Origin of the sequence: Ruminococcus sp. NK3A76 (assembly GCF_000686125.1) — a bacterium.
Taxonomy (GTDB): domain Bacteria; phylum Bacillota; class Clostridia; order Oscillospirales; family Ruminococcaceae; genus NK3A76.
On the sequence record NZ_JMMA01000002.1, the window covers coordinates 2479874 to 2710559 of the forward strand.

The following is a 230686-nucleotide window of genomic DNA, read 5'->3' on the forward strand; positions in this document are numbered from 1 at the left end:
ACAACTACATCAAGACCGGCTGTGCGCTGATATGCAGCAGATTCTGTCACAGCCCTGTTTTCAGGATAGGCGGCGATGAGTTCACTGTTATCCTCGAAGGCTCGGACTACAACGACAGGCAGCAGCTGCTCTCGGAATTTGACCGTGTGATAGAACAAAATCAGAGCATTGGCGCTGTTGTGGTATCAACAGGTCTTGAAATATACGACAGGCAGCGTGACGGCAGCTTCTCGGACGTTTTCGAGCGTGCCGACAAGAAGATGTACGAGCGCAAGTGCTATTTAAAAAGCATGAAATAAACAAAACGGGCAGGGTGAAGACACCTTGCCCGCTTTTTATTATGCATAACTAAGGCGGCAGGCCGAAGGTCGAGGGGCACACCTCACCTGTTACCTGTTACTTGTTGCCTGTCACCTCACTCAGCCTCCGGCCTGTATATGTCATTTTTCCCGAACGAAATCATTATGTCCGTGTACTCACCCGGCGCAGATGCGGCTGTGACCTTGTGGCCGAGCTTGCGGCAGAGACTGCCGGTGATGTACAGCCCCATGCCGGTGCTCTTTGAATGTAAGCGGCCGTTCTCGCCCGTGAAGCTCTTTTCAAAAATGTAGGGCAGGTCGCTTTGCGGTATGCCTATGCCGTTGTCTCTGAAATGCAGCGTGATGCACTGCTCGTCTTCCTCGGTGAATATGCTTATCTCCGGCGGCCTGTCGGGAGAGAAGTATTTCAGGCTGTTGGCTGTCAGCTGCGTGAAGATGTATTCGAGCCACTTCGCATCGGTCATGACCCTTTTGTCAAGCCCCTGAGTGTTTACTGTGACGTTCCTCTGCTGCAGCGCCTCACGGCTTTTGAGCGCCGATTCCTTGAACGCCCTGCCGAGGGGTGTTTCCTTGATGATGTAGTCCTTGTTTGCGTTCTCGCTGCGTGAGTAGTAGAGCACGTTCTCTATGTATGAATCTATCCTCGCAAGCTGCGCTGAATACCTCTCGCCCTGCTCGCCGTCATTGTGCGCCATGAGCGAGAGCGATGCTATCGGCAGCTTGACCTCGTGTACCCAGAGCTCGATGTACTCTCTGAAATCATCTGCCCTGCGGCTGTGCATTGACACGTTCTCGCACATACTCTTGCCGGCCTCGTAGAGCATCTCGCTAAACAGCCTGCCCTCCAGAAACGCCGGCTCCTCTGTCATCTCGGGCAGCAGGTATTTCTTATCAAGCCCCTTTAGCGAATCAAACGCCCTTTTGAAAAAGCCATGCTCTCTTAAATATCCGTATACAAGCGCAGCTGCGACAGTTGACCAGTAGCAGACGCTTATCACGGCTATCTGCCCGCCGCCTGCGTGATAGCCCCCGAAAAAACATAGCATTATCAGATACCCTGCTAAGAATATCATCAGCTGTGCCAGCCTGTCCTTTAAAAATGATGAAAAGCTCATAGCAGCATATACCCCTGTTTCTTTCTTGTTTCAAGTGCTTTCTCGATGCCTGCTTCCGAGAGCTTCTGTCGCAGGCGGCTGATGTTAACGGTCAGGGCGTTGTCGTTTATGTATTCCTCGCTGTCCCATAGGGCTGTCATAAGCTCGTCTCTTGTGACTATCTGCCCCTGCGATGCGAGCAGCCGTGAGAATATTATCATCTCGTTCTTGGTGAGCATTATCTCGCTGCTTCCCTCACCTATGCTGCCCCTTGCGGTGTTGACTGCAAGCCCGTGATAGCTCGCCCTTGCCATACCGCCCGACTGCGTGCGCTTTAACACTGCCGATATCCTGAGAAGCAGTATCATCGGGTTGTAGGGCTTGGTGATGTAGTCATCAGCGCCCATGCTCATAGACAGCATCTCGTCTGTTTCGCCTGCCCTGCTCGTCACCATGATCACAGCCATGTCAGAGCTTTTTCTTATCTCCTTGAGCACCGTCTGGCCATTTGCTGACGGCAGGTTTATATCAAGCAGCACAAGGTCAGCCCCTGCCTTTATCGCCTGGGCTGCTATGTCCTCAAACCCCTCCGGCTGGCAGACCTCATAGCCTGAGTTTTCAAGCAGCTCGCAAAGCTCATCTCTTATCGCAATATCGTCCTCAACAACAAATATCCTGCTCATAATGCTCTCCCCTTATAGAAGTTCATGATTCTTTATGATTATATCATATATCCGTTTATAAATCAACCACCGTCAGCATTGACTAACTGTGTGGAATATGGTATAATGAATGCAAAGCATTCATTATAATTTATCTTTATTTAAGAGAATCAGTTTACCGGAGGGTATCATATATGAGCAGACAGGACAAGGCGGTAGATTATAAGCACAGCGGCTTCAACTGCGCACAGGCGGTGCTTATGGCTTTTTCGGATATTCTTGATGAAGACGAGCTCACACTCAAAAAGCTCGGTGCAGGCTTTGGCTGCGGCATGGGTGCTTTTGATGCTACCTGCGGCTCGCTGTGTGCTGCACAGATGATACTCGGGCTCAAATGCTACTCCGGCAGACCTATGCTTGCTGATGCAAAGCTGCTCCACGCCGACTTCAAGCGTATGTGCGGCTCGGCCGACTGCGGCGAGCTAAAGGGCTTAAAAGGCGGCCCGATGCTCTGCGCCTGTGACGACTGCATCAAAAACGCCGTCAGGCTGACAGAGGAAAGAATGATATAGGCAACACCGCACAACCATTGTACGTCAGACACGCAGTCAAATTTTTCGTCAGATTGGCTAAATTTACCGCAGGAATACTAACGTATTTCAAGGTGAATTTGGGTAATATGACGGAAAATTTGCAAGTGGATGGCGTGCAAAGGTATCCGCCGGTGGTTGTGCGGTGTTGCCTATAGCTAAAGCCGATACCTTGTTAAGGGTATCGGCTTATTTTTATGCCTGAGCGCTTTTATCAAGCTCGTTGATGCAGCTGTACAGGAGTATCAACTGATTGTAGCAGCGGGTGTATTTTACGCCGTTTATATAAAGCTCATCGCCGTCCTTGAGCGGAGTGTACACTGTGTAGACGATCTCGCCCTTTTCGTTTTTCAGCTCAAGTGTCATCTCGTGGCCTGTGCTGTTGTTAGGTATCTCGTCAGGCTCGACTGCACAGCCGAACTTGTTTTCAGACACATAGCAGGCGACCTCGAATACCATATCGCAAAGGCTTCTGTCGTAGAATGTCTTCTTCTCCGTTTTCCTGCTCGAAGAATAGGTGAGCTCTGCATCAACGCTCTGATATTCACGGTTTACTGCCTCTGTGCCGTCGGGCTTTATCATATCGTAAAGCGCAAGCCTTATATCCTCAAATGCCTGCTTATCGACATTTGTGTATTTTGTCTGGCCTATTATCAGCGTGTTCTCCTGCTTATTTGGAATTATAACGCTGAGCTTTTGCGATGATGACGTATCAACAAAGCCCGTAGATCCGCTCACGCACTGGAAAAGCTCGGCATATGCAAAGGCTGTCTTCTTGGCATCTGCTGCCTGCTCGTCTGTAAGCAGCATTTTGTCAGCCGTGCTGCTGACAGCGTCAAATTTTTTAAATGCTGCAAACAGCCCGTCAAACGCATCTCGATTATTGAAATAATAGCCGGCCTCACGGTACTTGCCGTCATACACGCCTTTGAAAATATCAGGGCTGCAGCAGCCCGTTGTAAGCTTTGCTCTTACTTCGTCCATCGAATCACAGTCTTCAAAGTCCCAGCCGAGCTCTTTTAGCACCAGCACAGCAGCCTTGTCCTTTTTGCTGTCATCATTGAAACGACACCAGTCTCCGAGTATCGCCTTTTGCAGAGTGTATACACCCAGCGCCTTTAACGACTTGAAATTAACATCTTGCTGCATATCATAGTTTGCCGTGCCGAGCCTGTCGGCTATCCTTGTCAGCTTCATATCCACCCATGCGCCCACATCGATCTCTGTGAGCAGACGGTCTTTCGGGGTCTCGGTCATCTCCTTAGCGTAGTATTCGCATGCGTCGGGCGCTATCTCTGACTCAGGCTGCAAAACACCGGAATAGTCCTTTTCTTCGCTCAGCAAATACTTTGCCGCCTGATATGCTATTTCAAGCTGCTTCTCATCAAGGTCACCTGCGATGTACATGGCTGCGACCTTCTGATAAAAGTCGCCGTAGTGCTCGCCGACCTTTATAAGCCTCTGATAATCATTCGACTTTTTGTAGTCGCTCTCATCTTTAAGGCTGTCAAGCAGCCTTTTCAGCTCCTCTCTCTCAGGGTCGTCTTCCTCATCATCGATATACAGCGACATCGAATGGATAATGTCGTACTCTTTGTTGACCGACTCAAAGAACTCATAGCTTACGTCGTCCTCGTATTCACCGTCATACCATGCCAGTTCACCTTTATCTGTACACTGAGCATACGCCCGGGCATTCTCTGCTATGAAAACATACCTCTCCTCGACCTCGCCGTTTTGATACATATCATAGAGTATGGGTGTCATCTTTCTGCCGAAATACGATGTAAGCACCTTGAAGCTTTCAAGCTCTGTAAGCTTTGTATAGTCGCTGCCTGCTTCGGTATACTCGTCATAGCATTTCACCAGAAGCTGATACAGAAGATCCTTCGACAGCGCCGGGTAATCCTCGGCTATATGTATCTGTGGTGTCGTATCCGTTTCGCTCTCTCCCTGCTTTTGTGCGGCGTTGCTGCTGTCTTTCTCTACCGCTGTGTGCTGCATAGCGCCAAAAAGCGCTGCTGCGCCCACCAGAAGTGCAACTGCCGCCGCTGTCGCTGCAATGGCGAGCTTTCTGCTCTTTACCCTTGCTGCAAACGGCTGCTCCCATTTTATAGTTTCGGGCTCTATACCCTTTTCAAGGAACACCTCCTCAGCGCTGCCTATGTATTTCTCTCCTGCTCTGAGCTCTGCTGCACGCTTAAAAAGCTCCTCCTGCACACTGCTGCCCGGTGTGAGCTTTTCATCTATGCTTTTTAATATGTCATTCTGTCTCATAGAAATACTCTCCCTTCAGCTTGTCCTTTAGTTTTTTCCTTGCCCTTGCCAGCCTGACCTGCACAGCACCGCTGCTTATACCCATGCAGAGCGCTATCTCGTTTATCGAGAGCCCCGTGAAGTAGTACAGATACACAGGCTCTCTCTGCCCGTCGGCAAGCGACATCACCGCCTGCAGCACATCATTCTCCTCATCGGTGAGCATATTCTCAGCCGGCAGTTCTTCCTCGTTCTCAGGCAGCCTGTCTACCTTGGTAGCCCAGGAGCTTAGGTTCTGCTTTTTGCAGAGGTTGAGCGCTGTTCTGATAAGCCACGCCTTTCTTGCCTCCTCGCACTCAAAGCTAAGCGTCTTCTGATAGTACAGCAAAAACGTCTCCTGAAACACATCGTCGGCATAGTGCCGGCTCTTAAGCCTTGAATATGCTACCGAGTAGACAACGCTTTTATATTTCTCTACCACCTGCCGCAGGTCGTCTTCGGTGTCGTGTATCTGCATGGTGTGTATCCCTCCTTTCTGTATACATATCCCTTGGGGGGCGTAAAATAATACGCTGAGATCTAAGATTTGTAGAAACAGCCAAAAACGCTGTGATTTTTTGTGCATAGCTCACAAACGGTCAACTGTCCACAATTTTGCCCACACTTTCTCTGAAAATATGTTATAATATACTCAGACAACAAAGAAAGAGAGGATGATCTTATGTGGAGCTTAATTAAAACAACCGAAGACGCAGAGGAGCTCATGGCCTGCTTCGGCGGCTTTGAGAACAGCTGCATATGCAGCCTTAAATACCGCTCGGGCGCATACGTCGGCGAGGTGAGCGAGCATTTCATAAACGACGACATGACACTTTCGCTGCTCGTTCAGCGCAGGAGCATGGGGTATGTTCAGACCTTCGAGCTGCTTTTTCGTGACATACGAAGGCTCAGGCTCGAACCGATGAGCAAAGGCATGGAATGTTATCTGACCTCTGCGAGCATCAGGGCAGAGAACGGGCTTATCACCTTTTCCTCATGGGAGGATCTTGATACAGTGAATGCCGACTCGGACATACTTCTGATCACCGCCGCATCTTTGATGTGGCGTGATGTGAGCGAAACGGTGAGCATCACGGCGTAGCGCATAGCGCTATGCGCTATGCGCAGGTAACAGGTAACAGGTTACAGGTAACAGGTAAGGAGCGGCTTCGCCGTTTATTGCAAGTTTCGCTTTGCGAGACTTGGCTGTGAAGCGTAAGCAGACGAGCCCCATATCGGGCAATATGGAACCGAGGAAAGGCAAGTCCGAAGGGGGGCGACCCTTCGGTTTGCCGTCAGGCGTACCATACCTGTTACCTGTTACTTGTTACCTGTTACCTGAGAAAAAGGCTCCGCCTTAAGCGGAGCCTTTTGTATCACTGTTCGTTCTTTAAGGAATTGAGCAGACCGTTTGAGTTGATGATGTTTATCAAAAACTCGGGGAAAGCTGTTCCCTGATATGTCTCACCCTTTGTCTTGTCGGTGATGATGCCTGTCTCAAAGTCTATCTCGACTTCGTCGCCTGCTTCGATGCTCTGCGCAGCCTCGGGGCACTCGATTATCGGAAGACCGATGTTTATAGCGTTGCGGTAGAATATCCTCGCAAATGTCTTTGCTATAACGCACGAGATGCCGCTTGCCTTGATGGCGATGGGTGCGTGCTCTCTTGACGAGCCGCAGCCGAAGTTCGACTCAGCGACCATTATGTCGCCCTCTTTTACCTTCTTTACAAACTCTGTATCAATGTCCTCCATGCAGTGCTCTGCGAGAGCCTTGTGGTCAGGGTTGTTCAAGTATCTTGCAGGTATGATAACGTCTGTATCAACATTATCGCCGTATTTATGTACCTTTCCGCATACCTTCATAGCTTAGATCCTCCATACTGTCATTATATATTATTCAGCGTAGTCTATGCATTTTCTGTCGCTGACTACCGATCTTATGAATTTTGCGACCTCCAAGTGGTCGGGGTTCGTCTGATAAGCCTTAAGTGCTGCCTCATCTGTAAAGCTCGAATCGAGCATCATGTCAGCATTTGAGCTTTCAAGATTGTCGATGTGTACCTTTATGCTTTCAAGCCCGTCTATCCTGCCCTTCAGGCCTTCAAGACCACGCTTTGCCTTGATAAGAGCACTTGTCTTTTCCTGCTCGGAGAGGTCTTCCCTGAGCGACCATATAATAATATGTCTTACCATTTTTATACCTCATCAACTAAGTCCTGCGGCTGTGAGATCCTGCCTGTAACAGCAGATGCTGCTGCAACATAAGGAGAAGCAAGGTATACCTCGCTCTCGGGGTGACCCATACGGCCGACGAAGTTTCTGTTTGTTGTGGCAACTGCTCTCTCGCCCTTTGCAAGTATGCCCATATGACCGCCTAAGCAGGGGCCGCAGGTAGGTGTCGAAACAGCGCAGCCTGCATTGATGAATATCTCAAGCAGACCCTCCTTCATAGCCTGGAGGTATACAGCCTGTGTTGCCGGGATAACTATGCATCTTACATTCTGTGCGATGTGCCTGTCTTTGAGTATCTCGGCTGCGGCTCTTATGTCCTCTATCCTGCCGTTTGTGCAGGAGCCGATAACTACCTGGTCTATCTTTACCTCGGGCATATCGTCAAATGTCCTTGCATTCTCGGGAAGGTGAGGGAATGCAACTGTTGGCTTTATCTCGCCAAGGTCGATGTCATATACTGCATCGTACTCAGCGTCAGCATCAGCCTCGAACACCGTGAATTCCCTGTCAACTCTGCCTGCGCAGTAAGCACGGGTAACATCGTCAACTGCGAAGATGCCGTTCTTTGCACCTGCTTCTATCGCCATGTTAGCTATGCAGAGCCTGTCCTCCATTGTGAGGTTCTTAAGGCCATCGCCTGAAAACTCCATAGACTTGTAGAGCGCACCGTCAACGCCTATCATACCGATGATATGAAGGATAACGTCCTTTGCAGAGCTGTACTTGGGCAGCTCGCCTGTGATGTTGAACTTGATAGCGGAAGGCACCTTGAACCACGCCTTGCCTGTAGCCATGCCTGCGCACATATCTGTCGAGCCGACACCTGTTGAGAATGCGCCGAGTGCGCCGTATGTACAGGTGTGCGAGTCAGCACCTATCACGCAGTCACCGGGGGCAACGAGGCCTTTTTCGGGCAGAAGTGCGTGCTCGATACCCATATCGCCCACGTCATAGAAATGCCTGATGCAGTAGCCGCTGCAGAAATCCCTGCACTGCTTTGCATTCTCAGCCGACTTTATATCCTTGTTAGGTGTAAAGTGGTCCATGACCATTGTTACCTTCTGCGTATCGAAAACACTGTCAAAGCCTGCCTTGTTGAATTCATTGATAGCGACGGGTGATGTAACGTCATTGCCAAGCACGAGGTCGAGCTCTGCCATTATGAGCTGGCCTGCCTTAACCTCGTCGAGCCCTGCGTGTGCCGCAAGTACCTTTTGTGTCATTGTCATACCCAATGTAAAACACTCCTATCTTTCTGATTATTAAGGCAACACCGCACGACCACCGGCTCTGGCCTTTGTGTGCCATCTGCTTGCCGAATTTCCGTCATAATACCCAATTTCACCTTGTTTTACGCCAGTAAAACTGCGGCAAAAATGGGCATTCTGACAAAAATTCGGAGTGTTCAGCAAAGCTGAACAACCGCATACTGACATACAATGGTCGTGCGGTGTTGCCTTAAGACCCTTATATTATATCACGTTTATTAAAAAAGGTAAACAAAAAAATATGCATTATTTGTTAATAATCATTAAATGGTATATGTACGGCAGTATTTGGCTTGTATTTGCAGGCTGATAATGCAGAAGATAATCACAAACAGATGAAAGGAGAATTTTTATATGTCAATAAAGAATTCGCCCCTTGTCAAGGGCATATCAACAGGCATAACCTTCGGCACAGCGGCCTTTGTGCTGACCTCAAAGATGAACAAGGGCAAGAAAAAGCTCAAAAGCGCCGCCGGCAGAGCGCTTGAAAGCCTTGCCGAAATGGTTGACGAGATAACCGACAAGCTAAGATAACAAAAAGCTCCCTCTCCGGGAGCTTTTTGCAGTTTACAGTTATCAGTTAACAGTTGAGGTATCGCCGCAGGCGCTCCTTAATTATTCACTCTTCACTATTCATTATTCACTATTCACTGAGCGCAGCGTTACCGCCCGTACGGGCATCTGCGCCGCAGGCGCTCCTTACCTGTTACCTGTTACTTGTTACCTGTTACCTCAAAAAAGCTCCCTCTCCGGGAGCTTTTTTGAGTTACTTTTTCTTTTTCTTCGGCTTGTCGAATGAGGGGTTGAAGGCGTAAAAATTGCGCTCATCGAGCATATCGGTGACTAAGCGCAGGCTCTCGCCGAAGCGCTGGTAATGGACTATCTCCCTCTCACGCAGGAATTTTATCGGCTCTCGCACGTCCGGGTCATCGACAAGACGCAGGATATTGTCGTAGGTCAGCCTTGCTTTCTGCTCGGCGGCGAGGTCTTCGTTGAGGTCTGCTATCGGGTCGCCTGTTGACTGGAAATAATCCGCCGAGAAAGGCACGCCCGATGCCGACACTGGGTAGATGCCTGTCGTGTGGTCTACAAAGTATGCGTCAAACCCCTGCTCGGTTATCTGCTTTGGCGTAAGATTCCGGGTAAGCTGGTAGATGATAGCCGAGACCATTTCCAGGTGCGAGAGCTCCTCCGTGCCGATGTCTGTAAGCATTGCCTGCACCTCTCTTGTCGGGGCGGCGTAGCGCTGGCTAAGATACCGGAGTGCCGCACCGGCCTCACCGTCAGGGCCGCCTATCTGACTTATGATGACCTTTGCAAGCGCAGGGTTCGGGTCTTTGATATTGACGGGGTATTGCAGTCTTTTTTCGTAAGCAAACATCAGCCCTCACTCCTTTCATACTCGCTCACCCACGGGAAAGGCTCGCACACCCACTGCCACTTTTTGTCCTTTTCATCAAGGGCGCTGTCTATGCACAGAGGGCCGTATTTGCTTTCATACTCAGCCTTTGCCTTGTCAAGCGCTTCCTTGTGCTTTTTGAAATACGCTATCCCCTTTTCGCAGGTCGGGTGCGAGTCGAGGTAGAGGTTTGCTTCCACCACCGCAAAGGAGAGCTGCTGCACCTTCAGCATCATCGCCTTTCTGTCACTAGCCTGCTCACTCATTGCAGACCGCCTCCTCTCCTATAAACGGTTTGTCAAGGCAGGGGAATACCGTGCCTCTGGCAAGTGCCACATCGCTTTCGTATACCCTGCCCCACTTCTGAAAGGGCACATAAGCCATGCCGTATGCAAGCCTTGCAGGCAGAACGTCCGAGCCTGAGTTTGTGATAACGCAGTCGTCATTCTCCCCCAACAGCTGCCCGAGCGGACAGCTCTCATACATATCCATAAACTATCAACTCCTTTAAGTTTGTGATATATGCTATGCCAAAGCGGAGGTATGTGTCAAAGAGCCGTTTTGCCGGCCTGTTTTTGGTATAAAGCCACCTTTTTGCAGCAAAAAGGGCAGCGAACAGTTTCCGGATACGCTGTCCGCCGCCCTTGCTATGTGTTTTAGGCAACTATGCACAGGTCTTTTTTATCTTCTGTATTTTAGCTGTGCGATGTTCTTATCATCAGCTTGCTTGTAAGGTATGTTATCAGGAAATATCCGCCGAATATCAGCAGCACTATACCGCCTGTCATAAGCGTCGATGGCAGGATATTTGTTGCGCCGAGCACATTGAGGAAATAGAACGCAAACTTCATTCCGAACACCGTATGCACAAGTGCGAGCACGAGAGGGAACGCAAAGAACAGTGTCGTCTGCGCAAAGAGCGAGCCTGTGATGTCCTTTTCGTCTGCACCTATCTTTCTTAGCATCTCGTATCTTCCGGCGCTGTCTGCGCAGTCTGAGAGCGAGCGCAGAGCAAGTATCGCACCGCTTGTTATCAGAAAGACCACACCGATATAAAGCCCAAGGAACGTAGTAAGTGCTTTAGTGCCTATGTTAGCCTGCGCAAGCTCCATTTTCGATATGTTTAAAAACTGCTTGCTTGCTATTCCCATTCCGTTGTCATGTTCTTCAATGGCTGCCCAGAGCTTGTTATAGATCTCGTCACTTAACAGATCATTGTCATATTCAAGCTTTCTATCCTTGTCAGATGTATTATATTTTGCCGTCAGATAATACTCTCTTGCTTTTTCAGGGTCTGCCGCTCCGTCAGGGATCACGGTCACACCATAGTTGACAGGCACATTTGAAAGCTGTATCGTTCTTTCAACACACTCTTTATATTTCGGTCTGAGCTTTTTGCCGAAAACAGTTATCTCATGACCGTTTTCAAGCGGGATATTGCGCTGTGCAATATCGGTATTAACATTAGCGAGCTCTATATATTCATCATCTGCAAGGGATTCCTCCGGCAGACCGAACACCCTCATAAGAGCGTTGAAATCGCTAAGTGTCATGGTATTTTCAATTACTCCGCCCATTTCAACACCCATCATCATATCAGAAGCCTCCGGCAATTGGGAGCTGTATTCCCCGAAGTATTCTCTCGTATCATATTTCTCATCAGCATATACCGTGACCACGCAGTATTTTTCAAAGTATTCATCAGTATCGATGCCGGCATCGCCGAGAAGTTTCTCAACATCTATTTTATTGTAGTATACACTGTCATTTTTCTCATCATAGAATGCACAGCTCAGACCAAGCTGATAATCAGCCGGGCAGTATTTTACAAGGTTCTCGTTTAATGTGTTGCGTATTGTGAACGCTCCGCAAAGCGAGCATATTGTCACAAAGAGCATAAGGCAGATAAGTGTGAGCGAGAACACCATAGTGTTTACCTTTGAGCTGAGCTGCCTGAAAGTGAAGGCATTGAGCCCCCTGAAATACAGCTTCTTTGACGACATGAATACTCTGAGCAGCATACCTGACACCGAGCGGAATATAAAGTATGTCGATACGCAGCCGACAATGATACATATAAGCAGGTCGTTCTGTGTTATCCCGGAAGTCTTCCAGCCGACTAAGTAGTAGGCAGCAGCAAGAGCCGCAGCTGAGATCATAAACATTATCAGGCAGACTGCAGGGTTTCTCATGCGCAGCCTTTCGCCTCTCTTGCCCGAGTTCATAAGGTCTATCAGCTTGCGCCTGCCTATCATAACGGTGTTGAACAGCATGACCACGATATACATTATGCCGAAGTAGATAAGAGTCTTTACGATAGCCGAGGTCGATACGATAAAGTGATAGCTCGTCATATCGGCTTCAAAAAGGCTTGCGACGAATGCGCTCGTTATCTGCGAAAGGCCTATGCCGATAAGCAGTCCCACGCCGAGCGAGCCTAAGCCTATCATCACAGTCTCGGCCAGCAGCAGGAGCGATATGCCGCTCTTGCTCATGCCTAATGTGAGGTAGAGCGCAAACTCACGGTTTCGCCTTTTCATAAGAAAGCGGCTCGCATACACTATCAAAAGCCCCAGCACCACCGCCACGAACACCGATGTGCCCGAGAGTATCCTGTTCAAAAGGGTTATCATCTCCCTTGTGTCCTGCGACACACTGAGGTATAGGGTCTGTGTCTCTATCGCATTGAAAAGATAGAACACCGACACGCCGATTATCAGCGTAAAGAAATACACCGCATAGTCACGCAGGCTTTTTCTTATGTTGCTTAGTGACAGCTTAAAGAGCATCGCTTAAGTCACCTCCGAGGAGAGTTACTACATCAATTATCCTGTCAAAGAACTGCTTTCTTGTATTCTCGCCCCTTGACAGCTCGTTGAACACCTTGCCGTCCTTTATGAATATCACACGGCTCGCATAGCTTGCCGTGAAGCTGTCGTGCGTTACCATAAGTATAGTCGCATTCTGCTCACGGTTAAGGAAGTTGAAGCGTTCGAGCAGCAGCTTCGAGCTCTTTGAGTCAAGAGCGCCTGTCGGCTCGTCTGCGAGCACAAGCCTCGGTGATGTGACTATCGCCCTTGCCGATGCCACCCTCTGCTTCTGGCCGCCCGACATCTGATAGGGGTATTTGTTCAGCACATCGGTTATCTCCAGCTGTGCTGCGACCTCGTTTATGCGCTGTGCTATCCTGTCGGCAGGCTCTTTCTTTATCGTGAGTGCGAGGGCTATGTTCTCATACGCCGTCAGCGTGTCGAGCAGGTTGAAATCCTGAAATATGAACCCCAGCTTGTCACGCCTGAACTTGTTTAGCTCCTTGCCCCTGAGGGCTGTTATGTCTGTGCTTTCAAGCGTTATCTTTCCGGCAGTCACACGGTCGATAGTCGATATGACATTTAAAAGCGTCGTCTTGCCGCTGCCCGATGCGCCCATTATCGCCGTGAACTCCCCTTCATTGACCGTCAGCGAGATGTCGTCTATCGCCTTAGTCAGGCTCGACTTGCTGCCGTAGTATTTTTCTATGTGCTCTATTTTAAGCAGTTCCATATCCTTCGTTCCTTCCTGTTGTTTGATCACAAACACATTATACCACAGCAGATATTTCTTGTCGAGCGTTTATTGTTACGAAACCTTACAGTTTTGTAATGTTAAGGCAACACCACACGACCACCGGCTAATGCCTTTGTATGCCATCTACTTGCAAATTTTTATGTCATATCACCCAAATACTCCTTGTCTTGCGTCAGCAAAACTGCGTCGCATTTGGGCAATCTGACGAAAAACCTGACGGCGTATCTGACATACAATGGTCGTGCGGTATTGCGTTAAAAAAAGGCACCGGCTGCGGCGATGATCCTTAAGATCATCGGCCGCAGGTCGATACCTCGTTTATTTAGGCAACACCGCACGAAGATTGTGCGCAAATTGCGCAGTCAGCTTTTTCGTCAGATTGCACAGATTTTCCGAAGGAATACTACCGTATTTCAAGGGAAAAATGTGTAATATGACGGAAAAGATGCAAGTAAGTTGCGTACAAAGCCTTCAGGCGGTCTTTGTGCGGTGTTGCCTTAATTGACGTTACGGTTCCACAACAAGCGTTGCCGAGCCGTAGGCCTTTAGCGGCCTGCCTGTCTCGTCACGCTCTAAGGTGTACCTTACATAGAAAGGCACCCTGCCGACTGTCAGAGGGATGATCCCTTCAAGACTGTCCGCCTCGCCGGATTCGAGCTTTCTCATCCACTCACGGTACATATCCGCATAGTCGGGAGGGAATAAGCCGTTCTTGATAAGCGGCTCGGGGTAGTTATGCACCACCGGCGGAACGTTTAGGTCACGCATACACCTAAAGCACGGGCGCATCTCCCTCGTGGCTATGTCTACCTCCCATGCGTATATGTTTGCGTGCTCGCTTGCAAACCTGAAACGCCGCTCGCTGTTGTAGAGATTGTCAAAGCGCCGCTTTTCGGCGGTGATGTTCTGCACCATAGCGTAGAAAAGGAACTGCTGCTCTGTCCTGCCGATAAGGCGAATGCTTGAACGTATGCATATGTCGTCCTCACCGCAGGTCTTTGAGCAGACGGTGCGCCATGTCTCCACCGTCACCTCGTCGTTTGTCTCTATCGCTTCTCTGAGCTTTTTCTCGTACTTTGCCCTGTTGTCATCGTCCATGCACTGCCAGGGGTCAGCGCCGAGAATGTCCTGTTCGAGCAGGTTCATGCCTATCTCACGGACGTATTTCTTGTTGACTCTGAGTATCTCGGCCTTGCCGTCCTGATAGGAGAATATCGCCGCACCGCCCACGAAGTTGTTGAATATCAGCGTCTCCATAGACGACGGGTCCCAGAACTTCCCGGCGTCCATAGTCTTTATCAGGTCAAGCGCAGGCGCTACCGGCTCGTGCTCTATCTGCCCGAGCTTTTTTATGAATTCATCAACCGTCACAGGCTTTGAGTAGAGATACCCCTGCACATACTTGCAGCCGATGCTCTTCATGTAGTCTGCCTGCTCCATAGTTTCGACACCCTCGGCGATAACAGGCGTGCCGAGCCATTTTGCCATCTGCACGATAGCACTGATTATCGTGCCGCCCCTGCCGCCTATGCTGCCGCTCAAAAAGCGCATATCGAGCTTGATTATATCGACCTCAAGGTCTTTTAAAACGTTGAGCGAGGAATATCCGCTGCCGAAATCGTCCATCTCGACCACATAGTTAAAGCCGTGCAGCTTTCTGAGCACCCCGGAAACAAGCTCCATGCCGCCTATGGCAGATGTCTCCGTCACCTCGACGTGTATCAGGCTCACAGGTATGTCATACTGAGCTCGCAGCTTTTCTATCTCATCGACGTAGTTCTTTCGGTAGATGTCGTAGCGTGACATATTGACAGATATCGGCACGGCATTTTCCTTCCCGTCAAGACATCTTCTTTGCAGCCTGCATACCGACTCGAACATCGCAAGGTCTGCCCTGTAGATAAGGTCATTTTTTTCAAGCACGGGTATGAAGTCGGAAGGATACTGCATTCCGTAGACCGGGTGCTCCCACCTCATAAGCGCCTCGGCGCCTATCATGCGCCCTGTCGAATGGTTTATCTTCGGCTGGAATGCCGCATAGATATGCCCGAAGTTTATCGCATCGTCAAAGCAGGCGACGATCTCCTGCTCAGTCATCTGTCGTTTCATATTATACCTCCCTCTCATATGATCCTATAGGAAATGCCTTCTTAGTCTTCCGGCTCGATATAGCCGTATGAGTCAGCCGAGACTCTGATATCCTTTACACTATTTCGTGAAAAGGTGTTTGCGAAAATGCCTGCTTCCACCCTGCTGCCGCCGTGGATATTTATGCCGTACTGTGTGACGGACACAGCGTTTGAGCTTATCGTGCTTACACGGCTGCCGTTTAAGAATATGCCGTATTTCCCGGTGTCTGACACTGTGTTGTCGGTTATACTCTCAGCATCTGAACTGTTATTGAGCACGATGCCGCTGCCCTCGCAGGAGGATATCCTGTTGCCCGAGACAGCACCGTTCACTGAGGAGTTCTGATTAAGATAAACGCCGCTGCCGCCGAAGCCTGACAGCTCGTTGTCCTTTATCTCTGCCGCCTTGCAGCCGGTATTCAGCACTATGCCGTGCTCGGTGCAGTTTTTTACAGTGTTTGATATTATCTTGCCGCCCGATGCGTTGTCGTAGAGATATATGCCATTCTTTTTGCAGGAGGATATCGTGTTGCCCTTTATCCTGCTTGATGCCGACCCTGTCATCAGGAATATGCCGTTGCGCTTAAAGCCGCTTATCTTGTTCTTTTCAAGCACCACGCTCCTGCACCCGGAGGAAAGGAATATGCCGTCATACTTGTCCTTGCAGCTGTCCTTTGAGCTTACCGATCTCTGAGTTATCGTGTTGCCGGTCACAGTGGTGTTTCTTGCATCGTCTACGAATATGCCGTAGCCTGCGGTGGTTATCTTGTTGTTTTTGACCGTCACACCGCTGATGTAGTAGTTTTTCCTGGGTATGGTCTTGTTGTCGCCGCCCTTGCAGGCTTTGTCAACATTCAGCCCGTGAACTCTTATGCCCTGTATCCTGTCGCAGTCCTTTGAATAGACTATCGTCATCGTGTTGTCGGATATCGTGCTGTTAACATCATAGACAACACTCTTTTTGTATGCCTTCTTGCCGTCAAACACGGTGGTGTACATAGAGTCTATCTTGCTGCCCGAGCCTGAGAACTTTGCATTTTCAAACAGTATGCCGCCGCCTGCGTTTGTTATCTTGTTTCTGGCTATCGTGCAGTTTATGTAGTTTAGTGCGACTATCGCTTCCTCCTGCACGTTTGTGAAGGTATTGTCGGTTATCTTAATGTTGCTGTGATAAGCCCCCACGAGCTGTGAGTGAGTGCCAAGGCCACGGGAAACGTTTGTGAACCTGCAGCCTGTTATCTCGATATTCTTGCTCGGCGTGCCGTCAAGGTAGCAGCACTTGTATGCCCTGCTGCTGCAAGGGATATCTATCTGTATGCACTCATAATGCCCCTTGCCTAAATAGTTTATCGGCTTGAAGTCCTTAAACGTGCATTTTCTTATGTAAAGCCCGTTTATCGCCGCAGTTTCCACCTGATGGCAGGCGTAGTTGCCGCCCTTTATGGTCATGCCCTCCAATGTCACATTCTTTGCGTGGGCAAGACGGAAAGGCGTTGCCTTGTTCTTGTTGCTGCCTACCCATGTGCCGCCCTTTATCTTGACATTCACGCATGAGGTATAGCCCTTTGCCTTGCTGCTTGAATTGAATTCATCAACGCCCTTGTACCTGCCGTTAGTTCCCAGAATGAGCAGGTTGTGGAAGGTCTTGTCGCTTTTGAGCGTGCAGCCTGTCACATCGAGCGTGGTGTTTGAAAACATATGCAGCGTCTGGTCGAGTATGTATGTGCCTTTCGGCACCTTGACCGTCACGGTCGTCTTTTTCTTGGCGGCCTTTTTCGATGCGTCGAGCAGGGCATCGTTTAGCGCCTTGCCTATCTTCGCCCCGTCCTTGACCTTTAGCTTTATTGTAACAGGCGATGCTGCCTGCGCCGTTATCTGAGTGTCCGAAAGAAGGCTCACATCGCCAAACTGCGGCGCACAGCACGCTATCATCAGCGAAGCCGTGAGTATGCAGCCTGTTCTTTTAATCATATCCCATTTCATTATTTATGCACCCCCGTAATACACAATACACAAATATGTTACATTTATTATAACACATTTTATTCAAAAAAGCAACAGTCAAAAAACGTTTAAGCTAAAAGTCTTTATTTTCTATGCTGATAACAGCCATTTCACAGCCATTTTATTTGACACGGCAGAAGTTTTATGGTAAAATGATAAATGTCGGATTATGTCTTGATACATTTTCAAATTTATATTTAAAAAGGACTGTGATGATATTTATGTCAAACACGCCAAAGCTGATAGTCATGCTTACATATAACGATAAAACAGCCGCCGACGCACCTGAGATATTCGCTCAGTGTGAGGAGTCTTCCGCTCAGTACTGGGGCTTCAAGGAGGAAGACCTTCCTCTGCCGAAGATGAAGCAGCTCTACGCTGACATGAAGCGCTGCGGCAAGACCACCGTTCTCGAAGTAGTTGCCTACACTGAGGATAAATGCATAGAGGGCGCAATGATGGCTGTAGAATGCGGCTGCGATATACTCATGGGTACAATGTATTCCGATAAGATACTCGCTCTTTGCAATGAGCACGGCATAAAGTATATGCCCTTTGTCGGCGATGTTTACGACCGCCCCTCTGTTCTCGGCGGCACGATAGACGGCATGATAGCCGATGCCAAGGACTACATAAGCCGTGGCGCATACGGCATCGACCTGCTCGCATACCGCTATACAGGCGACTGCGGCGAGCTTATAAGACGCTTTACCAGTGAAGTGCCTGCCCCTGTGTGCATCGCAGGCAGCATAAACAGCACCGAGCGCCTTGACGAGATAAAGGCAGCTTCCCCCTGGGGCTTTACCATAGGCAGCGCATTCTTTAACGGCGATTTCGGCGAAGGCTTCCCCTCGCAGATAGAGACTGTGCTCGACCATATCAAGGAGCCTGCTTATGTTTAGAGATTATTACCCCTGCGAATATGCCAAGAGCGTTTATGATATCGACTATAAGCGCCTCTACGACATGGGTGTGCGTGGTCTGATACTCGATATCGACAACACGATAGTCCACCACAACGACGATGCAACGCCCGAAGCAGAGCAGCTGTTTTGTGATATACACGCAGCAGGGCTAAAGACAGTCCTCCTCTCAAATAATGACGAGGAGCGTGTGCAGCGCTTTATTAAAAACATCGACACCCCCTATGTCTGCGATGCAGACAAGCCGCAGCCGCATGGCTATGAGCGTGCGCTTGAAATACTCGGCACAGAAAAACAGCAGACAGTCGTGATAGGAGATCAGATGTTTGTAGATATTATCGGTGCAAACCGCTGCGGCATACCTTCTGTACTTGTACACTTTATCCCTGTAAAGGGCGAGCTCTGGCTCGGATTTAAAAGATACATAGAAATGGCAGTGCTTGTGATGTTCAGGCTCGATAAAAAGCACCGCAGACCCATAGGAACTGATAACGGGAGGGCAGACAGTATGCCTAAGAAACAAAGAAAGCTCTTTTGCGAGATAAGCCCCACTACCTACGCTATCTCCGAGAAAAAGAGCATAATGCTAAGACATATAAGAAACTACAAAAGCAGCGAGGTCTACGCAAGGGGCAGATGCAAAAAGTCATTCCCCTGCCTTGTGTCATCATGCAGCTCGCACCTTATCAAAAAGGGCAAGGGCATCGACCCTGTGACACAGCACAACAAGGCGCAGAATATCCGCCTTGCCTGCGAGCGTATAAACGGCCTTGTTATCCGCCCCGGCGAGACATTCTCCTTCTGGCAGCGGGTGGGCAACACCACCGCAAGAAAGGGCTATAAGGAGGGGCGTGTCATAATACTCGACAAGCTCACAAAGGGTCTTGGCGGCGGCCTTTGCAACCTTGCAAACACTATCCACAGAGTAGTGCTCCAGAGCCCGCTGACCGACACCGAGTTCCATATGCACTCGGACGCTCTGGCTCCCGACGAGGGCGACACATATTACCGTGTCTCCCGTATATATAAAGACACCTTTGACAAGAAAACAGGCGAGCTTAAAGCGCACACGCTTATAGTCAATAACCACTCAGAGGTGCTTTTTGACCCCGAGCTCATACCGGCAGAGCTTTTAAGAGACGATGGATAAGTATAAACGGCTTGCTTTCAATACGGTTATATTTACTATCGGCAGCTTCGGCTCAAAAATAATCTCGCTGCTGCTCAATAACCTGTATACCGAGCATATAAGCCCTTCGCAGCTGTATACAAAATCGCTGCTCGAAATGCTTGCGCTGTTTCTGATACCCGTGTTCACACTCTCTCTGCGAGAGGCCGTGATACGCTACGGGCTCGACAACAACTACGACAAGACCGAGGTATTCACGACCTCCTCAGTGCTCACCCTGCTCGGGCTGCTGCCGATGATCGTGATAGTTCCGCTCATTCATTTCATACCGCTTTTCTCATCGCTTGAAGGCTTTGCCGTGCTGCTGATAGTCTATATCTTCACATCGTCTGTCAGGGCGCAGTGCTCGCAGTTCGTAAGGGCAAGAGAGCTTGTGCGGCTCTTTTCATTCGACGGCATACTCACGACACTCCTGCTGCTTGTTTTCAACATCATATTCATAAGCCATATGGGAATGGGTGTGCGCGGCTTCATGCTCTCGACTATCCTTTCAGACCTCAGCTCGTCAGTCTTTCTTTTCTTTGCAGCAGGGCTGAGGCGATACCTTAAGGCCGGCGCTTTCAGCTTAGAGCTCGGCAAGGTGATGCTCCGCTTTTGCATACCGCTTATCCCGACCACCGTTATGTGGACGTTCACAGGCTTTTCAGACCAGCTGTTCATAGGCGGCATAAAGGGCGACGACGATGCAGGCATCTACTCTGCCGCCACAAAGATACCCAACCTTGTGTCTATGCTCTCGACGATATTCTTCCAGTCGTGGAATATGTCTGCGATAACCGAGAACGATTCGAGCGACAGAAACATCTTCTACGAAAAGGTCTACGGCGCATACGAGGCTGTGCTTTTCATAGGAAGTGCAGGGCTGATACTCCTTGTAAAGCCCCTGTCTGCGGTGCTCATAAACTACAGCGTATACCCCGAATACAAAACGGCGTATCTTTACACTCCCTTGCTCATCACAGCGGCAGTATTCACCTGTCTTGACCTGTTTTTAGCAAGCATATACACCGCCACCGACCACACAAAGAACGCCTTTATCACGATACTGGTCGTCTGCCTGTCAAACATCGTGCTCAATTCAGTCATGATACCGCTTTTCGGCATACAGGGCGCAGCGCTGGCGACATTCATCAGCTATTTCCTCTGCTATATCATCAGGATAATAGATGCAAGGCGTTTCGTACCCTTTAAATGCAGGATAGCCGTCAACATCATCGGCACAGCGCTCATACTTGTCATGAGCCTGCTCGTAGTATTAAAGCCCAAGGGCTACATACTCACAGAGCTTCTGCTCACAGGCGTTGTGACGATAGTTTTCATACGCCCCCTGATGCCGCTTATCCAGCGTGTATCATCAAGGCTCAGGCGCACCCCGCCAACAGACACCAAATAACCAGGCACCGGCTCAAACCAGCTGACGCCTGGACTTTTTTTCAGGTAACAGGAGAAACGCTGCGCTCAGTGAATAGTGAATAGTGAAGAATGAATAGTGAATAGCCCCGGTGCGGCTTACGCCGCTTATGCCCATTCGGGCAATGTGTGGAAAGGTATATCCGAAGGGGGTGGCGTAGGCGCAGCCGGAGCAGGGGTGGCGCATGAGCCGTCTGCGACGGCTCGAAAGCCCCCCTACCGTAGCGTCAGCAAAGCGAAAGACTACCCCTTTGGCTTAATTGTGGGGGCAGCTTTCCTTCAAGGGTGCTCTCTCGCTCCCATAGGGGACCCCCACTAAAACAAACGGCTGCATATGACACCTGACCGGTATCATATGCAGCCTGCTGTAATTGCTGTCATAATGTCATCTTCCCTGCTGTCGGAGGGGCTTTGTGTATCTGCGGCTCGCTGACCGCTGAAGGCTCGGAAACGGCAGCGTTCCCTCTCCTTGCACTTAATTCCCTGATTGATCTGAGCATTCTTTCAATGCTCGCTTCGGGGGCTCTCGGTACGTTTGCTGACAGTGCCGATAATGCTGCATCTATGGTCTTTTCGTTCATCTTTCTCTCTTCCTTCTGCATACTGCGTTAGTGTTGTTTTTGGAGGCCTTCATAAGCAATACCCCCGAAAACCTTAAACGGGTGCAGCATTTTCACGAAAACTTTCATAAAGCCTTTATTTTACAGTATTGTCATAATTCGGTAAAAATACGCCTTTTGACAAAACATTTATCTATTTCATAATTATATTTTACCACATAGAAATTGCAGAATCAAATCAATAATGTAACATATATATTAAATGACCTCTGCTAAAAGAATAAAGAACAAAAAGGTATCGACATTAGCGCAGGCGCAATAAAGAAGTTTTTATTCCGACACTTCTGCTGTATCACGGCAGAAGTGTCTTTGCGTTACTTAGTGCAGCGCCTGCTAAAAGAAAAAAGAAGAAAGAATAAATAAGAAATAATAATCAAGGTATCGTGTCTTATCGGCAAAAGCCGATAAGACACGATATATTTTGAAATATGTCCGCAAAGCGGACACCTTGTTTATTCTTTATTCTTTCTTCTTTATTATTTATTCTTTTAGCGGTGGCACAAACAAAGCTGTAATTGTCAAATACTTCTTTATCGCCACCGCGCTTTTAGCCGATACCTTTTCTTTTCACTGTTCACTTTTCTCTATTGCCGTTTGCTGCCGCCTGCTTGCATTCGTAGTATAGCTCCTCAAGCACCTCGTTGGCGGCGGTGCGGTCTATCATGGCTTTCACAAGCGTGTCGAGCTTTCCGCCCTCGGTATAATCAGCCGGGGCGAAGTATCTTATGCGGTTTTCGGAAAGCATTTTGAAAACCTTCGTCATGTCCTTTGTCTCGCTGTTGTAAACGCCTATCGAGTGTCCGCCGTAGGAGTTTACCAGCTTCATGCAGGGAATGTCGGTGTCGCTGTCGCCTATGTAGACCATATTGCGAAACGGCACACGCATATCCTCAGGCGCAAAGTAATCATTCACGCCGGGGTCGTTTATGTCGAGCACGCCCTTGCTTATCCTGAACAAAAACTGCGTCTTGTTGGTGTAGTTTATCACCTGCGCAGGCCACACCGGCACGTCCTTGTCGTCAAACATGAAGGAGCTTGCGTATATCTTCTCAAAAGCCCCTGCCTGTGCGACAGATGTGCCCTCTATCATCTCTTTGAGCCCCGAGGATATGATGTAGTGCTCAACCTCTACCCCGTGCTCATCGCCATACGCCTTTATCCGCCCGAACCACTCCTCCACCCCGGGAAAGAGCTTGACCTTCGAGCCGTATTCACGCAGGCTGTTTTTGGTAAGCAGTATCCTGCCCCTTGCTTCCTCGACCATTTTGTACATATAGGCGAGGTTTGAGTCCATCTCGTTTGCCTCGGCAAGCTCGTTGCACTCTCTCCAGAATGACGGTATGTCACCGTCGTAGACTGCCTGTATGTAGCCCTGCGCCTGCATATCATCAGGCGAGAGCGTCTTGTCAAAGTCATAGCATACAGCAAGCACAGGCATTTTGCCCTTTGTCTTTCTCTTATCAGACATAGCTTATCCTCCGACCTTTATCTGACTAAGCACCTCGCCTATCTTTTCGTTTATCACAAGGTCAGCGCTGTTGTCCATAGGTGTGGCGTCACGGTTTATTATCACAAGATGCTTGCCCCTGAAATACCTAACAAGCCCAGCCGCCGGGTAGACCACCAGCGAAGTTCCTGCGATAATGAGCATATCACAGGAGCTTATAGCAGCGATGGAGTTTTCAAGTATCTCGTTGTCAAGCCCCTCCTCGTAAAGCACCACGTCAGGCTTTACAAGTCCGCCGCACTCGCATATAGGCAGGGGAACGCTGTTTTTGATAAAGTCAGCATCATAGAATTTGTGACACTTGCGGCAGTAATTTCTCAGCACCGAGCCGTGCAGCTCGTAGACCGTCCTGCTGCCTGCCTTCTGATGCAGCCCGTCGATGTTCTGTGTGACAACAGCTGCGAGCTTGCCTGCTTCCTCGAGCTCTGCGAGCTTTTTGTGGGCGATGTTGGGCTCTACCCCGTCAATGAGCAGCTTGTCTCTGTAAAAGCGGTAGAACTCCTCAGGCTGCGAGTCAAAGAAGCTGCGGCTGATGATCTGCTCGGGCGGGTATTTGTATTTCTGATTGTAAAGCCCGTCACGGGAGCGGAAATCAGGTATGCCGCTCTCAGTCGAGACACCTGCGCCGCCGAAGAACACTATCCGGCTGCTCTCGTCGATCATCTTCTGCAATGCTTCGATCTTTTCATTTCTTTCCATGTAAAACGCCCCTTTCTGGCAGTAATATAGTCATCAGATAAGATATTTCAGGTAACAGGTGAGATATTTCAGGTAACAGGTAACAGGTGAGGTGTATTGTCCTTTAAGCCAAAGGCTTAAAGGACGCAAGTTTCGCTTCGCATAACTTGGCTTGTGCCGCACGATATGGCCATTCGGCCTTTACAAAGCCAAAGGCTATGCCTCCTTCGGGGATATGCCATACGCCTTGCCATAGTAAGACCTGATGTGCATATACGGCCTTGTCACACTTCAATTGTGCATTGAAATTAGTGCTTGAATTTTTTTGTAAAGTATGTTATAATAATATCTGTATAGTATTCTCTGTAAAAGCCGCAGCCCACTGTCTGAATAAGACTATGTGCAGGCATCTTTGGTGTATAACATACTATCAGATAGTCCGACACCGCCGCACAAAGCCCTCCGGTTCGGCACACCGTATATGCGGCGGTACACGGCCCATCCGGCCCTAAGACTAAAATCAAAGCTCACTACCGTTAAGTAATGAGCTTTGATTCCCTATAGAATTATGAAAGGATCATGTAAATGATCTCGTGTATTTCTTACTGTAGCTATATAATAACACCCCAACGTGAACCGAATATGAACTGGAGAGACATATTTCGGACTTTTTGAGATTGTTGGCGTAAAAATAAATTTGTTCCTTAAACGTTTTTTTGTATACATTTCACTATTTGGTAATTGTTTATACAAAAGGCAATGCGGAATCAAATGCAGAATTAAGAATGCACGGTGCTTCGCAAATGCATAATTAAGAATGCATAATGCATAATTGAGGTGTGCGCCGTTGGCGCACGAAATGCCCATTCGGGCAGCCGCCTGACGGCGGCATTTGGGGGCTTTGCGGTCGCCCCAGCGTCGGCATAGCCGCCGCTCACCCTTTCGCAATGTCGTCTTCCACATTATATAAAAAGGCAAGCCGCCTGACACTGATGCACAATGCATAATCAAGCTGAGCCTGCAATAAACCACCAGAGCAATCAAATAACAAGCAAACTTTTCGACACCGCCGCACAAAGTCCCATGGTTCGGCACACCGTATATGCGGCGGTACACGGCCCGTCCGGCCCTAGGACCCCGTCCGGCCCTAGGACAAATCAAAGCTCACTACCGTTAAGTAATGAGCTTTGATTCCCTATAGAATTATGAAAGGATCATGTAAATGATCTCGTGTATTTCTTACTGTAGCTATATAATAACACCCCAACGTGAACCGAATATGAACTGGAGAGACATATTTCGGACTTTTTGAGATTGTTGGCGTAAAAATAAATTTGTTCCTTAAACGTTTTTTTGTATACATTTCACTATTTGGTAATTGTTTATACAAAAGGCAATGCGGAATCAAATGCAGAATTAAGAATGCACGGTGCTTCGCAAATGCATAATTAAGAATGCATAATGCATAATTGAGGTGTGCGCCGTTGGCGCACGAAATGCCCATTCGGGCAGCCGCCTGACGGCGGCATTTGGGGGCTTTGCGGTCGCCCCAGCGTCGGCATAGCCGCCGCTCACCCTTTCGCAATGTCGTCTTCCACATTATATAAAAAGGCAAGCCGCCTGACACTGATGCACAATGCATAATCAAGCTGAGCCTGCAATAAACCACCAGAGCAATCAAATAACAAGCAAACTTTTCGACACCGCCGCACAAAGTCCCATGGTTCGGCACACCGTATATGCGGCGGTACACGGCCCGTCCGGCCCTAGGACCCCGTCCGGCCCTAGGACAAATCAAAGCTCACTACCGTTAAGTAATGAGCTTTGATTCCCTATAGAATTATGAAAGGATCATGAAAATGATCTGTGTTGATAAATCGTAAAACCTAAAGCTGTGTAAGCATTTGACCTATAAGCTCTCAGCGGTGGGGTGACCGCTATAAAGGGAAGAACGAACCTTTAGGTTTGAGCTTTAGGTTTTACCGTTTATCAACGCTTTCCCTTGCTGTGATTATATAATAACACCCCAACGTGAACCGAATATGAACTGGAGAGACATATTTCGTACTTTTGGCAAGAATAAACGTAAAAAAATCAGCGAGATGTACGGACTTCTTTTGTACATATTGCACAACACTTCGCAAATGCATAATAATGCATAATTGAGGTGTGCGCCGTTGGCGCACGAGATGCCCTTTCGGGCGGTATGTGATTGGGGGCGGTTTTCCTTCAAGGGTGCTCTCTCGCTCTCAGGGGGTACACGAGGGGCTTTGCGGTCGCCCCAGCGTCGGCATAGCCGCCGCTCACCCTTTCGCAGATGCGTTATCCGCATTATAAAAAAAGCAAGCCGCCTGACACTGATGCACAATGCATGATCAAGCTAAGCCTGCAATAAACCACCAAAGCAATCAAATAATAAGCAAACATTTCGACACCGCCGCACAAAGCCCCATGGTTCGGCACACCGTATATGCGGCGGTACACGGCCCGTCCGGCCCTAGGACCCCGTCCGGCCCTAGGACAAATCAAAGCTCACTACCGTTAAGTAATGAGCTTTGATTCCCTATAGAATTATGAAAGGATCATGTTAATGATCTCGTGTATTTCTTACTGTAGCTATATAATAACACCCCAACGTGAACCGAATGTGAACTATGGGGCATATCACAAAGCTTTTTAATAAATAAACGTAAAATCTTCCCCAAAAAATCAGACGCAATTTGTGCATAACGCACAACCATTATAAAAATACCTCAGAAAAGGAGAAATCAATATGTTTCAGATACTCGTAGTAGAAGATGACGCCAGCCTGCGCCGTCTTATGTCAGCAGCACTCAAACAGCACGGCTATACCCCCTATACAGCCAACGACGGTGTGGAAGCTCTCGACCTGCTCGATAAGACAAATATCGACATGATAATATCAGACATAATGATGCCTAACATGGACGGCTATGAGCTTACAAGACAGCTGCGCCGTGCAGGGTTCAATATGCCTATCCTTATGGTGACAGCCAAGGAAGCCTTTGAGGACAAGCAGGAGGGCTTTATGGCCGGCACTGACGACTATATGGTAAAGCCGATAGACATAAACGAGATGATACTGCGTGTGGGTGCACTGCTTCGGCGTGCAAAGCTCGCATCTGACAAAAAGCTCACTATAGGCTCGTGCGTGCTCGATTACGATGCCGTGTCTATCTCTGTCGGCGGAGGCCCTTCGCAGACGATTCCGCAGAAGGAGTTCATGCTGCTTTTCAAGCTGCTCTCCTACCCTGACAAGATATTCACACGCCGTGAGCTGCTCGATGAGATATGGGGCATGGATCACGATGTTGATGAGAGAACTGTCGATGTTCACGTCAAGCGTGTCAGAGAGCGCTACCGTGACTGCGATGATTTTGAGATAGTCACAGTACGAGGACTTGGGTACAAGGCAAAGAAGCTCAAATAAGTTTCAGGTAACAGGCTATATTCAGGTAACAGGTTACAGGTGTGGTGCGCCTGCGGCGGATATTTTAAAGACCCCTCCGCCCCTTCGGGGCACCTCCCCTGTTAGGGGAGGCTATCTTTGCCTGTCTTAAATATCCCAAATAAACCGGTGGGCTTTTCAAAACAAGCAAAACAAGCAAATGGTTGTTTTGCTTTCCCAAAACAAGCAAAACAAGCTGTATATGTATATGTATATGTATATGTAAATGTAAATGCTAATGCATATGTAAATGTCAATGCAAATGACTATGTGAATGAAGACGAAGATGAAGACGTGAATGTCTCTTTTCGTCTTCTTTGTCTTCTTCGTCTTTTTTGTCGTCGTCAGGTCAGTAAGTCAGTTGTCTTTCTTTTGTCGGTCAGAGATATATTGACAGGAATGCTCAGATATAGTATAATAACATATGGAATAAATACCCAACATCCCACTTTCAAGGAGGAAAAATATGAAAAAGGCTATCATAACCACATTTGCAGCTCTTATAATGGCTGCTTCTCAGGCTTTGCCTGCGGCGGACACATTCACCGCTTTCACTTCGGACACTGCTGTGACAGCTCATGCTGCTGACTACACGCCTGCAAAGATAAACAGCCTGAGCGCCAAGGCCTCATACACCAAGGTCACACTCAGCTGGGCTGAGATATCAGGTGCAAACGGCTACAGGGTCTACATCTATGATGCAAAGACCAAAAAATACAAAAAGCTGACTACAATATCAGGCAGCAGCACCGCATCATACAAGGTGACAGGCCTGACCCCGGCAACAGGCTACAGATTCAAGGTAAGAGCCTACCGCAAGGTGAACGGCAAGACCTACTGGGGCAAGACCGCCGCTATAAGCGTCACCACCAAGAGCTATACGCCTGCACAGGTCAAGGGCGTGAGCGCAACTCCCTTTACAGATACGGCAGGGGCGCTCAGCTGGACAAAGGTCGCAAACGCCAACGGCTATCGGGTATATGTCTACAACACAGCCACTAAGAAATACAAAAAGGTCGCTACCGTTTCGGGCGGCGACAACACAAACTATGATATAACAGGTCTGAAAGCATTAACGAGCTACAGATACAAGGTAAGGGCATACCGCAAAGCAGGCGGAAAGACCTACTGGGGCAAGCCCAGCAAGGCGGTGACGCTTACCACCTATCATGAAGACAATTGGGGTGAAGTATACGGCCCCGATGATTGGGGCGTTTTACCTCCGGGAAATCCTGTGTATTAATAACTCACAAGCACCTACCCTCACAAGTAGGTGCTTATGTTTGCTATTTTCATATATATAGTATACCTGTATGTTTGTTGCATAGTAACTCAGCAAATATCCGTATGCTTTGCCGATTGCTTTTTTGGCTAAAATATGTTATCATATAGTTGAAGAAGAAGACAGCCTCCCCCGAAATGGGGAGGTGTCTCCCCGAAGGGGGATTTAGCCGGTGGATAGCTTACGACTTAGCTTCGAGAGTAGTCTCTCGTTATCCTACGGTACGGGTTGGGGGTGTGCAAGCCCTATGGTATAGCTTCAAGGATAGTCTCTCGTTAATCCTACGCTACGGTAGGGGGGCTTTCCGGTCGCCCCCCTGCTCCGGCTTCGCCTTCGCCACCCCCTTCGGGTGAATAGCCGAGGGTTTTGTTGAAATCGTCAGGCCAGCAGGCCGTATGGCCATATGCGCCGTCAGGCGCACCGCAACTGTTACCTGTTACCTGTAACCTGTTACCTGGCTTTAGAGAGTGGTGTATTTATGAGTAAAAAATCAGAAAAAAAGCGGCTTGCCGTGTCGCTGCAGTTCAAGCTGGCGGCAATGGTGTTCGGAATAATGGTGGTGTCGGCGTGTGTTTCGATAACGGTCATGATACTTATCTTTGCGCCTATAATGAGAAACAACGCACAGACGCAGATAGAGGCTGTCGGCTCGTCTATCAGGATACTCTCCGGCGAGGAGGCTGACATTTCCGACGAGGACGACCCGAAGAAGGAAAAGGACAAGGAAACAAAAGAATCCGCCTCGAAGAAGAAGAATGACTATACCGCTGACGAGATAGTCATGCTTACCACCAACAACGCATTCAGCGTCACCAAGATAGAGGAAGACTCAAAGGACTACAACAGATACAAGCTCGATATCGACGAGGCCGACGGCGAGATAATAAGTGTCAGCTCAAACGGCCTTTTCCCGAGCATCACCGCCTATATGAAGGTAAAGGACAGCTACTACCGGTTTGATTCCTTTACAAGCTCGGGTACTTACTGGGTGGCGAGCATAATTATCCTTGTATCCTTCCTTGCGGCTATCATAATGGGTACTATACTTACCGGTATCCTATCAAGGCTGATGCTGAAGCCGCTCGATGACCTGTCTGTCGCTACGGCGGAGATAACGAGAGGTAACTTCAGGGTGCAGGTGCCTGTGCCTAACAGCAAGGAGTACGCTCCCCTTATCAAGAGCTTTAATAAAATGGCGAAGGAGCTCGCAGGCATAGAAACGCTGCGCGGCGACTTTATCAGCAACGTTTCCCACGAGTTCAAGACACCGCTCGCATCTATCCAGGGCTTTGCAAAGCTCTTGCAGGACAAGAGCCTGGGCGAGGAGGAGCGTGCAGAGTACACCGAGATAATAATCGAGGAGACTACACGCCTTACCAAGCTCGCAGCTAATATCCTCAACCTCACAAGAGTTGAGAACCAGCAGACGATAGGCAAGAAAAAGCGCTTCTCGCTCGATGAGCAGATAAGAAAGATAGTGCTGATGCTCGAACACAGCTGGAGCAAGAAAGACATTGATATGCGCATAGAGCTTGACGACATATACTACGTCGGCAACGAGGAGCTCATGGCGCAGATATGGCAGAACATCATAAACAACGCCATAAAATTCACCCCCGAGGAGGGCGTTATCAGCGTTACCCTTGTAAGAGGCGAGAAGAATATCCTCTGCAAGATATTCAACAGCGGCCCTCAGATACCGCCGCAGGTCAAGGCGCATATTTTTGATAAATTCTACCAGGGCGACAAATCAAGAGCCACCGAGGGCAACGGATTAGGCCTTGCGCTTGTAAAGCGTGTGGTAGATCTCTGCAACGGCAGGGTGTTTGCCGAAAATGTTAAGGAAGGCGGCGTATGCTTCACAGTCGAGCTGCCGTATGTTATAGAGGACATGATGTAATGACAGACAGCGTAAGACACATATACATAGTACGCCACGGCGAGACGGACATGAACAAGGCAGAGCGCTTGCAAGGCCACATAGACTGCGAGCTCAATGACAAGGGCATAGCAGATGCCAGGGCATCATATGAGCTTTTCAAGGCGGCAGGCATCAGCTTTGATAAGGTGTATTCCTCTCCCCTTAAGCGTGCTGTGCAGACAGCAGAGATAATCTCCGGCGGCAGGCAGGTCTGCCCCGAGCCGCTGATAATAGAAATGGACTTTGGCAGCTACGAGGGGGTACACTACAGCGGCATAGACGAGCCGATGTGGGCATTCTTCCACGACCCGGAGCACGCCCCTGCCCCTGACGGAGTAGAGCCGACAGCTCACATGACAGAGCGCACAGGGCGCTTTATTGACCGGCTGCTTACAGAAGAAGACAAGAACGTGCTTATAGTCACCCACGGCATAGCCCTTCGCAGTCTGCTGTGGAACCTCTCCCCCGAGGAAGACAGAAGCAAGGTCTGGGGGGCAAAGATAACCAACTGCATAGTATATCATCTGACCGTCATAAACGGCGAGGTCGCATCGGTCGGCTACGACGACGGGCTTTCCGTCAAGGTCAAGGGCGACACGAGCGGAGCGTTCTGATGCAAGTGACAGGTGCATTTGCAATGCATAATGCATAATTGTGGTGTGCGGCTGCGCCGCTTATGCCCATTCGGGCAGAAACGCTGCGCTCAGTGAATAGTGAATAGTGAAAAATGAATAGTTGAGGTGCGGCAAAGCCGCATTTCCGAAGGGTCGAGGTAGCGCTTAGGCCGACAAGGTCGGCTCGAAAGCCCCTCGTGTACCCTATGGTAGCGAGAGAGCAGCCTTGAAGGAAAGCTGCCGTTGCGAAGGGGCGTGGGGGCGACCGCAAAGCCCCCACAATGTACCCTATGGGAGCGAGAGAGCCGCCTTTAAGGTAAACCTCTCCTACAGAATAGCTTCGAGGGTGGTCTCTCGCTATCCTCACGCTACAGTAGGGGGGCTTTCGCCACCCCTGCTCCGGCTTCGCCTTCGCCACCCCCTTCGGGGTGCAAACGCCGAGGGCTTTGCTGAAACCGTCCGACTGACAGGCCGATATGGCGCTCGTCTGCTTGCGCAGACAGCCAAGTTTCGCAAAGCGAAACTTGCAATAATCACCGCAGGCGCACCTTCATTATGCATTATGCATTATGCATTGTTAAAGCATTATGCATTACAAAAAGTGTGATATTTTACCTAAACATTAAGGCAACACCGCACGAAGATTGTGCGCAAATTGCGCAGTCAGCTTTTTCGTCAGATTGCACAGATTTTCCGAAGGAATACTACCGTATTTCAAGGAAAAAATGTGTAATATGACAGAAAAGATGCAAGTAAGTTGCGTACAAAGCCTTCAGGCGGTCTTTGTGCGGTGTTGCCTTAATACTCTCCCACCCCTGATTGACAATATCGGGAAAATGTGGTATAATGTATTGTTGTATGATCGGGCACCTCTGAAAACCCGAGTGAAAGGGGCAAGACAATGAAAGTAGTTATCATCGGTAACGGTAAGGTGGGCGGAAACCTCGCATCTACACTTGCAGAGGAAGGCCACAGTATCACCGTAGTCGATATAAAGGGCGAAGCCCTTAAAAGAATACAGAACAGCCAGGACGTTATGACTATCGAGGGCAATGGCGCTACTATAGACGTTCAGCGTGAGGCCGGTGTCGGCAAGTCAGGCCTGCTGATAGCAACGACCCCCTATGACGAGCTCAATATGCTCTGCTGCCTGCTCGCTAAGCGTCTGGGCTGCAAAAAGACTATATCACGAGTAAGAAACCCTGCCTATTACAGCCAGGTAGACGTAGTAAAGGACGAGCTGGGGCTGTCAATGGTCATAAACCCCGAGCTCACCACAGCTGAGGAGTTCGCACGAGTGCTCATATTCCCGACGGCTGCAAAGGTCGAGGTGTTTGAAAAGGGCAGGATAGAGCTTGTCGAGCACAAGCTCGCTGAGAATTCAACACTTGACGGGCTCTCGCTCGCTGAGATATACAAGAGGACTAACATCAGATTTCTTATCTGCGCTGTACAGAGAGATTCAAAGATATACGTGCCGACAGGTGATTTTATACTCCGTGCAGGCGACAGGATAAACATCGCCGCATCGCACAAGGATCTTGAGCGCTTTTTCAGAATGTGCGGCGCACTGAAGGACAAGATAAAGACAGTTATGATAGTCGGCGGCGGAAAGATATGCTACTACCTCTCACGCCAGCTTTTATCGCTGGGCATGAGGGTAAAGATAATCGAGCAGGACTACGCACGCTGCACACAGCTTGCCGAGCTGCTGCCAAAGGCCACAGTTATCCACGGCGACGGCACCGACCAGGATCTCTTGCAGGAGGAGGGCATCGACGATGCTGATTCCTTTGTTGCGATAACAGGCATCGACGAAGAAAACATCATCATGTCGCTCTACGCCAAGATAAACACGGGTGCCAAGGTAGTCACCAAGGTAAACCGTGACAGCTACGTTGACCTTGCCTCGCAGATAGGCCTTGACACGATAATCTCGCCAAAATACATCACCACGAGCAATATCTTGAGCTATGTACGCTCGCAGAGTGCAGCGCTTGACTCAAACATAGAATCCCTCTACCACCTCGTATCAAACAAGGTCGAGGCGATAGAATTCAAGGTGCGTGAGAACATTCCCGGCGTTGTGGGCATCAAGCTCGCATCTATGGCGCTTAAGAAGAACATTCTCATATGCGGCATCGTAAGAAAGCGTGACATCATTATCCCGAGCGGTATGGACACCATCGAGATAGGCGACAGTGTCGTAGTTGTCTGCAAGGAGCACCGCATCTCCGAGCTTAAGGACATTCTTGACAGAGGCTGACAACCAATGCATAATGCATAATGCATAATGCATAATTGTGGTGTCCTGCTTGCGCAGGACGTTATGCCCATTCGGGCGTGTTTGTCGGACGGTTTCAGCTAAATCGTAGGACGTGCTTCCGAAGGGTCGAGGTGGCGCATGAGCCGTCGAAGCCGGCTCGAAAGCCCCCCTACCGTAGCGTAGGGATAGTGAGAGAGCTTCCTTGAAGCTAAACCGCCGCTCATCAACTATTCACTATTCATTCTTCACTATTCACTATTCACTGAGCGCAGCGTTTCCGGCGGAGGGGTCTTAAAATACATCGCCGCAGGCGATACCTTAACTGTTAACTGATAACTGTTAACTATTAACTAACATAAACGGAGGAAGATCGTGAACAAGCAGCTTGTTTTCCATTATCTTTCAAAAATATTGCTTCTGGGCTCTTTGCTTTTCCTGCTGCCTATGGCAGTAAGCCTTTACTATGATGAAAAGGATACGGCAAAGATTTTCCTGATAGTCGGTATATGTACAGCTATCGCAGGCGTGCCGCTTACCGTTATCAAGCCTAAGAATAAGCATATGTATGACAGGGAAGCTCTTGTCATAGTGGCGCTTATGTGGGTGGTCTACCCGATTATAGGCGCTTTGCCCTTTTATATGAGCGGTGAGATACCGCACTTTGTAGATGCCGTGTTCGAGAGCGTTTCGGGCTTTACGACTACCGGCTCTACCATACTCACAAACGTCGAGGCACTTTCCCGTGGTATGCTTTTCTACAGAAGCCTTACCCACTGGGTCGGCGGTATGGGCGTTTTGGTGCTCGCTATAGCGATACTCCCATCGTCAAACGAGGCTCTGACCCTTATGCGTGCGGAATGTGCAGGCCCTCAGGTCGGCAAGATAGTTCCCAAGGGCAAGCTCTCTGCGGCTTACCTCTACATAATCTATGCTGTGCTTACGGCTATTACCATAGTTCTTCTCGTTATATGCGATATGCCGCTTTTTGACAGCGTGTGCCACGCAATGGGTACAGCCGGCACCGGCGGCTTCGGTATCAAGAACGACGGTATCGCCTACTACGACTCGGCATCTATTGATGCGGTAATAACCATAATGATGGCGCTTTTCGGTGTCAACTTCTCGCTTTACTACTTCATTCTTGCAAGAAGGCTCGGCGATGTGTGGAGAAACACCGAGATAAAGGTCTATGTCGGCATAATGGCCGTGGCTACAGGCCTTATAATGATAGACATAGCCCCCATATACCACAGCTTCAACAAGTGCTTAAGATACGCAGGCTTCCAGGTGTCATCTATTATGACATCAACAGGCTACGCAACGGCTGACTTTACGCAGTGGCCGGGATTTTCGCAGATGCTGCTCGTGATACTCATGTTCATAGGTGCCTGCGGCGGCTCGACAGGCGGCGGCTTCAAGGTCGCAAGAATAATCATTCTTTTTAAAAACGCCATAAGAACTATCCGCAAGATGCTCCGCCCGAACTCGGTAAACGTGGTAAAGAGCGACTCGAAGACTATGGACGTACAGATAGTCCACAGCGTACAGAACTACCTCTCTATCTACCTCGGGCTCATAATAGTGTCGCTTATCTTCGTAGCGACCGACAACGCAGATTTCTCGACGACATTCACATCAGTCGTGACCTGTATCAACAACATAGGTCCTGGTCTTAACCGTGTAGGCCCTATCGAGAATTTCTCGTTCTACTCTGACGTATCGAAGGTAACTCTCACCCTCGATATGCTCCTCGGCAGACTTGAATGTATGCCGATGATAATCCTTTTCTCCCCCACCGTATGGAGAAAGAACTTCTGATACCCCCCCAAGCCGCCTATATGGCGGCTTTGTCAGTTAACAGGAGAAACGCTGCGCTCAGTGAATAGTGAATAGTGAAGAATGAATAGTGAATAGTTGAGGTGTCGGCTTGCGCCGACGTATGGCCATTCGGCCTGTCAGTCGGACGATTTCAGCTAAATCGTAGGATATGCACCCGAAGGGGGTGGCGAAGGCGTAGCCGTAGCAGGGGTGGCGCATGAGCTGTCTGCGACAGCTCGAAAGCCCCCCTACCTGTAGCGTAAGATAAACAAAGGCCTTGCCGTGAGCTGAAATGCCCGAGTTGCTTACCTTCAAGGAAGCTCTCTTGTCATCATAGGCTACACCGAGGGGCTTTCGAGCCGACCTTGTCTGCTCATGCGCCACCTCGACCCTTCGGTCGCACGCCTTCGGCGGCTCTGGCCGAATGGGCATACGTCGGCGCCAGCCGACACCACAATTATGCATTATGCATTATGCATTGAAAAAGCATTATGCATTGAAAAAGCATTGTGCATCGAAAATTTGACCCAAAAGGAGTAACCATGAATATTTCCTACCTCCACGAGCCCGATGACCTGCGCTGTGGGCAGGCGGTGCTCGCTATGCTCACAGGGATAGATGTTGAAAAAGTGTCCGCTGAGCTTGATAACTTCAGAGAAACTGACCTTAAACAAATGAGATCCTACCTGCGCTCGCATGGCTTATGGATAAGCGATGCAAGAGTGCCCGTGCAGGATAAATCACAGCTCCCCCCTATCGCCGTGCTCAGCCTTGAAACTCCCCGCTGCTGGCACTGGTCGCTCTACTGCGAGGGAGTGTTCTATGACCCCGAACACGGCGTTATGGACGACTTCCCCGTTGCAGACCGAAAGTACTACTGGGAAGTCAAGGTTGACAGACAGGGCGGTTTGTGATAAAATAGCAGATAAAGAAACGCTATAAAAATGCATAATGCTTTTTCAATGCACAATGCATAATGCATAATGCATAATTGAGGTGTGCGGCTCACGCCGCTTATTGCAAGTTTCGCTTTGCGAAACTTGGCTGTCTGCGCAAGCAGACGAGCGCCATATCGGCCTGTTGGTCGGACGGTTTCAGCAAAGCCCTCGGCGTTTGCACCCCGAAGGGGGTGGCGAAGGCGAAGCCGGAGCAGGGGTGGCGCATGAGCCCACCCTACTGTAGCGTGAGATAAGAGAGAGACTACCCTTGAAGCTCTACTGCCTCCACCACACGCCCGAATGGGCATAAGCGCCGTCAGGCGCACCTTAACTGTTCACTGTTCACTATTAACTATTAACTAAAAACACCGGGGTGATATTATGAAAAAAACACTTGCACTGGCACTCGCACTTGTAATGACTCTCTCGCTGGCAGCGTGCGGCGATGATGAGGAAAGCAGCAGCAAAAAGAAAAAGGCTAAGAATTCAAGCTCGTCATCGGCGGTCGAGAGCTCGTCGCAGGAGGAGACTACGACAACCACCACGACCTCCGCTCCCGAGACTACCACGACGACAGAAACGACCACAACGGAGACTACCACCACAGTCACCGAGCCTGAAAAGGAATACAGTGTATCGGCTATCGTAGGCGACTGGTATATAGAAGGCGACCCGACGGCGGCTCACATCTCTGTCCACGAGGACGGAACGTTTGAGAGCTTCCTTGCTTCCGGCAGCCTTGAATACGAGGGCACCGTCAAAGCAGGGCATTATGACCTTGACGACGAAAACGGCGGCGAGGGGGATTATTTCTGCTTTGCCACAGATGACAAAGGTGAAAGCAGCTTTGCATTCTATGTTCCCTACACCGATGCGCAGGCAGTAGAGTTTACGACATCGGGCGCTGTAAAGCTCCATTTCCTGCCTGCGCAGGAGCCGTTCGAGATGCCCGAGGGTATGCCCTACAACTACTCGGCAACGCTCAACAAGTCAAACGGCATCGACCTGCACATCGAACCCAACGGCAAGTTCGAGGGGCTGTATCTTGACTATGACTTAAACGACAAAAACGAGCGTGTCGAAGTTTTCTCGCACTTTGCAGGCTTCTTCGGTCCTGTTAAGGACGAGGGCGACGGCATCTATTCTATGAAGATAACCAACATCACCACAATAAAGGGCACACCTGCCGACACGAGCTATTTTGCAAAGTACGTCAGCGCTGACGCCATAGACGTAAGCGAGCGTTTCGGCTCGTTGGGCCTTTTAACAGGCGACACGCTGTATCTCTATCCGCAGGGCACTAAGTTTGATGCTATGCCGGCAGACATTGTCAAGCGCATCAAGGACGCAGAAGAAAAAGACGACATGATAAGCGACTACTATCTCTGCACCGAAGAAGCAGGGCTGGCATTCCGGTCGGCGTAACGCCGATGTGTAACGCTTTTCGTTACACAAATGCATAATGCTTTTTCAATGCATAATGCATAATGCACAATGCATAATTGAGGTATCGGCTTGCGCCGATGGATTTTGAAACCCCTCCGCCACTTCGGGGCACCTCCCCTGTTAGGGGAGGCAGTCTTCTTCGTCGTCCTCCACATCGTGTGTGGGCATATCCCCGAAGGGGGTGAGCGGCAGCTTGCTGCCGCAGGGGGGCGACCGGAAAGCCTTTACCCACTATCCGCCCCGAAAGCTTTGCAAGGCTCGACCCCTTGATAGTCTCGGCTTTGCTCCCGAAAACAGGGCAAAAACAAAGACTTGAAAAACTTGTAAAAATCAAAAATTCACACGTCAGCAACCCTTGATAGTGTAAGCTTATCGCGAAAATTGACACTAATTGTTGACACGCTCATATAATCGGACGGTGTGTAATATAACTCTGTGGTTCTCCTTTCTTCTAACATATATCGCCCCCCTTGCGAGTGGCTTTGCCACCGCAGGGGGCAAGCACAAGCTCTATTAAGTAACACAGCTCGTTATAGCATACAAATCCCTTGTAATACTCCGCAGAGTTATATTACAGACCGCCCGAAAAACATAGACTGTAACTCAAAGAGCGTAAGTTCATCTTGAATAGATACAGAATGTAACTGCGAAAGGAGGTATATCAGCTTACGACATCTTATGCCGCGAAAGCTTATTGACAATGAGTATGAATGTGTTAGGCTGAGGAGCCAAGGGCGCAACCCTTTTGGGGGTGCTCCCTGCGCGACCTTAAAAACACATTCATAGAGGCTCGTTGTCAATATGACCGTGGAATAATATGGCGTAAGATGATATACCGAGTGACAAAGGCACACAAAGCTAAAAGCATTTGAGGGGGGATTTTGGGGGAAACTTCCCCCAAAGTATTCGGATTATATTGCTGTGCGATATTCACAAATTAGGCACCTAAACATTGTACAAATTGCCAGACCCCCACCAAACGTAAAAACTAACCGACACAACCAACACAACCAACACAAATGGGCTTAAAGTCCCGAAATTACGGCAAAATTACGTGTGTCGGTTGCGATGCTACGGTGAACAGCAACCGACACAACCAACACAGAAAGGACTGATAACCTATGGCTGATAGCCCACAATTTACCATTAAGAAGTTATGTTATGCCGTATGGTTAAAGTTTTATGCCAATCAGATAGAATTCACACCTGTGCATATTCCACAGTTTAAATCTATCGCTATTGTGCAGAACATAGAAACTGCAATTTGATGAAAAAAAGAGGTTTCACCCGTGATAGTCTCGGCTTAAAGCCCGTTTTTCCGACTTGACAAACCTAAAAAGCAAATATATAATAAATTTGAACACAGAGCTATATTACACACCGTCAAAATTGAAAGGAATGGTGTAGTATGGCAAATATACAAAAGCTTAAAAGTGGAAACTGGAGAGCGAGAGTTTTTCTCGGACGCGATGTAAACGGAAAACAGATATTCAAATCATTCACCGCAGACGAACGCTGGAAAGCTGAAAAATTAGCAAGAGAATTTGAAAAAGGGGGAAAAGGAAAAATCTCGGCAAAGTCGCTGACTGTCGGCAAGGCTATTGATGATTACATCGAGCTGAAAAGGAACGTGCTTGCACCGTCAACAATATACGGCTATGAAAGAACACGCAGAACGCGCCTACAGTCGGTTATGAACATAAAAGCGGAAAAGCTTGACACGCTCACCCTGCAAAGAGCAATAAACGAAGATGCAAAGCGGCTCGGGTACAGGTCATTAAAAGATGCAAAGTGTTTAGTGCTTGCAGCGTTAAAGATACACGGCATAAAGCCCGATATTAACGTTACGCTGCCGCCGAAGAGAAACAAGACTAAAGAGCTGCCAGACGCTCGCACAGTCTTGAACATAATCAGAAACACGTCAATAGAACTGCCCTGCCTGCTCGCTATGTGGCTTTCACTTCGTATGAGTGAAGTCAGGGGGTTAAAGTTCAGTGACGTCAGAAACGGCGTTTTATTCGTTAACAGAGCAAATGTCAGGTTCGGCGGTTCAGACCACATTCGGGAAGTGAACAAAACAAGCTGTTCAACAAGAGCGATTTCGTTACCCGAATACATCACAAGGCTTATTGAGAAAGTGCCGCACGAAACCGAGAATGATTTCATCATCAAGGACACGCACAGTGCTATTTACAACAAGTTCAGAACACTTATGCTTGAAAACGGAATTGAGATGACATTTCACGATTTAAGGCACTTGAATGCCTCGATAATGCTTATGCTCGGCATACCAGACAAGTACGCTATGGAACGCGGCGGCTGGTCAACGCCTGATGTCTTAAAGACGATATATCAGCACACATTCTCTGACGAACGCAAGCTCGTTGACAAGCGTATCGATGATTATTTCAACAGCCTTATTGTTGACACGAATGTTGTCACAAGCGACATAGAAACCGCTTAAACAGGGGAGTTCATAGCGTGGTGGGATAGACCGGAAAGCCCCCCTGCCGTAGCGTGAGAAGAATGAGAGACTACCCTCGAAGCTATTCTGTAGGAGAGGTTAACCTTCAAGGCAGCTCTCTCGCTCCCATAGGGTACACGAGGGGCTTTGCGGTCGCCCCCTCGCCCTTTCGGAATGTCGCCTTTGCCGGCTCTTAACTAACGCCTTAATCATACCAATATAAACAGCAAACCCCCGGGATAAATATCTCGGGGGCTGTGTTATTCATATCCGTCCTGCGAAGCAGGACACATCAATTGTGCATTATGCATTCTGCATTATGCATTTGTAAAAACCGCAAAGCGGTTTTTACAGCTCGAATGCACCCAGCGGGTCGAGCGGGTCTGCCGGCTCGGTGCATTGGTCCCTTCAAGAGTTCATGTCGAGTATGTGCTTGTAGAACTCTGTGTAATCCTTTCTGAGTGCCTCGCTGAATGCGATAGCCTCTCTCGGGTGCTGGTTGAACTGGCCTGTTACCATGTAAGGTATGCCGTAGCCCCAGAGCACGCCGTCCTCACGCAGCTTGTTCATGTGCTGCTCGATGAACTTGATGACAGGGTAGAGCTTGTACTTCGGGTTCTTAAGGAAGCCTAAGAGAAGCTCCATAGCGCAGTTGCCTGCACCTCTGCCCATGCCGTCATATGTAGCATCGATGTAGTTTACGCCCTCGGAGAGAGCTTCTATAGTGTTTGCAAATGCGAGCTGCTGGTTGTTGTGTGCGTGAATGCCCACCTGCTTGCCGTATTTGTCAGCCATGTCGAGATACTTGGTGCTTATTCTCTTTACCTGCTCGGGGATAAGTGAGCCGAAGCTGTCAACGATGTAAACGCCGTTGACAGGAGACTTGCCGAGCATATCAAGAGCTATGTCGATGTCGCTCTCCTGAGCGTTTGAGATAGCCATGATGTTGCAGGTGGTCTCGTAGCCCTTTCTTGCAGCGTCCTCTATCATGTCGATAGCAGCCGGCATGGTGGAAACGTATGTAGCCACTCTTACCATGTCGATAGCGCTGTTTGCACGGTCGATGATGTCGTTTTTGTAGTCGCATCTGCCAACGTCAGCCATTATCGAGAGCTTAAGGTCTGTGTCGTTGTCGCCTACTATGTCTCTTATGTCGTCCTCATTGCAGAACTTCCACTTGCCGAAGTCATCAACGTTGAATATCGCCTTGTCAGCCTTGTAGCCAAGCTCCATGTAGTCAACGCCGGCCTGAACGTTTGTCTTGTAGAGGTCTCTTACAAACTCGTCTGTAAAGCGGAAGCTGTTAACAAGACCGCCGTCTCTTACTGTTGCGTCGAGCACCTTTATCTGCTCTCTGAAGCCCATTAACTGGGCAGGGGTAAGTTTATCGTTTCTCATTGTAGTTTTCTTTCCTTTCATTGCCTTTATCATTTCTGCCTGGCAGGCTCATCGCCGAGCCTGTTGAACATTACTGTCATATCAAATATCTTCTTTGCAAGCTCATCTGTGAAGACGCCCTGCTTTGCTCTCCACTGCCAGTTGCCGCCGAGAGTCGAGGGGATATTCATTCTCGCATCGCTGCCGAGCTCCAGGAAATCCTGCATCTGTGCGATAGCCGTGTCGCTTACACTTGACCATGCAAGCCTTATCATCGCCCAGGGTATGTCTTTATTGCGGCTCACACCGAGGTAATCACGGAAGAACCTGGCTTCCTTTCTGCCAAGCGAGCCCACCCAGCCGACAAGCGTTTCGTTGTCGTGGGTGCCTGTGTAGCAGATACTGCTGCTGCTTTTGAAGTTGTGCGGCAGATAGCCGCTCTTATACTCAGGGTCGTAGGCAAATTCAAGCACCTTCATGCCCGGATAGCCGCAGGCCTTAAGCATCTTGTTTACCTTTGGTGTCAAAAACCCTAAGTCCTCAGCGATTATGTCGAGCTTGCCAAGCTGTCTCTTTACTTCCTTGAAAAGCTCAGCATCAGGTCCCTTGCGCCACTCGCCTATCACTGCGTCCTCGCTGCCATAGGGAATGCAGTAGTAGCTCTCAAAGCCCCTGAAATGGTCTATCCTGACCACGTCATAAGTCTCAGCGGCCGAGCGTATGCGCTGTATCCACCAGCGGTAGTTTTCTTCCTTCATCACGTCCCAGCGGTAGAGGGGGTTGCCCCAAAGCTGACCCTTTGCCGAGAAAACATCAGGCGGACAGCCTGCAACGTCTATCGGCGTCTTGTTCTCATCGAGCAGGAAATATTTCGGGTCTGCCCAGACATCTGCGCTGTCGTAGGCAACGTATATCGGTATATCGCCTATTATCTTTATCCCGAGCGAGTTGACATACTCCTTGAGCTTTATCCACTGCTTGAAATACTCATATTGCACGAACTTATAAAAGCCTATATCGGCCTTATATTTTTCCTTAGCCGCCTTGACAGCAGCCTTTTCATAGTTTCTTATGGGCTTTTCCCAGTGCTCCCACGCCTTGCCGCCGTGTGCGTCCTTAAGCGCCATAAAGAGCGCATAATTATCGAGCCACTTGTTGTTTGACTCAAAGCGTTTGAAGTCAAAATCCGGCTCAAAGCGGTTATATGCCTTTCTGAGCACCTTGAACACTGTCTTATACAGCAGCCCGAAATCGACGCTCTCATCGTCCTTGCCGAAATCGACCTTTTTATACTCAGAGGATCTTAGCAGCCCTTCCTTTTCAAGCTGCTCAAAGTCTATGAAATAAGGGTTGCCTGCGTATATCGAAAAGCTCTGATACGGTGAATCGCCGTAGCTTGTCGGAGATATAGGAAGTATCTGCCAATATCGCTGGCCGGCCTTTCTCAGAAAATCCGCAAACTCATACGCTTCCTTACCCAGCTTACCTATACCGTAGCTGTTCGGCAAAGAAGAAATATGCATCAGAATACCGCTCGCTCTCACATTACCACCCTTTCATGAACGTATTTTTCGCTTTAAAGCGTTACAGTACCTTACTATTATACTACACTTTTCTGAGATTTGCAAGAGGTTTTTGAAAAAAAGTTAAAATAAGGCTGCATTTGAGGAGTTAACAGTTAACAGTTATCAGTTAACAGTTGTGGTGTCGGCTTACGCCGACGTATGGCCATTCGGCCGTGTTGGTCGGACGGTTTCAATTAAGTTGCAGGTTTTGCACCCGAAGGGGGTGAGCGGCAGCTTTGCTGCCGCAGGGGGGCGACCGGAAAGCCCCCCTATCCGTAGCGTAGGAATAGCGAGAGACTGCCCTTTTAGCTGTTAAGTCGGACAAATCACCTTCAAGGTGGCTCTCTCGTTTTCAGGGGGTACACGAGGGGCTTTCCGGTCGCCCCTCGACCCTTCGGATCTGCGCCTTTGGCGCACCTCAACTATTTCATTCTTCACTATTCACTATTCACTAAGCGCAGCGTTACCGCCCGAATGGGCATCTTGTCCTGCGTAAGCAGGACACCTCAGCTGTTACCTGTTACCTGTTAACTGTTAACTGAAAAAGCCCCCAAGGTTCAGACCTCAGGGGCATATGCTCTCCTATTTTTTTGACTTGTAGACAAACTTCTGTGCAAGGTCGGTGTCGTCGTAGCCGAGCTTGTAGGCTATCCATGTAACTATAGGTATGTATAAGGGTATCGCACCTATGCCTATAAGCTGGCCTGTCGTGAGTTCTCTTGCATCGGCAGTCGATGCGAAGATGTTAACAGCCGGGGCGAACATCGAGTTGATTATCTTGAACGCCGGGTAGAAATTGCCTATCACGCCGTTTGCCGAAAGCAACAGAAATACAAAGCAGATGTATGTCGGCAGAGCGGCTGCAAGGCCTATGAGTATGCCGAAATTCCTGCACTCGGAAAGCGTGCCGGCCTTGACGCCCTTTGTTGCCGAATAGCCGAGCTTTAAGGCGTAGTCAGTCATCAAACAAGCCACGAGCGCAAAGCACACTATCGCAAAAAGTATGTGCGCCCCCTTGCCCATAGCCGTGACTACCATGGCGTAGAAGATAAATGTCACTATGCAGAAAAGCTCAGCCTCCGCCCACTTTGCAAGGGCGATGAGCAGGGCTTTTATCTTGTCTTTGTTTTCTTTCATTTATTTGTTCCTCTCACTTTTTGTGATTCTTTTTTTTCTGCTTTTTGACGCACTTGCTCATAGCATCGTCAGCCTCATCGTCCCAGACCATCCGCTCAGGGCCGAGAGTGCCGTACATCGTGTTCTCAAAGGAATATGTCATCTTGCAGTCCTTTATGAGCCGCTCGTTATCTGTATCGTCCTTGAAGGTGCCGAGCCTGCCGTAGACTGACTCTGTTATCTCGTAGTTATACTGCTCCCTGCCCTCACGGCTGGTGTAGATTATCTCTGCGAAAAATCTCCCGGTGTCAGGGTCATAATAGGCTGTCCAGTTGTTGCCGTGTTTTGTATTTTCCATAACAGCACTCCTTTTCACGTTCGTATACTAAATTATAACACACATCAGCCGCCATTTCAACTTTTTTGAAAAATTTTCATCTGCTAAACACACATTTTCAGCGCACAATAATCACAAACGAACTGAAAGGAAGAAACAAATGAAAAAGCACACCGCCCCTGACGGCACAAAGATATACACCCCCAGAAAGAAGCCCTCACCCTCCGGGCAGACCAACATCATCACCGACCCTGCCATCACCCACGGCGAATACACGGCCGTAAATGATGAAAACATCGCCCTTGGCAAGCAGTGGGTAGACGAGAATGAGCTTTGATAAAAAGCTCATTCCTTTGTGGTGGAGGGGTTCGGCCGAATGGCCATATTGCGCCGCAGGCGCTCCTCACCTGTTACCTGTTACCTGTTACCTGAAAAAGCGCCAGTTATTGTTAACACCATTCGTCTTGACTTTTGGCATGACAGGTGGTACAATTATAAATGTATACTATACAGAGGGACGTGAATCATTTTGAAAAAGATATTGCGCAGGCTGGGCGAGCATAAACAGCTGACTGCCCTGATACTCCTGCTGCTGATATGCGCAGTCCTTAATATCCTCGCATGGACGGTGTCGGGCTTTTCCGACTGGTATGCCGAGCATATCTTCCCTGTGTGGGTCAATACTTACGGCAGGCTTACCTCGCTCATACCGATATCTGTAGGCGAGGTGCTGATAATCTTCGGCGTGATATTTTTGCTGTTCACAGTGCTTATACTCCTGCCGATACTTATGATAGGCTGCGTCAACCACCGCAAGACTATCCGGCGCATCTATCTCTTTACATATGGGTGGATACTTGCTTTTATCGTCTCCACCGAGACACTAAACTGCTTTATCCTCTACCACTGCTCGTCCTTCGGAGATATTTACGATATCCCTTCTGACGAACATTCCGACGAGCAGCTGATAGCTCTTGCCGATGTGCTTATCGAGCGCACAAACGAGCTCTCCTATGAGGTAGAGCGTGACGACGGGGGGCATTTCGTGCTGACGGCCGACCTTGACAAGGAATCCAAAGAATCCCTCCGCTCGCTTGAAGACGAGTACCCACGCTTAGGCGGCTACTATGTCACCCCCAAGAAGATAAAGAACTCATTCTTTATGAGCCAGCAGTACCTTATGGGCATATACTTCCCCTTTACTATGGAAGCCAACTACAATCAGGAGATGTACGAGGTCAACCTCCCCGAGACTGTCACTCACGAGCTTGTTCACACCAAGGGCTTTATGCAGGAGGACGAGGCGAATTTCGTGGCGTTTTTGGCGTGCGCAAGGTCTGACAGCAAGGATTTCAACTACTCGGGCTATCTTAGCACCCTGAAATACGTTCTCGGCAAGGTCGGCGAATACTGCGGCGATGCGAAGGAAGACGAGCTCTACGAAAAGGTCAATGAAAACGTATGGCTCGACATCAAGGGCAACCGCAAATACTGGGACGATGTGCAGGAAAGCGACGAGGGGCTTTTTGACAGCAAGGAGGTCGCAGAGATATCCGACAAGGCTATGGAGACATCACTTAAGCTGAACGGCGTTGAGGACGGCAAGAAGTCCTACGGCAGAATGGTCGATCTGCTGCTCAATTACTACTACTCAGGCGGTAAGGAAAGATAATGAAAAGACTTGTAACTATGCTTGCCGTGATATCTGCCCTGCTGTGCTCCTGCGGCAGCGGTGAGGGCAGCTCGGACAGCGAATATTTCTCAAAAAAGCGTGCTATAGAGGGCTCATCGACCGGCAGTCAGAGCAGCAAGAGCAGCGACGAAGAACAGCCGGTGTGGGCAGGCTTTGATGAAGTCTTCCCTACCCTTGATGAGGACAGCCGCAGTGCCAAAAACTACACCCACAACCGTGAAGTGTGGGACAAAAGCGGCATTCAGGGCAGCCTGATAGAAAAAGGGCAGGACACTCCGCCGGTAAACGAGCTGTATCTTGGCAACTACAGGTTCGGCTACAACGGCTGCGAGGTGATAGCCTGCTACAATATGCTGACACTGCTTGGCGAACAGGTAGACATGGCAAAGCTGATAACCGAGTTTGAAAACAACATACTTGTGGCAAAGGACGGTTCACTGGGCAGCGAGCCGAGGAAGATAAATATGCTGCTCGACTACAAGGGCATAAGCTACGACAAGCCCTTGACACTTGACGAGTGCGACGCAGCACTTGAAAGCGGCAAGAGCCTTATCTTCTCATTCTACATAGGCACGCCGTATTTCAGCGGCATACACACCGTGTGCATAACCACCGACAGCGAGGGCGACAAGTATGTGCTCAACCGCTACAATGAGATAGACTCACGCTCGATGATAGACAGCGTAAGCGACCTGACAGACAACGAAAAATGCCTGATAGTCGCATACGCTGTAGACATAGGAAGGACATTATGACAGAATACATAACACACTCGCCCGAGGAGACGATAGCCCTCGGTGAGAGGATAGGCAGCAGGCTCAGAGGCGGCGACATCATAGCATATGCAGGCGGCCTCGGCTGCGGCAAGACGACGATAACAAGGGGCATCTCAAAGGGTCTCGGCCTTGGCGACGAGGTGAGCTCGCCCACCTTTGCACTTGTGAACGAATACAGGGGCAAAGCACTCTCGCTTATACATTTTGATATGTACCGCATTCTCTCCCCGGAGGATCTGGAGACTACAGGCTTTTTTGATTACATGGCAGACGATGCAGTGCTCGCAATAGAGTGGAGCGAGAACATCTCGGACGAGCTGCCCGAAAACGCCATAACCATATCATTTGAACGCATAGACGATAACACAAGAAAAATAACAGTAAACGGAGATGAACGCTTTGACGATACTCTCAATTGATACCTCGGGCAAGACAGCGAGCGTTGCTTTGTCTGAAAACGGGCTGCTGCTCGGCGAAACGAGCATAGTTACACGCCTTACCCACTCGCAGGTGATACTGCCTATGGTGCAGCGCCTGCTCAGTGACTGCGAAAAGGACATAGCCGACGTAGACTGCGTAGCCGCAGCAAACGGCCCCGGCTCATACACAGGCCTGCGCATAGGCATAGGCGCTGTAAAGGGTATGTGCTTAGGCAACAGCCGCCTTAAGTGCGCCGGCGTATCAACACTTTCAGCGCTTGCATACAATGTTTCATTTTTTGAGGGCTTTATCTACACCGTGATGAAGGCAAGAAACACTATCTGCTATTTTGCAGCCTTTGAAGCAAAGGGCGGCGTGATAACAAGAACGCATGATGACTGCCTTATGGAGTCAGCCGGGATAGCAGAGCTTATAAAGTCTCAGGGCGGCAGGGCTATGCTCATAGGCGACTATGCTGAGGATATAAAGGCGCTCTTCACAGATGATGATAACGTGCTCACAGCGCCAGCTGCGCACAGTATAGCAAGGGCTTCCTCGATATGCGAGGCGGTAGAAAACGACGAAACACTCATCACCGACCCGGCATCACTTGGGGTAAGCTATCTCCAGCCGACAAAGGCGCAGAAAGACAGGGCACATGAGAACAATGCATAATTAAGAATGCATAATGCATAATTGAGGTATCGGCTCCGCCGATGATCGGAATTATTACCGCAGGCGCACCTTAATTGTGCATTGTGCATTAAACAGACAGTAAAGGAAAACAATATGAAATCATCAAGACAACTTCCCATATTCACCGTATCCAAAAGGTGCGAAGCAAAGCTCAGAGCAGGGCACCCGTGGGTATACGACAATGAGATAGAGCAAGCCCCCGAAGGCAATGTTGAAAACGGCTCGGTGGTCGATGTGCTCTCACAAAAAGGCACATATTTAGGCTCGGGGCTTTTGAGCGAAAAGAGCAAGATACGCATACGCCTGCTCACGACAAACGCCAACGACCGCTTTGACGAGAGCTTCTGGCAGCGAAGCATCAGATACGCTATCGACTACCGTGTGTCTGTTATGGGCGACGACTTTTCCTGCTGTCGGCTGGTCTTCGGCGAGGCTGACAGGCTGCCGGGGCTGACTGTTGACAGATACTCTGACCTGCTCTCGGTGCAGGTGCTCTCAATTGGCATCGAGCGTGTAAAGGATATCATTTACAAAGCACTCGTTACTGAGCTTGCCGCTCACGGCGTAAAGGTGCGTGGCATAATGGAGCGAAACGATGCCGCAATCAGAGAGCTTGAGGGAATGACCCAGTACAAGGGCTGGTATGAGGCTGACTTTCTCCCTGCTCCCACGTCGCCGGTGACAGAGATAAATGAAAACGGCATCATCTACGAGGTGGATGTGTTAAACGGCCAGAAGACAGGCTTTTTCTTAGACCAGAAATACAACCGCCTTGCCGCTGCGAAGATAGCAAAGGGGCGCAGGGTGCTCGACTGCTTCACGCACACGGGGTCTTTTGCACTCAATGCCGCAAAGGGCGAGGCTGCGCACGTCACAGCTGTTGATGTATCGCAGCTTGCAGTTGACACAGCCCGTGAGAACGCCGAGAGAAACGGCCTGCTTGACAGAATGGACTTTATCTGCGAGGACGTATTCGAGCTGCTGCCAAGGCTCAAAGAACAGGGCGAGAAATACGACTACATAATCCTCGACCCACCGGCATTTACAAAGAGCCGCAAGACTATAGGCAGTGCCGAGCGTGGCTACAAGGAGATAAACCTGCGTGCCATGAAGCTGCTGCCAAGGGGCGGATTTTTAGCGACCTGCTCCTGCTCGCATTTTATGGACAGCGAGAGGTTTCTCAAAATGGTCAAAAGCGCTGCCGATGACGCAGGAGTTACGCTTAGGCTTATAGAAGCACGCCGCCAGTCGCCCGACCACCCGATACTCATGGGCGTTCCGGAGACGGATTATCTTAAATTCTATCTGTTTCAGGTAGTATAATAATAGACAGGAGGAAAGAAAATGCTCAGAAAACGAATAGCCGCACTTGTATGTGCCGCCGCACTCACAGCCGCCTGCACGGTGACGCTTAGCGACAGCAGGCTCGTGCCGGCAGCGTATGCCGCAGGAGCGATAACGAAGACGCAGGACTGCCAGAGCTCAGACAACAGCATCTACACTGCAAACCACATCTACGGCAATCAGGAAAAGACGAAAAGGTCATACCTCTATCAGAGCGGTGAGAACCAGGTAACAAGAGTCGAATTCATCACGACTTCAACAGAAACAGTTGACTTATACGACCTCGACACAGGCTATGTGCTTGTCGAAGACATAGACATGACTACCGGCAAGCTCATAAAAAGCAGGAAATTAGACCTGAGCCAGTCAACTTTTCTTCCTCTGTTCGGTGCCTTCTATGTCGGCGAGAACTACATCTTTGTCGTGACCGGCCAGAAGAATCTCAGTGAGAGCGATGACCAGAACGTTATCGCCGTAACAAGGATAACCAAGGACTTCAAAAGCTATAAGACCAAGATACTAAAGGGACGCAATACATACGTCCCCTTCAAGGCAGGCTCCTGCAAAATGGCCGAAGCAGGCGGCAAGCTGTATATCCACACCTGCCACCAGATGTACCAGTCCAGCGACGGCCTGCGTCATCAGATGAATATGTCGTATGTTTTTGACATCGAGAGTATGACCTTTGACCAGGAATACTACAAGGTCGAATGGCATTTTGATGATGCGCCTTTCCCGTTTGTCAGCCATTCGTTTGACCAGTATCTGCTCACTGACGGAAGTGCAGTTTATTCCTACGACCACGGCGATGCAAACCCAAGAGCGCTCACTCTGAGCAAATACGACCTGTCAACCAAAACACGCACTGACAGCGAGATAGTAGATATACCCTCTGCCAAAAGCAACACCAGCTACAACTACACAGGTGTTCTGACAGGCGGCATGGCTCTTTCAAAGAACAATGTGCTGATATCGGCAAAAATGGCTGATATGACCGCAAGCGAGCTTGATAATTACTACGACCTGAAGGATATCTGCGTGGCCGTATACCCCAAGAGCTCGATAGGCACAAGCGCCAAGGCAAAGATAGTTAATCTCACCAATTACACAAACAAAGCACAGTCAGAAGGCAGCACGGGCAGAAGAAATTCCGCACCCCAGCTTGTAAAGATAAACGACAACAAATTCCTCGTCATGTGGAAAGAATGCACCGGAAACACAAGGTGGTATTATACCGGCGACAACAAGGACGGCGTGACAAAGCTCGCCGTGATAGACGGCAGCGGCAGCCTTATCGGCAAGGTGACTGAGCTTGATGCGGATATACAGCTCTCCGAGTGCGATCCTGTGCTCTGCTCGGACGGCATGGTAAGGTGGTACACCGCCTCCGGCAGCGCACCCACTCTCTACGCCCTCGACCCTGACGACCCGACGGATTTCAGCGACGGCAAGGTGACAAGAGTTCCCGGCGATCTTGACGGCGACGGCAAAGTAACGCTCAAAGACGGCCTACTCATCAAGCAGCATCTTGCACAGTGGAATGTCAAGATAAACGAATCAAACGCAGACGTTGACGGCGACGGCAAGGTCACCCTCAAAGATGCGCTACTCCTTTGCCAGTATCTCGCAAATTGGAAAGTAACATTAAAGTAATGCATAATCAAGGTATCGGCTGCGCCGATGATTTTTAAGTATCATCGGTCGGGGTCGATACCTTTTTTTGCGCCGTCATGATGCGTTTTTGCATATTCAGAAGAACTCTGCGCATAATAACTCCAGTCAATATCCCGGAGGTATCAATCATGCAGCTTACAAAGGAAGAATACAGCAAGATGTACGAGCAGGAGGGCACAAAGACCAAGTGGTGGGTCACATTCCCGAAGGCGTTTTTCATCGGCGGCGGTATATGCGTGCTCGGGCAGGGGCTTACAGACCTTTACGGCTATCTCGGTGCTGACAGCAAGGCCGCCTCTACCCTTGCGACGGTGACGCTGATATTTCTCTCAGCGCTTCTGACCTCGCTCGGGCTGTATCACAAGCTCGCACGCCACGCAGGCGCAGGCACGCTCGTGCCGGTCACAGGCTTTGCAAACTCCGTCGCCGCCCCGGCAGTTGAATTTCGCAGCGAGGGCTACATCACCGGCCTTGGCGCCAAGATATTCATCATCAGCGGCCCGGTCATCCTCTACGGCATACTCGCAAGCGTGCTGGCAGGAGTCTACTTTTATTTCAGGTAACAAGTTACAGGTAACAGGTGAAACGCTTCGCTTAGTGAATAGTGAATAGTGAAGAATGAATAGTGAATTGAACCTGTATAATAAAACTACACATTTGAAGTTAATAATGATACAATATAAAAAAAGGAGTTGGCTTCAAATGAGCACACATGGAGAAAACAGTCGGGAATTCAAATTTAAGATCATGGAACTGCACTTCAAAGATAACATATCTGTGAAAGTGTTATCCGAAAAATTCGCAATACCGGAGCAAACGATCTACACATGGCGCAGAGAGTACAGAAAGTACGGCGAGGATGCATTTGTAGGCTGTGGGAAACAGCGTCCGCAGGATGCAGAACTTAGGCGATTGAAGAAAGAAAACGAAAAGCTCAGGATGCAGGTAGAGATCTTAAAAAAAGTTGCGGCATATCAGGCAGAGCAAGAGTCAAAGAAAAGATAGATGACTTGCGGGCGAGAGGATTGGATAAATATCCGATCAATCTGGTATGTCAGACTCTCGGGATAAGTACAAGATCATATTATGACCGAAAGGAAAACCCTCGCAGCAACAAAGAAAAAGAAGATCTGGAGCTTGTAGAGAAAATGCAGACGATCTTCGCTGAAAGCTATGAGGAGTATGGCAGAGTGCGTATGAAAAAAGCACTTGAAGAAGCCGGATACCCGATGAGTGAGGGGAAAGTCGGAAGGCTGATGCGTCAAGGAAATATGTACCCGAAAAAATGCAAAAAATATAGGGCAACGACCAACAGCAGGCACAAGTATCAAGTTGCAGAAAATCTTCTTGACCGCAATTTTAATGCTGATAAGCCAAACCGAAAGTGGTGCGGAGACAGCACTTACATATGGACAGACGAAGGCTGGCTGTACGCAGCAGGGATAATAGACCTATGTGCACGTGATTGTGTCGGATTAAGCTTTAGCAGCAAACACACGCAGGAACTGATGATCGATTCGCTTGATCAGGCATTCAAAAAATACAAGCCGGGCGAAGGACTGCTGTTCCATTCTGACCGAGGCGTGCAATATGCTTCCAATGCATACAAAAACAAGCTTCATAAGTACAAGATGATCCAAAGTATGTCTCGAAGCGGTGTGCCATATGACAATGCACCTATGGAAAGCTTCTGGGCAACGGTCAAAAATGCCTGTGTACATGGCTGTAGGTTCAAAACGAGGAAGGAAGCCGAGCTAAAAATATTTGAATACGTCTTTGGCTTTTACAACACACATCGTTATCACAGCTCAAACGGCTTAAAAACGCCATATGAGCTCAGAAATGAAAAGCTTTCTATTGGCTGATATCAATAGTTTTATTAACTTTATGTGTGCAGAAAACTTGACAGGTTCAAATAGTTGTGGTGCGCCTGACGGCGCCTATGCCCATTCGGGCGGTTTTAGTGGAGTGTTTAGCTTCAAGGAAGCTCTCTCGCTATCCTTATGCCACCCCTGCATCGGCTTCGCCTGCGCTCACCCCCTTCGGGTGCATATCCTACGATTTAGCTTATATCGCCCGACTAACACGCCCGAATGGGCATCTGTGCCGCAGGCACTCCTCACCTGTTAACTGTTACCTGTTAACTGTTACCTGAAAAAAGGCTCCCCGAAAGAATTCGGGGAGCCTTTTGCTTATTTGAGCTTTTTTAGCAGCTTTGTCTTGAGCGCTGAGCTTTCGAGCTTGCTTAGCGCTTTCTTTGCTGCTGTCTTGTTGGCAGATGTCTTGCTCTCGGTGTAGGTCTGCACAGCGTCCTTTGCACGCTGCTCGGCTATCATCTGCTTGCTGACGTAATCTACTACCACATTCGTCCATACCGCATATGCCGCAGCTGTCAGATGAACGTAGCTGTCAGACGAGTACGCCGCAGGCAGCGCACCTGTGCCGGCTTTGAGCGGTGTGTTTATGTCGATGTAGTACATATCACTCTGCGTCTTGCAGTATGCTGCCAGCTTTGCGTTGAGGGCATTTACGTTTGCGTTGTTCAGGTTGCCCCTCTGGCCGCCTGCGTATACAGGGGTCATCGCTTCGATGTATATCGGCACGTTCGGGTTGGTGGCTCTGATGCCGGTGATGTAGTTTACATAGTTGTTAAAGACGTAATCAGCACTGCCGACCATGTCGTTGGTGCCCATGTTTATAAACACTCTCTTAACGCCCGAATGCTGTACCACATACCTTGCAGGGCCAGTGTAGCCGCCGTAGCTTATCTGATACTGCGAGCCGTTTGCGCCGCCGTCGTTGTGGAATGCGTAGCAGCCCCTCACCATCATTGCCGGGTGGCCTAAGAAGTTATAGCCCTGTGAGTTAAAATACATCTGCTGCCCGACGCCTATCGAGCTGCCGATAAAGCCTGATGCTCCGAAGAAGGTGTTTATCTGCTGCTGCGTAACGGTCGGTGCAGCCTTGCCTGTTATGACGTGTACCCTTGTGTAGAAGGTGTAGCTCTCTCTGCCGGCCTTGACCTTTGCCTTGATAAGTGCCCTGCCGGCCTTTCTTGCAGTCACGACACCCTTTGAGGTAACGCTTGCGATGCTTGGTTCAGATGATGTGAAGCTCACCTTGTCATAGCCCGACAGCTTAAGAGTAAACTTCTTGCCTGCGACTACCTCCTTGTGCCATACGACTGCCGGCAGCTTCTGCTTTGATGAGGTCTTTGTCTGGTCGTATTTCACGCTGCTGTCATAGCTTGACACCTTGACGGTGACGTTTGCTGTCACGATGTATGTGTTCTTGTCGCTCTTGACTGTTATCGTGACCTTTGTGCTGCCGCTTTTCTTTGCAGTCAGCGTGATGCCGTTTACTGCGACTACCTTTTTGTTGCCTGTCTTGACAGTCACCTTGCCCTTGCTCGCACCCACGATGTCGAGCTTTTTCTTCTCGCCCTTGTAGAGCACGATGTTCTGTGTCAGCCTTACAGTCTTTGCCGTCACCTTTTTGGCGGTGGTGGTGGTCGTGGCCTTTGTCGTGGTCGTCTTAGGTGTCGTTGTCGTCTTCTTTGTGGTCGTTGTCACCTTTGACGTTGTGGTCTTTTTTGCAGTCGTGGTAGTGGTCGTAGTATCCGTGTTGCTGCCTATTTCTGCTGCCTTGCCGCTCTCGACCGGCTCATCTTCTGCGCCCGACTCGTATTCAGGCGGAGTTATCTCTATCACGGGCAGGCTTTCTGTGTAGTCCTCCCCCGTCTGCGCAAATGCGCTCACCGTCGCACTCATAGCCATTATAAGGCTGAGTGCTGCACATATTATTTTTTTCAATTCTTCTCCCCCTCTAACTCGTCAAGCTCTTTTTGCCATATGGCGTTGCTCGCATCTGAAGGCATTCTCCAGTCGCCCCTCGGCGAGAGCGTAACAGAGCCTATCTTCGCCCCGTCCGGCAGGCAGGAGCGCTTGAACTGCTGCGAGAAGAATCTGCGGTAGAACGTCCTGAGCCATTTAAGTATCGTCGCATCATCGTATGCCCCCTCGAATGCGAGCCTGGCTATGCGGTATACCTTCTTAGGCTTGAACCCCCAGCGTATCGCATAGTAAAGGAAGAAATCGTGCAGCTCGTAGGGGCCTACGAGGTCTTCTGTTTTCTGCGTTATCTCGCTGCCTGTCTCGTCTGTCGGCAGCAGCTCGGGCGATACTGGCGTGTCCAGAATATCGTACAGTACATCTCTTAGCTTGTCGCTCGTGCAGGTGTCTGCATAGTATCTAACTATATGCCTTACCAGCGTTTTCGGCACAGAGCCGTTGACACCGTACATCGACATATGGTCGCCGTTATAGGTCGCCCAGCCGAGTGCAAGCTCTGACAGGTCGCCTGTTCCGACAACAAGGCCGCCGACCTGATTTGCTATGTTCATGAGCACCTTGGTGCGCTCTCTTGCCTGGCCGTTTTCAAACACCACGCTGTGGTCGTTCACGTCATGGCCTATGTCCTCAAAGTGCTGTAAAACGCTCTTTGTGATGTTTACCTCACGAAACGTCACGCCCAGCGCCTCGCATAGTATCTCGGCGTTGCCCCTCGTGCGCTTTGTTGTGCCGAAGCAGGGCATCGTGACTGCGACTATGTCACTGTGAGGCCTTCCTAGCTTGTCGAGAGCCATTATGCACACAAGCAGCGCAAGCGTCGAGTCAAGGCCGCCCGATATGCCGATAACAAGCGTCTTTGACCATGTGTGGGTCAGGCGCTTCATAAGCCCGTGCGACTGCATATTGAGTATCAGGTCGCACCTCTTGTTTCGCTCGGCTTCATTTGAGGGGATAAACGGCGTTCTGGCAAATTTTCTTGTGAGCTTAGTTTCCTCACGGTCAAATGTCATCCACAGCACAGGCAGGTCGTCAAGAAAATGCTTTCTGTACCTGTCGGAAGGGGCGTCCCAGGTGTTTAAGCTCTCGGGGTAGGTAGACATCTTGCGCCTTTCAAACGCAAGGCGTGAGACATCTATTTCGGAAACGGTTATGCCGTTTTCAAACAGCGTGCTCTCTGCAAGGATAGAGCCGTTCTCAGCTATCAGATTATGCCCTGAGAACACCATGTCCTGCGTGCTCTCGCCGTCGCCTGCCGATGCGTAAACATAGCCGCACACAAGCCTTGCCGACTGGTTTGAAACAAGCGCACGCCTGTAATCGTCCTTGCCTATGACCTCATCGCTTGCCGAGAGGTTGCAGATGATGTTTGCGCCTGCCTTTGCAAGGTAGTTGGACACCGGGTCAGGCACCCAGAGGTCTTCGCATATCTCAAAGCCCACTATCAGCTCGTCAGAATTCTTGACAGGCTTTTCATTCTCCTCGTCGGTATAGCAGTCGAGCTTGAACACCGCCTGCTCCATATCGGCGGAGTGTATCTTGCCGTCCATATAGTAAGGCGTGAGGTCTAAATGGCAGCTGCCGCCCTTGTAAGGCGCAAAGTGCCTTGCCTCGTAGAATTCGTTGTAGTTAGGCAGATAGGTCTTCGGCACAAAGCTAAGTATCTCCCCGTGCATGATAACTGCGGCGCAGTTGTATATCTTGCCCTTGGCCTTTAACGGCAGGCCTACGGCTATGAGCATCTCAAGCTCGGCTGTCGCCTTTGATATGTCGATAGCCGCCTGCAAGGCCTCATCAAGCAGCATTCCCTGGAAGAATAAGTCCTGGCAGGTGTATCCCGTGATGCACAGCTCCGGGAAAACTGCTATCTTCACACCCTTCCGGGCGCACTCGTCTATCATTTTTAATATCTGCTGCTTGTTGAACTCAACATCTGCGACCTTTATCTCAGGCGTGCAGGCAGCGACCTTTATAAAACCGTCCTTCATAGTTATCAGTCCTTTATAAAATGTTACTTAGATTATAACATATTCACGGCGAAAATACAATAGCTTTTTTCGGTTAACAGCTAATAGTGAACTGCCACGTCGTAGACTTTGCGCCCGAATGGGCATATCATCGATGCTTTGCGTCGATATCTCACCTGTTACCTGTTACCTGTAACCTAAAAAAGCTCCCCCTTTTTGGGAGAGCTTTTTGCTTAATCAAGCCACAAGAAATTATTATCCGAATTAAAGAAATCCATGTTGTAAAGCAGCACTACCTGCGTTATCCCCTCGGCCTTTATCAGCTCAGATACTGTCTGCTGCTCCATGTGGTAGTAACGCATATCTATCACATCAATGGTCGAGAAGCTGTCTGCAAGGTAAGGCAGTACGGCGTTTGCGTAAGAATCCTTTATCACGAGTATGCGCTCGTCATTCGCAGCATTCGACTTTATCGTGAAGTGCGAGAAGTTGCCGCCGAAAAGCGTTGCATACTTGTCCTTTGTCTCTAATTTCGTCACATCGTACATTCCGATGAGCGTTTTGGGGTCTTCCTGCTCCTTGGCAAACTCTACCTTGTATTCACCGTCAGGGTTCTTGGGGGCTCTGAATGTATCCGCCTCCTGTAATGCCGACGGCGCCTTTGAGTAAAGCGTGCCGTAGAACTCGCCGCTGAATGTCTCGTATTCGTAGTCAGGCTGTGCAGGCTCCTTGCCTAAAGCCTTCATCAGCGCTTCGTAGCCTACATGAGCACCCTGCTCTGTCCAGTGGTGGTCGGTGCGGTAAAATACCTGATTGCGCTCAGATGCGCTGTTGAGCTCGGTGTATGGGCTTATGAAGTTTATCTTTTCATCAAGCCCGTCCTTAACAAGGTCTATCGAGCTTCGCTGGTCGTCATTCAGGCACCCCTCCGGCAGCTTGTAGTTAAGCACCGCCGTCGCCGTGGGTACGAGCATGAAAGTCACCGGCACATCGACATTTTTCACAAAGTCATTAATGTATGTGACGTTCTTGTTTATCTGCACGGGGTTTTCCTTGTATTCCTGGATAAGATATCCGTCATCTGCAAAGTATACCCCGTTCTGATAAGTCTTCATCATCAGCCGCTCGTAGTCTACTTTGAGCGCATACAGCCCGTCACGCAGCGGCATCTGGTCTGAGAGGTATGTCTCCAGCTTGTCCTGAAACTCGCCTTTTAGCACAGTGTCGGTGTCTATCTCCGGCGACTGTGCGAGCATCCTGTTCTCCATGTCGGAAAACTCCCTGTCCTTCATCACAAGGCCTGCTATGCCAAAGCCGAATATGAACACAAGGAAGAAAATTGAAATTATCTTTGCTTTTATAGCTTTCATTATTCCTCCCCCTTAGAATCTGAAATACAAAAACGGATTGTACGAGCTGCTCACCAAGTATGCTGCACTTAAGATAAGCAGCACCGGGACAGAGAGCGTCTGCACCACGTCAAATGCAGCCTCGCTCTTGCCCTTTATCTTCTCCCCCAGCCACTTGCAAAGCGGAGTAGATGCGATGACAAGTATCACGAACGTCACCGCAAAGCCGAGCATCTTTGACACCGTCATGTCGTTTATAAGCGGCAGACCGTTAGCGCCGAACATATTCTTAAGGTTGTTTATCAGCTTGTCCGTGTCGTCAAATGCGAACAGCGCCCAGCCTATCACCACAAAGAACATGGCGTATATGTGCTGAACAAACGCCGGGGTCTTTTGCAGCCCCTTGCCCCATATGAATTTTTCAAGCAGCAGCAGTATCCCGAAGTATACGCCCCAGCCCATGAAGTTCCAGCTCGCACCGTGCCAGAAGCCGGTCAGCGCCCATACTATCATGATGTTTGTTATCTGCCTGCCCTTGCCCTTGCGGTTGCCGCCCAAGGGAATGTAGACATAATCCCTGAACCATGTCGAGAGGGATATGTGCCACCGCCTCCAGAACTCGGTTATGCTCTTTGAGATGTAGGGGTATTCAAAGTTCTCCAAAAATTCAAAGCCGAACATCCTGCCAAGGCCTATCGCCATGTCGGAGTAGCCTGAGAAATCAAAGAATATCTGGAATGTGTAGGCAATTATCCCTACCCACGCCGCCGTTACCGAGAGCTTGTCGTTACTCATGGCACTGAGCTCCTCAAACAGCGCACCTGCCGAGTTTGCGAGTATCACCTTTTTGGCAAGACCGTAGGTAAAGCGCTTTACACCCGATGAAAACTTGTCCCAGCTCTCCTTACGCTCAGTCAGCTGCTCCTCTATCGTCTGATAGCGAACGATAGGTCCTGCTATCAGCTGCGGGAAAAGCGCAACATACGTCGCAAGGTTAAGTATGTTCTTCTGCGGCTTTACTTCGCCCTTGTATACGTCGATAACATACGAGAGCGTCTGGAAGCTGTAGAAGGATATGCCTATCGGCAGCGCTATGTCAAGAGCTTTTATCCCCAGGCCGCCGATGTCGTTTGCCGTCTTGATAAAGAGGTTCGTATATTTGAAAAAGAACAGGAAGCCTAAGTTCCACACTATCGCAATTATCATCGAGAGCATGGCCTTGCGCCTGCCGTTTTGCTTGTAGCGCTTCTGGTCGGCAAAAAGGCCTGTGATGTACGCCACCGTGATGCTCGCAAGCATTATCAGCACATACTTAGGCTCGCCCCATGCGTAGAAAACAAGGCTGAATATAAGCAAAACAAAGTTTTTGAGCTTTCTCGGCACTATAAAATACAGCCCCAGACAAAGCGGCAAAAACATATATAAAAACACATTACTGCTAAATAGCATAAGCGTTGTCTCCTCTTGATTCAGTTAACAGTTAACAGGTAACAGGTAACAGTTATGGTATCGGCGCTTATGCGCCGATGATATGCCCATTCGGGCAATCTGGGGAACTATCTGACATATTATAAGTGATTTTGTCGGGATAAAAAGTCCGAACAGACACCCGTCCGCCGCAAGGTAAATCTTTGCGAAGCGGATAATACAATACATATCACCTGTTACCTGAAAGCCGACTGTCACATAGTCTTCAACAAAAACCAAAGGTAAGAGGTCAGTAACCTCTTACCTCTGCATTAGCCTGTCAGCCTATTATTTCCTTAGCCTTTGCATCGTCGTTTGAGATGCACATATAAACGCTGTTGCCCTTTGTGATTATAACAGCCGAGCCTAACTTGTCAAGCTCCTCGGGCACATAGTCCTTGAAAGCGTCCTTCTGCTTTTCAACTCTTGTCTCAAAGGCTTCCTTTATCTTTGCTGCACCGTCTTCGTCCTTTGCCTCAAAGCAGGCTATCTCCTCAGCAGTTGCGCCGCCCGAGCCGATGTACACCTTGCCTTCCTTGTACATATCCTCGGTGATGCCGTATATCTTGTCATACATTCCCACGCCGAGCTCGTTTAAAGTATCCTTGAACTCTATGCCGTTCTTGAGCTCGTCAGCAACAGCCGTCACGCTCTTGCCGCTCTCTGCGCTCTGCGAATCAGCCTTGGAAGCGCTGCCCGATGATGAGCTGCTGTCACCGCAGGCTGTGAGTCCTGCGCCGAATATCGTCATTACTGCGAGTAATAAAGCTATCTTCTTTTTCATTTTTATCTTCCCTTTCTTATGTGTTCTGCTCTAAGTATTCTATCCACTTGACCAGATAATCCTTTGTCATGTGTACGCCGTCAGTCGCCGCATCTTCCGGCAGACAGCCGCTTGCGTCAACAAGTGCCGGGCTGACATCTATCCACTCAACGCCGCAGTTTGTCGCCGCAGCCTTTACAGCCTCGTTGAATGTTGCCACGTTAGTATTATTTATTGAATCGCCCTGAGCACTTCTCGAAGCAGTCACGGGGATTATAAGCTGAACGTATATCTTTGCGTCAGGCTGTGCGGCCTTTACAGCGTTTATCAGCTCCTCGTATTCGCTCTGGAACTGGTCAACATAAGGCCAGCCGACCTCGTTGATACCGAACATTATATATATCCTGTCAAACTGTCTCTGACCGAGCGCATCTACAACATTGCCGAGGTTGCCGTTTTCAAGCTCGATATTCGGCTCATCGAGCGCTGACGAAACGTTAAGGCCGGTAGCGCAGTAGAAGGTCGCCATAGGCTTGCCCGAGTTATATGAAAGGCCGACAGTTCGTGAGTCGCCTATAAAGCACGCATCCGAGAAATCCGAAGGCCCGTGCTCGGTGTCGGTGTCAGACGAGCCGTCATCTTCCGAGTCGCTGTCCGGGCTGCTGTCCGGATCGGAGTCCTTTTCCTTGCTGACTTCGCTGTCGTTCTTATCGACTGCAACAACGCTGCTGTCATCATCGGCAGGCATTTTCTTACCGATGCTCAGACCTGTCAGTATCAGCCATATAAACACAGCCACAGCGGTGCAGACACAGAACAGTGATATGATATTTTGCTGATTCTTCGCTCTTATCGGCGGCGAGGTAGCCTTCTGCTCTGCCATTAGTATGCCCCTTTCCCTTATTTCCAATCATTTTAATCATACCATATTTTATGATATATTTCAAGAGGTTTATGAAAATCCGGGGGCAGAAAATTCAAAGACAAGCGAGGTCATTTTTAGGCATAATCACATCAGCCCCATTTCAGGTAACAGTTATTGTATCGCCTGCGGCGATGATATGCCCTTTCGGGCGTGCAGCCGAAGGGGTGTGGGGGCGACCGGAAAGCCCCCACGTCCGTAGCGTATGAAAAAACCAACCGTTCCCTTGAAGCTATTCTGTGTGGGGGGTTCTTTCCTTCAAGGCGGCGCTCTCGTTCTCAGGGGATACCCCTTCGCCGGCACGTCATACGGCTTAGTTGAATCCGTCCGACCTGCCTGCCCGAATGGGCATATCATTTCCGTCAGGCGCTCCTCACCTGTTACCCGAAAAAAGGGGGGCTTTCGAGCTGCCGCTCACCCCCTTCGGACTTGCCTTCCTCAGTCACATATTGCCCGAATGGGTATAAGCGGCTTTGCCGCACCACACCTGTTACCTGTTACCTGTCACCTGTTACCTGAAAAAAAGCACCCCCGTGACCGGGAGTGCTTTGAAAAAACGTATCAGATACCTGTGATACCCGAACGCTCAACACCTTCGATGAAGTACCTTTGCAGGAATACATACATGATAAGTATCGGCGAGATTGACAGGATACAGCCGGCTTCGAGCCATACTATTATCTGTCTTATGCCGACCTGCTGACCTGAGAACAGTGTCTGTATCAGGGTAGCGTCAAGGTTTTTGAGCATAAGTGCAACAGTGTCGTTCTGTGTGAAGTACGAGGACGAGATGTAGAAGTCGTTCCAGTACCATACTATTGCGAAAAGGAATACTGTCAGGAATGAGGTCTTAGCATTGGGGACCATTACCTGAACGTAAGTCCTGAGCGGGCCGCAGCCGTCAAGATAAGCTGCATCTTCAAGCTCCTTGGGGAGTCCTCTGAAGAACTGGCGGAATATGTAGATAAACAGACCGCCTCTGATGCCGTTTGCAAAGATAGCAGGCAGATACATTGTCAGAGGGCTGTTGATGAGCGACTCGCCGCCCTTTAAAACAGTTATCCAGCCGAACGAATACTGCATGAACAGCGGTATCGTTATGATCTGCGGAGGAACGATGATCATGAGCGTTACTATAGCAAAGAGTAAGCCCTTGAACTTGAACTTGAATCTCGCAAAACCGTAACCGGTTATCGAGCAGGAGATAACTTCAAGTACAGAAGCAACAAGGTTAAGAATTACCGTGTTGATAGCTGTGTTGCCGAAGTCCATGACCTTCCAAACGTCATTGATGTTGTCCATAGTCAGACTCTTGGGCAGCCAGATGATCGAAGGGTCGTTCATCTGCTCACTGGGTCTGAATGCTGTTGATATCATGAATATCATCGGGTAGAGTATTACGAAACCAAGGCCGAACAGAATAAGGAATCTGAATATTGGCCATACCGAATCCAAAACCGCTTTACGTCTGTTGTATCTTATCTGCTCAGGGGTCAGGTACTTGTCGAGACCCTCAGCTTTCATACGCTTAAGACGTTCTTTATTAGCTTTTTTACGCTCTTTTTCAAACTGCTTTTCTTCTTTTTTAGTTGCCAATTACTCCACCCCCTTACTCTACTTCGTAGTATACTACCTTGTTTACGATAACAACCACTATACCAAGAACTACGCCGACGATAGCGAAGTAGCTCCATGCCATAGCTGCCATCATACCGTGCTCCCAGCTCGAAGCCTTAGTCAGGATCAAGAGCATGACCTGGTTGGAAGGATCAACGAACGAGTCAACAACAGTGTAAACAACGCTTGCAACGATCATAGGGCTGATGTAAGGAATGGTGATCTTCCAGAAGTACTCCCAAGCCGTAGCACCTTCCATGTTGGCTGCTTCCTTAGCGGAAGTAGGTATGCCCTGCAATGCCGACAGGAAGAGGAGTATCTGGATACCGGAGTTCCATACAAGGTTCATGATGTCACCGACTACCGAGCTTATGATCTCTGTCAGTGAGTCACTGATGTTATAAACACCGAGGAAGTTGAGCAGCTCATCTACGAGGTTTGCCTCGAACATTGAGGAGAACTGCTCCGAGCCGCCTGCATAACCGCCTGTGCTCATGTTACCGTTGATGATGTCGATAACAGGGCCGGTAGCTATGATAACGGGGAGGAAGAATATAGCTCTTGCAAGAGTTCTTCCCTTGAACTTCTGGTTAAGGATAACCGCTACGAATATCGAGAATATAAGTATGAGCGGTGTTTTGAGCGCTGTATCCTTGAGCATCGCAACGAGCGCAGGTGAATAGTCAACGTCTTTTCTGAAAGCGTAGACGTAGTTGTCAAGACCTACATACTCGAGCTTCATCTCGCCGTTTACAGGCTGTGTCTTGTTGAAAGAGTAAACAAGCGACTCGATAAGCGGAACGATGAAGAAGTATATCGTTCCTATGAACCACAGTGCTATAAAGCCGTAGCCGTAGAGTGCCTTTCTTCTTTCGTAGGGTATCTTAAGACCCTTCTGTTTTGCAGGTGCCGAAGCACTTGACAGCTTTGCCTCAAAGTCTGCTGAACTCATTGTGACCTCGGGCTGCTCGTCGGCTGTTTCCTCGACCTGCTCTGCTGCTTCTTCAGCAGTCTCGGCAGCTTCGTCGAGTATTTCGTTTTCCATAATCTCATTACTCATCAGCCGTTCAACCCTCCTTCACTTAATGCTTCGCTCAGATCGTAAGTCTTGCCGTCAACTGTTGCTGTGGCGTTCTTCATGTTGATAGCCACCTCAACGTCCTTCGAGCCGTCTGTGTAAACAGTTCTCAGCTCGCTGCCGTCAGCACTTCTTGTGTACTTCTTGATGGTCATGTTGCTTACGCCTGAAAGTATCTGCTTTGTGAGCTCATACTCAGTAGCAGCGTGAGGTACCCAGCCCTCATAGTTTGCGTAGTAGAGGTCGTTGTACTCAGTATCCTGGAGCACGGAAGCGTCCTCATAGATCATGTCGTAGTGGACATTGGAGCCTGCCGCAAGGCTTAACATAAACATCTCGTCGCTGTTGGAGCTTGCGTTTATCGGCTTGCCCGAGTAAGGTACATAGCCGTGAACTACCATCTGATAGAACGGTATGTCGTAGTCAGTAACATTGAAGCCGGAAGAATATACAGGCACGTTTGTCACATGATCGGCATACGGTAAAACGTATGCATTTGCAGAGTCAGCGATAATGCCTCCGCTTATGTCCTTCTTAGCCTTCTCGTAGCCCTCGATGAGAGTGTTCATCGTCTTGTCTCTTGTAGATGTGCTCTTTGTCGAGAAGTCGCTCGAGAGCTTGTAGGAGAAGTCGCCGAAGCCTATGTTGTCGATGCTCTCGTCCTTGTAGCTGCTCACCATCTCGTCGAACACCTGAGTGTACTTGGAGGGTGAGAGGAGTGCGGGCGATACGCCGACCTCAGCAACACCGAATGCGTAAGAATACTTGCTCTGTCTTGAATAAGCGTTGGATATTCTGATCGCTGTGCTCGTCAGGGTCATGTAGCCCCATGAGCTCGAATTCATCTGGTTGTTGTTCATCGACGGGTAAACGGTTATGCCGTCAGTTCCGAGGAAGTCCTTGAAGTCGTCCTGGCCGCCGAGAGTACCCGATGCAGAAGCCTCGGTAGAGATCTTCTTGTTTATCGACTTGTTTGTCCAGTCGTTGTAGTTAACGACCATATCGTCAACATTCTTGTCCTTGAGCTTTTCGATTATCTCGCTTGCCTGCTTGAAGCCTGTTATCTCAGTCTTCAGGTCAAAGGGAAGACCCAGGATAGATGTCTGCTTTAAAACACCGCCGTAAAGGTCAACATAGAGAGGAGACTTGTTAGCTTCAGTCTTCTTTTCCAGCCCCTTGTTCTCGATGAGGTAGTTTCTGTATACCTCAGCGCAGTCAGCGTAGTTTACATCAGCGCCGTCCTTGCCGGCTACCGGGTAGTAGTGAACGCCGACCTTCTCGGTCTTGATGTCGCCCTTTTCGTAAACTGTCAGCCTGTTGGTAGAGTCACCGCTCATGTAGAACTGGTCGGTGCTTCTTACCGTGAAGCTGAAGTAAGCTGTGTTGAAGGCCTGCTTGTTCTGGCCTGTTACTACGGCATTTGCAGTAACGTATGAGTCACCGTCAGTTGCTACTATAACGAGACCGTTCTTACCCTTGACAGTTGATACCACCGGCATGAATGCCTGCTGTGTAACTCTCGGAGCAGAAAGCGGAACGGGAGTATAGTCTCTGCCGTAGATGACCTGCTCGTAGTCAGGGTAGTTTGATCTGCCGTTGTTGTATTCCATAACAGCACCGCTGCCGTCAGGAACTATCATGTATCCGTTTATCGGAGTACCGTCTATCTCAGTGGGTGCCTGAGCACCGAAGTAAGGTGCAAAGGTGATCCTTGTGAGCACCTTTCCGTCGATAGAGTTTGTATCGGGCTCGTCGATATCCTTTGTATCAACGTAAACATAAAGTCCCTTGTCGTCAAGCTCGTAATGAACGGGCACCTTGAAGCCGCCGCTCGACTTTTTGAAGTTGTATGTCACCACAACGCCCTTGTTTGTGGTCTTGAAGCTCTTTGAAGCGTTTGTCGAATAAACATCGGTAACGTTTCTCTTGCTCTGTAAAAGATCAGCGTAGGAGATAACAAGGCTTGATGATACCTGCTTTCTCTGAGCCTTCTTCATGGTGTTGCCCTTGGCCTCGTCAACTATAGTCTGATCCGACCATGTGTTTATCGGGCTTGACCACCAGTACTGGCCTGTTTCTTTTACATAAAGGCCTATTCTTTCGTTGTCCTTATCTGAATAGAGTGCAAACTTGTCGTTTTCGGCAGCAAGCTCGCAGGATTCAAGGGCAATAGCTTCAGCGTCGGTTATAAGAGGAGCATCCTCTTCGTCGCTCTTTTTGTCGTCCTTTTCTTCCTTATCCTCCTCGGCGTCATCGCCGCCCTCGGAGTCTTCACTCTTTTCAGCGTTGTCATCAGCAGCCTGAGCTGCCACAGCCTCGTCAGACGCACTGTCATCAGAGGAGGACGCAACCACCGAGCCCAGAGGCATCAGCATTGTAAGAACTAACGCAAAAACTATAGCCTTTTTATAATTTCTGTTATGCATTTATTTTACACCACCGTTTCTGTAAGTTAGCCTCTGACTCTGTAAAGTATCTCTGTGTATATCTGATAGATGAATACATAAAGCTGCTGGAAAAGCGAAATGAGAAGCACTGCAAGGAAAAGTATGAGAAGCATTACTATAACAGTACCTATCATTGATACGAGCGTCTTTCCGAATGAATACTGGTGAGCAGCTCTCATAGCCTGTATCATAAGTATTACAGACCAGCCGATGCCCAGCCACTGAACAGCGATTATCCAGATGGATTCATCCTTTATCAGCACGTTTGAGAGTATAACTGCTATAAACGTGCAGACGATGTAGGGAACGAGTGCGTAAGCCGAGTAGATGAAGATCTTCTTGAAAGTACCCTCACCGTCGAGCAGCGTACACAGCGCCCAGTTTCCGACTACCCATGTTATGAAGTATACTACCGACTGTACCAGGAGCGGCACTACGTTGAATACCTTAACATAGTTCATGTTGTAAGCAAAGCCTGTGAGCTGGTGGTCAACGACCATTGCAATGAACAGCATCACGACTATGCCGATAGCTACAGGTATCGAGCCCTTCTTTTTCCAGCGAAGATCCTCGAAGCCCTCAACAGGATGGAAAATACAATGCTTGAGCCACCCTATAGTGGAATATTCATACATATAATTTTCCCCCCTTAAATTCTCTCACGCTCATGGATAACTATAATACCCTTGTAGATAAGAACCTTTCTTACTATAAGGAGTGCTATAAGTACCAGGATGATGATTATTATTGCAGTGAAGTGCTCTCTGAGGAAGTCTTCTCTTGCATACTTGAAGGCCTTGTCGTAGTCCTTTCTGTCGTATGCTGTCTTGAAGTAGTCGAGAGCCTCTGTGTACTTCTCCTGATTAAGGGAAGCCTTGCCCATGCCGATGTATGCAAGTGTGTAAAGGCCGTCTCTGTCCATAACGTTGTTCCAGTAAGGAACAGCCTCTGTGTATTTACCCTCATCGTAGAGGTTAACAGCCTTGTGTACCTGCTGGCCGAAAGTAGTTGTTGTAAACATTGTGACGTCGTTCTTCGCGCCGTCTATTACATAGACATTCTCGCCGAGCGTCTCAACTGCATTCGGCTGTGAGAAGGAACCTCTCTGGTCTGCCGAGGAGGTCTTTGTACCGAAGATGCAGATAAGGTTTGCATTCTTGTCGTACTGGAAGACTCTGCCCGTTTCAAAGTCGAGCACGTTCATTCTGCCGTAGTTGTCAACAACTATGTCAGTAAGCATCTTGTTGTGCTTTTTGTTTGATACCGAGTCCCATACAGCGTCTGTGATATCGCCGAACTTGTACTCGTTACCAGCGTTGTTGTTCCAGATATTGTAGCCTGCGGAGTTGAGCTTCTTAACAGCGTCGGTGCTTGTGTTGCCCTTCTCAGTTACCGAGTAGATAAAGCCCTCTCTGTCGATGTCGAAGTTGTTGAACTCTGCCGGAACGTTACGTTCCATAGCGCTTATCTGTTCATTTGATGCTATCTTTCTCCAGAGTGTCTGAGCGATTACCTTAGCGGTAACTTCAACTCTGTTAGCACCGTAGTAGCCTGTGAATTTGCCGTCTCTTGCAAACATTACCGCACCGGTATTTACCGATGTTACAACGCAGTAAACATTCTCGGCATTGTCAGCCAGCACCTTTGAGGGGTTGAATGTTGTCTGTGTGTAGAGTGCGTCATCAGGCTTGGTGTATTCCTGTACCATATCAAGAGTGTTGCCTGTTGTCAGCTTAGCCTTTACGACTCTGCCGTTCTTGTTGTCGGCAACATACACCATTTTCTCGTTGGTGTATATACTTGTCTTGACGTACAGACCCATAGGCTCGCTGAAATCCGAGAGCCCTGTAGCCTCGTTCTTGTTTATCTCGCTCTGGCCGCTCACGCCGTAGTAAACGCCCTTGAGCTTGAAGTCCTCATCTGTTCTGAGTATTCTGTTGTTGCCGGTATCTGCTATCCAGAATTCCCTTGCATCTTCATCACAGAACAGGTCTCTTGCGCCGGAAAGTGTTATTACCGCATCATCGCTCACATAGTAAGCGCTTGACGGGTCACGCAGCTGGCTGAGCCCTATTTCATAACCTGTTATCGTTCTTGATATCCTGTATGCGCTCTGTGAGGGAACAGGCTGCTCCCAAGAGTCATAGCTGTATGAATTGTAAGGCTCATCAGCGAAAGCTGTTATCGTCATGACCGAGCAAAGTGAGGCTGTCAAAGCAAGAGTGAGGATTCTTTTGATCTTTTTTCTTATTGACATTCGTTTCACCTTTTTCCTTTTTAAGTTAGTCTGTCAGGGATATTCTATCAATCCTTGATACCCGAGTTAGCCATTGTTTCCATAACCTGTGACTGTGCTGCAAGGAATACAACGAGCGGCGGGATAAGAAGTACGACTGCTGCTGCATAAACAGCGCCCTGACGGGAAAGACCGGTCATTGATATCTGCTGAACTATCGTAGGCAGTGTCTTTAACTCCTCAGAGTAGATAAGCACGCCGCCCTGGATATTCCATGCGCCCTGGAAGGCGAAGATTATAAGTGTCATGATCGCAGGCTTCGAGTTGGGAACAACTATCTGCCAGCATATCCTGAACAGGCCTGCACCGTCCATCTTCGCAGCCTCTATCATCGAATCGTGTATCGTTGACATACTCTGTCTCATAAGGAACAGACCGAGAGGAGTTGCGATATTGGGGAGTATGAGTGCGCCGTATGTATCTATGAGTCCGAGCTTTGAAAGCACAAGGAACGTCATGATCCATGTTGCCTGAGAGGAGAAAAGGAGGGCGGTAACTATCAGCTTGTTTAAGAAGTTTGCGCCCGGGAACCTGCACTTTGCAAGTACGAATGCTGCACAGCAGCAAACGAAGAGATTGCCTACACAAACAACTATCGTGATGAACACTGAGTTGAATATGTATCTTGAAAGCGGTACCCACATATTAGATGCTACGTTTACAAGGTCTGTAAAGTTCTTGACTGTAGGGTTAAGAACATAGAGCTTAGGCGGGAATATGAACAGCTCTTCGATCGGCTTTACCGACTGTACAAGTGAGTAGTACAGAGGGAACAGCATGAAGGAACCGAGCAGACACAGGAAAACAAATATCGCAATATCGCCTGCGAGCGATTTGTTGACTTGCTTTTTCTTGTCCTTGACCTTTAGCTTCTCAATTGAGACCTTTCTTCTTTTTCTTGCCATTTTGCCTACTCACCTCCCTTAGTCAAGATACTTGGCGAGCAGTGAATTGATGCCCTTGTTTGCAAGCAGCATGGCTGCGAACAGTACAAAGCATATTGCCGCCGAGTAGCCCATCTCAAATCTGATGTAGCCGTAGTCTGTTGCGTGGTTCATGATAGTGTGTGCAGCGTAGTCGGACGAAGGAAGACCTACGAGCGCCTGACCTACAGCACCTACCGTGAATGAGGAGGAGATCTGTAAAACAGCTGCGAAGAGGAGCTGAGGACCCATCGAAGGGATAGTTATCATAAAGAGCTCCTGCCATCTGTTCTTGATACCCTCGATAGCGCCTGCCTCGTACATCGACTTGTCGATGTTCTGGAAGCCTGCACGAAGCGCAAGGAAGCCTGCGCCCATCGAGATCCACAGCTGAACTACTATACATACGCCAAGGATGTACTTGGTGTCTGTAAGGAACTGAACAGGCTGTGTGAATATGCCTATGTCCATCATTACCGAGTTAACGTAACCGTTAGCGTCACCCGAAAGGATCAGCTGCCAGATAACGTAAACTGATGTAGTCATTGAAGGAGCATAGAATACGAATGTGAAGAATGTTTTGAGTACCGGGTGCATCTCATTTATGAGCCATGCAAGTATGAAGCTCAGTATGTAGGAGAACGGGCCGGTGAAAACTGCGAATATGAGAGTATTTCTTATGGCTATAAGGAATACCTCGTCGTTCAGGAACAAAGTCTTGAAGTTTGACAGCCCGACGAATTTCGGGAACTGTACCATGTTGAAGTTTGTAAAGCCTATAGGCAGTGACATGATGATCGGAACTATCAGGAAGACAGTAAACAGGATCATAAAGGGAGCCAAAAGTCCATAGCACGCTTTATTTACCTTGACCATGTGCCATGTATATGCCCATTTGCCGGCTTTATTCATCGGCATCTGCTGGCCGTCAGCATTGTTCTTAGCCATATATCAATAACTCCCTCCTTTACTTGTTGTCGTATTCGTACATATCAAGGTCTTCGAGCTTACGTTCGATCTCGTCGTTGATGTCCTTGTTGTACCAGAAGAGTGTGTCTCTTGCATTGTCTGCATCGTTGACTACCTGTCTGAATGCGTTCATAAGGTTTCTTGTAACGCCGTAGGAAGCGGGGATTACAGGTATCTCTACCTGAGAATCGAGCTGCTCCTTGAGCTTGTTGTACTCTGTAGTTGTCCATGAGAGGTTTGCAAGAACTTCTTCATTAGCTGAAGCGTAACGTCCGAGTGTACCGAGTACAGCCTCGATATCCTGGCCGTAAGCTGTCTGTGTCTCAGTAGATGTGAACCACTTAACGAAATCCCATGCATCGTCAACGTTGGGTACCTTCTTGAATACCACTACGCCTGCGCCTGCCGAGCTTGCTGCGTGATTTATCGAGCCGTCCTTCTGTATCGTACCGGGAACAGGCTGGAAGTTCCAGCAGCCCTTTATTTCAGGAGCAGCTGTAGCGAGCTGGTTAGCAAAGCCATAGTTGTTGATAAGTATAGGCATATCACCCATTCTGAAACGTGTGAATGCATCGTATGTCTGCGAGAAGCTGTATGTGGTGTAGAACTTTGTCCACTTGTCGAATGCGCTTACAGCCTCGTTTGTATCAAAGTTTGTCTTTGTCTGGTCTTCGTTGTAGTAGTTGAGGCCCTGCTGGAGAAGCAGCATAGCGAAGGTGTTGCCGGCTTCGGTAGTAGCCGATATCTGTGTAACACCTGCCGAGCCCATCTGAGCGAGTATCAGGCCTACCTCCATGTAGTTTCTCTGGAGTGCGGGGAGAACGTTTATAAGTCCGTCCCATGTAGCGAGGTCTGTTGCAGGGTCGATGTTGTACTCTTCAAGTATATCCGAGCGGTAGAAGAGCATCGGGAACTGCTGTTCGAGCGGTATGCCGTATGTTCCGCCGTTGTACTGATAGAGCACCGTTGCGTCCTTCGAGAAGTTCTTTATTACATCGTCGAACCCGTCCATCTTCGACAGATCGACCAGAACGTCTCGGGCGGCCAGCTGTATCGGGTAGTCACCGCCGAGGAAGAGTGCCAGGTCAGGACCCTTGCCTGAGAAGGTAGCCTCAACGATACCGCCGACAACGAGCTTTACGTTAACCTTTGTCTTGGCATCTACATTGTAGCCGTTGTTGATAAGGCTTGTGACCACCTTAGCGTTATCACGGCCGGTCGTTATCCATGCTGTCATAACATCGCTCGAATTCTCATCGAGATCTGAGAGCGAGTTGTAATCCTCAAAGAATGAACCTATGAACTTGGAGAAGCCGTAGGAAAGACCCTTGAAGAACGAGCTGTCGGTAGATGTGAAATCCTCATCGCTCGTGCAGAGCTCGATCATATCTACTTCAAGCGGCTGGAAGCGGTACTGTGTTACCCATGCCGAAACGGCTGTGATGTTGTCCTTGATCTGAGACATCATCGAGGGTATCCTGTCAGGCTTGTCAACGCACTTGTCAAGTATGATAGACATTGTTCTGAGCGTTACAGCCTCTGTACCGCCTGTGCCTGAGAGCTCCTCTATCTTCTTCTGAGCCTCGATAAGCTGCTCTGAATACTTCTCAAAGTCGCTTATGCACTCAGGAAGAGCCTTGTCTATGTTGTAGTTGTTGTATTCATCAGGCGAAGGACCTGTGATCTGACGGATCTGTCTGTAATAGCTGTTGGTGTTATAAACGATATCGTCGATCTCGTCCATTATCTCGCCTATCTCACCGGGGATAGCCTCTAAGGTGAGAGTGTTTTTGCCCGATTCAAGGTAGAAATACATCGGGTCGTCGCCGAAAGAGGGTGATGTAACAGTCCATTCAGTGTCGTAGTAGAACTTTACCTGGTCAGCTTCCTCGTAAGGCACCTTACCATTTATATAAAGCCTTCTGTTTGAGTACATACCACGCATCTGGTCCTGTCTGGCTCTTATGCCTATCTTGTACCAGCCTGCGGCTTCTACATTGAATTCCCATGTTACTGTCTCGGTGGACTTGTTCCAGTTGCCCTGACCGCCTATCGTGTTGTACTTTTCCTTAGTAGGCGATGAGCCGTTTGAAGAGGAGGTCATGTAGGATGTATTGTCCGAGGTGGGGAACAGTGTCTTTGACGACTTGTATTTTGCAAGCTCGCCCTCAAGAGTTATCCTCTTTCCTGTAGCCATCGAAAGCTGAGGAGCGCTTGGATCATAACTCGGGAGCTTCTCGTGGTTGTAGAACTTGATATACTCTATAGCGAACTGAGCCTTTTCAGAACTGAGTGTTATAGTGTGTGTGCCTGCCTCCATGTAGAAAGCGAGGGGGTCGTTGGAAAGGCCGTCGATATCCTCGATGTCCTTTGTCTGCCACATTACCTCTTCCTTCTGCTTGGGGCGAATGTCATTGCCCTTTGAGTCTTTGAGTATCTCGTCGCCGGACTCGTTTACCCATACCTTCGGCATAGTTATACGCTGTGCCGTAGCGTAGGGGCTCTTTCCGTCGATAGACAGCGCAAACTGAACGTCTGAGGTAGTACCCTCAAGCGCCTCGTAGCTGATCTCTGCGAAATAAAGACCCGTCTTGGGAATATTTACGGTAAAATCGACCTGACCCGTCTGACTCGCCCATTTGAATACATTGTCCTTTCCGTCTACCGACTCTACAGAACAAGAAATGTCCGAGCCTTCTGCGGCCTTGAAGTCCTTGCCGTAACAGATCGCTTCTTCGTTAGGGCGTTCTGCATCTGCATATCTTTTGAGATATGCGCTGTAGGTGTTTTCCCTGTTTGCAGCATCTACCGCAGCTGCCGACGCTTCGGACTTTACAGAATCATCTGCAAACGCCGAAGGCGCCATGGAAAGCACAAGTGCAGCCGCCAAAGCCGACGAAGCAATACGCCTAAACCCTGTGTGTTTCACTGTTTAGTCCACCTTTCTTACTTGATTTGCTGATATATCACCCATTTTGGTCTATCCATAATTCACTGTGACGGCGGTATCAGCCTTATCCCCTTTCCGTCACCGTCGAGCTCTACCTTTACTCTGTCCCCTCCGTGCAGCCCCAAAGCCTCAAGGTGTTCCTTGGGTATCTGAAGCCTTCCCGAGCGGTCGAGCACAGCAAGCTCCTCGTGCGTCTGCTCACCCTCGCTGTCATCAGCCTGTGTGAGCATATCGCCCATTTCATCGAGCTCAGCCTTGTAGGAGCGTTTTCGCACTATCTCCGAGCTCGTTCTCCCGTCCCTGATAGCCACCACTCTGTCGATGTGGTTTGCAAGCTTTACGTCGTGAGTGACTATCACTACCGTGATGCCCTCAGTTCTGTTGAGCTCCTTGAATATATCAAGTATCATGTTCGAGGTCTTTGTATCGACCGAGCCTGTCGGCTCGTCTGCAAGCAGAAGTCTCGGCTGGTTCGCAAGCGCAATAGCTATCGCCACTCGCTGCTGCTCGCCGCCCGACATCTGATCAAGCCTTGAATTCTTCCTGTGTGAGAGCCCTACCTTCTCAAGCAGCTCAGATGCACGCTTTTTCCTTTCCTTCTTTGAGGAAAGTATCATCGGCATCTCGACGTTCTGCAAGGCGGTAAGGTACGGTATGAGGTTTCTCGCATTGTTCTGCCATACGAACCCCACAGTCTCACGCTTGTATTGCATATAATCCCTGTCCGAGAACTTCAGAAGATTTTTCCCGTCGATGTAAAGGCTTCCTGCCGAAGGCCTGTCAAGGCCGCCCAGCATATTCAGCAGCGTTGATTTTCCGCTTCCCGAATTGCCGACTATCGCCATGAGCTCACCTTTTTTCACATCAAGGTCGAGCCCCTGCAGCGCAACTACCTCTACCTCATCGGTCTTGTATATCTTGACAAGGTTCTCGCACCTTATCATGTATTCGCTGTCTGTATCCTTAACGGTGGTCTCATCACTCAACTGTCTCACCGTCCTCTAACGTATAGACCTTGTCAGCAATGTCTACCATGCTGGGGTCATGCGTCGTCATGATTATAGTCATCCCGTGCCTTGCCACAAGCTCTTTGAACAGCTTGACGACATGGAGCCCTGTCGCAGTGTCGAGCTCAGCTGTCGGCTCGTCTGCGAAGATTATCTTCGGGTTGTGGGCTATAGCCCTTGCTATGGCAACTCGCTGCTGCTCGCCGCCCGACATTTCCGGCGGCCTGTGGTGCATTCTCTTGCCAAGGCCTACATTTTCGAGCACTTCCCTGACCCGTTTGTCCCTCAGCTTGTAGGGGTATCCTGCGAGCCTCAGCCCGAACTCGACGTTCTCATACGCCGTCATGCCCGACATGAGCGCTACCGACTGGAAAACGAACGCCATTTCATATCTTCTCAGGTCATCACGCCCGGCCTCGCTGAGCTTTGTGATGTCCTTCCCGTCAAATATGACGCTGCCCTTTGTCGGCCTGTCCAGTGCGCCGAGAATGTTTATCAGCGTGGTCTTGCCGCTGCCCGAGCGCCCTCTTAAAATAGTAAGAGTGCCCTTTTCTATCTCAGCATTTATGCCCTTGAGCGCTGAAACGACGCTGCCGTCGCCTATTTTGAAATCACGCCCGATATCCTTAGCTTCAAGTATCACCGAGCTGTGCAAGTTAGTGTCTGCCATACGCTTACCCTCAAAAAACGCACATTCTGCACACCTGCCTGTCACATTGCATCGTTAAAAAAACCGGTACCATATTAATATTGACGTACCGTTGTCAGTATACGACAGAGCTTGTGCATTTTGTACATACGGCCGGAAAGCCGCTTAGCCATGCAACATATAGTTAATTTGTTCAAATTTGGTATCAAACCTTGTTGAATTTCACAAGGCTTTTAGCAAAAATACGCAAAAAGGGCTTATTTAGCTAATCTTAATTATACCAATTACAAGGGTTTTTGTCAAGGCGGCGTAAACGTTTTAGTATGATTTTTTTTTAGCGAATTTTGCCTTTGTGTGTTTTGCACATACCGTCAGTTCAAATATTGTGCATACTGCAAGAACGATTTAAACAAGTTTTCAAAGAAATACCGTCAGAATGCCATTTTGATTACCACTTTTTTAAACCTTTTCAAAAAGTTTACAATTGACCCCCTATTTTCAGCCCGGTTTTCGACCAAAATCACGCAGGACAGGCAGTATAATATTTTCAGATTTGATTTCATATTCTTGTATTTTCCTTAAACGGTAAGTATTCACTGTATATCACATTCTTATCATAAATATCAGGAAAGTGCGCAACAACCGCCGTATACTATTATATATAAAAAAGGAGTGCTGCAAATGCTGCCAACGATCGACTACTGCGCCCACGGGCGTATACTCAGCGTCTTTCTTTCAGGCGAGCTTGACCACCACAACGCCCGTCCCATAAGAGAACATACGGATATCGCAATAGAAAAATACCGCCCTGCCCTGCTCGTGCTTGATTTTTCCAAAGTTACGTTTATGGATTCATCAGGCATCGGCCTTATCATGGGCAGATTCAAGCGTATGACCGAGCTCGGTTCAGATATTCTTATCGCAAACCCCTCCCCTGCCATACGAAAGCTTATAGGCCTTGCCTCTGTCGAGCGTGTCGTCAGGGTGGTGTATACCGCCCACAGCGCATCAGTCAGCAACTAAACACGAAAGGAGGCGGCACTCACCCCGGGTGCCGAATATGATAATGGATACTGTAAAGAACAAACTAAAGCTGATTTTCCCTTCCCATTCCGAGAACGAGGGGCTCGCAAGGCTTGCAGTCTCGGGCTTTCTCGCATCAGCAGGCGCAGATATAAGCGCTGTGGCCGAGCTAAAGACCGCCGTTTCCGAGGGGGTGACAAACGCTATCGTCCACGGCTACCGTGAAACACCCGGCCTTGTCACCGTCGAGCTAAAGCTCTTTTCAAGCGGCAGGGTCAGGCTGTATATCAAGGATAAGGGCGTCGGCATCGAGGATATCAAAAAGGCTATGGAGCCGCTTTTCACCACCGCCCCCGAGGAGGAGCGTGCAGGCCTCGGCTTTGCGATAATGGAGAGCTTTTGCGACAAGCTCAGAGTAAAAAGCGCCCCCGGCAAAGGCACCACAGTCACTATGGAAAAATACATATACAAAAGGGACGAGCCATGAGCGAGGATAAAGTCGATAAGCTCGTCCGTGAGAATATGGGGCTCGTGCGGCTTTGCGCCAACAGACTAAACGGCCGTGGCATCGAGTATGATGAGCTTTTCTCGGCAGGCTCGCTCGGGCTGTGCAAGGCCGCCAGGGGCTTTGATGAGAGCAGGGGCGTTAAGTTTTCGACCTACGCTGTGCCTGTTATCTTAGGTGAGATAAGAAGGCTTTTCCGTGACGGCGGTCAGGTCAAGGTCAGCCGCCCTCTTAAGGAGCTCTCGCTCAGAGTCACCCGTGAGCGTGAGCGGATACTGCAAAGCACCGGCACCGAACCCACCGTCGCCCGGCTTGCCGCCGCCCTCGGCGAGAGCGAGGAGATGATAACCGAAGCGATAGCCTCAGCCCAGCCGGCCCTTAGCCTTACCGAGTGGGACGATGACGGCGAGCATCAGGCAGATATCCCCACCCCTGCCCCCGACACCGGCATAACCGACCGCATCGCCCTATACGATGCCATTTCACGCCTTGACAAGCAGGACAGGCAGCTTATTTTCCTGCGCTATTTCAAAAACCTCACCCAGTCCAAGACCGCCGCCGCCCTCGGTATGACGCAGGTGCAGGTCTCCCGCCGTGAAAAGAAGATAATGCAGCAGCTGTACGCTACGCTTAACAGTTAACAGGTTACAGGTAACAGTTGATGTGTCGGCTCACACCGACATTATGCCCATTCGGGCGGAAACGCTTCGCTTAGTGAATAGTGAATAGTGAAGAATGAATAGTGAATAGTTATGGTGTGCGCCAAAGGCGCACGGTATGGCCATTCGGCCGTTTCCTTCCGACAGTATATCGTAGGGCGACATTCCGAAGGGTCGAGGGGCGACCGGAAAGCCCCTCGTGTACCTTATGGTAGCGAGAGCGTACCCTTGAAGTTAAGCTGCCACCACAATTTAGCTACAAGGGTAGTCTCTCCTTATCCTACGCTACGGGTAGGGGGGGCTTTCCGGTCGCCCCCACACCCCTTCGGGTGCATATGCTTTGACTTGGTCGAAGCAGTTCGGTTTGCACTGGCCGAATGGCCATATCGTGCGGCACAAGCCAAGTTATGCGAAGCGAAACTTGCGTCCTTTAAGCCTTTGGCTTAAAGGACAATACACCTCAACTGTTAACTGTTAACTCTTAACTGATAACTAAAAAAGCGCCCTTTCGGGCGCTTTTTCTCATGCCGGCTTCAGAAGTTTCCTCCGTTCCAGCCCCAGTCATTTGTCGGGAAGTACGCAGTGTATATCCTCGACTTGTCAATGCCTAAAACAGAGCCGAGAATATCGTCTATCTGCCCTGTCAGATTGTCGTAAGCCGAGCTCGAAGCCGAGCCGTAGATGCTTACACTTACCATAGCACACGGGTCGTCTGTGCCCTTGAAGTACATAGCCTGCTGCGGCTCGATTCCTATCATCAGCCACCCCTCGCTCTTTCCGGGAATGGCAGTGATAGCCCTGCCGAGTGCAGTCTTGAGCTCGACTTCCTTTTCCTTGCTTACCTCTGCGTTTGTTTTTACATTGATAAATGGCATAATTAGCCCTCCTTATAATAAGATTCCTGATCATTTTCCAGCCGATATACTTTGTATACCTTCATGTCCTTAAACAAGTATATCCTGTCGCATTTTTTGCAGTGCCATACCTCATATTTCGGAAAAGGCACTTCCAAAAAGTTTATGTTCTCCTTTTCTTCAAATTCACTCCACTCTATATCCGAATAAACATGGTATTCCGTATCATTCGGCGTCAGATGATCGTTTAATATACAGCCGCATTTGCATTTAAATCTCATAATCGTTACCTGTTACTGCTCTCCGCTTATCCCGCTTACCGAAAAGCTCATAACGCAGTCTGCCTGCTCGCTGCCGAATATCTTGTCGCCCCAGGCTATCCAAACCTCGCCTGCCGGAGTGTTTTTCCATAAAGCGCCGTTGTATTTGTACTGCTCGGGAACGAATGTTACGTCAGGCTCGCCATAGCGCTCCTTGAACAGGGCATATAAATTGTTGTAGCTCTCCTCGCACTCAGCGACAGTGGGGTTGTAGCCCTCGTCGGTGTTTATGTCGGTGTTCTTGTTAACGCCCACAGTGTATACCGTTTTGTCCTCCATGTCGTAGTCGATGTTCACATTCCGGAATTCTTCACCAAGCAGCGAAAATGCATCGCTGTAGCAATAGCTTGTCTTCTGAGCCATCTTGCCGAGCGCATTCATCACCTCGCCGACATCTTTCTGCTCGTATCCGCTGCCGAAAACATTCTGTGTCAACTTCTCGGCATCAGAGATAAGCGTCCCCTGATAATTTGCCGCCAGCTGCTCGACAGAGTCAGGGTCGTTTGCGTAGGCAGGTGCTATCTGCATGGGGTTCTCCTCAAACGCCAGCGACAGTATCGAGCTGTTTTGCGAGGCAGAGTGCATATACTGAACGCTTATGTGTCCGTCGTCCCAGAGCGTGAATTCGTTGCTAAGCTCGTCGTCGCCCGATCTTGAATACTGCCCCTCGCCGTATTTTTCGGTAGTCATATCGCCAAGCGCCTTGTAAAGCTCATCAAGCGAACCGCTCTCTGTGCCCTTTGCAACAAACGCCGCACTTATGACCTTGCCTGTGTTCTCATCTACAGAAAAGTGCATACTCTCAAACGCCTTGCCCAAAAAAGCCACATCGCCATTGTAAGTGTATACCGTCACAGGGTTCTCTGTCTGGAAATCCTCTGTGTCCTCCTTGGTGTCAGGGTAGGTGCTCTTTATAAGCTCCCTTGCACTGTCCCTTTCCATTCCGAGCAGACTCAGCCCGAACTCATATCCGTTGCCGGCGTTGCTTTTTTCAGTATCATCTGCCTCAGAGCTGTTATCATCAGCACTGTCTGCTTCCGAGCTCTCCTCTTTCTCAGATGATCTTTCCGTCTCAACGACACTGCTGCTCTCCTTTGAGTCTGCCGGCTTGCTTTTTGCCTTTGAGCTGCTCTCGTCCACATCTCCGCAGGCGACGAGCCCCAGTGCCATTACCGCCGCCAGTGATACTGCTGCAATTTTCTTTGTTTTCATTCTACTTTTCTCCTTTCCCAAGCTCCTCGTGCCCGGATACCGATATTGTCACATTGTTGTAAAAGCCCACCTCCAGCTCGCCGGGGCCTGCCTCAGAGCGTGTGTCCTTTTCTATGAAAAGCTGTACATCAAAGCCGTATCCTGTGTTTTCCCACCGGTGCTCCTCCCAGTCAAATGTCGAATTTGAGCCGTTATATGTTTCATCAGGCTCTCCCAGCACAGCGGCCAGCTTCGGCAAAATGCTGTTGTAAGCCTCTGCACAGTCCTCAGCGCTTTTGTAAACCTCCTCGCTGATAAGATAATCTTTCATCGAGAAATAAAATTCCGCCCTCAGCGTCTGTTTTGTGTGTGCATCGTAATCATACTCCAAAGATGTGAACTTCTCGCCGAATATCCCCAGTACACTGCCGCTGTAGCTCTGTGCAAGCTGATCCGTCCTGAATGCCACAGAGTGCATATTCGGCTCGTTTCTGTCAGCATTTCCGTAAAGGGTGCTGTCAAGAGTTATCCCGAGTGCGTCCTCTATAGTCTGCTGATAGCCCTCTTTCCCTGCTGCGAATACCTTTTTGCAAAGCTCTAAGCTCTCCTTTACATCAAGCATCACATCAGGCTCTGCCGCCTCGGGCGTGTCGGGCTTTTTCCGCTGAGCCTTTGTGTATTCATCATACCCCTTGCCGAAGGTCACCTTGAGGTTTGCATAGCCCTCATTTAAGAATACGAATCTGCTCTCTATCCTCTGCTCCTCCCAGCGTGAGCTTTCGGTAGTCGTGTCGCCTTCAATGCTCACATCTGTTTTCACTCTGCCGTATTCGCCCTCGACAGCTTCTTTAAACGCCTCATACTGCGTCCTTACATCGCTTTCAGGCAGCAGCCCTTCCTTGCCGTGCCCGAAGCCGTATATGAGCCCCACGCCCTCTATCACGCCGCCGCCATTCTCGTCAGTCAGCAGATATATGCATTCGTATTTTCCTCCGAAAAGCTCTATCCTGCCCTCGTAATCGTATCTTTTCATGTTCTCATTGGGCACATCGTCATTCTCAGTGCCGCTAAGATCGTCAAAAAGCTCGCTTATAAGCTCTCTCGCCGTTTCGGTGTCCATTCCGATAAGCGCCTGCATAAGCTCAAAGCCCCCGTCATCAAGCGATATGTCGGGTGTGCCGCCCTCATCGTCAGAGCTTTCTTCATCGCCGCCCTTGGCGCTGTCAGAGCTGTCGGCCACGCTGCCCGTGCTGTCCGCAGCACCCGAAGCCGGGCTTATCTCAGCCTTGCTCTCTGAGCTGCTCTCATTTTCCTCACCGCAGGAAACAAGCCCCAGCGCCAGCACCGCTGCCATTATACCTGCTAAAATACGTTTTGTTGTCATTTTGTTTCTCCTTGTTTTAGGCAACACCGCACGAAGATTGTGCGCAAATTGCGCAGTCAGCTTTTTCGTCAGATTGCACAGATTTTCCGAAGGAATACTACCGTATTTCAAGAAAAAAATGTGTAATATGACGGAAAAGATGCAAGTAAGTTGCGTACAAAGCCTTCAGGCGGTCTTTGTGCGGTGTTGCCTTTATAATTTACTTTCCGATGACCCGTCACTTTCTCCCTGTGACTGTTTATCTTCATACTGCTTCTGATCTGTTTCTACACTATTCCCAAAAGACAGATAAACATCATATTGCCCCTCCGTGTATGACAGACATACCTCATCATCTTCCCATTCATCAGTCGTTTTTTCAGAGGGGCTGCCCGGATATGCCACGTCCGCTTTATATTCTCCGTATTGTGATGATATCTTTTCAAGTAAGGCTTCATATATCTTTTCAGTCGGGCGGTCCTCCTGCTTTTTGCCCACAACATAAATAACTTTTGCGACCTTTCCTGTGGTATTATCGGCTTCAATACTCACAGCATCAAACCTCTCGCCCAAAAACTCCAAGCTGCCGCCATTGGCATACATAGTCGCATCAATAACAGGTGTCATATTCACGACCCGTTGTTCCTCAGTATCGGGATATGTGTTTTTTAAAAGCTCCCTTGCAGCCTCCGCATCCATTCCAAGTATGCTCTGCGCAAATTCAAACTCGGCAGTATACTTGTTTTCATCAGCGCTGCTCTCGCTGACCTCTCCCGACGCACCGCCGTTGCTGCTCTCATTTCCCTCGCCGCAGGAAACAAGCCCCACCGCCAGCACCGCTGCCATTATACCTGCTAAAATACGTTTTGTTGTCATTTTGTTTCTCCTTGTTTTTTTTATCTGGTAACATATCTTTTCTCTTCAAGAACGTGATACCCGTATTCAAAAATGCTCACCCCGTAATACACCGTGCAGCGCTCTACAGTAAACTCCGTCCTCACGCCGTCCTTTTCTATCACTATCTCCCCCACATCGCTGCCTATCGCAAGACTGCTGTTTTTTATCTTTGTGATAAGGGTCAGATGCCCTTCCCTGACACGGTAATTCAGTATAAGACACCTGCGTCCGTCAACGTGTATCGGGTAATGCCTGTCTATCTTGCCTTTTATCTTGTCTTTCAATACTTACCTCACTCTTGCCTTATGTACTCTACCCCTGAACCCTTAAGCTTTTCTCTCGTCTTTTTTACTCTCGCCTCCGGGAACCGCCGCCCTATAGCATTTTCTATCATATATACCTTAACGCCCGTCTTGACTGCACCTTTGGCAGTCGCCCCGACGCAGCCGCATTCGTCAAGCCCGCACAGCACTACCTCAGTGTAGCCCTGCGCCTTCATGTGCTCACGAAAAGCCTTCGCTGTGTAGCTGTCAGGCAGGTTCTTCTCAAAGTAAAGGTCAGACACTATATCAAGCCCCGGATATAATTCAGCGCCCTTCGTTCCCCTTATAGAGAAGCCTATGAACCACTTGTTCGTTATAATATTCGGGAACATCTGCGCTATGTATATAACGTCATACCCCCTGCCCCTGTAGTCGGCGATAGCTTTGTTCACCGCCCCCACGAGCGCATCGGTGTCGTAAGAGAATATGGCTTTTCTCTCCGCCCATAGGTAGTCATTCTGCATATCTATCACGACTAATGCCTTCTTGCCTGCCATAGCTCTCCCCCGTCTTTCATCAGCCATAAGCTATCACCAAAAAAGCAAATAGCTATTTGTTATAACAATTATACCCTATTCCCCTCAAAAAATCAAGCCTATTTTTCAGTCCTGAGTATATATTGCCCGAATGGGCATTTCATCTTATCCTTTAAGCCTATGGCTTAAAGGATAAGATACCTCACCTGTTACCTGTTACCTGTTACCTGTTACCTGAAAAAAACGGCCGCCCCTGCCGGAGCGACCGTTCACTATATTAATATTCTTTTACTTATCATGCCTTACTTGGCTAACAGTACCTCAGCACTTGCTATCTTAACAGCTGTGATGAATACCTTCATAGCCTGTTCAAGCTCTGCAATAGGCGGAAGTGTCGGAGCTATCCTTATGTTGCTGTCCTTGGGGTCCTTGCCGTAGGGGAAGGTAGCGCCTGCACCTGTCATAACAACGCCTGCCTCCTTGCAAAGCGCAACTACTCTCTTTGCACAGCCCGGAAGTGTGTCAAATGCTATGAAGTAGCCGCCCTTCGGTGTGTTGTAAGAGCCGATGCCAAGGGGCTTGATGTTCTCGTCCAGCGCCTTGATAACAGCGTCAAACTTCGGAGCTATGATAGCTGCGTGCTTTTTCATGTGAGCCTTTACGCCCTCAAAGTCCCCAAAGAACTTTGCGTGTCTTAACTGGTTTATCTTGTCAAAGCCTATAGTCTGAACTGTCATGTGATACTTGACATAATCGGTGTTGGCCTTGCTCGCAGCCATTACCGCAACGCCTGCACCTGCAAAGGATACCTTTGAGGTCGATGCAAAGATGTATACCATGTCGTCATTGCCGGCCTTCTTGCACTCGTCAAGAATGTTGAGCAGAGTGTCGGGCGTGTCTGTCAGATGATGTATGCAGTAAGCGTTGTCCCAGAATATCCTGAAATCCTTTGCCTTGGGCTTAAGGCTTGCAAAACGCTTTACTGTCTCGTCAGAGTATGTGATGCCTGTCGGGTTTGCATACATGGGTACGCACCAGATGCCCTTTATGCTCTCGTCCTCTGAAACGAGCTTCTCTATCATGTCCATGTCAGGGCCGTTCTCGCCTATAGGAATGTTTATCATCTCAAAGCCGAAGCGCTCTGTTATAGCAAAGTGCCTGTCATAACCCGGCACCGGGCAGAGCCATTTGAGCTTGCCCTGATCCTTAAGAGGAGTGCTGTCCTTGCTTACGCCGAACATATAGTTTCTTGCTATAGTATCATACATAAGGTTGAGTGAGGAATTGCCGCCTACGATGAGCTCCTCGTCAGCCACGCCCAGCATATCGCAGAATATCTTCTTTGTGTCCTTTATGCCGTCGAGAACGCCGTAGTTGCGGCAGTCTGTTCCGTCAAGAGCCTTGCAGTCGCTTGATGAGTTCACAGCATCGAGCATACCCTTTGTGAGCGAGAGCTGGTCTGCGGCAGGCTTGCCTCTTGCCATGTTGAGTGCAAGACCCAAAGCCTTGTAGCCCTCGTATTCGCTCATAGCGTCAGCTAAAACGCCCTCAAGCTGTTCCTTTGTCATTTCCGTCATCAGCATAATAATTTCCTCCACACCATATAATTCGTCTGTCAGTGTTTTACCTTTATTATTTTATACTTTTCGGCAGGATTTTGCAAGTTATTTTTTCAAATCCTGCAAAAAAATCAGAACTTTGCACATACAGCGCCCCAAAAACACCCCCGATATGGTAATAATGATACACCGTTTACGAATTATTCAAAAACAAATAATTCACAAAGGCGAAGCCAATGCAGAATCAAGAATGCATAATGCATAATTGATGTGCGCGCCGCTTGGTCAGTTAACAGTTAACAGGTAACAGGTAACAGTTGTGGTGTCGGCTTACGCCGACGAGATGCCCATTCGGGCGTGTTTGTCGGACGATTTCAGCTAAATCGTAGGATATGCAGCCGAAGGGTCGGGGTGGCGCATGAGCCCTCACGATGTACCCTATGAGAGCGAGAGAACGGTCTTGAAGGCAAGCTGCCTGCAAAATAAAAAAGCCCCACGCACAGCGCAGGGATACTTGACAAAACCGCAATAATATGCTATAATACTATCAGAAAATGAGAACTAAGCCCCCGAGGGACGCTGGTAACGCCCTCAGGTTGATCGGCAGTTCTCCTGTGAATTAGTGTTATGAAAGCACCGCTTAACTGGAGATGGCGGTGCTTTCCTTTTTATGCTGTCTCTTTCGAGCCTACATTAAGTACTTGCTTATCTCTTCTTGTTTATCTTGAAGAGGACGATCAGAACTGCTATCACATTTATAATACCTATGATAGTGTTAACAAACAGAAAAAGATCTGAATATGTCACATAGCTCATCACGCACACCTCCCTTTCGGGAGAACCGCCGTTTCTGCTTTGCTTAGCCCCTCGCCTTCCGGCTCAGTCTGCCTTTTGGCATTGAATGCATTATAGCACAAAGCTTTCAGAATGTCAATTATTCTCTATCAAACATCTGTGCATTCCCTTCCTCATCAAACACCACAAGCCCCACCTTTCCCCCGTGGTTCTCGTATATCAGCTCCGCCCTCTCGCACCTGTTCTCAAAGCAAAGCTCGCACCTGTACCCTATCTCCCCGTCAGCGAGCAGCCTGTCATCGACCTTATATATGCTCAAAACGGCAGATTCCGCCACTCCGTCATGGTAGAATTCCGCCGTTTTTCCGTCTGTTTTTATTATCGTTTCCCCTGAGCTCCACGTCCCGTCGAGCAGTGTGCCGCTTAGTGTCAGCGCTCGGTATAGCTTTATAGCACCAACCGTCATAAGGATCACCGCCGCTAAGCCTGTGGCGATAAGCCATACTGCGTACCTTTTCTCGTCCGCCGAAAGGCTCAGTTTTTCACCTCGTTCTGTATGCGCTCTGCCCTTGCCTGAACATTTTTGTATATCTCCTGCGCATCAGCTGTTACGAACTTGCCGTCCTCGTAGAGCACCCTGCCTGCGCACATCGTGAGCTTTACATTCTGCTTGCTGCCGCTGTAAACTATGTTCTTGCCCAAGTTGTTTACCGGCTGCATATTCGGCTGTGAAAGGTCTATCATTATCAGGTCTGCCTGCTTGCCGGCTTCAAGAGTGTCGCAGTCATCAAGCCCCATAGCCCTCGCTCCGCCGACAGTTGCCGCATAGAGCACGCTGTTTGCATCGCAGGCCGCAGCATCACGCTCTCTGAGCTTGCAAAGGCCGGTCATAAGGAACATCTCCCTGAACATATCAAGCGCATTGTTGCTTGCAGGGCCGTCTGTTCCGAGCGCAAGGCCGATGCCCTTTTCCTGCATTTTCCTGATGTTTGCAATGCCGCTTGCGAGCTTGGTGTTCGAGCCCGGATTGTGTACAGCGTATACCCCACGCTTTTTGAATATGTCCATGTCTTCATCGCTCATGTGAACGCAGTGGAAGCCGCCGCCGCCGTAGTTGTATATCCCTAAGCTGTCAAACAGCTGTGTCGGTGTCTTGCCGTATTTTTCTATGCACTCTCTGACTTCCTTTGCAGTCTCGCTGTTGTGGGTGTAAACAGGCGCTTTGTATTTCTCAGCGAGCGCCGCTATCCTTTCAAGCAGACTTTTCTCGCAGGTGTACTCTGCATGAAATCCCAGCCTGAATGATATCAGAGGGTCAAGCCCGTTATACTTAAGATAATACCCCTCCAGCCTGTCAGCATTGCTCTCATCACCCGATACTGCACCGCAAAGCACAGACCTAAAGCCCATCTCCACGCAGGCCTTTACATAATCGTCAAGCTCAAAATACATATCAAAGCTCGCAGTTATGCCGCTTGTGAGATATTCAAGGTTTGCCAGCTTTGTGAACCAGTAAACGTCCTCGCCTGTGAGCTTTGCTTCAAGAGGGAATACCTTGTTAAAAAGCCACTCCTGCAAGGGCAGGTCATCAGCATACGAGCGTAAAAACGTCATTGCCGAGTGTGTGTGCGCATTTTTAAACGAAGGCATTATAAGATTTTTCATAGCGCATATCTCACGCTCAAACTGCGCCCCTTCAAGCTGCTCCTTTGTGGGCACGCCGACAAACGCTATCTTGTCCCCGTCAGTCCAGACCTCGCCCTCAGTTATCTCAAAAGGCCTGTCGCCTGCAAGGGTCATTATCCGTGCATTTTTTATCCTTATCATAGAAGTATCCCCCTTTTTATGTATGATCTGGTTATAGTTATTATATTATTATTCCCACTCTTTGTCAAGGGCAATACCACACAAAGCCGGCAGGCGGTCTTTGTGCGGTGCTGCCCGGGTGTGTCAGTTTTTACGGGTTGCTTTTTTCCTCGTCTTGTGATATAATATAATCTGTATATAATAAAAACAGTAAGTAGGAAGGCGCCCTATGTGCCTGGTGCCGCATAAGATATGATAAAGGCAACACCGCACAAAGACCGCCTGAAGGCTTTGTACGCAATTTGCGCACAATCTTCGTGCGGTGTTGCCTAAAATAAATGAACGCAGAAAGGAGCCACCACAATGCTCATAAAAAAACTTATCCCCACCCTCACCGCCGCAGTGATAGCAGCAGGCTGCCTTGCCGCCCCCGTCTGCGCCGATGAGCCTGCTCTCAACCAGTTCAAGCCCGAGAGCGGAAACGTAAAATATTTAGGCAGAAGCGTCTACGCCGACGACGAGCTCTGGTTCGGCCTTACCGATTCGGGCGTGTCGTTCGACTTCACAGGCCAGAAATGTGTGATGAACCTCATGGGCGATAATGCCGCATTCAGCGAGCAGAACGGCGCCCGTATAAAAGTCTATGCAGACGACAAGGTGGTCTATGACAAGTGCCTTACCGAAGCCCCTGTCGAGACTATCACCGTCGATTTTGACAAGAGCGGCGAGCATACAGTAAAGCTGCTCAAAGTCTCCGAGTGCGCAAACAACACCGTGCTGCTTGAAAATATCCTGGTAGACGGCGACAGCATAAAGCCTTCAGGCCTCGGCTCCCATACGATAGAGTTTGTCGGCGATTCGATAACCTGCGGCTACGGCGTTGACGGCAAGAACCAGAACGAGCACTTCCTCACCTCGACCGAGGACGGCACAAAGACCTACGCCTATAAGACAGCCGAGCATTTCAACGCCGATATAAGCTGCGTTTCCTACAGCGGCTGCGGTGCGATATCCGGCTACAGCGGCGACGGCAAGCAGAACACCCTCAACCTCATGAAGGATTTCTACGAGCTCGTAGGACACAGCTACTCCCAGAAGGGCGACAAGAAGATAGACGACAACAAGTGGGATTTTTCTACCCACCCCGAGCTTATCGTCATAAATATCGGCACAAACGATGCCAGCTACACCAAAGGCAAGCCCGAGCGCATCGAGGAATTCAAGACCGCCTATACCGACCTTATCAGACAGGTGCGCCAAAACAACCCCGACAGCGAGATACTCTGCATCTTAGGCCTTATGGGCAATGACCTCTACCCCTCTATCACCGAGGCGGTCGATGCATATAAGAGCGAGAGCGGCGACAGCAGGATAAACTGCTGCGAGATAGATGCGATAGACTCCGCCGAGGACGGCTACGGTGCAGACTACCACCCACACGAAGTCTCCCACGAGAGAGCAGCAGGCACCCTTATCAAAAAGATCGAGGAGCTCTACGGCTGGACAGACCACGATCCGGCAATGACAGCCCATGCCGCTTCCACAGACGACAGCAAGGCAGAAAGCTCCGACAGCAGCTCGTCCGGCAAAAACAGCGTGATGAAAAACCCTGCCACCCCGTTGATAATTTTAGGTCTTGGCGTCGGCATAATGTTCGTCTTCAAAGCAATCACCAAATCAAGAAACTGACCCACAAAGGCCTTTCCGCTGCGGAAAGGCCTTTGTTTCAGGTAACAGGAGAAACGCTTCGCTCAGTGAATAGTGAATAGTGAAGAATGAATAGTTGAGGTGTGCGCCAAAGGCGCACATCCGAAGGGTCGAGGTGGCGCATGAGCCGACAAAGCCGGCTCGAAAGCCCCTCGGTGTACCCTATGGGAGCAAGAGTGCTCCCTTGAAGGCAAGCCGCCCCACATGATAGCTTCAAGAGTAGTCTCTCGTTATCCTTACGCTACAGTAGGGGGGCTTTCCGGTCGCCCCCCTGCGTCAGCGAAGCTGCCGCCACCCCCTTCGGGTTCACCCCCCACACGATGAGTTGAAGACGAAGACCGCCCGAATGGGCATCTCGTCGGCGTAAGCCGACACCACAACTGTTACCTGTTACCTGTTAACTGTTAACTGACCAAGCGCCGCACCGGGACACCACAATTATGCATTATGCATTCTGCATTCTTAATTGATTGTGCATTGTATAATGTTTCCAGTAAACTATTAACATTTAGATAAAATAATTATGACTAAAACGATAACTTGTTTTCAGCCATATTGACAATATGCTCAAAAAATGTTATAATGTCTTTGATTAAAATATGCAAAATGCTTTTACATATATTATGCTGCATAAATGAGGGAATACTTATGTTTGGAAAAGATGCAATACTGTGGAAAAAATATTTCGGCCTTGCATGGAACGAGATGATGGAGCTTGCCCCCGAAGTGGGCAGATATGCCATTTTTAAGGACTCTGCGACCTTCTGCCTCGATGCTAATGCAAAGCGCCTTATGGGCTTTGAGAATGAGCCGTCTTATGATATGATATTATCGCTGATAAAGCGCCTTAAGGGGGATACCTCTGCCCATATAGCCGTAAAACAGCTTTTTGAAGACAGCGCCACGGCAATAGGCTTTATCTATGAGAAAAACGACCTCAGCGGCAGTAATACACTGTCTCTGTGTACTCTTAACCGCCTTATCACGACTATGTCGCAGACGGATTCATTCTCGCTGCTCGCACTTATCCAGCTTGAAGAAAAATCGGGCAGACACGCCCTTTCGGATATGCATATCTATGAGATACTCACAGTCATAGTCGAGAATGTCCCGAAGGATTCGCTGATATCCAGCCTCGGGCAGGGTAAGCTGTGGCTCTATATCCCCGATTTCAAGGGCGATGAGATACTTTACCTCACCGAGATAAAGAAAAAGATAGAAGCCTACCCCGTCACCTCGCTCGGTAAGGACGGCGACGGCAGAGTGACCTTCTCGGCAGGCTGTGCTGCATCTCTCTCCTCGCCTGTGCAGAGAATGAATACCGCAAAATTCACCCTCTTTGAAGCAGCAGCAAGAGGTCTTGGCACTATACTTGCGTATTCTGTTGACCGCTATGAGGATAAGAAAAACGAGTTCGCCCGTATCGAGCAGTTCTCAAATCTTATCGACTCAAATCTTTTCCGCTACCACTTCCAGCCGATAATCTCTGCCCATACCGGCGAGATTATCGCTTACGAGCTGCTTATGCGCTCGGGCGGCGGTGTCGAGATGTATCCGCTTGAAATACTTGACTATGCAAAGAAATACGACAGGCTCTACGATATCGAGAAGGCTACATTCTTCAACGCCCTCCATATCGTCAGCGAGAACCAGCAGCAGTTCTCCTCAAAGAAGCTGTTTATAAATTCGATAAGCGACCATATCCTCACCAAGACCGACTGGGACAGACTGCTCTCCGACTACGGCGAGCTGCTTGAAAAGGTCGTCATAGAGCTCACCGAGCAGTCAGAGATATCCGATGAACAGCTCGATACCGTCAAGAACCGTATAGCATTCTCGAATATGGAGCTCGCAATAGACGACTACGGCACAGGCTACTCAAATACCTCTAACCTGCTGCGCTATAACCCGTCTTATGTCAAGATAGACCGCCAGCTCATAGCCGGTATCGACGGCAACCTTAAGATGCAGAAGCTCGTTTCGTCTATCATCGAGTATGTCCACAGCAACGGCTTCGCAGCCCTGGCAGAGGGCGTTGAGACTTACAGCGAGCTAAAGACCATGATAGGCCTCGGCTGTGACCTTATTCAGGGCTTCTATATCTCCAAGCCAAAGCCTTTCATACTCTATGAGGTGTCTGACAGCATAAGAGACGAGATAATCAAGATAAACCTCGAATTCTCCGATAATATCGACAAGATATACCACCCCAAGAACTGCGAGACGGTAGACCTTATAAAGATAACCCAGGAGCACTATACAGTCATATTCGTCGAGACTCCGCAGGTCATCATCGAGGGCAACGGCCGCCACGCCTGCAATATCAACGTCATCGTCAAGGACGGGCTTGAATGTACAGTCACCCTGCGTGGTGCTTTCTTCACGACGGATAAGGAAAATCCGCTGATATCCATAGGCTCGCAGAGCAAGGTCACACTCAATATCGAGGGCAGGAACGAGCTCAATTCAAAGGGTATCCACGTACCTGCATCCGCTGACCTGACTATCGCCGGCGACGGCACCCTCTATATCAAAACAGAGCAGGCGAGCGCCTACGCTATCGGCACCGACAGGTACAGCAGCCACGGCAATATCACAGTCCTTCTCGACGGCCATATCTCGCTCGAAGCAAACGGCGATAACAGCGTCGGCATCGGCGGCGGCATGAACGAGGAAAATAAGACGATAAGGATACTTTCCGGCAACCTCAATGTCTCCTGCTCGGGCGGCACCTGCGTAGGTATCGGCGCTCACGAAGGCCCTTCAAGGATAGAGATGAGCGACTGCTCGGCATCTGTCGAGATATCCTCCGCTGTATGTACCGGTGTTGGCACTCTCGAAGGCGATGCTGATATCGACCTTGAAAATATCGCATTGTCTACAAATCTCACAGGCATGACCCTCTGCGGTGTAGGCTCGGCAAATGCCGGCACAGGCAGCGCAGAGCTGCGCAACGGACGTATAGATATGATGCTTTGCGGCAGAACTATAAACTGCCTCGGCACAAGAAACGGCAATATGGATATAGACATAAGCCACGCAGCTATCAAGTTCTACTGCGAGGGCGGCAGCATCTCAGGTATAGGCGACAGCGAGGGCGACGGAAACGTGCATATCTCCGAGAGCGAGGTATCTCTCGAATTCCGCACCGGCGACGGCTTCGGCCTTGGCAGCAAGAACGGCAAGCTCGATATAATCAACTGCCGTAAGGACGTAAGGATAAACGAATAATACTGAATAATACTCCCCCTATCATAATAACACCCCGCTTTTCCACCGCCGCCCCAAAAGCTGCGGTGGAAAAGTATGTAAAGGATCTGATAATATGAAACGTACAGCAATAATCACCGGCGCAAGCTCGGGAATAGGAAGACAAATGGCAATAGACCTCGACCTCAGGGGCTTTGACACGGTGCTTGTGGCAAGGCGCGGCGAAAGGCTTCAGAAGCTCGCATCGGAGCTGAGACACAACGCCGAGGTCTTTGAGTGCGACCTCTCGCAGGAGCAGGAATGCTTCCGCCTGTATGAAGCCTTCAGGGACAGGGAAGATGTCCTCGTGCTGATAAATAACGCAGGCTTCGGCCAGCTCGGCTTTTTCGATGAGGTGCCGCTCGAGCGTGAGCTCGATATGCTAAGCGTCAATGTAAAAAGCGTGCATATACTCACAAAGCTCTTTTTAAAGGACTTTATGGCAAGGGATAAGGGCTATATATTAAACGTGGCCTCCTCGGCAGGCCTTATGCCCGGCGGCCCTATGATGAGCACCTACTACGCTACAAAGGCCTATGTCAAGAGCCTTACCCTCGCAGTAAACGAGGAGCTTGCTCAGAAAAAGAGCAGGGTATGGGTCTGCACGCTATGCCCCGGCCCTGTCGATACCGAATTCAATGAAGTGGCTGACTGCTCCTTCTCGATATCGGGTATCTCGGCTGAGTATTGTGCAAAGTATGCAATAAGAAAAATGTTTGAAAGACAGCTCGTGATAGTACCCGGCACAGGCATGAAGGCAGGAGTAGCTGCGAGCCGTATTATCCCGACACGGCTGTTTCTTAAGGCTGCCAATACCTTCCAGACAAAGAAAATTAAATAACTTGTATCAGTTTAATATAATTGTATTTTGTGCTCGCAGGGCAGCAAAATGTGTAATTTCTTTGGTAGAATTGTGATAAATCACTAATATGTGTTGTGTGATTTAGTAAAAAAGCATATTGATTTTTGGTTACAAATCGGTTATAATGTAGTTACGATTAATTTTGGAAAGGAAGTTTTAATTATGAAACTTAGAAAGATCTTTGCAGGTATGTCTGCACTTGCTATAGCAGCTACTATGTCTATCTCCGCAGCTGCTGAGACAGGTGATACATTCCTTATGGTCGCTGATAACGGCTGGGCATACTCAAACATGAATAAGGATCCCGATTTTGCTCTTCCCGAGGGCGGTACAACAGCTAAGGTAACAGAAGACGGCACATATACCGTTGACGTTACACTTGACGGCATGGTAGCTTGGATGAACAAGGTTGCCAAGGCTGAGAACCCCGACGCTAAGGAAGTAGTAGTTGACCAGAAGGGCTACGGCTTTGAGGTTCTCTGCGTTGATATCGAAGGTCTTGCTGAGAAGCTCGGCTGCTCCACAGGCGAGGACGCTTGGGATGATTACTGCACCGATACACTCGGTATCAAGCCCAAGAAGGCTACATCTGCCGACAAGATGGCATATGCTAAGAGCACAGGCCTCAACATCACAGACCTTACACTTACCTGCGACGGCACAGAGGTTTACAAGTTTGCTGACGGCGAGTTCTACTTCGGTGATATCGAGGGCAACGGCAAGATCAGAATCGAGCTGTTCAATAAGTACGGTTCTTCCTTGACAGACGCTCCCGACGCTGTAAAGGACTGGGCTGCAAATAACCCTGTTGAGTACGAGAAGGCTGAGGTAACATTCACTATCACAGGCGTTAACGGCTCTGCTGACGACGGTGCTGCTGATGACGGCTCTGCTGACGACGGCACAACAGATGACGGCGCTGCTGATGACGGTGCAACAGACGACGGTGCAACAGATGACGGCACAACAGATGACGGCGCTACAGATGACGGCTCTACAGCTACAGCAGGCGGCTCAGATTCCGGCACAACAACAACAGGCGGTGACACAGCTGCTGCAGGCTCAACAGCAGGTACAACAACAGGTACAGGCACAGCTGCTGCTACAGGCAACACATCTACAGGTGCTTCCGCAGGTCTTGCTCTCGCAGGTCTTGCTCTTGCAGGCGCAGCAGTAGTTATCTCCAAGAAGAGATAATGGGCGCTTAATAAAATAGCTATTACGAAACGGTATGGGCTTTCCATACCGTTTCTTTTTGCGTTTTCGGGGTGTTTGCAAGAGGCTTTGTCGTATTTTTTTTGAAAAAAATGCTTTTTTGCTATAGACAAACCCTGAAAAATATTGTATAATATATGTGTGTTGAAATTTTTAGTATTACGGAGGGGTTATATGAGAGTTATTACGGGCTCTGCAAGAGGCAGAAAGCTCAAGACCCCGGAGGGCAGCGATGTCAGGCCTACCTCCGACCTGGTGAAGGAGTCGATCTATTCCATTATCCAGTTCGATGTTCCCGGCGCTGATGTGCTCGACCTCTTTGCAGGCAGCGGCCAGCTCGGTATAGAAGCCCTCAGCCGTGGCGCAAATCACTGCGTCTTCGTTGATAAAAGGGCTGAGTCTATCGCACTGGTAAGGGAAAATGTTATGGCCTGCGGTTTTCTGAAGCAGTCGAGGATACTTACCTCAGACAGCTGCGACTACCTGCTCACAGCCAAGAAGGGCTTTGATATAGCGCTTCTTGACCCGCCCTATAACCAGGGGCTTATAGAAAAGGCTATGGAGCGCCTGCCTGATAAGATGAACGAGGGCGGCATAGTCGTGTGCGAGCATGAAAAGGAGCTGACACTCCCTGATGAGTTCGGCTCGTTAAAACTCCACAAAAGATATAAATACGGCAAGATAGGCCTTACAGTCTATAAAAAGCCCGTATCAGAAGAAGAATAAAGAGGAATTGTAAATGCGTATTGCAGTCTGTCCGGGCAGCTTTGACCCGGTAACGCTCGGTCACCTCGATATCATCGAGCGTGCATCGAACCTTTTTGATAAGGTGATAGTGCTCGTTTCCTTCAACCCTGCCAAGAATAAGGCGGTGTTCTCGGTAAATGAGCGTATGGAAATGATACAGAAGGTGACATCTCACCTTGAAAATACAGTAGTTGACTGCTACAGCGGCCTGCTTGCAGACTATCTGAAAATGACCGGTGCTTCGGCTATCGTCAAGGGTCTGAGGGCTGTGTCGGACTTTGAGTATGAGTTTCAGATGGCGCTTGCCAACAAAAAGCTCTACAGCGGCGCTGAGACGGTGTTTTTAACTACCCGTGGAGAGAATATGTACCTCTCATCGAGCTTAGTCAAGGAGCTTGCGTCCTTCGGCGGCGAGATAGCGGATTTTGTGTCGCCTGAGATACACGACTTTATCTACGAGCGTCTGACAGGCAAAAAGGAACAAAATTAAAAGAATTTATATAAACGAAAGGATTGTTTTACTATGGCAATGAAAATCGAGGATATTTTAAAGCAGATGGATCAGCTTCTTGATGAGGCAAGCTCCTTCCCGTTTACAAACAAGAAGCAGATCGACGCAGAGCAGATGAGAGAGTATATCGACACTCTCCGCTACAATATGCCTGCTGAGTTCCAGAAGGCTAAGGACACTGAGGATAACAAGAAGAAGATAATTGCCGATGCCAATGCACAGGCTGAGGATCTTATAAACAGAGCCAAGGAAAAGGCTAAGCAGATAACCTCTGAGAGCGAGCTTGTAAGAATGGCTCAGGCTCAGGCTGAGGAGATAATGGCTAACGCCAACAGCGAGGCCGAGGAGACTATAAAGACTGCAAACATCAAGGCAGAGCAGATAGTTATGGACGCTATCGACAAGGACACACAGATAAGAAAAATGCTCGCAGACGACCTTGAAAAGACTCTCACAAACGCTGAGAATGTTCTCACACAGAACCTCGAAGACGTTCAGAGAACAAAGCAGGCTGTCCTCAGCATCGCAGCTCCCAAGAACAACTGATCATAAAGTATATGCCCGGGTCATCACCCCGGGCATTTTTAGTTATCAGTTAAGAGTTATCAGTTAACAGCCCCGGTGCGGCTCACGCCGCAGATGCCCATTCGGGCTTTTATGGGAGAGGTTTGCCTTCGAGGGTAGTCTCTCGCTTTGCTCACGCTGCGGTAGGGGGGCTTTCCGGTCGCCCCCCTGCGTCAGCGAAGCTGCCGCCCACCCCCTTCGGGTGCATATCCTGCGATTTAGCCGAAATCGTCCGACTGACAGGCCGAATGGCCATACGTCGGCGCAAGCCGACACCACAACTGTTACCTGTTACCTGTTAACTGTTAACTGACCAAGCGGCGCACCACAACTCACTATTCACTTTTCACTATTCATTGTTCACTATTTCCGAGTACCCGTCGTCGTATGAGATGACTGTCGTGAATACTCCCCTCTTGTCGGCGTGGAGTATCAGCTTTGATACCTCGCCGCTGTAGCTGAGACTGCCGCTGTTTATACTCACGGTGTCGCAGAGCTGCTCGTTTTTGAAGCCCTCGTAGGTGAAGCCCTTGTATACTCCCCCACGCCTTGAAAAATACATCTTGTGCTTTAGCCCGAGTGTCGGCGATGAGAGCCACTGCCTGTCAAGCGGTATGTAGCGCTCACGCATGATGCCACGCCTTGTCGCTTCGGTGTCGGTATACTGATAGTCGTATGTGCCCTGAGTGCCCTGCATATGTATGCACGACACGGCGTTGTTGAAATTGTTGCCGTCTATCTCAGCGGTTATCAGCTCAGAGGAATAATCCCTCTGCGTCTGGCCGAGCTTTTTGATGTTGACACGGTTCATGCCCGTGATGTAGGGGTACTGCTCGTAGAGCTTTATAGATAGCGCCGCTATCGCCGTCCATACAGTGTCGCTCTCCTTGACGTAGATGTAAGATGCGCTGTCGCTTATCTGCTGGTAGCCGACATTCGGCATCGTGGGGTTTGCAGCGGCTATGTCGGCAAGCGTGCAGTCAAACATCATTCCCGGCAGCGCATCGCTCGTTGAGAGAGCCTTGGTAAAGCCGAAAGCCCTGCCCGAGACGATATCCCTGCCGGCGGTCTTTTTGTGGGATATGCCTGCTGTTCTGCCAAAGAATATATCCGTCTGCCCGTAGGCGAGCGTGACTGTGGTCAGGTCTTTTGTGTCAAGGCCGTCGTGCCAGATGCCGTCGGCGGTGAATTCGAGCGTGAAAAACGGCGTGTAGCGCTCCTTTGTGAGTGTGAGCGAGATTATCCTTGTAAAGAGCATTATGGCGCTTGCAGATGCGTTTTTTATCTGCATGGAGAAAGTGTCACTGCTCAATCACACCACCTCCTCAAGCTCTATGGTGTATTCGCACATACCATCCTCGCAGGCGGTGCATTCGCCCTTTGAGAAGATAAGCACCGTATGCGTGTTACCGACTGTAAGCTCGACCGACGAGCCGATAAGTGCATTGATATAGGTGCAGAAGCTCAGAAAGCCCTCAAAGGTCGTTCTGCCTTTGAGCGTATAGAAATTTTTTCTGATGCACGAAAGGCGCCTTATGGTATGGTAGTCTATCGTTGCAGTCTCGGCGACTTTGGTGTCTGTGCGAAAGCTGAGGCTGTAGAGCTTAAGCTCCTTTGAGCCGAGGGTGACTGTAAATTCGTTATGCATATGTGTTCCTCCTTTACGGTGTATATATTTCGCTCTTTTCGGCAGTGAGCTGGCACTCGGCACGGGAGAGGGCGGCGTTTATCTTCATATCGTTTCTGAGCGTTGCATCATAGCCGTAGTGCAGCAGACCTTCCTTGGCGTATTCTGCCTTTGAGAGCAGCCTGTCACGGTCAGAGCAGTCGCCCTGCTTGCCGAGCAGCCGGCACGAGACTGTGTATTCATAGAGCCTTTTTCTGTCGTTTGACACAAAGTCAAAGCCCGTCTGCCTGCACTTTATCTCACGCAGCTCGACAAAGGCTATATCCTCGCCTTTGAGAGTTTCGCTCTTTGGTGTCGAGCCCACGGTCAGCACGACAAAGCCTGCTGTTCTTAAGATGCCTGTTATATCGCTTATCATATCTTCCAGCATATCACATCACCCCTCTACCGCCGCAAAGCTGAAGCTATCGTCCACCCATATGTCGCTGATACAGGCTATTGCGTGCTCACGCAGCTTTTGAGCGTATTTGTATGCGTCGGTGTCCTTATAGTTCAGCGCCTGACGGCCGTCCTGTGTGCAGAGCGTCTTGTCGTTTATGAGCCGCATGAGCGTGTTGTCATACACCGCAACGGCAGCGCTTGCAAATTCCAGCCTTTCAAGGTCTGACACGACGACCGGGTCAACGGCGTGCTTGGCGATATAGAAGCAGGCGTTCTCTATCATATCGTCATAGTCATGGCGCTCGTCATCGGGTATGCCGCTAAGGCGCAGAAAAAGCATCATTACCTTTGTTCTGTCGATATAGACCATTAGTTAACCTCCTTTCCTGCCCCCGGGCGGGGGCAGGTTTTTTTTTTGATATCAGCAATATCAGCTCGTTACGGTCTTGAGCACCTTTATTGCCTTGTCATAGAGCTTGGCAACACCGATATGAACTGAGCATACGACTTCCTTGTTCTGGGTAGCAAGTATCTTGTCGGTATCGACTATAACGTCGCCGCCGAAGTATATCTCGGCTGCCTTTGTGGAGTCGATGCCTATGATATCGCCCGAAGCTGCAAGAGAGGGGCACTTGATAAGAGTTACGCCGAAAGGTGTCACAGCTCTGCCGCTCTGCATATAGTTTGCGACTGTGCCCTTCATCTCATCGAGAGCAAGAATGCTTGCCATAACGGCAGGGCTGCAAAGCATAACGTCCATATTTGCATCTGTCATAGAGCTCCAGAATGTCGCAAGGTCGGAATAGGCTATCGAGTTGCCTGCGATAGTCGAGGGGGTGATGCCTGTAGAGATAGCTGTGGCTGCGAGGGAGTTACAGCTTCTTGAAATATGTGCGCCGACAAGCTGCAGCACCACGCCGTAGGCCTCTATCCTCTGCTTTCTGACTGACTCGTAAGAGTTGAGGAGCTTTCTTGCATACTTTGTAAGTCTTGTGGAGGAAGCGCCCAGCACCATAGATGTAGTTGCCACAGATGCGCCCTCGACTGCTGCGTCTGAGCCGGATTCTGCGATGACGAGCGAGCGGAAGTCAACGCCGTCAACGTATGTCACCGCTGCCGCTATATCGGGGAGAATGGAGTTATCATCAAGGCCTTTCTTTATCTGACGTCTTACATACTCGGGGAAAAGCACTGACGACTCGGTGGTGGAGAAGAACTTCTCGACCATATCGCAGTCACGGCCCTGTATTTTGATATCAAAGCGCTTGAGCTGTCTTTCAAAGGCATCAAGGCCTTCGAGGGGTGTGCCGATGTAGTTCTCGTCGGGGTCGAGCTCGGTGAGAGCCTTTGTGAAGCTCTTGTTTGTTATGTTGTAAAGTTCCTTTTCAAGTCTGATGTTTTCAAAATTCATAGATATACTTCCTTTCATTAGTTGTTGTTTATCCTGTAGCTTTCGTTTTTTGCCCTGACAGCTTCAAGCTGGGGGCTGGCGGGTGATGTAAGGCTCCTGGCAAGGCTTTTTTCAAGGCCTATGAGCTCACTTACGCTCATTCTGGATATGATATCCTCGCAGCAGTGCATTCCCTTGCCTGTCAGCTCAAAGAGCGCTTTTACACGGCCTGTGAGCTCTGTATACATAGCGCAGTGCTCGTCCTTAAGGCGGCTGTCCTCGCTCGTATGACTATCTGAGCAGGAGCTTTTGCCGAAGGTCTTTGTGACACCGGCGCTCACCTGTGCAGGCACTGCGACGAACGACCACTCGTAGGCATCTGTCGGCTCATCGAGCGAGACAAAGCACTTTTTGCCGCCGTATTCTCTGCCCTTGACGTGGGGGCAGGGGTCTTTATAGATATCCCTGCCGCAGATCGAGCAGGTCTTTTTGGAAACGGCACAGCTTATGCTGACTTCCTTTTTGATACCTGCATCTATCTCGTCGATGAGGGCTTTGTTGCGCTCTGTCCTGACCATATAGGCTCTTGCGGCAAGGCAGACGTAGGGGTCGCCGTATGATGTGAGCTTACCCTCCGGCCTGTCGATGAATGTCTCAAAGATACGGGCGGTCTGGTTCCTGCCCTTGGGGTCGTGGTCGAAGATGCCCGTCTTGCCGACAAAGAGGGCGGCGAGCTTTTCAAGTGAGCCTTCCGAGAAGCGCTCGCCGTCACGGTCTGTCTCGTTATCGCAGAGAATGACCGGGAATGCGTATACACGCTCCTTGGTGAGAGGCTTTCTTGCAAAGGTGTTTATCTTGCTCAACACCTCGTCTGTGAGTTCAAACTCATAGCTGTTCATTTGTCTTCTCCTTTCATTGTACTCAGACGAAGCTCTATCTCCTCGGCCTGCGAGTTATAGAGCCTTGCTCTTGCGAGCGCCTCCTCGTCCTGGAGGTTGATGTTTGCCCAGACTATCTCAAGCTCTGTATCCTCGCCTGCCAAGGTGAGGAAGGTCTTGCAGACACGCACGAGCACAGGGGTGAGCAGGCGGCGGTAGTATTCAAGCTCGCTTGTTAAGATATCTGCCTGCTGAGATGCCATACGCTCGGTGCTTGACCAGTTGAGGCCGAGCAGGAAGGGCGGGATAGAGAGCTTGCTTATCATCTGCTCTATCAGCTGGCGGACAGGGATATTGGTGTCAATAAGGCCGCTCTCGGCACCTATGACCTTGATATCGACATCGCCGACGGCCACGAAATCCTTCATGATGCCGTTTTTGGCTGACTGCATACCGTCTGTCCACTGGGCTGCCATATCCTTTGCACGCTGTGCGGCGAACTGCTTGTCCGCTTCACTTGACGGCTTATAGGTCACGGCGTAGCGGAGGTTGCCGGCACGGTCGAAGTTATTGCCGATACACGAATAGATAGTCGTGAGGATATCGGCAAGGGCTGGTATGCCCCTGAGTATCGAGCGGCCGGAGGGGCACTTGGGCGTGGGGTTTAAAGCCGTATAGAGGATACGCTCGGGGCTTTTGAAATCGACTGTTTTCCTGGTGCCGTTAAAGCGGAAAACAGGCTTTCCGGTGGTTTTGTCGGGCAGCACCTCGAAAAGCTCGGGGTCGCACACGAACAGCGAGGACATCTGCCCTGTCTTGCTGTCTACCGTATACTCGCCGATGCTCCTGCCATAGGTGAGCAGCGCATCAAGGTACATATCAGCAAAGGTCTGGAGCGACCTGCCCGATATGCCGACCGGGACATTCAGTACGAACTCGTCTATCGCCTGCTGGCTTCTTTCATTCTCGCAGACGACCTTGAAATCGCCGGCAAGGCGGACTATCTTTGAGATACACGCATCAATTACCGGCACGTTGTCACGCAGCGACTCATACAGGCTGCTCTCGAAGCAGTCAGCGCTCCCTGTGACACGAAAGCCGTTTTTGAGCAGGCCGCCGCTTGAACCGAAAGCGTTTTCGCACGACTTTGGCTTTTGATTTCTGAATATGCTCATTGGCATTTCTCCTTTCATAAGTTTATTTTCACAGGCATCAGGCTCAGGCGAAGACAGTTTTTTTGATATGCGCCGGCGGCGCACACCTTACCTGTCACCTGTTACCTGTTACCTGTTCATGGCTACCTTTCAAGGGCAATTACAAAGAAGCTGTCTTCCTTAGCTCTTAAGTATTCCGACACGAAGTAGCGGATATCGTCCATTGCGTGATCGTTCTCCTTAAGAGGCACGTCACGGCCTGTGCCGTCCCAGCGGTAGAGGGAGAATTCCCTGAGAGTGTCGGCGCAGGAGGAATGAAACCTTATACCGCCTGATAGCAGAGCGTCTGAGACACGGCCGATACCAGCGAGCACGTCGTTTTTCGCCGTGGTGACTTTGAAACGGTCATGCCGCCTTATACATTCGATAAACGACGCTGCTGACGGATCGACTATTATCCTTTCGATATCACGTCCGGCGCAGAGGTGTTCGAGGGCTTTGTAGTGCTCCTCATCTGTGCGGCGAATGCCTTCTCTGCGTGAGTCGTAGTAGTACTCATTTATCCTGTACCACACACCGCCGCTCTCGCCCCAGAGCCCCATACTGGTGGGGTTGACTGTGCCATAGTCACAGCTGACGGCAAAGCGTGTCATGCCCTCGGGGAGAGTATCCGTAACTGAGAGCTTTCGGTCAAACATCGGGTAGACAAGCCCTTCGGCGCTGACCCAATGCCCAAGCACGAAGCGTTCATAGAAAACGCCGCTGTAGAGCCTGTGGTAGCGCTCCTTTATCGCCCGGGAAAGAGAGGGGTTGTCATCGAGCGTAAAGGTGAGGTAGAGAAGGTTTTTCTCATGTCTTTTGTCTATCCACTCACGTTTGAGCCAGTGGGCGCTGCTGTCGGGGTTACAGTTCAGCCAGAGCTTCGAGCCTGAAACAGAGCAGCGTGCTATCGCCTGCTCTATGAAGCTCCTCGGCATTAGTGCGGCCTCGTCGAGCAGCACGCCGGCAAGCGTGATACCCTGGATAAGTGATGCGGAGGATTCGTCCTTGCCGCCGAAAAGGTAGTAGCGGTTTTTGCAAAGGCCACGGGAGACATCGAAGTAGTTCTTTGATGCCTTGACATCGACGGTGTAGTTCATCTTCCTTGCAAAGGCGATGAGAGGGTCGATGACGTTGCGGCGAAGCGATGTGACCGTCTTGCCGCAGAGTGCGAAATTGCGCCCGTTGTAGCGTGTCATGGACCATATGAGGAAGGACTGCGACATAGCCATCGTCTTGCCGCTTCTGACTGAGCCGTCGCAGAGCACGGCATCGTACTTTTTGAATGAAGGATCCCGCCACCAGTTGAGAAGCAGCTTCTGCTTGGGGGAATAAAAGAGCTTATGCCTGCTCATCGACATCACCCTCCTGCGCTGCCTGCTCAAAGGCTCTAACAAATTCATCACCCTCGGATATGCCACGGATACGCTCATCAAGCGAGACAAGCTGCTCGATAGCCTTAAGGCGGTCAAAGAACTTTATCTCGACACCGCCGCCCTTGACACGCTTTATCTCGGAAACTGAGAAAAGGTCGGCGCCGTCAAAGCGTGAGTAGTTCTCCTCATCGCCTGAGAGGGCGAGCTCGACTGCGTCATTGACACGGCCAAAGGCGATACGTTCAAGGCCTTCCCTTGCACGCATGAGCGTATACTCACGGGAAGCGTAGTATTTAGCAAGGCGCTTTTGCACCCTGCGTGAGAGCGAGAGCCGTATGCCTGCGCTCTCATCTATACCCGTGCGGCGTGCAGCCTCACGGGGCGAGCAGCAGGAGAAAAGCTCCAGACAGAAGCGCTCGACAGTCTCGGGCGGAAGGCGTGGCTTTTTTGATATAAGCATAGTAGGTTGCTCCTTTCTTTTGTTCAGTTTACAGTTAACAGTTTACAGTTTGCAGTTAAGGTGTCCTGCTGAAGCAGGACGGATGCCCATTCGGGCCGGTGAGGGGAGTGATATGGCTTCAAGGCGGCTCTCTCGCTCCCATAGGGTACACCGAGGGGCTTTCGCCACAGCAAATCCATCGATTTAGCCGAAACCGCCTAACCAACAGGCCGAATGGCCATAAGTCCGCCTTTGGCGGACACTTCAACTGTTAACTGTTAACTGACAACTGTTAACTTTCACCTGTTACCTGTTCAAGTCCCTTCACTAATAGCGCAAAAACGGGCATTTGTTGCATATTCTGATGCAACAATTGAGAGAGAACTTTTCAAAAGGGCTGAAATTTGTAGGATATCACAGTTTTACTATGCAACAAACCGACAAGTTGACGGAGAATTTGCTATATATTACCACTTATGAAGAAAATATGTCGAAATCGTTTTCGTATGTTTTATAGAAATTGCTGTAAATCTGTCAAGGGTTATGTGAACTTTCAATAAATTTATTTTAGGGAAGGGCGTTTTCGCTTGCTTTTTTTGCGATTTTGGTTTATAATATTAGGGTGTGGTAGTATGCAATGAGCAAAATGTGAGCATATTTCACGGAAAAATACACTTAACGGCAGTATCAGACAGACAGAGTTAAGTGTATAATATATTTAAAGAACAAATGCCGGGCAAGGCTGCACCGGCTCAATAAACAGGAGGTTTTTATATGGCAAAAACAGAGAGCAAGACCATATCGGCAAAGGAGCTTAAGGAACAGTTTGTCGATGTTTTGCATAACGACTATCAGACCACGCCCGAGGAGGCTTCTGACAAGCAGGTATACGGCGCACTGGCAAGCATAGTTGTCAAGATACTTAAGGACAAGAGGCGCAGGTTCACCGTTGCTACACACTCGGCAGGCAAGAAGAAGGTGTACTACCTCTCTATGGAGTTCCTTATGGGTCGTTCGCTCAAAACGAGCCTTTACAACTTAGAGATGATAGACGAAGCCACACAGGTGCTCAAGGATTTCGGCATCTCGATAAACTCAATTTACGAGCAGGAGCCTGATGCAGGCCTTGGCAACGGCGGTCTTGGCAGACTTGCTGCCTGCTATCTTGACGGCCTTGCAGCTACAGGCTATCACGCTACAGGCTATTCTATCTGCTACGAATACGGCATCTTCAAGCAGAAGCTCGAAGATGGCTGGCAGACTGAGCTTCCCGACAACTGGCTGCCCGGCGGCTCATCATGGCTGAGAGCTTACCCCGACAAGGCTATAGAAGTTCACTTTGACGGCGAGCTTAAGGAATACTGGGACAATCAGTATCACTGCGTAACTCACGAGAACTACACCACCGTTCTGGCTGTTCCTTACGATATGTACGTTTCCGGCTACGACAGCAAGGCTGTTTCAAAGCTCAGGCTCTGGAAGGCTGAGGTTGCGAGCTTTGATATGCCTATGTTCAACCAGGGCGACTACTCAAAGGCTTTAGGCAGAAACATCATGTCGCAGGCTATCACAAAGGTGCTCTACCCGAACGACAATCATCAGGAGGGCAAGAGCTTAAGACTCAGACAGCAGTATTTTATGTGCGCTGCATCTATCGGCGACATAGTAAATCAGCACATGAACACCTACGGCACGCTTGACAACCTGCACGAGAAGGTGGCTATACACATAAACGACACTCACCCCACACTCGCTATCCCCGAGCTTATGAGGATACTGCTCGACGACTGCGGCTATTCATGGGACAAGGCATGGCACATCGTACAGAACACATTTGCATACACAAACCACACTGTAATGCCCGAGGCTCTTGAAAAGTGGGACTGCAACCTCTTAAAGAGCGTAACTCCCCGTGTATTCTCGATAATCGTTGAGATAAACGAGCGTTACTGCAAGGATCTGTGGGAGAGATACCACGACGAGCCTAAGGTATCGCATATGTCGATAATTGAGAACAATATGTGCAAGATGGCTACTCTCTGCGTACATGCCTGCCACAGCGTAAACGGCGTTGCAAAGATACACTCGGAGATAATCAAGCACGAGACATTCAAGGACGAATATCTTGACACACCCACAAAGTTCAAGAACGTAACAAACGGTATCGCTTACAGGCGCTGGTTACAGCAGTCAAATCTGGGGCTTACCGAGCTTCTTAAGGAGAAGATAGGCACAGGCTTCCTTAAGGACGCAAGCGAGCTTTCAAAGTTCTCGCTCTTTGCTGAGGACAAGGAAGTTTTAGAGAGACTTGCAGCTATCAAGAAGGAGAACAAGGAGAAGTTTGCAAAGTACGTCAAGAACGAATACGGCAGAATACTCAACACCGACTCAATATTCGACGTACAGGTAAAGAGACTTCACGAATACAAGAGGCAGCAGCTCAACGCACTCAATATAATAGCTGAGTACAACTACCTCAAAGAGAACCCGAATGCAGACTATGTACCGAAGACATACATCTTCGCAGCAAAGGCAGCTCCCGGCTACTACATGGCAAAGCAGATAATCAAGCTCATCTGGAACATTTCCGAGGAGCTCAAGAAGGACAAGAAGCTCTCTGAGAAGCTGGGCGTTATCTTCCTTGAAAACTACTGCGTATCGCTTTCTGAGAGGCTGATGCCGGCTGCTGAGATATCCGAGCAGATATCGCTCGCAGGTACTGAGGCAAGCGGTACCGGCAACATGAAGCTGATGATAAACGGCGCTATCACACTCGGCACGCTTGACGGCGCTAACGTTGAGATACACGAGCAGGTAGGCGATGACAACATCGTTATCTTCGGCATGAACGTTGACGAGGTAAACGAGGCAAAGCCGCACTACAACCCGATGAATGTTTACAACTCCAATCAGGTAGTAAAGGCTGCTATCGACCAGATGTCAAGAGGCATCAACGGCCAGCAGTTCAACGAGATAGCTACATCTTTAAAGACCAAGGATCCCTACATGGCACTTGCTGACTTTGATTCCTATCAGAAGGCTCAGGCATTTGCAAGCGAGGCTTACAAGGACGTTCTCAGGTGGAACAAGATGAGCTTAAAAAACATCTCCGGTGCAGGCATCTTCTCGGCAGACAGGTCTGTTGAGGATTACGCAAGGGAGATATGGTGTCTTACCAAGTAAAATAAAAAAGCCCCCTGAGGGGGCTTTTTTTGAATGCTGAATGCAAATCTATAGTGAGTACATCTGCGAAGGGGGCTTGGGGGGCGACCGCAAAGCCCCCCAACGCCGCCGCAGGCGGCTGCCCGAATGGGCATAAGTCGGCACAAGCCAAGTTATGCGAAGCGAAACTTGCGTCCTTTAAGCCTTTGGCTTAAAGGACAATACACCACAACTATTAACTGTTAACTATTAACTGTTCACTATTAAATGTGCGTAGATACGCACTTTCCGCCTGCCCTACCGCTGGTTGAGGACTCGATTTTAAGTAGTTTTCCTCCAAAAACAGCAACTTCAACCAACGGTTCGTAGACTTTTGGGGCGGGGTGTGGTATGATGAAGTCACAGCAAAGGAGATGAGCGTATGGACATGATAACGATCGGAAAATTCATAGCTTCATGCAGAAAGGAAAAAGGGCTCACGCAGGCGCAGCTTGCAGAACACTTAGGCATAAGTGACCGTGCGGTATCAAAATGGGAGACAGGGCGCTCGATGCCCGACTCGTCCATTATGCTGGAGCTTTGCGACATCATAGGCATAACGGTCAACGACTTATTAACAGGGAGGAAAACTACTATGGAGAACTACAAGGAATTAGCGGAAAAGAATCTTTTAATGATGAGGCAGAGCGAGGAGCGAAGCAACAGGACTTTACTCAGGCTCGAGGTAGTTATAGGTCTTATATCGGGGCTTACATTGGTTCTATGCATCATGGCGGCGGCGCTTGCGAATGTAAACGACTCGTGGGTTGCGATACTGATATCTTTCGGCGGCATACAGTTTTTAGTAGCGGCGATGTTCTGCTTCTACATTGAGAAGGCTGCGGGCTACTACGAATGCGCAGAGTGCGGTCATCGCTACGAGCCCGAGTTCATTCCCTCGATGTTTGCGCCCCACATGGGCAGGACAAAGAGAATGAAATGCCCCAAGTGCGGCAAGAGGAGCTGGCAGAAAAAGGTGCTGACAAAAGAGGCAGAATAATTTCAGGTAACAGGTAACAGGTAAGGAGTCCGCCTTCGGCGGAAAGATCAGAAAGCAAACACCGCCCCCGGGGTCTTGATGATGACCTCGGGGGCGGTGTTTTATGGGGATTATTGACTTTTGGGAAAATATATGCTATACTATACTCAGTTCGAGTTTGGCAACATAGATTTGGCGGTCTCCTTACAGAGTAAGGAGGTGATAGCATGGCATACCTGACATTCACAGATCTGGTCTTATTCACCAATCTGCTTGTTGACTTCGCTGCCCTCTGCTATCTGATCTTCCACAAGAAGAAATAGCAAGTACTTAGAGAAACCTTCAAAGGGGACAACAAGGAAAACACCGCCAATGCTCTGAACGTAATGGCGGTGTTTAAAACACTATATTTACCAGAGGAGCGCCGTCATTGATCCTGAGGTGTTACCAGCACCTCGGGGCTCGGGCTTCCCTTTAACTACAGTATATCACATTCCCCCTGCTTTGTCAAGGGGGTTTTTATTTGCCCAAAGGCGATATGACCAGCGGCTGGAGCTGTCTGCCTTGCAGGGCGGCGCTGACTGCGGCTTCTGTCTGCGAAAGGTCGGCGACTATCGAGTTCGGCTTGGCGGAGTAGTTATCCTGTCTGTAGGGGACGAAATAGTAATTCTTCATGCTTTGCAGAAGGCCGATATTCTTTGCGGCGTTTGAAAGGGCATCGTTTGTGGATATCGCTATCACGACGGGCAGGGCGTTGCGCACATGGCTCTTGACGGCCATTGTCACGGGGGTATCTGTGATACCGAGTGCGAGTTTAGCGGCGGTATTGGCAGTACAGGGTGCTACGACGAGCACATCGAGCAGCCTTTTAGGGCCTATTGGCTCGGCATCGGCGATAGTGCGTATGACCTGTCTGCCGGTCATGGCTTCGAGCCTTTTTATATGATCCTCCGCCTTGCCGAAGCGTGTATCCATGCCGGCGGCGTTAAAGGACATTATCGGTATCACATCAAAGCCTGAGTCAACAAGCCCCTGCGCCGCCGCAAAGGCCTTATCAAAGGTACAGAACGACCCTGTGAGCGCAAAGCCCACCCTTATCTTTTCATTCACGGCTCACCCTCCTTTCTTTTTATGATGATATCTCTCACTGCACGGGCGATATACTCACCGCTGGTCTTGGGGGCGCATTTGGCAGGCAGGCCGGGGGCGTTTATCAGCTTACGGCCGAGGGTCTGCGCAGCACTCTCGTCTATCCCGAAGGGGGCAGACGCTATCTCGATAAAGAGCGCTTGCTGCTTTGAAGCGGCAAGCTCCTTCTCCCCTATTATCTGCGAGGGAACGGTGTTTACGATGATATCTGCATGAGAGATGATGTTTTTGATACTTGATATCTCTGCCGTTTTATAGCCATAAGCTTCAGCTTCGGCACGGGCGGCAGGGCTTCTTGCGGCTATGCACACCTTACAGCCGAGGGCGGAAAACATTCTTGCCGTCTGCTTGGCGCAGGCACCGAAGCCGGTTATCAGCACGCTTGTAAAGCTGACTATGCCGGGGGTATTCTGCATTGCGAGCATGAGCACGCCCTCGGCGGTCGGCAGGGCGTTTTGCAGTTTAAGAGAGGGGCTTTCGTAGTAGTCGGCGACCTCATAGCCGTTTGATGCAAAGCTCGCCCTGAGGCCGGGCGGTATCCTGCCGCCGAGCACGAGAGCACCGGGGCGCAGGTGTTTTGACAGCCCCTCAAAGGAGCCGTTTTTGGTAAGCATCGGCAGAAGAAGGATATCCGCCGAGGCTGCTCCCGAGAGGGGGAACTGCGTTTCTGTAGTGTTGAAATATCCTTTGAGCGACTGCACGGCATAGGTCTGCCGGGCATCGCCCTTTATAGCTAAAATGAGCGGTCTGTTCGTCATTGCAAGGTTCCTTTCGTTTTTGTTTATACTATGCGGTGGCAGGGGTTTTGGTTAATCGGGCGGGGTTTATGATTTGTTAATAGTTTGCCGAAAGTTTATACACATTTGCGTGATATTATTAAATGCATAAATACAAAGATCACTTTTTACTTTTGTGTTATTAAGGCAACACCGCTGGGCCATTGTACGTCAGACACGCAGTCAAATTATTCGTCAGATTGGCTAAATTTACCGCAGGAATACTAACGTATTTCAAGGTAAATTTGGGTAATATGACGGAAAATTTGCAAGTGGATGGCGTGCAAAGGTATCCGCCGGTGGCCCGGCGGTGTTGCCTTAAGATAAATCGGGATTTGCAGGGGTCGAGCCCCTGCAAGCAGTGAATAATGAATAACGAATAGTGAAAAGTGAATAGTTAAGGTATCGCCTGCGGCGATGAATTAAAATATGTGAGCGAAGCGAACACCACTACTATTCACTATTTGAACCTGTCAAGTTTTCTGCACACATAAAGTTAATAAAACTATTGATATCAGCCAATAGAAAGCTTTTCATTTCTGAGCTCATATGGCGTTTTTAAGCCGTTTGAGCTGTGATAACGATGTGTGTTGTAAAAGCCAAAGACGTATTCAAATATTTTTAGCTCGGCTTCCTTCCTCGTTTTGAACCTACAGCCATGTACACAGGCATTTTTGACCGTTGCCCAGAAGCTTTCCATAGGTGCATTGTCATATGGCACACCGCTTCGAGACATGCTCTGGATCATCTTGTACTTATGAAGCTTGTTTTTGTATGCATTGGAAGCATATTGCACGCCTCGGTCAGAATGGAACAGCAGTCCTTCGCCCGGCTTGTATTTTTTGAATGCCTGATCAAGCGAATCGATCATCAGTTCCTGCGTGTGTTTGCTGCTAAAGCTTAATCCGACACAATCACGTGCACATAGGTCTATTATCCCTGCTGCGTACAGCCAGCCTTCGTCTGTCCATATGTAAGTGCTGTCTCCGCACCACTTTCGGTTTGGCTTATCAGCATTAAAATTGCGGTCAAGAAGATTTTCTGCAACTTGATACTTGTGCCTGCTGTTGGTCGTTGCCCTATATTTTTTGCATTTTTTCGGGTACATATTTCCTTGACGCATCAGCCTTCCGACTTTCCCCTCACTCATCGGGTATCCGGCTTCTTCAAGTGCTTTTTTCATACGCACTCTGCCATACTCCTCATAGCTTTCAGCGAAGATCGTCTGCATTTTCTCTACAAGCTCCAGATCTTCTTTTTCTTTGTTGCTGCGAGGGTTTTCCTTTCGGTCATAATATGATCTTGTACTTATCCCGAGAGTCTGACATACCAGATTGATCGGATATTTATCCAATCCTCTCGCCCGCAAGTCATCTATCTTTTCTTTGACTCTTGCTCTGCCTGATATGCCGCAACTTTTTTTAAGATCTCTACCTGCATCCTGAGCTTTTCGTTTTCTTTCTTCAATCGCCTAAGTTCTGCATCCTGCGGACGCTGTTTCCCACAGCCTACAAATGCATCCTCGCCGTACTTTCTGTACTCTCTGCGCCATGTGTAGATCGTTTGCTCCGGTATTGCGAATTTTTCGGATAACACTTTCACAGATATGTTATCTTTGAAGTGCAGTTCCATGATCTTAAATTTGAATTCCCGACTGTTTTCTCCATGTGTGCTCATTTGAAGCCAACTCCTTTTTTATATTATATCATTATTAACTTCAAATGTGTAGTTTTATTATACAGGTTCAATTCATTCTTCACTATTCACTATTCACTGCTTGTCGGCGCATAGCGCCGACAAATTCTGATTTATCTCAGGAACACTTTTGTAAAAATGGGAGATACAAAAACAGGAGAGACACAAAATGAAAAGGATAATTACACTTATTTTAGCGGTATGCATGACTGTATCGCTTGCGGCGTGCGATGACAAAGCAGGCAGCAGCAAGAAGGACAGCTCGTCTGAGAGCGGGGAGAGTGTCAGCAGCAGCGACAAGACCAATGACAGCGCAGACAGTGCAGACAGTGCAGACAGTGCAGGCGAGAACCGTTACAAGAAAAAGCTGGAAAAGATACTTGAAAAAGCAGGTGTTATTGACAAGCCCTATGCTCACGCACTTGATGATTATTTCAAGGCGCTCGAACACGCCGATGCCGAATTGCTTATGAAATGCACTCCGTTTTACAAAACAGATTATCTTAAGAAAACGGGCGGCGCTGATTTTGATGTCGATGCACATTTTGAAAAGCGTGCCGATGCTCTGCTGGATTATTTTGAAGATGAATTCGGCGACAATGTAAAGATAACCTACGAGATCAAAGATGAAAAAGAGCTTTCGCAGAAAAAGCTCGACAGCATAACGCAGGAGATAAAGGACAGCTACGGGGCAGATGTCACCGTTGAAAGCGCATACAAGGTAAAGATATTAGCCAGGATAAAAGGTGATGATGAAGATGATGCCGACACCTCAACCATAACAGTTGCAAAGATAGACGGCGAATGGTACATCTTTGACGGCGGATATGTATAAACAGACAAAGATCCACACTCCATACGGGGTGTGGATCTTTTTACAGCTTATAGTTTTGCGGCTTGCGGTCTTTGAAAAGGGTGACATACTCAAAGCCGAACTCACGCAGCAGCTCGCAGCCGTCCTTTATGCCGGCGCCGATGTCGCTGAGCTTATGGGCATCGCTGCCTATCGTTATCAGCTCGCCGCCGAGCGAGCGGTAGAGCTTAAGATACTGCGCATCGGGGAACGGCCTGCCGTATTTCTGGCGGTAACCTGAGGTGTTTATCTCAAGCGCCTTGCCGCTTCGGATAAGTGTACAGAAAATATCCCTTATCTTATTATCAAACCTGCTCATATCAAGGGTGATGCCATACTCCCCTACTATATAGCGCAAGGGGTAGGTCAGGTGGCCGAGCGAATCGAAGGGCACGGTTTTACACATTTCAAGCAGCTCGGAGAAGTAGTCATCGAGGAGGGTGTATATCTCGCTTATGTCCATTTTGTTGTACTGCAAATAATAAAAATCCGCTTTTCCGGCGTTCATATGAAGCGAGCCTATAACAAGATCAAGACCCTCGGTGCTTAATATCTGCTCTGCTGCCTGCTTATTTTGCAGCGGCTGGCCGAGCTCTATGCCGCAGAGGAAGTTATCACACCCTGCTTTCAGAGCGAGGGCTTTTTTTATACTCGGCAGCGCATAGTCACGGCAGCCGAACATTATACTGTCCTCTTTTGGGTACTCTTTATAATCCTTTTCCGATTCAGGCAGCCAGTAGTTACAGTCGCAGTGGTCGGTCACGGTTATATAGTCAAGGCCGTATTCACGGGCTGTCAAGGGCATTTTCTCCATATCGGCCGCCCTGTCGGCATCGGGGGAAAAGCTCGAATGTGTATGGCTGTCAAAGAGCATATTATCACTCCTAAAACATAAGAGGGTAAAATATTACCCTCTTTGAAATTCTATCCTTATCGGTTCTGCATCATCTACCTGGATCACGCCATACAGGCTGCCGTTTTCAAGGTAGACCTTATGGAAAAGACCCAGCGTCTCACGGGAGGGGTCGATATCCTGGATATAGACCCGGCCGGGGTCTTCATAATTTACACGCAGGCCGACTATCTTACGGCCGCCGTACTTATCGAGCATCAGCTTATCGCCCTCAAAACGAAGCGTCGCAAAAGCGCTTGTCCACAAGCCCTGTATCTGCGGCAGTATCTCCTCTGTGACCATTGTGACATCGCCGAATCGTGTGCGCCTGGTTTTTTTCATGACCTCTGTATTATCGCCGGATATCGGGAAATGCTGGGTCACTCTGAGCTCGCCTGATTTGAAGCTTATCTCCTTTACCTCAGCGTAGGGCTGGGCTTCGTAGGAATATTTGAGCTTATCATCGGCTAAGATCAGTATCAGGCCGCCGTTCCATTCCTTAGTTTTAAAGGTGGTGGAAAGGGTGACGCCGCCACGCCAGAGTATCGTGATACTCTCCCCCTCTATCTCAACACGGGGGCCTATATGCGCCGGCTCATATGCGCCGTCGAGCTTTGACGGCTTTTTAAGGCCGAGCATCAGTTTTTAAGAGAATGGAGCGGTGCAGGTATCTGGCCGCCACGGTTTATAAACTTGGAAGCGCTTGCCTTCTTAAGAGGCATAACAGGGCCGCAGCCGAACAGGCCGCCCCAGTCGAGCTCCTCGCCGACATCCTTACCGATAGCAGGAACAACACGGACAGCGGTAGTCTTACAGTTTACCATACCGATAGCTGCCTCGTCTGCTATGATAGCAGCTATAGTATCAGGTGTCGTATCGCCGGGGATAACTATCATATCAAGGCCGACGGAGCAGACAGCAGTCATAGCTTCGAGCTTCTCTATTGTCAGAACTCCGGAACGTGCTGCATCTATCATACCTGCGTCCTCAGAAACAGGGATAAATGCGCCCGAAAGGCCGCCGATAGACGAGCAGGCCATAACGCCGCCCTTCTTTACTGCGTCGTTGAGCAGGGCAAGGGTAGCTGTTGTACCGTGCGTGCCGCACTGCTCCAGGCCTATCTCCTCTAAGATATGAGCCACCGAGTCACCAACTGCCGGGGTCGGAGCGAGAGAAAGGTCAACTATACCGAAAGGCACGCCGAGGCGCTTTGAAGCCATTGTGCCGACAAGCTGGCCTACTCTTGTTATCTTGAAGGAAGTCTTCTTTATTATATCGCTTATCTGGGTTATATCTGCATCGGGGTATTTTGCAAGGGCAGACCTTACAACGCCCGGGCCTGAAACGCCGACATTTATCATACAGTCAGGCTCGCCGACACCGTGGAATGCGCCTGCCATAAAGGGGTTATCCTCGACTGCGTTACAGAACACAACGAGCTTTGCCGCGCCGAAGCAGGCCTTATCCTTTGTTATCTCGGCGGTATCCTTTACTATCTGACCCATGAGCTTGCAGGCATCGAGGTTGATACCTGTCTTGGTAGAGCCGATATTAACAGACGAGCAGACTCTCTCTGTGCAGGCAAGTGCTTCGGGGATAGAGTTTATAAGCTCCAGGTCACCTGCCGAGAAGCCCTTCTGCACGAGGGCAGAATAGCCGCCTATGAGGTTTACGCCGACTGCCTTTGCAGCAGCATCGAGCGCCTTAGCAAAAGGCACGGGCGAGCAGTGGCAGGCAGCCGAGATTATAGCTATAGGAGTTACCGAAAGGCGCTTATTGATTATCGGGATACCGAGCTCCTTTTCAATATCCTCGCCGACCTTTACAAGATCCTTAGCCTTGGTGGTTATCTTTTCATAGACCTTTTCGCAGGCCTTATCTATATCAGCATCTATACAGTCAAGCAGCGAGATGCCCATTGTTATCGTTCTGATATCAAGGCACTCGTTCTGTATCATTCTGATAGTTTCAAGTATATCATATGTCTTTATCATCGCCTGCTGTCTCCTTATACCTCGTGCATTACCTTGAAGATATCCTCATGCATGGTGTGTATCTCAAGACCCATGCTCCTGCCCATAGCAGAAAGATCGTCAACGAGCATTGTGAACTCCTTATTAAGTCTTGAAATATCAACAAGCATAGTCATAGCAAATATATCCTCGAGCACCGACTGGGAAACCTCAACGACATTTGCATTATACTCTGCGCATTTTGTGGAGACCTTTGCAAGTATACCCACAGCGTCCTTTCCTATAACAGCAACTACAGCTCTCATAATACAATACCTCCAATATTGTCTAATTTTTCACATTCTATTATATCACATTATAAAGCGATTTGCAAGGGGTCACAGCTTTGTTATCAAATTCGGTACAAAAAGTTTATACAATAAAGCCCCCTTGACAAAACGAGGAGGGTGTGGTATACTGTATTTAAGGAATAGCCCGAGTCCTGCGGAGATTGGACCCTCCGCAGAAAAAGACGGCACTCCTTGTGAATTTTGGTATTATAAAACACCGCCGGCACTCAGAGTTTCGGCGGTGTTTGCTTTACTTGCGTTGTCTCACTTTCGATGAGCTACACGTTTGAGCTTACCTTTTCTTCTTGTTACGGAAGAAAAAATAGCACATTATCTGTATTTCAACTACTCTTAGCAGCAACTCTGTAAGGAGTATATAATCGCTGAGCGTTAAATACATTGTGCAACCCCTCCTATCTCTGGAGGAGACCGCCAACTCGAACCGTGTATCATTATAGCATATGATATCTTATTTGTCAAACCAAGTCGAAACTCCATATCTATTGACATTTTTCCTTTGATATAGTATAATAAATTAGATATCAACAAATTACTGGAGGTAATATAATGTTAAAAACAGGTTCTGATATAATCATCGAGTGTCTGCTCGAGCAGGGCGTTGATACGGTATTCGGCTATCCGGGCGGTGCTGTGCTCAACATCTACGATTCGCTGTATATGTATTCCGACAAGATACATCACGTTATCACAGCGCACGAGCAGGCTGCCTGCCATGCTGCTGACGGCTATTCAAGAACTACCGGCAGGACAGGTGTCGTTATTGCGACCTCAGGCCCCGGAGCTACTAACCTTGTAACAGGCATAGCTACGGCTTACATGGATTCGATACCGCTCGTTGCTATCACAGGCAACGTGCCTACAGGGCTGCTCGGTCTTGACAGCTTCCAGGAGGTAGACATCTGCGGCATCACGATGCCAATTGTCAAGCACAACTACATCGTCAAGGACATAACCAAGCTCGCAGACACGATAAGAGAGGCTTTCTACATTGCAAACTCGGGCAGAAAGGGGCCTGTGCTCATAGATGTGCCCAAGGACATAACTATCGGCAAGACAGAGTATGAGCCGAAAGCACCCAAAAAGATAGTCAACCACAATCCCGAGGAGGTAAACGAGCAGATAGATGCAGCGATAGAAGTCATCAAGGCTGCAAAGCGCCCCTACATCTACGCAGGCGGCGGTGTCGTATCATCGAATGCTGTTGAGGAAATGGCTGAGTTCGTGACAAAGGTGAATGCGCCTGTTTCGCTCTCGCTCATGGGTCAGTGTGCATTTGACAACACAAGGGACGAATACCTCGGTATGCTCGGTATGCACGGCACAAAGGCATCTGCTATGGCGCTCAACAAGTGCGATGTCATGATAGTTCTCGGTTCACGTTTCTCTGACAGAGTTATCTGCAACCCGAACACATTCGCAAGCGACACAAAGATAATCCACATAGAGATAGACCCTGCCGAGATAGACAAGAACATAGCAGTAAGCTACTCGGTAACAGGCGACATAGAATACATACTCGCAAAGATGAACGAAATGCTCCCGCAGCTTGAGCACAAGGAGTGGATGGACGAAGTCCTTGGCTGGAAGAAACAGTATGCGCTCAAAATGGTTCCTATCGAGAGCGACGACGAGGTGCTCCCTCAGGACGTTTTAGAGGAGCTTGACAGGCTCACAAACGGCTCGGCTATACTCACAACAGAGGTAGGCCAGCACCAGATGTGGGCTGCACAGTATTACAACTTCCGCAAGCAGAGACATTTTGCTTCGTCGGGCGGTCTTGGCACAATGGGCTACGGCCTTGGCGCAGCGATAGGCTCAAAGGTCGGCAACCCTGATGAGACGGTCATAAACATCGCAGGCGACGGCAGCTTCTTTATGAACCTAAACGAGCTCTCGACCCTTGCAAAGCACAAGCTCCCCGTTATCGAGCTTGTATTTGAGAACGACGTTCTCGGCATGGTAAGGCAGTGGCAGAGGCTGTTCTACGGCAAGCGCTTCTCGCAGACGAACATCGAGCGCGGCACAGACCTTATGAAGCTTGCAGATGCTTTCGGCATTGAAGGCGTTCGCATAACAAAGAAGAGTGAGATAAAAGCAGGCCTTGAAAAGGCACTCAGCTGCGGCAGACCCTGTCTGATAGACGTAGTCATCAACAAGGACATAAACGTTCTTCCCATGGTTCCGGCAGGCGCTGATGTCAACGAGCCGATAATGGACATCGACCTTGACAGCTGATAATTTATAAAGAATACACCGCAGTCTCTGTGAGGCTGCGGTTTTTGTTGACTTGCTTTCCATTATGTGCTATAATGGTTGTTGGTTCGAGTTGGCGGTCTCCTTAGAGATAAGGAGGTGGTAGTATGCAGGATTACGTCACATACGAAGATCTGTTCCTCTTTGCAGGGATAATCATACAGACTGTAACTGTGTGCTATCTTATCTTCAAAAAGAAGAAATAGCGTAACTTTTACATAAAAAGGAATGCACCGCCAAAACCTCCGATAAGGTTGGCGGTGCTTAGTAACCTAAAACCATAAGGAGTGCCGTCTTTTTCTGCGGAGGGCTCAATCTCCGCAGGACTCGGGCTATTCCTTAGATACAGTATATCACACCCCCGACGCTTTGTCAAGGGGATTTTTTATGCCCTGGGCTTTTCCTGCTTATAGGGGTCATACGTCCTGGCACGCTTTACGGCGTAGAGCTTATCATCGGCAAGCTCTATTACCGACTGCAGGTCTTGTGTATCCGAGCAGTCAAACTCGCATATACCCATTGAAAGGTCTATCCTGTAGGGCTTATCGGAGGACTCATTGAGTTCTTCAACGTATGCCTGCTTAAGCTCCAGGATATGCTTTTCGGCCTTTTTTCCGTCCTCGGGGAATGCGAGGATATTGAACTCATCGCCGCCTGTTCTGCCGATAACAGCAGAGGGGCCGAATATCTTTTTAAGTATAGAAGCACTCGCTTTTAGCGCATAGTCGCCCTCGTTATGGCCGAAGCGGTCGTTTATGAACTTAAGGTAATCAAGGTCAGCAAAGACGATGACTGCACGCTTGCCTGATGCCCTGCCCTTTTCAAACATCTCATCAGCAGCCTGTTTGAAGCCACGCCTGTTGAGCAGGCCTGTAAGCTCATCGGCACGGGATATGCCTGCAAGCTCGACGTTATCGCTGCGGAGCTTTTTCATATGGCGTTCGAGCTCGTTTATCAGGTTGATTATCCTGACAGCGGCGCCGAACTGGTAGGTGATGAACTCCAGATACTCAAAAAACTGCGACTTTAGCTCACAAAGCAGCATACCGAACTGCTGCTCGCCGGAGTAGAGGTCTGCCATGACAAGCGTAAAGCGCCGATCAGGCATATACTTATTTCTGTAAACAGCCGTGAGCGGCATATCACGCTCGCTCTCGTCTATATTGTACATATTCTCATGGTCGGAATAGGCAACGAAGCGCCACCTGCTGAAATCGTAGAACTCATCGCCCTTTTTATACGACACCGGCTCGGGGAGCAGGTACATAAAGCTCGAATCGACTTCGAGCAGCGGAAGTCTCCTTAAGAGGTCTGCAAAAGCGTTATTACCGCCGCTTCTTACCATAAGGGTATCACGCACGACGATATTCGAGCGCCTCAGCATCTCGACAGACTCCTCACCTGCACGGAATATCTGCACGCCCACATCACGGGAGAGCGTTCTGTATATCTCAAGGTAGAGGTTTTCGAGCACGGCCTTGCTCTCAGCGTCCTTGATATGGGTGCTGAGCCTGTGATAGACAGCATCGGCAGTTATCAGTGTTTTCTTGATGAACATATAATACTGCTTATTATAATCCATCATCGCCTTGACGACATCTTTTATATCGTGTGCCATATCACGGGTCATAACGCCGTTTTTCTCGACATAGACGACTGTGTCTATGATACGCTGCATATAGCCTATAAGAACAGGGTCACGGCAGGCGTCTGTGCCGTCATAGATAAAGCAGAGCACCTTATTCAGTCTGTCGGGAGTGATATCGGCAAGGAAAAGGTCGATATCAGTCATCGCTCTGTCAACATAGCCGCAGGAAGCACGGGGGATAAATCTTGTAGGCACGTTGCGCCTTTCTATCTCCCTGCCCTCGATAAGGCGCACGGCGTTAACTATTGCAAAATACCCAAGGTCCTCAGCCGATGCTCTGACAGAAGCAAGGGGCGGGTCGAGCTTTTCGGCATAATCCATATCGTCAAAGCCGACGACCAACATATCGCTGCCGACTGTTATCCCACGCTCAGCGCACAGCTCATACACGCCTATACACATATCGTCATTAGCGCATACCACCGCCTGCGTTTCGGGGTGCTTATCCAGAAACCTCGCAAAATCTTCCTTACAGACTCTTGATGTATTTGCATAGATGATAAACTCATCATCTACCGGGATACCGTTATCATCAAGGGCGAGCTTATAGCCCTCGAGCCTTTCCTCGCAGTCGGTATTATCAGCGCCCGTCAGGCAGGCTATCCTGCTGACGCCACGCTCCTTTATCATGAAATTCACAGCATCACGCACGCTCTGAACGTTATCGTAGACAACATACTCAAAGCCCTCGACCGCCGCAGCGACGGACACGGTGGGAACGTCACAAAACTGTGCGACGAACTCCCTTTTCTCCTCCTCGCTGCTTGCGTAGGCGATAGTGCCTGTACAAACGCAGACCGCATCAAGGCTCTTACCGGAAGCGTACCTGAATAAATTATTATACTGATACTCATAGGTAGTATCCGAATTAGCATAAGAAGTGTCACAGATATACTTGCCCGGTATAAGGATAAGGTTCACATCGAGCTGCTCGGCTGCTGCCATAGCGCCCTTTGCCGCCTGATTTGAAAACGGGTCTGTAATATTCGCAACAAGCATACCGAGGACATACCTGTTCTTTTTATCCATGATACTCACCACCGGACTTACATGATCTATGCTCTGAATATATGCTGAGAATTATTCCTTATCTGTGATAGCGGCAACGAACTGCTCTATATACTTAGCAAACGGGTTATCCTCACAGACGGGCTTTGCGCCCTTATTGCCCGAGGAAACCTCGTCGATATACTTTTTACATTCAAGGATATACTTCGAGAGGGTGTTGAGACCTTCCCCGAGATCCTGAGCGTCAGGGCTCAGAATAGTGACATTAAGGTTCTGATAGCGACTTGAATACATGATATCCTTAAGGAAATTCAGCAGTATCTCCGCATCTCTTTTTTCCATATCATCATATCCCCCTCATTACTGATTACATATACATTATTATAGCATATTTTGTTGTTTGTTGTCAACAAATAATCAATAAACAAAGAAAAACATTTTACACTAAGGCAACACCGCACGAAGATTGTGCGCAAATTGCGCAGTCAGCTTTTTCGTCAGATCGCACAGATTTTCCGAAGGAATACTACCGTATTTCAAGGAAAAAATGTGTAATATGACGGAAAAGATGCAAGTAAGTTGCGTACAAAGCCTTCAGGCGGTCTTTGTGCGGTGCTGCCCTAAGCACAGGCTATACAGAAAGTTGCAAAAAGCCGCAGAATATGTTATAATCAGTATGGAGTTTTAATAAACACATAAAGTCTGACAAATACACCAAGGAGTGATATACTATGTTCTGTCCTAAATGCGGCACAAAGCTCGATGACGGCGCACGCTTCTGCCCGGCGTGCGGAAATATGTTTGAAGCGGCAGCAGTTGATGATGATACAGCCGTGCAGCCGACCGATATGCAGGCATTCGTGCCGGCGGAGGAGATCTCTCCCATGCAGCCTTCCTTTACACAGGAGATGCCTATTCAGTCTGCACCGCAGCAGAATACGCCGCCCATGCGCCCTGCACCGCAGCAGCCTGCACAGCAACAGCCTGCACAGCAACAGCCTGCACAGCAGGCAAAGAAGTCTTCACACAAGGGGCTGACGGCTTTTCTGGCTGTTTTACTGACTTTACTTGTTGCAGGGTCGGCACTTTACTACTTCAACCCGGGCGGGATATTCGGTTCTTCCGATGATGACGACAGCTCGTCAAAGAAATCGAAGGATTCATCTGTTTCGCAGGTCGATGATGAAGATGACGGCGATGACGACAGCTCGGACGATGAAAGCTCGCAGAGCGATGACAGCAGCGAGACTGAGACTACCACCACTACCACAGTGACCACGACCGACGAGCCGGAGGAGACGACAACTACATCGGAAACGACTGACGATTCATCAGACCCGACCGACACGACGACCTCGGCAACTGACGACACCACGACTACTACAGGCACGCCCGGGAATGTCGATGAGGACGAGGACTACAACGAAGCTATGAAATACAGCACCGACGAGGAGCCGGACTTCGACGAGTTTGAATGGTGCTACGGGCAGTCTGACATGGTGACTGCTGCACCGGCAGGCGCTGAGAAGATAACAAAAGCCAACAGAATGGCAGGCGGCTGGAAGTGCATGATAATTTACAGCACGAGCAAGCAGAGCGAGGCTTTAGCAAGAGAAGTCAACAAGGTGACTATCGACCCGACAGCTGACGGAGTGAACATGACTATCGACTGGCGCACTATGGAAGTGCCGGGCGCAGGCACGATACCTGAGGACACGAGCGACGACACGACATTCGCAGTCAGCACAGACTCTAACGGCAAGCTCACAGGCAACCCCGAGGACGGACCTCTTGCAGGGGGCGAGCTTGTGATAAGCGACTTCTGGAATGACGGCTCGCACGATTACGCTGTAGGCGAATACAAAAACGGCAGCTTCCTTTACGGATATGTTGCGCTTTACAGATGATAGGAGGGGTCATGCCGTGGTAAGCGACAGGATAGGTTATCTGCTATGGGTGCTTGCGACCGATAACACACAGCTTGCGGCATATGCAGGGTGCTCGGAGTCGAATTTCAGCAGGCTTAAAAGCGGTTCGAGGGAGCCTTCAAAGGACAGTCTGACGATAAGGAAATTTGCCGAAGCGATTTGCATGGCGGCAAGTGACGGCAAAATGACAGACACGCTTCGCACGATCATAAATGCTAATGAAACGCCAAACGAGCAGCTTAGCGATGCCGTGATCGAGTGGCTTTTTGACACGCAGGACAGCACCATGCCGGCGGCGCCGTCGGGGATAACTGCGGCACAGTTCGGCGAGAAGCTATCGGCGGCGATGAGCGTTGCAGGGCTTTCAAACTCGAAGCTCAGCAGGCTTGCTAACATCGACCCCTCATACATAAGCCGCATGAGAAGCGGCAGCAGAATGCCGAAAAACAGCCCCTCGCTCGTTCACAGGCTTTGCGGCATCATCGCAGAAAAGGCAAAGGAAAAAGGCAGCAGCGAGACGCTTTTTGAGCTGACAGGGCACAAGCCGGGCGAAGGGAGTGAGCTTACAGGGGTATTATTTGCTTGGCTATACGACCACAGCCGCACCGAGGGCTCGCTGGCGGTAGAAAAGCTCATCGACACGATATCGGCCATACCCGGAACAGGCAGCGCAGGCACGGAAAAGGCAAGGATACCCATACAGGCGCAGACTGACAAGGTAGAGACATACATCGGCATCGAGGGTCTGCAAAGTGCCGTGACACGCTTACTGAGTTCGGCGGCAAACGAAGGCGGACGGCAGCTGATGCTATATTCCGACCAGCCGATATTATGGAAAAGCGGGAGCTTTCAGAGCACATGGGAAAGGCTTATAGAGACCTGCATCGAAAACAAGGTAAGAATGAAGATAATCTATTCGTTAGACAGGATACCCTTTACCAACATATTTGAAGCGATAAGCAAAAGTCTGCCTGTATACATGACAGGGCTTGTAGACTCTTACTACTGCACGCTAAGTGCAAGCATGAGAAGCTACAGGACGGTGTTCCTTGATGTCGGCCACGCCTGCATTGAAGGCAACTTCATAAGGGGCATGGAAAGGGAAGCAAGATACAGATACATCACCAGCCAGGACGAGCTTGAATACATCAAGAAAAACTATGACATGATAATGCTCGACTGCAAGCCGCTGATAACCGTAAAGCCCACCGACTCGCCGCCGGTATCGGGCAAATACGGCGTATTCACCTCGGGCGGCATACAGATATGCATAAACGAGGACGAGGTGATAGTTCACAAGCTGAGCTCGCCGCACATGAGCTTCTGCTTTGAGCACCCCAATCTGATAAAGGCTTTCAGGCGATACATTGAGGAAAAGAACATATACTGACAGCGCATCGGCGATGTCTGCCGCCGATGCTAAAAGAATAAATAAAAAAGAAGAAAGAATAATGAATAATAAAGGTATCGGCTGCGCCGATGATATTTAAAATCATCGGCCGAAGGGAAATGTTTTGCAAAGCAAAGCATTCGTCTTATTGGCATTCGCCAATAAGACATGATACCTTTATTATTTCCTATTTATTCTTTCTTCTTTATTCTTTTAGCAGGAAAAGCGAGGGGGATCCTTGCTTCTCCTGCGCTTTTTATATTATCTTTCCTTCGAGGTGGTCGCACTCGTGCTGGATGATCTGAGCGGTGAATTCGGTATAGCGGCCTTTACAGGGCTTGAAGTTCTCATCAAGGTATCTTACCTCTATCTCCTTATAGCGCACTGTCTTTCTTGTGCCTGCAAGCGACAGGCAGCCCTCATCGGTCTCATACTTACCTATGCGCCTGGTGATGACGGGGTTTACCATGACGACTGCGCCGTCGCCGCCGTCAAATATAATAACACGCTTCAGAACGCCTATCATATTTGCCGCCATACCCACGCATCGGTCGCTGTTTGCACTCAGGGTATCTTTTAAGTCCTGTATGACCTGTGCGTCGTCCTTGTTTGCGAATGTGCTCTTTTTTGAGAGAAAGCTCTCGTCTCTTACTATCATTCTTACCATTTACTTATCTCCTGCACGGGCTTGCTTCATAGCCTTTTTAGCCTTATACATCTCCATATCGGCAGCAGCGAGGTAATCTCTGACTGAGAAGCCGCTGTCACGCTCGATACAGGAAGCCCCGTATGCGATACTGAGCTCCTTATCCATTATACGGAATCTCTGCTGCTCTGTCAAGAGCTTGGAGATATAGCCCCTTGCAGTTTCAAGGTCAGCCCCGGGGAGTATCATCGTGAACTCGTCGCCGCCCATTCTGAAAATGAGCGCACCCTCGGGAAGTGTTGTTTTAAAAAGCATGGTGGACATTCTGATATACTCATCGCCCACGAAGTGGCCGTAGTTATCATTTATGAATTTAAGGTCATTCAGGTCTGCCGAGATAAAGCTGACAGGCTTGGGGGCTTCGTTTATACAGGTGATATACTTATCGAAATAGTGTCTGTTAAAGGTATCTGTGAGCTCATCACGCAGCGCCTTGGCTTCGAGGGAAAGGCGCAGAAGATGCTGCTCGGTGATATTGTTTATAAGGGCGATTATACCCTTGATATTGCCGTTTTCGTCTCTTACAGGGCGCTTTATCACTTCGAGGTAATCAGACACGCCGTCGGCCTTTTCCTCGATGACATATCTTGCGCCCTTGCCTGTACGGATAATTTCGAGGTCGTTTTCCATAGCCTTGATAGCGTTTTTCTTATCCTTGCGTATCTCGACATCTGTCTTGCCCCTGATAGTCCAGTTTTTATCGTCTGAGTGGTCAAGGTGATGCCAGTAGTGGGTAGCGAAGATATATCTGCCGGCGTTATCCTTAAGGTAGATATTTGACGGCAGCTCTTTAAGCATATTCTCTATCTCATAGAACGAAGCCGAATCCTTAAGGCGTGCAGCGTTATCTATACGGCGGAAGATAAGCTCCTTATGAAGCGGCGGCATGATGACATCGACAGCACCCTTTTTAAGGCACTCATAGGTCACAGGCAGCTCGCTTTCGTCCTTACAGTAGATAAGCATAGGCACGGCCTCGATGATAGAGTCACGCTTTATCCAGTCAAATATCCTATAATCATCTGCCGCAGCGGAGGTGGTATTTATTATTGCAGCGACGAACGAGCCTGCGCCCGAGCTGAACTGCGAGAAATCCCTGTTCTGTTCATCGACGGCTATGACGGTATACTTTTCTTCAAGCAGCTTACACAGCGGCGACGGGTCGGTATCATGCCCATAGACATACAGCACGAGCTTTTTTACCGCGGAAAACTCTATCTTTTCCATTAGCTTCACTCCTCTGCCCCCATAAGCGAGGGCATATTATCCTATTATTTCTATTTTATCACTTTTGGTAAACGATTTCAATTGACTGAACGACTAATATTCGGAGGTGTTTTTAGTAAATAATGACATAAAAAAGCCCCTGCCCAAAAAGCAAGCAGCGCTTGACAAAAAGGCAGGAGTGTGGTATAATCTAATTAACAGGTAGTCCGAGCTTCGGGAGAGCCGAACACTCCCCCGATATTAATGACGGACCCCTTGATTTAGTTTTTAGTGTTAAAACACCGCCAACTGTGCAAAGGTTTTGGCGGTGTTTTCTTTGTTGTCCCCTTTTCAGGTTTCTCTAAATACTCACTATTTCTTCTTGTGGAAGATCAGATAGCAGAGGGTAATGACACCCACGAGCATATTAGTATATAACACCAGCTCGGTAAAGGTTATGTATTCCATGCTATCACCTCCTTGACCTTCATCAAGGAGTGCCGCCTATCCTATATTTCGGACTCGAACAATCATTATTATAGCACATATTCCCCAAGATGTCAACATCCCAACAAATACCAAGCGCAAAAAAGCGGCAGAGAGCTCTGCCGCTTTTATTGTTATATTATTCCCAGTAAGCCACAACAGGTGTACCGATCGGCACGTTCTCATAAACATACTTAGCCGAATCGTAGGAAACATTTATACAGCCGTGCGAACCGCTCCACTTATAGAGCTCACCGCCGAAGTAGGGCTGCCATGTTGCGTCGTGGATACCGATCTGAGTGCCCCAGTCGGAGATATTGTTCCAGTAGGAAACCGTTGTTTCCCACTTATCGCCGCCGTTTTCGCCCTTCAGCTTGGAAGGAGATTCCTTTGTCCAGAGCTTATATACGCCCTCGGGAGTATTTCTGCCCTCGGTAGGAAGGCCGGAAACTATATCACATTCCCACTTCTTCTTGCCGTTTTTATAGAACCACATATGCTGTGCATAGAAGTCTATCTCAAGGTAGGTATTGCCGATATCGTCCTTAGCAGTCCAGCAGTCGGGGTTGCCCTCGTAGTCGATACCGCCGGAGGAATAGAAGATAGGATCAACAGTAACGCTCTTGCCGTCCTCTATCAGCTCGGTGATATAATCTGCCATACCGCCCTCGGGCTCGGTATTGAGCCACCAGCCGTAGATGCCGGAGCCGCCCTCTACTGTTATAGTGCCCTTATTTGTAGACTTGAACTTTCTGTCCTTACGGTAGGTATCATATTTTTCTGCAAGCTCATCGACATACTTATTGACCTCATCTCTGTCAACAGAATATGAGCCGTCTTCATTGAAATCGAGCCAGTCGATAAAGCGTGAGCCCTTAAGCGTAGCCTTTTCATACACGAAGTCGAAGCTGATCTCGATATCTGCGATACCTGCAAGCGAATCATACTGCTTCTGAAGGTCGGAAGCGAGTATCGAGGGCTTCTCATAAACGTCAAGGTCAGCTATCGAGATATCGAAGTTGCCCTTTGCAAGCTCGCTGGAGATATATGCATATATATCGCCTATCTTGTCCTCATCTATACTGTTGCCGACCACCTCCTTGACGAGCTCGAAGCCGTCATCGGTACGGTCGATATATGCGTTCTTTGATTCTATTACGTTCTGCCCCTCGATAACGTTCTTCTTGATTATCGCATTGAGCTTTGTCTCGTTGAACTTTGAGTCGGGGTCGAACTCATAGCTGCTCTCGTTGCCCATTACCGACTTGAACCATAGGTTATGGTTCTGCTTTTCATATGCCTGAGTAACGGCGTCCTGTATATTGCTTGAAAAATCAAGCTGCTTCAAGTCGATATCGACCCTTGTGCCGTCACGCTTGGTTATCGTTATCTTATCGTTGAAATCTATCTGGCCTGTGAGCTTGGCTATAGCCTCGTCCTTTGTGAGCTTGCTGACGTCTATCTTATTTATCGTCGTATTTGCAAGGAACACGCCGTCGTAGGCCTTTTTACCGTAAGCATAGGCACCTATCACACCGCCGACTATAGCAAGTGCCATAAAACCGCACACTATATCGACAGCATGAGACTTTTTCTTCTTTTTCTTTCTTGACGAGCTATGGCCTGACGATGAGCTATGGCTGCGGCTTGACGAGCTGCGGCTGCTCTCGCGGCTGTACGATGTCTGGCGGCTCATCTGCGGCTGCACCTCTTTCTTAGCCGGAACGGCAGCGAACGAGATATCATCGTCATCATCGTCGTTATCGTTCATAGCCATATTTTTAGCTATCTGCCTTGCAAGCTCCTCCTTACCCGAGGCAGCAGGGGCAGCAGGCACAACAGGCTCGGGATCCTTACCGGGATCTTCAGAGCCGAAGAATAGATCCTTTTCATTCGTTTCGTTAGCCATAAACCGTTTCCCCGTTACGACGAGGAATGCCTCCTTTCGGCTTATATGTACACATTTCTACACAATTAGTCTATCGTATATTTTATTATATCACAAAGGGCAGACAATTGCAACAAAAATAATACACAATCTTACAGCAAATAAAAGCCCTTCAATAGTCAATAATCACACAGCCCCGGGTGTCACTTGAAAATGTCGTCATAATCGGGCTGTTCGATAGTATTCACAGCGGCGTTTGCAAGCGGGTCTTTTCGCTTTTTCTGCTTATTATAGTAATCGATGATGATTATTATCACAAGCAGCACAAAGAGCCCGAAAGCCACCAGTGCGCCGATATTCTCAGCAGATGAATCAGTATTCTCGGTGCAGTTGCGTGAGGGGTCTGACGGGTCATAGTAGACTGTGACCTTTTTTCTTGCGACGAGGGCTGTTGTCTGCCATGCGGTATAGGCGGTATACTTTTTATCGTCAACCTCAAACTCGACAACGCCACGGTATTTTGTCATACGCCTGCTCGACAGGCCGTTTTTGGTCTGCGTGCTTACCACCTCGCCCTGTGTTTCAGCGGTACAGGCCTCAACTATTTTGACCTTTTCCTGATGATCCATATATCGGTTTATACCGTATATCAGGGCAACCACTGCGCATATCGCAAACACGAGCCGTGTATGCTTCTTTATAAAGTCTCTTACAAACGGGATATCCGACAAGCTCCAGCGATGTCTCACAGTTTAAGCCTCCTTGTATTTTTTGTTTTCTTCTCCCTGAAAAAGCAGTGAAGTGAACTTCTCAGCATTCACTGAGTGCCGGCGCTTCATGATGATACGAAAAAGTATGTAAGCGTGAGCCATTCACGCACCCAGTAGGTCGGCAGGTATCTGAGCTCTGTTTCGGCGGCAAGGCCGAAGGCATCTATACCGTCGTTCTTGGCGATAAGGCCTGCACGGTAGATATGGTAGCCGTCGGAAACAAAGCATATATTCCCGGTTATGCCACGCTCTTTGAGCAGGGCGTAGGAGAAATCCATATTCTCCTTTGTCGAGGTAGACTTGCCCTCCTCTATGATACGGGACTCATCTATCCCCTTTTCGACAAGATAGTTTTTCATGACCTCGGCCTCTGAATAGTCCTCGTCCCAGCCCTTGCCGCCGGAGACTATACAGACACAGTCCTCATTCTCTGTGAGGTAGTCATACGCCTTATCGAGGCGGTGTGCGAGCATTCGTGAGGGGCGGTCGCCCTTTATCTGGCAGCCGAGCACGATAACTGCGTCTGCCTTACAGTGCTCGCCGTCCTTTATCGCTTTATACATGAGCACAGACAGCACCGAGCAGTAGACTACGGCCGCTATTATCACAAGGGATACGAATATGACTATGACCTTGCCGCCGGGCGTTTTGAAAAGTGCGCCGACTATGGCCTTGAACTTATCAAAGAAGACCGTCACGAGTATCAGCGCACTGCTGACGGCTATACCGGCGACATTGCCTGCACACACGACCGGGAGAGCCCTTAAAAAGCTCCACAGCAGCACCGATTCGAGCACGGCTATAACAAATCTTATCACCATTTTTGTAAGATCGACTTCCTTTTCCAAATCCTTTAACAGCTCCTATTCTATAATGACAGCATGGCTGCCCTGCTCTTTATAGCGTTTATCAAAAAGCTCTGCGTCATACTTTATGGGCAGGACGCTGCGCTTTGACGGGTCGGCGCAGTAGATGGCACCCTTTTCCTCATCGTATCCTATGAGCACAAGGCAGTGTTCATTGTGGAGCCAGGTTATCTCCTTACCGTCGGCGGTAAGCCAGGTGTCGGTCTTTTTCGAGGCTTTAAGGTCTGTCGTTGCCCAGACAACGACGGGGGTGCCGTTGTTTATATACTTATACAGCTTATATAGCTTACTGCCGGTGAGGTCTTTTGCCCTGAGGTCGGTATCCTGCGTGGCAAGGTACTTATTTGCAGCGTCGGCTATAGGCTTTGCATAGCAGCCGTAGCTGTCTTCATCGGCCGGGTCGCCGGGGAAAGCCTCGTTGGGGTCGGCACCGTAAAGCACCGTCCCGCCCTTTTTGCCCTTTTTCTTTTTCTCGGTAAAGGGTATCTTTTCAAGATAGTCAGCGGCTATCTCGTTTTTGGTCACATCAAAGCCGCAGTAGCGAAGCAGCGAGGTAAGTGCCGAGCACTCACAGCCGGTGGGAAGCGAGGGCTTAGAATACTGGCAGACATTCTGCACGGTGAGGATACACTTATCCCTCATAGTCGTGAGCTTTATCTCCTTTGACTGGGCGGTATATTCGATAACGCCGTCCTTTCTGACATAGGCTCTGACGCTGAAAAACCCACAGTCGCCCTGCTTGCTGCTGACTATGGTGTATTTATTCCAGTCGGCGGCAACGAAGTAGTTCTCGGTCTTTGCCCCGGAGGCTGAGCGCATGAACACCTCATACCCCTCGGCTCCCTCAACGGGCTTCCAGCTAAGGTCAAATGTTCCCCGGGTAGACGAGCCCTTAAAGCCCTTTAAAAGCGGCAGAGTCACCTGCTCAGGGAGCTGCTCATCGCCCTGTGTGATGCTGACATCGGCATCGACTGCACTGCTCTCGTCTGCTGAGCTGCTGCCTGTCTTTACAGTACACGAGCACATCGAAAGCGCCAAGGCTGCCGCCGATACTGCTGCTATTTGTTTTTTCATACCGGCTGACACCTCGTTTCTTTTTATTAAACCGTCTGTCAAATCCAGTTAACAGTTAAGAGTTAACAGTTAACAGTTGTGGTGTCCTGCCTGCGCAGGACGAATGCCCATTCGGGCACGGGTCATGCCGAACCTCTTTGCCCCCGAAGGTGGGCGGATGGGTTTCACCTTGTCCCCATAAGCAATGCTTTAAACAAGTGTTTCAAAAAACTGAAGCACCTCTGCAAGGGAAACAAACTCACACTCGGCCATTTTTCTTACCTCGGGGGTGTTCTCGACGATATCCGGCACGAGAAGTGCTCTCATGCCTGCACGGTGAGCGGAGATTATGCCGTTGTTTGAATCCTCTATCGCAAAGCAGTCTGCGGGGGCTTCGCCGAGGGCGGCGCAGGCCTTTAAATATATCTCCGGCTCGGGCTTTGAGTTTATGACCATATCGCCGCCTATGACCGTGCCGAAATACTCATCAATGCCTGCCGTTTTAAGGTGCGACATAACGCCTTTATACTCGGTCGAGGAGGCTATGGCGGTCTTTATGCCGTTAGCTTTGAGCCAGCGAAGGAGATCATTAGCACCCTCTTTGAGCTTCAGCCCCTCGGCGGCTATCATTCTTTTAAACTCTGCAACACACTCGTCCTTTAAAGCAAGTATGTCCACCTGTGGGTAGGCTGCCTGAAGTATTGCTATACTGTCCTTGGTGCTGCGTCCGATACACTCTCTTGCGTGTGGCTCGACATTTTCAAGGCCGTGCCTTTTACCGACTGCCGCCCACGCTTTAAGGCCGACTGTCTCGGTGTCGAATATAACACCGTCCATATCAAATACTACCGAAAAGCTCAAAGTGTGACCTCCTTAACATCTGCAAGTGTGAGCGTCATAAGCTGCTCGTCTGTCATATCCTTTACAGAAGCGAGCCTGTCGGCCTGGTTTGAGAGAGCCTTTTCAAAGAAATTCCTCGCATCACGGCCGTTTGCAAAATACTCAGGCTTATTGGCTATCCTCTCGTCAAAGAACTGCTCGACATACTCCAAAACGCCGTCGTCGGCCTTAAGCGAATACTGCTTAAGATAGAGCTCGAACATCTGCTTAAGCTCTGATGCGGTGTAGTCTGCAAACTCGATAAAGCGGTTGAAGCGTGAGCGCAGGCCGGGGTTGGAGCTTAAGAATTCCTCCATAAGGTCGGTATAGCCGGCGCAGATAACAACTATATCTCCCCTGTTGTCCTCCATGAATTTGAGCAGGGTGTTGACGGCCTCGATGCCGTAGTCGTTCTGTCCTGTTTTATTGGTAAGAGCGTAGGCTTCGTCGATAAACAGCACGCCGCCGAGTGCGCTCTCGCAGACCTCACGGGTCTTGATGGCGGTATGGCCTATATAGTTGCTGACAAGCCCTGAGCGGTCTACCTCGACAAACACGTCTTCCCGGACTGCGCCGAGGCGGTGGTATATCTTTGCAAGAAGCCTTGCAACTGTCGTCTTGCCGGTGCCGGGGTTGCCGGTGAACACGAGGTGGAGCGACATCTCAGGCTGCTTGAAGCCCCTCTCCTCACGCAGCTTTCGCACCTTGATGAGGTTTGCAAGGCTGTAGACCTCCTGCTTTACGCTCATAAGACCGACGAGCTGATCGAGCTTTTCAAGAAGCTGCTCTAAAGTCAGCTCTTGCTCTTGCTTTTTCTTTTCTTCTGCTTTTATCTGCTTCTGAGCCGGTGCAGGGAGCGCCTTTTTAGCTGACGGCTTTTGTCTTAGACCGCCTGAGCTCTGAATCCCCTTGACATAGCTCTCGCCAAAAACACGGAGCCTGTAGACAAGGCGGCTTAGAAACTTTGTCTCTCTGTCGTCTGCCGTGCCGTCTGCCGCCATAAAGCCCACACCGAGGTCGTTAACAAAGGTGTTGAGCTTTTTATAGTCGGTATCGACCCCGTCTGACTGAGCGTCGATGAACACCTTGCATATCCTTTGCAGGCTGTCGGTCACAGAGTCGGGGGTTATCATCTTTTTAAGGCGCTCGAGCTCATAAGGGCTCTGCGTGAGCGTTATGCCGAGCGTCCGGCAGATAAAGTCGCTCTCGGGCTTTGTCATTCTGTCATCGAGTGTGCTGATACAGATGAGCATCTTCATAAGAGAGATCTTGAAATACTCCTCTATAGTGCCCTTATCTTTTATCTCATACCCTGCCTTATCAAGTGCGGCGCACTGAGCTTTGAGCTCATTATAGGCAGTCTTCAGATCAGCAGACATTTTTCTTCCTCCTTTATTCAAACAGCCCCGGTTCAAGCTGAGCCAGAGTGATATCAATTCTTTCGATATTTTCGACCACCTCGGGGTCATGGGCTATCCACGAGCCGAAAAGGACGGTATGCATTGCCCTGTACTCACTGCCCTGCCTGACCACCCAGCAGACCCGGAGCATTTCGAGCGTGCCTTGTTCCTCGCTCTCGTGGCGGTCATTCGTCATGATATACGAGCCGTCATTTATAAAGCGGAAAAGCACTCTTGTATCAGGGCGTGGGGTGAAGCCTGCGGCCTCTGCCTCACTGTTATTTATAAAAACTGGCTTATCCGGCATACGAACACTCCTTTACATCTGATGCACAGCTTGCTGCGGTCATTTAAAGTACATATACAGATTGCACTTTATCATGCCGTTATAGAGCTTGCGCTTTTTATCGGCTTTCTTGCCGAAGAACTTTTCAAACTCCTCGTGGGGGGTGATGATATAGCAGGGGCTGTCCTTATCGGGGGCAAGCTTATCGCCGAGGACTTTATAAAGCTCCTCTGCCTGTCTTATATCAAGAAGCCGCTCGCCGTAGGGCGGGTTACATATCGTCACAGCGCCACGCACGGGCTTTAAGTCTCTTATATCCTGCTCGGTGACTGACACCTTTGAGCCGACACCGGCTTTTTTGGCGTTCTCTATTGTCAGGTCAACTGCTGCCGTGTCGATATCAAAGCCGAGGGATCTGAATTCCTTCTCACGGTTTATAGCCTCGACCGCCGCTGCACGCTCTGCCTGCCAGAGCGAAGGGTCAGTCTGCTGCCACTTTTCAGCGGCGAAGCTGCGCCGAAGCCCCGGGGCGATGTTCAGTGCCTTATACGCACCCTCCACCACAAATGTGCCCGAGCCGCACATAGGGTCAAGCAGCTTATCATAGAGCCTTACCCTTGCAAGGTCGATGATACCGGCAGCAAGTGTTTCCTTGATAGGGGCGGCGTTGGAATTCTTTCTGTAGCCACGCTTATGCAGGCCTGCACCCGATGTATCGAGGCAGATGCTCACCTCGTCCTTTAAGATATTGAAGACTATCTGGTGTACAGCGCCAGTCTCCTCGAACCAGTCGGTATGATAGCTTGCCTTTAAGCACTCGACTGCGGCTTTTTTGATGATGCTCTGGCAGTCGGGGATACTGTGAAGCTGCGAGTTTATCGAATGTCCCTTGACCGGGAAAGCATCTTCCTTACCGATAAACTCAGCGAGCGGCAGCGCCTTGACATTATCAAAAAGCTCGGTAAAGCTGCGTGCCTTAAAGCTGCCGAGCTCTATGAGCACACGCTCGGCGGTATAAAGGTGCAGGTTTGCCCTTGCTATCATTTCCATACCGCCGGTGAAGGTCACACGGCCGTCGGTAGTGGTGACGTTCTGGCCGCCGATACGCTTTATCTCGCCTGAGAGCACGCTCTCAAGCCCGAAGATACACGGGGCGGATAGTTTTATTTCGTTCATTATGTAGCTCCAATCTTTTCAATGCACAATGCTTTTGTCAGTTAACAGTTAACAGCTAACAGTTAACAGTTAAGGTGTCCGCCAAAGGCGGACGAATGCCCATATCGGGCGAGCCGTCTGCGGCGGCTATGCGGGGGGTATTGCGGTCGCCCCTGTGCCCCTTCGCAGGCGCACCTTAACTGTTAACTATTAACTAATAAATATACCTCCGTAGCGAGCGGAGGTATATCCTTAGTCAATTTAGTAGCCGATATTACAGTATTCAGGCATTGCGCTTTCCTTGTAGTAGCCGGTCTCGGTGTTCTTGCAGCCGCTGGTCGCAAGAAGGCCGGAATGCTTACAATACTTGGCCTCGACAACGCCCTCGGGTATCTCGAAGGTCTTATGGGGCTCATTCTCAGCGATATCGCCGAAGATGTTCTTCCAAAGCTGTGCCGAGTCGTAATAGTCGCCTGTGGGTATAGTACGCGGATTATCCGAATAGCCTATCCATATACCGCTCACATAGTCAGGTGTACAGCCGACGAACAGGAGGTCCTTCCAGTCTTCAGATGTACCTGTCTTGCCGACGAGGTCTGTAGTCTGGAGCTTTGCAGCCGTACCTGTACCGCTGTTAACGACCTTCTGCATCATTCTGTTCATGACATATGCGCTCGAAGGGTCGATAGCCTGGGTATAAGAGTCGGAGTGCTCATAGATGACTGTGCCTTCCTTATCCTCGATAAGGGATATCCATGTCATCTCATACTTCTTGCCGCCGTTGCCGAATATCTGATATGCCTCAACAAGCTCAGTAAGGTGGAGACCGTTACTTGTTGCACCGATAGAAAGAGGTGCGTAGTCGGCATCGTCGAGGGTAAGTGTCGTGATATCGAGCTTCTGCTGTAAGAAGTTATAGGAATAGGTCGGTGTCAGCATTTTCACGAGCTGAGCAGAGGCCGTATTCGTCGAGTTCTGGAGCATTGTCCACAAGGGGAAGTTCTGATACGTCCAGTTCTCCATTTTTGATTCTGAGTAGTTTACAGGCCATTTCTTGGTCTCGGTATCGCTTATCTTTATTTCGATAGGCTCGTCCTTAAGTATAGACGAATAGTACACAAGACCCTGGTCGATAGCCGGGCCGTAGGCTGCTATCGGCTTGATAGTCGAACCGGGCGACACCTCACCGCTTGATGCGATAGAGTAAACTCTGCTGCCCTTTTTCTTCTTACGGCTGCCGACGACAGCTTTTATCTGGCCGTAGTAGTCACAGCAGACGAATGCACTCTCGAGCTTATCCTTTTCAAGAGGATAGGTCTGGAAATTCTCCTTGGTGCGCATTGCCTTCTCGAGCTTTTTCTGCATATCTATATCAACTGTCGTATAGACAGTATAGCCGCCCGAGTAGAGCTTCTCGCTCGCCTCTGCTGCTGTGATACCGTAGTAATCCATAAGTATCTCTACAGTCTGGTTGATAGCATCGTCCATAAACCAGGAAGTATCGCCCTGATCCTTAGTCTCGTCCTCGAACTTGGTAACACTCGAATAGGTGATATCACCTGTTGTTTTGAGGTTATCGAGGTCTTCAAGAGCCTTTTCCCAGTCATCTGAGGATATCATACCGACATCGTTCATTTTTCTTAGAACATACTGAGCTCTTTCCTTATTGTGATCTCTGTCCTCTATCGGGTTTATCTCAGCAGGCGCCTTTATCATTGCGGCTATTGATGCGCACTCAGCGAGGTTGAGCTGAGAAACGTCCTTACCGAAGTAGTAGTTAGCTGCCGCCTGAACGCCCTTGATATCATATTCATACGTCGCAAAGGAGATGATGTTGAGGTAGCATTCAAGGATATCCTCCTTGGAGTATGTTCTCTCAACGTTCATAGCACGGAATATCTCTCGTATCTTTCTTTCTGCACCCTCTGTGCCGTCTCTTGCGTCATCGCCGGTAACGTTCTTGATAGTCTGCTGAGTTATCGTCGAACCACCGGATTTCGCATCATAGATAGGAACGAAGACGTTGACGAAGGAAGCGAGTGTACGCTTGAAATCAACACCGTCGTGCGAGAGGAATCTCTCGTCCTCGGCAGCAACGACTGCGTTGGAGAGGTTCAGGGGTATACTCTGATAATCCGTCCAGACTGCGTGCTGGTTGGAGTTTTTCAGCGCATAGTAGAGCAGATACTCGTCGCCCTTTTTAGTATCCTCGTCATAGTCGGGGTTTTCATACAGAAAGCGTGAGGTATAGCTTGCAGTGATATTTTCAAGGCTTACGGTAGTTGTGGTATCTGCGTAGTTGAGCACATATATCGTCAGGGCTGTAGCGAATATCGACCCTGTGATAACGAGCACAAGTATAACAGACAGCAAAAACGTACCCAGCACCTTCATAAAGCCTGCAAATACCTTAAAGCCCGTACTTTTATGCTTTTTATGCGAGCGTTTTTTCTTTTTTGCCGTGCTTGCTTTTGTTCTGTTTTCACTCATAATTTTTAGTCCTTTATAAAACCAAAATAAAGTTATCTGTCTTTTCAATATAAACGGGGACGATCTCTCGCCCCCGAAAAATCATACCAATCTACAATGTTTACGTTGCTTTAAGATCAGTAAACCGGTATTACCTTAAGCATTAAGCTTCTTCGTTTGCAGCTTCCTCTGCTGCTTCTGTTTCTTCCTCTTCGTCCTCGGGGAGAAGCGCACGGATAGAGAGGCTTATTCTCTTCTGCTCATCGTTTATCTCGATGATCTTAGCCTCGACCTCATCGCCGACCTTAAGGATATCGCCCACGCTGTCAACTCTCTTGTTAGCGATCTGGGAGATATGTATAAGACCGTCAACGCCCTCGATGATCTGTGCGAATGCACCGAAAGATGTGATAGATACGATCTTAGCGTTTACTGTCTGGCCTACCTCATACTGAGACTTGAAGAGACCCCACGGATTCTCGCTGTCCTTCTTCATAGAGAGGGACACCTTGCCGGCTTCCTTATCTATATCCTTGATAGTTACCTCTACCTTATCGCCTACAGCAACAACGTCAGAGGGGTGCTTGATCCTCTTCCATGTGAGGTCAGCTCTTCTTACGAGGCCGTCAACACCGCCGAGGTCTACGAACACGCCGTAATCTGTGATGCTCTTTACCTCACCTGTAACTGTCTGGCCAACCTCAGCGTTCTCAAAGAATGCTGCCTGAGCTGCTGCTCTCTTCTCCTTAAGGAGAGCTCTGATAGAGCCTACTGCTCTCTGCTTGCCCTCGTTTACCTCAAGGATCTTGAAGTCTACTGTCTTCTTAAGGAGCTCGTTAAGGTCATCGTCTCTTCTTGCAGTTGCCTGGGAAGCAGGGATAAACACCTTAACGCCGCCTGCTGTTACGAGCACGCCGCCCTTTACAACGTTTGTTACAACGCCTGTAAGTGCTGCATCTGTCTCCTTAGCCTCGATGATCTTCTCGAAGCCCTTAGCTGCGTCTACCTTCTTCTTGGAAAGAGTTACGATACCGTCTGTATCGCTTGTCTTCATAACGATAAGATCAACTGTATCGCCGGGCTTTACTACATCCTCAGGCTTGAGTGTCGGGTCATCTGTAAGCTCATTTGCCGGGATATAGCCTGTATGCTTTGTGCCTATATCAACTTTTACTTCACCGTTCTGGTCGATGCCGATGATATAGCCTTCCACCCTTTGCCCTACATGTATTTTTTTGAGAGTTTTCTCTAACTCCTCCTCAAAGTTAAATACTTCCTCTTCAGTAGTTTTTGTCATTTCACTCATGGTTTGTTGTACCTCCTTGATTATATAAGCCGGTGTCGATGCGCCGGCGGAAATCCCGATATATTCTGCGCCTGCGAAGTCGCCCTCATCAAGCTCTGCCGCTGTCTCTACGAGCACTGTCTTGCAATACTCGCCACAGACGTCGCACAGCTTAAGGGTATTGGAGCTATGCCTGCCCCCGACTATTATCATCACGTCGGACTTTTTTGCAAGCTCTCTTGCCTCCTGCTGTCTTGCGGCGGTGGCGTTGCATATAGTATCACATATCTGCGCATTTGGCACAAGCTCCCTCGCCCTTTTCTCGCAGCTCTCAAATATCTCCTTATTAAAGGTCGTCTGAGAGACGATAAGCAGAGGCTTATCCGCAATGGCGGCTGACTTAAGGACGCATTCAAGCTCCCCCTCATTCTTGAAGGTATACACATCGCCCTCACAGTGGCCCATGATACCCTCTACCTCGGGGTGCGCAGGGTCGCCTGCTATGAGAACAGCGCCGCCCTTTTTGGAGTGGCTGCTCACGAGCTTATGTATACGGGAAACGAACGGGCAGGTAGCGTCAACTATCTCAGCGCCGGCCTTTTCAAGCTCATCATAGGCCTTTCTGCCGACACCGTGAGAACGGATAACGACAGTCTGCCCCTTCTGAGCCTGTGTGATATCTATAGCCTTGACACCCTTTTGCTCAAGATCGGCGACGACGTTGGGGTTATGGATTATAGGCCCCAGTGTCGCAACATTATGTCGGCTATTTAATTTATTATACACTATTTTGACCGCATTGTCTACACCAAAACAAAAACCTGCGGTTTTTGCAACAGAAATTTTACACTTCGTTAACATCTTTCTCTACCAATCCGGTTATATCTTCCATTATTCTGAGCTTGAGCTTCTTTAAAGAGCGTGGGTCGGTACCCTTAACGCCTATCTCGGCAGGGGTAAGGGGCTTACCGTAGCGCACTGTCACCTTTTTTCTGAAAGCGAGTTTACCCTCAAAAACTATACCCACAGGCACGATTTTCGTCTGAGCGACAGCAGCCACAAGAGCGACGCCCGTCTTACCGGGGCCTACCTTACCGTCCTTAGAGCGTGTGCCCTCGGGGAAGATAACGAGGTTACGTCCCTTTTCGAGCTTTTCTATTGATGTATCTATGACAGCCGTATCGCCCTTGCCTCTTGATACAGGGAAAGCGCCGAAGAACTTTATAAGCCCGGTAAAGAAGATATTATGCTTGAAAAGCTCCTCCTTTGCCATATAGGATATCGGCACACGGGTATGGAGAGCAATGAACACGGGGTCCTGATAGCTGCGGTGGTTTGATGCAAAGACATTGCCGCCGTCTTTAGGGACATTCTCGGTACCCTCGAATGAGATATCGTAAAACAGGTGATAAAGCCCGAGCACGATAAATCTTAAGAAAGTATAGAGAAACATCTTTATATGGGTGAGCCTGTGCGTCTTGGTTATAGGGCGGACAGGCATCAGCTCTCTTACCCTACGCTCTTTTTTTTTACCTGTTTTTTCGGTGATGACCTTTACTATCTCCTCGGCAGTCTCCTCTAATGTGAGTGCTGACGAATCGACGAGCACGGCATCCTCAGCCTGCTTAAGCGGTGCGATATCTCTATGGGTATCGTTATAGTCACGCTGGTTTATATCAGCGAGCACCTCCTCATAGGTCGAGGGGTCGCCTTTTTCCTGGAGCTCTTTAAAGCGTCTGTTTGCTCTCTCCTCGGCAGAGGCGGTGAGGAATATCTTGACCTGAGCATCAGGCAGCACGACTGTGCCTATATCACGGCCGTCCATGATGATATCGTTCTTTGCGGCGATATCCTTTTGCAATCCGAGCAGGAAAGCCCTTACCTCGGGAATAGCCGACACCTTTGAAGCGCCCATAGATATCTCAGGCGTTCTGATAAGGTCGGATACATTCTCGCCGTTTAGGAACACCTGCTGGGTGCCTTCATTTTTAAGCTCTATATTTATCTCAGGCAGAGCCGCCTTCACAGCCTCGCTGTCGTCGGGGCTTATACCCTTACCGATAACGTAGTATGCGATAGTACGGTACATAGCGCCCGTATCTACATACACAAAGCCGAGCCTTGCTGCCGCCATTTTAGCGATAGTCGATTTTCCTGCCCCCGAAGGGCCGTCAAGTGCAACGTTGATACTCATAGTTTATCCTCCTCTTTTTATAATGCAAAATGCATAATGCATAATGCATAATTGTGGTATCGGCGCTAAGCGCCGATGATATGGCCATTCGGCCGGCTGCCTTCGGCAGCGATCAATAATTAACAGTGTATGAATGCTGCAAGACCGAAGGGGTATCTGTGCGGTCTTGCAGCACTCCTTCATTGCGCATTGAATCTACTCATTCTCGTCGTAGTTTATCGTATTATCCGGGTTATCCTCTTTATTGCTCAGGTATTCATCAAGCCTTTCGGAGTCGCCCATAGGCATTATCAGATTAGCACTTATAGACATTGCCACCGAGCGCAGCTTTACGCCCTCGACGACCTTTTTGGTAAGCTCGCTCTGCTTGCCGGGCTCGACGATGCTTTTTATCCGGTTTCTCTTGACAACGACCTCGTATGTCTCGCCCTCACGGAACTTCTTATACATCGAAAGCGAGCAGTAGAGCGACCTTGATTTTTTCTTCATGCCCATGCGCACGTCCACGATATACTCCTTGCAGCTTGTCGCCTCGGGGCGTGTATTATGCTTGCTCGCACGGTGTTTAAGGCGCTTATTAACGATAGTTATCTTGCGGTTGCCGTCAACGAAGAACAGCAGAATGAAGTTTATGAACATCCCCCCGGGGAGCCAGAAAACAACAAAGGTACGAACTGCCCTGATCTTATTCATAAGACCTGTCCCCTTTCAGAAATATCCCTTGCCGCAGCCGCAGCGCTCGCAAAGGCAAGCTGGAGATTGAATCCGCCTGTATATGCATCTATATCGAGCACCTCACCTATAAAGTAGAGGTTATCCGTCTTTTTCGAGCGCATCGATCTGGGGTCTATCTCCTTTACATCGACGCCGCCTCTTGTTATTATCGCTTCATCTATCGGGCGAAGTGCGGCTATATCGAGCCGGAACGCCTTTATCTCATTTATGAGCTTCTCACGCTCTTCTTTGGTGAGCTGGTTTATCTTTTTTGCAGGGTCTATGCCCGTGCGTCTTATTATCACCGGTATCAGCTTTGCAGGCAGCAGTCTCCCGAGCGAGTTTGAGAAGTCTCTGTTCTTTGAGTCCTCAAAATCACGGAGTATCCGCTTATCGAGCTTTTCATTATCGAGTGCCGGCTTTAAGTCTATGAGCACATAGAATCTTCCGTTTTTCATATCCCTGATATGCGCCGAGGCTGACAGCACGAGGGGGCCTGATATGCCAAAGTGTGTAAACAGCATCTCGCCGAGCTCGGAAAACAGCGGCTTGTCCTTGCCCTTTTCACAGAGCGAGAGGGTGACGTTTCGCAGCGAAAGCCCCATCATCTCAGCGCACTCTGACTTCTGCGCCGTGACCATCGGCACGAGCGAGGGGGTTATCTCAGTGACGCTATGGCCGGCGGCCTTTGCAAAGGCATATCCGTCGCCTGTCGAGCCTGTTTTCGGGTAGCTTTTGCCGCCGGTAGCGACGATGATATTATCGCCGAAAAAGCTGTCGTTATCGCATCTGACACCTGCTGCACGGCCGTCTTTACAGATTATCTCACGGGCGTTCTCTCTTACTATCTTAACGCCTGCCTGCCTGGCGGTGTTTATCAGGCAGTCGGCGATATCATTTGCGTTATCAGACACCGGGAAAACACGGTTGCCACGCTCTGTTTTGAGCCCGACACCCAGCATCTCAAAAAACGCCATAGTATCCTCCGGGGAGAATCTACTGAGGGCTGAGTACATGAATCTCGGGTTTGAGACAGTGTTATCAAGCACTGTTTTAGCATCGCAGTTATTGGTGACGTTGCATCTGCCCTTGCCGGTGATGCGCAGCTTTTTGGCTATAACACGCTCATGCTCTATGACAAGAGCACTGCACCCGCCCCATGCAAGCTGCACGGCACACATAAGCCCTGCCGCACCGCCGCCTATGATAACGGCATCAAAACGTTCCATCACTGTTGTCCTCGCCTTTTTCGTAGACATCGTAGTCTGCCCATATCTTCTCCAAGCGCTCAAAGCTCTTGGAGACTGTCTCCTTATTTTTGACCGAAACAGCCACGATAAGCGCATTTATAAGGCTTAGCGGTGCCACGAGCGAATCGACGAAGGAAGCCATATCGCTCCTTGCGCAGAGAAGGTCGTCGGAAAACTGAGCTATCGGCGACTTATCGCTGTCGGTTATGGCTATTACATGAGCGCCGCTCTCGTGGGCATATCTTAAAGCCTTGACCGTCTGCTTTGAGTATCTCGGGAATGATATGCCTATCATAACGTCGTTCTGGTCTATACGCAGTATCTGCTCAAACATCTCGCTCGTTGTGGTAGAGCGCACGAGCTTGACCTGCGGATAGATAAGGTTTAAATAATAATTGAGGAAGGAAGCGAGCGAGGCCGCACTTCTTGTTCCTAAGATATATATGGTCTTTGCCTTGATTATGCTCTGCACTGCACTTGAAAAGGCCTCACGGGAGGTCTGTTCAAGTGTACGGCGGAGCTTGTCGATATCTAAGTTTATAACTCTTTCGAGCACATCGTCCTGACCGATACGGTCAGATGTGACCTCTATTCGCTGCACGGCTGTCAGGCGGTTTCGCATAAGCTCCTGAAGGCTCCTTTGCAGGTCGGGGTAGCCGTCAAAGCCTAAGTCTGATGCAAATCTCACGACAGTGCTCTCTGACACGCCGACAGCAGCGCCCAGCTTCTGCGCCGTCATAAAGGCTGCCTTATCGTAGTGGTCGAGTATATATGCCGCTATCGCCTTATGGCCCTTTGACATTTTAGGTGTTTTTTCTTTCAGCTGTGAAAAAAGATCGTTTTCCATTTCCAAAAAACCTCCGGTTTTTCTCAATGCACAATGCAAAATTGCGGTATCGGCACAGATCGCCGATGATATGCCCATTCGGGCTTATTTTTTTACTATATCGTACAAGGCCTGCGTATGAACCGAAACGGCCGAATGGCCATAAATTCGCCGCAGGCGCACCTTCATTATGCATTATGCATTATGCATTATGCATTACTCCTCAAACAGCTCGTTTTCAAGCTGCTGTATACGCTGTCTGCGTGCGGCAGTCTCCTGCTCGTCGAGGATAAACTTCCCCTGCTCAAAGCGCAGCACGTCGCCTGCCTTCACTTCTCCCTCGAAGTGGAAACGCCTGAGTTCCTTTGTGTCGCCGTCGTCGTCGCAGAGCATGACATATTCGTCATCGACCCTGTCTACGGAATAAAACATGGTGGTTCCCCCTCCGTTTTGCGATGGATCGCAAAACAATGCATAATGCATAATTCATAATGCATAATTATGGTTGTCGCCTACGGCGACGGATTTTAAAATATATGCCCGAAGGGCATTCCTTAATTATTCATTATTCTTTATTATTTCTTCTTTATTATTTTAGGACGAAGTCCGCACGGAAAGCCCCTTGCCGTCGGAAACGAACACGACTGTGCCGTTTTCATCGGTGCGGTAGATATAGTCTGCATACTTTTCAAGTCTTGACACCGTGACATCGTGGGGGTGGCCGTAGCTGTTGCCGCTGCCGCAGGATATGACTGCATATCTCGGCAGCACTTTATCGAGCATATCGGCAGAGCTCGCAGTCGAGCTGCCGTGGTGGGCGACTTTGAGCACCTTGGCTTTTAAGTCCACACCCTTATCTATAAGCAGCTGCTCCTCCTCGTTCTCGCAGTCACCTGTTATGAGGAAGGAATTTGCGCCGTTTTCTGCCCTGACTATCACGGAGTTATTATTAAGGTTCTCGCCCTTATAGGGTGAGGTATATATCTTTATATCAGTCTTGCCAAGAGCAAAGCTCTCATCCTTTGCCGCCTCTATCTTAAGGCCAGCCTTAGCCACTGCCTTCAGGAGCTTCTCATAGGCAGGCGTTGTGGGGGTGTACTCCTTATCGACACGGGGCATTATGATATGCGAGGTGCCTGTCTTTTTAATGATATCCGCCATGCCGCCCATATGGTCGGTATGAGGGTGTGTTATCACTATATAATCGAGCTTTTTAACACCCTTGCGCTTAAGATATTTTATGACATCAGAGCTGTACTGCGACTCGCCTGAATCTATGAGCATACTCTTTCCGTCTGAGAGCAGCAGCGTACAGTCGCCCTGCCCGACATCTATAAAATGCACCGACAGCTCCTCGCCCTCGGCCGGCATATCACGCAGCCCGAGCTTGACTAAGATATCTATCCTGCCGGTATACTCCAAAATGCCCACAACAAGGCAGAAGAGCGCCCCGAGGGCAACGAGCGAATACTTTATTATACGCCGAAGCTGCGCTTTTGTCAGCTTCTTTTTCTTTTTGGCGGTCTTGCGCCTTTTTGCTTTTGTGCGGCGTTTTGCTGCTGCCATTTATTTCGTCCCTTTGTTCCCTTTACAGGCTTTGCGGCCTGCTTTTTCCTTTTATACTCAACATATTCCCTGTCAGGAGGCACGAGCTTGTCCTTGCCCTGGCCGATAAGGTCTTCACGGCCGGCTTTTATAAGGGCTTCTATTATCATGCGCCTGTTCTCAGGGCGGTAATACTGCAAAAGCGCTCTCTGTGCGGCCTTATCCTCACGCTTTTTGGCAACGAAGACAGGCTCTAAGGTATACGGGTCAAGCTCTGCGTAGAACATCGCCGTAGAGATGGTTCCCGGTGTGGGGTAATAGTCCTGCACCTGCTCGGGGTGTATGCCGTTTTCCTTTAAAAACACCGCAAGCTCGATAGCGTCCTTTATAGTCGAGCCTGGGTGGGAGGACATAAGGTAGGGTATAAGATACTGCTCCTTGCCCTTTTTGCCGGTTATCTGGTAGAATTTGCGCTGAAAGCGCTTATAGGCTTCGATATGCGGCTTGCCCATCTTATCGAGCACCGCTGCCGAGCAATGCTCGGGGGCGACTTTCAGCTGGCCGCTTATATGGTGCTCTATCAGCTCGTTCATAAACTCATCGCTCTTATCCTCGATAAGGTAGTCATATCTGATACCAGAGCGGATAAAGACCTTCTTGACCTTATCTATCTTACGCAGCTTGCGAAGCAGGTCAAGGTACTCGGTATGGTCAACGACGAGGTTCTTACAGGGCGTGGGGGCAAGACATTTTCTGCCCTTGCACAGGCCGTGCTCTAACTGCTTTTTACAGCTTGGCAGTCTGAAATTCGCCGTCGGGCCGCCGACATCGTGTATATAGCCCTTGAAATCGGGCAGTGTGGTGAGATACTTTGCCTCTTTTATAACGCTCTCCTCGCTCCTGACGCTTATACGTCTTCCCTGGTGGAGTGCAATAGAGCAGAAATTACAAAAGCCGAAGCACCCTCTGTTATGCGTTATTGAAAAGCGCACCTCTAAGATAGACGGCACGCCGCCTTCCTTTTCATACATCGGGTGATATGTGCGCTCGTAGGGCAGAGAATAGACCCAGTCCATCTCCTCGGTGGTAAGGCTTTTGGCAGGAGGGTTCTGCACCAGCATCTTATCGCCCTGGCGCTGTATCATCATTCTGCCGTAGACCTCGTCCTGCTCGTCATACTGCTGGCGTGTGGCCTTGGCGTAGAGCTTTTTATCCCTCTTTACCTCGTCATATGACGGGCACTGGACTCCGCCGTAGGGGGTGTCCTTCGGGTCGCAGAGGTAGCAGGTGCCACGGACATCGGTGATAGTCTTCACGTCCTCGCCCGCGTTTAATCTGTCGGCTATTTCGAGCATTGCGTGCTCGCCCATGCCGAACATCAGTATATCAGCCCCACAGTCAACGAGCACCGAGGGCATGACTGTATCCTTCCAGTAATCATAGTGCGCAAAGCGCCGAAGCGACGCTTCAAGGCCGCCGCAGAGTATCGGCTTATCGGGGCAGGCCTTTTTTATCATCTTGCAGTAGACGGTGAGCGCTCTGTCAGGGCGCTTGCCCCCTATACCGCCTGCCGAATAGAGGTCGTCCTTCCTGGGCTTTTTAGCAACGGTATAGTGCGACACCATAGAGTCGATATTGCCTGCCGTAACTAAAAATGCAAGTCTCGGTGTGCCGAGCGCCATTACGCTTTGGGGGTCTTTGAAGTCGGGCTGGGCGATTATGCCCACTGTATAGCCTTTGGCTTCAAGTATGCGTGAGATTATAGCCACGCCGAAGCTCGGGTGATCGACATACGCATCGCCGATGACATACACAAAGTCGAGCGTTTCTATACCACGCTCTTTCATATCTTTCTTTGACACTGGCATGAAGGACATATCGTCACCACCTTTTTAATGCAGAATGCAAAAATGCATAATGCATAATGAATGTGTGCGCCTGCGGCGCACGTTATGCCCATTCGGGCAAATTGTCGATCAACTCGGCTGCGCAGACGCTTTTTAAGATCCGTCCTGCGCAGCAGGACACCGCAATTATGCATTATGCATTCGCAAATAGCGGCTGCGCCGCTATTTGCGTGCTTCCCTTTCGAGCCACTGTTCACGGCTTATGCGCACCTCACGGCCTTTGGCGCCGTTGGCGGGGCCTACATAGCCCATATCTTCAAGCTCGTCCATTATCCTGCCTGCACGGGCATAGCCGAGCTTGAGCTTTCTTTGCAGGTATGAGGTCGAGGCTGTCTGTGTCTCGGCGATTATCTGAATAGCCTGCTCGATGATGCTGTCATCGTCATTGAGCACTACATCGTCGCCCTCGCCGCCTGAGCCTCTTTCGTCCTTGGGTCTGGGGGTGTTCTGCTCGACCTTTTCCATAACCTCGGCAGAGTATTCAGCCTTGCCGTTATTTCGCAGGAATTCCACAAGGTCAGCTATCTCGCTGTCGGTACAGAAGCCCGACTGCACACGCAGAGTATTCTTTACCCCCTGCGGCTTGAAGAGCAGGTCGCCGTTGCCGAGGAGCTTTTCAGCGCCCACCTCGTCAAGGATTATACGGCTCTCTGTGTTATTTGAAACGCTGAGCGCTGTTCTTGACGGGATATTGGCTTTTATCACGCCTGTGATTATATCAGCTCTCGGCGACTGGGTAGCGATTATAAGGTGCATTCCTGCCGCACGGGCAAGCTGGGCTAAGCGCTGAACCGAGCTCTCGGCCTCGTTCTTTGCTGCGAGCATAAGGTCAGCAAACTCATCGACTATTATAACTATCTTGGGCTTTTTAGGGAGTCTGAGCTCCGGGTGAGCCTCACGGCGCATATTATAGCCTTCGAGGTTCTTGACACCGTTCGCCTCAAAGAGGTTATATCTCATCATCATCTCATTGACAGCCCAGCCTAAAGCGCCGACTGCCTTATCGGCCTCGGTGACAACTGGTATGAGCAGGTGCGGTATACCGTTATACACGGGGAACTCGACCTTCTTGGGGTCAATAAGCACGAGCTTTACGTCATCAGGGGAAGCGTGGTAGAGGATATTTATGATGATAGAGTTTGTAAACACCGACTTACCTGAGCCTGTAGTACCGGCTATGAGCATATGCGGCATCTTGGATATATCGCCCACAACTATCTTGCCCTCGATATCCTTACCGACTGCAAACATAAGCTCATGCTTCATATTGCGGTATTCCTCACTGTCTATAAGCTCACGCAGAGATACTGTATCACGGGTGGTATTAGGCACCTCTATGCCGACTGCATTCTTGCCGATTATGGGGGCTTCTATTCTTACGCCGCCCTTTGCGGCAAGGCAGAGGGCAATATCCTTATCAAGGCTTGTTATCTTGCTTATCTTGACACCGGCATCGGGTCTGAGCTCATATCTCGTTACAGAGGGGCCTCTGAATATGCCCGAGATAGATGTATGCACGCCGAAATCATTAAGCGTCTTCACGAGCACGTCTGATTTTGAGAGCATCTCCTGCTTGGCCTGTTCGGTGGGGATATTGTTTTTGGCATATTTGAGTATATCGAGCGGCGGCGGCGTCCACACGGTCTTCTGCTCGTCCTCTATCATAGAGGTCTGGCCGCTCGCCTCGACATGGAGCGTCTGATAGCCGCCCTTATCGTCGTGGGTGGCGTTTTTCTGCGACTGTGCGACAGCCTCCTCGATTATACGGTCAAGCTCGGGGTTTCCGGGCGGCACGTCCTCGTCCTCCGGGAAGAATATCTCAGGCTCCTCTATCCCCTCAGGGGGCATAAGGTCCTCCTCGTAGCCGTATTCGGGCTGGGTGTCTATAACAGTCTTATCCTCGGTGACGGTGCTGCTGATATTCATCTCAAACGGCGGCTCATCGGCAGACACGGGCGCCTGCTCGGTATACGTCACGCTGTCTGAGCTGTTCATATCAAGTGCAAGCGTGAAATCGGGTATCTTCTTTCCGATATCCGATTCCCTCATCTCCTCAGGGATAAAGGGCACATAGTCATCGGGGTTCTCATAAGTCTTTTCAGGCTTCTTTTTCTTGTTGGGGTCGTATTTTATATCGACACGCTTTTTGCTTCTGGCTTCTTCCTTGGCCTTGCGCTCGGCCTCCTGCTTTTCACGCTCGGCTCTTTGCTCCTCATGGCGCTTTCTGCGCTCCTCGGCACGTTCTCTGGCGGCTATCTTATCCTCATTGAGAGCACGGTAGACTGCCTTGAAAAAGCCCGAGAAGGAAGCCGCTATCTGCGGTATCGTCAGGTTTGTGAGCATAAGCAGGAACAAAATAGTCAGCAGGACTATGATGATCTTTGAGCCGACTGATTTGAAAAGTGCGAGCAGCGTCCAGCCGATAACAGCGCCGAAAAGGCCGCCGCCGCGCACGCCGGGCTTGACACCGTCAGAATACAATCCGCCGAGCTTTTTGAAAAACGTTGCGCCCTCGACCTTGCCCTGCGCAAAAATAAGCCACATACCGCACACGAGCAGAAGCACTATAAGCCCCTGCACGAGCTTGGCTATCACGGCATTTTTATCGCACTTATCCTTGGATATGAACACGCCCAGATAAATGAGCATAGGGGCGAGCAGATAAACACCGTCGCCGTACAGGCCACGCTGGAGGTTATAAAGCCCCGTCCAGAGGCCGCCGTCGCCCTTAATATATGTAAGGAAGCCCGTCAGCACGCCGAACGCAACGAGCAGTATAGATATGAGCCTTCTTCTTTCAAGCTCCTGCTCTGCACTTGCCTTTGCGCTTTTTTTCGCAGAGGACTTTGCAGGGGTCTTTGACCTTGAAGAAGTCTTTTTTGCGCTGCCTGAAGCTGCCAACGGAGTCACCTCTCTTTCTCAATGCAGAATTAAGAATGCATAATGCATAATTGTTGTGTCATGTCCTTTTCGCCTTCAGCTCAAAGGACTCAAGTTTTGCTTCGCATAACTTGGCTAAGCACCGACGTATCTGAATATCTTTGATCATTTACAGTGTATAAGTGCTGCGAAGCCGAAGAGACTTGGGAGCGACCAGAAAGCCCCCATAGCCGCCGCAGGCGGCTGCCCGAATGGGCATCTGCGGCTTGCCGCTCCTTCATTATGCATTATGCATTTTGCATTATGCATTTTATTTAGAATGTTATAGTCGTTCCCCTTACCAGTTCGAGAATAGCTATAAAGAGCACGATTATACCTAAAACGCCGGTATAGATAGAGAACACCTTGAATTTATCGCTCTTGACGAGCCATTCGACCATTTTGATAGCGCATATGCCGACAAGGGCTGCCACCACGAAGCCGACTGCGCAGTTTGAAAAGCCGACTGCTGCCTCGTCTGCCTTTAATGCATCGACTATCTCGAGCAGGCAGCCGCCGAGGATAGCCGGGATACCGAGCACGAAGGAATATGACACGGCCGTCGAGCGGTCAAAGCCGCAGAAAAGGCCTGAGGATATCGTCGAGCCTGAGCGTGAAACGCCCGGAAGAAGTGCAACGCCCTGGAAAAAGCCGACCGTTGCTGCGTCCTTGGCGACTATATCGCCCTTTTGCTTATTGCCCTTGGTACACTTATCGGAGAGGAAGAGTATAGCTGCCGTATACAGGAAGCAGAAGCCCTCGGCCATGATAGACGTATCCTCCGCTATGCCCTCAAACCAGCTCTTGAAGAACATAAACGGCACGAGCATGAAGGTGGATATGATTATCATTACTATCATGCGGCGCTCGGGGTTCATCTTCTCCCAGATGAATTTCTTATGTACTATATCGCTGCACATTCTGAAAAACTCAAATACAAGGTCGATGATGAGCTTTCTGAATGCGAGGAAAACCGCCACGAGCGTACCGAGGTGGAGCACCGCCGAGAACATGAGCGCACCCTCACCGCTGTTGCCTGTGAAATGCTGATACAGCGACAGATGCCCCGAGCTCGACACCGGCAAAAACTCTGTAAGCCCCTGTATCACCGCCTGGAATATCGTTTCTAACATACTCATATATTTTTCTCCTTTTTCTTTCGTTCTGTTCTATTGAAGGATATTATGCATTTTCCGAAAAATTATGCAGGGTGTTTGCTGCAAATATATATTATACCATATTTTATATACTTTTTCAAGCCGTGGTGCCTGAATATTCCTTGCTCACCGTGCTGTCCACCCAGCGGATAAGGTCGCCGAAGCAGCGGGTATCGACCTTGGCGCTTGAATAAAACTGCGAGCCGTCCTTTGTGCCCTGGGATATCAGCTTACCTGAGGAATAGAGCGTCACGATATAGTCATCGTCGCCGTAGAGCCCGAAGTCAAAGGAGATATAGTCATCGTCCCTTGTGTCACTGTTATCGTCCTCGCTGCGTGCGAAGCTGTCGATAAGCGTCTTGGCCTCGATATTATCCTCATAGCTCATGATATAGCAGCTGCCGGGCTTTCCGGCTATACTTAAGTCTATCTTGGCGTAGGTGCCCTCGTAGACAGTATAGTTATAGAATTCGTCAAAGGCTATAATATAATAAGCCCCGTCCTTAGTGACGGTATAGGCCTTCTGGCAGCTTATATCCGAGGGGAGCTCGGAAACGTCCTTCTGCGACACGCTGTCGTAGCCTGTCTGCCCGACTGTCACGCCGTTTGCGACGATATAGAGCAGCACTCTGTCGCTGTCCTCGACACGGCGCTCGGAAGTCCTGATATTTGATGATTTGAATGTATGCGTCTCCTCTATCTTGGGGTCGTTCTTATCGGAGATATCGGCATAGACAAAATCGCTGCCCTCGAAGTCATAGAGATACATTCTAAGCATCGTAGGAGACACGAATTCGGCCTTTGCGAAGGTATCGGCCTGCATGATAACGCTGCCGTCAGAATCGAGCACGCCGACGAAGCTGCCCTCCTTATAGATATAGCGCCCCGAGTAGGCTTGCAGGCACTCTTTGTCCTCAAAGGGCTGCGTCGTCACCTCGGTAAGCTGCGAGGGGTCAAAGCTGCGGTAGTTGATATTTGACAGCGAGTCGGAAGGCTCTATCCTTTCAAGGAACGAGGGGTAGCCGTATGCAGGGACATTCGGGGAAAAGCTCGGGCCGCCGTTATCAACGACAGCAAGGCCTACGCCGTCGTCGCCGCCGTTTTCTGACGACGAGCAGGAACACAGCAGCAGCGACACTGCCACAGCCGCAGATATGCACCTTCTGAGCATTCACCCTCACCTCTCTCCTGAAGTCAATACTTATCTATTATATTATATACCTATTTAAAAGAATTTGCAAGTATTTTTTTGGACAGGAGGGGGATTTGGGCAATATGTCCGATTGTTTACAAAAAATTCATACTCCCCTGTCAGAATTGTATTACAATATTTGAATGTAATATATGAAACGTTTCAAAGAAAAGAGGTGCCGGCATGACTGACGGCGAGCTGCTTGAGCTGCTGAGAGCCGAGCCCGAACGTGGGCTTGCAGAGGTGCTTGATACATACAGCGCATATGTTTACAAAATAGCATATTCAAAACTCGGCTCGGTATGCTCAAAGGAGGACATCGAGGAGGCCGTGAGCGACATTTTCCTGATGTTTTACGAATACGGCAGGAAAAAGGGCTTTGAGCTGCCCTCGGTGGGGGCTTATCTTTCGGTGATAGCAAAGCGGCGGAGCATAAATCTCTACAAAAAGCTAATCACAAAAAGCGAGGCTGTATCGCTTGACGAGATAGAGGACTATGTAGGCGAGAGTGCCGCAGCAGACGGCAGGCGGCGTGAGATCATTGAAACGATAAAACAGCTCGGCGAGCCCGACAGCGAGATAATACTCCGCAGATACTTCATCGGGCAAAAGAGCCGTGAGATAGCCGGCGACCTTGGATTAAAGCAGAACACAGTAGACAAAAAGATTTCGAGAGGGCTTAAAAAGCTGAAAGAGATACTTGAAAAGGAGGGAATGTGATGAAAGACAAAGAGTTTGAAAAAGAGCTTTTCCAAAACCTTGACAGCATTTGTGCCAATGAGCTTGAAGGGCTGCAGGAGACAGTTGAGCTAACTGCACAGCACATGACCCTTGATGACGGCACAAAAGCAAGGATAAGCTCAAAGGCCCTCGGAAAGGCAGGGATAACTATGAGTGACAACAAACATGAGAACCGCATAAACCTAAGCAAAAAGAAAAGGATATCCGTGATAGCCGCATTTGCCGCAGCTGCTGCTATAACCGTTACGGCCGGGGCTGTGACGATAAGCAATTACAAGCAGGCAAACCACGAAGAAGCTGTACACAGTGCAGTCAATGAGGACTTGGAAAGCAAGGACTACTACATCGGCAAAGCCAAGCAGGCAGACAACGGGCATTTAAAGCTGACAAACGAATCCGTATTGTTTGACGGCGAGAACGGTGTGATCATACTGACTATCGAGCCGACAGACGAGATAGGCGAAGATATAGTCAATTCCTCGCAGTATATCGAGTTTCCTTTTCAGATATTTGACAAGGACGGATACTTCAAGGGCTATACCGACGGAACGAGCGGCTGCAAGCTGACAAACGGCTGCCTTGTTGAATACTATGCATTCACCACAACAGAGCTCACCGATGAAAAGCTCACGGCAAAAGGAAAGCTAAATGCAGTAATAACCTCCGAAGATGTAATGAACGGAGAGGGGCAGGATATTTCGGATATAAGCTTTGAATTTGAGAAAAACTGCGAACCTGTCACACTCAAAAGCGAAAAGGGCGTTGTAATGCATTTAAACGATTATCTGTTATATATCGAGCACAATGACACAGAAAAAGAGCCTTATATAATAAGCTCGGATATAACCGTCACCTACAAGGACGGAACAACTGACATTATCAAGAACTGCGAATACAAAAACGATTCGCTCGTGCTTAATGACTTTGCCGCAGATACAGGCAGATGCAATACAAAGAAATACGGAGACGCAACGATACAATACTTCCTGAAGCTCATTGAATCAAGGAATGTAGAATCAGTTTCATTTGACGGCCAGACCTTCACAGTAGAACAAAGCTGAATAAATCTAAAAGGTGCGCCCTTGGCGGAGTTGTTCCGCTTAAGGGCGCACCTTACCTGTTACCTGTTACCTGTTACCTGTTACCTGTTACCTGTTACCTGTTACCTGTTACCTGTTACCTGTTACCTGTTACCTGTTACCTGTTACCTGTTACCTGTTACCTGTTACCTGTTACCTGTCGCCTGCCTCCGCCCTGCCGAAGCGCTTGAAATTCGCCCTCGCTTCAATGAGCGTGACGGAGTTTGCGCCGGTGTCTTCGGGGTTCTTGCGCTGGCAGGCATCGTCCTCCCAGCCGCAGAAGGGGCATATGTCGTGCGGCTCGCTTATAGTGTATGCGCCGCAGCAGTCGCATTTTCTTAAGTCTTTCACCCTGCACCTCACTGCTTGTTGTAATACTCTATACCCTTGTCAGGCCTGAAATATGTGCGGATATACCCGTCAGGCGAGAGGAAAAGTATCTCGTTGTTGAGCGTGTCGTAGAAGATATAGTCGCCGTCCTCTGCCTCGGTCTTGTGCAGTATCGTGTCGCTCGGGTTGTAGATAAGGTCGTTGGCTTTTTTGAGGTATTCCTCTTTTGTTATCTCACCGAACTCCTTGCCGTGCTTATTAAAGTGGCTGTCGTACTGCTCCTGCGTGCGGAAGGTGTATTCAACACGCACGAATTCCGAAGAAGCCTCGTCCTCGCTGCTGCTCTGGCTGTCTGTCTGCGACGACGAATGCGTGCTGCCGTCCTTGTCGGAGTTCTTTGCAGCATTCTTGCCAAGCGACATTCCTGCAAATATCAGCGACATGGATATCAGGATAGCTACGAATGTCGCTATAACTATACTCATTTTTCTGTCAAACATTTTATTGCCCTCTCTTTTACCGTTATTGCCGGTTTTCTGACATTATAGCATAAAGAGGGCACTGTGTCAAGATTTGAGGATATCGCACTGCACGCTGAACTGGGTATCGTCATAGAGCTGATACAGTCGGCTTTTATTCCTGGCAAAGAGTGCCGGCTCTCTCAGGCGCAGCTGCTCAAAGAGCCTTACTGCATCGGCATCACGGTCTTTGAGGTATTTATCAAGCAGACGGCTCAGCTTTTCCGAAAGCCCGGCAGACACCCCCTCAGGGTCAGTCAGGCGCTCGCCGGCTGTTGCTGTGAGCGTGATATCGCAGCAAAGCCTGCCGCTTTGCTTGGAAAAGCATATATCCCTGCTGATATCCGACAGCGGCACAAGCCCCGAAGACAAATGCAGCTCGTGCGGCAGGGTAAGGCCGGTATACGTCCTGCACAGAAGAGAGAGGCAGGAGCACTCGTCAGGCGTGATGATATCCCCTTCAAAGCCGTGGCTGCTCAGTATCACGCTGCCTGTCACATCAAGGCTCTGTTTACCCTTTTCGCCCTCTATCTCAAGATACGGCATAGCAAGAGCGCCGCACTCGCCGAGGACGTTGTCTATATCAATAAGCCTTGCAGAAAATGCGCTGCCCCTTGCGGCGGCGTTTTCTATTATGAGGCGGTAGTTCTCGGCGGTCACGGCGTTTTCCTTTATCGGGAAAGAGACCGTCTCGCCGGCGTTTTCGGCGCAGGCAAGATAAAGCCCGGAGTAGATGCTCTTGTCATCACGAAGCGGCGACACGAGCTCGCTGATATCGCCTATCTCTATATCCTTCCCCAGCACGAGCAGCTGCATATGCCCTAAAAACAGCTCGCTGCCTGCCCTGCCCGAGAGCTTGTAAAGGCACTCCTGCATATCCTTGCCTGCGGCGGAGATGTTTTTGAAATTCGCCTTGCTTATATCTATCGGCGTGTCTGCCCCGGCGGCCTCGGGCTTGAATATCTGTAGTGTGACAAGATAGCCCTCGTCTGACCTGTCAACGCCTATTGCGTGGACTATGCTGCTGTCGGTTATGCTGGGCGTCCTGCCGCCGGATATGAGCAGCACTGACAGGAGTATCAGCAGCAGTAATACATTAAGCCGTTTCATTTGTGACCTCTTTTCTTTTTGCGATGCCTATAACACACACCCTGACCGTGCTCATGCCAAGCGCTGCCATAACAGCCGCCGAGAGGGTGAGTATAAGCGTATACAGCCCGTTGAAGCGCTCTATCAGCACGCTTTTTGAAAACGCCGCAAGGTCGTAGGCAGGCATTTTTGAATAGTGGATATGCTCGCCCAGCACATATATCACAGGCAGCGTAAAAAGCAGGAGCACCGCCGCTTTGAGGGCGGCAAACTTCAAAACATCAAGCCTTTCGCAGCGTACCGAGATACGGCTCACCGGGTAATACACATCGAGCGTCATAAGTGCTGCACCCGAGGCAAGGCCTTTTAGCATATCGTCAGCCGGCGTGGGCGATGAGAGGTGAAGATTTAATGCGCTGCCGTTTTTTATCGCCATAAGTGCTGCGGCGGCAAAGAGCGAGAGGGTGATGATGAGCACAGCGGCAGACAGCCTGTACTGCGCCCCCTGCGAGAGCGATGAGATATAAGCCCCTGAAAGAAGCAGCAAAACGCTTATCAGCGCAGCGCCTATCCTGTGATGCGAGAGAAAGCCGCTTATGCTCACAAGCTCTGACACGGCATACACGGTAACGGCAAGAAAATACACCGCCGACACTGCAAAAAACAGCCGGGTGATGCGCCCCTGAGCCTTGGCAGGCTTTTTTATGAGCGCATTTAAAATGCCGAGCAGCAGCGCCTCCGGCAGCAGCGAGAGCATGACACCTATGGTGAAAAAGACATAATTGCCTGCACTTTCTCCAAGCAGCGACATAGCAGGCAGCAGGGAGAGCGCGAGCAGCGGCGGCAGGGGGCTTTTGCTTTTATCAGTCATCGGCGGCACCTCCGGCAGGGGGCTTTTGCCAGAAAACGCTGGTCAGACGGCGCTTATCGAGCGGTATCACGGGGCTTGTGTAGCAGAGCGAGAGCTCGTCCATAGCGCAGATATTTGCAAGCATGAGCAGCAGCGCACAGGCAAGCCCATACATTCCTGCAAGCGAGCCTGCGAGGATAAACACTATCCTCATAACAGAGGTCTGCTGCGAAAGCTCGGGGATAACGAACGACGATGTAGCCGTAAGCCCAACAAGGATAAGCAGCGGCGCTGAGATTATTCCGCACTTGACGGCAGCGTCGCCGATAATAAGGCCGCCGACTATCGACACGGCACTGCCGACAGCCTTTGGCAGCCTGATGCCTGCTTCCTTCAGCACTTCAAGCAGGAGGGTTATTATTATCACCTCGACACCGAGGGGGAACTGGGAGGATTCCTCGGCGGAGTAGAGGTTCAAAAGCAGTTTGAAAGCAAAGCTCTCCGGCTCGAAGACTGCCGCTGCATACAGACCCGGGAAAAGCGTTGCGAGGAAGAATGCGAGGTATTTGAGCCACCTGATAAACGACACATAGACAGGCTTGCCTGCAAGGTCGTCGGGGGTGAGGAAGGCTTCTGAAAAGAGGGTGGGTACGATCATCGCAAAGGGCGTGCCGTCGATAAGTATCGCTATCCTGCCCTCGGTGAGGGCTGTGCAGACTGTGTCGGGGCGCTCGGTCAGGCGTGAGGGGCAAAAGAGCGTATTAGGGTAGCCCTTTTCCACAAACGGGCGGACATATCCGCTTGAAAGCACGGCGTCAAGCCTTATGCTGTTTATCCGTGAGCGGAGCTTACTTACAGCCCTTTCGCTTGCACGCCCCTTTATATAGGCGATGCACACGTCTGTCTTTGAAAGTTTGCCTGCCCTTAGCATCTCAAAGCGCAGTCTGGGCGTTTTGAGCCTTCTCCGCACAAGTGTGATGCTGACACGGACGTTTTCCGTAAAAGCCTCCTGAGGGCCGTAGACCGTCTGGTCGGAGACAGGGTTTGACACGCTGCGTGATGCAAACATCTGCGTGCCAAAGGCTATCACACGGGAGCTGCCGTCGGCTATTATCAGCGTATAGCCTGAGAAAAGTCTTATCAGCCCGTCGTCTATGAGCGTTATCAGCGTCTTGTCAGGGGAAACGAGCAGTGTGCCGAAGATAAGGTCGATAAGCTCGTCGCCGCTTTTTACAGGCTGAGCGGCGGCTGTGATAAAGGCGCTGTTAAGCATCTCGCTTTGCATGAGCGCCCCTGACAGCCCTTCAGCGGATATCACGGCGACCTCTTTCCCGGCGACATGGTAGGTCGCAGTATTGAGCTCGCAGGTGCCGCCTGTGAGGTCTTTTATCATATCAAGTGCCGACCTGACCGACGGCGGAAATGCGTTTTTTGTGCTGTCCATAGCTTGCTCCTTTTGCTTTGATCTGTGTATATTCTGGGCAAAAAGCAAGATAATATTCCTATCAGGCAAAAAAGGAGCAGTAAAAAATGCTGATAGTGTTCATTCGCTCGGTCGTATTATACCTTATGATAATCTTTTCAGTGCGGCTGATGGGCAAGCGGCAGATAGGCGAGCTGCAGCCGAGCGAGCTTGTGGTGACTATTCTTGTATCAAACATAGCCACCCTGCCGATAGAGGACATATCTATACCTATGTCTATGGGGATAGTGCCTATTCTCACACTTGTGAGCCTTGATGTGATAATGTCGGCCGTGACGCTAAAAAGCAGGCGCATACGCAGGATAGTCTCAGGCTCGCCTAAGATAATAATTGAAGGCGGCAAGCTGAAGCCCGAGCTTCTGAGTGAGCTGCGCTTCACGGCTGACGACCTGCTCGAAGGGCTGAGGGCGCAGGGGGTGTTTGACATATCAGAGGTCGAGCAGGCTGTAGTCGAGACTACAGGGGCGATATCCGTCTTTCTCAAAAAACGCTCCCAGCCGCCCACGGCGCAGGACTTAGGGCTTGACACACCGCCCTCTCCGCCGCCGGTGCTGATAATCGAGTGCGGCAGCATAATAGAGCCTGCGCTAAAAAGTCTCGGCTTTGACAGGCAGTGGCTCGACAGGGTGCTAAAAAAGGAGAGCAGGCGTTTGTCGCAGGTGTTTTTGATGACAGCCGACAGGGGCGGAAAATACACGATAGTCCCCTACGGCGGTAAGTAACAGGAGGTATCTTTATGAAAAGAGTTTATTTTTGCATATTTATCCTTATGGCGGTGGTAGCGGTGGCGTTTTTCTCGCTTGTAAGGGTCAGGAGCGGCGGCGAGAGCTTAAGTACAGGGATAGACAAAGCGATAGACCAGTACCGCCTTGACGGGGCTTTCCCGGACAAGCTGGTGACGGAGCTTACAAGTCAGTGGCAGGAGTATTACAGGAGCATATCCTTTGCCGAGAACACTGAGGAGCTAAACGACATATCACGCCTTTTTACAGAGCTTAAGTGTGCAAAGAGCCTTGATGAATTCACACGGTCAGGCGAGCTTATCAAGACAAGCACCAGGATCATGTGCGAGAACGAAACGCCTTATCTTTACTCGCTGCTGTGATATAATGCCGGGCGGCGGTGTTGCCTTAAGGCTTTGTTGCCGGATCATTGCATTTTAGTTTGTTAATAGTATTAAAATATACTGGCGCAAAGTGCGTAAATTCGTGCATTTGGGTGATTGACAAAATATTAATACCATATTATAATATAAATGTGTTTAATTATTTAAACAAGTTTTATTATGGAGGTATTATTAAATGGCACAGAGATATTGTCAGGCTTGCGGCAACGCACTCGGTGATAACGAGACCTTTTGCGGTGCCTGCGGCGCACCCAACGATCTGCCTGCCGGCGGTAACGGGGCTGTTCCTTCGGCTGTTCCTCAGCCCAAGCAGGGCGGCGGCGCAGCAGCAGCTCTTGCAGGCAAGAAGAATCTTATCATAATAGCAGGTGCGGTGCTCGTAGTTGTTATCGTGGCTATCGTTATCATACACAACCTTACAAAGTATCAGACGATAGACGCAAAGGATCTCGTAAGAGTTGAATTCAAGGGCATGGACGGAAAGGGAACTGCCGTTGCAATGCTCAACACCGACCACGAGGAATACGACAAGGAAAGCGGCGAGTCCGAGGTAAAGAAGGGCAGCGACTTCCTTGTTACAAGCGATGACGAGGACTACAAGGACAGACTTCTCGGCGCATACTCCAAGGCAGACAGCAAGAAGGAAGCCAAGGATATGCAGGAAGTCATCATGGACACCAAGAAGGACGGCGAGCTCAGGAACATCAGCTTCGACCTTTCCGACGAAGACAAGCTCTCCAACGGCGACACAGTAACAGTTACTGTTGATTTCGACGAGGACGAGTTCAAGAAGGCAGGCATCAAGCTCGAGAACACTGAGTTCGAGGTTGAGGTAGAAGGCCTTAACGAAGTAAAGACTATCGACGTATTTGATTACTGCGAGGTCAAGTTTGACGGTTTTGACGGCTTCGGTTCCTACTCTGTAGAGACAAAGGCTGACATTCCGGACGAGCTCAAGGATTACATCAGCTTCGGCAGAGCAGACTACAACGACAACCTCAAGAACGGCGACAAGGTAAAGGTAGAGGCTTACGTTTACGGCAACTATTCTGACGACGACGGCGACGTTTACTACATCAAGACAAAGGAAGACAACTACTACGATTACGGCTACAAGAGCGGCGAGAGCCTCACAAAGGAATATGATGTTTCCGGCCTTAAGGAGCTCTCCGAGTATGATCCTACAGCTGACATCAAGGTAGAGTTCTCCGGCGTTGGCCCTTACAAGATCAGCAAGATAAACAAGGACGGTCTTACACCTGAGATCGCTGATTCACTCTCCTTCGACTATTCTTGGGACAAGGAGTACAACGTAGGCGATTCCGTTGAGATCAAGGTTTACCCCTACAGCAACCTTAAGGATCTTGGCTACAAGCTCAAGGGCTCGGCTGACAGCGACGGCTACTACATCTACAACATAACCCTTACAGAGGATATGGTGCCTGTTCTTATCACAAAGAAGGACGACGTAGGCGACCTTAACAAGGAAAGCGAGGCTTACTTCACAGAGGCTCTTGAAAACTTCAAGGAGAACAAGAAGGATTCAAGATACATCGGCGATGTTACACTTTCTGAAGACCCCAAGAGCTGGAGCGATTTCGAGCTCGAAAAGACATACCTTGTAACTGCCAAGGAGATGTCCGCTAAGGATTACGACGAGAATTCCAAGCTCGCAAGGATCTACAAGGTAACTATCACAGACAAGAAGAACAAGAAGTATGAAGCACACGTTCTCTTCTACGGCTACAACCTCGTAAAGGCTAACGGCGAGCTCATGCTCACAAACAACTACATCAACTGCTACGCTTGCAAGAAGAAGCTCGGCGATTACACCAAGTTCTTTGAGGACGATTATCACTTCTCCAAGGACAAGTACACTGTAACAGCAGTAAGCTGATAACAAGCGCAGGCGCAATAAAGCTATGATACAAGGCACTTATGTCAGACGGCATAAGTGCCTTTTTGTATACGCAGACGGCGTTTTCAGGTAACAGTTAACAGTTAACAGGTAACAGGTAACAGGTTACAGTTAACAGTTAACAGTTAAGGTGCGCCTGACGGCGCAGATGGCCATTCGGCCTGTCAGTCGGACGATTTCAGCTATGCCGTGGGACGTGCGTCCGAAGGGTCGAGGGGCGACCGGAAAGCCCCTCGGTGTAGCCCCTGAGGACGAGAGCGTACCCTTGAAGATAAGCTGACCCCACTAATTAGCTAAAGGGGAACGGTTGGCTTATTCCTACGCTACAGGTAGGGGGGCTTTCCGGTCGCCCCCCTGCGGCAGCGGAGCTGCCGCTCACCCCCTTCGGGTTGGCAAGTCCTGCGACATAGCTGAAATCGTCTGACAAACACGGCCGAATGGCCATAAGCGGCGTAAGCCGCACCATTACTATTCACTATTCATTCTTCACTATTCACTATTCACTGAGCGCAGCGTTTCTGCCCGAATGGGCATAAGCGGCGCAGCCGCACCACAATTATGCATTATGCATTCTTAATTCTGCATTCTTAGTTGCCTTGCTCTTGACAAAAGGCAAAAAAAGTGATAAAATAATATTGACAAAAATTTATCATTCTATCATACTATTCCGAGGTGAGAGTAATGAATAAAAACGGTGAGGTCTCAGCATCGGTGATCAAGAGATTGCCCCGTTATTACAGGTTTTTAGGCGAGCTTATGAAGCAGAAGGTCGAGAGGATATCTTCAAGGGAGCTCGCATCGCTCATGAAGCTGACCGCTTCACAGATAAGGCAGGATCTTAACTGCTTCGGCGGCTTCGGCCAGCAGGGCTACGGCTATAATGTTTCCGACCTGCACGAGCAGATAGGCAAGATACTCGGCGTTGACAAGAAATACAATACTATTCTTATCGGCGCAGGCAACTTAGGCCGTGCAATAGCTTCGCACATCAATTTCGAGACAAGGGGCTGCCAGCTCATAGGCATATTCGATGCAAACAAGAATGTCGCCGGCAAGGTCGTCGCTCAGACTACCGTGCGCCACATAGACGAGCTTGAATTCTTCTGCCGCACCTACAAGCCCGAGGTGGCTGTGCTGTGCATACCCAAGGCAAGCACGCAGGCTGTCGCAGAGCTGCTTGTAAGTCTTGGCGTAAAGGCCTTCTGGAACTTCTCACACTACGACCTGAGCATTGATTACGAGGGCATCGTGGTCGAGAACGTACACTTAGGCGACTCGCTGCTGACACTCACATACGGCGTAACTCACACGCTGGGCAATGATGACGGCGCAAACAACAAGTGATAACACTCCCCTCTCCTGTTTTGGAGAGGGGTTTTTAGTGGGGGGCTTTCAGGCCGTGCAGACGGCTTATGCGCCGCCTCGACCCTTCGCAGCAGTGCATTGCCGCTGCAAATTCCGATTTATCCTTGTAGCGAATAAACACAAAGCCCCCGAGTTTTTAGCAAACTTCGGGGGCAGTATTTTTAAGGCAACACCGCACAAAGACCGCCTGAAGGCTTTGTACGCAACTTACTTGCATCTTTTCCGTCATATTACACATTTTTTCCTTGAAATACGGTAGTATTCCTTCGGAAAATCTGTGCAATCTGACGAAAAAGCTGACTGCGCAATTTGCGCACAATCTTCGTGCGGTGTTGCCTTAATAACCATCGCCCGCAGGGCGATACCTTAACTGTTACCTGTTACCTGTTACCTGTTAACTGATCATAAGAGTGCTTTGAGTCTCTCGTCAACTGCTTTGAGGAAGTCCTCTGTGTTGACCTTCTGCTTGTTTTCGAGCTTTGAGAGCAGGTAGAGGTCACCTGTCATAACGCCGTTTTCGATAGTCTGGATAGTTGCCTTTTCCAGCTTGTCAGCAAACGCCATAAGCTCGGGAAGCTCATCGAGCTCGCCTCTCTTGCGCAGAGCGCCTGTCCATGCAAAGAGCGTAGCTACGGAGTTTGTGGAGGTCTCCTCGCCCTTGAGGTGCTTGTAGTAGTGGCGCTGAACTGTGCCGTGTGCTGCCTCGTACTCGTAAACGCCGTCAGGAGAAACGAGAACAGATGTCATCATAGCAAGCGAGCCGTAGGCTGTAGCTACCATGTCGGACATAACGTCGCCGTCGTAGTTCTTGCAAGCCCAGATATAGCCGCCCTCAGAGCGGATAACTCTTGCAACTGCGTCGTCTATGAGAGTGTAGAAATACTCGATGCCTGCCTCGGCAAACTTTTCCTTGTACTCGTTCTCGAATATCTCAGCAAAGATATCCTTGAATGTGTGGTCGTACTTCTTGGAGATAGTGTCCTTTGTAGCGAACCATACGTCCTTCTTGCAGTCAAGAGCGTAGTTGAAGCAAGCCCTTGCAAATGAGCCTATAGAGTCCTCTCTGTTGTGAAGACCCTGGATAATGCCTGCTGTGTCCTTGAAGTCAAATATCTGCTCCCTGGAAACATTGCCCTCGGCATCTGTGAGCACGAGCTCTGCCTTTGAGCCCTTGGGGCACTTCATCTCGACGTTCTTATACACATCGCCGTAAGCGTGACGTGCGATAGTGATAGGCTTTGTCCATGTAGGGATATAGGGGGTGATGCCCTTGACAAGTATAGGTGTGCGGAAGACTGTGCCGTCGAGCATTGCTCTTATTGTGCCGTTAGGCGACTTCCACATCTCCTTAAGGTTATACTCAGGCATTCTTGCGGCATTCGGTGTGATAGTTGCACACTTTACAGCTACGCCGTATTTCTTGGTAGCGTTTGCCGAGTCGATAGTTACCTGGTCGTCAGTCTCGTTTCTGTGAACAAGGCCAAGATCATAATACTCTGTCTTAAGGTCGATATACGGGGTGAGAAGGATATCCTTTATCTCCTGCCAGATAATTCTGGTCATCTCATCTCCGTCCATCTCAACTAAGGGTGTCTTCATCTGAATTTTTGACATATATCTATCCTCCAAAAATTTAATTACGATAAGAGTTTCGCTACATTGACGGTCAGCACGCCTTTATAGATGCCTACCGGTATATCCTGCGAAAAGGGATATATCTGCGGATAATCACCGTTATCGAAGTCATACACGAGCGTTCTTTCAAACTTCGGGTCGATTATCCAATATTCACGCACGCCGCTTTCTTTATAAAGAGCGAGCTTTCTTACATAATCGTCCGAGCGGTTTGACGACACCACCTCGATAACAAGATCCGGCGCACCGTTTATCCTTTTGCCGTCACGCTTATCAGCGTCACATACTACAAAAATATCAGGCTGAACGACATTGTATTCATCAAGCACAACATCGAACGGCGCCATAAAAGGCTTGCAGCTGCCGCCATTTTTGCTTATAAAATCCCTGAGCATTGAACACACGGAAAAGCTGATGTCAAAATGCAGCTCATCAGGCGCAGCAAGCGCCACTATCTCACCGTCGATAAGCTCTGTATGCTCATTGGTATCCTGAGTCTTTGCAAAGTATTCCTCTGCCGTATATTTCTTTTTTTCAGCAAGCGGCATAATCTCAACTCCTTTAAACTATCTCCTTAAGCCAGTCCATAATCGGCGTAAGGCCTATCCAGAAGGGGCTTGTTATCAACAGCGCTATTATCACATAGCAGGCTATCGCTGCTGCCCTGATTGCGGGTTTTGAAGGCTTATCATCTGTCTTTTTTGCTTTTGATAGCTTTACTATCCTGATAACTATGACTATGAGGATCAAAAGCAAAACAGCCGAAGCAGCAAAGATAATTTTAAGCGATTTGTCAAGTGCTATGAATATGGGAGCATAATCGTCCATATTAACCTCCTTTACGGGGTCAGCCCAACACCTTAAGCCTCACAAAAAGTATCACGCAGGCTATGATAAAGAAAAGTATACTTAGCCCGTCGGAAACAAAGACCGTTTTGCGCTTATTGTTATATTTCTTTTCAAGCCTTTTATATATCAGATCATAGTGCAGCACTATGCCGAGAACAAACCCGGCAAGCGCTATAAAAAAGGGCAGATAGATATGGTTTTTGTGAAGCTTTATCAGCTCCGGGAACACCAGCGCCACTAAAGCAAGCCCCGTGCCCGTGCCGGGCAGGTGGCGGTCGTGAAACTCTTCATCACGGTCGTTGTAGTCTCTTATGTACATTACTTAAGGCTCTCTCTTGTGTAATCAAGCAATCCGCCTGCAAGGATGATATCCTTTGTTCTGCCTGTGAGCTCGCAGAGAACGGGTATCTCTATGCCCTTTGTCTTGTCCTTGAGGGTAAGCTCTGTCTTGCCTGCCTCGATGTCAGCTCTGACATTTTCAAGAGCTATCTCGTCGCCCTGGTCTATCTTGTCGTAGTCAGCTTCGTTGACGAATGTGAGGGGGAGAATGCCTGCGTTTATAAGGTTTGCTCTGTGTATTCTTGCAAAGCTCTTGACAACTACTGCCTTGATGCCGAGGTAGAGAGGAGCAAGTGCTGCGTGCTCACGGGAGCTGCCCTGGCCGTAGTTCTGGCCGCCGACTATGATAGACTTGCCGAGGTTCTTGGCTCTTCTCGGGAAGTCCTCATCGCATACTGTGAAGCAGTGCTGCGAGATAGCAGGGATATTCGAGCGCAGAGGGAGTATCTTTGCGCCTGCCGGCATGATGTGGTCGGTAGTGATATTATCCTCGACCTTAAGAGACACCTTGCACTCGATGTTGTCAACGAGCGGAGCTGTCTCAGGGTAGGGCTTGATATTGGGGCCACGGAGTATCTCCACGCTGTCCATTTCTGCCTCAGCTGCCGGGGGCTCTACCATATTATCGTTTATCGTAAACTGCTTGGGCATCTCGAACTTAGGCATATCACCTAATTCTCTCGGGTCTGTCAGATAGCCCGTGAGTGCGGAGAGTGCAGCCATTTCGGGAGATACGAGGTATATCTGGCCGTCCTTTGTGCCCGACCTGCCCTCGAAGTTACGGTTGAATGTTCTTAAGGACACACCGCCTGAGTTGGGTGACTGACCCATGCCTATGCAGGGGCCGCAGGCAGATTCGAGTATTCTTGCGCCTGCATCTATCATTGCTGCAAGTGCGCCGTTTGAAGCTATCATATTGAGCACCTGCTTAGAGCCGGGAGCGATAGCGAGCGACACGCTCGGGTCAACAGTCTTGCCCTTAAGTATATATGCTACCTTCATCATATCCATAAAGCTGGAGTTTGTGCAGGAGCCGATACATACCTGGTCAACCTTTAACTTGCCTATCTCAGCGACTGTCTTTACATTGTCAGGGCTGTGGGGGCAGGCTGCCATAGGAACGATAGCGGAAAGGTCGATATCTATCTCCTCGTCGTATACTGCATCGTCATCTGCCTTAAGCTCTGTCCATGCATCAGCTCTGTCCTGAGCCTTAAGGAATTCAAGCGTTGTCTCGTCAGAGGGGAATATAGATGTTGTAGCGCCAAGCTCTGCGCCCATGTTTGTTATAGTTGCTCTCTCGGGAACGGTGAGTGTCTTGACACCCTCGCCGCAGTATTCTATTACCTTGCCGACACCGCCCTTGACGGACATTCTTCTTAATACTTCAAGGATAACGTCCTTTGCAGCCACCCAGGGGGAGAGCTTGCCTGTGAGGTTTACCTTGACGATCTTGGGGTATGTGATATAGTAAGCACCGCCGCCCATTGCAACTGCAACGTCAAGGCCGCCTGCACCTATAGCTATCATACCGATACCGCCGCCTGTGGGGGTATGGCTGTCAGAGCCGATAAGCGTCTTGCCGGGTATACCGAATCTTTCAAGGTGTACCTGGTGGCAGATGCCGTTGCCGGGGCGTGAGAAATAGATACCGTGCTTCTTGGCTACGGAGCCTATGAAGCGGTGGTCGTCAGCGTTCTCAAAGCCCGACTGGAGGGTGTTATGGTCTATATAAGCGACAGAGCGCTCTGTCTTTACTCTCGGAACGCCGATAGCCTCGAATTCGAGGTAAGCCATTGTGCCTGTAGCGTCCTGAGTGAGGGTCTGGTCTATCCTTATGCCTATTTCGTTTCCTTTTTTGAACTCGCCGTCTACAACGTGAGCCTTAAGTATCTTCTCGGTAAGTGTAAGTCCCATGATACAACATTCCTTCCGTAATAAATATACTATAATTATACTATATTTGCAAGTTGATGTCAAGGAAATTTCATTTTGGAAAGAGTGGGTACACAATAAATTTACATTGACCAAAAGGGCGAAAACGTGGTATAACAGCACTATACGAGAGGGCGATACACATGGAAAAAGACAAAAACGCCTTGGAAAGGATATACGACACATAAAAAACCATACCTTTTGGCAGAATACCGTTAACAGGTAACAAGTAACAGGTAACAGGTAACAGGTAATGTGCGCCCTTACGGGCGCTTATGCCCATTCGGGCAATGCAGCATAAGCTATTCCTGAAAACAATAAGCCTCCGTGGATCATCATTCGTGTCCCGGAGGCTATTTTTTTTAGATACGTCCGCCGCAGGGAAATGTTTTGCATAGCAAAACTTTCTTCTTATCGGCTTTGCCGATAAGACACGACACCTTACCTGTTACCTGTTACCTGTGACCTGTTACCTGCTTTTGTGTATCCCTCCTGTGGGGGAAAGCTCGGCGGTGGTCTTTTTGCCGTTTCGCAGGTATGTAAAGGTCACTGTTCCGTCTTCTGTATCCACATCGCCATGCTTGCAGCCACGAAGGCTCTTAGCAAGAGCGAGAACACGCTTTTGCTTGTCGCTGTAGGCGGAGATATCGTCAGATGTGAAATATACGCTGCCGAAAAGGTCATTTACTATCGCAAGTGATTGCTTCTGTATATTTGACAGGCTGTTGCCCTCGTCACGCAGCAGGAAAACATCAGGGTCGTTCAGGAATGCACGCTTGTCGAGCTGGCGGCGGAATATGGTGTTCAGCATGGAATTCTTTGTTGACACACGTTCTCTGTGGGTCAGCTGCATGAGCATATTGTCGTTCCAGCTAAGCCCGACATCGCAGCCGATGCGGCAGTAATCGACCACGCCGAAGGCCGATGCGAGCGGCACGCCGCAGCCGAGTATCAGCTTGTCACCGCACAGGCGGCGAAGCAGCTGCATAGCGTCATTCATCACCTCGCCACGGGTCTTGCCGCCGTGAGGGATAATGCAGGCAGCGTACAGAAAATCGAGCTTGACCATGTCAAAGCCCCATTTATTAAGCACCGTGTCAAATACCTTTTCAAGATACTCCTGCACATCGGGGTCGTAGATATCGAGCGCAAATGAGCCTGACCAGTTGCAGCCGGCAGGAACGGGTGCGCCGTTTTTATCCTTAAGCAGCATATCCTTTCTGCGGCGGTAGATATAGGAGTTTCGCTCGCAGACGAACGGTGCGAGCCACAGCCCTGCCATAAGGCCTTTTTCGTGTATCCTGTCGCAGACATACTTCATGCCGTGGGGGAATTTTTCGGCATTTACCTTCAGCCAGTCGCCGACCCCCTTTTGGAAGCCGTCGTCTATCTGGAATATATCCATGCCGCCCTGCGCAGACACTCCTTCAAGATCAAACAGCAGCTTTTCCTCGGTGATGTCCTGATAGTGGCGGTACCAGCTCGTGTAGCCGGATATAGGTCTGGCATCACGGCACTTTATCTTTGAAAGCTCAAAGAAGCGGTCAAATACTTCACCCTCGCTGCCGGTGATAACGGCTATGTCAAGAGCTGTGAAGCTGCCAGTGTAGCGCCTGCCCTCACAGTCTTTCTCGAAGCTGACCTCGCCGTCTGAGGACAGAACTCTTATCAGCGTAAAGCCGTCACGCTCATTGAGAGAGCCGAAAAGCTGAAAGGTGCTCTCCTCTCTTATATAACCGTAGCTGTAGCCGTGAAAATCCCCTGCCCTGCCTGAGTATGAGGTGAAGTTATAGTCGCCGTATTTATCGAAGTTATATCTTCGCACGAGCGCTTTGGGGATATGGTCGATACCTGTCATTTTTTCATGTATCTCGTATTCACGGCTGTCCGTCCACGATTGATAGCCGTTTATAAACACACGGTCATGCTCGGTGATATGCGCTCTGGCGGTTATTGCGAGCGTGTCGAAGGCTATCCCCTCGCCGTCAGTCTTCGGGGTCACAAAAAGGCTCACCCTCTCGCCCTCACAAACGAGCCTTGCATCAAAATCCTCTGTGACTATCCTGTCGGAGAACTGATAGCTCATATCGCCTATGCGGACAGTTGCATAAAAATCTGTAAGCTGTTTCATTTTACTGCTCCTCCGTTTTCTGCTGTGCGCCCTCTGCTATCACGCCTGTGACCTTCCTCTCATCGTATGCACCGAGGATAAGGCCGCCGATAAGGCAGAGCGCTGCGGCTGCGGCTGCTGTTATACGAAGCCCGAAGCCGTTCTCGCCTATGCCCTTTATTGATGTAAAAAGCACCATAGCGAGCGCCTGACCCATTTTCATGGCAAAGGTGCGTGCTGCAAAGAACATACCCTCTCTGCTTTCACCTGTCTTTATGCCGTCAGCCTGCGCAACGTCTGCAACGATAGCCTGCGGCAGGATACCGAGCACTGCCATCGGGATAGATGCAAATATCGCTATCATAAGGCCGTTGACCATTTTAGGCAGGCCGAGCTTGCCGGCAAATGCCGTGAACAGGAACACAAGGCTGAAGAATATAAATGCGCTTATAACGAGCTTTTTCTTGCCGAGCTTTTTGGCCAGGATATTTACGGGGGCGTAGAACACAAGGCTCATAGCGGTCATCGTTGCAAAGAGGATAAAGGTCTTGTCTGCATCAAGGCCGATAAGGGTAGTGATATAGAATGACAGCCCCGTCTGGAACATAGTGAGTGCCACCCAGTAGAAGATATCCGAATAGACGAACTTGCGAAACTCCTTATTCGAGAATGTCTTTGCAAGGGAGGCAAAGGCAGGTGTCTCGGAGGGGGTGGTGTCGGCATAGTCGCTTTCCTTTATGGTGAACACAGGCACGAGCATACAAACAGCTGCGACTGCTGCGAGGATACCGATAGTTATACGGAAGGAATTTGCATACCCAACACTGTCACGGAAAAAGCCTGCGATATTGGGGACAAGGTAGGAAAATGCAGTACCCATAAAGAATGTTACGGAAATGTAGGTCGAGACATTTATCCTGTCCTTGGGGTCTTTGCCAAGCTCGGGGAGCAGGGCGTTATACGGGGTGCAGTAGATAGTCATAAAGAGGTAGAAAAGCAGCAGTGTCACAAGCAGCATACCGTTATTTACCCACGAGACTTCGCTTACCGGGGAGACAAATATCAGCACTGTGACTGCCGCAAATGGCACGGCGATAGCTCTCATAAAGGGTATGCGCCTGCCGTCCTTATGCCTGCATCTGTCTGACTTTGATGCGATATACGGGTCTGTCACAGCATCAAAGAGCCTGCCGATAGCGGTGATGATGCCGATAACGGTTAGGCCTAAGAATATACTTCCCTGCGTGATAAAGAGCTTCTGCCCGGCATCTGTTTCGCTGCTCTCGGGCATATAGAAAAACACCAGCCAGTTTGACACGATACCGGAGAGCATACTCCAGCCGAGCTGGCCTATGGCAAACTGCCACAGAACTTTATTTGTTACCTTTTTCATAGCACACCTCCTGTAATAGCTTACCCTGCTATGCCTTTATATAGGCAAGCGCCATATCCACCATGAACCGCAGCTCGTGCTCGCCGCCGGCGTCCGACTCGAACACCTTGCCACGGGAGAATTTCTCGCTCATGAGCATAAGTGCGTGGGTGACGGATACATACACAAGCCCGAAGTCGATATCAGGCTTTGTCGTGCCGTCCTTAACGCCGTCACGGTAGGCTGTTTCAAAGAGCGGATAGAAATCAAGCACGCTCCTCTCATACTCGCTGAGCGCCTCGGGGCTTATTTTTTCATTGACTGCAAAGCGGTCAAAGCTGTCAACAAACCGCAGGAAATCCTGGTGCGAGATATAGAGCACCCGAAAGACCTTCATCAGCTCGCAAAGCCTGTCGTAGCCGCTTTTATCTAAAAAATAGGGGCTTTCAAACACGCCGTCGAACAGCGCCCTTATCCTGCCCCACAGCACAGCGCCGGCCTTAGCGACGATATCGCCCTTTGTGCCGAAGTAGCGGTAGAGCGAGGCCACGCCGATACCGCATTTTTCAGCGATATCAGTCATCTTGATATCCTCGACATTGCCCTGCAAAAGGAGCTCTGCCGCCGCTTCTACCGCTTCATTCATACGGTCATTTTTCGCATTTTCAATAATTTTTTTATATTCCACTTGACAAACGCTCCTTTTTGTGATAGACTTACTATCAGTATGATATATATACTATCACACTTTTCCGAAAAAGTCAAGAGTTTATGAAAAAAATTAACACCTCGGTCAACTCGGCAACTATTTTTTTAGGTAAAACGCATCAAACCGAAGGGGTTTGAGGGCGCAAGAGCCCCCCCTATTTCAGGTAACAGGTAACAGGTTACAGGTAACAGGTATGGTGTCGGCTTACGCCGACGAATGCCCATTCGGGCAGAGCCGCCGAAGGCGGCGAACCGAAGGGTCGAGGGGCGACCGGAAAGCCCCTCGTGTACCCTATGGGAGCGAGAAAGCGACCTTGAAGGAACGCACCCGAACATATCAGCTCACGGCGAGAACTTTGCTTTTTCCTACGCTACGAATAGGGGGGCTTTCCGGTCGCCCCCCTGCGTCAGCGAAGCTGCCGCTCACCCCCTTCGGGTGCATATCCTACGATTTAGCTGAAACCGTCAGGTCGGAACGGCCGAATGGCCATCCGTCGGCGCCAGCCGACACCACAATTATGCATTATGCATTGTAAAAGCATTATGCATTAAAAAAGTATTATGCATTCATTATCACCTGTCCCCAAACAGGATGTCTGTTATCAGAAAGGAGCACTGCTATGTACGACGCAACAAACATTTTTGGCAACGAGATGAGCAAAAAGGACTGCCGCAAGGCTGAGAGCAACAAGCGAAAGCTCGCTAAAAAGCACGGCGATGACAGCGAGAAGATATACCACCTCAGAGCAGAGGAAAACCCGACTATCGGCAGCACGCTCGGCGTGAAAACGCTTGTGATGAGTGACTCGCCCCTTGAAATCGACAAGTCAAGCTCTGTTATAATAGGTAATATCAGAATGGGCTTCGGCCATTACAGGATATCTATGGCTCTGGCTTCGGCGGCTCACGCTATGGGCTACACCCCCTACTGGCTCGACCTAAACTCCTTTGAGGGAACGGCGGCTACAAACATTATCTCGGCGCAGAATGAGCTGTATTCGCTCGGCTCACGCATTTCGCAAAAGAGCTTTCTTTTCAACAAGCTGGTGTGGGAGCCGGTGAACACCGAGCTGTTTCGCCGCCTTGCATACAACTGCTCCGACCAGATGATGACTTCCCTTATGACCGGGCTGTACGCCGACCTGCCGAAGGACATTCCCTTTGTCGCAGCACACGCATGGCCTGCACAGGCGGCTGTCCACGCAGGGCTTACAAATGTTGTCAATGCGATCCCCGACAACTGGCCTATGGCGCTGCACCTGTCGGAGGGGGCTATACACACGGTACAGACACAGAGCTCATACATGGGCTACAAGGTGCTGCGCGGCATGGACAAAAAGCGCCTGCTGCGCCCCATGCCCGAGGGAAGCGTTAAATACACAGGCCACTACATCGACCACGAGCTCGTATCAAACATCGGTGCTGACAACGCACGCAGGCAGGCCAGAGCAGCATCGGGCAAAGCAAAGAGATACCTGCTCACCATAGGCGGTGCAGGCGCACAGCAGGAGATATTCGTATCTATCATAAGGCAGCTGCTCCCCTATATAAAGAAAAACAAAGCCGCCCTCTTTGTAAACCTCGGCGACCACAAGGACGCATGGGAAAACATAAGAAAGCAGCTTCCTGACATAGGCAGTCTTATCCACGAGCACTACGACAACTTTACTGAGACGAGCGAGTTTGCAGAGAATGCGCTTGACAGTGATGTGAGCGGCATACACATATTCTTCCACAAGGACATATTCGCAGCAGTTTACTCGACAAATCTGCTGATGCGTGCCTGTGATGTACTGATAACCAAGCCCAGCGAGCTTGCCTTCTACCCCGTGCCCAAGCTGATGATAAAGCGTGTAGGCGGTCACGAAGCGTGGGGTGCTATCCGTGCTGCCGAGATAGGCGACGGCACCTTTGAATGCGACACCCCGAGAGACATCACGACGATGCTGCGTTCATTACAGAAGACCGACGAGCTGACAGGCTTCATGCGAGAGAGCATTATCGCCGCCGACAAGGCCGGCGTTTATGGCGGCGCATACAAGGCGGTAGAGCTGGCGGTGGGCAACAGATAACAGTTAGGAGTTAACAGTTATCAGTTTACAGTTAACAGTTGAGGTGTCGGCTTACGCCGATTTATGGCCATTCGGCCAGGAACGCTGCGCTCAGTGAAGAGTGAAGAGTGAATAGTGAATAGTGAATAGTTGTGGTGCGGCAAAGCCGCTTATGCCCATTCGGGCAATATGGAGCTGAGGAAAGGCAAGTCCGAAGGGGGTGGCGAAGGCGAAGCCGGAGCAGGGGGGCGACCGGAAAGCCCCCCTACCGTAGCGTAGGAATAAGCAAAGCTCTCGCCGTGAGCTGAAACGTCAGGGTGCTTTCCTTCAAGGGAACGCTCTCGTTACCAAGGGGGTACACGAGGGGCTTTCGAGCCGGCTTTGTCGGCTCATGCGCCACCTCGACCCTTCGGAATGTCGCCTTACGCTATACTGTCGGAAAGGAACGCCCGAATGGGCATCTCGTCGGCGTAAGCCGACACCACAACTGTTACCTGTTACCTGTTAACTGTTAACTGACCAAGCGCCGCACCTGCATTATGCATTCTTAATTATGCATTATATTATGCATTATATGAAAAGGCCGCTGTGCGTTATCTTTCTCGCATCAGCGGTCTTCGTTTTGCTGTATATTACTTTTCGGATAATTCTGTGATTATCTGTACAAAGGAATCAACGTCGTTGAAGTCCTTGTAAACAGAGGCGAAGCGGACGTATGCCACAAGGTCGAGCTCCTTAAGGCCTGCGAGCACTCTGTCGCCTATCTCACTGGTCGTAGTCTCGGTGAGCATACGGTTTGCGTAGTAGTTCTCGATGTTGTCAACAAGCTCGTTGAGCTGGTCAACACTTACCGGACGCTTTTTGATAGCGCTCTGTATGCCCTTGATGAGCTTTTCCCGATCAAACGGCTCAAAGCTGCCATCACGCTTGTCCACCATAAGTGCAGGCTTTTCTATGACCTCGTAGGTCGTAAAGCGCTTGCCGCACTGGCTGCATTCACGCCTGCGGCGCTTTTTCCCCTCACTCGGACGGGAATCTATTACTTTTGTATCCTCATATCCGCAAAACGGGCATTTCATAGCATTGCCTCCACTTCTTTATATAGTTTACAGTGAACAGTTATCAGTTAACAGTTAAGGTGTGCGGCTGCGCCGCACGGATCTTAAATGATCTTTCTTCTCACAAACGGTGCGATGAACACGATACCAAACGAGTCGAAAACAGCGCACATCTGTCGCATTATTGATTATACAAGCTCCTTCTTGATAGCTGCAAGAAGCTCATCGTAAGTCTCGTAAGCCGGGATATCAGGGTACTCAGCCTTGATAGCGTCTGTGCTCTTGAAAAGGAAGCCGGCCTTGCTTGCCTGGATCATACCGAGGTCGTTATGGCTGTCGCCGCTTGCTATAGTCTCAAGGCCTGCCGACTGGAGAGCCTTAACGGTCGTATACTTACTCTTTTCGCAGCGCATCTTATAGCCTGTTATCTCGCCGTTATCAGCAACTTCAAGGCTGTTGCAGAAGATAGTCGGGTAGCCGAGCTTCTTCATAAGAGGGCCTGCGAACTGCTCGAATGTATCAGAAAGGATAAGCACCTGGCAGATACTTCTGAGCTCATCCAAAAACTCCTTAGCGCCGGGCATAGGGTCTATCTTAGCGATAGTTTCCTGTATCTCCTTAAGGCCCAGGCCGTGTTCTTTAAGGATACCTATACGGTAGTTCATGAGCTTATCGTAGTCAGGCTCATCACGGGTAGTTCTCTTAAGCTCAGGGATACCTGTTTCCTCAGCGAAAGCTATCCAAATCTCAGGCACCAATACGCCTTCGAGGTCAAGACAAGTTACATACATAATTGATTCCTCCATCAATATATTTATTTACTTGTTAATTATATCACAAGGAAACGGATTTGTCAATTATTTGTCGAAAAAAATGTACAGATTTTTTGAATTTTCTTATCACAAGGAGCATAAGGCTTAACAAAAGTCGCTTCTGAACAGTATTTTGTACAGAAAGCGGCGAGTTGGAAGATATGGAGCGAAGGGGGTGCAGAGGCGACCGCAAAGCCCCACTTTTTCAGGTAACAGGTGCTTTTTCAATGCATAATGCATAATGCATAATGCATAATTGAGGTGCGCCTGACGGCGCTTATTGCAAGTTTCGCTTTGCGAAACTTGGCTGTGAAGCGCAAGCAGACGAGCCCCATATCGGGCAATATGTGACCGAGGAACGGCAATTCCGAAGGGGTAGTCTTCTTCTTCGTCGTCCTTGTCGTAAGTGTCAGGATATCCCCGAAGGGGGTGGCGCAGGCGAAGCCGAAGCAGGGGGGCAACCGGAAAGCCCCCCTACCGTAGCGTAAGATAAGTGAGAGACTACCCTTGAAGCTATTTTATGGGAGAGGTTTTCCTTCAAGGCCACTCTCTCGCTCCCCTGGGGGTACAGGGAGGGGCGCACACGCCCCTCGACCCCTCTTATGCCGCCTTCGGCGGCGGCCGCAAATGCGGTCGCTTCGTGCCTTCGGCACGGCTCACCTGTTTGCGGCGTGGGCGGCGAACAGTATTCGTTCCGGAATTGGTTTTGAGGCTCGGAGTGCGTGCGGTTTCTTCACTGTGTTCGCCGCCCGGTCGGCTCCGCCGATGTGGGGCCAGCCCCACACCCTGCAAACTTTTTTTGAGGAAAAAAGTTTGACAAAAAACCTTTTTACCCCTTATTCTCCCCCGGTAACGCAAAAACCCCGGAGTTTTCTTTTCTCCGGGGTACATCTTATGTGCTTTTCTTTTCTGTCTTTATTTTCTTTTCTTTCTTATCTTTCTTATCTTCCTTTACGCCCTCAGTTGCGCTCGGCGTGAACACCGTCTTTATCGTCATAAGTATTATCCTCATATCAAGCAGCAATGACTGTCTCTCGATATACATAAGATCCATCTTAAGTTTATCATAAGGTGTCGTATTATACTTACCCATGACCTGCGCATAACCGGTAAGTCCGGCTTTTGTCTTCAGGCGGTATTTGAATTCGGGCATCGTCTGCATATATTTCTCGGCTATCTCAGGCCGCTCGGGTCTTGGCCCCACGAAAGACATATCGCCCATAAGTATATTGAAAAGCTGCGGCAGCTCGTCAAAGCGTATCTTTCTGATGAGCTTGCCGACAGGGGTTATCCTGCTGTCGTTCTGTTTAGCGAGCACAGCGCCGCTCTTTTTCTCAGCGCCGACTATCATACTGCGGAACTTATAAACATCAAACTTCCTGCCGTCTATAGTCAGTCTTCTCTGTTTGTAGAGCACAGGCCCTCCGTCATACGCCTTTATAGCTATCGCTGTGACGAGCATAAAGGGAAGCGCTATCACGAGCCCTATCACCGACAGCACAAGGTCAAGTATACGCTTCATCAGCTTCTGCTCGAACTTAAGGCCTGAGTTACGGTTGAGAAGAAGCGGCGTATCGAACATATTGAAATCATCTGCGCCTCTGATGATTATATCTGATATCTTGGGGTTGATATAAACTCTGATAGACTTATCAAGGCAGTATTTGAGCAGCTCGCTCCTGAGCTCGTGGGGGATATCGTTGATGATGACTGCGTCGTACTCATTGATACGGTCGATTATCTCGTCATAGCTTTCCTCGCAGCTGACAGCCTCGCAGATAACGTACTTATCTCCCCTTCTGCCCATTTTCTTGATGAGCTCGACGGCGTTCTTATTGCCGTAGACGACGACCATTCGCCGTGGAGGGTAGAGCCTTGCGAACAATGCGCTGAACACATACACCCACAGAACGAGCAAACAGAACTCAAACGCCGTGAGTGCGAGCATAGGTCTGACAGAAAGTCTGCCTCGGCCGATAAGCGATATCATCACGAAGGTCACTGTATTTGCCGACAGCGTACCTATGACCTGCGAGCCGATAAGCGAGAGCTCGGTATAATACCCGAGGTGGAACGCCCCGAAAAAGCTCGAAACGAACACATAGAGCACTGCATATATAAGCACTAAGAGTATATTACCTTTTTTCCAGAACGGATCCTCCATGAACTCGTTATAGGAGTTGTTCCACACCTCGCTGAAAGCAAGGGTGAACATCGTCACTATGACCGCAGATGCAAGGAGGTTTATTATCCTTTTGAACTGCTCCTTATTATTCAATGCCATTCTCCTAAAAATGATATAGAATTAAACTATTCTCTATTATAACACCTTTTTTGAGATTTAGCAAGGGTATAACAGTGCAACAGTCGATTCGGGCTGCATCGCAGCGCCCGGCTGCTCACAGCCAAGCATCGGCCGCTGCCTGTGCATTTATGCAAAACCGGCGAATATACGTCACCGGCGGCAAGGGTCTGCAAGTCGAGGTAAATTTATTGTTAATATGTTAGAATACATCTCGTTAAAACGTTTACTGAAAACGAATACACAAGTTTTTTGTGAGAGCTTTGTGAAAGGTGCATAATATAATAAACATTTTATATTGCAATCTGCTGATTGACTAACCCGGCGATTTTTGTTATTATAGTGATACAGAATTAAGCCAAAATGCCCATATATCGGGCATTTGAGCACACAAATGCAAACGAAAGAAAATGTTTTTTATTACAATTGAAGGAGGATAACATAACATGAAACTTTCAAAGCGTATTCTTGCCGGTGTTTTTGCACTCAGCACAGCCCTCAGCGTTTCTGCCTGCGGTAACAAGGACAGCTCGACAGAGTCAAGCTCTATCCCTGTTCACGAGCTTACCGAAGACCAGACTGCGATAATCGACAAGTTCGCAGAGACGCTGCCGGATCTTAAATTTGAGAACAAGGAAGTAAAGTGGCTCTCCCACTACGACATCAACCCCTCTGACGGTCAGTCAAAGTCTGCTGACATCTACATCTTTGAAGAGAAGTACGGCGGCAAGCTGACATGGGTACAGTCAACATGGAACACAAGATACGATGACCTTGCAAAGCACGTTATGGCAGGCAGCTCACCTGATATGTTCCCTGCTGATGATATGGACACATTCCCGATGGGCGCTATCAGAGCGATGTTCCAGCCGATAGACAAGTACATCGACCTTGACTCCGACCTCTGGAAGGATTCAAAGAGCGCCTGCGACGCATTCTACTTCAACGGCGGCCACTACACAGCAGTTATAAACGTTCAGCCTAACTACGCTTGTATCTACAACACAGCCTGCGTTGACGAGGCAGGTCTTGACCAGCCTAAGGATCTCTTTGAGAAGGGCGAGTGGAACTGGGATACATTCGAGGAAATGTGCCTTGCATTCACAGATGCTGACAACCAGAAGTACGCTCTTGACGGCTACTGGTACGGCAACGCTATCTCCGAGACCTGCGGCGTTCCGCTTATCGGCTTAAAGGACGGCAAGGTAGTACAGAACTTAGGCGACCCGGCTATCCTTGAGATACAGGAGAGAATGTACAACCTCCAGAAGAACAATGTCGTATTCCCGAGAGCTGAGAACAACTGGGCTCCGAGAGGCGGCGACGGCAACGGCTACGGCCTTGCAACTCACGAGACACTGTTCTATCCTATGGGTCTGTGGGGCATCGAGGCTGATCCTGAGAACACCAAGAACTACGGCGATGTTGCGTCAGGCGAGATAATGTTCGTTCCTATGCCGACAAACCCGAAGGGCGATACATACTATGTATCCTCCAGAGTTCACGGCTTCAACCTCTGCATGGGCGCTCCCAACCCCGAGGGCTTTGCAGCTTACTGCGCAGTTCAGAAGTACTGCGACACAAGCGAGGACATCAAGAAGATCGGCGACGACCAGCTCCGTGACAACTACAAGTGGACAGACGAGATGATCGAGATGAGACACACTCTCTACGATATGGCAGCTGCTCACCCTGTATTCGACTTCCAGAACGGCGTATCGCCTGACATATCCTCCACAATGCAGAACGTATCTCAGGCTTCCATGATCTCCGGCGGCAACCAGATCACATGGACAGAGTGCCGTGAGACATACGAGACAGGTCTTCAGTACTACATCGACAAGGAAAACAAGAACATTGCTACTGAGCCTACCGACGCTAAGAAGTAATATGATATTTAAAGCACCGCCCACAGCGCAGGCGCAATAAACAGACCTTATTCAGGCACTTTTGTTGAGAGATCGGCAAAAGTGCCTTTTTATGCGCAGGCGGCGTTTTCAGTTAACAGTTATGAGTTAACAGTTAACAGTTAAGGTATCGGCTTACGCCGATGAGATGGCCATTCGGCCGGTAACGCTGCGCTCAGTGAAGAGTGAATAGTGAAGAATGAATAGTGAATTGAACCTGCTAACGCAGGACGTTATGCCCATTCGGGCGGTCTTCGTCCTCCACTTCGTGTATTGGGGTGAACCCGAAGGGGGTGGCGTAGGCGCAGCCGAAGCAGGGGGGCGACCGGAAAGCCCCCCTATCCGTAGCGTAGGATAAAGCAAAGCTCTCGCCCTGAGCTGAAATGTCCGGGTACTTTCCTTCAAGGGAGCACTCTCGCTCCCATAGGGTACACGAGGGGCTTTCGAGCCGACCTTGTCGGCTAAAGCGCTGCCTCGACTCTTCGGTTCGCCGCCTTCGGCGGCTCTGGCCGAATGGCCATACCGTGTGCCCTCGGCGCACACCACAACTGTTAACTGTAAACTGTTAACTGTTAACTGGATTTGCAGCACAATACAAAAACAGCCGACCGGCATAACGTCGATCGGCTGTGCTTTTGTGGAGCGGATTACGAGGCTCGAACTCGCTACCTCCACCTTGGCAAGGTGGCGCTCTACCAGATGAGCTAAATCCGCATATTTGGTGCTTCCGGACGGAATCGAACCATCGACACGGGGATTTTCAGTCCCCTGCTCTACCTACTGAGCTACAGAAGCATTGGCGACCGGAATGGGGCTCGAACCCACGACCTCCAGCGTGACAGGCTGGCGTTCTAACCAACTGAACTACCCGGCCATATAACGGATAGCAGTTTCCGGATACCCGTTAAAAAAATCCCTGTGAAAGGGATTTTGGTGGAAACTATAGGGCTCGAACCTATGACCCTCTGCTTGTAAGGCAGATGCTCTCCCAGCTGAGCTAAGCTTCCATTTGTTTATTGTGTGTTTCACAACATATACAATTATACACCATAAGCTCCGCTTTGTCAAGCACTTTTTTAAGATTTGGCTATATGCACAAATCGTTTCCAAGGTGTTTATTTATTCTGTTGACTATTAGCGAAAAATCCTATATTTATGCACATATTTCTTAAAATTACAGCACAAAAAGTCCTTGAATTAGTTCGTACAATATGGTATAATACTAATACAAGTTATATGTACAACTTTTATGAAGGAGTGTTAATACTATGAAAAATATCCCTGTTATCAAGGTAGGCATAGTTGCAGTATCAAGAGACTGCTTCCCCATGTCGCTTTCCGAATCAAGAAGAAAGGCCTGCGCTGAGGAATACCGTGCAAAGTACGGCGAGATTTTTGAAGCCCCCACCGTTGTCGAGAACGAGCTCGACATGAAAAAGGCTCTTGAAGAAGTAAAGGCTGCCGGCGTTAATGCGCTTGTAGTTTATCTTGGCAACTTCGGTCCTGAGACAAGCGAGACTCTGCTTGCAAAATACTTCGACGGCCCTGTTATGTTCGTAGCTGCTGCCGAGGACGAGTGCGGCCCGTCGCTGTGCGATTCAAGAGGCGACGCTTACTGCGGTATGCTAAATGCAAGCTACAACTTAGCTCTGCGTGGCATAAAGGCTTACATCCCCGAGTATCCTGTAGGCACAGCACCTGAGGTCGCTGACATGATAGCTGAGTTTGTACCCGTTGCAAGGGGCATACTCGGTCTTGCAGGGCTTAAGATAATCACATTCGGCCCCCGTCCGCAGGACTTCCTTGCCTGCAACGCACCGATAAAGCAGCTCTACAACTTAGGTGTTGAGATAGAGGAGAACTCCGAGCTCGACCTATTTGAAGCATACAACAAGCATGGGGACGACCCGAGGATAGCTGATGTCATCAAGGACATGGAAGCTGAGCTCGGCGAGGGCAACAAGATGGCAGGCATTCTCCCCAAGCTCGCACAGTATGAGCTGACACTCCTTGACTGGGCGCAGGCTCACAAGGGAGAGAGAGAGTACATAGCATTTGCAAACAAGTGCTGGCCGGCATTCCAGACACAGTTCGGCTTTGTTCCCTGCTATGTCAACAGCCGTCTGACAGCACAGGGCATACCCGTTGCCTGCGAGGTAGACATCTACGGCGCACTGAGCGAGTACATAGGCACCTGCGTAACAGAGGACGCCGTTACTCTGCTTGACATCAACAACACAGTCCCCGGCGACATCTTCAAGGACGAGATAGAGGGCAAGTTCCCCTACACCCAGAAGGACACATTCATGGGCTTCCACTGCGGCAACACGGCTGCCTGCAAGGTAAACAAGCCTACTATGAAGTATCAGCTCATCATGCACCGTGGTCTTGAGCCCGATGTTGAGCCTGACATCACAAGAGGTACTCTCGAAGGCGACATCAAGCCCGGCGAGATAACCTTCTTCCGTCTACAGTCTACAGCTGATGCAAAGCTGAGGGCTTACGTTGCCGAGGGCGAGGTCCTCCCCGTAGCTACCAGGTCATTCGGCTCTATCGGCATATTTGCCATAAACGAGATGGGCAGGTTCTACCGCCACGTTCTGATAAACGACAACTATCCGCACCACGGCGCAGTTGCATTCTCACACGCAGGCAAGGCTATCCACAGCGTACTCACATACATGGGTGTCGAGAAGGTCAGCTTCAACCAGCCCAAGGGTATGCTCTACCCGACAGAAAATCCGTTTGCGTAAAGCGCAGCGGCTTTGCCGCTGCTAAAAGAAGAAAGAATAAAGAATAAAGAATAAAGAATAATAGAGGTATCGCCTGCGGCGATGATCTAAAGTATCATTGATCGCAGCGATACCTTTTTTATTGACAAGTGTGTGCAAAGAGTGTATAATTATGGTGACATCAGATTTTACGAAAGGCGTGATGATATGAAAACGCAGATAACGGCATTTTTAACGGCAGCAGTTCTTTCCTTCGGCGCTGTACCGGCGGCGGAGACTGTGCTGCCTGACAGCGTACAGACAGGCATCTTTGCAAGTGCGGCTGACAATGCACCGGCAAAGGTAAAAGGCGTCAAGGCATCGTCTGTTACGCAGACGACCGCTTTGCTCAGCTGGAACAGCGTTTCAAAGGCCAAGGGCTACTGCATTTATGTGTATGATGCCAAGGCTAAAAAATACACAAAGGTCACAACAGTCAAAAGCACAGCTGTCAGCTGCAAGCTGATCGGGCTGACACCCGATACCGAGTATAAATACAAGGTGCGTGCCTACAAAAAAGTAAATGACAAGACGGTCTGGGGCACAGCTTCGGAGGCTGCGGCATTTACCACAAAGACCTATGCGCCTGCGCAGGTAAAAAATGTCAAGGCTTCGGCTAAGTCTGCAAGTAAGATCAAACTAAGCTGGGGCAAGGTGACAAACGCCAAAGGCTACCGCATTTACAAATACAACGACAGCACAAAGAAATTTGAAAAGGTGACTACAGTCGGCAGCGGCACGACAAGCTACACGGTATCGGGGCTTTCAAAGGGCAAGAGCTACAAATTCAAGGTGCGTGCATACCGCAAGGTAAGCGGTGTGACCTACTGGGGCAAGCCGAGCGCAGCTGTAAGCGTGACTACCAAAAAGGTCGATGAACAAATGGCTCAGGAGCTGCGCAAAGTGGGTGAGGAAAAGTTTTATGACATAGCTGATTTATATACCGTAATTTCTTCAGATTATAAAAATAATTATCGAAAAAGTGCTATAGTCAAACCTTACTCATTGGAAAATGTCAAGATACTTACAGAAACCGACAACGAGTTTTTCATCTGCGGCAATCTGGTCATCGTTATGAACTGGGACGGTGTAAATGGTATTCACGCAGGCGACAGAACGCATTATATACCTGTTGCCTGCAAAGCATATATATCTGACGGTCAGGTCAAGGTTGATGCTCTTACTACCGAATGGATTTACAATATTGTTTATACAAGCATCAACAAGCCGGTGTCGAACAGTGTAGAGCTTTTATTGAAAGAACCTGCTTCACTTAATAAAGAAATGTTTGATTCTGATTTTTCCTCATTCATTGAAACAGACCATCACGGAAACAACGCTTGGCTCCCTTACCCCCATATCACATCACCGTAATAATATAACACATAACCCCCGAGCAAAACTCGGGGGCGGTTTTGTATCTTCTGCATTATTGACAAACGTGTGATAATCGGTTATAATTTAATCAGACCGCACATCACACATGACAGGAGAGACTTTATGAACACTACATATCTTATAGACCTCGAAAACGTCAACAGCGGCGGCTTTGAGGGCGCAAACATCTTAGATGAGACCGATGAGCTGATAGTTTTCTACAGTGAGAAGGCAGACACGCTGAAAATTCCCACGATAAGGGCGCTGCTCTTTACCAAGGCCGAGATAAAATTCTACAAGAGCAAAAACGGCATCATGAACGCTATGGATTTTGACATAGTGTCGGTGCTGGGCATAGTTTACAACACCGAGAGGAGCTTTGTGATAGTCAGCCGTGACAAGGGCTTTGATGTCGTTGTCGAGCGCTACCGCTCGTTTGGCAAGGCTAATGTCACCAGGCGTGTGAACATCGGCGCTGCAAATCAGCGGCAGGAGCCTGTTCCCGAGCCTGAGCCTACAGCCGAGCCCGAGCCTATAGCAGCAGAGCCCGAGGCGGCACAGACCCCCGAGCCCATGACCGAAACCCCACAGCCCTCCGAGCCCGAGGAGATATCATACTCAGCGCCCGATGTGCCTGAGATAGAGCCTGACAAGTTCGAGGCGGAGATATCAAAGGCTATGGAGCTGACCGCCGAGCAGGCAGCTTCCTCTCAGGCTGAGGAGAAGCAGGCAGAGCCCGGGCAGGCTACAGAGCCGGAGCTATCCGAAATACAGCAGCCCGAGCCGCAGCCGCAGCCCAGAAAGCGTGGCAGGCCGAGAAAGACACCGCAGCCAAACGCCCCCAAAGCGCCTGCGCCCAACGCTCCTGCACCCAAAGCCCCGGTAAAGAAGAAAAAGCCGGCAGCAGCCGAGATGTCAAGGGCACAGAAGGGCATGGTAAATCAGTTTTTAAACAATCTCATGGGTGCCAAGCACAAGCCGCCCTTCACCAAGGACGAGCTGAAAATAATCAGAGAAACAGCCGAGACTGCCAGGAACAAGACGGCGTTCTACAACGCATTAAGAAGCAGGCTTGGCAGCGAGAAAGGCATCGAGCTCTACAAGGAGATAAAAAACGACTACGACAAGATAACGGAATACATCAAAGACATAAAGAAATAGCAAAAGACCATAGCAAAAGACCGCCCTCGGGCGGTCTTTTCTAATGCATAATTAAGAATGCATAATGCTTTTTCAATGCATAATGCATAATGCTTTTTCAATGCATAATGCATAATGCATAATGCATAATTGAGGTGCGCCTGCGGCGCTTATGGCCATTCGGCCGTGTTTATCTGACGGTATTGTTAAAACCGCAGGGCGTGCTACCGAAGGGTCGAGGGGCGACCGGAAAGCCCCTCATGTACCCTCGGAGAGCGAGAGTGCTCCCTTGAAGGCAATCTCCCGGACAAATCAGCTAAAGGGGTAGTCTCTCGCTTTGTTCACGCTACAGGTAGGGGGGCTTTCCGGTCGCCCCCCTGCTCCGGCTTCGCCTTCGCCACCCCCTTCGGGTTCACCCACACACGCTGAGTTGAGGACGAAGAAGACGAAGACAGGCCGAATGGCCATAAGCGCCGTCAGGCGCACCACTGAACCTGTCAAGTTTTCTGCACACATAAAGTTAATAAAACTATTGATATCAGCCAATAGAAAGCTTTTCATTTCTGAGCTCATATGGCGTTTTTAAGCCGTTTGAGCTGTGATAACGATGTGTGTTGTAAAAGCCAAAGACGTATTCAAATATTTTTAGCTCGGCTTCCTTCCTCGTTTTGAACCTACAGCCATGTACACAGGCATTTTTGACCGTTGCCCAGAAGCTTTCCATAGGTGCATTGTCATATGGCACACCGCTTCGAGACATGCTCTGGATCATCTTGTACTTATGAAGCTTGTTTTTGTATGCATTGGAAGCATATTGCACGCCTCGGTCAGAATGGAACAGCAGTCCTTCGCCCGGCTTGTATTTTTTGAATGCCTGATCAAGCGAATCGATCATCAGTTCCTGCGTGTGTTTGCTGCTAAAGCTTAATCCGACACAATCACGTGCACATAGGTCTATTATCCCTGCTGCGTACAGCCAGCCTTCGTCTGTCCATATGTAAGTGCTGTCTCCGCACCACTTTCGGTTTGGCTTATCAGCATTAAAATTGCGGTCAAGAAGATTTTCTGCAACTTGATACTTGTGCCTGCTGTTGGTCGTTGCCCTATATTTTTTGCATTTTTTCGGGTACATATTTCCTTGACGCATCAGCCTTCCGACTTTCCCCTCACTCATCGGGTATCCGGCTTCTTCAAGTGCTTTTTTCATACGCACTCTGCCATACTCCTCATAGCTTTCAGCGAAGATCGTCTGCATTTTCTCTACAAGCTCCAGATCTTCTTTTTCTTTGTTGCTGCGAGGGTTTTCCTTTCGGTCATAATATGATCTTGTACTTATCCCGAGAGTCTGACATACCAGATTGATCGGATATTTATCCAATCCTCTCGCCCGCAAGTCATCTATCTTTTCTTTGACTCTTGCTCTGCCTGATATGCCGCAACTTTTTTTAAGATCTCTACCTGCATCCTGAGCTTTTCGTTTTCTTTCTTCAATCGCCTAAGTTCTGCATCCTGCGGACGCTGTTTCCCACAGCCTACAAATGCATCCTCGCCGTACTTTCTGTACTCTCTGCGCCATGTGTAGATCGTTTGCTCCGGTATTGCGAATTTTTCGGATAACACTTTCACAGATATGTTATCTTTGAAGTGCAGTTCCATGATCTTAAATTTGAATTCCCGACTGTTTTCTCCATGTGTGCTCATTTGAAGCCAACTCCTTTTTTATATTATATCATTATTAACTTCAAATGTGTAGTTTTATTATACAGGTTCACACAACTATTCACTATTCATTCTTCACTATTCACTATTCACTAAGCGTAGCGTTTCCGCCCGAATGGGCATCTGCGGCGTAAGCCGCACCTCACCTGTTACCTGTTACCTGTGACCTGTTACCTGTAAAAAAGCGTTTTATTTCTTCCTGCGCATCTTCGGGTAAAGGGCGGTGTAGGCGGCGAAGGCGGTCTCGAACTGCTCCTCGGTAACGGGCTTTGCGCCGAAGCGGTGCTGCTCGAAAAGGCCTGTCACGGCGGTGAGCGACTCGCCTGTCTTGTCTCGCAGATAGTCGTTTAGCAGCTTCGGGGTGTAGGGCTTAAGGTCGGTCTTGTCCTCGTATTCGAGCAGACGGAAGATGTGGTCGTAAAGGTGGGTGAGCTTGCGGTCAGGTTCAAAGAAGCGCAGCCTGAGCCTGAAAAACAGCTCCCATATCCTGTCAAAGAGTATGATGAACACCAGCACGAAAAGCACGCCCATAACAAGCAGTATCCTGCCGAGATAGCCGAGTATCAGCGTGAGAGTGCTGCTCTCTGCCTGCTCCTGCTGGAACTCCTGGTCGAGATAGTCTGCGACCGTCGGGTCAAAGGTCATCCAGCCGACGTATGGGATAAAGGCTTCAACAAATGCGTGTGCGTGCGAGTCACGGACGATAAGGCGTGTGCTGTCCTCGGGGTCACGCTCGTATGCCACAAAGCCCTCGACGTAGCGAACAGGCACATTCTCCATCATGAGCATAACGCCCATAGCCGATGCAAAGTCTATGCATATGCCCGTCTTGCTCTCAAAGAGGAAGTATGACACGCTCTCGTCCTCGGGGATATATTCAAGATCGTACTCAAAGTCTGCGTCTGTGAAATACTGCTCTATCGCCTTGGCCTTTTCGTAGTCGGACTTGCAGTCCTTGCATATATCGTCAGCAAGCTCCTTGACCTTGTCGTAGTCCTTGAAGCCGTTCTCACGCAGATATTCGGGGTTGAAATGATAGTGCTCGGCCACCATTCCGTAGTAGTCGGGGTAATACTCGCTCATAAACGCTTCAAACTCATAGCCCTCCACAGGCTCGCTGTCCTCGTCCCAAAGGTGCTTGTTGCGCTGCTCTGCCTGTTCTACGGTGTTTTCCGCTTCGTCTATCGTCTTTACAAAGTCACTGAACCTTCCGCCTGCCTTTGCTGCAAAATCCTCGGCCTCGTCCTGGCATTTTACCGAGTAGATATCAACGCTGCCGAGCCTTGAAGCGTTCACCGCAGGCGACACCATATAGTAATCAGACGATATCATCATCGCATAGCGGCCTTCCTCCAGCTCGACCTCAGAATAGAGCGGTGCCGGGATAAAAGGCACGCTGCCGACGCTTTCTTCAAACATTATCGACATATGCGTGGTGTGCTTTTCATACTCGTTCCTGAAGTGCTTTGATGCAACGGGCAGCATATCTTCAAGACCCTTGCTCCTCTCGGCGGCATACAGGTCGGGGAAGGAGACATTTATCGTGCTGTCTATGCTCGTATCGTTTTTGAGATCCCTGCCGGCGTACCAGTCAAGGGCTGTCGGGTCGTAGGCGTTCATAGCACGTCTTCTGAAATATATCGGGTATTCGATATCCTTCATATCGTCGGGGTAGACGTAGAATACCGGCTCGTTTGTATACTTGACACCGTGCATTCTCGTCGAGCTTGCCCTGTCAACGAGCGTGCTCTTTCCGCCGCCGTTTATGCCGGTGAAATTCAAGAACGATGCGTCCTTTTCAAGGCGTGAGGGTGTTGAAAAGTCCGGGAATATCATAGCGAGCGCACCTGTCACCGAGACAAAGAGCGCCACGCTCATGACATAGGCTGTATTGACGACAGTTCCCTTGCCCTGGTCGGGTGCGAGGAAGACACGGTTATGCACGATTATCGCCACAAAGAGCGTGATAAGGATAGTGACGGTGAGGTCGCTCATAACATCATCACGTTTAGCGTAGATAACAAACGGGATAAAGATTATAAGCAGCGTACCGAGGGCACGGTACTGTATCTGCGTAAAATAAAAGAGCACGGAGTTTACAAAAAATCCGCCTGCGACGAAAAGGGCTGCGAAATACGGTGCGGCTATCTTATCGTTATTTTCCGTGCCGATACCGTAGAACCACTGCTGGAAGGATATATTTACCTGCCCTAAATACTCGCCCCGGAAGACGAGCCGCAGCGATGCTGCCGCCACGACTATCAGCAGCACTGTATAGAGCAGTCCGCCGAAGATACGCAGGCTATGCAGTCTGTCAAACAGAAAGAACGCCGACAGAGAAAACAGCGCATACGCCGCCGTCAGCGGTATCTTGAACCCCGGCGCATAGCAGTCGATAAGCACCGACCCGACCGTCGTTGTCAACAGCAGCGGCAGCAGCCAGAGGCATATTCGGTTTTTGAAATAGTTTGCTATGCGGCTCATGGTAACTCCTTTTTTTCAGGTAACAGGTTACAGGTAACAGGTAACAGGTGATGTATCCGCCTTCGGCGGATGGATCTTAAAACGTATCACCTGTAGTGTTCTTATCCTTTAATGACCTTACTGCCGAAATAAGCATTTTGTTTATCTCTCTGCAATCTGCATTGATGCTTTCAAACTGCTCGTTTGTCAGATAATCCGTTTCATAAAGCAGTTCCAGCCAGTATTCAGTCTCAGCGGCTTCCTTCAACGCAATATTCAGCTTAGTAAGAAAATCAGCAGAACTTTGTGCATATTTTCCTTCAGAAAGATTTGCACCTATGCCCGTTCCGCTTCTTAATATCTGTTTGGACATAACATACTCGTTATTGTCCTTCAGAAACTTATATAGTTTTACTATCCTTATTGCAAATCTTTTGCTTTTTTTCAGTATTTTACTATCTTCATTCATATAGTATCACCAATTTTCAAATATCATCGGCGCTTTGCGCCGATACCTTAACTGTTACCTGTTACCTGTAACCTGTTACCTGTATCATAATTTATGAAACTCCATTTCATCATCAACGCCCCACATATTGCCGGTGAGGGGGGCGGCGAGGGAATAGGTGATAAAGCATACGGCATTTTCAGGTACTAAAGATGCGGCGGCGTGGAAAAACGCCGGGGCTCGCTCGTCGGTGAAAACGGTCGCTCCCCTGCCGTCTGAAAAGACCTCGGGAGGTATGCGCTCAGTGCCCTCTGGTACAGCCATTGCACGGGACATGAGCGTTTGCAGGTGCTGTGGGTCGTCCTGTGGAGTGAGCTTTAAATGACACGGCTCGCCGTCGTAGAAATACAGCTCGCATTCATAGCCCGAGCGCATCATCGACAGCGCCACGGCAAAGCAGCTCTGTATTATCCTGTCTCTCGGCACAAAGCCAAAGCCCTGCGGCGATATATCGAGCAAAAACACCCTGCTTGACGAGACAAGCTGTTCATCGAGCCGCACAAGCAGCTCTCCCCTCTTTGACGAGAGCTTCCAGTTGACCTTTTTTAGCGGGTCGCCGGGGATATACTGTCTGTGCTCGTAGCCTGCCGTGCCGTTGAAGATATAGCTCGTAGCGGCGGCTTCCTTTTCCTCGTCGTCGTCGTCCGATTCGGTGTCCACTGCCGAGCGCAGCAGCTCTCTGTCAGGGACTATATCCACGATATCCGGCAGTATGCCGACTTCCAGCCGCTCTGTCCCGACAGGCAGCTCGAGCCGCATAAAGCCGAGGTAATCGCAAAGCAGCACCTTACTTACTTCTATATGCCCCCCACCGCAGCCGACGGCGGTAAGGCTTTTTGAAACTGTCTCCGAGCGCCTGTTGACAAGAGCAAGGCGGATCTTACGCTCGTCCTCGGCAAGCTCTAAGTTATCGGAGGCAGATATTATTATCTCGATAAAGGGTGTCATAAGGCGTGTCGTCTTTGAGACGGTAAGCTCTATCGTTGCCTTATCGCCCTTACTGAAATATCCGAGCCTGCCGCCCTTAAGCTCGACAGATATCTTTTTTCTGCAATAGACATCGAGCATCAGGCTGCCAAAGGCTGCAATAAGCATCACCGTTGCTATCAGCACTCCGCCACGCCCATAAAGGTAATGCGCAAACACGAATGCCAGGCAGACACAGGTGATATATTCGATAATGTTTTTCATAGTTAGTTCCTATCCTAATACAATGCACAATGCATAATGCATAATGCATAATTGAGGTGTGCGGCACAGCCGCACAATATGGCCATTCGGCCGGTATCGCTGCGCTCAGTGAATAATGAAGAGTGAATAGTGAAGAGTGAATAATTGAGGTGCGCCTGACGGCGATTATTGCAAGTTTCGCTTTGCGAAACTTGGCTGTCTGCGCAAGCAGACGAGCCCCATATCGGGCTGTCTTCGTCCTTGTCATCTTCGTCTTCGTCCTCAACTCAGCGTGTGTGGGTGAACCCGAAGGGGGTGGCGCAGGCGAAGCCGGAGCAGGGGGGCGACCGGAAAGCCCCCCTACCGTAGCGTGAGGATAACGAGAGCATTCCCTTGAAGCTATTCTGTAGGAGAGGTTTTCCTTCAAGGCAGCTTTCTCGTCCTCAGGGGGTACACGAGGGGCTTTCCGGTCGCCCCTCGACCCTTCGGCTGCATATCCTACGATTTAGCTGAAATCGTCCGACAAACACGCCCGAATGGGCATACGTCGCCGTGAGGCGACACCACAACTGTTACCTGTTAACTGTTAACTGAAATAGCCGCAGGCTATTTCGGTGCCGGAACTGTCATCAGTACGGCTTCAAGGGCGGCTTCGGAGGTCGGGAACTGGCTCTTGCCTTTGGGGGAGAGGATAAGCCTGTGGGCAAGACAATCCTTTGCAAGATATCTTACATCATCAGGTGTCACAAACTCACGCCCGAGGGTGAACGCAAAGGCCTTTGCTGCCTTGACAAGGGCAATGCTGCCTCTCGGCGATACGCCAAGGCGTATGAGAGGACTGTTTCTTGTGGCGTTTACTATGTTTACGATGTACTGCCTTACCGGGTCTGCGACATATATCTTTCCTGCGGCCTCGGTCAGCTGCATAACGTCTGCTGTGTCCATTACAGCGTCTATCCTTGCGGCACTCATGCCGGCCTCTGCGTGGGAGACTATCTCCAGCTCCTGCGCAGGATCGGGGTAGCCTATTGATATCTTCATGATGAATCTGTCCATCTGCGCCTCGGGAAGATGATATGTGCCGTAGGTCTCTACAGGGTTCTGCGTTGCGAGCGTCATAAAGGGCTCGGGCAGCCTGTAGGTCTTGCCGTCGATGGATATCTGGTGCTCCTCCATGACCTCTAACAGCGATGACTGCGACTTAGGGCTTGCACGGTTTATCTCGTCTGCGAGCAGGAAATTGCACATGGCAGCGCCCTCCTTGTAAACAAGCTCGTGGGTGTGCTGGTCTACCATTGAAAAGCCCACGATGTCAGAGGGCATTATGTCAGGGGTGAGCTGAATGCGGTTGTACTTGCCGTTTACGCTCCTTGCAAGGGCAGAAACGAGCTGCGTCTTGCCTACACCGGGCACGTCCTCTATGAGTATATGTCCTCCGCACAGCATAGCTGATACGACCTTGACTATGACCTCACGCTTGCCAACTATGACCTTTTCTATGTTGCCGATAAGTGCGTCTATTTTTTCATTCATCTTGATCCCTCCGGGAATGGGTTTTGGGTCTTCGGATATATTATATGGTTATCCCTTAAGCCGGTAAGTCCTCGTTTGGCTGTGTACATTCGTACACGCTGTTTTTTAATGATGTGCTGAATATATGACCATAATACATTATAACACGCCGGATATCCCTGTGTCAATCAAGGCGGCAGCTTGCAGCAGCTCTAAATTTTAATATACTGGCATCTGGGATAGCCGAAGTTATTATTATCTGCGAAAAAGAAACCTGTAAATACCATTGAATGCCCTGCCGCTTCAAGACATTCATCTGAGAAATAGTCGGGAAGATCCACATAGACATATGTCAGGTCGTCGTAATCATGCCGTGTGCGAACAGTATACCGGCAGGGATATTTAAGGATTTTCTCGACCTCTCTGTAGCCCTCTATGCTCATGAATTTCTCGATATCCGGATCCGACAGGTCTCTTTCGGGGGCATCGCTTCTGAGAATGGGCTGGTAGTAATCAAAATTGTTGATTATGCATTCGTAGAGGTCTCCCTCATAGGTCATCGTTCCGCTGCTGCCGCCGCTTATGTGGATATGGTATTTTGCATTTTTATCACCGTTCGGGTAATAATCGCCCTCTGAAAGAGAAGGCTCGGTATAGTCACTGCTGTGCGTGCAGGTCACGGGCTCGCCGTTTTCGGCTGCTTTTTTATAGTTTTCATAAGCCGGGGCAAGAGTTACCGTTTCGGTCTGAGCTTTGCTTTCAGATCTTGCTGCACAGCCCCCCAGTAAGAGAGAGCCGGCAATACACAGTGTGAATAACAGTTTATTTTTCATAGTCACCGCTTCCTTTCCAAAGAATATGATACCACTCATTTCTTAACAGAAAGCGGAGATTTTTCTTAAAAAAACCTTAAGGTATATCGTTTGCGCCGACTATATCAACACCGCAGGCAAGCAGCTTTGATGCACGCTCTTTGTCATCAACTGTGAAAACGTAGGATATCAGCCCGCTGCCCTCTAAAAGCCCGTAGTTGTCCACCGTGCAGTATTCATCAGAGCAGCTGTAGGACTGTATGCCCTGCGACTTGCAGTAATCTGCAAAATCCTGCGCTGTGAAGTCATCATTTATCATCTCGTCCGAGTAGTAGAGGTTTAAGATAGGAAAGTCGTATACGTCCTTGACAGCCCTTATCATGTCCTGCGTGTGGCCGCCGGCTATTATGTGCGAGAGTACGAGCTCGTCATAGCCGCAGGCCTCGCACATGGCGGTGTATACGGCCTTTGTGCTGTCGTAGTCCTGCGCCCACACGTCTGCGAGCACGAAGATGTCGGGGTGCGCCTTGATAAAACACCCGAGCATCGCAAAGTCAAGCGGCTGATACCTCCCCTGTATCCTCCACGACATGAATTCATCGTGGGTAGGGTAATAGTCCTCGCCAGTCTTTTTGTATTTATCGGGGTAATACTCCTCGCCAATGCGTTTTAGGTAGTCATTTTTCGCAAAGCCGTGAACGAGCACCGCCTGCCCGTCAGAGGTCAGGTGGATATCCGCTTCAAAGAGCCTTGCACCGCCCTCGTAGCTTCGCCACAGCGCATCGAGCGAGTTTGTGTAGATATGCCCGTCGATGCTGCCAAGGGCGTGTGCGCAGCGGTCTGTAGCGTCTATAAGTGCAAGGTAATCATCAAGCGCTTTGTCTCTTACAGATCTTTCGCTCGTACAGGCCTGCACCGTTTCAGGCTCGCTCTGCGATATATCCGATGAGCTGTCTGCGTTTGCGCATGAAACAAGGCAGCAGGAGAGCATCACGGCGGCAAGTATGCGTTTACGAAAGTGCATCGAGCATATCAGCAGGGTTATCTGCCGCCTTGACCTTAGTCATGGCCTTTATTATCACTCCCTGCTCGTCTATCAGGTATGTCGTGCGGATAACGCCCATAGACACCTTACCGGCTGTCTTTTTCTCGCCCCATGCGCCGTACATTTCCGTTATCTTATGGTCGGGGTCGCAAAGCAGCGGAAAAGGCAGGCTGTATTTCTCCTCGAACCTCTTATGCGATGCCGCACTGTCTCTCGACACGCCGAGGACAACTGCGCCCTTTTCCAGAAACTGCGGATACCTCTCAGCAAAGCCGCACGCCTGCTTAGTACAGCCCGAGGTATTATCCTTCGGGTAGAAATAGAGTATCACCTTTTTGCCCTGATACTGCGAGAGCGTATGCTCATCACCGTTTTGGTCTTGCAATGTAAAATCGGGGGCTTTTGTGTTTATCTCAAGCATATTTTGTCCTCCTTTATTTCAGGTAACGGGCTCTTGTCAGGTAACAGGTTACAGGTAACAGGTAACAGGTATGGTGCGCCTGCGGCGCAGATGCCCATTCGGGCGTGTCAGTCGGACGGTTTCAGCTAAGTCGCAGGATTTGCACCCGAAGGGGGTGAGCGGCAGCTTCGCTGACGCAGGGGGGCGACCGGAAAGCCCCCCTATCCGTAGCGTAGGGATAGTGAGAGACTACCCCTTTAGCTTAATTGTGGGAGCAGCTTTCCTTCAAGGGTACGCTCTCGTCCTCATAGGGTACACCGAGGGGCTTTCCGGTCGCCCCTCGACCCTTCGGAATGTCAAGCCCTACGATTAAACTATAGTCGCACGACCAACAGGCCGAATGGCCATAATCGCCGTCAGGCGCTCCTCAACTATTCTGAACCTGTCAAGTTTTCTGCACACATAAAGTTAATAAAACTATTGATATCAGCCAATAGAAAGCTTTTCATTTCTGAGCTCATATGGCGTTTTTAAGCCGTTTGAGCTGTGATAACGATGTGTGTTGTAAAAGCCAAAGACGTATTCAAATATTTTTAGCTCGGCTTCCTTCCTCGTTTTGAACCTACAGCCATGTACACAGGCATTTTTGACCGTTGCCCAGAAGCTTTCCATAGGTGCATTGTCATATGGCACACCGCTTCGAGACATACTTTGGATCATCTTGTACTTATGAAGCTTGTTTTTGTATGCATTGGAAGCATATTGCACGCCTCGGTCAGAATGGAACAGCAGTCCTTCGCCCGGCTTGTATTTTTTGAATGCCTGATCAAGCGAATCGATCATCAGTTCCTGCGTGTGTTTGCTGCTAAAGCTTAATCCGACACAATCACGTGCACATAGGTCTATTATCCCTGCTGCGTACAGCCAGCCTTCGTCTGTCCATATGTAAGTGCTGTCTCCGCACCACTTTCGGTTTGGCTTATCAGCATTAAAATTGCGGTCAAGAAGATTTTCTGCAACTTGATACTTGTGCCTGCTGTTGGTCGTTGCCCTATATTTTTTGCATTTTTTCGGGTACATATTTCCTTGACGCATCAGCCTTCCGACTTTCCCCTCACTCATCGGGTATCCGGCTTCTTCAAGTGCTTTTTTCATACGCACTCTGCCATACTCCTCATAGCTTTCAGCGAAGATCGTCTGCATTTTCTCTACAAGCTCCAGATCTTCTTTTTCTTTGTTGCTGCGAGGGTTTTCCTTTCGGTCATAATATGATCTTGTACTTATCCCGAGAGTCTGACATACCAGATTGATCGGATATTTATCCAATCCTCTCGCCCGCAAGTCATCTATCTTTTCTTTGACTCTTGCTCTGCCTGATATGCCGCAACTTTTTTTAGGATCTCTACCTGCATCCTGAGCTTTTCGTTTTCTTTCTTCAATCGCCTAAGTTCTGCATCCTGCGGACGCTGTTTCCCACAGCCTACAAATGCATCCTCGCCGTACTTTCTGTACTCTCTGCGCCATGTGTAGATCGTTTGCTCCGGTATTGCGAATTTTTCGGATAACACTTTCACAGATATGTTATCTTTGAAGTGCAGTTCCATGATCTTAAATTTGAATTCCCGACTGTTTTCTCCATGTGTGCTCATTTGAAGCCAACTCCTTTTTTTATATTATATCATTATTAACTTCAAATGTGTAGTTTTATTATACAGGTTCAATTCACTATTCACTATTCACTATTCATTATTCACTGAGCGAAGCGTTTCCGCCCGAATGGGCATAAGCGGCGTAAGCCGCACCTCAACTGTTACCTGTTACCTGTTACCTGTTACCTGACAAGAGCCTGTTACCTGTTACCTGTTAACTATCACATGGCTTTCGTCAGCAAAGCTATCGTCTCAATGTGCATTGTCGTTATAATAGGAACACAAGGAATCTGTGTCGTCATTACATATGATTCCCTCTATATTCTCATTCATAGTATAACGCAAAACCCCGTCTTTGTCAACTTTTACGACCATATCCGTACAAAGATTATCAATATTAAGCTCAGAGTGAAGTGCTTTCGGATCATCAATGCCGTCTGATCTTACTCCGCCTATTACTATCCTGTCTATTATATAATTAAATAGCTCTTCGTTGAAGCAGTCAGCTTTCCCCTCACTAATCATTTTACCGATTTGAGAGCCTGCTTTGCATTTTATTTCTTCTTTGTTTGACATTGAAACGAGTTCATCAAGCAGTTTCTGTGCAGATTTTACTTCTTTATCAATTTCATTGAGACGTGAATTGTACTCCTTTTCTGTTATTGTGTCTTCCAAAAGCAAATCAAACAGTTTTGCTTTCTTTTTCTTTTTTATCTCAACGTTTTTTCGGCATTGGATGATCTGTTCCTCAATTTTCCCTTTATTCTTGCTTGATTGTTTAAGCAGCTCATTCAGCTTGCCGTTTGACAGATAGAAAATACTGTCAGTATCGTCTATCAGGTTTTTGATTACATTTACAACAGATTGCTTGATATAATCTTCTTCAATCGGTTTGCTTTGAGGACAATTCGCTTTACCCAGTTTGCATTTTGTGGTACAGTTCCAGACTACTTTCTCATATTTAGTCCCTGCATGTATTTTTCTTCTGACGTATTTTTTACCGCAGTATGCACAAATCAGTTTTGATGTAAAAACACTAAACTGATAGTCTTTTGTTGTTCCTCTTTTTCGTCCGTCAGCATATGATAAGCACCTGTTCTCCGTAATGGCTTGTGCTTTCTCCCAATCTTCTAATGAAATAATAGCCTCATGATGGTCTTCAATTCTATAACTTCTGGCTTCTCCGTTGTTATTTTTCTTTCGTGACTGATAGGATTAACGGTATATGTTTTTCCTTGAACAAACAAACCTGTGTACTTTTCGTTTTTTATGATACCAAGTACAGTTGATGTGTTCCAAACTTCATTTCCTCTTTTGGTCTTTGCACCCATGCTCTGAAGTTCTTTGGCGATTCTTGATCCGCCTATTCCATCTAAATATCGGCTGAAAATATATCTCACTGTCTCAGCTTCATCTTCATTTATTACTAACTGGTTATCGACGACATCATACCCCAAAGGTGCTGCCTGACCAACAAATTCACCCTTCTCCATTTTCTTCTGCAAAGTCCAGTTAACATGACTGCTTGTGTTCTCTACTTCCATTTGAGCAACCGCACCTAAAATTGTCAGCATTAAAGATCCTGTTGTATCTAATAAGCGTAATCCGTTTTCTTCAAAAACTACATCAACACCATGGTTTTTCAGCTTCTCACAATAATGAAGAAGGTCGGCGACATTTCTTGAAAAACGTGAGATACTCTTTGTGAAGATCACATCAATATGCCCCTGCTCTGCCATTCTTATCATTCTTTGAAAACTCGGTCTATTGTCAGTTGTTCCGCTGATTGCTTCATCAGCAAATACTCCAACAAAAATATAATCATCATTATTATCTAACATCTTTTTATAATACTTTTGCTGATTTGTAAAAGAGTCTTTTTGCTCATCTGAATTAGTGCTGACTCTTACCTCCCTTCGCTTTTATATTATCCCATAAAACCTGAAAAGTCAAGAACTTTGGTAAATTCTGTCGGCAAGATCTCCTTATTGCATAAATTAGAATATATGTTCGTTACACTCCCCCTTACAAATAAATACACTTTGCACAAATAATTAAAGCGGCAGTTATTACACCGCCGCTAAAATCATATTAATAGCTATTATTCTATTATACTTGATCTTCTTAACAGCCGACCATCCGCTGTAATACTTAGTGCCGTTTACCGTCTTGTATGAGCGAACTCTTACATAATAAGTCTTGCCCTTAGTGAGCTTGCTTATTGTCTTAGATGTCGCTGTCGAGCTTGCAGTCTTGGTGGTTGCCTTTGTGAACTTAGCACTTGTCGAGTAGGATATCTGATATCCCGTCACGCCCGATACCTTGCTGTAAGTTGCCTTAAGCTGTTTGGTTTTGGGCGATGTCACGCTCTTCAAGGTGGTCTTCTTGGGATTTATTTTGAATGTGGCCTTGACTGTACCTGAATAATTACCCTTGCCTGTGATAGTCACAGTCGCCGTGCCGACTGCCTTGTTGCTCTTGTAGCTTACGGTGTAGTCTGTGCCTGCTTTTAAGGTCTTGCTGCCGAGCTTGACTACGGGTGTATGTGTTATCGCTTTGCCTGTGTAGGTCTTGTTTGATAGACCGCTTACTGTGGCTTTAGCTATGCTTGCACGAGTAATAGTAAAACTCTTGCTCACAGAGCCGGTGTAATTGCCCTTGCCTGTGATAGTCACAGTCGCCGTGCCGACTGCCTTGTTGCTCTTGTAGCTTACGGTGTAGTCTGTGCCTGCTTTTAAGGTCTTGCTGCCGAGCTTGACTACGGGGGTCTGAGCTATCGCCTTGCCGGTGTAGTATTTGTTTGATAGACCGCTTACTGTGGCTTTAGCTATGCTTGCACGAGTAATAGTAAAACTCTTGCTCACAGAGCCGGTGTAATTGCCCTTGCCTGTGATAGTGACCTTGCCTGTGCCTGCATTTATGTTGCTGTTGTATGATACTGTATAGTCTGTTCCGTTAACAAGTGTTACAGAACCATTCTTTATAGTAACATTAGGCTTTATAACAGAGCCTGTATAGATGAAACTGCTTGCTGAAAGTGTTACTGAACAATTAGCAATAGGAGTTATAATTTCAGGTTCAGGATCGGGTTTGGTAATTACAGGCTCAGTTGTTTCAGACTCGGTTGCTTTAGTGATAGTAAAATTAACAGATACAGAACCGGTATAATTATTCTTACCGGTAACAGTAACTTTAGCTGTACCTGCATTTACGTTATTTGAATAAGATACATTATATCCGGTTGCAGGAATAGCTGTACTTCCTATCTTAACTGTAACTGTGGGTTTCTTAGCATTTCCGTCATACTTATAACTGTTCTGAGATAGGGTTATTGTGGTTGTACTAAGATCTTTCTTATTAATTGTAAATGTCTTGGAAATAGTTCCAGTATAATTACCTTTACCTGTAATAGTAACAGCTGCCGTGCCTGCATTTATGTTGTTACTGTAAGATACTGTGTAGTCAGTTCGATTTTTGAGTGTAGTAGAACCATTCTTTACTGTGACTGTAGGAGTTTTAGCCGCTCCGTCATAAGTATAAGAAGTAGTTCCAAAAGTTGCAGTACAGGTAGAAATATTAGTTATAGCAGGAGTATATTTGATTGCTACAGATGTATCTACACTACCAGTATAATTACCTTTACCAGTAATAGTTATATCTAATATTCTATTATTAAAACGTGTTCCATTCATTGATATAGTATAATCAGTACCGGCAACAAGATTTATTGTTTTAAAATATGTAGTATTTGTAAGCTTTATTCCAGACTCTAATGTGGGAGTTGTAGTAGAACCATTATAACTATAATATCCGTCTACAGTATTTGATATATTATCATTTACTTTAATAGAAGCATCAGTTAAAGATCTCTTAGAGATATTAAAAGTCTTAGTAACAGTACCATTATAATCACCTATACCAGTAACTGTAACTTTAGCAGTACCTGCATTTATGTTATTGCTGTAGCTTACTGTATAATCGACATTTTCTTTAAGTGTAGAATTATTAAAAGTAACTGTAACTTCAGGCTTGATCTCATAGCCCCTATAAACATAACTTGAATAAGTAAGCTCTACATTATCATTAGTTAAAGTACCGATTACACCCTTATTTATGTCAATAAAAAGAATATCATACTTATTAGCAAATTCTTCTGCATAACTTCCAGGTACACCATAAATTTTTTTATTGCTTAGTGCTTTCCAACTTATTCCTATTTCATCATTAATATAAGTTACAGATTTAGGAATACAAATATTAGTAAACCAACAACCTAAAGATCCATCTGTTATTGTAGTAATATTATCTGGAATAGTAAGAGTATCTACTTTGTTGTAATCATATTTATATACGAGCTCATTTTTATTTTTAATAATGCAGCCATTAGCTACTGTATAAACAGTGTTCTTAGGATCAATGATTACATTTTTAAGTGCTGAACAACCATCAAATGCTAAAGGCTCTATATAAGTTACTGTAGACGGAATATAAATAGTTTCAAGCTTTGTTAGATCTCTAAATGCATGATTTTCAATAGTAGTTATACCTTCAGATATTTTAACAGTTTTAAGATTAAACTTTTGACGAGTTATATCAGGTATATCAACATCATATGCTGAACTGCTAAATCCACGACTAATATAAGTAATATCTACTAATTCATTTTTACTATTTAGTGCTTTACTTGGTATAGTTAATGTTTCAGGGAAGTTATCAATATATTTCCAAATTCCAGTATCACCATTACCGTGAGTAGTTAATATCCAAAGATCAGATTCTTCTAATATCTGATTTATCTGACCGTCTACTTTATAATACTTACCATCTAATATTGCCATATTACACACATGACCGTTAGTAGCAGTAGTTTCAAAAGGATGTAGTGCCCAACACTGTATACCAGCTTCAGTTGCTAATTCATATACTGCACTTGTATGACATATACAACTATATTCATGATAATTATCATGAACATATTGGCTAATAGCTTTCATTTTCTGATATTCTGTCATATTATCAGTGATTATAGTACTAAGCACTTGAGCTTCATCTTCAACCATATCAGTCTGAAACATATCTACTTTTGCAGAAGCAGTAATAGGTTTAGTGGCTAAGATAAAACCAAGTGTTAATATGAAAGTTACTATTTTTTTCATGGTTTATTCCTCCTGAATTTGTCTCTAAGTTATGTTTATCTATTATATATTATATCATGAAATTTCACTTTTGTAAATAGTTTGTTAAAAAATATCGCTTCCGTTTTTTTATATATGACGGTCAAATACCATAAATACTGAATACAGTATTTTTGTCAAGTTGCTTCTTGTCGTTGAATTGATGTTCTCTGTTCCTGCCGACTGCACTACTATCATCAAGTGAATACAGCTTTGACGAGCAAGCACACTCAGATTTTTGACAACTCGCTCCAATTCCTCTTTGCCTGCACACCACCCATTGAAATCGAACACCTGAAACATACTTAGTTTTTTCATACAAAAACTCCTTTCATAAAAAAATGAGAGGCCAACTTTCGTCAGCCTCAGAATTGATGATATTATAATAATTTCCCTCCAAGTATAACGGGCGTATGACACAAGTTGATATATGCATCTACATACCCGATTATCTCCTTTTGCTCATAATAAGAATGACTTCCGTTCGGTCTGTATCGCATATACGGATATGCAATTTCTGACCTTAAAATCTCAAGTCTGCGTTCCTCTGCTTCCTTTGTAAACACACTATACACTCCACATGCCTCGTGTGCGGAAACATATCAACAGGCTGTATCTTCTCTGCTTTGTAGCCCTGCTGCTTTAAGAGATATAAGTCTCTGCTGAGCGTTTCGGGGTTGCAGGATATGTAGACTACCTGCTTTGGTGCGAGAGAGCCGAGGCTCTCTATAAAACGCCTGTCAGCACCGGCTCTCGGCGGGTCCATGATGACGGCACTTATCTTCATTCCCTGCTTGGCAAGATGCAGCATATATTTTCCTGCATCGCCGCAGATAAATTCTGCATTGCTGATGCCGTTTGCGGCGGCGTTGCGCCTGGCGTCCTCAATAGCCGAGGGGGTCTTCTCAACGCCTGTGACGTGAGCGGCTTTGCCTGCGCAGATAAGGCCTATAGTCCCCGTGCCGCAGTAGGCATCGAGCAGCGTGTCCGTGTCATCATCAAGCATATCACGGGCGGCTGAATACAGCACCTCGGTCTGCATGGGGTTTACCTGCATAAAGCTGCCGGCGCTAATGCCGAACTTAAGTCCGCACAGTTCGTCGGTGATAAAGCCCTGCCCCTTTAAAATATGCTCGCTCTCGCCTATGGTCAGCGGAAGGGGATTTTTGCACTCGTTGTGTACTATCGTTGTTATGTCGGGGTATTTTTTTGATATCTCATCTGCCAGTGCGGCTGTGTTTTTAAAGGTGCGTGGTGAAGTGACTATGCAAAGGAGTATCTCCCCTGTTTTGCAGCCCTTTCTAAGCATCACATGGCGTATACAGCCCTTGCCTGTGTTATAGTCAAACGGCTGCATCTTAAATTTGTCAAATATCGGTGCTAACCCAAACGCTATCTCGCAAAGGCGCTTGTCTTCGAGCATACAGTCATGCACAGGCACGCAGCCCCTGCTGCCGGATTTGAATATGCCTGCTATCAGCCTGCCGTTGGCGGCCTTTCTGTACACCCTCGTCACCTTGCAGCGGTAGCGGTAGGGCTTGTCCATGGTTATTATCCTGCTCACTCTGCCAAAGCGTGAGAGCTTGTGTCTGACTGCCTGCTGCTTGCGCTGCGTCTGCTCATCAATGCTAAGGTCATAGCTGCACCCTCCGCAGCTTTTGAACTTCCTGCAGCTAAGGCGGCCGTCTTTTGTCAGTATATTGTTTTTCATTGTGTTACCTTTGCCCGTTTAGTATATAGTTTATAAGCTCCTCTATGTCGTCAAAGCCGTCATAGTCACCTGTGATGCCCTCACGGTGATAGACGATGCCGTTTTTCTCGTTGCGCTCCAGGCAGTCGAGCAGACGGTCTTTTCCGTAGCGGTGAGCAAATTCCGAGAAGGCTCTCGGCTTTATCTTTTCAGCAAAAAGCCCCTTGCGGCAGTCTTTTGGCTCGCACTCACAGCAGCCTGTCAGACCCTTTTCTATCACGCACTTTCTCACCTCGCACCGATCTTTGTCCTTGCACCACGAAAGCTCCAAAAAGCCGTCACGCTTGCAGCCCTTGCACTCCTTGTTCTCAGAGCAAAGGCAGCAGGCAAGGCCGCACCTTGCTATACCAAGCTCACGTTTCACAGCATTCCCTCCCTTTATCTCACACGCTTTGCAGCCTGAGCCTTATGTCGTTCCCCGGGAAGGGGATAGTCGTGAATGTGCCTGTAAGGCGTGATGTTATGCGCTCGTTGTATCTTTTTCTTAAATCGTCTATGCTGAGGTTTGTTGAGATTATCGTCTGGCGTGCGTGCTCTGTGCGTGTATTTATGATGTTATACAGCACACTCTCTGTGTAGCTTGTGCGAAATTCAGCGCCTAAGTCGTCAATTATCAGCAGGTCGCAGCTCAGCATCGTGTTTTCGGTGTCGCCGTCGGCGTTTTTAAAGCGCTGGTCTTCTATCGCCTTGAAAAACTCATACGCCGTGCCAAAGCACACGGCAAACCCACGCTCTCTGAGCTCTGATGCTATGCACTGGGAAAGAAACGTCTTGCCCGTGCCTGTAGAGCCGTGGAAAAGCAGCGAGCGGCTGGCCTTTGACTGTGCCACATCGTCGCAGTAGCGCTTTAAGTAATCTATCAGCTTTTTCATGTGCTCTCTGTCCTGAGGGGTGGCGTAGATGTCTGTCCTTGCTTCAATAAAGCGCCTTACCGTTGCCTCGCCGCCCTGGCTCTCGACTGACAGCCGGCGCAGAAGCTCGCTCATGCACTCGCATCTTCTCCCCTCGACTACTCCCCTGTCTCTGCACTTTGGGCAGGTGTAGGGCGTATCAAGATAATCCTCGGGGTAGCCTTTTTCCCTGAGGCTCTTTCTTACGAATTCAAGGGCTGCCGTGCGGTCAGATTCTATGCGCTCAAGCACGCCGGGGTCGCTTATCTTCTTTGTGAGCATCTCGTTCATCAGCCTGAAAAACGTCCCACGCACCCTCATCTCGTTTTCATATATCTCAGGGCAGGATATCATCATCTCAGCGGTGCGCTGCCTGTTTATATCCTCAGCCTTCATACGCCGCTCGTCAATGATCCCCTGCGCCTTTTCAACTATCTCTCTGCTGTAAGCCATTTTGAATTCTCCCTTATGTAGTCAGCTTGTCAAAATCTATCGACCTTTCAAATTCCGCCACATCGCCGGCTGTTATGCCGCCGTCCTGTCCGGGCTTTTTCTCCTCACGGAATTTCTTACCCGCCTGCTCTGCCTGTGCAGGGGTGTGAATACCCTTTTCCTGCCAGCCGTGGAGTATCTTATCCATATACGGAAAGCTGAGCTTGCCTGTGTTGTCGATATTCTGCTCATAGGCAAGCCTTACCATGTCAAAGTCAAAGCCCATATCCTGCCACGAAGCGATATATGTGCGCTGCTTCTTTGTGGCAGCACCGTCAAGGCCTATGAGGCGCTTTATCTTCGCTTCAAACGAGTTATATCTGCCAAGGTTTATTATCTTGCGCTCTACTGCATCAAATTCGCTTATCCCCTCATCAAACCACTCCTGTGCGACCCTCAGGATATACGCCGTGCGGCATTTATCCAGGCTCTTGCAGTATTCGGCTATCATGAGGATACTTGCAGGGTCAAGCTCCAGGTGCTCATACATTTCAAGCACATCGCCGACGTTCGAGTGGGTAAGCTGTCTGCCCATAAGCTGCTCCATACTCTGCATAAGGCCGTTAAGGGCGTTGTCCTGCTCAATTTTTGCGGCTATCTCACGGGGGGTATATCTTACCTTTGCATTTCTTGATGTATCACGGGTAACAGGCGTTATCTCATCAGCCCTCACTGTCTGAACGGGTATCCCGGCAGCAGGCTGCAAGGCAGGCTTTATCTCCTGCGCAGGCTCAGCTTCCGCCCCAGTGAGCCCTGATGCTGTGAACACCCCGAGCTTTGAGAAATGTATAACGGCCTCTCTGACCGTCTGCTCGCTGACCCCTGCCATACCGGCGATATCCTCAGTCCTTATCTTCTCAGAGCCCAGGCAATAGATACACATAAGCACCTTTATCTGCTCGCCTGTACTTATTTTTATATATTCATCAACAACGCTCGCAGGCATCATAAACACCCTGCCGAGCATCGAAAACCCGAGTTTGACTTCCATATATTTCACATTCCCTTACACGCAGTTATACACAATTTATTATAGCACATTTTCAAGGCAAAGTCAATGAACTCCCCCGCCCCTGTCGGGGGAGAGTTAACAGGTAACAGGTAACAGGAGAAACGCTGCGCTTAGTGAAGAGTGAAGAGTGAAGAGTGAATAGTTGAGGTGAACCTGTATAATAAAACTACACATTTGAAGTTAATAATGATATAATATAAAAAAGGAGTTGGCTTCAAATGAGCACACATGGAGAAAACAGTCGGGAATTCAAATTTAAGATCATGGAACTGCACTTCAAAGATAACATATCTGTGAAAGTGTTATCCGAAAAATTCGCAATACCGGAGCAAACGATCTACACATGGCGCAGAGAGTACAGAAAGTACGGCGAGGATGCATTTGTAGGCTGTGGGAAACAGCGTCCGCAGGATGCAGAACTTAGGCGATTGAAGAAAGAAAACGAAAAGCTCAGGATGCAGGTAGAGATCTTAAAAAAAGTTGCGGCATATCAGGCAGAGCAAGAGTCAAAGAAAAGATAGATGACTTGCGGGCGAGAGGATTGGATAAATATCCGATCAATCTGGTATGTCAGACTCTCGGGATAAGTACAAGATCATATTATGACCGAAAGGAAAACCCTCACAGCAACAAAGAAAAAGAAGATCTGGAGCTTGTAGAGAAAATGCAGACGATCTTCGCTGAAAGCTATGAGGAGTATGGCAGAGTGCGTATGAAAAAAGCACTTGAAGAAGCCGGATACCCGATGAGTGAGGGGAAAGTCGGAAGGCTGATGCGTCAAGGAAATATGTACCCGAAAAAATGCAAAAAATATAGGGCAACGACCAACAGCAGGCACAAGTATCAAGTTGCAGAAAATCTTCTTGACCGCAATTTTAATGCTGATAAGCCAAACCGAAAGTGGTGCGGAGACAGCACTTACATATGGACAGACGAAGGCTGGCTGTACGCAGCAGGGATAATAGACCTATGTGCACGTGATTGTGTCGGATTAAGCTTTAGCAGCAAACACACGCAGGAACTGATGATCGATTCGCTTGATCAGGCATTCAAAAAATACAAGCCGGGCGAAGGACTGCTGTTCCATTCTGACCGAGGCGTGCAATATGCTTCCAATGCATACAAAAACAAGCTTCAAAAGTACAAGATGATCCAAAGTATGTCTCGAAGCGGTGTGCCATATGACAATGCACCTATGGAAAGCTTCTGGGCAACGGTCAAAAATGCCTGTGTACATGGCTGTAGGTTCAAAACGAGGAAGGAAGCCGAGCTAAAAATATTTGAATACGTCTTTGGCTTTTACAACACACATCGTTATCACAGCTCAAACGGCTTAAAAACGCCATATGAGCTCAGAAATGAAAGAGCCTCTGAAAAAAAGTCTGTAAAAAGTCAGCAAACTGTGATAAAATAGAATTAATATCACAGGAGGCTGATTTTTTATGGCAAGAAGAAAAAGAGAACCGATGAGCGAGGGCAAGAAGAACATAATAGGAATGCTGCTTGAGGAATACGACATCAAGTCGGCTAAGGATATTGAGGATGCCCTGAAAGACCTTCTCGGAGGAACGATCCAGGAAATGCTTGAATCCGAAATGGACGAGCATCTTGGATATCAGGAATATGAACGTTCCGACAATCCTGACTCTCGCAACGGAAAGAAAACCAAGAAGATACGCGGGAGCTTCGGCGAAACGGAAATAGAAGTGCCGCAGGATCGTGACGGCAGTTTTGAGCCAAAGGTCGTAAAGAAGCGACAGAAGGACATCTCAGGTATTGAGCAGAAGATAATTGCTCTGTATGCCAAAGGAATGACCACACGCCAAATAAGCGAAACTATCGAAGATATCTACGGATTTGAAGTCAGCGACGGTATGGTATCAGATATCACAGACCGCCTTCTGCCGCAGATAGAGGACTGGCAGAAACGTCCATTGGACGAAGTATATCCGATAGTATTCATCGATGCTGTACACTTCTCAGTGCGTGATAACGGACAGATCAGGAAGCTTGCCGCATATGTGATCCTTGCTGTCAGCATGACAGGTCACAAGGAAGTTCTTTCAATACATATCGGTGAAAACGAGAGCGCCAAGTACTGGCTCGGCGTTCTGAACGAGCTGAAAAATCGCGGAGTTAAGGATATTCTCGTCATCTGCGCAGACGGTCTTACAGGCATGAAAGAAGCTGTATCAGCAGCTTTTCCGCAAACTGAGCTACAGCGCTGCATCGTTCATCAGGTAAGAAATACGCTGAAATACGTTGGAGAGAAGAACAAGAAGGAGTTCGCAAACGACCTGAAAACGATCTATCATGCGCCTTCCGAGGATGCTGCTCTGGAAGCTCTCGACTGTGTTACTGAAAAATGGGAAGACGATTATCCTAACGCTATGAAGAGCTGGTACAAGAACTGGGACGTAATATCACCGATCTTCAAGTTCTCAGCTGATGTCAGAAAGGTGATTTATACCACCAACGCAATAGAGAGTCTTAACAGCGGCTATCGCCGTCTGAACAAGCAGAGAAGCGTATTTCCAAGCGATACAGCGCTCCTGAAGGCTTTGTATCTTGCAACGCATGAGATAGCTAAGAAATGGACCATGCCGCTGCGAAACTGGGGCAAAGTTCTGGGCGAGCTTGAGATCATGTACCCCGACAGGATCGGCTGATATCCAAAGAACCTTGACAAATTACAGTATCTATTGTATACTGTAAAAAAATTGGAGCGGCTATTTTCAAGCCGCTCACAACTTAACGTTTTTATCACAGTTTTTGAATTTACAGAGTTTTTTTCGCAGAGCCAAATGAAAAGCTTTCTATTGGCTGATATCAATAGTTTTATTAACTTTATGTGTGCAGAAAACTTGACAGGTTCAGAGGTGCGCCTGACGGCGACATATGGCCATTCGGCCAAGAGCCGCCGAAGGCGGCGAACCGAAGGGTCGAGGGGCGACCGGAAAGCCCCTCGTGTATCCCCTGAGAACGAGAGAGCCGCCTTGAAGGAAAGCTGACCCCACAATTTAGCTAAAGGGGTAGTCTCTCGCTTTGTTCACGCTACGGTAGGGGGGCTTTCCGGTCGCCCCCCTGCGTCAGCGTAGCTGCCGCTCACCCCCTTCGGACTTGCCTTTCCTCGGTCACATATTGCCCGAATGGGCATAATCGCCGCAGGCGCACATCAACTATTCACTATTCATTCTTCACTATTCACTATTCACTAAGCGAAGCGTTACCGCCCGAATGGGCATCTGCGCCGCAGGCGCTCCTCAACTGTTACCTGTTACCTGTAACCTGTTACCTGAATATGGCCTGTTACCTGTTAACTGAAAAAAGCCCCTCTCGGGGCTTTTTCAGACGGCGTCTGCCGGTTCGGGGGCTTTGTCATGGTGATAGAGAGCTTTAAGCAGTATCGGTGTCGAAACTGAGGATACGATGATGAGAAGTATCACGCTGGCAAAGTATTTTGAGTCGAGAAGCCCTACGGATAAGCCTTTCTGCGCTACGATGAGCGCTACCTCGCCTCTCGTCATCATGCCTACGCCGACTTTCAGACTGTCGCTTGCCTTGAAGCCCATCAGCCTTGCTGTCAGGCCGCAGCCTATCACCTTGGCAAGAAGTGCAACGAGCACAAATCCTACAGAGAAAAGCAAAAGGTCTGCGTTGAAGCCGCTCAGTGTCGTCTTAAGGCCTATGCTTGCAAAGAATACAGGACCGAAGAACATATATGAGTTTATGTCAACACGCCTTGCGATGTAGTCCGAGTCGGTCAGGCTGCAAAGGATAAGGCCTGCAACGTATGCGCCTGTGATGTCGGCAATGCCGAAAAACGCTTCAGCTGCGAATGCTAAGAACATACACAGCGCAAGCCCGAGTATCGGTATCCTCCTCTGGTGGGGGTAGCGCTTGTCTATCTTCTTGAAGATGTAGTAGGTCAGGAAGCCCACCGCAAAAGAAAACACAAAGAACAGCCCCGTGTGCCACAGCACGCTTGACGGCTTGCTGTCGGGGTCTTTGAAGCCGATAACGAATGTCAGCACGATGATGCCTATAACGTCGTCTATTATGGCAGCGCTTAGGATAAGCGTGCCGATAGTGCCTTTTAGCTTGCCGAGCTCTTTAAGTGTCTCGACTGTTATGCTGACACTTGTAGCGGTCATGATAGTGCCGATAAATACAGCACGCATGAACTTCTCGCTCCCCACCGCCCCGAAGCCGTAGAAAGCGCTGTAGAGCAGTGTTCCGCCGATAAGCGGCACAAAAACTCCCACACAGGCGATAAGCAGCGCCTTAGGGCCTGTTTTTATGAGGTCTTTAAGGTTTGTTGTAAGTCCTGCGCCGAACATTAGCATAACGACGCCTATCTCGGCTATGAGCTTCAGATAATCAGAGTCGCTCACCACACCGAGCACGCAGGGGCCGATAAGCAGACCTGCGATTATCTCACCCACGACCTGCGGAGCTTTAAGTTTAGCCGCCAGCAATCCGAACAGCTTTGCCGAAACTATTATCACCGCAAGGTCACGGAAAAATTCTATCCTATCCAAGTTTATCTTCCTTTCTTTTTTAATGCATAATGCTTTTTTTAATGCATAATGCTTATTCAATGCATAATGCATAATGCATAATGCATAATTGAGGTGTGCGGCACAGCCGCACGATATGCCCATTCGGGCGAAATGTGACTGAGGAAAGGTCAGTCCGAAGGGGGTGGCGCAGGCGAAGCCGGAGCAGGGGTGGCGCATGAGCTGTCTGCGACAGCTCGAAAGCCCCCCTACCCGTAGCGTGAACAAAGCGAGAGACTACCCCTTTAGCTGATTTGTCCGGGCGCTTACCTTCAAGGGCGCTCTCTCGTCCTTAGGGGGTACACCGAGGGGCTTTCCGGTCGCCCCTCGACCCTTCGGATATGCGCCTGCGGCGCACACCTTAATTATTCACTATTCATTCTTCACTATTCACTATTCACTGAGCGCAGCATTACCGGCCGAATGGCCATAACGTCCTGCGCAAGCAGGACACCACAACTGTTACCTGTTACCTGTTAACTGTTAACTGACCAAGCGCAGCGTTTCTCCTGTTACCTGAAAAAAGCCCCCTGTCCGGGGGCAAAGCTCAGTTGTAGCCAAACGTGTTCAGCCTTATCAGATATATAATGAATATGTGCAGCGGATATGCCACATAGAATGCGTATTTCAAGGCCTTGCCTTTGATAAATCCCCTCTCGCCGTTGTAAAGGTTTATCGGGATAAACGCAATTATCGCCGCATATGCAGAGCTTACCATGCAGCTGCCGAGTATCGCCTGTAAGACCTTCTTGTCTCTCAGGACGTATATGAGTACGATAAGCGCAAAGCCCCTGCAGCCGTAGTCGCACCTGAGCACTAAGCTTATACCGAACAGCGCCAAAAGACTTAAAAGCAGCCTTTGCGTGTCTTCCTTGTATTTTTCAACAGCGCAAATGCCTAAGTATCCTAAAAAGAGTGTGAAGAATACATTCTGTGTCGGGTGGGTAAGATGCCCTGAGTGCTCTAAGTTCCACGGTATCTCGGATATCAGCGCAAATATCAGGAGACTTATGCCGTAGCGCTTTCTGTCGTGGGTGTGTATAAACCCTTCGGTGATAAGAAAGCAGTATATCGGAAACGCTATCCTGCCTATCATTCTTGACACCGCATACAGCGTCAGGCCGTGTGAGCCTATGCTCAAAAAGGGCGTCATGCCAAGCTCTGAGCGGCTTAGCAGTATCGACCCCACATGGTCGCACATCATCGTGAAAAGCGCTATCAGCTTAAGTGTGCTGCCCGAGAGCACCTTCATGCTCTCAAACCTTTTGAACAACGCTTCCATACTCAGCCCACAACTCCGTTATCATCAAATTCTATCACCCTGTCGCATATGCTCAGCGCCGCAGGGCGGTGGGTGACTATGACCACCGTCTTGTCTGTCATCTGCCGCAGGTTTTCAAGCATCTGGCGCTCGGTGTTCTCATCAAGGGCGCTCGTCGCCTCGTCAAGCAGCAGTATCGGGCTGCCCGAATATATAGCTCTTGCCACGGCTATGCGCTGCATCTGACCCTCTGAGAGTCCTGTGCCACGCTCGCCGAGAAGTGTGTCCACACCGTCTTCAAGCTCGCCTACAAAGCCGTCTGCGCAGGCTATCCTGAGCGCTTCGTTTATGCGCTCGTCGTTATTCCTATCCTCAGGCTGCGCAAAGCAGACAACATCTCTTATCGTGCCGCTCATGAGCCTGTTTCCCTGCGGAACGTAGGCAAAGAGCCTGTGGTAAAGCGCCGACAGAGGCTCTTCCCTGCCGCCTGAGAGCTTTATATACCTCTCTCCGCCGTCAAGCCTGTATATGCACATAAGCAGCTTTAAAACAGTGCTCTTGCCGCAGCCGCTGTGGCCTGTAAATGCGACAAACTGCCCCTTGTTAAGCTCTACAGATATCTTGTCAAGGACTTTCGGCATATTCTCCTTAGTAAGCTCTCCTATGCTCGAACAGCTCGCATAGTAAGCAAAATCGGCAGCACGCAGACCGAAGCTGACAAGCTCGTCCTTGTAAATGCCGTTTATCTTTTCGATGTCAAGCGGCTCCTGCTCGATATCGTCTTCAAAATCCTCTATCTCCATAAGCCTTTCGGCACTTGCTATCATAGCGTAATACTTCGGCAGATAGCCTGTGATGTTTGCAAAGGGCGCCTGTATCTGCGAGATAAGCTGTGTTATCGCAGTAAGCGTGCCGTATGTCACCCTGCCGACAAGTATACCGTAGCCGCAGTAGCAGACACCGAAAAGGTACATCCCGTCCATGATAAAGTTAAAGCCGATGTTTGAGAAGTTGGAGAAGTAATTTCTCCTCATCCTCATCTTCTTGTGGTCGGTCATCTTCTCCTCAGCCTGCTGCCTTGTGCTGCTCTCAGCCGCAAAGGAGCGTATCATCATAAGAGAGCCTATCCTCTCCTGCAAAAACACCCTGAGCCTGCCGTCAGCCTCCTGTATACGCTTATGCAGGCGTTTGAGCACCTTACGAAAGCCGTATGTGACGAACATCATGAGTATACCGCCCGGAATGAACACGAAAGCGAACCTGTAATCAAGCAGCGTTATCATAACAAGAGCGCTTATCATCTTGACTATCATGCCGATAAGCCCCGGGAGTATCTCGACATAGCTCTGTGATATGACCACCGTATCATTGGTAAGGCGGTTGAGCCACTCACCCGAATGAACGGCACTCACCGCCGAGAAATCCTTCTTTAGTATCTGCGAGAGCAGCCGCCGCTTGAAGATATTCTCTATCTCCGCCCTTGAAAGCTCATTGAGCCACCTGATAAGCGCTTTGAGCGTTATCTGCACGAGCACGAGCCCGACTATCATCAGAGCAGCCGTTACGAAAGCTCCCTTATCGTGCTCGGTGGCACTGTCTACGATATTGCGCAGAAACAGTGCATACAAAACGCCCGAGCTGCCGTTTAGCGCCTGTATTATGATAAGTGCAAGTATATACAGCTTTTTTCTGCCGCTGGCCTTATAGAGCCATTTTACAGCGCTGTTCTCCATTATTTTTCTAAAGCGCCTATATTCTTGAGTTCAATGAGCACCTTTCTTACGTCCTTTTCGATAACGCCGTCGGGTGCTTCATACTTAGCCCTGAGAGCCCTGACTATCTCAGCCTCGGTAGTATCCTCCTTGAGAAGCTCAAATATCTCCCCTGTGGTCTTGTTGCCCTTCACCATGCCCGAAAAGCTCGCCTTACCGGTCGATACGAGCATAGCCTCATTTTCTGTATTGTGAGTTATGAATTCCTTTTTTAATTTCATATCTTTGCTCCTTCTATATTGATTATAGGGCATTTCTAAAAACCCGTTTGGTCAAGGAAAAAGCTGATAGGTGCGTCAGATGCAAGGAAAGACCTCGCAGGCGTGCTGTCGCACTACAAGAGGGCTTGACACAGCATATGACGTACATAGCTGCTTTTTCTCAAAAGGGGTTTTTAGAGATGCCCTATAGCATACATAGACATTATACCACATTTTTTTGGCAGTTGCAAGAGCTTTGGGAAGTTTTTTTCAATGCACGGTGCTATTGCAATGCATAATGCTTTTTCAATGCATAATTAAGAATGCATAATGCATAATTGAGGTGTCCGCCGTTGGCGGACAGATGGCCATTCGGCCTGTTGGTCGGACGATTTCAGCTAAATCGCAGGACTTGCCCCCTAAGGGGGCAGTCTTCGTCTTCTTCCTCATCTCAGTGTGTGGGGGCATACCCGAAGGGGGTGGCGGCAGCTCCGCTGACGCAGGGGGGCGACCGGAAAGCCCCCCTACCCGTAGCGTAGGATAAGCGAGAGACTGCCCTTGAAGGCAATCAAGTGGATAAGGTGTCAAAATCCAGCGTAGCCTCAAACTCCGCTACTCGCCTTGCAAGCTCTTTCGCTTCCCTGTCTATCCTCTCCCTCTCACTCTCAGAGTGATTTCTGTAGCCGTATGAGCCGCCCGAGTACCCCCGGTCATAGTAACCGGGCTTCCTGCCGTCTTCACGAAGCCACTTCTTAATAGTGCGGCAGGGGTCTTTCATAAAGCGGCGGTTCTCCTGCTGCCAGGCAGATATGCGGTCAATGTACCGTTCGATCTGCTGACGGTCGGACATATTGAAAAGTTCTTCCTTGTCCTCGTCAGAAAAAATGACACGGGAAAAATCTTCACGATATGACGACAAGGACGACGAAGACAGGGAAGACGACTTGTCATTGTCTTCTTCATTTACGTCTTCATTAACAGTGACAGTCTCATTGACATTTTCATTTACATCTTCATTGACATTTACATCTTCATTAACAGTAACATTAACATTGTCATTTACATTTACATTATCATTTACATTAACAGCTTGTTTTGCTTGTTTATTCAAGCAATTGGTTGTTTTGGTTGTTTTGCTTGTTTTGTTTGTTTTTGATGCATTCTTATTGCCCTTAGGCGCACCACCTTTAGAACCTGATATACTTCTGAGTTCTCTTATTTCGTCCCACTTTTCCGCATCACGGATAAAGCATTCTTTCATCATATTGAAGATGATCCTCAGCGACCTATCGGGAAGCTCTATCTCCTCACCTGCGGTAGTGAACGCATAGATCGCTCTGAGCAGCTGGCCGAGTTCAGCATCGTCGAATTCCTGCAAGCTATTGCCCCAGTCGTTATACATCACAAAGCTCTTATGTTCATTTCTCTTTTCTGCCATTTTGATTCGCTCCTTTTTTAGTATTGAAGAAAAAAGTCCTTCTACTAATAGTGCAAAAAGGGGCATTTGTTGCATAGTTTGATGCAACAAGTGAGAGAGAAATTTTTGAAAAGGGAAAAGTTTGTGTGATGTTACAAATTTAGGTGGGGAAATATGGCTAAAAGCGACAAAGAAAACGGTGTACCCCTTGGGAACGAGAGAGCAGCCTTGAAGGCAATCTTCCGGACAAATCAGCTAAAGGGGTAGTCTCTCGCTTATCCTACGCTACGGTAGGGGGGCTTTCCGGTCGCCCCCCTGCGTCAGCGAAGCTGCCGCCACCCCCTTCGGGGATATCCCAACACACTGAGTTGAGGAAGACGAAGACGAAGACAACGACGAAGACAGCCCCCTTCGGACTTGCCTTTCCTCGGTCACATACCGCCCGAATGGGCATAAGCGGCTTTGCCGCACCTGGGCTATTCACTATTCACTCTTCACTATTCACTATTCACTGAGCGAAGCGTTTCTCCTGTTACCTGTTACCTGTAACCTGTTACCTGAAAAAAAGCCCTCCCTCCGCATAAAGCGAAGGGAGAGCTTTCCCTATAATATTCAGTGGTAAGTCGTGGACGGGGTCAGTCGTCGTATTTGGCGAGTATCCTTGCAGGCTCTTTGAGAATGGACATCGCAGTTTCAAGGGCATCGCTCACGTCTTCGTACTTGAAGGAGGAGGATACTTCCTTTGCGTGGTCAAGAGCTGCCCTGCCTATCTCGGTCTGATACTTGCATATAGATTCGAGCTGCTTGACGGCCTTTGTTTCAAGGTCCTGGTAAACGAGCTTGATGTCGTTTACTATGTTTATCCTGATGTCATCGTAGTTTTCAAGCGCTATGTCGATGATGTCGGTCGTCTGCTTTTTCTTTTTGAGTATCTGTGAGAATGATGTCATGGTCGCCGGCGGGAATGTCTCGCTCGTGCCGAACAGCTTGACACCCATTACCGAGCGTGTCACGTTCTTGTTCATGCTCATCATTATCCTGTCAACACTCGTGGACTGGGTGACTTCCGAGAGGTCGGCTATGCCCAGCTTCTGCGCAAGCTCTGCCGATATCGTCTCTATCACCTTTCTTATCGACTCACGGTGCATCTCTATGCAGGCACGGTAAGCCTCGCCCACCTTTTCCATGAGGAAGGGGTAGAAGAATTTCTCTATGTCCTCAGCACTGTATACAGGCTCGCCGTTTTCGTCCTTGTCAAGACATTCGAGTATGCTCTTTCGCAGCTTTGCAAAGAATTCGTACATCCACTGCTCTGCCTGCTGCTGCATCTCGGTTATGCTAAGATGTAAAAGCGGCTTTTTCTGCTCCAAGGCCTGCTCTATCTTCTGAGCCTCTGTCTCAAAGTCGTTTGCTACAGCTTCGAGCTTCTGCCGATCAAGCGCACTCATTTCATAGAAAAGGTTCATCTTGGCAGCCGTCTCATCTACCATTTGTCTGAGCATCGAGATGACACGCTTTGTGCGTATTATGTCCTTTTTGAGCATTATGTCACGCTTAAGAGACAGCTCGAACTGGAAAAACTGGTTCTCGTAGAATTCCCTCGTGCCCTTGTCAGCAGGGCGCTTCTGGTTCATCTTTCTTGCCAGCTCGTCAAAGCCGCTTATGCCGTAAACAAAGGCATTTGGCACTATTTCAGCCGCTATGCCCTCAAAGCGGTTCATTATCTTGTCAACGTCCTCCTGAGTGTTAAGAGCGTCTATCATATTCACAAGGATATAAAGCATACCGAACCTCTGCGGCTGGATATGCGAGCCTAAGAACACCTGCTCGCTCTCGGAGAAGGGCAGCAGCGCAGATGTCGCATACATAACGGCATCGGCATTCACAAGATAGTCAGTCACCTGCTTGTCGAGGTCGTCAAGGTCGGAAAGACCGGGGGTATCGACTATCCTCATCTCTTTGAGTATGGGAGAGTTGTCCTTTATGTCGAGATAATCTATCTTTCCGGGGAAGAATTTCTGCCTTGCCTCTAATCTTTCACGGGTGGTGTCACGCATGGTCAGGCGCATTCTCTTGCCGTTGTCAAAAACAGCCTCAACGCCCTGCACACGGCCGTAGGTTATCTCGTTTATCGTGTATGTCTCGGGCGATATGTTCATGGGAGCAAGCTCCTTGCCGAGCAGAGCGTTTATTATAGTGCTCTTGCCCCTCTTGAACTCGCCCAGGATAACGAGAGTGAACGGCTCGTTCGAGCGCTTTTCTATCAGCTCGTCCCATTCGACCAGGCTCTTGATGAAGTCTTCGCCGAGGATCTTTGATATCATCTCGTCGTCGATTATCATTTTAAGCCTTGCTCTTACCTTTTCTATATCCTCGTGTGAATCAGCGTAAATATTCTTATCTTCCAAATTCACACCTCCGAATCCGAGCCCATGATGAGGTTGCAGCGGATATCGCACATCTGCTGCGAGCGGAGCTGGTAGTTAGGCCGCTTAAGGTCCATGCGCCACTTGTACAGCGTCACGCAGTCAAGGAAATCCATGCCTGCTATGACACGCTTCCTGATAGAAGAGAGCGACTTGTCAACCGTTATATTTCTCGGGTCCTTCTCGTCCTTTATCTTCTCATAGGCATCAAGTATCTTTTCAAAGCCCATAGTCTCGTTCTTTCTGCCGAAGAAGTCAACAAAGCCTTTTTCAAACAGGTCGCATATCAGCTTGCCGTAGTGCGCAGGCTCGTCAAGGCATATCATGCCTGCCCTGTCGGTGGTCAGGTCTGCATACTTGACCCATTCGAGCAGCGTATGCACGAGCGAATTGCCCACAGTGCCCTTGTAGCTGCGCTCCTTGGGGCGGTAGCAGAGCTTGTTGTAGTTAAGATATGTGAATGCAAAGCTGAATGCCGTGTGGTTGTTTTGCAGTCTGCCGCACTCGCAGCCTATGAGGAACTGTAATTCCTCGCTGCTGCAAAGTGTAAGCAGCCCTGTCGAGATAACTATCGAGGGCTCGAAGCTGTCGCTTGTGAGCGAGTATATCCTCGGTTCATCATCTTCCTTTATAAGCACGATAGGCGGATTTAGCTCCAGCCTTTCGGTGCATTTTTTGAGTATATCGTACACCTCGGGGTATTTGAGGTTGCCTGCCTGCACGCAGGTCATAAAGCAGTCCTTGCCCTCAGCGGAGATATCGCCTGTTGTGACAGCCCTGTAGAGCCTGCCCCAGCCGATTATGCCCGAGAGCTTCTGCCGCAGTGCGAAATCCGAATCGAGCGCATAGTCGAGCGAGCCGCCGACAACGTGGTTGTCAAAGCTCCTCGTATAGACGTTGAGGTAAGTGCGAAAGCTCGTATCTATCTTAAGCAGAGGGTTCTGCACCTCTGTCGTCGTCGCAGTATTCTCCTGTGTGAGAGAATCAGCCATCATATATCACCTTCTTTAAAATAACAGACTTGTTTTGATACTAAGGCAACTCCGCACACAAAGGCCAGAGCCGGTGGTCGTGCGGTGTTGCCCTAAGAGAGCATCATTCGCTCTCCTCGGTAAGAGCCTTTCTGAGCGCATATGCGTCAGATACTATCTTACTTGCCTTTTCGGCTATATCATGCAGCCTGTCCATTTCCTTTTCGGAGATATGGCTCTTTTCTGCCTTCATATTGTTGAGATTGTCAAGAGTTTCCTGTGTGTCACGGAGTATTATCTCAGTCTCGTCCTCTATCTTGGTCTTAAGGCCTTCAAATGCGGTGAATACCTGCTTTCTGACAGTTTCTGTGAAGTCGTTGTTGAGCTTCATCTCGTGGAACTGCTTTCTCACCTGTGTCTTGAAGTTTGTCTTGTACTTATCTATCCTCTCGTTTACGAGCAGCTTGTCTATAGCAAAGGAGCTCGTGAAAGTGCCTGCAAGGCCTGCAAGTGCCATAAGGCAGAGAGTTACAGGAGCTGATGCAAGGCCTATGAATGAAGCGAGCATCATAGCGGCATAGTAAGTAGCAGAGAAGCCTGCAAACGCCGTAGCGCCGCCAAGCAGAGCACCCTTGACACCTGCTTCACGGAAGCCTAAGAATGCGCCGCCGACACCGAACGAGCCGATAGCCGCACCTGTGACCTTATCAGCGATACCGCCGTTTTTAGACACTCTGTCAGACACTGCGAACATCTGCTGTATCTTAGTTACCGACTCGAAGAACTCGTCCTCGAAGTCCTGAAGTCTCTCAGCCTCGACGTTTATTGCGACGTTGATAGAATTCTGTATCTGCTCGCAGATGAGCTGTGCCCTTGTCTCGATGTTTTCCTTTATCTTATCGGTCAGCTTGCTGGTGACTACCTTGAGCCTGTCCTTCTTGAAGTCATCAGACGACATCTGGAAGTTATCTATTACCTCCATAGCTGCGTTCTCGATATTTGACCAGTAGCTGTCAAGCACAGGCTGCAGGTCGGAGAACACCTTATTAGCAGCGTCGGTTATCTTGACGAACTCCTGTCTCTTTTTATTTCTTATCGACTCTATCTCATCAATAGCAGCCGAATACTTCTTCATGAACTCATCGTTCTCCATCATGAGGGCGTTTTCCTGCATGACGACGCTTCTCATTATCTCAGTACCCGAGTTGGTTATCTTATTAGCGAGTATCTGGAGAGCGATAACGCCCCTCTCCTTGGTGAGCATTGTCTCGAGAGCCTTTTCAAACTCAGGGAAATTACTTTCTTCAAGCAGGTTGGGGTCTTCTATCTTCTTGGCTGTGAGGGCACGCTTGGCATACACGCCTATTACCCTGGGCGTGCCTATCTTACGCTTATATGCTGCGAACTCTCTCGAATCCTCGCCCATTACCTTCTTGGCCTTTTCCATGACGTAACGGGTGATCCTCGTTCTTACAGTCTCGACTATCTTGTTCTCGTCTTCTCTTGCAAATGTGCCGAAGCAGTTTACAACAAAGATTATCCTGCCGACATCTGATGTGAGCATCTTCTTCTCCAAGAAGTCCTTTTCAAACTGCGAGAAGGGGCTGTTTGCAGAAATGACAAAGACCGCCGCATCTATCTTGGGAAGGATAGAAAGTGTGACGTTGGTCATCTGCTCGTCATCGTTGAGGCCGGGGGTGTCTATGATATCAACGTTGTTCTTGCAGAACTCGGTATCATAGTAAACGGTCGCTTCCTTTACGGTCTCGGCCTTTTCCTCGCTCTCTGCGGTGAGCTTTGTGACATAGTCTGCGAGCTTGTCGATATCGACTCTTTCATGCGTGCCGTTTTTATACTCTACCGACACATACGGGTCAGTCGAATAGGTGACACGGTTGAGTGTCGCTGTGGCAGGCAGAACGTCAGCAGGAAGCACCTCCTGCCCGAGCAGGGCGTTTATCAGCGTGCTCTTGCCTCGTTTGAATTCGCCGACTATTGCGACTTCAAAATGCTCGTCGCTCGTCTTTTCTATCGTTTCCTTGATGGAATCGGCGGTATTGGGGAGCTGCACTCCCTCGCTAAGCTCAAGAAGCGTCTTAAGATTAGCGGTAAGCTCAGTAACTGTTTTACGGTAGGCAGCGTACCCGCCGTAGTCGATCAGCTTATCCATTTTTGACCTCCAGACATTATGATTTGCACTGTTTGAGTGCGGTTATTACTATGCTTGATATGACCTGTCACACCTTTATTTTTTTTTAGCTGACGGCCTTCGGGTCAAATGAAAAACGCTCATCTTCCTGTACAAAATTTTACACTGCGGCTTTTTATTTATATTACCACAGATATCATTATAGCACAATGCAAAGTGAATTGTCAATAAATTAGTCAATATGTATAAAAAATATAGGCGGTTGCACAATATATAGTACCCGAAATACAGCACTTTGCCCAAATGGTGTATAGCAAGGCGGCTTGACAAATAATTCTTGGGCAACACCGCACAAAGATTGTGGTACAGTATACGGTTGCTTAGCTTTGCTAAGCACGCAGATTTATCGTCAGATTGCCCAAATTTACCGCAGGAATACTAACGTATTTCAAGGTGAATTTAGGTGATATGACGGAAAATCTGCAAGTAGATGTGCCGCAAAGCTCTCAGGCGGTCTTTGTGCGGTGTTGCCCTTGACAAACTCAGCGTTAGGTGCTATAATAAATAGGTCGCAAAATCAAATACGCCGGTGTGATGGAATTGGCAGACGTGACGGACTCAAAATCCGTTGGTAGTGATACCGTGTCGGTTCGACCCCGACCACCGGCACCAGAAACGCCCCGCAGCTTTCGCTGTGGGGCTTAGTTAATAGTTAATAGTGAATAATGAATAGTGAATAGCCCCGGTGCGGCGGATATTCAGTTAACAGGTAACAGGTAACAGTTGTGGTGTCGGCTTACGCCGACGTATGCCCATTCGGGCGTGTCTGTCGGACGATTTCAGCTAAATCGTAGGATATGCACCCGAAGGGGGTGTGCGGCAGCTTTGCTGACGCAGGGGGGCGACCGGAAAGCCCCTCGGTGTACCCCCTGAGAACGAGATTGCCGCCTTGAAGGTAAGCAACCCCCACAGAATAGCTTCAAGGGAACGGTCGGCTTATCCCTACGCTACGGGTAGGGGGGCTTTCCGGTCGCCCCCCTGCTCCGGCTTCGCCTACGCCACCCCCTTCGGACTTGCCTTTCCTCGGTCACATATCGCCCGAATGGGCATCTGCGCCGTCAGGCGCACCACAACTATTCACTATTCACTATTCACTATTCACTCTTCACTATTTCACTTCGTCCCGAATATCCTGTCGCCTGCGTCGCCGAGGCCGGGGACGATGTAGGCATCGTCGTTGAGCCTATCGTCAAGACTTCCGACATAAATGTCAATGTCCGGGTGAGCAGCCCTCAGCGCTTCAAGACCCTCGGGGGCGGCAATGATGCACATGAATTTTATGCTCTTGCAGCCCTTGGCCTTTATGAAATCCACCGCCTGTATCGCCGAGCCGCCTGTGGCAAGCATAGGGTCAGGCAGGATAACGAGCCGCTCGTCAATGTTCTCGGGCAGCTTGCAGAAGTATTCGTGCGGCTGGTGTGTCTCCTCGTCACGGTAAAGGCCTATGTGCCCTACCTTTGCAGACGGCACGAGCGCAAGTATGCCGCCGACCATTCCGAGCCCTGCACGCAGTATCGGCACTACAGCGAGCTTTTTGCCGGAGAGCATCGGCTGCTTTGAGGCGGTTATCGGGCTTTTCACCTCGACCTCCTCTATGGGCAGGTCACGGAGCGCTTCGTAGCCCATGAGCATGGCTATCTCCTCGACAAGTATGCGAAAATCCCTCGTGCCTGTGTGCTCGTCACGCAGCAGGGATATCTTGTGCTTTATAAGCGGATGATCCATTACAAGAACTGTCGGCATGGTAACTACTTCCTTTCATATTGTCGCATTTTTTTTAAAAGACCGGGCGCAGAGCCTGCCTGCTTTGGCTTCACTGCCTGCCCCTACCTTTATTATTATATCCCCTCTGAGACGGCAAGTCAACATATATTAAGTAATTTGTCAAAAATATTAACGGCAAATTGTCAAATTGCCGCAAATTAACCAATTAAATTTATACATTATCACTATAAAAAATACTCAAAATTCTACTTGATTTTTAGTGCGATTTATGGTAAAATTACTATAGAGCGTTTATCGTGTTAATTTTTCATATACGGAGGAATGTAAAATGGGACTTGAGAGTGTAAAGGTAATGATAGCCGATGACTCTATGTTTGCAAGAAAGAAGCTGATAAGTTTTATATCCAGCCTTGGTGTTGCCGAGGTGCTCGAAGCAGCAGACGGTGAGGAAGCGGTAGAGAAATACAAGGCTTCAAAGCCAAACGTTGTGTTCATGGATATCGTTATGCCTAAAAAGACAGGTATCGAGGCTGTTAAGGAGATCGTTGAGTTCGACCCTGCGGCCAAGGTCATCATGGCTTCGTCAGTCGGCACACAGAACCACCTGCGTGACGCTATAATGGCAGGCGCTACCGACTTTATACAGAAGCCGATCTCGAACGATCAGATACAGAAGATACTCGAGAACACAGCAAAGGAATTAAAGTAATATGCGCTATGTGCGCTGAAAGGATTGATACTTACTTATGTTTGCACAGTTTTTTGGCAGCTTCCTGCTCCACAAGGGGCTCGTTACAGCAGCAGACCTTACACAGGCATTTGAAGAAAAGAAAAACACAAGAATGCGTCTCGGTGTTCTTGCAATAAATGCAGGCCTTATGACTTCCGAGCAGGTCGAGCACGTCAATGTCACACAGCAGAGCGTTGATAAGCGTTTCGGTGACCTCTGCGTTGAGCTTGGCTACCTGACTGACGGCGATGTTGAAAGGCTCCTCTCCGAGCAGCCGACAGACTATCTGCTTTTAGGTCAGACGCTCGTTAACAGCGGCGTTATGTCGAATGCTGACTTTGAGTCGGCCATCATCGAGTACAAGGAAGAGAATTCCCTCTCGAACGACGACATCTCGGGCAACCAGTCCGACAAGCTCTCAAAGCTCATCTCGGGCTTCTACCACTTCGACACAGCCGCAAATGCGAGGATATACACCGAGTACACCACCCTGCTTTTCAAGGACATCATCAGATTTATCGGTGACGACTTCACGCCGCTCGGTTCGAGCATAGTTCACGAGATCGAAGCTCCGCACATCGTAAAGCAGACTGTCACAGGCGCATACAACTCCATTACCTGCGTAGCTGCCGACACAGCCGAGTACATCGCCTTTGCAGAGCGTTTCGCAAAGGAAGAATTCACCGAGGTCGATGACTTTGTAGACGCCACAGTCGGCGAGTTCATGAACGTAAACAACGGTCTGTTCACAGTCAACGAGTCAAACGAGCACGGCATCGAGCTCCAGCTTGACCCGCAGGAGATACACACCGACGACAAGATAGTTTTCGAGAACCCTGCGTTCCTTATCCCCGTATCTTTCAGCTTCGGTGAGGTAAACTTTGTAATATCAAACGGCTAACACACAAAAGCGGCACCTGAGGTGCCGCTTTTTTCAGGTAACAGGTTACAGGTAACAGGTAACAGGTGAGGTGCGGCTTACGCCGCTTATGCCCATTCGGGCGGTAACGCTACGCTCAGTGAATAGTGAATAGTGAAGAATGAATAGTGAATAGTTGTGGTGTCGGCTGGCGCCGACGTATGGCCATTCGGCCTGTCAGTCGGACGGTTTCAGTTAAGCTGTAGGGCTTGCCAACCCGAAGGGGGTGGCGAAGGCGAAGCCGTAGCAGGGGGGCGACCGGAAAGCCCCTCGTGTAGCCCCTGAGGGCGAGAGCGTACCCTTGAAGGAAAGCACCCGGACATTTCAGCTCAGGGGTAGTCTCTCGCTTATCCTACGCTACGGATAGGGGGGCTTTCGAGATGTCGCAGACAGCTCATGCGCCGCCCCTGCGTCAGCGAAGCTGCCGCCACCCCCTTCGGGGATATCCCAACACTTATGACAAGGAAGAAGACGACGAAGACAGCCCACTTCGGACTTGCCTTTCCTCGGTCACATACCGCCCGAACGGGCATCTCGTCGGCGTAAGCCGACACCACAACTGTTACCTGTTACCTGTTAACTGTTAACTGACCAAGCCCCCTTCGGTGCTGCTGTCAAGACCTCGACCACCCCCGGTTAAACGTTTTTTTAAGTTTTTTTCAAAAAGGGCTTGAAATTTGTGAGAGAATGTGTTATAATATTAAAGTGATATAAAGGACATTTGCAAAGCCGTCGATCCGAGATATGGGTGTGCAGGTCCTGTGCAATGAAACGCTGTGAACCATGTCAGGCGGGGAACCGAGCAGCATTAAGCGGTCTGTTTCGTGTGACACAGTTTCGCCTGCATGCCTTTATGTCGGATCGACTTTTTGAGTTAAGGGGTTGAGAAAAACGTACCGTGCATTATACAGAAAATGGCGGCCAATGTCGTTTGACGATGTCGTTTCTCAGCCGCAGGTCACTCAGACACTCAAAAACCAGATAAAAAATGACAAGACAGCCCACGCCTACCTGTTCACAGGGTCAAGAGGTACGGGTAAGACCACCTGCGCAAGGATATTTGCCAAGGCTATAAACTGCCTGAACCCTAAGGACGGTGAGCCGTGTCTTGAATGTGAGATATGCAAAAACGCCGATAACGGTACCCTCCCCGATATATTTGAGATGGACGCTGCGTCTAACTCGAAGGTGGACGATATCCGTGAGCTGCGTGAGGGCGTTGTGTATACGCCTGAGATGTGCAAGTTCAAGGTGTATATCATAGATGAGGTGCATATGCTCAGCCCCGGTGCTTTCAATGCGCTTTTAAAAACTATGGAGGAGCCGCCTGAGCACGTCAAGTTCGTGCTGGCGACTACCGAGATACACAAGGTGCCTGCCACTATCGTCTCACGCTGCCAGCATTTTGATTTCAGGCGGATAAGGACGGAGGATATTGTCGCAAGGATAGAATATATAGCATCGCAGGAGAGCCTGACGCTTGATAACAGCGCTGCTGAGCTTATAGCAAGGCTTTCTGACGGCGGCATGAGAGATGCGCTCTCGCTGCTCGACCAGTGTGCGGCGTATTCTGATAATATCGACACGGCAGTTGTTTCAAACGCCGCAGGCATCGCCGGGCGTGACTACCTGTTCGATATCATAGAAAAGATAATGGCCAGGGACACCGCAGGTGCTCTTGCAAAGATAAACGAGCTCTACGGCATGAGCAAGGACCTTAAGGTGCTCTGCTCAGAGCTTATAGAGCAGCTGAGAAACGTGATGCTCTTAAAGGCTATCAACGGTGCGACAGACCTTATAACCTGCCTGCCCGATGAGCTTGACAGACTAAAGGCTATCGCTTCAAATGTAAACATCGACACGGTGCTCTGTCAGCTTACAGCACTGCAGGACTGCCTTGACAGGTTCAGGGGTGCGGCTTCCAAGAGAACAGAGCTTGAAATGTGCATAATAAGGCTCTGCTCGTCCGCTTCGCACAGGCCGGCACCGCAGGCAGTCTCAAATGAGGACACGCAGGCGCTGATAGCTCGGATAAACGAGCTCGAACAGCGGCTCGCATCAGGCCAGCTGCCGCAGGCAGCCCCGGGCGGTAACAATACACCTCCCCCGGTGCCCGAAAAGCCCAAGAAGCCTGCAAAGCCGCTCAAAAAGTTCGATGTCAACAACTACACGCCGCTTGAGGACTGGCAGCAGATACTCGAAAAGGTCAGGGAGGAATATCCCGGCATAGCGGCATTTTTGCAGAACTCTGCCGCAGCGATAGAGGGCGATACCTTCAACATCATCTGTGCGAGCGACTTCTACAAGATGAAATTCAAGGCGTCAAACGACACCGCAAAGCTAAAGAAGATCATTCACGATCACTATAACAAAGACTTCGATTTCATGCTCTACACAGCAAGCTCTGTGGATATCGGGGACAAGGACAACCCGATCAACGTGCTCAAAGAGCGTGCAAAGGACATGGGTATCGAGGTTGAGATAAAATCACAAGATTAAAGGAGTTATTAAAATGAAAGCAAGACTTCCCCAGGGAATGGGCAAAGGCCCCTCAAACAACATGAACCAGATGATAAAGCAGGCTCAGAAGATGCAGAGCGATATCACAGCTTTACAGGAAGACCTTGAGCAGAGAGAGTTCTCGGCATCTGTAGGCGGCGGTATGGTAGATATCACTATCAACGGCAAGAGAAACGTGCTTTCTCTCAACATCAAGCCTGAGGTAGTAAACCCTGACGATATCGAGATGCTCCAGGACCTTATCATGAGCGCATTCAACGAGGCTGTTGCTAAGCTCGACGAGGAGAGCGACGCTGAGATGCAGAAGCTCACAGGCGGCGTTTCATTCCCCGGCCTCTTCTGATATGGCTGATGCGAGTGCTTTGCCGCTCGTCATTCTCGCTGAGCAGTTTGCAAAGCTGCCCGGCATAGGAATGAAATCGGCGCAGCGCCTTGCCTACCACGTCATGGAAATGGACGAGGCTGATGCAAAGGCGTTCATAAGCGCTTTTGAGGGCGCAAGAAAAAAGATAAAGACCTGTAGGGTGTGCCTCAACTTCACAGACAGAGAGGTCTGCCCGATATGCTCCTCCCCCAAGCGTGACCGGAAGACTATCTGCGTGGTAGAGAGCCCGAAGGACGTTACGGCGTTTGAGAGGACGAAGGAGTACACAGGCGTGTACCATGTGCTGCACGGGCTTATTTCCCCGGTAGAGGGCGTTATGCCTGACATGATACACATCAAGGAGCTTATAAAAAGAGTCAGCACCGACGAGGTAGACGAGGTCATCATGGCTACAAACCCCACCGTCGAGGGAGAAGCGACCGCTATGTATATAGCAAAGCTGCTCAAACCCTTTGAGGTGAAGGTGACAAGGCTCGCATTCGGGCTGCCGGTAGGCGGTATGCTTGAATACGCCGATGAGGTGACGCTTTTCAGGGCTCTGGAAAACAGAAATGAGATATAAGTCACGCCCCGAGCACACGGGGCGGATTTTTTAAGCAGATAAGGGGTGAGACATAATGGAAAGCGAAAAGGAATACCTTATCGACATAGCGTCTGACAGTACATACGCCGGGCAGACAGAGGAATACCGCACCGCTTTTACCGAGTGGCGCATGAAGGAAAACAACCGCTTCGGCTACAAGTATGTCAAGGACACCCGTGAGCACACCTACGCATTCGGCGAGGGCTTTGAAACAGAGCTTGCCTCCGACTCGGAGCGTACATCGCTCAAATACTGCTCCTGCATCATCGGCGGAACGCTGCTGATATCGGCTGTTATAAGGTTTTTCCAGGTAATGTACGACAGCCGTGCAGGCCACCTGCTCGCAGGCTCGTCTATAGAGGTCTACGGCAGCACCCGACCTGCCGATGCCGCATCGACTGTCATGCTCTCGATGTTCAAGCCGTTCTCGATACTCGTATGCATACTTCTTATGTGGCTTTTCACAAGGCTGCCGAGAAAGGTCTTCATACCGCAGGGCAAGATAAAGCCTGCAAGGCACATATATGGGCTGCTCGGCCTGGTGGTGGGAGCAGCGGCTGCCTGCTACATATTGTCCATACTTTTCAAATTGATCTTCAATGAGGAGGTCATGTCCGTGCCGGGAGGGTTTGTCTGGTGCAATGACATGGGGCTGAACGTCCACTGCATCGGTATGCAGTATCTTATCACCCCCTTGCTGCACGCAATACTTGTAAACGGCATGATACTACAGCTGCTTCGGCAGTTCGGTGACTCGACAGCCATTATACTTTCAGCCGCCGCCGAGAGCATCATGGCGATAAACCTCACAAACATCGGCACGCATTTCGTGCTCGGCATACTCATATGCATAGTCACCATAAAGACAGGCTCGATAAAGTATGCTATCATTTCGAGGGTACTTATAAACCTTGTATTCTTCACGCTCAAATACATCGACACATCATACCCCACTGGCGAGAGCGAGCTTTATCTGCTGCTTGCGAGCGCTTTGTTCCTCGGCATCGGGCTTTTCTCGCTCGGAAGGCTCATCAGCTTCAATGATTACAAGATAAACATCAGAAACAGCGAGACACAGCTGCCGTTCATCGACAAACTGAAGACATTCGTGACCGCCATGCCCACCCTTTCGTGGCTGGCTGCAAGCATCATCGTATGGCTTTACATCGTGGTGTCGTGACATGGACGAGCGTTTCATGAGAGAGGCGATAGCCCTTGCAAAGCAGGCCGCAGCTTTAGGCGAGGTGCCGGTCGGGGCAGTCGTTGTAAAGAAAAGCACCGGCGAGATAGTAGGAAAAGGCTTCAACCGCCGTGAGACTGAGCGCTCGCCGCTTGCCCACGCAGAGCTTGAAGCCATAGCTCAGGCGAGCAAGCGTTTAGGCGGCTGGCGGCTTATCGACTGCGAGCTGTATGTGACACTGGAGCCCTGCCCGATGTGCAGCGGCGCCATAATAAACTCCCGTATCGAGCGTGTCATCTTCGGCGCATTTGATAAGCGCTTCGGCGCCTGCGGCTCGGTGATAACGCTGTTTGACCTGCCCTTCAACCACCGCCCCGAGCTTATCGGAGGTGTGCTGGAGGAGGAATGCGCAGGGATCATGAGTGGGTTTTTTAAGGAGCTTAGGATGAAGAAAAGCAAATCACCCCAAAATCAGCTTGACAATACCGAATAATTATGATATAATATGTATATAATAATGATAAGAAGGAGGGATATCTATGATAATCAAACCGTCAACTGCTTTAAGAAACGAATACAATAGCATATCAGAAATATGTAAAAACAAAAAAGAACCGGTTTTTCTAACCAAAAACGGCGAGGGCGACCTTGTTGTTATGAGTATAGAGGAATATACCTATCGTGAAGAAGTTCTTGACCTCAGAGAAAAACTTCTCGAAGCCGAAGAACAACGTATCAGGGGCGAGAAGACCTACTCACAAGAAGAGGTCAATGATATCATAGAGGGAATAATCAATGGAAGCCAACAAGCAATATAAGGTCGAATACCTTCCCTCAGCTTTGCGGGATATATCTCAGATAGTTGCATTGTATGCAACACTAAGTGGTAAAAGCTCAGCACAAAGGATAAACAGACTATTCAATAACAGGGCAGACAGCATTTCCCTATTCCCCTATTCATCTGTTCGAGTTCCAAAGGAAATAGTTGCAAGATATGACTTTTATATGGCCATTGTAGAAGATCACCTTATGATATATAGGATTTTTGAGGACGAGAATAAGGTCGTTTTTTACAGAGTATTAAACGGTAAAACAAATTATGCAAATATATTAAAGAGAATAGCGCCATAAAAGCAAGATACTGTTGATTACAGTATCTTGCTTTTTCACCCCAAACACAAAACCCACCGCACCCCCGAAGGGAAGCAGTGGGTCTTATATTACACAATAATTCTATAGGATAGGCAATTAATTAGTCCTTAACACCAGTAACAACGCCGGAACCAACTGTTCTGCCACCCTCACGGATAGCGAAGCGGAGACCCTCTTCGATAGCGATAGGAGTGATGAGCTCTACGTCCATAGAAACGTTATCGCCAGGCATGCACATTTCCTTATCAGCAGGAAGTGTGATAACGCCGGTAACGTCAGTTGTTCTGAAATAGAACTGAGGTCTGTAGTTGTTGAAGAAAGGAGTATGACGGCCGCCCTCTTCCTTCTTCAGAACGTAAACCTGGCCGCTGAACTTTGTATAGGGGTGGATGCTGCCGGGCTTGCAAAGAACCTGACCTCTCTCGATCTCTGTTCTCTGGATACCTCTGAGAAGAGCACCGATGTTGTCGCCAGCCTCTGCATAGTCGAGGAGCTTTCTGAACATCTCGATACCTGTAACAACAGTCTTCTTTCTCTCTTCTGTAAGACCGATGATCTCAACTTCATCGGACATATTGAGCTGACCTCTTTCAACTCTACCAGTAGCAACTGTACCACGGCCTGTGATAGTGAATACGTCCTCAACAGGCATAAGGAAAGGAAGGTCTGCCTTTCTCTCAGGTGTGGGGATGAAGGAGTCAACAGCGTCCATAAGGTCAAGGATCGGCTTGTAAGCGGGATCGCTAAGATCGTCGGGAGCTTCGAGAGCTGCAAGAGCAGAGCCCTTGATGATAGGAGTATCATCGCCAGGGAACTCATACTTGTCGAGGAGCTCACGGATATCCATCTCAACGAGCTCGAGGAGCTCTTCGTCGTCAACCTGGTCAGCCTTGTTCATGAATACAACGATAGCCGGAACGCCAACCTGACGAGCAAGGAGAAGGTGCTCTCTTGTCTGAGCCATAGGGCCGTCGGAAGCAGCAACAACGAGGATAGCGCCGTCCATCTGAGCAGCACCTGTGATCATGTTCTTTACATAGTCTGCGTGTCCGGGGCAGTCAACGTGTGCATAGTGACGGTTCTTTGTCTCATACTCAACGTGAGCTGTGTTGATTGTAATACCTCTCTCTCTCTCTTCGGGAGCAGAGTCGATATTAGCGTAGTCCTTCTTCTCAGCAAGACCCTGCATAGCAAGTGTCTTTGTGATAGCTGCTGTAAGAGTTGTCTTACCGTGGTCAACGTGACCGATGGTACCGATGTTTACATGGGGTTTTGTTCTTTCAAATTTTGCCTTTGCCATTGGAATATTCCTCCTTAAAATAAATTTAACGTAAAAATCAGCGTAATATTATTATATCACATTCTGATAAGTTTTGCAATAGATTAGCAAAAAATTTTGTATTTTTTTATGCTTTTTTCCTCCCCGCTGCGCAGCGGAGAAGAAAAGCGCACAATACTCTGATATTAGTTCTTGGATCTCGAAGCCACGATCTTGTCCTGAAGGCTCTTGGGCAGCTCGATGTAGCTGTGAGGCTCCATTGTATAGTTTCCTCTTCCCTGTGTCTTGGAACGAAGGTCGTTGGAGTAACCGAACATCTCGGAAAGCGGAACGAGTGCGTCCACCTGAGCTGTACCGTTTCT

At 49.1% G+C, this 230686-nt stretch carries 198 protein-coding genes, 5 tRNA genes, 1 other RNA gene and 1 pseudogene (2 of these 205 cut by a window edge); 67 read left to right on the forward strand and 138 right to left on the reverse strand.

The window, feature by feature from the left end:
• Nucleotides 1–299 carry the 3' end of a diguanylate cyclase gene (locus CD05_RS19870; RefSeq protein WP_028510631.1) on the forward strand. The gene continues 928 nt to the left of window position 1, outside the view, so only the last 299 of its 1227 coding nucleotides appear in the window; its start codon lies off the left edge, out of view; the stop codon is at nucleotides 297–299.
• 116 nt (nucleotides 300–415) lie between these two features.
• Here the strand turns inward: CD05_RS19870 and CD05_RS0111560 are convergent, their stop codons facing one another.
• On the reverse strand, nucleotides 416–1435 hold the full coding sequence (locus tag CD05_RS0111560) for a sensor histidine kinase (RefSeq protein WP_028510632.1): 1020 nt from the start codon (nucleotides 1433–1435) through the stop codon (nucleotides 416–418).
• The gene (locus tag CD05_RS0111565) at nucleotides 1432–2097 is read right to left on the reverse strand and encodes a response regulator transcription factor (RefSeq protein ID WP_028510633.1); all 666 of its coding nucleotides are present in this window, start codon (nucleotides 2095–2097) and stop codon (nucleotides 1432–1434) included. The genes CD05_RS0111560 and CD05_RS0111565 overlap by 4 nt, the downstream gene beginning before the upstream one ends.
• Nucleotides 2098–2270: 173 nt before the next feature.
• Here CD05_RS0111565 and CD05_RS0111570 point away from each other — a divergent pair, with 173 nt between their 5' ends.
• Nucleotides 2271–2648, forward strand: coding sequence for a C-GCAxxG-C-C family protein (locus tag CD05_RS0111570; RefSeq protein WP_028510634.1), 378 nt, complete (start codon nucleotides 2271–2273; stop codon nucleotides 2646–2648).
• A 213-nt stretch (nucleotides 2649–2861) separates the two neighbouring features.
• Here CD05_RS0111570 and CD05_RS0111575 read toward each other — a convergent pair whose 3' ends face one another.
• Nucleotides 2862–4943, reverse strand: coding sequence for a hypothetical protein (locus CD05_RS0111575; RefSeq protein WP_028510635.1), 2082 nt, complete (start codon nucleotides 4941–4943; stop codon nucleotides 2862–2864).
• Entirely contained in the window at nucleotides 4930–5439 is a 510-nt protein-coding gene (locus tag CD05_RS0111580) for a sigma-70 family RNA polymerase sigma factor (RefSeq protein ID WP_051588970.1), read from the reverse strand. Before CD05_RS0111580 ends, CD05_RS0111575 begins: the two co-directional genes overlap by 14 nt.
• 204 nt (nucleotides 5440–5643) lie before the next feature.
• Between CD05_RS0111580 and CD05_RS0111585 the strand changes: the two genes are divergently transcribed.
• Nucleotides 5644–6063 (forward strand): hypothetical protein, encoded by a 420-nt coding sequence (locus CD05_RS0111585; RefSeq protein WP_028510637.1) that lies wholly within the window; start codon nucleotides 5644–5646, stop codon nucleotides 6061–6063.
• Between the two features lie 274 nt (nucleotides 6064–6337).
• Here the strand turns inward: CD05_RS0111585 and leuD are convergent, their stop codons facing one another.
• From leuD to leuC, 3 genes are read right to left on the reverse strand one after another with little or no spacing between them, the layout of a single operon-like run.
• Nucleotides 6338–6826, reverse strand: coding sequence for a 3-isopropylmalate dehydratase small subunit (gene leuD / locus CD05_RS0111590; RefSeq protein ID WP_028510638.1), 489 nt, complete (start codon nucleotides 6824–6826; stop codon nucleotides 6338–6340).
• A 30-nt stretch (nucleotides 6827–6856) separates the two neighbouring features.
• On the reverse strand, nucleotides 6857–7156 hold the full coding sequence (locus tag CD05_RS0111595) for a Dabb family protein (protein ID WP_028510639.1): 300 nt from the start codon (nucleotides 7154–7156) through the stop codon (nucleotides 6857–6859).
• A 2-nt stretch (nucleotides 7157–7158) separates the two neighbouring features.
• Nucleotides 7159–8430: a 3-isopropylmalate dehydratase large subunit gene (gene leuC / locus CD05_RS0111600; RefSeq protein WP_028510640.1), complete on the reverse strand. Its 1272-nt coding sequence runs from the start codon at nucleotides 8428–8430 to the stop codon at nucleotides 7159–7161.
• Between the two features lie 387 nt (nucleotides 8431–8817).
• Here leuC and CD05_RS0111605 point away from each other — a divergent pair, with 387 nt between their 5' ends.
• The gene (locus CD05_RS0111605) at nucleotides 8818–8997 is read left to right on the forward strand and encodes a hypothetical protein (RefSeq protein WP_028510641.1); all 180 of its coding nucleotides are present in this window, start codon (nucleotides 8818–8820) and stop codon (nucleotides 8995–8997) included.
• A gap of 232 nt (nucleotides 8998–9229) precedes the next feature.
• On the opposite strand, the gene CD05_RS0111610 is transcribed toward CD05_RS0111605, so the two are convergent.
• The 7 genes from CD05_RS0111610 to CD05_RS19880 form a co-directional block, all read right to left on the reverse strand.
• Nucleotides 9230–9844, reverse strand: coding sequence for a manganese catalase family protein (locus CD05_RS0111610; protein WP_028510642.1), 615 nt, complete (start codon nucleotides 9842–9844; stop codon nucleotides 9230–9232).
• Nucleotides 9844–10128, reverse strand: coding sequence for a spore coat protein CotJB (locus CD05_RS0111615; protein WP_028510643.1), 285 nt, complete (start codon nucleotides 10126–10128; stop codon nucleotides 9844–9846). The genes CD05_RS0111610 and CD05_RS0111615 overlap by 1 nt, the downstream gene beginning before the upstream one ends.
• Nucleotides 10121–10354 (reverse strand): spore coat associated protein CotJA, encoded by a 234-nt coding sequence (locus CD05_RS0111620; protein WP_028510644.1) that lies wholly within the window; start codon nucleotides 10352–10354, stop codon nucleotides 10121–10123. The genes CD05_RS0111615 and CD05_RS0111620 overlap by 8 nt, the downstream gene beginning before the upstream one ends.
• Before the next feature lie 203 nt (nucleotides 10355–10557).
• On the reverse strand, nucleotides 10558–12651 hold the full coding sequence (locus tag CD05_RS0111630) for an FtsX-like permease family protein (RefSeq protein ID WP_028510646.1): 2094 nt from the start codon (nucleotides 12649–12651) through the stop codon (nucleotides 10558–10560).
• Nucleotides 12641–13405: an ABC transporter ATP-binding protein gene (locus CD05_RS0111635; protein WP_028510647.1), complete on the reverse strand. Its 765-nt coding sequence runs from the start codon at nucleotides 13403–13405 to the stop codon at nucleotides 12641–12643. The genes CD05_RS0111630 and CD05_RS0111635 overlap by 11 nt, the downstream gene beginning before the upstream one ends.
• Nucleotides 13406–13936: 531 nt before the next feature.
• A complete protein-coding gene (locus CD05_RS19875) occupies nucleotides 13937–15538 on the reverse strand; it encodes an EAL domain-containing protein (protein ID WP_051588971.1) in 1602 nt (533 codons plus the stop codon).
• Nucleotides 15539–15579: 41 nt separating this feature from the next.
• Nucleotides 15580–17541, reverse strand: a complete 1962-nt coding sequence (locus tag CD05_RS19880) for a right-handed parallel beta-helix repeat-containing protein (protein ID WP_028510648.1) — start codon at nucleotides 17539–17541, stop codon at nucleotides 15580–15582.
• A gap of 242 nt (nucleotides 17542–17783) precedes the next feature.
• On the opposite strand from CD05_RS19880, the gene CD05_RS0111650 reads away from it, so the two are divergent.
• From CD05_RS0111650 to CD05_RS0111660, 3 genes are read left to right on the forward strand one after another with little or no spacing between them, the layout of a single operon-like run.
• Nucleotides 17784–18464, forward strand: a complete 681-nt coding sequence (locus CD05_RS0111650) for a hypothetical protein (protein WP_028510649.1) — start codon at nucleotides 17784–17786, stop codon at nucleotides 18462–18464.
• Entirely contained in the window at nucleotides 18457–19635 is a 1179-nt protein-coding gene (locus CD05_RS20375) for a YqeG family HAD IIIA-type phosphatase (protein WP_028510650.1), read from the forward strand. Before CD05_RS0111650 ends, CD05_RS20375 begins: the two co-directional genes overlap by 8 nt.
• Nucleotides 19628–21067, forward strand: coding sequence for a polysaccharide biosynthesis C-terminal domain-containing protein (locus CD05_RS0111660; protein ID WP_028510651.1), 1440 nt, complete (start codon nucleotides 19628–19630; stop codon nucleotides 21065–21067). The genes CD05_RS20375 and CD05_RS0111660 overlap by 8 nt, the downstream gene beginning before the upstream one ends.
• A gap of 394 nt (nucleotides 21068–21461) precedes the next feature.
• On the opposite strand, the gene CD05_RS0111665 is transcribed toward CD05_RS0111660, so the two are convergent.
• From CD05_RS0111665 to CD05_RS0111675, 3 genes are all read right to left on the reverse strand, one after another.
• A complete protein-coding gene (locus CD05_RS0111665; RefSeq protein ID WP_028510652.1) occupies nucleotides 21462–21665 on the reverse strand; it encodes a hypothetical protein in 204 nt (67 codons plus the stop codon).
• Nucleotides 21666–22278: 613 nt separating this feature from the next.
• Nucleotides 22279–23172, reverse strand: coding sequence for an HAD family hydrolase (locus CD05_RS18470; protein WP_037322977.1), 894 nt, complete (start codon nucleotides 23170–23172; stop codon nucleotides 22279–22281).
• Between the two features lie 3 nt (nucleotides 23173–23175).
• Complete coding sequence (locus CD05_RS0111675) at nucleotides 23176–23910, reverse strand: NAD-dependent protein deacylase (protein WP_028510653.1); 735 nt, start codon at nucleotides 23908–23910, stop codon at nucleotides 23176–23178.
• Between the two features lie 2752 nt (nucleotides 23911–26662).
• Here CD05_RS0111675 and CD05_RS0111685 point away from each other — a divergent pair.
• The 9 genes from CD05_RS0111685 to CD05_RS0111735 all read left to right on the forward strand — a co-directional run bounded on the left by CD05_RS0111685 (nucleotide 26663) and on the right by CD05_RS0111735 (nucleotide 40107).
• Nucleotides 26663–27340 carry a response regulator transcription factor gene (locus CD05_RS0111685; protein WP_028510654.1) on the forward strand — a complete coding sequence of 226 codons (678 nt, stop codon included), beginning with the start codon at nucleotides 26663–26665 and terminating at the stop codon, nucleotides 27338–27340.
• Between the two features lie 484 nt (nucleotides 27341–27824).
• The gene (locus CD05_RS0111690; RefSeq protein WP_028510655.1) at nucleotides 27825–28601 is read left to right on the forward strand and encodes a fibronectin type III domain-containing protein; all 777 of its coding nucleotides are present in this window, start codon (nucleotides 27825–27827) and stop codon (nucleotides 28599–28601) included.
• Nucleotides 28602–29118: 517 nt separating this feature from the next.
• Entirely contained in the window at nucleotides 29119–30540 is a 1422-nt protein-coding gene (locus tag CD05_RS18475) for a HAMP domain-containing sensor histidine kinase (RefSeq protein ID WP_051588972.1), read from the forward strand.
• On the forward strand, nucleotides 30540–31175 hold the full coding sequence (locus CD05_RS18480; RefSeq protein ID WP_051588973.1) for a histidine phosphatase family protein: 636 nt from the start codon (nucleotides 30540–30542) through the stop codon (nucleotides 31173–31175). The genes CD05_RS18475 and CD05_RS18480 overlap by 1 nt, the downstream gene beginning before the upstream one ends.
• Before the next feature lie 901 nt (nucleotides 31176–32076).
• Nucleotides 32077–33441: a Trk system potassium transporter TrkA gene (gene trkA / locus CD05_RS0111710; protein ID WP_028510656.1), complete on the forward strand. Its 1365-nt coding sequence runs from the start codon at nucleotides 32077–32079 to the stop codon at nucleotides 33439–33441.
• A 372-nt stretch (nucleotides 33442–33813) separates the two neighbouring features.
• The gene (locus CD05_RS0111715) at nucleotides 33814–35259 is read left to right on the forward strand and encodes a TrkH family potassium uptake protein (RefSeq protein WP_028510657.1); all 1446 of its coding nucleotides are present in this window, start codon (nucleotides 33814–33816) and stop codon (nucleotides 35257–35259) included.
• A 542-nt stretch (nucleotides 35260–35801) separates the two neighbouring features.
• Nucleotides 35802–36173 carry a hypothetical protein gene (locus tag CD05_RS0111720; protein ID WP_028510658.1) on the forward strand — a complete coding sequence of 124 codons (372 nt, stop codon included), beginning with the start codon at nucleotides 35802–35804 and terminating at the stop codon, nucleotides 36171–36173.
• Nucleotides 36174–36578: 405 nt separating this feature from the next.
• Complete coding sequence (locus CD05_RS20925) at nucleotides 36579–37622, forward strand: hypothetical protein (RefSeq protein WP_051588974.1); 1044 nt, start codon at nucleotides 36579–36581, stop codon at nucleotides 37620–37622.
• A 1429-nt stretch (nucleotides 37623–39051) separates the two neighbouring features.
• Nucleotides 39052–40107 (forward strand): site-specific integrase, encoded by a 1056-nt coding sequence (locus CD05_RS0111735; RefSeq protein WP_028510578.1) that lies wholly within the window; start codon nucleotides 39052–39054, stop codon nucleotides 40105–40107.
• A gap of 408 nt (nucleotides 40108–40515) precedes the next feature.
• Here the strand turns inward: CD05_RS0111735 and CD05_RS0111740 are convergent, their stop codons facing one another.
• The 4 genes from CD05_RS0111740 to CD05_RS0111755 form a co-directional block, all read right to left on the reverse strand.
• Nucleotides 40516–41505 carry an aldolase catalytic domain-containing protein gene (locus tag CD05_RS0111740; RefSeq protein ID WP_028510659.1) on the reverse strand — a complete coding sequence of 330 codons (990 nt, stop codon included), beginning with the start codon at nucleotides 41503–41505 and terminating at the stop codon, nucleotides 40516–40518.
• Nucleotides 41506–41534: 29 nt separating this feature from the next.
• Nucleotides 41535–43028 (reverse strand): 4-alpha-glucanotransferase, encoded by a 1494-nt coding sequence (gene malQ / locus CD05_RS0111745; protein ID WP_028510660.1) that lies wholly within the window; start codon nucleotides 43026–43028, stop codon nucleotides 41535–41537.
• A gap of 603 nt (nucleotides 43029–43631) precedes the next feature.
• Complete coding sequence (locus tag CD05_RS0111750; protein WP_028510661.1) at nucleotides 43632–44186, reverse strand: hypothetical protein; 555 nt, start codon at nucleotides 44184–44186, stop codon at nucleotides 43632–43634.
• Nucleotides 44187–44199: 13 nt separating this feature from the next.
• The gene (locus CD05_RS0111755) at nucleotides 44200–44523 is read right to left on the reverse strand and encodes a hypothetical protein (protein WP_028510662.1); all 324 of its coding nucleotides are present in this window, start codon (nucleotides 44521–44523) and stop codon (nucleotides 44200–44202) included.
• 139 nt (nucleotides 44524–44662) lie between these two features.
• On the opposite strand from CD05_RS0111755, the gene CD05_RS20690 reads away from it, so the two are divergent.
• The 10 genes from CD05_RS20690 (at nucleotide 44663) to CD05_RS0111805 (ending at nucleotide 52970) form a co-directional block, all read left to right on the forward strand.
• Entirely contained in the window at nucleotides 44663–44839 is a 177-nt protein-coding gene (locus CD05_RS20690; protein WP_156947469.1) for a hypothetical protein, read from the forward strand.
• A 192-nt stretch (nucleotides 44840–45031) separates the two neighbouring features.
• Nucleotides 45032–46174, forward strand: a complete 1143-nt coding sequence (locus CD05_RS18490) for a DUF3810 domain-containing protein (RefSeq protein ID WP_051588975.1) — start codon at nucleotides 45032–45034, stop codon at nucleotides 46172–46174.
• Nucleotides 46174–46950, forward strand: a complete 777-nt coding sequence (locus CD05_RS0111770; protein WP_028510663.1) for a hypothetical protein — start codon at nucleotides 46174–46176, stop codon at nucleotides 46948–46950. The genes CD05_RS18490 and CD05_RS0111770 overlap by 1 nt, the downstream gene beginning before the upstream one ends.
• On the forward strand, nucleotides 46947–47390 hold the full coding sequence (tsaE, locus tag CD05_RS0111775) for a tRNA (adenosine(37)-N6)-threonylcarbamoyltransferase complex ATPase subunit type 1 TsaE (RefSeq protein WP_028510664.1): 444 nt from the start codon (nucleotides 46947–46949) through the stop codon (nucleotides 47388–47390). The genes CD05_RS0111770 and tsaE overlap by 4 nt, the downstream gene beginning before the upstream one ends.
• Nucleotides 47371–48066, forward strand: a complete 696-nt coding sequence (gene tsaB / locus CD05_RS0111780) for a tRNA (adenosine(37)-N6)-threonylcarbamoyltransferase complex dimerization subunit type 1 TsaB (RefSeq protein WP_028510665.1) — start codon at nucleotides 47371–47373, stop codon at nucleotides 48064–48066. The genes tsaE and tsaB overlap by 20 nt, the downstream gene beginning before the upstream one ends.
• 114 nt (nucleotides 48067–48180) lie before the next feature.
• Nucleotides 48181–49410 (forward strand): class I SAM-dependent rRNA methyltransferase, encoded by a 1230-nt coding sequence (locus tag CD05_RS0111785; RefSeq protein ID WP_028510666.1) that lies wholly within the window; start codon nucleotides 48181–48183, stop codon nucleotides 49408–49410.
• 21 nt (nucleotides 49411–49431) lie between these two features.
• Nucleotides 49432–51084 carry a dockerin type I repeat-containing protein gene (locus CD05_RS0111790; protein WP_028510667.1) on the forward strand — a complete coding sequence of 551 codons (1653 nt, stop codon included), beginning with the start codon at nucleotides 49432–49434 and terminating at the stop codon, nucleotides 51082–51084.
• 149 nt (nucleotides 51085–51233) lie between these two features.
• Entirely contained in the window at nucleotides 51234–51668 is a 435-nt protein-coding gene (locus tag CD05_RS0111795; RefSeq protein ID WP_028510668.1) for a SpoVA/SpoVAEb family sporulation membrane protein, read from the forward strand.
• Nucleotides 51669–51807: 139 nt separating this feature from the next.
• A complete protein-coding gene (locus tag CD05_RS0111800; RefSeq protein ID WP_028509370.1) occupies nucleotides 51808–52110 on the forward strand; it encodes a helix-turn-helix domain-containing protein in 303 nt (100 codons plus the stop codon).
• Between the two features lie 5 nt (nucleotides 52111–52115).
• Nucleotides 52116–52970: an IS3 family transposase gene (locus tag CD05_RS0111805; protein WP_242841261.1), complete on the forward strand. Its 855-nt coding sequence runs from the start codon at nucleotides 52116–52118 to the stop codon at nucleotides 52968–52970.
• Nucleotides 52971–53297: 327 nt separating this feature from the next.
• On the opposite strand, the gene CD05_RS0111810 is transcribed toward CD05_RS0111805, so the two are convergent.
• From CD05_RS0111810 to CD05_RS0111885, 16 genes are all read right to left on the reverse strand, one after another.
• Nucleotides 53298–54917, reverse strand: coding sequence for a GDSL-type esterase/lipase family protein (locus tag CD05_RS0111810; protein ID WP_028510670.1), 1620 nt, complete (start codon nucleotides 54915–54917; stop codon nucleotides 53298–53300).
• Nucleotides 54914–56941, reverse strand: a complete 2028-nt coding sequence (locus tag CD05_RS0111815) for an NAD(+) synthase (RefSeq protein WP_028510671.1) — start codon at nucleotides 56939–56941, stop codon at nucleotides 54914–54916. The genes CD05_RS0111810 and CD05_RS0111815 overlap by 4 nt, the downstream gene beginning before the upstream one ends.
• A gap of 212 nt (nucleotides 56942–57153) precedes the next feature.
• The gene (locus CD05_RS18495; RefSeq protein ID WP_051588976.1) at nucleotides 57154–58290 is read right to left on the reverse strand and encodes a DHHW family protein; all 1137 of its coding nucleotides are present in this window, start codon (nucleotides 58288–58290) and stop codon (nucleotides 57154–57156) included.
• A gap of 12 nt (nucleotides 58291–58302) precedes the next feature.
• The gene (locus tag CD05_RS0111825) at nucleotides 58303–59718 is read right to left on the reverse strand and encodes an MBOAT family O-acyltransferase (protein ID WP_028510672.1); all 1416 of its coding nucleotides are present in this window, start codon (nucleotides 59716–59718) and stop codon (nucleotides 58303–58305) included.
• Between the two features lie 298 nt (nucleotides 59719–60016).
• Nucleotides 60017–60520: a DUF4358 domain-containing protein gene (locus CD05_RS0111830; protein WP_051588977.1), complete on the reverse strand. Its 504-nt coding sequence runs from the start codon at nucleotides 60518–60520 to the stop codon at nucleotides 60017–60019.
• A gap of 16 nt (nucleotides 60521–60536) precedes the next feature.
• Nucleotides 60537–61382, reverse strand: coding sequence for an SGNH/GDSL hydrolase family protein (locus tag CD05_RS19895; protein WP_051588978.1), 846 nt, complete (start codon nucleotides 61380–61382; stop codon nucleotides 60537–60539).
• A gap of 600 nt (nucleotides 61383–61982) precedes the next feature.
• Nucleotides 61983–63017 (reverse strand): carbohydrate ABC transporter permease, encoded by a 1035-nt coding sequence (locus tag CD05_RS0111840; protein WP_028510674.1) that lies wholly within the window; start codon nucleotides 63015–63017, stop codon nucleotides 61983–61985.
• Nucleotides 63018–63030: 13 nt separating this feature from the next.
• Nucleotides 63031–64098: a sugar ABC transporter permease gene (locus CD05_RS0111845; protein WP_242841262.1), complete on the reverse strand. Its 1068-nt coding sequence runs from the start codon at nucleotides 64096–64098 to the stop codon at nucleotides 63031–63033.
• Nucleotides 64098–66542: a DUF5696 domain-containing protein gene (locus CD05_RS0111850; RefSeq protein ID WP_028510676.1), complete on the reverse strand. Its 2445-nt coding sequence runs from the start codon at nucleotides 66540–66542 to the stop codon at nucleotides 64098–64100. The genes CD05_RS0111845 and CD05_RS0111850 overlap by 1 nt, the downstream gene beginning before the upstream one ends.
• Before the next feature lie 26 nt (nucleotides 66543–66568).
• Nucleotides 66569–67198, reverse strand: coding sequence for a Yip1 family protein (locus CD05_RS0111855; protein ID WP_028510677.1), 630 nt, complete (start codon nucleotides 67196–67198; stop codon nucleotides 66569–66571).
• 14 nt (nucleotides 67199–67212) lie between these two features.
• Nucleotides 67213–68820 carry a hypothetical protein gene (locus tag CD05_RS0111860; protein WP_028510678.1) on the reverse strand — a complete coding sequence of 536 codons (1608 nt, stop codon included), beginning with the start codon at nucleotides 68818–68820 and terminating at the stop codon, nucleotides 67213–67215.
• A gap of 47 nt (nucleotides 68821–68867) precedes the next feature.
• Nucleotides 68868–69764 carry a carbohydrate ABC transporter permease gene (locus CD05_RS0111865; protein WP_051588979.1) on the reverse strand — a complete coding sequence of 299 codons (897 nt, stop codon included), beginning with the start codon at nucleotides 69762–69764 and terminating at the stop codon, nucleotides 68868–68870.
• Between the two features lie 18 nt (nucleotides 69765–69782).
• Entirely contained in the window at nucleotides 69783–70730 is a 948-nt protein-coding gene (locus tag CD05_RS0111870; RefSeq protein WP_028510680.1) for a sugar ABC transporter permease, read from the reverse strand.
• 19 nt (nucleotides 70731–70749) lie between these two features.
• The gene (locus tag CD05_RS0111875) at nucleotides 70750–73680 is read right to left on the reverse strand and encodes an extracellular solute-binding protein (RefSeq protein WP_028510681.1); all 2931 of its coding nucleotides are present in this window, start codon (nucleotides 73678–73680) and stop codon (nucleotides 70750–70752) included.
• A gap of 62 nt (nucleotides 73681–73742) precedes the next feature.
• Nucleotides 73743–74687: an ATP-binding cassette domain-containing protein gene (locus CD05_RS0111880; RefSeq protein ID WP_347495305.1), complete on the reverse strand. Its 945-nt coding sequence runs from the start codon at nucleotides 74685–74687 to the stop codon at nucleotides 73743–73745.
• A complete protein-coding gene (locus CD05_RS0111885; RefSeq protein ID WP_037322982.1) occupies nucleotides 74680–75378 on the reverse strand; it encodes an ABC transporter ATP-binding protein in 699 nt (232 codons plus the stop codon). Before CD05_RS0111885 ends, CD05_RS0111880 begins: the two co-directional genes overlap by 8 nt.
• Nucleotides 75379–76038: 660 nt before the next feature.
• Between CD05_RS0111885 and CD05_RS0111890 the strand changes: the two genes are divergently transcribed.
• From CD05_RS0111890 to CD05_RS0111900, 3 genes are read left to right on the forward strand one after another with little or no spacing between them, the layout of a single operon-like run.
• Nucleotides 76039–76380 (forward strand): anti-sigma factor antagonist, encoded by a 342-nt coding sequence (locus CD05_RS0111890; protein ID WP_051588980.1) that lies wholly within the window; start codon nucleotides 76039–76041, stop codon nucleotides 76378–76380.
• Between the two features lie 37 nt (nucleotides 76381–76417).
• Nucleotides 76418–76867, forward strand: a complete 450-nt coding sequence (gene spoIIAB / locus CD05_RS0111895) for an anti-sigma F factor (protein ID WP_028510685.1) — start codon at nucleotides 76418–76420, stop codon at nucleotides 76865–76867.
• Entirely contained in the window at nucleotides 76864–77526 is a 663-nt protein-coding gene (locus CD05_RS0111900; RefSeq protein ID WP_028510686.1) for a sigma-70 family RNA polymerase sigma factor, read from the forward strand. The genes spoIIAB and CD05_RS0111900 overlap by 4 nt, the downstream gene beginning before the upstream one ends.
• Before the next feature lie 551 nt (nucleotides 77527–78077).
• On the opposite strand, the gene CD05_RS0111905 is transcribed toward CD05_RS0111900, so the two are convergent.
• The 9 genes from CD05_RS0111905 to CD05_RS0111955 all read right to left on the reverse strand — a co-directional run bounded on the left by CD05_RS0111905 (nucleotide 78078) and on the right by CD05_RS0111955 (nucleotide 87149).
• Entirely contained in the window at nucleotides 78078–78419 is a 342-nt protein-coding gene (locus CD05_RS0111905) for a phenylpyruvate tautomerase MIF-related protein (protein WP_028510687.1), read from the reverse strand.
• 272 nt (nucleotides 78420–78691) lie between these two features.
• A complete protein-coding gene (locus tag CD05_RS0111915) occupies nucleotides 78692–79930 on the reverse strand; it encodes a hypothetical protein (RefSeq protein WP_028510689.1) in 1239 nt (412 codons plus the stop codon).
• Between the two features lies 1 nt (nucleotide 79931).
• Complete coding sequence (locus CD05_RS0111920) at nucleotides 79932–81293, reverse strand: hypothetical protein (RefSeq protein WP_028510690.1); 1362 nt, start codon at nucleotides 81291–81293, stop codon at nucleotides 79932–79934.
• Between the two features lie 192 nt (nucleotides 81294–81485).
• Nucleotides 81486–82148, reverse strand: a complete 663-nt coding sequence (locus tag CD05_RS0111925; RefSeq protein ID WP_028510691.1) for a hypothetical protein — start codon at nucleotides 82146–82148, stop codon at nucleotides 81486–81488.
• Between the two features lie 20 nt (nucleotides 82149–82168).
• Nucleotides 82169–82453: a hypothetical protein gene (locus CD05_RS0111930; protein WP_028510692.1), complete on the reverse strand. Its 285-nt coding sequence runs from the start codon at nucleotides 82451–82453 to the stop codon at nucleotides 82169–82171.
• A gap of 8 nt (nucleotides 82454–82461) precedes the next feature.
• Complete coding sequence (locus CD05_RS0111935; RefSeq protein ID WP_242841263.1) at nucleotides 82462–83016, reverse strand: isochorismatase family cysteine hydrolase; 555 nt, start codon at nucleotides 83014–83016, stop codon at nucleotides 82462–82464.
• A 254-nt stretch (nucleotides 83017–83270) separates the two neighbouring features.
• Nucleotides 83271–84551, reverse strand: coding sequence for an aminotransferase class I/II-fold pyridoxal phosphate-dependent enzyme (locus CD05_RS0111940; RefSeq protein WP_028510694.1), 1281 nt, complete (start codon nucleotides 84549–84551; stop codon nucleotides 83271–83273).
• 910 nt (nucleotides 84552–85461) lie between these two features.
• Nucleotides 85462–85788, reverse strand: coding sequence for a hypothetical protein (locus CD05_RS0111950; RefSeq protein ID WP_028510695.1), 327 nt, complete (start codon nucleotides 85786–85788; stop codon nucleotides 85462–85464).
• Between the two features lie 68 nt (nucleotides 85789–85856).
• A complete protein-coding gene (locus CD05_RS0111955) occupies nucleotides 85857–87149 on the reverse strand; it encodes an amidohydrolase (protein ID WP_028510696.1) in 1293 nt (430 codons plus the stop codon).
• A gap of 342 nt (nucleotides 87150–87491) precedes the next feature.
• Between CD05_RS0111955 and CD05_RS18505 the strand changes: the two genes are divergently transcribed.
• The 7 genes from CD05_RS18505 (at nucleotide 87492) to CD05_RS19900 (ending at nucleotide 95965) form a co-directional block, all read left to right on the forward strand.
• The gene (locus tag CD05_RS18505; RefSeq protein WP_051588982.1) at nucleotides 87492–88817 is read left to right on the forward strand and encodes an SGNH/GDSL hydrolase family protein; all 1326 of its coding nucleotides are present in this window, start codon (nucleotides 87492–87494) and stop codon (nucleotides 88815–88817) included.
• 666 nt (nucleotides 88818–89483) lie between these two features.
• Nucleotides 89484–92066, forward strand: coding sequence for an EAL domain-containing protein (locus tag CD05_RS0111965; RefSeq protein ID WP_028510697.1), 2583 nt, complete (start codon nucleotides 89484–89486; stop codon nucleotides 92064–92066).
• A gap of 94 nt (nucleotides 92067–92160) precedes the next feature.
• Nucleotides 92161–92925 carry an SDR family oxidoreductase gene (locus CD05_RS0111970; RefSeq protein ID WP_028510698.1) on the forward strand — a complete coding sequence of 255 codons (765 nt, stop codon included), beginning with the start codon at nucleotides 92161–92163 and terminating at the stop codon, nucleotides 92923–92925.
• Between the two features lie 183 nt (nucleotides 92926–93108).
• Entirely contained in the window at nucleotides 93109–94143 is a 1035-nt protein-coding gene (locus tag CD05_RS18510) for an NPXTG-anchored protein (RefSeq protein ID WP_037322984.1), read from the forward strand.
• Nucleotides 94144–94335: 192 nt separating this feature from the next.
• A complete protein-coding gene (gene rsmD, locus CD05_RS0111980) occupies nucleotides 94336–94887 on the forward strand; it encodes a 16S rRNA (guanine(966)-N(2))-methyltransferase RsmD (protein WP_028510699.1) in 552 nt (183 codons plus the stop codon).
• A 13-nt stretch (nucleotides 94888–94900) separates the two neighbouring features.
• Nucleotides 94901–95398, forward strand: coding sequence for a pantetheine-phosphate adenylyltransferase (coaD, locus tag CD05_RS0111985; RefSeq protein ID WP_028510700.1), 498 nt, complete (start codon nucleotides 94901–94903; stop codon nucleotides 95396–95398).
• A 33-nt stretch (nucleotides 95399–95431) separates the two neighbouring features.
• The gene (locus tag CD05_RS19900; protein ID WP_051588983.1) at nucleotides 95432–95965 is read left to right on the forward strand and encodes a hypothetical protein; all 534 of its coding nucleotides are present in this window, start codon (nucleotides 95432–95434) and stop codon (nucleotides 95963–95965) included.
• A gap of 367 nt (nucleotides 95966–96332) precedes the next feature.
• Here CD05_RS19900 and CD05_RS0111995 read toward each other — a convergent pair whose 3' ends face one another.
• From CD05_RS0111995 to CD05_RS21160, 9 genes are all read right to left on the reverse strand, one after another.
• Nucleotides 96333–97295, reverse strand: coding sequence for a hypothetical protein (locus tag CD05_RS0111995; protein WP_028510701.1), 963 nt, complete (start codon nucleotides 97293–97295; stop codon nucleotides 96333–96335).
• Complete coding sequence (locus tag CD05_RS0112000) at nucleotides 97296–97631, reverse strand: hypothetical protein (protein WP_028510702.1); 336 nt, start codon at nucleotides 97629–97631, stop codon at nucleotides 97296–97298.
• Between the two features lie 13 nt (nucleotides 97632–97644).
• A complete protein-coding gene (locus CD05_RS0112005) occupies nucleotides 97645–98040 on the reverse strand; it encodes a hypothetical protein (protein WP_028510703.1) in 396 nt (131 codons plus the stop codon).
• A 6-nt stretch (nucleotides 98041–98046) separates the two neighbouring features.
• Nucleotides 98047–98421 (reverse strand): hypothetical protein, encoded by a 375-nt coding sequence (locus tag CD05_RS0112010; protein ID WP_028510704.1) that lies wholly within the window; start codon nucleotides 98419–98421, stop codon nucleotides 98047–98049.
• Nucleotides 98422–98481: 60 nt separating this feature from the next.
• The gene (locus CD05_RS0112015; RefSeq protein ID WP_037322985.1) at nucleotides 98482–99462 is read right to left on the reverse strand and encodes a hypothetical protein; all 981 of its coding nucleotides are present in this window, start codon (nucleotides 99460–99462) and stop codon (nucleotides 98482–98484) included.
• A gap of 17 nt (nucleotides 99463–99479) precedes the next feature.
• Entirely contained in the window at nucleotides 99480–100340 is an 861-nt protein-coding gene (locus CD05_RS0112020) for a hypothetical protein (protein WP_028510706.1), read from the reverse strand.
• Nucleotides 100337–101494, reverse strand: coding sequence for a hypothetical protein (locus tag CD05_RS0112025; RefSeq protein WP_028510707.1), 1158 nt, complete (start codon nucleotides 101492–101494; stop codon nucleotides 100337–100339). Before CD05_RS0112025 ends, CD05_RS0112020 begins: the two co-directional genes overlap by 4 nt.
• Before the next feature lie 122 nt (nucleotides 101495–101616).
• Complete coding sequence (locus CD05_RS0112030; RefSeq protein WP_028510708.1) at nucleotides 101617–102867, reverse strand: PBSX family phage terminase large subunit; 1251 nt, start codon at nucleotides 102865–102867, stop codon at nucleotides 101617–101619.
• A complete protein-coding gene (locus CD05_RS21160; RefSeq protein WP_051588984.1) occupies nucleotides 102854–103348 on the reverse strand; it encodes a terminase small subunit in 495 nt (164 codons plus the stop codon). Before CD05_RS21160 ends, CD05_RS0112030 begins: the two co-directional genes overlap by 14 nt.
• 753 nt (nucleotides 103349–104101) lie before the next feature.
• On the opposite strand from CD05_RS21160, the gene CD05_RS0112040 reads away from it, so the two are divergent.
• Nucleotides 104102–106510, forward strand: a complete 2409-nt coding sequence (locus CD05_RS0112040; RefSeq protein ID WP_051588985.1) for a glycogen/starch/alpha-glucan phosphorylase — start codon at nucleotides 104102–104104, stop codon at nucleotides 106508–106510.
• Nucleotides 106511–106910: 400 nt separating this feature from the next.
• On the forward strand, nucleotides 106911–107528 hold the full coding sequence (locus tag CD05_RS0112050) for a helix-turn-helix domain-containing protein (protein WP_028510711.1): 618 nt from the start codon (nucleotides 106911–106913) through the stop codon (nucleotides 107526–107528).
• A gap of 498 nt (nucleotides 107529–108026) precedes the next feature.
• Here the strand turns inward: CD05_RS0112050 and CD05_RS0112060 are convergent, their stop codons facing one another.
• The 4 genes from CD05_RS0112060 to CD05_RS0112075 all read right to left on the reverse strand — a co-directional run bounded on the left by CD05_RS0112060 (nucleotide 108027) and on the right by CD05_RS0112075 (nucleotide 111109).
• Complete coding sequence (locus CD05_RS0112060; RefSeq protein WP_028510712.1) at nucleotides 108027–108617, reverse strand: dipicolinate synthase subunit B; 591 nt, start codon at nucleotides 108615–108617, stop codon at nucleotides 108027–108029.
• Nucleotides 108614–109414, reverse strand: coding sequence for an NAD(P)-dependent oxidoreductase (locus CD05_RS0112065; protein ID WP_028510713.1), 801 nt, complete (start codon nucleotides 109412–109414; stop codon nucleotides 108614–108616). The genes CD05_RS0112060 and CD05_RS0112065 overlap by 4 nt, the downstream gene beginning before the upstream one ends.
• A gap of 532 nt (nucleotides 109415–109946) precedes the next feature.
• Nucleotides 109947–110801: an IS3 family transposase gene (locus CD05_RS0112070; RefSeq protein WP_242841261.1), complete on the reverse strand. Its 855-nt coding sequence runs from the start codon at nucleotides 110799–110801 to the stop codon at nucleotides 109947–109949.
• A 5-nt stretch (nucleotides 110802–110806) separates the two neighbouring features.
• Nucleotides 110807–111109 carry a helix-turn-helix domain-containing protein gene (locus CD05_RS0112075; RefSeq protein ID WP_028509370.1) on the reverse strand — a complete coding sequence of 101 codons (303 nt, stop codon included), beginning with the start codon at nucleotides 111107–111109 and terminating at the stop codon, nucleotides 110807–110809.
• 187 nt (nucleotides 111110–111296) lie between these two features.
• On the opposite strand from CD05_RS0112075, the gene CD05_RS0112080 reads away from it, so the two are divergent.
• The gene (locus CD05_RS0112080) at nucleotides 111297–111962 is read left to right on the forward strand and encodes a hypothetical protein (protein ID WP_028510714.1); all 666 of its coding nucleotides are present in this window, start codon (nucleotides 111297–111299) and stop codon (nucleotides 111960–111962) included.
• Nucleotides 111963–112002: 40 nt separating this feature from the next.
• On the opposite strand, the gene CD05_RS0112085 is transcribed toward CD05_RS0112080, so the two are convergent.
• Genes CD05_RS0112085 through CD05_RS0112100 form a run of 4 tightly spaced genes read right to left on the reverse strand, consistent with a single transcriptional unit; the run spans nucleotide 112003 to nucleotide 115150 of the window.
• Nucleotides 112003–112854, reverse strand: a complete 852-nt coding sequence (locus CD05_RS0112085; RefSeq protein WP_028510715.1) for a histidinol-phosphatase HisJ family protein — start codon at nucleotides 112852–112854, stop codon at nucleotides 112003–112005.
• A gap of 33 nt (nucleotides 112855–112887) precedes the next feature.
• On the reverse strand, nucleotides 112888–113511 hold the full coding sequence (locus tag CD05_RS0112090; RefSeq protein ID WP_028510716.1) for a hypothetical protein: 624 nt from the start codon (nucleotides 113509–113511) through the stop codon (nucleotides 112888–112890).
• The gene (locus CD05_RS0112095; RefSeq protein WP_028510717.1) at nucleotides 113511–114866 is read right to left on the reverse strand and encodes a PFL family protein; all 1356 of its coding nucleotides are present in this window, start codon (nucleotides 114864–114866) and stop codon (nucleotides 113511–113513) included. The genes CD05_RS0112090 and CD05_RS0112095 overlap by 1 nt, the downstream gene beginning before the upstream one ends.
• 14 nt (nucleotides 114867–114880) lie before the next feature.
• Complete coding sequence (locus CD05_RS0112100; RefSeq protein WP_028510718.1) at nucleotides 114881–115150, reverse strand: ACT domain-containing protein; 270 nt, start codon at nucleotides 115148–115150, stop codon at nucleotides 114881–114883.
• Between the two features lie 591 nt (nucleotides 115151–115741).
• Between CD05_RS0112100 and ilvB the strand changes: the two genes are divergently transcribed.
• On the forward strand, nucleotides 115742–117430 hold the full coding sequence (ilvB, locus tag CD05_RS0112110; protein ID WP_028510719.1) for a biosynthetic-type acetolactate synthase large subunit: 1689 nt from the start codon (nucleotides 115742–115744) through the stop codon (nucleotides 117428–117430).
• Nucleotides 117431–117833: 403 nt separating this feature from the next.
• On the opposite strand, the gene CD05_RS0112120 is transcribed toward ilvB, so the two are convergent.
• A complete protein-coding gene (locus CD05_RS0112120; protein ID WP_028510720.1) occupies nucleotides 117834–120125 on the reverse strand; it encodes a GGDEF domain-containing protein in 2292 nt (763 codons plus the stop codon).
• Between the two features lie 51 nt (nucleotides 120126–120176).
• Entirely contained in the window at nucleotides 120177–120446 is a 270-nt protein-coding gene (locus tag CD05_RS0112125; protein WP_028510721.1) for a hypothetical protein, read from the reverse strand.
• A 389-nt stretch (nucleotides 120447–120835) separates the two neighbouring features.
• Between CD05_RS0112125 and CD05_RS0112130 the strand changes: the two genes are divergently transcribed.
• Nucleotides 120836–122011: a zinc ribbon domain-containing protein gene (locus CD05_RS0112130; RefSeq protein ID WP_028510722.1), complete on the forward strand. Its 1176-nt coding sequence runs from the start codon at nucleotides 120836–120838 to the stop codon at nucleotides 122009–122011.
• 16 nt (nucleotides 122012–122027) lie between these two features.
• On the forward strand, nucleotides 122028–123422 hold the full coding sequence (locus tag CD05_RS0112135; RefSeq protein ID WP_028510723.1) for a helix-turn-helix transcriptional regulator: 1395 nt from the start codon (nucleotides 122028–122030) through the stop codon (nucleotides 123420–123422).
• 256 nt (nucleotides 123423–123678) lie between these two features.
• Here CD05_RS0112135 and CD05_RS0112145 read toward each other — a convergent pair whose 3' ends face one another.
• From CD05_RS0112145 to CD05_RS0112255, 22 genes are all read right to left on the reverse strand, one after another.
• On the reverse strand, nucleotides 123679–124089 hold the full coding sequence (locus CD05_RS0112145) for a peptide deformylase (RefSeq protein WP_028510724.1): 411 nt from the start codon (nucleotides 124087–124089) through the stop codon (nucleotides 123679–123681).
• The gene (locus CD05_RS19910; protein WP_051588986.1) at nucleotides 124090–125355 is read right to left on the reverse strand and encodes a sensor domain-containing diguanylate cyclase; all 1266 of its coding nucleotides are present in this window, start codon (nucleotides 125353–125355) and stop codon (nucleotides 124090–124092) included. It lies immediately after the preceding gene.
• A gap of 604 nt (nucleotides 125356–125959) precedes the next feature.
• Nucleotides 125960–127729: a L,D-transpeptidase family protein gene (locus tag CD05_RS18525; protein WP_051588987.1), complete on the reverse strand. Its 1770-nt coding sequence runs from the start codon at nucleotides 127727–127729 to the stop codon at nucleotides 125960–125962.
• A 182-nt stretch (nucleotides 127730–127911) separates the two neighbouring features.
• Nucleotides 127912–128457 carry a DUF3592 domain-containing protein gene (locus tag CD05_RS0112165; RefSeq protein WP_084262177.1) on the reverse strand — a complete coding sequence of 182 codons (546 nt, stop codon included), beginning with the start codon at nucleotides 128455–128457 and terminating at the stop codon, nucleotides 127912–127914.
• Nucleotides 128458–128543: 86 nt separating this feature from the next.
• Nucleotides 128544–129326 carry a YdcF family protein gene (locus tag CD05_RS0112170; RefSeq protein WP_051588988.1) on the reverse strand — a complete coding sequence of 261 codons (783 nt, stop codon included), beginning with the start codon at nucleotides 129324–129326 and terminating at the stop codon, nucleotides 128544–128546.
• A 15-nt stretch (nucleotides 129327–129341) separates the two neighbouring features.
• Entirely contained in the window at nucleotides 129342–130418 is a 1077-nt protein-coding gene (locus CD05_RS19915) for a C39 family peptidase (protein WP_051588989.1), read from the reverse strand.
• Between the two features lie 189 nt (nucleotides 130419–130607).
• Nucleotides 130608–131258: an HAD family phosphatase gene (locus tag CD05_RS0112180; protein WP_028510727.1), complete on the reverse strand. Its 651-nt coding sequence runs from the start codon at nucleotides 131256–131258 to the stop codon at nucleotides 130608–130610.
• Nucleotides 131255–132655: an AAA family ATPase gene (locus tag CD05_RS19920; RefSeq protein ID WP_051588990.1), complete on the reverse strand. Its 1401-nt coding sequence runs from the start codon at nucleotides 132653–132655 to the stop codon at nucleotides 131255–131257. Before CD05_RS19920 ends, CD05_RS0112180 begins: the two co-directional genes overlap by 4 nt.
• Before the next feature lie 13 nt (nucleotides 132656–132668).
• Complete coding sequence (locus tag CD05_RS0112190; protein ID WP_028510728.1) at nucleotides 132669–132983, reverse strand: hypothetical protein; 315 nt, start codon at nucleotides 132981–132983, stop codon at nucleotides 132669–132671.
• 39 nt (nucleotides 132984–133022) lie between these two features.
• Nucleotides 133023–134138, reverse strand: coding sequence for a class I SAM-dependent RNA methyltransferase (locus tag CD05_RS0112195; protein ID WP_028510729.1), 1116 nt, complete (start codon nucleotides 134136–134138; stop codon nucleotides 133023–133025).
• 240 nt (nucleotides 134139–134378) lie between these two features.
• Nucleotides 134379–136607 (reverse strand): transglycosylase domain-containing protein, encoded by a 2229-nt coding sequence (locus CD05_RS18540; protein ID WP_051588991.1) that lies wholly within the window; start codon nucleotides 136605–136607, stop codon nucleotides 134379–134381.
• 142 nt (nucleotides 136608–136749) lie between these two features.
• Nucleotides 136750–138732, reverse strand: coding sequence for a bifunctional 4-hydroxy-3-methylbut-2-enyl diphosphate reductase/30S ribosomal protein S1 (locus tag CD05_RS0112205; RefSeq protein ID WP_028510730.1), 1983 nt, complete (start codon nucleotides 138730–138732; stop codon nucleotides 136750–136752).
• Nucleotides 138716–140065 carry a (d)CMP kinase gene (gene cmk, locus CD05_RS21415; RefSeq protein WP_028510731.1) on the reverse strand — a complete coding sequence of 450 codons (1350 nt, stop codon included), beginning with the start codon at nucleotides 140063–140065 and terminating at the stop codon, nucleotides 138716–138718. The genes CD05_RS0112205 and cmk overlap by 17 nt, the downstream gene beginning before the upstream one ends.
• Nucleotides 140066–140260: 195 nt before the next feature.
• Nucleotides 140261–140758 (reverse strand): hypothetical protein, encoded by a 498-nt coding sequence (locus tag CD05_RS0112215; RefSeq protein WP_028510732.1) that lies wholly within the window; start codon nucleotides 140756–140758, stop codon nucleotides 140261–140263.
• Nucleotides 140755–142008: an NAD(P)/FAD-dependent oxidoreductase gene (locus tag CD05_RS0112220; RefSeq protein ID WP_037322988.1), complete on the reverse strand. Its 1254-nt coding sequence runs from the start codon at nucleotides 142006–142008 to the stop codon at nucleotides 140755–140757. The genes CD05_RS0112215 and CD05_RS0112220 overlap by 4 nt, the downstream gene beginning before the upstream one ends.
• The gene (locus tag CD05_RS0112225; RefSeq protein ID WP_028510734.1) at nucleotides 141995–142876 is read right to left on the reverse strand and encodes a MurR/RpiR family transcriptional regulator; all 882 of its coding nucleotides are present in this window, start codon (nucleotides 142874–142876) and stop codon (nucleotides 141995–141997) included. Before CD05_RS0112225 ends, CD05_RS0112220 begins: the two co-directional genes overlap by 14 nt.
• Nucleotides 142877–143071: 195 nt before the next feature.
• Complete coding sequence (locus tag CD05_RS0112230; RefSeq protein ID WP_028510735.1) at nucleotides 143072–143287, reverse strand: DUF3006 domain-containing protein; 216 nt, start codon at nucleotides 143285–143287, stop codon at nucleotides 143072–143074.
• Nucleotides 143288–143449: 162 nt separating this feature from the next.
• Entirely contained in the window at nucleotides 143450–144421 is a 972-nt protein-coding gene (locus CD05_RS18545; RefSeq protein ID WP_037322990.1) for a ComEC/Rec2 family competence protein, read from the reverse strand.
• Nucleotides 144355–146277, reverse strand: a complete 1923-nt coding sequence (locus CD05_RS18550; RefSeq protein WP_037322991.1) for a YgiQ family radical SAM protein — start codon at nucleotides 146275–146277, stop codon at nucleotides 144355–144357. Before CD05_RS18550 ends, CD05_RS18545 begins: the two co-directional genes overlap by 67 nt.
• A 192-nt stretch (nucleotides 146278–146469) precedes the next feature.
• The gene (locus tag CD05_RS0112245; protein ID WP_037322993.1) at nucleotides 146470–149208 is read right to left on the reverse strand and encodes a DNA translocase FtsK; all 2739 of its coding nucleotides are present in this window, start codon (nucleotides 149206–149208) and stop codon (nucleotides 146470–146472) included.
• A 293-nt stretch (nucleotides 149209–149501) separates the two neighbouring features.
• Nucleotides 149502–150365 carry an undecaprenyl-diphosphate phosphatase gene (locus CD05_RS0112250; RefSeq protein WP_028510737.1) on the reverse strand — a complete coding sequence of 288 codons (864 nt, stop codon included), beginning with the start codon at nucleotides 150363–150365 and terminating at the stop codon, nucleotides 149502–149504.
• A 115-nt stretch (nucleotides 150366–150480) separates the two neighbouring features.
• Nucleotides 150481–151554, reverse strand: a complete 1074-nt coding sequence (locus tag CD05_RS0112255; RefSeq protein ID WP_028510738.1) for a hypothetical protein — start codon at nucleotides 151552–151554, stop codon at nucleotides 150481–150483.
• A gap of 204 nt (nucleotides 151555–151758) precedes the next feature.
• On the opposite strand from CD05_RS0112255, the gene CD05_RS0112260 reads away from it, so the two are divergent.
• Nucleotides 151759–152295 carry a sigma-70 family RNA polymerase sigma factor gene (locus tag CD05_RS0112260; RefSeq protein ID WP_028510739.1) on the forward strand — a complete coding sequence of 179 codons (537 nt, stop codon included), beginning with the start codon at nucleotides 151759–151761 and terminating at the stop codon, nucleotides 152293–152295.
• Nucleotides 152295–153377 (forward strand): hypothetical protein, encoded by a 1083-nt coding sequence (locus CD05_RS0112265; RefSeq protein ID WP_028510740.1) that lies wholly within the window; start codon nucleotides 152295–152297, stop codon nucleotides 153375–153377. Before CD05_RS0112260 ends, CD05_RS0112265 begins: the two co-directional genes overlap by 1 nt.
• 171 nt (nucleotides 153378–153548) lie before the next feature.
• On the opposite strand, the gene CD05_RS18555 is transcribed toward CD05_RS0112265, so the two are convergent.
• From CD05_RS18555 to CD05_RS18560, 5 genes are all read right to left on the reverse strand, one after another.
• Nucleotides 153549–153746, reverse strand: a complete 198-nt coding sequence (locus CD05_RS18555) for a CPCC family cysteine-rich protein (protein ID WP_037322996.1) — start codon at nucleotides 153744–153746, stop codon at nucleotides 153549–153551.
• Nucleotides 153747–153754: 8 nt separating this feature from the next.
• The gene (locus CD05_RS19925) at nucleotides 153755–154225 is read right to left on the reverse strand and encodes a hypothetical protein (RefSeq protein WP_051588993.1); all 471 of its coding nucleotides are present in this window, start codon (nucleotides 154223–154225) and stop codon (nucleotides 153755–153757) included.
• A gap of 66 nt (nucleotides 154226–154291) precedes the next feature.
• Entirely contained in the window at nucleotides 154292–155353 is a 1062-nt protein-coding gene (locus CD05_RS0112280; protein ID WP_028510742.1) for a hypothetical protein, read from the reverse strand.
• Nucleotides 155340–156203 (reverse strand): hypothetical protein, encoded by an 864-nt coding sequence (locus CD05_RS0112285; protein ID WP_028510743.1) that lies wholly within the window; start codon nucleotides 156201–156203, stop codon nucleotides 155340–155342. The genes CD05_RS0112280 and CD05_RS0112285 overlap by 14 nt, the downstream gene beginning before the upstream one ends.
• Nucleotides 156196–157626: a spore germination protein gene (locus tag CD05_RS18560; RefSeq protein ID WP_156947473.1), complete on the reverse strand. Its 1431-nt coding sequence runs from the start codon at nucleotides 157624–157626 to the stop codon at nucleotides 156196–156198. The genes CD05_RS0112285 and CD05_RS18560 overlap by 8 nt, the downstream gene beginning before the upstream one ends.
• 86 nt (nucleotides 157627–157712) lie before the next feature.
• On the opposite strand from CD05_RS18560, the gene CD05_RS0112295 reads away from it, so the two are divergent.
• The 4 genes from CD05_RS0112295 (at nucleotide 157713) to CD05_RS0112310 (ending at nucleotide 162053) form a co-directional block, all read left to right on the forward strand.
• Complete coding sequence (locus CD05_RS0112295; RefSeq protein WP_028510744.1) at nucleotides 157713–158387, forward strand: DUF421 domain-containing protein; 675 nt, start codon at nucleotides 157713–157715, stop codon at nucleotides 158385–158387.
• A 14-nt stretch (nucleotides 158388–158401) separates the two neighbouring features.
• Nucleotides 158402–158770, forward strand: coding sequence for a DUF4363 family protein (locus tag CD05_RS0112300; protein ID WP_028510745.1), 369 nt, complete (start codon nucleotides 158402–158404; stop codon nucleotides 158768–158770).
• Between the two features lie 196 nt (nucleotides 158771–158966).
• Complete coding sequence (locus CD05_RS0112305) at nucleotides 158967–160688, forward strand: zinc ribbon domain-containing protein (RefSeq protein WP_028510746.1); 1722 nt, start codon at nucleotides 158967–158969, stop codon at nucleotides 160686–160688.
• 702 nt (nucleotides 160689–161390) lie between these two features.
• A complete protein-coding gene (locus CD05_RS0112310) occupies nucleotides 161391–162053 on the forward strand; it encodes a redox-sensing transcriptional repressor Rex (protein ID WP_028510747.1) in 663 nt (220 codons plus the stop codon).
• Nucleotides 162054–162476: 423 nt separating this feature from the next.
• Here CD05_RS0112310 and CD05_RS0112320 read toward each other — a convergent pair whose 3' ends face one another.
• The 8 genes from CD05_RS0112320 to CD05_RS0112360 form a co-directional block, all read right to left on the reverse strand.
• Nucleotides 162477–163688 carry an NADP-dependent isocitrate dehydrogenase gene (locus tag CD05_RS0112320; protein WP_028510749.1) on the reverse strand — a complete coding sequence of 404 codons (1212 nt, stop codon included), beginning with the start codon at nucleotides 163686–163688 and terminating at the stop codon, nucleotides 162477–162479.
• Between the two features lie 23 nt (nucleotides 163689–163711).
• Complete coding sequence (locus CD05_RS0112325; RefSeq protein ID WP_028510750.1) at nucleotides 163712–164257, reverse strand: Uma2 family endonuclease; 546 nt, start codon at nucleotides 164255–164257, stop codon at nucleotides 163712–163714.
• Between the two features lie 13 nt (nucleotides 164258–164270).
• The gene (locus tag CD05_RS0112330; protein ID WP_028510751.1) at nucleotides 164271–164537 is read right to left on the reverse strand and encodes a hypothetical protein; all 267 of its coding nucleotides are present in this window, start codon (nucleotides 164535–164537) and stop codon (nucleotides 164271–164273) included.
• A gap of 19 nt (nucleotides 164538–164556) precedes the next feature.
• Complete coding sequence (locus CD05_RS0112335) at nucleotides 164557–164877, reverse strand: hypothetical protein (RefSeq protein ID WP_028510752.1); 321 nt, start codon at nucleotides 164875–164877, stop codon at nucleotides 164557–164559.
• Nucleotides 164877–166814 carry an aconitate hydratase gene (locus CD05_RS0112340; RefSeq protein ID WP_028510753.1) on the reverse strand — a complete coding sequence of 646 codons (1938 nt, stop codon included), beginning with the start codon at nucleotides 166812–166814 and terminating at the stop codon, nucleotides 164877–164879. Before CD05_RS0112340 ends, CD05_RS0112335 begins: the two co-directional genes overlap by 1 nt.
• Before the next feature lie 487 nt (nucleotides 166815–167301).
• Nucleotides 167302–168963: a glycoside hydrolase family 36 protein gene (locus CD05_RS18565; protein WP_051588995.1), complete on the reverse strand. Its 1662-nt coding sequence runs from the start codon at nucleotides 168961–168963 to the stop codon at nucleotides 167302–167304.
• A gap of 1 nt (nucleotide 168964) precedes the next feature.
• Nucleotides 168965–170335, reverse strand: a complete 1371-nt coding sequence (locus tag CD05_RS0112355) for an MFS transporter (RefSeq protein ID WP_028510755.1) — start codon at nucleotides 170333–170335, stop codon at nucleotides 168965–168967.
• A 28-nt stretch (nucleotides 170336–170363) separates the two neighbouring features.
• On the reverse strand, nucleotides 170364–171002 hold the full coding sequence (locus CD05_RS0112360; protein WP_028510756.1) for a TetR/AcrR family transcriptional regulator: 639 nt from the start codon (nucleotides 171000–171002) through the stop codon (nucleotides 170364–170366).
• A 640-nt stretch (nucleotides 171003–171642) separates the two neighbouring features.
• On the opposite strand from CD05_RS0112360, the gene CD05_RS0112365 reads away from it, so the two are divergent.
• Entirely contained in the window at nucleotides 171643–173094 is a 1452-nt protein-coding gene (locus tag CD05_RS0112365; protein ID WP_028510757.1) for a hypothetical protein, read from the forward strand.
• Between the two features lie 611 nt (nucleotides 173095–173705).
• Here the strand turns inward: CD05_RS0112365 and nrdR are convergent.
• The 3 genes from nrdR to CD05_RS0112380 form a co-directional block, all read right to left on the reverse strand.
• On the reverse strand, nucleotides 173706–174152 hold the full coding sequence (nrdR, locus tag CD05_RS0112370) for a transcriptional regulator NrdR (RefSeq protein ID WP_028510758.1): 447 nt from the start codon (nucleotides 174150–174152) through the stop codon (nucleotides 173706–173708).
• Between the two features lie 167 nt (nucleotides 174153–174319).
• A complete protein-coding gene (gene thrH, locus CD05_RS0112375) occupies nucleotides 174320–174922 on the reverse strand; it encodes a bifunctional phosphoserine phosphatase/homoserine phosphotransferase ThrH (protein ID WP_028510759.1) in 603 nt (200 codons plus the stop codon).
• Nucleotides 174923–175835: 913 nt separating this feature from the next.
• Nucleotides 175836–177221, reverse strand: coding sequence for a sugar transferase (locus CD05_RS0112380; RefSeq protein ID WP_242841264.1), 1386 nt, complete (start codon nucleotides 177219–177221; stop codon nucleotides 175836–175838).
• Nucleotides 177222–177691: 470 nt separating this feature from the next.
• Here CD05_RS0112380 and CD05_RS0112385 point away from each other — a divergent pair, with 470 nt between their 5' ends.
• Nucleotides 177692–179134: an extracellular solute-binding protein gene (locus CD05_RS0112385; protein ID WP_028510761.1), complete on the forward strand. Its 1443-nt coding sequence runs from the start codon at nucleotides 177692–177694 to the stop codon at nucleotides 179132–179134.
• 656 nt (nucleotides 179135–179790) lie between these two features.
• On the opposite strand, the gene CD05_RS0112390 is transcribed toward CD05_RS0112385, so the two are convergent.
• From CD05_RS0112390 to CD05_RS0112405, 4 genes are all read right to left on the reverse strand, one after another.
• A tRNA-Gly gene (locus CD05_RS0112390) sits at nucleotides 179791–179866 on the reverse strand.
• Between the two features lie 5 nt (nucleotides 179867–179871).
• Nucleotides 179872–179947, reverse strand: a tRNA-Phe gene (locus CD05_RS0112395).
• A gap of 2 nt (nucleotides 179948–179949) precedes the next feature.
• Nucleotides 179950–180026: transfer RNA gene (locus CD05_RS0112400), tRNA-Asp, on the reverse strand.
• Between the two features lie 57 nt (nucleotides 180027–180083).
• A tRNA-Val gene (locus CD05_RS0112405) sits at nucleotides 180084–180159 on the reverse strand.
• Nucleotides 180160–180420: 261 nt separating this feature from the next.
• On the opposite strand from CD05_RS0112405, the gene CD05_RS0112410 reads away from it, so the two are divergent.
• From CD05_RS0112410 to CD05_RS19930, 3 genes are all read left to right on the forward strand, one after another.
• Nucleotides 180421–181905 (forward strand): L-fucose/L-arabinose isomerase family protein, encoded by a 1485-nt coding sequence (locus CD05_RS0112410; RefSeq protein WP_028510762.1) that lies wholly within the window; start codon nucleotides 180421–180423, stop codon nucleotides 181903–181905.
• Between the two features lie 186 nt (nucleotides 181906–182091).
• Nucleotides 182092–183297 (forward strand): fibronectin type III domain-containing protein, encoded by a 1206-nt coding sequence (locus tag CD05_RS0112415; RefSeq protein ID WP_028510763.1) that lies wholly within the window; start codon nucleotides 182092–182094, stop codon nucleotides 183295–183297.
• A gap of 126 nt (nucleotides 183298–183423) precedes the next feature.
• Complete coding sequence (locus CD05_RS19930) at nucleotides 183424–184461, forward strand: PIN domain-containing protein (RefSeq protein WP_051588996.1); 1038 nt, start codon at nucleotides 183424–183426, stop codon at nucleotides 184459–184461.
• A 517-nt stretch (nucleotides 184462–184978) separates the two neighbouring features.
• Here CD05_RS19930 and CD05_RS0112430 read toward each other — a convergent pair.
• From CD05_RS0112430 to CD05_RS0112515, 20 genes and pseudogenes are all read right to left on the reverse strand, one after another.
• The gene (locus CD05_RS0112430; protein WP_242841261.1) at nucleotides 184979–185833 is read right to left on the reverse strand and encodes an IS3 family transposase; all 855 of its coding nucleotides are present in this window, start codon (nucleotides 185831–185833) and stop codon (nucleotides 184979–184981) included.
• 5 nt (nucleotides 185834–185838) lie between these two features.
• The gene (locus tag CD05_RS0112435) at nucleotides 185839–186141 is read right to left on the reverse strand and encodes a helix-turn-helix domain-containing protein (RefSeq protein ID WP_028509370.1); all 303 of its coding nucleotides are present in this window, start codon (nucleotides 186139–186141) and stop codon (nucleotides 185839–185841) included.
• 207 nt (nucleotides 186142–186348) lie between these two features.
• Nucleotides 186349–188643, reverse strand: a complete 2295-nt coding sequence (locus tag CD05_RS0112440) for a transglutaminase domain-containing protein (RefSeq protein WP_028510765.1) — start codon at nucleotides 188641–188643, stop codon at nucleotides 186349–186351.
• Nucleotides 188644–188719: 76 nt separating this feature from the next.
• Nucleotides 188720–189091, reverse strand: a complete 372-nt coding sequence (locus tag CD05_RS0112445; RefSeq protein WP_028510766.1) for a four helix bundle protein — start codon at nucleotides 189089–189091, stop codon at nucleotides 188720–188722.
• Between the two features lie 84 nt (nucleotides 189092–189175).
• The gene (locus tag CD05_RS0112450) at nucleotides 189176–190321 is read right to left on the reverse strand and encodes a DUF58 domain-containing protein (RefSeq protein WP_028510767.1); all 1146 of its coding nucleotides are present in this window, start codon (nucleotides 190319–190321) and stop codon (nucleotides 189176–189178) included.
• Between the two features lie 585 nt (nucleotides 190322–190906).
• Complete coding sequence (locus CD05_RS0112455; protein WP_028510768.1) at nucleotides 190907–191833, reverse strand: MoxR family ATPase; 927 nt, start codon at nucleotides 191831–191833, stop codon at nucleotides 190907–190909.
• Nucleotides 191834–192024: 191 nt separating this feature from the next.
• Nucleotides 192025–192645: a hypothetical protein gene (locus tag CD05_RS0112460; protein ID WP_028510769.1), complete on the reverse strand. Its 621-nt coding sequence runs from the start codon at nucleotides 192643–192645 to the stop codon at nucleotides 192025–192027.
• 76 nt (nucleotides 192646–192721) lie between these two features.
• Nucleotides 192722–193648 carry a hypothetical protein gene (locus CD05_RS0112465; protein WP_028510770.1) on the reverse strand — a complete coding sequence of 309 codons (927 nt, stop codon included), beginning with the start codon at nucleotides 193646–193648 and terminating at the stop codon, nucleotides 192722–192724.
• A complete protein-coding gene (bcp, locus tag CD05_RS0112470) occupies nucleotides 193635–194090 on the reverse strand; it encodes a thioredoxin-dependent thiol peroxidase (protein ID WP_028510771.1) in 456 nt (151 codons plus the stop codon). Before bcp ends, CD05_RS0112465 begins: the two co-directional genes overlap by 14 nt.
• Nucleotides 194091–194555: 465 nt before the next feature.
• On the reverse strand, nucleotides 194556–195395 hold the full coding sequence (locus CD05_RS0112475) for an IS3 family transposase (protein ID WP_028510669.1): 840 nt from the start codon (nucleotides 195393–195395) through the stop codon (nucleotides 194556–194558).
• 20 nt (nucleotides 195396–195415) lie between these two features.
• The gene (locus CD05_RS0112480; protein ID WP_028509370.1) at nucleotides 195416–195718 is read right to left on the reverse strand and encodes a helix-turn-helix domain-containing protein; all 303 of its coding nucleotides are present in this window, start codon (nucleotides 195716–195718) and stop codon (nucleotides 195416–195418) included.
• Between the two features lie 252 nt (nucleotides 195719–195970).
• Nucleotides 195971–196393, reverse strand: coding sequence for a hypothetical protein (locus CD05_RS20935; RefSeq protein WP_051588997.1), 423 nt, complete (start codon nucleotides 196391–196393; stop codon nucleotides 195971–195973).
• Nucleotides 196394–196848: 455 nt separating this feature from the next.
• Entirely contained in the window at nucleotides 196849–197211 is a 363-nt protein-coding gene (locus CD05_RS21175; RefSeq protein WP_242841302.1) for a recombinase family protein, read from the reverse strand.
• Nucleotides 197209–197616: pseudogene (locus tag CD05_RS20945) on the reverse strand (recombinase family protein); the annotation flags it as partial. The gene CD05_RS21175 and the pseudogene CD05_RS20945, both read right to left, overlap by 3 nt.
• A gap of 171 nt (nucleotides 197617–197787) precedes the next feature.
• Entirely contained in the window at nucleotides 197788–200874 is a 3087-nt protein-coding gene (locus CD05_RS18585; protein ID WP_037322999.1) for a leucine-rich repeat protein, read from the reverse strand.
• A 108-nt stretch (nucleotides 200875–200982) separates the two neighbouring features.
• Nucleotides 200983–201210, reverse strand: a complete 228-nt coding sequence (locus CD05_RS0112495; protein ID WP_028510772.1) for a hypothetical protein — start codon at nucleotides 201208–201210, stop codon at nucleotides 200983–200985.
• Between the two features lie 205 nt (nucleotides 201211–201415).
• Nucleotides 201416–202603, reverse strand: a complete 1188-nt coding sequence (gene rlmD / locus CD05_RS0112500; protein WP_028510773.1) for a 23S rRNA (uracil(1939)-C(5))-methyltransferase RlmD — start codon at nucleotides 202601–202603, stop codon at nucleotides 201416–201418.
• A 4-nt stretch (nucleotides 202604–202607) separates the two neighbouring features.
• On the reverse strand, nucleotides 202608–203006 hold the full coding sequence (locus tag CD05_RS0112505; protein ID WP_028510774.1) for a DUF3795 domain-containing protein: 399 nt from the start codon (nucleotides 203004–203006) through the stop codon (nucleotides 202608–202610).
• A gap of 19 nt (nucleotides 203007–203025) precedes the next feature.
• Entirely contained in the window at nucleotides 203026–203985 is a 960-nt protein-coding gene (locus CD05_RS18590; protein WP_051588999.1) for an ATP-binding protein, read from the reverse strand.
• A 13-nt stretch (nucleotides 203986–203998) separates the two neighbouring features.
• Nucleotides 203999–205015, reverse strand: coding sequence for a DnaD domain protein (locus tag CD05_RS0112515; RefSeq protein WP_028510775.1), 1017 nt, complete (start codon nucleotides 205013–205015; stop codon nucleotides 203999–204001).
• Nucleotides 205016–205254: 239 nt separating this feature from the next.
• Here CD05_RS0112515 and CD05_RS0112520 point away from each other — a divergent pair, with 239 nt between their 5' ends.
• From CD05_RS0112520 to CD05_RS0112530, 3 genes are read left to right on the forward strand one after another with little or no spacing between them, the layout of a single operon-like run.
• Nucleotides 205255–205557: a helix-turn-helix domain-containing protein gene (locus tag CD05_RS0112520; RefSeq protein WP_028509370.1), complete on the forward strand. Its 303-nt coding sequence runs from the start codon at nucleotides 205255–205257 to the stop codon at nucleotides 205555–205557.
• A 5-nt stretch (nucleotides 205558–205562) separates the two neighbouring features.
• Nucleotides 205563–206450: an IS3 family transposase gene (locus tag CD05_RS0112525; RefSeq protein ID WP_242841265.1), complete on the forward strand. Its 888-nt coding sequence runs from the start codon at nucleotides 205563–205565 to the stop codon at nucleotides 206448–206450.
• A gap of 28 nt (nucleotides 206451–206478) precedes the next feature.
• Nucleotides 206479–207705, forward strand: coding sequence for an IS256 family transposase (locus CD05_RS0112530; protein ID WP_028509299.1), 1227 nt, complete (start codon nucleotides 206479–206481; stop codon nucleotides 207703–207705).
• Between the two features lie 678 nt (nucleotides 207706–208383).
• On the opposite strand, the gene CD05_RS0112535 is transcribed toward CD05_RS0112530, so the two are convergent.
• The 8 genes from CD05_RS0112535 to CD05_RS18595 all read right to left on the reverse strand — a co-directional run bounded on the left by CD05_RS0112535 (nucleotide 208384) and on the right by CD05_RS18595 (nucleotide 219812).
• A complete protein-coding gene (locus CD05_RS0112535) occupies nucleotides 208384–209577 on the reverse strand; it encodes a cation:proton antiporter (protein ID WP_028510777.1) in 1194 nt (397 codons plus the stop codon).
• Nucleotides 209578–210142: 565 nt separating this feature from the next.
• On the reverse strand, nucleotides 210143–210877 hold the full coding sequence (locus CD05_RS0112540) for a TraX family protein (protein ID WP_028510778.1): 735 nt from the start codon (nucleotides 210875–210877) through the stop codon (nucleotides 210143–210145).
• 2 nt (nucleotides 210878–210879) lie between these two features.
• Nucleotides 210880–212589: an ABC transporter ATP-binding protein gene (locus CD05_RS0112545; RefSeq protein ID WP_028510779.1), complete on the reverse strand. Its 1710-nt coding sequence runs from the start codon at nucleotides 212587–212589 to the stop codon at nucleotides 210880–210882.
• Nucleotides 212589–212849 carry a PqqD family protein gene (locus tag CD05_RS0112550; RefSeq protein ID WP_028510780.1) on the reverse strand — a complete coding sequence of 87 codons (261 nt, stop codon included), beginning with the start codon at nucleotides 212847–212849 and terminating at the stop codon, nucleotides 212589–212591. The genes CD05_RS0112545 and CD05_RS0112550 overlap by 1 nt, the downstream gene beginning before the upstream one ends.
• A gap of 547 nt (nucleotides 212850–213396) precedes the next feature.
• Nucleotides 213397–214266: a DUF6291 domain-containing protein gene (locus tag CD05_RS0112555; protein WP_028510781.1), complete on the reverse strand. Its 870-nt coding sequence runs from the start codon at nucleotides 214264–214266 to the stop codon at nucleotides 213397–213399.
• Between the two features lie 614 nt (nucleotides 214267–214880).
• A complete protein-coding gene (locus CD05_RS0112565) occupies nucleotides 214881–216653 on the reverse strand; it encodes a dynamin family protein (protein ID WP_037323003.1) in 1773 nt (590 codons plus the stop codon).
• 2 nt (nucleotides 216654–216655) lie between these two features.
• Entirely contained in the window at nucleotides 216656–217666 is a 1011-nt protein-coding gene (locus CD05_RS0112570; protein WP_156947479.1) for a M48 family metalloprotease, read from the reverse strand.
• 100 nt (nucleotides 217667–217766) lie between these two features.
• Nucleotides 217767–219812 (reverse strand): dynamin family protein, encoded by a 2046-nt coding sequence (locus CD05_RS18595; protein ID WP_051589001.1) that lies wholly within the window; start codon nucleotides 219810–219812, stop codon nucleotides 217767–217769.
• 564 nt (nucleotides 219813–220376) lie between these two features.
• Between CD05_RS18595 and CD05_RS0112580 the strand changes: the two genes are divergently transcribed.
• Nucleotides 220377–220463: transfer RNA gene (locus CD05_RS0112580), tRNA-Leu, on the forward strand.
• 501 nt (nucleotides 220464–220964) lie between these two features.
• Here the strand turns inward: CD05_RS0112580 and upp are convergent.
• On the reverse strand, nucleotides 220965–221594 hold the full coding sequence (upp, locus tag CD05_RS0112585; RefSeq protein ID WP_028510784.1) for a uracil phosphoribosyltransferase: 630 nt from the start codon (nucleotides 221592–221594) through the stop codon (nucleotides 220965–220967).
• A gap of 310 nt (nucleotides 221595–221904) precedes the next feature.
• Here upp and CD05_RS0112590 point away from each other — a divergent pair, with 310 nt between their 5' ends.
• From CD05_RS0112590 to CD05_RS0112630, 10 genes are all read left to right on the forward strand, one after another.
• Complete coding sequence (locus tag CD05_RS0112590; protein ID WP_028510785.1) at nucleotides 221905–222285, forward strand: response regulator; 381 nt, start codon at nucleotides 221905–221907, stop codon at nucleotides 222283–222285.
• A gap of 37 nt (nucleotides 222286–222322) precedes the next feature.
• Nucleotides 222323–223207, forward strand: a complete 885-nt coding sequence (locus CD05_RS0112595; RefSeq protein ID WP_028510786.1) for a hypothetical protein — start codon at nucleotides 222323–222325, stop codon at nucleotides 223205–223207.
• 768 nt (nucleotides 223208–223975) lie between these two features.
• Nucleotides 223976–224075, forward strand: an RNA gene (gene ffs, locus CD05_RS20390) — signal recognition particle sRNA small type.
• 32 nt (nucleotides 224076–224107) lie between these two features.
• The gene (gene dnaX, locus CD05_RS18600; RefSeq protein WP_278244780.1) at nucleotides 224108–225724 is read left to right on the forward strand and encodes a DNA polymerase III subunit gamma/tau; all 1617 of its coding nucleotides are present in this window, start codon (nucleotides 224108–224110) and stop codon (nucleotides 225722–225724) included.
• Nucleotides 225725–225737: 13 nt separating this feature from the next.
• The gene (locus CD05_RS0112605) at nucleotides 225738–226088 is read left to right on the forward strand and encodes a YbaB/EbfC family nucleoid-associated protein (protein WP_028510787.1); all 351 of its coding nucleotides are present in this window, start codon (nucleotides 225738–225740) and stop codon (nucleotides 226086–226088) included.
• A 1-nt stretch (nucleotide 226089) separates the two neighbouring features.
• On the forward strand, nucleotides 226090–226692 hold the full coding sequence (recR, locus tag CD05_RS0112610; RefSeq protein ID WP_028510788.1) for a recombination mediator RecR: 603 nt from the start codon (nucleotides 226090–226092) through the stop codon (nucleotides 226690–226692).
• A gap of 55 nt (nucleotides 226693–226747) precedes the next feature.
• The gene (locus tag CD05_RS0112615; RefSeq protein ID WP_028510789.1) at nucleotides 226748–227893 is read left to right on the forward strand and encodes a CPBP family intramembrane glutamic endopeptidase; all 1146 of its coding nucleotides are present in this window, start codon (nucleotides 226748–226750) and stop codon (nucleotides 227891–227893) included.
• Nucleotide 227894: 1 nt separating this feature from the next.
• Nucleotides 227895–228386 (forward strand): tRNA adenosine(34) deaminase TadA, encoded by a 492-nt coding sequence (tadA, locus tag CD05_RS0112620; protein WP_028510790.1) that lies wholly within the window; start codon nucleotides 227895–227897, stop codon nucleotides 228384–228386.
• Nucleotides 228387–228432: 46 nt separating this feature from the next.
• A complete protein-coding gene (locus CD05_RS0112625) occupies nucleotides 228433–228711 on the forward strand; it encodes a type II toxin-antitoxin system prevent-host-death family antitoxin (protein WP_028510791.1) in 279 nt (92 codons plus the stop codon).
• Nucleotides 228689–229024 carry a type II toxin-antitoxin system RelE/ParE family toxin gene (locus tag CD05_RS0112630; RefSeq protein ID WP_028510792.1) on the forward strand — a complete coding sequence of 112 codons (336 nt, stop codon included), beginning with the start codon at nucleotides 228689–228691 and terminating at the stop codon, nucleotides 229022–229024. Before CD05_RS0112625 ends, CD05_RS0112630 begins: the two co-directional genes overlap by 23 nt.
• A 121-nt stretch (nucleotides 229025–229145) precedes the next feature.
• On the opposite strand, the gene tuf is transcribed toward CD05_RS0112630, so the two are convergent.
• Nucleotides 229146–230345: an elongation factor Tu gene (gene tuf / locus CD05_RS0112635; protein ID WP_028510793.1), complete on the reverse strand. Its 1200-nt coding sequence runs from the start codon at nucleotides 230343–230345 to the stop codon at nucleotides 229146–229148.
• 164 nt (nucleotides 230346–230509) lie between these two features.
• Nucleotides 230510–230686, reverse strand: partial view of an elongation factor G gene (fusA, locus tag CD05_RS0112640; protein ID WP_028510794.1) — the end only. It continues 1902 nt past the right edge of the window; the window shows 177 of its 2079 coding nt (coding positions 1903–2079); its start codon lies off the right edge, out of view — the gene reads right to left on this strand; it ends in the stop codon at nucleotides 230510–230512.

Excerpts from the sequence above, each read along its gene's own strand:
- CD05_RS0111560 (WP_028510632.1), bottom strand. The coding sequence starts at position 1,435 with ATGAGCTTTTCATCATTTTTAAAGGACAGGCTGGCACAGCTGATGATA.
- CD05_RS0111565 (WP_028510633.1), bottom strand. The coding sequence starts at position 2,097 with ATGAGCAGGATATTTGTTGTTGAGGACGATATTGCGATAAGAGATGAG.
- CD05_RS0111570 (WP_028510634.1), top strand. The coding sequence starts at position 2,271 with ATGAGCAGACAGGACAAGGCGGTAGATTATAAGCACAGCGGCTTCAAC.
- CD05_RS0111575 (WP_028510635.1), bottom strand. The coding sequence starts at position 4,943 with ATGAGACAGAATGACATATTAAAAAGCATAGATGAAAAGCTCACACCG.
- CD05_RS0111580 (WP_051588970.1), bottom strand. The coding sequence starts at position 5,439 with ATGCAGATACACGACACCGAAGACGACCTGCGGCAGGTGGTAGAGAAA.
- CD05_RS0111585 (WP_028510637.1), top strand. The coding sequence starts at position 5,644 with ATGTGGAGCTTAATTAAAACAACCGAAGACGCAGAGGAGCTCATGGCC.
- leuD (WP_028510638.1), bottom strand. The coding sequence starts at position 6,826 with ATGAAGGTATGCGGAAAGGTACATAAATACGGCGATAATGTTGATACA.
- CD05_RS0111595 (WP_028510639.1), bottom strand. The coding sequence starts at position 7,156 with ATGGTAAGACATATTATTATATGGTCGCTCAGGGAAGACCTCTCCGAG.
- CD05_RS0111605 (WP_028510641.1), top strand. The coding sequence starts at position 8,818 with ATGTCAATAAAGAATTCGCCCCTTGTCAAGGGCATATCAACAGGCATA.
- CD05_RS0111610 (WP_028510642.1), bottom strand. The coding sequence starts at position 9,844 with ATGTTTGCTTACGAAAAAAGACTGCAATACCCCGTCAATATCAAAGAC.
- CD05_RS0111615 (WP_028510643.1), bottom strand. The coding sequence starts at position 10,128 with ATGAGTGAGCAGGCTAGTGACAGAAAGGCGATGATGCTGAAGGTGCAG.
- CD05_RS0111620 (WP_028510644.1), bottom strand. The coding sequence starts at position 10,354 with ATGGATATGTATGAGAGCTGTCCGCTCGGGCAGCTGTTGGGGGAGAAT.
- CD05_RS0111630 (WP_028510646.1), bottom strand. The coding sequence starts at position 12,651 with ATGCTCTTTAAGCTGTCACTAAGCAACATAAGAAAAAGCCTGCGTGAC.
- CD05_RS0111635 (WP_028510647.1), bottom strand. The coding sequence starts at position 13,405 with ATGGAACTGCTTAAAATAGAGCACATAGAAAAATACTACGGCAGCAAG.
- CD05_RS19875 (WP_051588971.1), bottom strand. The coding sequence starts at position 15,538 with ATGAAACGACAGATGACTGAGCAGGAGATCGTCGCCTGCTTTGACGAT.
- CD05_RS19880 (WP_028510648.1), bottom strand. The coding sequence starts at position 17,541 with ATGAAATGGGATATGATTAAAAGAACAGGCTGCATACTCACGGCTTCG.
- CD05_RS0111650 (WP_028510649.1), top strand. The coding sequence starts at position 17,784 with ATGTCAAACACGCCAAAGCTGATAGTCATGCTTACATATAACGATAAA.
- CD05_RS20375 (WP_028510650.1), top strand. The coding sequence starts at position 18,457 with ATGTTTAGAGATTATTACCCCTGCGAATATGCCAAGAGCGTTTATGAT.
- CD05_RS0111660 (WP_028510651.1), top strand. The coding sequence starts at position 19,628 with ATGGATAAGTATAAACGGCTTGCTTTCAATACGGTTATATTTACTATC.
- CD05_RS0111665 (WP_028510652.1), bottom strand. The coding sequence starts at position 21,665 with ATGAACGAAAAGACCATAGATGCAGCATTATCGGCACTGTCAGCAAAC.
- CD05_RS18470 (WP_037322977.1), bottom strand. The coding sequence starts at position 23,172 with ATGTCTGATAAGAGAAAGACAAAGGGCAAAATGCCTGTGCTTGCTGTA.
- CD05_RS0111675 (WP_028510653.1), bottom strand. The coding sequence starts at position 23,910 with ATGGAAAGAAATGAAAAGATCGAAGCATTGCAGAAGATGATCGACGAG.
- CD05_RS0111685 (WP_028510654.1), top strand. The coding sequence starts at position 26,663 with ATGTTTCAGATACTCGTAGTAGAAGATGACGCCAGCCTGCGCCGTCTT.
- CD05_RS0111690 (WP_028510655.1), top strand. The coding sequence starts at position 27,825 with ATGAAAAAGGCTATCATAACCACATTTGCAGCTCTTATAATGGCTGCT.
- CD05_RS18475 (WP_051588972.1), top strand. The coding sequence starts at position 29,119 with ATGAGTAAAAAATCAGAAAAAAAGCGGCTTGCCGTGTCGCTGCAGTTC.
- CD05_RS18480 (WP_051588973.1), top strand. The coding sequence starts at position 30,540 with ATGACAGACAGCGTAAGACACATATACATAGTACGCCACGGCGAGACG.
- trkA (WP_028510656.1), top strand. The coding sequence starts at position 32,077 with ATGAAAGTAGTTATCATCGGTAACGGTAAGGTGGGCGGAAACCTCGCA.
- CD05_RS0111720 (WP_028510658.1), top strand. The coding sequence starts at position 35,802 with ATGAATATTTCCTACCTCCACGAGCCCGATGACCTGCGCTGTGGGCAG.
- CD05_RS20925 (WP_051588974.1), top strand. The coding sequence starts at position 36,579 with ATGAAAAAAACACTTGCACTGGCACTCGCACTTGTAATGACTCTCTCG.
- CD05_RS0111735 (WP_028510578.1), top strand. The coding sequence starts at position 39,052 with ATGGCAAATATACAAAAGCTTAAAAGTGGAAACTGGAGAGCGAGAGTT.
- CD05_RS0111740 (WP_028510659.1), bottom strand. The coding sequence starts at position 41,505 with ATGAGAAACGATAAACTTACCCCTGCCCAGTTAATGGGCTTCAGAGAG.
- CD05_RS0111750 (WP_028510661.1), bottom strand. The coding sequence starts at position 44,186 with ATGAAAGAAAACAAAGACAAGATAAAAGCCCTGCTCATCGCCCTTGCA.
- CD05_RS0111755 (WP_028510662.1), bottom strand. The coding sequence starts at position 44,523 with ATGGAAAATACAAAACACGGCAACAACTGGACAGCCTATTATGACCCT.
- CD05_RS20690 (WP_156947469.1), top strand. The coding sequence starts at position 44,663 with ATGAAAAAGCACACCGCCCCTGACGGCACAAAGATATACACCCCCAGA.
- CD05_RS0111770 (WP_028510663.1), top strand. The coding sequence starts at position 46,174 with ATGAAAAGACTTGTAACTATGCTTGCCGTGATATCTGCCCTGCTGTGC.
- tsaE (WP_028510664.1), top strand. The coding sequence starts at position 46,947 with ATGACAGAATACATAACACACTCGCCCGAGGAGACGATAGCCCTCGGT.
- CD05_RS0111785 (WP_028510666.1), top strand. The coding sequence starts at position 48,181 with ATGAAATCATCAAGACAACTTCCCATATTCACCGTATCCAAAAGGTGC.
- CD05_RS0111790 (WP_028510667.1), top strand. The coding sequence starts at position 49,432 with ATGCTCAGAAAACGAATAGCCGCACTTGTATGTGCCGCCGCACTCACA.
- CD05_RS0111795 (WP_028510668.1), top strand. The coding sequence starts at position 51,234 with ATGCAGCTTACAAAGGAAGAATACAGCAAGATGTACGAGCAGGAGGGC.
- CD05_RS0111800 (WP_028509370.1), top strand. The coding sequence starts at position 51,808 with ATGAGCACACATGGAGAAAACAGTCGGGAATTCAAATTTAAGATCATG.
- CD05_RS0111815 (WP_028510671.1), bottom strand. The coding sequence starts at position 56,941 with ATGAAGGACGGTTTTATAAAGGTCGCTGCCTGCACGCCTGAGATAAAG.
- CD05_RS18495 (WP_051588976.1), bottom strand. The coding sequence starts at position 58,290 with ATGAAAGCTATAAAAGCAAAGATAATTTCAATTTTCTTCCTTGTGTTC.
- CD05_RS0111825 (WP_028510672.1), bottom strand. The coding sequence starts at position 59,718 with ATGCTATTTAGCAGTAATGTGTTTTTATATATGTTTTTGCCGCTTTGT.
- CD05_RS0111830 (WP_051588977.1), bottom strand. The coding sequence starts at position 60,520 with ATGAAAAAGAAGATAGCTTTATTACTCGCAGTAATGACGATATTCGGC.
- CD05_RS19895 (WP_051588978.1), bottom strand. The coding sequence starts at position 61,382 with ATGGCAGAGCAGAAGGCTACCTCGCCGCCGATAAGAGCGAAGAATCAG.
- CD05_RS0111845 (WP_242841262.1), bottom strand. The coding sequence starts at position 64,098 with ATGAGTAATGAGATTATGGAAAACGAAATACTCGACGAAGCTGCCGAG.
- CD05_RS0111850 (WP_028510676.1), bottom strand. The coding sequence starts at position 66,542 with ATGCATAACAGAAATTATAAAAAGGCTATAGTTTTTGCGTTAGTTCTT.
- CD05_RS0111855 (WP_028510677.1), bottom strand. The coding sequence starts at position 67,198 with ATGTATGAATATTCCACTATAGGGTGGCTCAAGCATTGTATTTTCCAT.
- CD05_RS0111860 (WP_028510678.1), bottom strand. The coding sequence starts at position 68,820 with ATGTCAATAAGAAAAAAGATCAAAAGAATCCTCACTCTTGCTTTGACA.
- CD05_RS0111865 (WP_051588979.1), bottom strand. The coding sequence starts at position 69,764 with ATGGCAAGAAAAAGAAGAAAGGTCTCAATTGAGAAGCTAAAGGTCAAG.
- CD05_RS0111870 (WP_028510680.1), bottom strand. The coding sequence starts at position 70,730 with ATGGCTAAGAACAATGCTGACGGCCAGCAGATGCCGATGAATAAAGCC.
- CD05_RS0111885 (WP_037322982.1), bottom strand. The coding sequence starts at position 75,378 with ATGGCAGACACTAACTTGCACAGCTCGGTGATACTTGAAGCTAAGGAT.
- CD05_RS0111890 (WP_051588980.1), top strand. The coding sequence starts at position 76,039 with ATGCTGCCAACGATCGACTACTGCGCCCACGGGCGTATACTCAGCGTC.
- spoIIAB (WP_028510685.1), top strand. The coding sequence starts at position 76,418 with ATGATAATGGATACTGTAAAGAACAAACTAAAGCTGATTTTCCCTTCC.
- CD05_RS0111900 (WP_028510686.1), top strand. The coding sequence starts at position 76,864 with ATGAGCGAGGATAAAGTCGATAAGCTCGTCCGTGAGAATATGGGGCTC.
- CD05_RS0111905 (WP_028510687.1), bottom strand. The coding sequence starts at position 78,419 with ATGCCATTTATCAATGTAAAAACAAACGCAGAGGTAAGCAAGGAAAAG.
- CD05_RS0111915 (WP_028510689.1), bottom strand. The coding sequence starts at position 79,930 with ATGAAAACAAAGAAAATTGCAGCAGTATCACTGGCGGCGGTAATGGCA.
- CD05_RS0111920 (WP_028510690.1), bottom strand. The coding sequence starts at position 81,293 with ATGACAACAAAACGTATTTTAGCAGGTATAATGGCAGCGGTGCTGGCG.
- CD05_RS0111925 (WP_028510691.1), bottom strand. The coding sequence starts at position 82,148 with ATGACAACAAAACGTATTTTAGCAGGTATAATGGCAGCGGTGCTGGCG.
- CD05_RS0111935 (WP_242841263.1), bottom strand. The coding sequence starts at position 83,016 with ATGGCTGATGAAAGACGGGGGAGAGCTATGGCAGGCAAGAAGGCATTA.
- CD05_RS0111940 (WP_028510694.1), bottom strand. The coding sequence starts at position 84,551 with ATGCTGATGACGGAAATGACAAAGGAACAGCTTGAGGGCGTTTTAGCT.
- CD05_RS0111950 (WP_028510695.1), bottom strand. The coding sequence starts at position 85,788 with ATGACGGTTGGTGCTATAAAGCTATACCGAGCGCTGACACTAAGCGGC.
- CD05_RS0111955 (WP_028510696.1), bottom strand. The coding sequence starts at position 87,149 with ATGATAAGGATAAAAAATGCACGGATAATGACCCTTGCAGGCGACAGG.
- CD05_RS18505 (WP_051588982.1), top strand. The coding sequence starts at position 87,492 with ATGCTCATAAAAAAACTTATCCCCACCCTCACCGCCGCAGTGATAGCA.
- CD05_RS0111965 (WP_028510697.1), top strand. The coding sequence starts at position 89,484 with ATGTTTGGAAAAGATGCAATACTGTGGAAAAAATATTTCGGCCTTGCA.
- CD05_RS0111970 (WP_028510698.1), top strand. The coding sequence starts at position 92,161 with ATGAAACGTACAGCAATAATCACCGGCGCAAGCTCGGGAATAGGAAGA.
- CD05_RS18510 (WP_037322984.1), top strand. The coding sequence starts at position 93,109 with ATGAAACTTAGAAAGATCTTTGCAGGTATGTCTGCACTTGCTATAGCA.
- rsmD (WP_028510699.1), top strand. The coding sequence starts at position 94,336 with ATGAGAGTTATTACGGGCTCTGCAAGAGGCAGAAAGCTCAAGACCCCG.
- coaD (WP_028510700.1), top strand. The coding sequence starts at position 94,901 with ATGCGTATTGCAGTCTGTCCGGGCAGCTTTGACCCGGTAACGCTCGGT.
- CD05_RS19900 (WP_051588983.1), top strand. The coding sequence starts at position 95,432 with ATGGCAATGAAAATCGAGGATATTTTAAAGCAGATGGATCAGCTTCTT.
- CD05_RS0112000 (WP_028510702.1), bottom strand. The coding sequence starts at position 97,631 with ATGCATAACGAATTTACAGTCACCCTCGGCTCAAAGGAGCTTAAGCTC.
- CD05_RS0112005 (WP_028510703.1), bottom strand. The coding sequence starts at position 98,040 with ATGCTGGAAGATATGATAAGCGATATAACAGGCATCTTAAGAACAGCA.
- CD05_RS0112010 (WP_028510704.1), bottom strand. The coding sequence starts at position 98,421 with ATGGTCTATATCGACAGAACAAAGGTAATGATGCTTTTTCTGCGCCTT.
- CD05_RS0112015 (WP_037322985.1), bottom strand. The coding sequence starts at position 99,462 with ATGAATTTTGAAAACATCAGACTTGAAAAGGAACTTTACAACATAACA.
- CD05_RS0112020 (WP_028510706.1), bottom strand. The coding sequence starts at position 100,340 with ATGAACAGCTATGAGTTTGAACTCACAGACGAGGTGTTGAGCAAGATA.
- CD05_RS0112025 (WP_028510707.1), bottom strand. The coding sequence starts at position 101,494 with ATGAGCATATTCAGAAATCAAAAGCCAAAGTCGTGCGAAAACGCTTTC.
- CD05_RS0112030 (WP_028510708.1), bottom strand. The coding sequence starts at position 102,867 with ATGAGCAGGCATAAGCTCTTTTATTCCCCCAAGCAGAAGCTGCTTCTC.
- CD05_RS21160 (WP_051588984.1), bottom strand. The coding sequence starts at position 103,348 with ATGCTTATATCAAAAAAGCCACGCCTTCCGCCCGAGACTGTCGAGCGC.
- CD05_RS0112040 (WP_051588985.1), top strand. The coding sequence starts at position 104,102 with ATGGCAAAAACAGAGAGCAAGACCATATCGGCAAAGGAGCTTAAGGAA.
- CD05_RS0112050 (WP_028510711.1), top strand. The coding sequence starts at position 106,911 with ATGGACATGATAACGATCGGAAAATTCATAGCTTCATGCAGAAAGGAA.
- CD05_RS0112065 (WP_028510713.1), bottom strand. The coding sequence starts at position 109,414 with ATGACGAACAGACCGCTCATTTTAGCTATAAAGGGCGATGCCCGGCAG.
- CD05_RS0112075 (WP_028509370.1), bottom strand. The coding sequence starts at position 111,109 with ATGAGCACACATGGAGAAAACAGTCGGGAATTCAAATTTAAGATCATG.
- CD05_RS0112080 (WP_028510714.1), top strand. The coding sequence starts at position 111,297 with ATGAAAAGGATAATTACACTTATTTTAGCGGTATGCATGACTGTATCG.
- CD05_RS0112085 (WP_028510715.1), bottom strand. The coding sequence starts at position 112,854 with ATGCTCTTTGACAGCCATACACATTCGAGCTTTTCCCCCGATGCCGAC.
- CD05_RS0112090 (WP_028510716.1), bottom strand. The coding sequence starts at position 113,511 with ATGCTCGGCCTTAAAAAGCCGTCAAAGCTCGACGGCGCATATGAGCCG.
- CD05_RS0112095 (WP_028510717.1), bottom strand. The coding sequence starts at position 114,866 with ATGATAAAGACATATGATATACTTGAAACTATCAGAATGATACAGAAC.
- CD05_RS0112100 (WP_028510718.1), bottom strand. The coding sequence starts at position 115,150 with ATGAGAGCTGTAGTTGCTGTTATAGGAAAGGACGCTGTGGGTATACTT.
- ilvB (WP_028510719.1), top strand. The coding sequence starts at position 115,742 with ATGTTAAAAACAGGTTCTGATATAATCATCGAGTGTCTGCTCGAGCAG.
- CD05_RS0112120 (WP_028510720.1), bottom strand. The coding sequence starts at position 120,125 with ATGGATAAAAAGAACAGGTATGTCCTCGGTATGCTTGTTGCGAATATT.
- CD05_RS0112125 (WP_028510721.1), bottom strand. The coding sequence starts at position 120,446 with ATGGAAAAAAGAGATGCGGAGATACTGCTGAATTTCCTTAAGGATATC.
- CD05_RS0112130 (WP_028510722.1), top strand. The coding sequence starts at position 120,836 with ATGTTCTGTCCTAAATGCGGCACAAAGCTCGATGACGGCGCACGCTTC.
- CD05_RS0112145 (WP_028510724.1), bottom strand. The coding sequence starts at position 124,089 with ATGGTAAGAATGATAGTAAGAGACGAGAGCTTTCTCTCAAAAAAGAGC.
- CD05_RS19910 (WP_051588986.1), bottom strand. The coding sequence starts at position 125,355 with ATGGAAAAGATAGAGTTTTCCGCGGTAAAAAAGCTCGTGCTGTATGTC.
- CD05_RS18525 (WP_051588987.1), bottom strand. The coding sequence starts at position 127,729 with ATGGCTAACGAAACGAATGAAAAGGATCTATTCTTCGGCTCTGAAGAT.
- CD05_RS19915 (WP_051588989.1), bottom strand. The coding sequence starts at position 130,418 with ATGAAAAAACAAATAGCAGCAGTATCGGCGGCAGCCTTGGCGCTTTCG.
- CD05_RS19920 (WP_051588990.1), bottom strand. The coding sequence starts at position 132,655 with ATGTCTGCTGATCTGAAGACTGCCTATAATGAGCTCAAAGCTCAGTGC.
- CD05_RS0112190 (WP_028510728.1), bottom strand. The coding sequence starts at position 132,983 with ATGCCGGATAAGCCAGTTTTTATAAATAACAGTGAGGCAGAGGCCGCA.
- CD05_RS0112195 (WP_028510729.1), bottom strand. The coding sequence starts at position 134,138 with ATGAACGAAATAAAACTATCCGCCCCGTGTATCTTCGGGCTTGAGAGC.
- CD05_RS18540 (WP_051588991.1), bottom strand. The coding sequence starts at position 136,607 with ATGAGTGAAAACAGAACAAAAGCAAGCACGGCAAAAAAGAAAAAACGC.
- CD05_RS0112205 (WP_028510730.1), bottom strand. The coding sequence starts at position 138,732 with ATGTTAACGAAGTGTAAAATTTCTGTTGCAAAAACCGCAGGTTTTTGT.
- cmk (WP_028510731.1), bottom strand. The coding sequence starts at position 140,065 with ATGAGTATCAACGTTGCACTTGACGGCCCTTCGGGGGCAGGAAAATCG.
- CD05_RS0112215 (WP_028510732.1), bottom strand. The coding sequence starts at position 140,758 with ATGAATAAGATCAGGGCAGTTCGTACCTTTGTTGTTTTCTGGCTCCCC.
- CD05_RS0112220 (WP_037322988.1), bottom strand. The coding sequence starts at position 142,008 with ATGGAACGTTTTGATGCCGTTATCATAGGCGGCGGTGCGGCAGGGCTT.
- CD05_RS0112225 (WP_028510734.1), bottom strand. The coding sequence starts at position 142,876 with ATGGAAAACGATCTTTTTTCACAGCTGAAAGAAAAAACACCTAAAATG.
- CD05_RS0112230 (WP_028510735.1), bottom strand. The coding sequence starts at position 143,287 with ATGTTTTATTCCGTAGACAGGGTCGATGACGAATATGTCATGCTCTGC.
- CD05_RS18545 (WP_037322990.1), bottom strand. The coding sequence starts at position 144,421 with ATGGCAGCAGCAAAACGCCGCACAAAAGCAAAAAGGCGCAAGACCGCC.
- CD05_RS18550 (WP_037322991.1), bottom strand. The coding sequence starts at position 146,277 with ATGTCCTTCATGCCAGTGTCAAAGAAAGATATGAAAGAGCGTGGTATA.
- CD05_RS0112250 (WP_028510737.1), bottom strand. The coding sequence starts at position 150,365 with ATGAGTATGTTAGAAACGATATTCCAGGCGGTGATACAGGGGCTTACA.
- CD05_RS0112255 (WP_028510738.1), bottom strand. The coding sequence starts at position 151,554 with ATGCTCAGAAGGTGCATATCTGCGGCTGTGGCAGTGTCGCTGCTGCTG.
- CD05_RS0112260 (WP_028510739.1), top strand. The coding sequence starts at position 151,759 with ATGACTGACGGCGAGCTGCTTGAGCTGCTGAGAGCCGAGCCCGAACGT.
- CD05_RS0112265 (WP_028510740.1), top strand. The coding sequence starts at position 152,295 with ATGAAAGACAAAGAGTTTGAAAAAGAGCTTTTCCAAAACCTTGACAGC.
- CD05_RS19925 (WP_051588993.1), bottom strand. The coding sequence starts at position 154,225 with ATGTTTGACAGAAAAATGAGTATAGTTATAGCGACATTCGTAGCTATC.
- CD05_RS0112280 (WP_028510742.1), bottom strand. The coding sequence starts at position 155,353 with ATGAAACGGCTTAATGTATTACTGCTGCTGATACTCCTGTCAGTGCTG.
- CD05_RS0112285 (WP_028510743.1), bottom strand. The coding sequence starts at position 156,203 with ATGACTGATAAAAGCAAAAGCCCCCTGCCGCCGCTGCTCGCGCTCTCC.
- CD05_RS18560 (WP_156947473.1), bottom strand. The coding sequence starts at position 157,626 with ATGGACAGCACAAAAAACGCATTTCCGCCGTCGGTCAGGTCGGCACTT.
- CD05_RS0112295 (WP_028510744.1), top strand. The coding sequence starts at position 157,713 with ATGCTGATAGTGTTCATTCGCTCGGTCGTATTATACCTTATGATAATC.
- CD05_RS0112300 (WP_028510745.1), top strand. The coding sequence starts at position 158,402 with ATGAAAAGAGTTTATTTTTGCATATTTATCCTTATGGCGGTGGTAGCG.
- CD05_RS0112305 (WP_028510746.1), top strand. The coding sequence starts at position 158,967 with ATGGCACAGAGATATTGTCAGGCTTGCGGCAACGCACTCGGTGATAAC.
- CD05_RS0112310 (WP_028510747.1), top strand. The coding sequence starts at position 161,391 with ATGAATAAAAACGGTGAGGTCTCAGCATCGGTGATCAAGAGATTGCCC.
- CD05_RS0112320 (WP_028510749.1), bottom strand. The coding sequence starts at position 163,688 with ATGTCAAAAATTCAGATGAAGACACCCTTAGTTGAGATGGACGGAGAT.
- CD05_RS0112325 (WP_028510750.1), bottom strand. The coding sequence starts at position 164,257 with ATGCCGCTTGCTGAAAAAAAGAAATATACGGCAGAGGAATACTTTGCA.
- CD05_RS0112330 (WP_028510751.1), bottom strand. The coding sequence starts at position 164,537 with ATGGACGATTATGCTCCCATATTCATAGCACTTGACAAATCGCTTAAA.
- CD05_RS0112335 (WP_028510752.1), bottom strand. The coding sequence starts at position 164,877 with ATGTACATAAGAGACTACAACGACCGTGATGAAGAGTTTCACGACCGC.
- CD05_RS0112340 (WP_028510753.1), bottom strand. The coding sequence starts at position 166,814 with ATGGGACTTACACTTACCGAGAAGATACTTAAGGCTCACGTTGTAGAC.
- CD05_RS18565 (WP_051588995.1), bottom strand. The coding sequence starts at position 168,963 with ATGAAACAGCTTACAGATTTTTATGCAACTGTCCGCATAGGCGATATG.
- CD05_RS0112355 (WP_028510755.1), bottom strand. The coding sequence starts at position 170,335 with ATGAAAAAGGTAACAAATAAAGTTCTGTGGCAGTTTGCCATAGGCCAG.
- CD05_RS0112365 (WP_028510757.1), top strand. The coding sequence starts at position 171,643 with ATGTACGACGCAACAAACATTTTTGGCAACGAGATGAGCAAAAAGGAC.
- nrdR (WP_028510758.1), bottom strand. The coding sequence starts at position 174,152 with ATGAAATGCCCGTTTTGCGGATATGAGGATACAAAAGTAATAGATTCC.
- thrH (WP_028510759.1), bottom strand. The coding sequence starts at position 174,922 with ATGTATGTAACTTGTCTTGACCTCGAAGGCGTATTGGTGCCTGAGATT.
- CD05_RS0112385 (WP_028510761.1), top strand. The coding sequence starts at position 177,692 with ATGAAACTTTCAAAGCGTATTCTTGCCGGTGTTTTTGCACTCAGCACA.
- CD05_RS0112410 (WP_028510762.1), top strand. The coding sequence starts at position 180,421 with ATGAAAAATATCCCTGTTATCAAGGTAGGCATAGTTGCAGTATCAAGA.
- CD05_RS0112415 (WP_028510763.1), top strand. The coding sequence starts at position 182,092 with ATGAAAACGCAGATAACGGCATTTTTAACGGCAGCAGTTCTTTCCTTC.
- CD05_RS19930 (WP_051588996.1), top strand. The coding sequence starts at position 183,424 with ATGAACACTACATATCTTATAGACCTCGAAAACGTCAACAGCGGCGGC.
- CD05_RS0112435 (WP_028509370.1), bottom strand. The coding sequence starts at position 186,141 with ATGAGCACACATGGAGAAAACAGTCGGGAATTCAAATTTAAGATCATG.
- CD05_RS0112440 (WP_028510765.1), bottom strand. The coding sequence starts at position 188,643 with ATGAGCCGCATAGCAAACTATTTCAAAAACCGAATATGCCTCTGGCTG.
- CD05_RS0112445 (WP_028510766.1), bottom strand. The coding sequence starts at position 189,091 with ATGAATGAAGATAGTAAAATACTGAAAAAAAGCAAAAGATTTGCAATA.
- CD05_RS0112450 (WP_028510767.1), bottom strand. The coding sequence starts at position 190,321 with ATGAAAAACATTATCGAATATATCACCTGTGTCTGCCTGGCATTCGTG.
- CD05_RS0112455 (WP_028510768.1), bottom strand. The coding sequence starts at position 191,833 with ATGAATGAAAAAATAGACGCACTTATCGGCAACATAGAAAAGGTCATA.
- CD05_RS0112460 (WP_028510769.1), bottom strand. The coding sequence starts at position 192,645 with ATGAAAAATAAACTGTTATTCACACTGTGTATTGCCGGCTCTCTCTTA.
- CD05_RS0112465 (WP_028510770.1), bottom strand. The coding sequence starts at position 193,648 with ATGCACTTTCGTAAACGCATACTTGCCGCCGTGATGCTCTCCTGCTGC.
- bcp (WP_028510771.1), bottom strand. The coding sequence starts at position 194,090 with ATGCTTGAGATAAACACAAAAGCCCCCGATTTTACATTGCAAGACCAA.
- CD05_RS0112480 (WP_028509370.1), bottom strand. The coding sequence starts at position 195,718 with ATGAGCACACATGGAGAAAACAGTCGGGAATTCAAATTTAAGATCATG.
- CD05_RS21175 (WP_242841302.1), bottom strand. The coding sequence starts at position 197,211 with ATGGAGAAGGGTGAATTTGTTGGTCAGGCAGCACCTTTGGGGTATGAT.
- CD05_RS18585 (WP_037322999.1), bottom strand. The coding sequence starts at position 200,874 with ATGAAAAAAATAGTAACTTTCATATTAACACTTGGTTTTATCTTAGCC.
- CD05_RS0112495 (WP_028510772.1), bottom strand. The coding sequence starts at position 201,210 with ATGAAAAAACTAAGTATGTTTCAGGTGTTCGATTTCAATGGGTGGTGT.
- rlmD (WP_028510773.1), bottom strand. The coding sequence starts at position 202,603 with ATGAAAAACAATATACTGACAAAAGACGGCCGCCTTAGCTGCAGGAAG.
- CD05_RS18590 (WP_051588999.1), bottom strand. The coding sequence starts at position 203,985 with ATGGCTTACAGCAGAGAGATAGTTGAAAAGGCGCAGGGGATCATTGAC.
- CD05_RS0112515 (WP_028510775.1), bottom strand. The coding sequence starts at position 205,015 with ATGGAAGTCAAACTCGGGTTTTCGATGCTCGGCAGGGTGTTTATGATG.
- CD05_RS0112520 (WP_028509370.1), top strand. The coding sequence starts at position 205,255 with ATGAGCACACATGGAGAAAACAGTCGGGAATTCAAATTTAAGATCATG.
- CD05_RS0112530 (WP_028509299.1), top strand. The coding sequence starts at position 206,479 with ATGGCAAGAAGAAAAAGAGAACCGATGAGCGAGGGCAAGAAGAACATA.
- CD05_RS0112540 (WP_028510778.1), bottom strand. The coding sequence starts at position 210,877 with ATGGAAGCGTTGTTCAAAAGGTTTGAGAGCATGAAGGTGCTCTCGGGC.
- CD05_RS0112545 (WP_028510779.1), bottom strand. The coding sequence starts at position 212,589 with ATGGAGAACAGCGCTGTAAAATGGCTCTATAAGGCCAGCGGCAGAAAA.
- CD05_RS0112550 (WP_028510780.1), bottom strand. The coding sequence starts at position 212,849 with ATGAAATTAAAAAAGGAATTCATAACTCACAATACAGAAAATGAGGCT.
- CD05_RS0112555 (WP_028510781.1), bottom strand. The coding sequence starts at position 214,266 with ATGGCAGAAAAGAGAAATGAACATAAGAGCTTTGTGATGTATAACGAC.
- CD05_RS0112570 (WP_156947479.1), bottom strand. The coding sequence starts at position 217,666 with ATGATGGCTGATTCTCTCACACAGGAGAATACTGCGACGACGACAGAG.
- CD05_RS18595 (WP_051589001.1), bottom strand. The coding sequence starts at position 219,812 with ATGGATAAGCTGATCGACTACGGCGGGTACGCTGCCTACCGTAAAACA.
- upp (WP_028510784.1), bottom strand. The coding sequence starts at position 221,594 with ATGCCGACAGTTCTTGTAATGGATCATCCGCTTATAAAGCACAAGATA.
- CD05_RS0112590 (WP_028510785.1), top strand. The coding sequence starts at position 221,905 with ATGGGACTTGAGAGTGTAAAGGTAATGATAGCCGATGACTCTATGTTT.
- CD05_RS0112595 (WP_028510786.1), top strand. The coding sequence starts at position 222,323 with ATGTTTGCACAGTTTTTTGGCAGCTTCCTGCTCCACAAGGGGCTCGTT.
- CD05_RS0112605 (WP_028510787.1), top strand. The coding sequence starts at position 225,738 with ATGAAAGCAAGACTTCCCCAGGGAATGGGCAAAGGCCCCTCAAACAAC.
- recR (WP_028510788.1), top strand. The coding sequence starts at position 226,090 with ATGGCTGATGCGAGTGCTTTGCCGCTCGTCATTCTCGCTGAGCAGTTT.
- CD05_RS0112615 (WP_028510789.1), top strand. The coding sequence starts at position 226,748 with ATGGAAAGCGAAAAGGAATACCTTATCGACATAGCGTCTGACAGTACA.
- tadA (WP_028510790.1), top strand. The coding sequence starts at position 227,895 with ATGGACGAGCGTTTCATGAGAGAGGCGATAGCCCTTGCAAAGCAGGCC.
- CD05_RS0112625 (WP_028510791.1), top strand. The coding sequence starts at position 228,433 with ATGATAATCAAACCGTCAACTGCTTTAAGAAACGAATACAATAGCATA.
- CD05_RS0112630 (WP_028510792.1), top strand. The coding sequence starts at position 228,689 with ATGGAAGCCAACAAGCAATATAAGGTCGAATACCTTCCCTCAGCTTTG.
- tuf (WP_028510793.1), bottom strand. The coding sequence starts at position 230,345 with ATGGCAAAGGCAAAATTTGAAAGAACAAAACCCCATGTAAACATCGGT.